157 protein-coding genes, 5 tRNA genes, 2 other RNA genes, 1 pseudogene and 1 riboswitch are annotated in these 185470 nt (G+C 48.6%); of the genes and pseudogenes, 65 read left to right on the forward strand and 100 right to left on the reverse strand.

Annotated elements, in window-relative coordinates; genetic code table 11:
• Positions 1–117: 117 nt before the first annotated feature.
• Both B3Z23_RS04240 and B3Z23_RS04245 read right to left on the reverse strand, forming a co-directional pair.
• Positions 118–312 (reverse strand): annotated as a pseudogene (locus B3Z23_RS04240) (DNA-binding protein); the annotation flags it as partial.
• Positions 313–554: 242 nt separating this feature from the next.
• Positions 555–791 (reverse strand): hypothetical protein, encoded by a 237-nt coding sequence (locus B3Z23_RS04245; RefSeq protein WP_294901898.1) that lies wholly within the window; start codon positions 789–791, stop codon positions 555–557.
• 41 nt (positions 792–832) lie between these two features.
• Here B3Z23_RS04245 and B3Z23_RS04250 point away from each other — a divergent pair, with 41 nt between their 5' ends.
• From B3Z23_RS04250 to B3Z23_RS04265, 4 genes are all read left to right on the forward strand, one after another.
• Complete coding sequence (locus B3Z23_RS04250) at positions 833–1261, forward strand: helix-turn-helix domain-containing protein (RefSeq protein ID WP_294901900.1); 429 nt, start codon at positions 833–835, stop codon at positions 1259–1261.
• A gap of 9 nt (positions 1262–1270) precedes the next feature.
• Entirely contained in the window at positions 1271–1894 is a 624-nt protein-coding gene (locus B3Z23_RS04255; RefSeq protein WP_294901902.1) for a hypothetical protein, read from the forward strand.
• 77 nt (positions 1895–1971) lie between these two features.
• Complete coding sequence (locus B3Z23_RS04260) at positions 1972–3336, forward strand: hypothetical protein (protein ID WP_294901904.1); 1365 nt, start codon at positions 1972–1974, stop codon at positions 3334–3336.
• Positions 3337–3410: 74 nt separating this feature from the next.
• Entirely contained in the window at positions 3411–4418 is a 1008-nt protein-coding gene (locus tag B3Z23_RS04265) for a phage integrase (RefSeq protein ID WP_294901906.1), read from the forward strand.
• A gap of 126 nt (positions 4419–4544) precedes the next feature.
• Here the strand turns inward: B3Z23_RS04265 and B3Z23_RS04270 are convergent.
• The 6 genes from B3Z23_RS04270 to uvrY form a co-directional block, all read right to left on the reverse strand.
• A tRNA-Leu gene (locus B3Z23_RS04270) sits at positions 4545–4631 on the reverse strand.
• Positions 4632–4636: 5 nt separating this feature from the next.
• Positions 4637–4710: transfer RNA gene (locus B3Z23_RS04275), tRNA-Cys, on the reverse strand.
• A gap of 722 nt (positions 4711–5432) precedes the next feature.
• Positions 5433–5508: transfer RNA gene (locus B3Z23_RS04280), tRNA-Gly, on the reverse strand.
• 132 nt (positions 5509–5640) lie between these two features.
• Entirely contained in the window at positions 5641–6189 is a 549-nt protein-coding gene (pgsA, locus tag B3Z23_RS04285) for a CDP-diacylglycerol--glycerol-3-phosphate 3-phosphatidyltransferase (protein ID WP_294901908.1), read from the reverse strand.
• Positions 6190–6258: 69 nt separating this feature from the next.
• The gene (gene uvrC / locus B3Z23_RS04290; protein ID WP_294901910.1) at positions 6259–8091 is read right to left on the reverse strand and encodes an excinuclease ABC subunit UvrC; all 1833 of its coding nucleotides are present in this window, start codon (positions 8089–8091) and stop codon (positions 6259–6261) included.
• Entirely contained in the window at positions 8084–8743 is a 660-nt protein-coding gene (gene uvrY, locus B3Z23_RS04295; protein WP_294901912.1) for a UvrY/SirA/GacA family response regulator transcription factor, read from the reverse strand. The genes uvrC and uvrY overlap by 8 nt, the downstream gene beginning before the upstream one ends.
• 337 nt (positions 8744–9080) lie before the next feature.
• Here uvrY and B3Z23_RS04300 point away from each other — a divergent pair, with 337 nt between their 5' ends.
• Together B3Z23_RS04300 and cycA are read left to right on the forward strand one after the other, a co-directional pair.
• Entirely contained in the window at positions 9081–9305 is a 225-nt protein-coding gene (locus tag B3Z23_RS04300; protein WP_294901914.1) for a DUF2594 family protein, read from the forward strand.
• Between the two features lie 302 nt (positions 9306–9607).
• Positions 9608–10999, forward strand: a complete 1392-nt coding sequence (cycA, locus tag B3Z23_RS04305; protein WP_294901916.1) for a D-serine/D-alanine/glycine transporter — start codon at positions 9608–9610, stop codon at positions 10997–10999.
• A 279-nt stretch (positions 11000–11278) separates the two neighbouring features.
• On the opposite strand, the gene agp is transcribed toward cycA, so the two are convergent.
• The 3 genes from agp to B3Z23_RS04320 all read right to left on the reverse strand — a co-directional run bounded on the left by agp (position 11279) and on the right by B3Z23_RS04320 (position 13279).
• Entirely contained in the window at positions 11279–12778 is a 1500-nt protein-coding gene (gene agp / locus B3Z23_RS04310) for a bifunctional glucose-1-phosphatase/inositol phosphatase (RefSeq protein WP_294901918.1), read from the reverse strand.
• 266 nt (positions 12779–13044) lie between these two features.
• Positions 13045–13132 (reverse strand) — tRNA-Ser (locus B3Z23_RS04315).
• Between the two features lie 59 nt (positions 13133–13191).
• A tRNA-Ser gene (locus B3Z23_RS04320) sits at positions 13192–13279 on the reverse strand.
• Between the two features lie 225 nt (positions 13280–13504).
• Here B3Z23_RS04320 and yccA point away from each other — a divergent pair.
• The gene (yccA, locus tag B3Z23_RS04325; RefSeq protein WP_294901920.1) at positions 13505–14161 is read left to right on the forward strand and encodes an FtsH protease modulator YccA; all 657 of its coding nucleotides are present in this window, start codon (positions 13505–13507) and stop codon (positions 14159–14161) included.
• 98 nt (positions 14162–14259) lie between these two features.
• Positions 14260–14586, forward strand: coding sequence for a TusE/DsrC/DsvC family sulfur relay protein (locus B3Z23_RS04330; protein ID WP_414716457.1), 327 nt, complete (start codon positions 14260–14262; stop codon positions 14584–14586).
• Between the two features lie 12 nt (positions 14587–14598).
• Here B3Z23_RS04330 and B3Z23_RS04335 read toward each other — a convergent pair whose 3' ends face one another.
• The gene (locus B3Z23_RS04335; RefSeq protein WP_294901922.1) at positions 14599–14874 is read right to left on the reverse strand and encodes an acylphosphatase; all 276 of its coding nucleotides are present in this window, start codon (positions 14872–14874) and stop codon (positions 14599–14601) included.
• 85 nt (positions 14875–14959) lie between these two features.
• Here B3Z23_RS04335 and rlmI point away from each other — a divergent pair, with 85 nt between their 5' ends.
• Both rlmI and hspQ read left to right on the forward strand, forming a co-directional pair.
• Complete coding sequence (gene rlmI / locus B3Z23_RS04340; RefSeq protein ID WP_294901924.1) at positions 14960–16150, forward strand: 23S rRNA (cytosine(1962)-C(5))-methyltransferase RlmI; 1191 nt, start codon at positions 14960–14962, stop codon at positions 16148–16150.
• 58 nt (positions 16151–16208) lie between these two features.
• Positions 16209–16523, forward strand: coding sequence for a heat shock protein HspQ (hspQ, locus tag B3Z23_RS04345; RefSeq protein ID WP_294901926.1), 315 nt, complete (start codon positions 16209–16211; stop codon positions 16521–16523).
• Positions 16524–16542: 19 nt separating this feature from the next.
• Here the strand turns inward: hspQ and B3Z23_RS04350 are convergent, their stop codons facing one another.
• Positions 16543–16965 (reverse strand): CoA-binding protein, encoded by a 423-nt coding sequence (locus tag B3Z23_RS04350; RefSeq protein ID WP_294901928.1) that lies wholly within the window; start codon positions 16963–16965, stop codon positions 16543–16545.
• A gap of 171 nt (positions 16966–17136) precedes the next feature.
• Between B3Z23_RS04350 and B3Z23_RS04355 the strand changes: the two genes are divergently transcribed.
• Positions 17137–17742: a DUF2057 family protein gene (locus tag B3Z23_RS04355; RefSeq protein WP_294901930.1), complete on the forward strand. Its 606-nt coding sequence runs from the start codon at positions 17137–17139 to the stop codon at positions 17740–17742.
• Positions 17743–17810: 68 nt separating this feature from the next.
• Positions 17811–18290, forward strand: a complete 480-nt coding sequence (locus tag B3Z23_RS04360) for a methylglyoxal synthase (protein WP_038019905.1) — start codon at positions 17811–17813, stop codon at positions 18288–18290.
• Positions 18291–18295: 5 nt separating this feature from the next.
• Here the strand turns inward: B3Z23_RS04360 and helD are convergent, their stop codons facing one another.
• The gene (gene helD, locus B3Z23_RS04365; protein ID WP_294901932.1) at positions 18296–20350 is read right to left on the reverse strand and encodes a DNA helicase IV; all 2055 of its coding nucleotides are present in this window, start codon (positions 20348–20350) and stop codon (positions 18296–18298) included.
• Positions 20351–20474: 124 nt separating this feature from the next.
• Between helD and B3Z23_RS04370 the strand changes: the two genes are divergently transcribed.
• Both B3Z23_RS04370 and yccS read left to right on the forward strand, forming a co-directional pair.
• Positions 20475–20918, forward strand: a complete 444-nt coding sequence (locus B3Z23_RS04370; RefSeq protein WP_294901934.1) for a YccF domain-containing protein — start codon at positions 20475–20477, stop codon at positions 20916–20918.
• A gap of 59 nt (positions 20919–20977) precedes the next feature.
• Complete coding sequence (gene yccS / locus B3Z23_RS04375) at positions 20978–23077, forward strand: YccS family putative transporter (protein ID WP_294901935.1); 2100 nt, start codon at positions 20978–20980, stop codon at positions 23075–23077.
• Here yccS and B3Z23_RS04380 read toward each other — a convergent pair.
• Positions 23052–23702, reverse strand: coding sequence for a TfoX/Sxy family DNA transformation protein (locus tag B3Z23_RS04380; protein ID WP_294901937.1), 651 nt, complete (start codon positions 23700–23702; stop codon positions 23052–23054). The genes yccS and B3Z23_RS04380 overlap by 26 nt on opposite strands.
• A gap of 218 nt (positions 23703–23920) precedes the next feature.
• Here B3Z23_RS04380 and sulA point away from each other — a divergent pair, with 218 nt between their 5' ends.
• Positions 23921–24412 carry an SOS-induced cell division inhibitor SulA gene (gene sulA / locus B3Z23_RS04385; protein ID WP_294901939.1) on the forward strand — a complete coding sequence of 164 codons (492 nt, stop codon included), beginning with the start codon at positions 23921–23923 and terminating at the stop codon, positions 24410–24412.
• A gap of 346 nt (positions 24413–24758) precedes the next feature.
• Positions 24759–25817, forward strand: coding sequence for a porin OmpA (ompA, locus tag B3Z23_RS04390; RefSeq protein WP_294901941.1), 1059 nt, complete (start codon positions 24759–24761; stop codon positions 25815–25817).
• Between the two features lie 92 nt (positions 25818–25909).
• Here ompA and matP read toward each other — a convergent pair whose 3' ends face one another.
• Positions 25910–26374: a macrodomain Ter protein MatP gene (gene matP / locus B3Z23_RS04395; RefSeq protein ID WP_294901943.1), complete on the reverse strand. Its 465-nt coding sequence runs from the start codon at positions 26372–26374 to the stop codon at positions 25910–25912.
• Positions 26375–26544: 170 nt separating this feature from the next.
• On the opposite strand from matP, the gene B3Z23_RS04400 reads away from it, so the two are divergent.
• Together B3Z23_RS04400 and fabA are read left to right on the forward strand one after the other, a co-directional pair.
• The gene (locus B3Z23_RS04400) at positions 26545–28305 is read left to right on the forward strand and encodes a Lon protease family protein (protein WP_294901945.1); all 1761 of its coding nucleotides are present in this window, start codon (positions 26545–26547) and stop codon (positions 28303–28305) included.
• A gap of 68 nt (positions 28306–28373) precedes the next feature.
• Positions 28374–28892 (forward strand): bifunctional 3-hydroxydecanoyl-ACP dehydratase/trans-2-decenoyl-ACP isomerase, encoded by a 519-nt coding sequence (fabA, locus tag B3Z23_RS04405; protein WP_038019883.1) that lies wholly within the window; start codon positions 28374–28376, stop codon positions 28890–28892.
• 503 nt (positions 28893–29395) lie between these two features.
• Here the strand turns inward: fabA and rmf are convergent.
• From rmf to rlmKL, 6 genes are all read right to left on the reverse strand, one after another.
• Complete coding sequence (gene rmf / locus B3Z23_RS04410; protein WP_038019880.1) at positions 29396–29563, reverse strand: ribosome modulation factor; 168 nt, start codon at positions 29561–29563, stop codon at positions 29396–29398.
• A 303-nt stretch (positions 29564–29866) separates the two neighbouring features.
• Positions 29867–30436, reverse strand: a complete 570-nt coding sequence (gene pqiC, locus B3Z23_RS04415; protein WP_294901949.1) for a membrane integrity-associated transporter subunit PqiC — start codon at positions 30434–30436, stop codon at positions 29867–29869.
• Complete coding sequence (gene pqiB, locus B3Z23_RS04420) at positions 30433–32076, reverse strand: intermembrane transport protein PqiB (RefSeq protein WP_294902560.1); 1644 nt, start codon at positions 32074–32076, stop codon at positions 30433–30435. The genes pqiC and pqiB overlap by 4 nt, the downstream gene beginning before the upstream one ends.
• A complete protein-coding gene (gene pqiA / locus B3Z23_RS04425; protein WP_294901951.1) occupies positions 32063–33346 on the reverse strand; it encodes a membrane integrity-associated transporter subunit PqiA in 1284 nt (427 codons plus the stop codon). Before pqiA ends, pqiB begins: the two co-directional genes overlap by 14 nt.
• 5 nt (positions 33347–33351) lie before the next feature.
• A complete protein-coding gene (locus B3Z23_RS04430; RefSeq protein ID WP_294901953.1) occupies positions 33352–35286 on the reverse strand; it encodes an ABC transporter ATP-binding protein in 1935 nt (644 codons plus the stop codon).
• Between the two features lie 6 nt (positions 35287–35292).
• A complete protein-coding gene (gene rlmKL / locus B3Z23_RS04435) occupies positions 35293–37407 on the reverse strand; it encodes a bifunctional 23S rRNA (guanine(2069)-N(7))-methyltransferase RlmK/23S rRNA (guanine(2445)-N(2))-methyltransferase RlmL (RefSeq protein WP_294901955.1) in 2115 nt (704 codons plus the stop codon).
• 107 nt (positions 37408–37514) lie between these two features.
• On the opposite strand from rlmKL, the gene B3Z23_RS04440 reads away from it, so the two are divergent.
• On the forward strand, positions 37515–38627 hold the full coding sequence (locus B3Z23_RS04440) for a YcbX family protein (RefSeq protein ID WP_294901957.1): 1113 nt from the start codon (positions 37515–37517) through the stop codon (positions 38625–38627).
• 2 nt (positions 38628–38629) lie between these two features.
• On the opposite strand, the gene B3Z23_RS04445 is transcribed toward B3Z23_RS04440, so the two are convergent.
• From B3Z23_RS04445 to pepN, 3 genes are all read right to left on the reverse strand, one after another.
• Positions 38630–39172: a cell division protein ZapC gene (locus B3Z23_RS04445; protein WP_294901959.1), complete on the reverse strand. Its 543-nt coding sequence runs from the start codon at positions 39170–39172 to the stop codon at positions 38630–38632.
• 172 nt (positions 39173–39344) lie between these two features.
• A complete protein-coding gene (gene pyrD, locus B3Z23_RS04450) occupies positions 39345–40355 on the reverse strand; it encodes a quinone-dependent dihydroorotate dehydrogenase (protein ID WP_294901960.1) in 1011 nt (336 codons plus the stop codon).
• A 213-nt stretch (positions 40356–40568) separates the two neighbouring features.
• A complete protein-coding gene (gene pepN / locus B3Z23_RS04455; RefSeq protein WP_294901962.1) occupies positions 40569–43184 on the reverse strand; it encodes an aminopeptidase N in 2616 nt (871 codons plus the stop codon).
• 263 nt (positions 43185–43447) lie between these two features.
• On the opposite strand from pepN, the gene pncB reads away from it, so the two are divergent.
• The 4 genes from pncB to B3Z23_RS04475 all read left to right on the forward strand — a co-directional run bounded on the left by pncB (position 43448) and on the right by B3Z23_RS04475 (position 49017).
• Positions 43448–44653 carry a nicotinate phosphoribosyltransferase gene (gene pncB / locus B3Z23_RS04460; protein WP_294902563.1) on the forward strand — a complete coding sequence of 402 codons (1206 nt, stop codon included), beginning with the start codon at positions 43448–43450 and terminating at the stop codon, positions 44651–44653.
• Positions 44654–44801: 148 nt separating this feature from the next.
• Positions 44802–46202 carry an asparagine--tRNA ligase gene (gene asnS, locus B3Z23_RS04465; protein WP_294901964.1) on the forward strand — a complete coding sequence of 467 codons (1401 nt, stop codon included), beginning with the start codon at positions 44802–44804 and terminating at the stop codon, positions 46200–46202.
• Positions 46203–46499: 297 nt separating this feature from the next.
• A complete protein-coding gene (gene ompF, locus B3Z23_RS04470) occupies positions 46500–47582 on the forward strand; it encodes a porin OmpF (protein WP_294901966.1) in 1083 nt (360 codons plus the stop codon).
• A gap of 244 nt (positions 47583–47826) precedes the next feature.
• Entirely contained in the window at positions 47827–49017 is a 1191-nt protein-coding gene (locus tag B3Z23_RS04475) for an amino acid aminotransferase (protein WP_294901968.1), read from the forward strand.
• A gap of 54 nt (positions 49018–49071) precedes the next feature.
• On the opposite strand, the gene B3Z23_RS04480 is transcribed toward B3Z23_RS04475, so the two are convergent.
• The 7 genes from B3Z23_RS04480 to cmoM form a co-directional block, all read right to left on the reverse strand.
• Positions 49072–49701, reverse strand: coding sequence for an MBL fold metallo-hydrolase (locus tag B3Z23_RS04480; RefSeq protein WP_294902566.1), 630 nt, complete (start codon positions 49699–49701; stop codon positions 49072–49074).
• A gap of 36 nt (positions 49702–49737) precedes the next feature.
• Complete coding sequence (locus tag B3Z23_RS04485; RefSeq protein ID WP_294901971.1) at positions 49738–50289, reverse strand: YcbK family protein; 552 nt, start codon at positions 50287–50289, stop codon at positions 49738–49740.
• 173 nt (positions 50290–50462) lie between these two features.
• Complete coding sequence (gene ldtD, locus B3Z23_RS04490) at positions 50463–52307, reverse strand: L,D-transpeptidase (RefSeq protein ID WP_294901973.1); 1845 nt, start codon at positions 52305–52307, stop codon at positions 50463–50465.
• Between the two features lie 159 nt (positions 52308–52466).
• Positions 52467–56921 (reverse strand): chromosome partition protein MukB, encoded by a 4455-nt coding sequence (gene mukB / locus B3Z23_RS04495; RefSeq protein ID WP_294901975.1) that lies wholly within the window; start codon positions 56919–56921, stop codon positions 52467–52469.
• Positions 56918–57643, reverse strand: a complete 726-nt coding sequence (gene mukE / locus B3Z23_RS04500) for a chromosome partition protein MukE (RefSeq protein WP_038019840.1) — start codon at positions 57641–57643, stop codon at positions 56918–56920. The genes mukB and mukE overlap by 4 nt, the downstream gene beginning before the upstream one ends.
• Entirely contained in the window at positions 57624–58946 is a 1323-nt protein-coding gene (mukF, locus tag B3Z23_RS04505) for a chromosome partition protein MukF (protein WP_294901978.1), read from the reverse strand. Before mukF ends, mukE begins: the two co-directional genes overlap by 20 nt.
• Positions 58943–59728, reverse strand: coding sequence for a tRNA uridine 5-oxyacetic acid(34) methyltransferase CmoM (gene cmoM, locus B3Z23_RS04510; protein ID WP_294901980.1), 786 nt, complete (start codon positions 59726–59728; stop codon positions 58943–58945). Before cmoM ends, mukF begins: the two co-directional genes overlap by 4 nt.
• Before the next feature lie 123 nt (positions 59729–59851).
• Between cmoM and elyC the strand changes: the two genes are divergently transcribed.
• A complete protein-coding gene (gene elyC / locus B3Z23_RS04515; protein ID WP_294901982.1) occupies positions 59852–60607 on the forward strand; it encodes an envelope biogenesis factor ElyC in 756 nt (251 codons plus the stop codon).
• A 4-nt stretch (positions 60608–60611) separates the two neighbouring features.
• On the opposite strand, the gene B3Z23_RS04520 is transcribed toward elyC, so the two are convergent.
• From B3Z23_RS04520 to serC, 11 genes are all read right to left on the reverse strand, one after another.
• The gene (locus B3Z23_RS04520; RefSeq protein ID WP_294901984.1) at positions 60612–61505 is read right to left on the reverse strand and encodes a phosphotransferase; all 894 of its coding nucleotides are present in this window, start codon (positions 61503–61505) and stop codon (positions 60612–60614) included.
• Positions 61506–61565: 60 nt separating this feature from the next.
• Positions 61566–62318, reverse strand: a complete 753-nt coding sequence (kdsB, locus tag B3Z23_RS04525; protein ID WP_294901986.1) for a 3-deoxy-manno-octulosonate cytidylyltransferase — start codon at positions 62316–62318, stop codon at positions 61566–61568.
• A complete protein-coding gene (locus tag B3Z23_RS04530) occupies positions 62315–62497 on the reverse strand; it encodes a Trm112 family protein (RefSeq protein ID WP_294901988.1) in 183 nt (60 codons plus the stop codon). The genes kdsB and B3Z23_RS04530 overlap by 4 nt, the downstream gene beginning before the upstream one ends.
• Before the next feature lie 154 nt (positions 62498–62651).
• The gene (lpxK, locus tag B3Z23_RS04535; RefSeq protein ID WP_294901990.1) at positions 62652–63632 is read right to left on the reverse strand and encodes a tetraacyldisaccharide 4'-kinase; all 981 of its coding nucleotides are present in this window, start codon (positions 63630–63632) and stop codon (positions 62652–62654) included.
• The gene (gene msbA, locus B3Z23_RS04540) at positions 63629–65377 is read right to left on the reverse strand and encodes a lipid A ABC transporter ATP-binding protein/permease MsbA (RefSeq protein WP_294901992.1); all 1749 of its coding nucleotides are present in this window, start codon (positions 65375–65377) and stop codon (positions 63629–63631) included. The genes lpxK and msbA overlap by 4 nt, the downstream gene beginning before the upstream one ends.
• Before the next feature lie 34 nt (positions 65378–65411).
• Positions 65412–67664 carry a DNA internalization-related competence protein ComEC/Rec2 gene (locus tag B3Z23_RS04545; protein ID WP_294901994.1) on the reverse strand — a complete coding sequence of 751 codons (2253 nt, stop codon included), beginning with the start codon at positions 67662–67664 and terminating at the stop codon, positions 65412–65414.
• A gap of 226 nt (positions 67665–67890) precedes the next feature.
• The gene (gene ihfB / locus B3Z23_RS04550) at positions 67891–68175 is read right to left on the reverse strand and encodes an integration host factor subunit beta (RefSeq protein WP_038019815.1); all 285 of its coding nucleotides are present in this window, start codon (positions 68173–68175) and stop codon (positions 67891–67893) included.
• Positions 68176–68263: 88 nt separating this feature from the next.
• Positions 68264–69943: a 30S ribosomal protein S1 gene (gene rpsA / locus B3Z23_RS04555; protein WP_038019813.1), complete on the reverse strand. Its 1680-nt coding sequence runs from the start codon at positions 69941–69943 to the stop codon at positions 68264–68266.
• Positions 69944–70069: 126 nt separating this feature from the next.
• Positions 70070–70753, reverse strand: a complete 684-nt coding sequence (gene cmk / locus B3Z23_RS04560; RefSeq protein ID WP_294902007.1) for a (d)CMP kinase — start codon at positions 70751–70753, stop codon at positions 70070–70072.
• Between the two features lie 209 nt (positions 70754–70962).
• Complete coding sequence (gene aroA, locus B3Z23_RS04565) at positions 70963–72246, reverse strand: 3-phosphoshikimate 1-carboxyvinyltransferase (protein WP_294902008.1); 1284 nt, start codon at positions 72244–72246, stop codon at positions 70963–70965.
• A gap of 77 nt (positions 72247–72323) precedes the next feature.
• On the reverse strand, positions 72324–73409 hold the full coding sequence (gene serC, locus B3Z23_RS04570; RefSeq protein WP_294902009.1) for a 3-phosphoserine/phosphohydroxythreonine transaminase: 1086 nt from the start codon (positions 73407–73409) through the stop codon (positions 72324–72326).
• Between the two features lie 298 nt (positions 73410–73707).
• On the opposite strand from serC, the gene ycaO reads away from it, so the two are divergent.
• The 4 genes from ycaO (at position 73708) to pflA (ending at position 79919) form a co-directional block, all read left to right on the forward strand.
• The gene (gene ycaO, locus B3Z23_RS04575) at positions 73708–75480 is read left to right on the forward strand and encodes a 30S ribosomal protein S12 methylthiotransferase accessory factor YcaO (RefSeq protein WP_294902010.1); all 1773 of its coding nucleotides are present in this window, start codon (positions 73708–73710) and stop codon (positions 75478–75480) included.
• 324 nt (positions 75481–75804) lie between these two features.
• A complete protein-coding gene (focA, locus tag B3Z23_RS04580) occupies positions 75805–76665 on the forward strand; it encodes a formate transporter FocA (RefSeq protein WP_294902011.1) in 861 nt (286 codons plus the stop codon).
• Between the two features lie 90 nt (positions 76666–76755).
• Positions 76756–79038, forward strand: coding sequence for a formate C-acetyltransferase (pflB, locus tag B3Z23_RS04585; RefSeq protein ID WP_294902012.1), 2283 nt, complete (start codon positions 76756–76758; stop codon positions 79036–79038).
• A 140-nt stretch (positions 79039–79178) separates the two neighbouring features.
• On the forward strand, positions 79179–79919 hold the full coding sequence (gene pflA / locus B3Z23_RS04590) for a pyruvate formate lyase 1-activating protein (protein WP_294902013.1): 741 nt from the start codon (positions 79179–79181) through the stop codon (positions 79917–79919).
• Between the two features lie 65 nt (positions 79920–79984).
• Here the strand turns inward: pflA and B3Z23_RS04595 are convergent, their stop codons facing one another.
• The 10 genes from B3Z23_RS04595 to lrp form a co-directional block, all read right to left on the reverse strand.
• A complete protein-coding gene (locus B3Z23_RS04595) occupies positions 79985–81136 on the reverse strand; it encodes an MFS transporter (RefSeq protein ID WP_294902015.1) in 1152 nt (383 codons plus the stop codon).
• A gap of 853 nt (positions 81137–81989) precedes the next feature.
• Positions 81990–82946, reverse strand: a complete 957-nt coding sequence (locus B3Z23_RS04600; protein WP_294902017.1) for a Csu type fimbrial protein — start codon at positions 82944–82946, stop codon at positions 81990–81992.
• A complete protein-coding gene (locus B3Z23_RS04605; RefSeq protein WP_294902019.1) occupies positions 82937–85177 on the reverse strand; it encodes a fimbria/pilus outer membrane usher protein in 2241 nt (746 codons plus the stop codon). Before B3Z23_RS04605 ends, B3Z23_RS04600 begins: the two co-directional genes overlap by 10 nt.
• 70 nt (positions 85178–85247) lie before the next feature.
• The gene (locus B3Z23_RS04610; RefSeq protein WP_294902021.1) at positions 85248–85964 is read right to left on the reverse strand and encodes a fimbrial biogenesis chaperone; all 717 of its coding nucleotides are present in this window, start codon (positions 85962–85964) and stop codon (positions 85248–85250) included.
• Positions 85965–85989: 25 nt separating this feature from the next.
• Complete coding sequence (locus tag B3Z23_RS04615; RefSeq protein ID WP_294902023.1) at positions 85990–86472, reverse strand: Csu type fimbrial protein; 483 nt, start codon at positions 86470–86472, stop codon at positions 85990–85992.
• Positions 86473–87336: 864 nt separating this feature from the next.
• On the reverse strand, positions 87337–88629 hold the full coding sequence (serS, locus tag B3Z23_RS04620; protein ID WP_294902024.1) for a serine--tRNA ligase: 1293 nt from the start codon (positions 88627–88629) through the stop codon (positions 87337–87339).
• A gap of 91 nt (positions 88630–88720) precedes the next feature.
• Positions 88721–90064, reverse strand: a complete 1344-nt coding sequence (locus tag B3Z23_RS04625; RefSeq protein ID WP_294902026.1) for a replication-associated recombination protein A — start codon at positions 90062–90064, stop codon at positions 88721–88723.
• A gap of 7 nt (positions 90065–90071) precedes the next feature.
• A complete protein-coding gene (lolA, locus tag B3Z23_RS04630; protein WP_294902028.1) occupies positions 90072–90683 on the reverse strand; it encodes an outer membrane lipoprotein chaperone LolA in 612 nt (203 codons plus the stop codon).
• A gap of 178 nt (positions 90684–90861) precedes the next feature.
• Positions 90862–94440: a DNA translocase FtsK 4TM domain-containing protein gene (locus B3Z23_RS04635; protein WP_294902029.1), complete on the reverse strand. Its 3579-nt coding sequence runs from the start codon at positions 94438–94440 to the stop codon at positions 90862–90864.
• Between the two features lie 115 nt (positions 94441–94555).
• Positions 94556–95050 (reverse strand): leucine-responsive transcriptional regulator Lrp, encoded by a 495-nt coding sequence (gene lrp / locus B3Z23_RS04640; protein WP_038019770.1) that lies wholly within the window; start codon positions 95048–95050, stop codon positions 94556–94558.
• A gap of 507 nt (positions 95051–95557) precedes the next feature.
• Between lrp and trxB the strand changes: the two genes are divergently transcribed.
• The 5 genes from trxB (at position 95558) to infA (ending at position 101432) form a co-directional block, all read left to right on the forward strand.
• Complete coding sequence (gene trxB / locus B3Z23_RS04645; RefSeq protein WP_294902031.1) at positions 95558–96520, forward strand: thioredoxin-disulfide reductase; 963 nt, start codon at positions 95558–95560, stop codon at positions 96518–96520.
• 137 nt (positions 96521–96657) lie between these two features.
• On the forward strand, positions 96658–98430 hold the full coding sequence (cydD, locus tag B3Z23_RS04650) for a heme ABC transporter permease/ATP-binding protein CydD (protein ID WP_294902033.1): 1773 nt from the start codon (positions 96658–96660) through the stop codon (positions 98428–98430).
• On the forward strand, positions 98427–100160 hold the full coding sequence (gene cydC, locus B3Z23_RS04655) for a heme ABC transporter ATP-binding protein/permease CydC (RefSeq protein ID WP_294902035.1): 1734 nt from the start codon (positions 98427–98429) through the stop codon (positions 100158–100160). Before cydD ends, cydC begins: the two co-directional genes overlap by 4 nt.
• A gap of 14 nt (positions 100161–100174) precedes the next feature.
• On the forward strand, positions 100175–100867 hold the full coding sequence (gene aat / locus B3Z23_RS04660) for a leucyl/phenylalanyl-tRNA--protein transferase (RefSeq protein WP_294902569.1): 693 nt from the start codon (positions 100175–100177) through the stop codon (positions 100865–100867).
• Positions 100868–101213: 346 nt separating this feature from the next.
• Positions 101214–101432, forward strand: a complete 219-nt coding sequence (gene infA, locus B3Z23_RS04665; protein ID WP_002211347.1) for a translation initiation factor IF-1 — start codon at positions 101214–101216, stop codon at positions 101430–101432.
• Positions 101433–101518: 86 nt separating this feature from the next.
• Here the strand turns inward: infA and clpA are convergent, their stop codons facing one another.
• Positions 101519–103801, reverse strand: a complete 2283-nt coding sequence (clpA, locus tag B3Z23_RS04670; protein WP_294902351.1) for an ATP-dependent Clp protease ATP-binding subunit ClpA — start codon at positions 103799–103801, stop codon at positions 101519–101521.
• A gap of 52 nt (positions 103802–103853) precedes the next feature.
• Positions 103854–104177, reverse strand: a complete 324-nt coding sequence (clpS, locus tag B3Z23_RS04675) for an ATP-dependent Clp protease adapter ClpS (RefSeq protein ID WP_038019755.1) — start codon at positions 104175–104177, stop codon at positions 103854–103856.
• Positions 104178–104481: 304 nt separating this feature from the next.
• Here clpS and cspD point away from each other — a divergent pair, with 304 nt between their 5' ends.
• Positions 104482–104709, forward strand: a complete 228-nt coding sequence (cspD, locus tag B3Z23_RS04680; protein WP_038019752.1) for a cold shock domain-containing protein CspD — start codon at positions 104482–104484, stop codon at positions 104707–104709.
• A 50-nt stretch (positions 104710–104759) separates the two neighbouring features.
• Here cspD and B3Z23_RS04685 read toward each other — a convergent pair whose 3' ends face one another.
• Positions 104760–106394, reverse strand: a complete 1635-nt coding sequence (locus tag B3Z23_RS04685; protein ID WP_294902355.1) for a DUF2813 domain-containing protein — start codon at positions 106392–106394, stop codon at positions 104760–104762.
• 357 nt (positions 106395–106751) lie between these two features.
• On the opposite strand from B3Z23_RS04685, the gene poxB reads away from it, so the two are divergent.
• Both poxB and ltaE read left to right on the forward strand, forming a co-directional pair.
• A complete protein-coding gene (gene poxB, locus B3Z23_RS04690) occupies positions 106752–108473 on the forward strand; it encodes a ubiquinone-dependent pyruvate dehydrogenase (protein WP_294902358.1) in 1722 nt (573 codons plus the stop codon).
• A gap of 65 nt (positions 108474–108538) precedes the next feature.
• Positions 108539–109540 carry a low-specificity L-threonine aldolase gene (gene ltaE / locus B3Z23_RS04695; RefSeq protein ID WP_294902361.1) on the forward strand — a complete coding sequence of 334 codons (1002 nt, stop codon included), beginning with the start codon at positions 108539–108541 and terminating at the stop codon, positions 109538–109540.
• Between the two features lie 2 nt (positions 109541–109542).
• Here the strand turns inward: ltaE and B3Z23_RS04700 are convergent, their stop codons facing one another.
• Positions 109543–110385: an N-acetylmuramoyl-L-alanine amidase gene (locus B3Z23_RS04700; RefSeq protein ID WP_294902364.1), complete on the reverse strand. Its 843-nt coding sequence runs from the start codon at positions 110383–110385 to the stop codon at positions 109543–109545.
• 176 nt (positions 110386–110561) lie between these two features.
• On the opposite strand from B3Z23_RS04700, the gene artP reads away from it, so the two are divergent.
• The 4 genes from artP to artM are packed head-to-tail and all read left to right on the forward strand — an operon-like array spanning position 110562 to position 113426.
• On the forward strand, positions 110562–111290 hold the full coding sequence (gene artP / locus B3Z23_RS04705; RefSeq protein ID WP_038020357.1) for an arginine ABC transporter ATP-binding protein ArtP: 729 nt from the start codon (positions 110562–110564) through the stop codon (positions 111288–111290).
• Positions 111291–111303: 13 nt separating this feature from the next.
• Complete coding sequence (artJ, locus tag B3Z23_RS04710; protein ID WP_294902367.1) at positions 111304–112035, forward strand: arginine ABC transporter substrate-binding protein; 732 nt, start codon at positions 111304–111306, stop codon at positions 112033–112035.
• Positions 112036–112041: 6 nt separating this feature from the next.
• A complete protein-coding gene (gene artQ / locus B3Z23_RS04715) occupies positions 112042–112758 on the forward strand; it encodes an arginine ABC transporter permease ArtQ (RefSeq protein ID WP_294902370.1) in 717 nt (238 codons plus the stop codon).
• Positions 112758–113426 (forward strand): arginine ABC transporter permease ArtM, encoded by a 669-nt coding sequence (artM, locus tag B3Z23_RS04720; RefSeq protein ID WP_294902372.1) that lies wholly within the window; start codon positions 112758–112760, stop codon positions 113424–113426. Before artQ ends, artM begins: the two co-directional genes overlap by 1 nt.
• Positions 113427–113515: 89 nt before the next feature.
• Here the strand turns inward: artM and B3Z23_RS04725 are convergent, their stop codons facing one another.
• The 8 genes from B3Z23_RS04725 to B3Z23_RS04760 form a co-directional block, all read right to left on the reverse strand.
• Complete coding sequence (locus tag B3Z23_RS04725; RefSeq protein WP_294902375.1) at positions 113516–113968, reverse strand: YbjO family protein; 453 nt, start codon at positions 113966–113968, stop codon at positions 113516–113518.
• A gap of 42 nt (positions 113969–114010) precedes the next feature.
• Positions 114011–114862, reverse strand: a complete 852-nt coding sequence (gene potI / locus B3Z23_RS04730) for a putrescine ABC transporter permease PotI (RefSeq protein WP_294902378.1) — start codon at positions 114860–114862, stop codon at positions 114011–114013.
• Positions 114859–115821: a putrescine ABC transporter permease PotH gene (potH, locus tag B3Z23_RS04735; protein ID WP_294902381.1), complete on the reverse strand. Its 963-nt coding sequence runs from the start codon at positions 115819–115821 to the stop codon at positions 114859–114861. The genes potI and potH overlap by 4 nt, the downstream gene beginning before the upstream one ends.
• 10 nt (positions 115822–115831) lie before the next feature.
• Positions 115832–116962: a putrescine ABC transporter ATP-binding subunit PotG gene (potG, locus tag B3Z23_RS04740; protein ID WP_294902384.1), complete on the reverse strand. Its 1131-nt coding sequence runs from the start codon at positions 116960–116962 to the stop codon at positions 115832–115834.
• A 91-nt stretch (positions 116963–117053) separates the two neighbouring features.
• Positions 117054–118163 (reverse strand): spermidine/putrescine ABC transporter substrate-binding protein PotF, encoded by a 1110-nt coding sequence (gene potF, locus B3Z23_RS04745; RefSeq protein ID WP_294902387.1) that lies wholly within the window; start codon positions 118161–118163, stop codon positions 117054–117056.
• A 372-nt stretch (positions 118164–118535) separates the two neighbouring features.
• The gene (locus B3Z23_RS04750) at positions 118536–119015 is read right to left on the reverse strand and encodes a YbjN domain-containing protein (protein WP_294902390.1); all 480 of its coding nucleotides are present in this window, start codon (positions 119013–119015) and stop codon (positions 118536–118538) included.
• 261 nt (positions 119016–119276) lie between these two features.
• Positions 119277–119999 (reverse strand): oxygen-insensitive NADPH nitroreductase, encoded by a 723-nt coding sequence (nfsA, locus tag B3Z23_RS04755; RefSeq protein ID WP_294902393.1) that lies wholly within the window; start codon positions 119997–119999, stop codon positions 119277–119279.
• Between the two features lie 34 nt (positions 120000–120033).
• Positions 120034–120273 (reverse strand): DUF1418 family protein, encoded by a 240-nt coding sequence (locus B3Z23_RS04760; RefSeq protein ID WP_294902396.1) that lies wholly within the window; start codon positions 120271–120273, stop codon positions 120034–120036.
• A 170-nt stretch (positions 120274–120443) separates the two neighbouring features.
• Between B3Z23_RS04760 and B3Z23_RS04765 the strand changes: the two genes are divergently transcribed.
• The 3 genes from B3Z23_RS04765 to ybjG all read left to right on the forward strand — a co-directional run bounded on the left by B3Z23_RS04765 (position 120444) and on the right by ybjG (position 121968).
• The gene (locus B3Z23_RS04765; RefSeq protein ID WP_038019711.1) at positions 120444–120707 is read left to right on the forward strand and encodes a GrxA family glutaredoxin; all 264 of its coding nucleotides are present in this window, start codon (positions 120444–120446) and stop codon (positions 120705–120707) included.
• Positions 120708–120736: 29 nt separating this feature from the next.
• Positions 120737–121102, forward strand: coding sequence for a hypothetical protein (locus B3Z23_RS04770; RefSeq protein WP_294902399.1), 366 nt, complete (start codon positions 120737–120739; stop codon positions 121100–121102).
• A gap of 260 nt (positions 121103–121362) precedes the next feature.
• On the forward strand, positions 121363–121968 hold the full coding sequence (gene ybjG / locus B3Z23_RS04775) for an undecaprenyl-diphosphate phosphatase (RefSeq protein ID WP_294902402.1): 606 nt from the start codon (positions 121363–121365) through the stop codon (positions 121966–121968).
• 43 nt (positions 121969–122011) lie between these two features.
• On the opposite strand, the gene B3Z23_RS04780 is transcribed toward ybjG, so the two are convergent.
• The gene (locus B3Z23_RS04780) at positions 122012–123211 is read right to left on the reverse strand and encodes a serine hydrolase (RefSeq protein ID WP_294902575.1); all 1200 of its coding nucleotides are present in this window, start codon (positions 123209–123211) and stop codon (positions 122012–122014) included.
• 464 nt (positions 123212–123675) lie between these two features.
• On the opposite strand from B3Z23_RS04780, the gene rimO reads away from it, so the two are divergent.
• The 3 genes from rimO (at position 123676) to B3Z23_RS04795 (ending at position 127260) form a co-directional block, all read left to right on the forward strand.
• Positions 123676–125034, forward strand: coding sequence for a 30S ribosomal protein S12 methylthiotransferase RimO (rimO, locus tag B3Z23_RS04785; RefSeq protein ID WP_294902405.1), 1359 nt, complete (start codon positions 123676–123678; stop codon positions 125032–125034).
• Positions 125035–125262: 228 nt separating this feature from the next.
• Complete coding sequence (gene moeA / locus B3Z23_RS04790; protein WP_294902407.1) at positions 125263–126498, forward strand: molybdopterin molybdotransferase MoeA; 1236 nt, start codon at positions 125263–125265, stop codon at positions 126496–126498.
• Between the two features lie 3 nt (positions 126499–126501).
• Complete coding sequence (locus tag B3Z23_RS04795; protein ID WP_294902409.1) at positions 126502–127260, forward strand: molybdopterin-synthase adenylyltransferase MoeB; 759 nt, start codon at positions 126502–126504, stop codon at positions 127258–127260.
• 89 nt (positions 127261–127349) lie between these two features.
• Here the strand turns inward: B3Z23_RS04795 and B3Z23_RS04800 are convergent, their stop codons facing one another.
• The 3 genes from B3Z23_RS04800 to mntR form a co-directional block, all read right to left on the reverse strand.
• A complete protein-coding gene (locus B3Z23_RS04800) occupies positions 127350–128942 on the reverse strand; it encodes an ABC-F family ATPase (protein ID WP_294902412.1) in 1593 nt (530 codons plus the stop codon).
• A gap of 264 nt (positions 128943–129206) precedes the next feature.
• Positions 129207–129605 carry an H-NS family nucleoid-associated regulatory protein gene (locus B3Z23_RS04805; protein ID WP_038019697.1) on the reverse strand — a complete coding sequence of 133 codons (399 nt, stop codon included), beginning with the start codon at positions 129603–129605 and terminating at the stop codon, positions 129207–129209.
• 670 nt (positions 129606–130275) lie between these two features.
• Entirely contained in the window at positions 130276–130743 is a 468-nt protein-coding gene (mntR, locus tag B3Z23_RS04810) for a manganese-binding transcriptional regulator MntR (RefSeq protein ID WP_294902414.1), read from the reverse strand.
• A gap of 656 nt (positions 130744–131399) precedes the next feature.
• Between mntR and B3Z23_RS04815 the strand changes: the two genes are divergently transcribed.
• The 3 genes from B3Z23_RS04815 to B3Z23_RS04825 are packed head-to-tail and all read left to right on the forward strand — an operon-like array spanning position 131400 to position 135215.
• The gene (locus B3Z23_RS04815) at positions 131400–132128 is read left to right on the forward strand and encodes a gluconate 2-dehydrogenase subunit 3 family protein (RefSeq protein ID WP_294902416.1); all 729 of its coding nucleotides are present in this window, start codon (positions 131400–131402) and stop codon (positions 132126–132128) included.
• Positions 132128–133906 (forward strand): GMC family oxidoreductase, encoded by a 1779-nt coding sequence (locus B3Z23_RS04820; protein ID WP_294902419.1) that lies wholly within the window; start codon positions 132128–132130, stop codon positions 133904–133906. Before B3Z23_RS04815 ends, B3Z23_RS04820 begins: the two co-directional genes overlap by 1 nt.
• Before the next feature lie 10 nt (positions 133907–133916).
• Positions 133917–135215 (forward strand): cytochrome c, encoded by a 1299-nt coding sequence (locus tag B3Z23_RS04825; protein ID WP_294902422.1) that lies wholly within the window; start codon positions 133917–133919, stop codon positions 135213–135215.
• Between the two features lie 56 nt (positions 135216–135271).
• Here B3Z23_RS04825 and ompX read toward each other — a convergent pair whose 3' ends face one another.
• On the reverse strand, positions 135272–135784 hold the full coding sequence (gene ompX / locus B3Z23_RS04830) for an outer membrane protein OmpX (protein WP_038019682.1): 513 nt from the start codon (positions 135782–135784) through the stop codon (positions 135272–135274).
• A gap of 859 nt (positions 135785–136643) precedes the next feature.
• Here ompX and dps point away from each other — a divergent pair.
• On the forward strand, positions 136644–137147 hold the full coding sequence (dps, locus tag B3Z23_RS04835; RefSeq protein WP_087487836.1) for a DNA starvation/stationary phase protection protein Dps: 504 nt from the start codon (positions 136644–136646) through the stop codon (positions 137145–137147).
• A gap of 53 nt (positions 137148–137200) precedes the next feature.
• On the opposite strand, the gene rlmF is transcribed toward dps, so the two are convergent.
• The 8 genes from rlmF to pbpG all read right to left on the reverse strand — a co-directional run bounded on the left by rlmF (position 137201) and on the right by pbpG (position 149368).
• Positions 137201–138142 carry a 23S rRNA (adenine(1618)-N(6))-methyltransferase RlmF gene (gene rlmF, locus B3Z23_RS04840; protein ID WP_294902427.1) on the reverse strand — a complete coding sequence of 314 codons (942 nt, stop codon included), beginning with the start codon at positions 138140–138142 and terminating at the stop codon, positions 137201–137203.
• A gap of 93 nt (positions 138143–138235) precedes the next feature.
• Positions 138236–139204, reverse strand: coding sequence for a DNA-binding protein YbiB (ybiB, locus tag B3Z23_RS04845; RefSeq protein WP_294902430.1), 969 nt, complete (start codon positions 139202–139204; stop codon positions 138236–138238).
• 51 nt (positions 139205–139255) lie between these two features.
• The gene (gene dinG, locus B3Z23_RS04850; RefSeq protein WP_294902433.1) at positions 139256–141457 is read right to left on the reverse strand and encodes an ATP-dependent DNA helicase DinG; all 2202 of its coding nucleotides are present in this window, start codon (positions 141455–141457) and stop codon (positions 139256–139258) included.
• 414 nt (positions 141458–141871) lie between these two features.
• Positions 141872–142390, reverse strand: coding sequence for an isopentenyl-diphosphate Delta-isomerase (gene idi, locus B3Z23_RS04860; RefSeq protein ID WP_294902436.1), 519 nt, complete (start codon positions 142388–142390; stop codon positions 141872–141874).
• Positions 142391–142453: 63 nt separating this feature from the next.
• Positions 142454–143326 (reverse strand): oxygenase MpaB family protein, encoded by an 873-nt coding sequence (locus B3Z23_RS04865; protein WP_414716459.1) that lies wholly within the window; start codon positions 143324–143326, stop codon positions 142454–142456.
• Positions 143327–143399: 73 nt separating this feature from the next.
• Positions 143400–145694: a beta-glucosidase BglX gene (gene bglX / locus B3Z23_RS04870; protein WP_294902442.1), complete on the reverse strand. Its 2295-nt coding sequence runs from the start codon at positions 145692–145694 to the stop codon at positions 143400–143402.
• Between the two features lie 127 nt (positions 145695–145821).
• Positions 145822–148275: a DUF3772 domain-containing protein gene (locus tag B3Z23_RS04875; protein WP_414716460.1), complete on the reverse strand. Its 2454-nt coding sequence runs from the start codon at positions 148273–148275 to the stop codon at positions 145822–145824.
• Between the two features lie 184 nt (positions 148276–148459).
• Positions 148460–149368, reverse strand: a complete 909-nt coding sequence (pbpG, locus tag B3Z23_RS04880) for a D-alanyl-D-alanine endopeptidase (protein WP_294902448.1) — start codon at positions 149366–149368, stop codon at positions 148460–148462.
• Positions 149369–149633: 265 nt separating this feature from the next.
• Here pbpG and B3Z23_RS04885 point away from each other — a divergent pair, with 265 nt between their 5' ends.
• Both B3Z23_RS04885 and B3Z23_RS04890 read left to right on the forward strand, forming a co-directional pair.
• On the forward strand, positions 149634–150209 hold the full coding sequence (locus B3Z23_RS04885; RefSeq protein ID WP_294902451.1) for a DedA family protein: 576 nt from the start codon (positions 149634–149636) through the stop codon (positions 150207–150209).
• A 147-nt stretch (positions 150210–150356) separates the two neighbouring features.
• Positions 150357–151433, forward strand: a complete 1077-nt coding sequence (locus B3Z23_RS04890) for a L,D-transpeptidase family protein (RefSeq protein ID WP_294902454.1) — start codon at positions 150357–150359, stop codon at positions 151431–151433.
• 252 nt (positions 151434–151685) lie between these two features.
• Here the strand turns inward: B3Z23_RS04890 and B3Z23_RS04895 are convergent, their stop codons facing one another.
• From B3Z23_RS04895 to moaA, 11 genes are all read right to left on the reverse strand, one after another.
• Positions 151686–152882, reverse strand: a complete 1197-nt coding sequence (locus B3Z23_RS04895) for an MFS transporter (RefSeq protein ID WP_294902457.1) — start codon at positions 152880–152882, stop codon at positions 151686–151688.
• A gap of 74 nt (positions 152883–152956) precedes the next feature.
• On the reverse strand, positions 152957–153904 hold the full coding sequence (dusC, locus tag B3Z23_RS04900) for a tRNA dihydrouridine(16) synthase DusC (RefSeq protein ID WP_294902460.1): 948 nt from the start codon (positions 153902–153904) through the stop codon (positions 152957–152959).
• A 4-nt stretch (positions 153905–153908) separates the two neighbouring features.
• Entirely contained in the window at positions 153909–155219 is a 1311-nt protein-coding gene (rhlE, locus tag B3Z23_RS04905) for an ATP-dependent RNA helicase RhlE (protein WP_294902464.1), read from the reverse strand.
• 223 nt (positions 155220–155442) lie between these two features.
• Complete coding sequence (locus B3Z23_RS04910) at positions 155443–155835, reverse strand: YbhQ family protein (protein ID WP_046791629.1); 393 nt, start codon at positions 155833–155835, stop codon at positions 155443–155445.
• A gap of 452 nt (positions 155836–156287) precedes the next feature.
• Entirely contained in the window at positions 156288–156998 is a 711-nt protein-coding gene (locus B3Z23_RS04915) for a Bax inhibitor-1/YccA family protein (RefSeq protein ID WP_294902470.1), read from the reverse strand.
• Between the two features lie 73 nt (positions 156999–157071).
• The gene (locus tag B3Z23_RS04920; RefSeq protein ID WP_294902473.1) at positions 157072–158139 is read right to left on the reverse strand and encodes a DUF1615 domain-containing protein; all 1068 of its coding nucleotides are present in this window, start codon (positions 158137–158139) and stop codon (positions 157072–157074) included.
• 68 nt (positions 158140–158207) lie between these two features.
• Positions 158208–158672: a molybdopterin synthase catalytic subunit MoaE gene (moaE, locus tag B3Z23_RS04925; protein ID WP_294902476.1), complete on the reverse strand. Its 465-nt coding sequence runs from the start codon at positions 158670–158672 to the stop codon at positions 158208–158210.
• 5 nt (positions 158673–158677) lie between these two features.
• Positions 158678–158923, reverse strand: coding sequence for a molybdopterin synthase sulfur carrier subunit (gene moaD / locus B3Z23_RS04930; RefSeq protein ID WP_294902479.1), 246 nt, complete (start codon positions 158921–158923; stop codon positions 158678–158680).
• The gene (gene moaC / locus B3Z23_RS04935; protein WP_294902482.1) at positions 158916–159401 is read right to left on the reverse strand and encodes a cyclic pyranopterin monophosphate synthase MoaC; all 486 of its coding nucleotides are present in this window, start codon (positions 159399–159401) and stop codon (positions 158916–158918) included. Before moaC ends, moaD begins: the two co-directional genes overlap by 8 nt.
• 2 nt (positions 159402–159403) lie before the next feature.
• On the reverse strand, positions 159404–159919 hold the full coding sequence (gene moaB, locus B3Z23_RS04940) for a molybdenum cofactor biosynthesis protein B (protein ID WP_294902485.1): 516 nt from the start codon (positions 159917–159919) through the stop codon (positions 159404–159406).
• A gap of 14 nt (positions 159920–159933) precedes the next feature.
• Positions 159934–160920, reverse strand: a complete 987-nt coding sequence (gene moaA, locus B3Z23_RS04945) for a GTP 3',8-cyclase MoaA (RefSeq protein WP_294902488.1) — start codon at positions 160918–160920, stop codon at positions 159934–159936.
• Positions 160910–161047: riboswitch (molybdenum cofactor riboswitch) on the reverse strand. Its footprint overlaps the gene before it by 11 nt.
• A 206-nt stretch (positions 161048–161253) precedes the next feature.
• On the opposite strand from moaA, the gene B3Z23_RS04950 reads away from it, so the two are divergent.
• Positions 161254–162156: a gluconeogenesis factor YvcK family protein gene (locus tag B3Z23_RS04950; protein ID WP_294902490.1), complete on the forward strand. Its 903-nt coding sequence runs from the start codon at positions 161254–161256 to the stop codon at positions 162154–162156.
• 2 nt (positions 162157–162158) lie between these two features.
• On the opposite strand, the gene uvrB is transcribed toward B3Z23_RS04950, so the two are convergent.
• Positions 162159–164189, reverse strand: coding sequence for an excinuclease ABC subunit UvrB (uvrB, locus tag B3Z23_RS04955; RefSeq protein ID WP_294902494.1), 2031 nt, complete (start codon positions 164187–164189; stop codon positions 162159–162161).
• Positions 164190–165042: 853 nt separating this feature from the next.
• On the opposite strand from uvrB, the gene B3Z23_RS04960 reads away from it, so the two are divergent.
• Complete coding sequence (locus B3Z23_RS04960; protein WP_294902497.1) at positions 165043–165759, forward strand: ATP-binding cassette domain-containing protein; 717 nt, start codon at positions 165043–165045, stop codon at positions 165757–165759.
• Here the strand turns inward: B3Z23_RS04960 and bioD are convergent.
• Genes bioD through bioB form a run of 4 tightly spaced genes read right to left on the reverse strand, consistent with a single transcriptional unit; the run spans position 165752 to position 169374 of the window.
• Positions 165752–166435 carry a dethiobiotin synthase gene (gene bioD, locus B3Z23_RS04965; protein ID WP_294902500.1) on the reverse strand — a complete coding sequence of 228 codons (684 nt, stop codon included), beginning with the start codon at positions 166433–166435 and terminating at the stop codon, positions 165752–165754. The two genes, B3Z23_RS04960 and bioD, sit on opposite strands and share 8 nt — an antisense overlap.
• Complete coding sequence (bioC, locus tag B3Z23_RS04970; RefSeq protein WP_294902503.1) at positions 166432–167208, reverse strand: malonyl-ACP O-methyltransferase BioC; 777 nt, start codon at positions 167206–167208, stop codon at positions 166432–166434. Before bioC ends, bioD begins: the two co-directional genes overlap by 4 nt.
• Positions 167192–168343 carry an 8-amino-7-oxononanoate synthase gene (bioF, locus tag B3Z23_RS04975; RefSeq protein WP_294902506.1) on the reverse strand — a complete coding sequence of 384 codons (1152 nt, stop codon included), beginning with the start codon at positions 168341–168343 and terminating at the stop codon, positions 167192–167194. The genes bioC and bioF overlap by 17 nt, the downstream gene beginning before the upstream one ends.
• A complete protein-coding gene (bioB, locus tag B3Z23_RS04980; RefSeq protein WP_294902509.1) occupies positions 168343–169374 on the reverse strand; it encodes a biotin synthase BioB in 1032 nt (343 codons plus the stop codon). The genes bioF and bioB overlap by 1 nt, the downstream gene beginning before the upstream one ends.
• A gap of 81 nt (positions 169375–169455) precedes the next feature.
• Here bioB and bioA point away from each other — a divergent pair, with 81 nt between their 5' ends.
• Both bioA and B3Z23_RS04990 read left to right on the forward strand, forming a co-directional pair.
• The gene (gene bioA, locus B3Z23_RS04985; protein WP_294902512.1) at positions 169456–170754 is read left to right on the forward strand and encodes an adenosylmethionine--8-amino-7-oxononanoate transaminase; all 1299 of its coding nucleotides are present in this window, start codon (positions 169456–169458) and stop codon (positions 170752–170754) included.
• Between the two features lie 114 nt (positions 170755–170868).
• Positions 170869–171345, forward strand: coding sequence for a kinase inhibitor (locus B3Z23_RS04990; RefSeq protein ID WP_294902515.1), 477 nt, complete (start codon positions 170869–170871; stop codon positions 171343–171345).
• A gap of 55 nt (positions 171346–171400) precedes the next feature.
• On the opposite strand, the gene pgl is transcribed toward B3Z23_RS04990, so the two are convergent.
• A complete protein-coding gene (pgl, locus tag B3Z23_RS04995; protein WP_294902519.1) occupies positions 171401–172393 on the reverse strand; it encodes a 6-phosphogluconolactonase in 993 nt (330 codons plus the stop codon).
• Positions 172394–172549: 156 nt separating this feature from the next.
• Here pgl and B3Z23_RS05000 point away from each other — a divergent pair, with 156 nt between their 5' ends.
• Positions 172550–173368 carry a pyridoxal phosphatase gene (locus tag B3Z23_RS05000; protein ID WP_294902522.1) on the forward strand — a complete coding sequence of 273 codons (819 nt, stop codon included), beginning with the start codon at positions 172550–172552 and terminating at the stop codon, positions 173366–173368.
• A 48-nt stretch (positions 173369–173416) separates the two neighbouring features.
• Here B3Z23_RS05000 and B3Z23_RS05005 read toward each other — a convergent pair whose 3' ends face one another.
• Complete coding sequence (locus B3Z23_RS05005; protein WP_294902525.1) at positions 173417–173575, reverse strand: AcrZ family multidrug efflux pump-associated protein; 159 nt, start codon at positions 173573–173575, stop codon at positions 173417–173419.
• Positions 173576–173735: 160 nt separating this feature from the next.
• On the opposite strand from B3Z23_RS05005, the gene B3Z23_RS05010 reads away from it, so the two are divergent.
• The 6 genes from B3Z23_RS05010 to gpmA all read left to right on the forward strand — a co-directional run bounded on the left by B3Z23_RS05010 (position 173736) and on the right by gpmA (position 180440).
• On the forward strand, positions 173736–174509 hold the full coding sequence (locus tag B3Z23_RS05010; RefSeq protein WP_294902528.1) for a TOBE domain-containing protein: 774 nt from the start codon (positions 173736–173738) through the stop codon (positions 174507–174509).
• Between the two features lie 107 nt (positions 174510–174616).
• The gene (modF, locus tag B3Z23_RS05015; protein ID WP_294902530.1) at positions 174617–176098 is read left to right on the forward strand and encodes a molybdate ABC transporter ATP-binding protein ModF; all 1482 of its coding nucleotides are present in this window, start codon (positions 174617–174619) and stop codon (positions 176096–176098) included.
• A gap of 219 nt (positions 176099–176317) precedes the next feature.
• A complete protein-coding gene (gene galT, locus B3Z23_RS05020; protein ID WP_294902533.1) occupies positions 176318–177361 on the forward strand; it encodes a galactose-1-phosphate uridylyltransferase in 1044 nt (347 codons plus the stop codon).
• A 1-nt stretch (position 177362) separates the two neighbouring features.
• The gene (gene galK / locus B3Z23_RS05025; protein ID WP_294902536.1) at positions 177363–178529 is read left to right on the forward strand and encodes a galactokinase; all 1167 of its coding nucleotides are present in this window, start codon (positions 177363–177365) and stop codon (positions 178527–178529) included.
• Positions 178505–179536: a galactose-1-epimerase gene (gene galM, locus B3Z23_RS05030; protein WP_294902539.1), complete on the forward strand. Its 1032-nt coding sequence runs from the start codon at positions 178505–178507 to the stop codon at positions 179534–179536. The genes galK and galM overlap by 25 nt, the downstream gene beginning before the upstream one ends.
• A gap of 151 nt (positions 179537–179687) precedes the next feature.
• On the forward strand, positions 179688–180440 hold the full coding sequence (gpmA, locus tag B3Z23_RS05035; RefSeq protein ID WP_294902542.1) for a 2,3-diphosphoglycerate-dependent phosphoglycerate mutase: 753 nt from the start codon (positions 179688–179690) through the stop codon (positions 180438–180440).
• 59 nt (positions 180441–180499) lie between these two features.
• Here the strand turns inward: gpmA and aroG are convergent, their stop codons facing one another.
• Entirely contained in the window at positions 180500–181555 is a 1056-nt protein-coding gene (aroG, locus tag B3Z23_RS05040) for a 3-deoxy-7-phosphoheptulonate synthase AroG (protein ID WP_294902545.1), read from the reverse strand.
• A 273-nt stretch (positions 181556–181828) separates the two neighbouring features.
• Between aroG and zitB the strand changes: the two genes are divergently transcribed.
• Positions 181829–182800, forward strand: a complete 972-nt coding sequence (zitB, locus tag B3Z23_RS05045; protein ID WP_294902548.1) for a CDF family zinc transporter ZitB — start codon at positions 181829–181831, stop codon at positions 182798–182800.
• A gap of 48 nt (positions 182801–182848) precedes the next feature.
• Here the strand turns inward: zitB and B3Z23_RS05050 are convergent, their stop codons facing one another.
• Positions 182849–183334 (reverse strand): methylated-DNA--[protein]-cysteine S-methyltransferase, encoded by a 486-nt coding sequence (locus B3Z23_RS05050; RefSeq protein ID WP_294902550.1) that lies wholly within the window; start codon positions 183332–183334, stop codon positions 182849–182851.
• Positions 183335–183494: 160 nt separating this feature from the next.
• Between B3Z23_RS05050 and B3Z23_RS05055 the strand changes: the two genes are divergently transcribed.
• Entirely contained in the window at positions 183495–184949 is a 1455-nt protein-coding gene (locus B3Z23_RS05055) for an AlkA N-terminal domain-containing protein (protein WP_294902553.1), read from the forward strand.
• Between the two features lie 170 nt (positions 184950–185119).
• Here the strand turns inward: B3Z23_RS05055 and B3Z23_RS05060 are convergent.
• Both B3Z23_RS05060 and B3Z23_RS05065 read right to left on the reverse strand, forming a co-directional pair.
• Positions 185120–185240, reverse strand: a non-coding RNA gene (locus tag B3Z23_RS05060) — RtT sRNA.
• A 44-nt stretch (positions 185241–185284) separates the two neighbouring features.
• Positions 185285–185404, reverse strand: a non-coding RNA gene (locus B3Z23_RS05065) — RtT sRNA.
• Positions 185405–185470 lie beyond the last annotated feature (66 nt).

Consider the following 185470-nt stretch of genomic DNA (forward strand, 5'->3'; position numbering starts at 1 on the left):
GGTTTTATAATCACGAGCGTCCAAATATGGCACTGAATGGCTTCACGCCGATGCAGCATATTCATCGTATGACCTGATTCTGCTTATCACCTCCGTTAAAAATGGGGGGATTACCTTGGCAATTGCATCTTTGAGCATGGCAACCATGTTTACCTCAACCTTACATCCGGCAAGATTTTTAGGTCGGATAATGATCCGCCCGTCTTTCACCATGTCACGACAAGTCTCAAATGGAATTCCGGTCACTCTCGCATACTCTTTAAGAGATAGATAAGGCGCAGCGACATTTAAATTGATAGTTAAAGCTGTCATTTTTCACCTCAAGGAAAAATTATTAACTCTTATCATTCAATTCAGGCAAGTAAGGTCTTATTACTGGTCTGGTAAGTGCTGTTTTTATTTTATCTAATACTAATCATGGCTCAGCTACCAATTCTTCATTAATCATCGTACGTTAATTGTTAATACCACTTTACCTACCCGATTACTTTGTGAAACGAGATTCATACTCAAAGTTGAGTTATTCACTTCTTTAGGGCGACTGAAGTACAGTTTCACGCATTCTTCTTTACTAATAACTGATTGTCCTGTTGGTTTAGTTCTTCAGGCTTCAATACTTCAAGCCCGCGTAAGAAAACGACTCGCACCATATTTGATGCAGATCGGCAATCAGCTTCAGCCATTGCTTCTACTTTTGCTCTTTCTTCCGGTGTAAGGCGCAGCGGCAAGGTTCCGCCAGTGGCGGCATTCTTAGGTGTTCGTGATCTCTGTGTATGATGTAGTTGTGTCATAGTGGTATATTGTGATCTGTTAAGTATCCGTGAAAACATGATTGATCACTATAGATATCAATGTCAACAATAAAAGCGAACAAATGACTACTTTAGGTTTCAGATTGCGAGAGGAAAGAGATCGTAAAGGGCTTAATCAAACTGATTTTGCTGCCTTAGCTAATGGTTCTCGTGGCGCCCAAGCTGCTTATGAACGCGATGAAAAAATACCTGGTGGCGGCTACCTCATGGCATTGGCTGCTTCTGGTATTGATGTGCTTTACGTTTTGACTGGTCAGAGAGTGCCTGAAACTGGAACATTATCAGATGATGAACAAGAACTTATCCAAATTTATCGTGATGCCCCATTAGCAGTAAAAGCAGCAGCTCTCGCAGCTCTCACGGCTGGTAGTTCTGTATCAAACTCAATAAACGTATCAGGCAAAGGCAACCGGGTCGCAGGAAGGGATTTTAACGAAAATAAGAAGTAAGGATGGCGCATGGAAGCAAAATCTTCTGGTGATAAAAATCGAATCGCAGAACGTGATTTTCACGAAATTAGCATAAAAATCAGAATTAACAATTTTGCTGGGAGTCATACTATTAATGTTTCTACAGCACCACATACTGAGGACAAACTTCAAACGCCATTATCACAGTTTAACGAGCTAAATTCCATCTTGGCAGAAGTTGTGGGAACAAAAGAAAAAAACTTTACTTCTATCTGGGATAAAGTATGTTCTGAAATTGGTGTCAATAGTATTTTTGATATGAACGAGAACCAGCGCCACGCTGCTGAAAATATTCTAAGAAAATCACTAGAAAAGCACAGGCAAAAAGATACCCATAAATATTTAGCCGATCTACTTCTGAGAACCAGTATAGATAATGGAGTGAAAAACAAATTAATAAAATACTGTGACATAACTTTTAACATAACAAAAATAGAAAAACTATCTTTCTCTCAATTAATAATTTCTTTATTATGGGTGGAACAAATAACTCAAGATAAACATTCTAAAAGATCGAATAAAGATAAAATATTACAATCCCCAGGGATATATAAAAAAGTAATAATGCTGATTATTTCTTTAATTTTATGCTCTTTTATAATAATGCATTAATCATGGGATTTAAATAAAAGACCATTGAATTAAAAGAATCTCGGATAAAGTAACTAATTGAATTATAAGGACACTCTATGTTTGGCAACATAAATCCAGAAGAAGTAATAAATGAAAATTTCGTTATTCATTGTCCAAAGGTGAAAATAATACACAAAAAATCATTACTCTTTTCTGGTTATGGAACTATTAGAAAAAACAAACTACTCACCTACTATGTAGAACTTATTTGCTTAGAAGATAATTATAAATTTGAATATGGTGAAATTGAAGATTTTTTTATAGATCTACCTAAACAACCATGTGATGATGTAGATAAATTATATGCCGAATTCACTACCACAGATGGGGACATATTAACCTCATCAGACTTTATAATAAATATAAGTGTAATACCGTTACCACACGGTACATATAGAACGATTAAATTTCTAGTGCCATATGTTTTATATGAAGAAGAAAAATTATTAGAAGAAAAAAACTCTATTCAATATAGATTTCTTGAAAAGATTAAAATCCCAACTAATAAAATAAATTCAATTACATCAACAACAGGAGTAAATAGTTCAAAAAAAAATGAATCTGATATACCTCTGGCTACGTTTGATGTGAAAATTCGCAGTGAAACAGACTATACTCTAGTTTCTGCTAATGGCGATTTTGAAATAGAACCGACTATGGAAGCTATAAATTTCTATCTGGCATTTTCAGGCGGAACGCTTCCACAACCTTACTTTCTAACCTATTCAACAGGTAATAAAAAATCGATAAAGCTTATAAGCATCAATAATCAAAATGTTAACAAAAAATCATCAGATCCTATCCCTGAGTCATTTGCAAAAAGAGGGAAATTAACCACTGATTATTCCTTTAATTTTCTAGAAAAAATAATAACACTCAAAAATGAAAAACCAGGGACTTTCGATACTCTACAAACACACTGGAAAAGGGTATGGCAGAGCACACAAAGTAGTAATGACATTTGTAAACTAGTACTTTCAGTTGCTATAGAAGGATTATTAAATGATGTTTACATTCCTGAGTTCAAGATTAAATTCATTAATCAGAAGACAATTGATGACATTGCAATAATTAAAAAAATGATATCTAAATTAGAAACAGAAGCATATTACAAAGATAGATTAAAGAACAGCATTAGCTATCTAAATGAAATGACGTCATCTAAGGCATTAGATGTTCTAATTAATGAGAATATTTTAACGACTTCAGACAAAACAATATGGACTAAAATGAGAAATAGTGCTGCTCACCCTAAAGGTAATATGGAAAAACAAAATGATGACCACCTTGATATCCGTGTTTGTTTCGATTTATTTCACAAAATCATACTTAACATAATAGGCTACGAAGGACCAGTGGTATGTTTTGGTAGCAACAAAAAAAATGAAATAACAATCATAGAATATAAAAAAGTAATTTAAAAATCAGTGGAGTTAAAATTATAAATAGGTAGGTACACAAATAAATTCTAAATATTAAAAATAAGGACATACTTATGACAGTAAGGAAAATTTCATCGGGCAAATGGCTTTGCCAGTGTTTCCCCTATGGACGAGAAAAAATTCGCATCAGGAAGCTGTTTGCTACCAAAGGCGAAGCTCTATCTTACGAACGGAGGGTTATTAATAAAGCATCAGGACAACCAGTCAATGAAAACGCAGTCACCCTCTCAGCGTTTGTCGAGCGTTGGTATGAAATGCACGGTAAAACCCTGACTTCAGGTGAAGAGAGGAAAACGAAGCTTCTCGCTATCTGCGAGCGTTTAGGGGATCCATTTGTCTCCCACTTTGATAAAAATGCTTTTGCGGTTTACAGAGAACGACGTATGAGTGGTGAATGGAATCAGAAAGGGAAAAAGAAACTCAGTGAAGCCACCGTAAACCGCGAACAGTCTTATCTACACGCAGTTTTTTCAGAGATGAAACGGCTGGGAGAGTGGGATGGCGATAACCCGTTATCTGGTATCAGGCAGTTCAAAGAAGGGGATCAGGAACTTGCCTTTCTTTACGATGAGGAGATTGACCGGCTACTAACTGCTTGCGACCAGTCAGCAAATAAGGATCTCGGTACTATCGTGAGAATATGCCTGGCAACCGGCGCACGCTGGAGCGAAGCGGAAGGTTTAAAACAATCGCATATTTTGCCGGGTCGTATCACATATACCCAGACCAAAAGCAAAAAAAACCGTACTGTTCCAATTTCTGAGCAACTCCAAAAGTTGCTGCCTAAAAAGCGCGGGCTACTTTTCTCTCCTGCTTATGAGTCTTTCAAAACAGCACTGGACAGGGCGGGAATTGAGCTTCCGAAGGGACAACGTACTCACGTACTTCGTCATACTTTCGCCAGTCATTTTATGATGCGTGGAGGCAATATTCTGGTACTTCAACAGATACTAGGTCACAGCACAATTATGATGACGATGCGTTACGCTCACTTTGCACCAGACCATCTTGATGCAGCTGTCGCACTTAACCCTTTCGATAACCGTGAAGAAGTAACTTAAGTGGATTGGTGATAAAACGAATTGCTGCCATTTTGCTGCCACTGCGGAGCGCAGAAAACAAAAAACCGCCTGACGGCGGTTAAACGACATTGCACATATGTGCTTATTTTTGTTCATTTTAATCGGTGGTGCCCAGGGCGGGACTTGAACCCGCACAGCCATACAGCCGAGGGATTTTAAATCCCTTGTGTCTACCGATTTCACCACCTGGGCAAATCTGGAGGCGCGTCCCGGAGTCGAACCGAGGTAGGCGGATTTGCAATCCGCTGCATGGCCACTCTGCCAACGCGCCTTTTATTCCTTTAAATTACAACACATTAGAAATGTTATAATTGTTAACTCTTGTCAGTTGCACCAAAACCTCTGGCTTAACTTATTGATTCCTAAAGAGTTAATCACTCTTCGCCTTCGGAATGGTCGCTATTATGGACTGGTTCCCCGGGCTTGGCAAGAGCTATCCCCTTTTTTTTCCGATAATAATGTCTGAGTGCCCGAAAATTCAGCAACCTGTTCAATGAGCAAACACCCTGCCGTTAAACTGGTGATTTTAGCAACTTAATTCACTGCTTGTGTGGTAAATGAGGGAGCCCGTAACGCGCCTGTGATCAATTTTGTAAGCGATGGATAGTGACAGTACCTTTTTTCACGGCGAGCTCTACGACTGCGCTCTTCTGCAAGACACGCTCAGGTTGATGCTGCACGGACTGTCAGTTGGCAGCTTATAGTACATGGTTAATCTCTGTTTGCAGCCTTCACTGGTGAACCAGGAAAGACAGGATATGTGCTACGGTGATTGTTCTCCCCCGCAGAAGCCCACCGTCAATTCGGTGTACCTGATTTTGCACTCTGCAACAACCGGTTAAGTACGGGGGATAGGCAGATTGGTGGGAGATGAAAAAAGCCAATAACTGGTAACAGTGTGATGAGGATGGCGATAACCGAAAACAAAAAAAGAACCCTGAGGTCCTTTTTTTGTGAAAGCCCGCTAATCAAAATGATCCGGCCTTTATAAACTGGAGCGGGAAACGAGACTCGAACTCGCGACCCCGACCTTGGCAAGGTCGTGCTCTACCAACTGAGCTATTCCCGCAAAATTGTTTCGGACTGTGATAACAGATAACCGGAACAACCTTTGATGTGCCGCATTTTACTGACAGCGGCTCTCCCGTCAATCAGTTTATGTCAAAACAACTATCGTTTGCTGCTAATTCCAGCATTATGGTCATTCATCCAGCAAATCTTTCCTTGCCGCACTAAGATACTGAAACATCGACCAGAAAGTGAGCACCGCAGCGATGTATAATGCTAAAACTCCTACCATCTCGACCATATCGTTTGGTCGCCAGAGTAATGCGACCAGAGCCAGCATCTGAGCCGTGGTTTTTACTTTGCCAATCCAGGAAACTGCCACACTGCTACGTTTGCCAATTTCAGCCATCCATTCGCGTAAGGCTGAAATAATTATTTCACGTGCAATCATCGTTGCCGCAGGTAAGGTTACCCACCATGAATGAAAATATTCCGCCACCAGCACCAGTGCAATTGCCACCATGACTTTATCTGCAACCGGGTCGAGAAACGCGCCAAAAGCAGTAGTTTGTTTCCAGCGGCGAGCCAGAAACCCGTCGAACCAGTCCGTTATTGCGGCGATAACAAACAATAATGCGCAGCAAACAGGTGCCCAGCTGAATGGCAAATAGAACGCCAAAACAAAAAAGGGAATTAAAACAACCCTGAAAAGCGTAAGATATGTCGGTATATTAAATTGCATAGGGCACTAACAGCCTGGATGGGATGGTGTTTGTCTCTATGTTCCTACATTGCCCCTGCTGTTTCAATGCTAGTGTTTGAGAGAATAGAATATTTTTTCCGCCAGTGTCACAGATATGCCCGGAACTTTGGCGATTTCTTCAACCGTAGCATTTTTCAACGGCTGTAACCCTCCCATATATTTCAGTAACTGCTGACGACGTTTAGGTCCGACACCTTCAATGCCTTCCAGGCTACTGGCTGATTTTACTTTGGCACGTTTTAGTCGGTGTCCGGAAATTGCATGGTCATGGGATTCATCACGAATATGCTGAATGACATGTAATGCCGGAGAGTCTGGTGGTAATGACATTCCTTCCCCTTCGGCTTCAAAAAACAGCGTTTCCAGACCCGCTTTACGATCACTGCCTTTTGCAACCCCTAGCAACAGTGGATGATGTTTATCCCAGTCAACATCCAGTCCGGCAAATACCTCTTTGGCTTGCGCCAGCTGGCCTTTTCCACCATCAATCACAATGACATCAGGAATTTTACTTTCTTCCAGCGACTTGCTGTAACGCCGTTGAAGAACCTGGTTCATGGCCGCGTAATCATCTCCCGGGGTAATACCGGAGATATTATAACGTCGGTATTCGGCTCGCACCGGCCCGTTGGCATCAAAGACCACACAGGAGGCGACAGTTTGTTCGCCCATCGTATGACTAATATCGAAACACTCCATCCGGCGAATAGCCGGCAATTTGAGATACCCGGCCAACGCTGCCAGCCGCTGATGGATTGTCGATTGTTGAGCCAGTCTGGACACCAGCGCTGTAGCCGCGTTGGTCCTGGCCAACTTAAGATAACGAGCCCGGTCACCACGAGGTTTACTTTGCAGGCTAATTTTTCTGCCTGCCAGTTCGGTCAGTGATTCACTGAGAACGCTGATTTCAGGCAGTGCAAAATCCAGTAAAATATCGCCAGGCAAAGTACGCACTTCACTCCCCTGCAGATAAAACTGGCCCACAAAGGTCTGTATCACTTCCGACAATTCAGTATCCGGTGGGACTTTCGGGAAATAACTCCGGCTGCCGAGCACCTTACCCTGGCGGATAAACAGCACATGAACACAGGCCATACCTGAATCATACGCAATGCTGATCGCATCCAGGTCATCCCCTTGATTTGAGACAAACTGTTTTTCGGTAATTTGCCTGACTGCCTGAATCTGGTCCCGTATTCGCGCAGCTTCTTCAAATTTCAAAGATGCACTTGCCTGCTCCATCCGACTGATCAGTAATTTGAGTACCTGGTCATCCTTGCCGGATAAAAACAATCTGACGTATTCAGTCTGTTGCTGATATTCCTCTTCAGAAACCAGGCCTTCCACACAAGGTCCCAGACATCGGCCAATCTGATATTGCAGGCAAGGTCTGGAGCGGTTGCGATAGACATTATTTTCGCACTGGCGGACAGGAAATACTTTTTGCAGAATCGCCAGCGTTTCGCGCACAGCACTGCCGCCCGGAAAGGGGCCGAAATACTCCCCTTTCACATGTTTAGCTCCACGATGAGATGCCAGACGAGGATGTTTATCGTTACTTAACAGGATATAGGGATAGGACTTATCGTCTCTCAGCAACACGTTGTAGCGAGGCTGGTATAACTTTATATAGTTATGTTCCAGCAACAAAGCTTCAGTTTCGCTGTGGGTCACAGTGACATCCACATGGCGGATATTCGCTACCAGTGCTTCCGTTTTACGGCTACTGACCTGAGTACGAAAATAGCTACTGAGCCGCTTTTTGAGATCTTTGGCTTTTCCTACATAGATCACTTCATCGCCGGCACCGTACATCCGGTAGACCCCGGGCTGATGTGTGACAGTCCGAAGGAAATCGACTGAATCAAAAATTTCACTCACTGCTGATTACCAAATCCGAATTAACTAACCCATGCCGTATCGCCAGATGCGTCAACTCAACATCACCGCTAATGTTCAGCTTACTGAACATACGATAACGGTAACTATTAACTGTTTTGGGACTGAGATTCAACTGCTCAGAAATATCGGTCACTTTCTGACCTTTAGTAATCATCAGCATAATCTGTAACTCCCGTTCTGACAGACTTGAAAAAGGCGATTCACAGCCATGATATTCCACCTGACTTAACGCCATTTTTTGCGCAATATCTGGTGCAATGTAGCGCTGCCCTGCATTAACCGCCCGGATAGCGTTAATCATCTCCTGAGGGGTCGACCCTTTCGTCAGATATCCCACTGCCCCGGCCTGCATCACTCTGGCGGGTAAAGGATTTTCAGAACAGATAGTCAGCATGATAATCTTGATATCCGGATGAATACGCATAATTTTCCGGGTGGCCTCCAGTCCGCCAATACCTGGCATATTCATATCCATCAGGACCACATCTACCGTATTCTGCCTGCACCACTTAATGGCATCCTCTCCGCAACTCACTTCACCGCTAACCACCATGGTAGTAACATCTTCCAGTATACGACGTACACCGGCCCGGACTAAATCGTGGTCATCAACAAGGAGGATACTGATCAAAAGGATGTACTCCAAAAGGCACACAGAGGAAGTTTTGGCAGAGTCAGCCACGAACAGTTTTACATAATCGCCCAGGCAAATCCCTTATAAGCAACCATTATTTGACGATAATCAAGTTTTGATTATAGCATAATTAATGGCTTTTACTGTTTATCCGGATAAAATCAAGCTGCATCAAGGCCCATAAATCAGAGTTATTTTCTTTAATTAGCATCACATACCACATTTATCACCAGCGCAAGTGTCCTGTCCCCTAAAATGATAATGTCAACTTTTTGATTCTGATATATTATTCGCAATTATGGCGAGTTTTCGCTGGTTAACGGAGTCTGAAGTCATGAATTATGTAGAATTTCCAACTGAAAAAAACCCTGAATCGCTGGCCAGAGAAGTAATCTGCCTGAAGATGATGATCACCTGTATTTTACAGTCTATGAGCCAGGTAGATGCAGGTAAAGCCATTCTGAATATGGAGCGTTATCTGAGTTCCCTGGAAAACACTGCTGATTCAGAAGTGTTTATTTCAACCCTGAAGCAGATCAAAACCGGATATCTTCAGTAGTGCAGTAACATCCTGTCTCTGTCTGAGGCAGGAACCCTCCACGGTGACCACCTTTACTTATTATTTCAGCTTTCTCCTCCTCCCCCCGACACAACCTTACATGGCTTACCATATTGCGGACGAAAAAACATCAGTCAGCCACATATGTAACGCTTGTTATTTCTCACGTTATCGAGAGTGTGATAAAAGGTGACTCCTGCAAACAATTAACTGATTTACTCGCTACTGCCACAATCAACTCCGGGCAGAAAACAATAAAAACAGCCAGCAGAGCTGACACAATCATCACAGGAAATGAAGGAATGACACACCAACCTCAGGAAAACGTGCCCGATCAGGACACACAAAAGCTGCGGCGTAACTTAAATAACCGCCACATTCAGTTGATAGCAATTGGCGGGGCCATCGGGACCGGATTATTCATGGGTTCAGGTAAAACCATCAGCCTTGCCGGACCGTCGATCATTTTTGTTTATATGCTGATTGGCTTTATGCTGTTTTTTGTTATGAGAGCAATGGGCGAATTACTACTGTCTAATCTTGAGTATAAATCATTTAGTGATTTTGCCGCTGATCTGCTCGGGCCCTGGGCCGGATATTTTACCGGCTGGACGTACTGGTTCTGTTGGGTTGTCACGGGTATTGCCGATATCGTTGCTATCACCTCTTATTTACAGTTCTGGATCCCCGGATTTTCGGTCTGGATGAGTGCCATACTCTGCATTGCCATCTTCCTGGTACTGAATATCGCGACTGTAAAAATGTTTGGTGAGATGGAGTTCTGGTTCGCAATTATTAAGATCGTGGCCATTATTGCCCTGATTGCCATTGGTATTGTTTTGGTTTGTATCCACTATGGCCCTGCCGACGGACCACATGCTGCACTCAGTAATATCTGGACACATGGTGGTTTCTTCCCGAAAGGACTCAGTGGCTTCTTTGCCGGATTCCAGATTGCAGTGTTTGCGTTTGTGGGTATAGAACTGGTTGGTACAACCGCTGCTGAGACCCGTGATCCAAAGAAAGTCCTGCCGCGGGCCATTAATGCCATTCCGCTGCGTATTATTATGTTTTACGTCTTTTCTCTGCTGGTCATTATGGCCGTCACTCCGTGGGACCAGGTCGTCCCGTCGCGCAGCCCGTTTGTAGAGATGTTTGTGTTGATTGGCTTACCTGCGGCTGCCGGTATTATCAATTTTGTCGTACTGACCTCTGCAGCCTCCTCTGCTAACAGCGGTATTTTCTCTACCAGCCGGATGCTGTTTGGCCTGGCAGAGCAAGGCGTCGCTCACAGCCGCTTCGCCCGACTTTCCGGTCGCTCGGTCCCGGTTAGTGGGTTGCTATTTTCCTGCTTCTGTTTACTGGTCGGGGTTGCATTGATTTACCTAATCCCAAATGTCATGACGGTATTTACACTGGTCACCACAGTTTCGGCGATTCTTTTTATGTTTGTCTGGTCGATTATTTTATGCAGCTATCTGGTGTACCGCCGTCAACGCCCTGAACTGCATCAGGCCTCAGTGTTTAAAATGCCTGCGGGAAAACTGATGTGCTGGGTGTGCCTGCTCTTTTTCGCTTTCATACTGGTGCTATTAACCCTCCAGCCGGATACCCGTCAGGCACTAATGGTCACGCCGCTCTGGTTCATCGTGCTGGCTATTGGCTGGCAGGTACAGAAACGTAAAATTTCATAAACCGACCCGTGGATAATACAGAGCAGTCATAGCTATTGTGTTGCCAGGCATCCCTGGTCTCAGAAATCCGTCAATGCCGTTCCCCGACGGATTTCTGGTCAACCCTCAGACCCACCACCTAAATTAACCCATTACTGGCAGGGGAATCGTGTGGCTATTGGGAGGCGCCTTTGTTCCTGGTGACAGCTATCCTTCTGCCTGCCATAAAAGAAATCCCCGCATAACGCGGGGATTTTTTTACCAGTCAGTGATCACTGCGACACAGGAGTGACCGGATATTTATTTTGCATCACCGCCCTTTCCACCACCCGAACTATGGCCAGCGGATGAGTGGCTGGCGCCGGATGAAGGGGATTTACTGGCTGCTTCATTTTTCGCCGGAGCAGCAGCTGCAGGCGATTTTGTCTGACTATTAGCCTCAGCAGGCGCTGTTGCGGCCGGGGTTGATGTAGGCGTGCTTTCAGAAACCGGAGGAGCTGCCGGAGTGGCAGCCGTTTCAGCCGGCGCCATATGGGGCTGCATCGATGTACCCTGCAACGCCGTATTCAGAACTTTACTGAAATCATCCCATGAACAGTAACCATTACTGTCCGCAGGGCAACCTTCCAGTTGCAATGTCACTCGCTGTGGCGGATTTGACAGGCTGAGTGTCGACGCATCATGTAACTGCTGGGTGCTTTGGTAGACATATTCTATTTTCAGCAGGTCTTTATTGGTTTTCTTATCATGCCAGCGTTCGAATACCAGCTGACCACCAATAGGCGTCTGCTCATACTGACCGGGTAATTGATAAGGTTTCACTTTCAGCGCTGCCAGCACTGAAGCAATATTTGAATCATGCCCCACCATAAAAGTGAATGCCGGGGCACTGGCTTTATCCTGATCAATCAGCTGACTGCGGATATAATCAACCAGTGGCGCCGCAACGTCACGCGCGACCTGGGGGGTGGTAAACAAGATGTCCTGGTAGCTGTTTTTGATGTCTGATAATGCTTTCCACTGCTCAGGGGTTTTGATTTGCCCCCAGGCAACCTGGTCGGCCGGAAAACCCTGGTAATATTGTAAGGTAAAAGCATCTACCAACGCATTACCGATCTTCAGCGGACCTTCAACCGCGGGTTCTTTTCCTTTGTCCAGGCTGAAAGAATCAGACTGACTGCCCAGACTACATTTTTCTTTGCCTTTACATAACGGAGATGCTGAAAAATCAACCACCTTACTCAGCTGGCTGTAAGCAGCCTGTAATTGTTGTTTTTGCTGCTTGTCTGCGGCCGAGATCTCCTGGAGGGCTGATTTTTTGAATTCGGCACTATCATTGGCAATCACAGGATTGAATACAGGATCCATGGTGCCCATAGCATCCTGATGGGTGACTGCGACATCACAGCCCGGAAACGCACCGCTCACAAAAAATTGTGCAGTTGCCACAGTACGTTGCAGGCTGTTGGCATAAACAAAGACAGAATTTGAGGACGGACACTGATTTTTATCCACCAGCCCCCGCTGCGCCAGCCAGTCGCGGGTATATTTCCCCATGTACGCCTCAAGGACTCCACCACGGGTGGTCAGTTCACCACCAGCGACATCCCACTGTGGCCATTTCTTATTGGTAGACTGTTCGAGGAGACTGCCACCATTCGCCAGGGGAGCCCGCAGATTATGACGGCTAAGCATTAACACCTGTTCCAGCTGCATACTGTTATCTGCCGCAAACGTTTGCAAGCTCACAGGTAGTGCTGCAAGTACAGCGAGTGTACACAAGCTCAATTTCTTAATCATTGTCACTGTTCCATGAATTCTGAGGGGCCCGAGAAAAATTGTCTCTGACATTGTCCATCCGGATGAATACCGCGTTGGCCACTGTTTTCTCCTTGTCAGTTAATGATGTCAGAGCAAAAGTTTACGTCACTATATCAAACTTAATTCACTACGTAAGAGGGAATAGAGTCCGTGTGCTGATGAAAGTTCCCGGGGAAATGAAAAGTGGAACACTACCAGACCGCAGGCAAAAAAAAACCAGCCACCAGGCTGGTCTTTCTTAAATATGGCGGAGGAGGAGAGATTCGAACTCTCGGATGGTTGCCCATCGGCGGTTTTCAAGACCGCTGCCTTCAGCCGCTCGGCCACCCCTCCGTAAGGGTCAGAACAAACAATCAGCTGTTCTGTAAAGCAAAAATACAGAGCATAAATGATGGCGGAGGAGGAGAGATTCGAACTCTCGGATGGTTGCCCATCGGCGGTTTTCAAGACCGCTGCCTTCAGCCGCTCGGCCACCCCTCCGCAATGAGGCGCACTATAAACATCCCCCCGAACATTGTAAAGCCCTGAATGTTCCATTTGCCTGAAAAACAGCCAGATTATTATTGAATGCTGGCAAAAACAGCAGATTGACGGTTTATGGAACAATTTTCCACGTAAAGATGGGTAAAACGACTTCATCACTGGTTCGGCAGTGCGTATTCTGCGGTGATTACAATAACCATTTTGAATAGTTAAGGAGTCTGTATGGACAGAATTCTTGCCCCTGGTAGAAGTAACAGTTTAATTAGCACCCATAAGGTACTGCGTAATACCTATTTCTTACTGGGGATGACACTGGCCTTCTCCGCAGTCACTGCTACCGCAAGTACTATGCTGGCACTGCCAGCCCCGGGACTGATTCTCATGCTTGTGGGATTCTACGGTCTGATGTTTCTGACTTATCGCCTGGCTGATCGCCCTGCTGGTATTCTGGCCGCATTTGCCTTTACCGGGTTCCTGGGATATTGCCTTGGCCCGATACTCAGTAGTTACCTGGCCGCAGGAATGGGTGATGTGATAGCACTGGCCCTGGGCGGGACTGCATTAGTATTTTTCTGCTGCTCAGCCTATGTACTCACTACACGTAAGGATATGTCATTCCTGGGTGGGATGATGATGGCAGGCTTCGTCGTATTGTTGGTGGGGATGATCGCTAATATCTTCCTGCATTTACCCGCATTACAAATGGCCCTGAGTGCCCTGTTTATTCTGTTTTCTGCCGGTGCCATCCTGTGGGAAACCAGTAATATTATTCATGGCGGTGAAACCAACTACATTCGTGCTACCGTCAGCCTTTATGTCTCTCTGTACAATATTTTTGTCAGCCTGCTGAGTCTGTTAGGTTTTTCACGCAGCAACTGATAAACCGGCTTTTTCAGGTTAAATACCCGCTCCGGCGGGTATTTTTTCGTCCTTCACAATTTGCTACACTGCTGCACGGAAACTGAAGAGGACATATTGTGAAGTTTGCAGGATATGATATTGAAACAGATACAGAAGGTTATCTGAAATCTCCGGCTGACTGGTCTGTAGCACTGGCGGAAGAGATAGCGGCTGGCGAAGGCATTACCCTGACAGAAGCCCACTGGCAGGTTGTCAATTTCGTGCGCGAATTCTATCTGGAATTTAATACCTCCCCGGCCATCCGTATGCTGGTCAAAGCAATGGCTAAAAAATTCGGCGAAGATAAAGGCAACAGTCGTTATCTGTTTCGTTTGTTCCCTGACGGACCAGCAAAACAGGCGACAAAAATTGCCGGATTACCTAAACCGGCAAAATGCCTTTAATCCCTTCTGTTGTCAGCCAGTACTGAATCCTTTAACTCCGCCATCAGATGTCAGAGACTGTACATCCACACTATCCACTCTGGCAGAAGGAGGTCCGCCGGCAGTAATCCATGCCAAAACGGTTTCAACCGCAGTGCGCTCGCCGGACAGCAGAATTTCGACACTGCCATCACTGAGATTATTAGCATAACCTTCGATACCGTGATTTAACGCCTGACGTCGGGTGCTGTCGCGGAAAAATACCCCCTGTACCCGTCCGGTCACCCGGACCTTACAGATCGAATGCATTCTGTTGTCCCCTGCTGTTGATTAGTTTGCAATTTGGCGATATCCGCTTAACAATACCGCCTTTATTCTTTGCTACCTGTATATTATGACTGCCAGATTAATTCTTTCCAGGGGACGTGAAAAATCCCTGCTACGCCGCCATCCTTGGGTTTTTTCCGGTGCAATCAGCCGCATTGAAGGTTCCGCGAACTCCGGGGAAACAGTGGATATTTGTGACCATAAAGGTAGCTGGCTGGCGCGTGCGGCATACTCTCCTCAATCGCAAATTCGCGCCAGGGTCTGGAGCTGGCAGCCAGAAGAAACCATTGATATCGCCTTTTTTGAACAACGACTCCACAAAGCGAGAAGATGGCGTGAATGGCTGGCTAAAACCGATAATCTTGATAGTTATCGCCTGATTGCCGGCGAATCCGATGGTCTTCCTGGTGTGACTATTGATAAGTTTGCCGACTACCTGGTGGTACAGCTGTTATCAGCCGGGGCTGAATACCAGCGCCCTGCCATCATTACTGCACTGCAAAATTGCTTTCCTGAATGCTCTGTCTATGATCGTTCCGATGTTTCGGTCCGTAAAAAAGAGGGACTGCCACTCACCCACGGCATGATCTCCGGGCAGCAACCTCCTGCTTTGCTACCGATTACCGAACATGGCATGAAACTGCTGGTCGATATTCGTGAAGGACATAAGACCGGTTATTATCTTGACCAACGGGACAGCCGTTATGCATTGCGCCGTTACTGTAAAGATGCCCGGGTGTTGAACTGCTTCTCTTACACCGGCGGATTTGCCGTTTCTGCGTTAATTGGCAATTGCCGTGAAGTTGTTAGTGTAGATACCTCAGAAGCCGCACTCGATGTGGCCAGACAGAACGTCGAACTCAATAAGTTACCGCTGGAAAAAGCCAAATTTATCCGTGACGATGTGTTTAAGTTGCTTCGCCGCTACCGGGATAGTGGTGAAAAATTCGATGTGATTGTCATGGATCCACCTAAATTTGTGGAAAATAAAAATCAGCTGGCAGGTGCCTGTCGTGGTTATAAAGATATCAACATGCTGGCTATGCAGTTACTGAATCCGGGAGGGATATTACTGACTTTTTCCTGCTCCGGACTGATGACGGTTGATCTTTTCCAGAAAGTCATCGCAGATGCTGCCCTGGATGCAGGAAAGAATGTTCAGTTTGTTGATCAGTTGCGTCAGGCCGCCGACCATCCGGTCATTTCATCCTATCCTGAAGGTCTGTACCTGAAAGGATTTGTTTGTTACGTAGAATAGCTTGAAAAAAAGTGACTCCGCCCTTATATCTTTGGAAAGTTAGCTTCCGGAGGTATTTATGATTAGCAGCAAATTTGGTATTGGCCAGCAGGTCCGGCACAAACTCTCCGAAACTCTCGGAGTGATTGTTGATGTAGATGCTGAGTTTTCACTGGATATGCCGGTTCCTGAAGAACCAAGCTATGACCTGCATGGTACCCGTCCCTGGTACCATGTTGTGATGGAAGATGAGGCCGGCGACACAGTGCATACCTATGTCGCAGAATTCCAGCTGACCGGGGAGGTTTATGATGAACACCCTGATCAGCCGGTACTGGATGAGCTGGCCGAAAATGTCCGCCAACAATTACGTGCACCACATCGCTGTCACTGATTATTGTCGCCTTTATCAGCTATGCTGTTAAAGGCGGCAGACCCCGTTTCATAATTTCAATTTTTGTGCATTTATCTGCTACAACACTGAGTCCCGCCTCACGGGCAAGCTCCTCAGCTTCATGATTGTAAGTACCGGGTTGCATCCATAAGACCTCAGCACCGTGAGCGATAGCCTGCTGTGCAATCGCAGGGACGACCTCCGGATTCCTGAATACATCGACAATATCAATATGGCCAGGCACTTGTTCCAGCGAGGCATAGCCCGGTTGACCAGCCAGTGTTTTACCGGCAACCCTTGGGCTCACCGGAATCACTTCATAACCGTGCTGCAGTAAAAACATCATCACCTGCCAGGCAGGTCGTTCAGGGTTATCACTGGCTCCCACCAGCGCTATACGTCGCGCTTTTGTCAGTATCACGCCAATATCTGATTGGTTCATTATTCCCCCTGTTTCGGCCGGCATGTTCGCCGGAATGATTACTTAGTGTATCGCTAAAACTGAGTATCACCAGCCGCGTTACCGCACAATAAATATGACAAAATGTAAAAATTAATGCCATAATACGAACTGCTGATAAATGCATAGTCGTAAGGTCCCCCCGGAGCAAAGATGAAGTTTTTAGTGCCCCTCCTCTGCCTGTTGACAGGTAGTTTTTCATCTGCTGCAGAAGCATTAAGTTTCAGACTAAACCCGGAAATGAATTTACTGGTTCTGGACGGCCACCCATTGCCTGGCAGTCTGCTGAAAGGTGCCGACAGTATTGAACTTAACCGTGGACAGCATCAGATTTTGTTTACTATAGATCAGCAAAAAAATTCCCCGGCATTTATTATTACTTTCACCGCCCGGGGTCAGAGGGTGAATGTCGTTTTTCCACCACCTGCCGGGCCAGGGAAGTTAGCAAAACAAGTCACCGGTGCAACCCGCTTCCGGGTGGTTGATGAGAATAATCATGACGTTCCTGCAATCCAGGACTATTTATCACTCTCGCCGGGTGTTGATTATGTTGCCGAAATGACTGCCTATAACCAGCTAAAACGAAAAGCGTCAGTGGAAAAATTTACCGGTGCGGGTTTACAGGGAAATATTCTGCCTGGCAATAAGCCCCGTGAATATGTTAGTCAGGCAGTTCCTTCAGTGAGCAGTTCTTTATCCTTTGCTGATCACTCTATCCAGTCTTTTTTATCCTGGCTGCGTGAATTCCGAACCAGTTGAACAGTTATTCCCCCCCGCGCTACACTGCCTGAACATTCAGCTATTTCGCTCAATCATAAGGATCAATAATGGAGCAGACGGTCAGAACGTTGCCGGAAAAGAAAAATATCGCCCTGGTTGCCCACGATAACTGCAAAGCTTCCCTTCTGGAGTGGGTGACACAAAATCAATCCTCACTTGAGTCGCAAACACTTTATGCAACCGGTACCACCGGGAATTTAATCAACAAGCATTGTGGCTTGCATGTCAATCCGTTATTAAGCGGCCCGATGGGGGGGGATCAGCAGGTGGGAGCTATGATCTCTGAAGGGAAAGTAGATATGTTAATCTTCTTCTGGGATCCGCTAAACGCAGTCCCCCATGATCCTGATGTGAAAGCATTATTGCGGCTGGCCACTGTATGGAATATTCCCGTGGCAACCAACCGCGCCACTGCCGACTTCATCGTAAACTCTGTCCTGTACCGGCAAAATGTCGAAATTTCTATTCCTGACTATCCACGCTATATGGCTGAACGATTGCAGGAACCGTTGCTGGACAACGAGTAATATATTCAGGGCTTACGAACGACAGGGACTCCCAGGTCCCTGAAATTTTCTACAAAACAAGAAGGAGAAGCTTTGTCGTAGAGCAGCCACAGTTGCTGTCTGGCCCTTGTCATCGCAACATAAGCCAGTCGTCGTTCTTCGGCATCAGGAAAATCTTCCGGCTCGGGTAGCAAACCTTGTTCGATCACTGATTCTCTGGCTACGGCAGGAAATCCGCTGCTCCCCTCGTTCAGACCGATAACAATAACATAGTCGGCCTCTTGTCCTTTACTGGCGTGCATTGTCATAAAGCTGACTGATAATTTAGGCCAGCGGGTTGCCGCTTTTGCTAACACAGGTGGTTTGAGGTAGTGATAACGTGCCAGAATTAAAACGGTTTCATCATCTTTAACATAGCCACTCATTTTGTTTAGCAGTGCTTCCAGCTGATCTTCCGCCAGTAATGACACCGATTTTTTATTGCCTTTGATCGGGCTGTTGAGGCTTTTTTTCATCTGCAACGGATTTTGCTGAATAAACCGGTTCGCAATCTGGCCAATTTGCTGGTTAAAACGATAAGTTGTGTCCAGAATGCAGATATCTCCTTCACCAAATTGCTGGTGAAAACGGGTGGTCAGATTAATTTCAGCTCCTGCAAAGCGATAAATCGCCTGCCAGTCATCACCCACAGCAAACAAACTGCAACGCTTATTCTGATCCCGTAAGGCTTTAATCAGGGAGGATCTCTGAACAGAGATGTCCTGAAACTCATCCACCAGAATATACTTCCAGGGACTGATAAAACGCCCTTTGTCCAGTAAAGCGACGGCCTGCTGGATTAACCCGGCAAAGTCCACAGCCGATTCCTGCTTCAGCTGGCTCTTCCAGGCTTTCATTAGCGGAGCCAACAGTCTGATACGTTTGCCAAATAGTACACGAATATCCTCCGGAGATTCGTCAATCATGGCTGCCTGAGATCCTCCATGGTTACGCATCAGCGATACCCAACGCTCCAGTCGGCCAGAGATCCGGGTCAGTAATTTTTCGTCCTGCCAGAAAGTATCTGAAGGTATCTCCCACTTGAGTTCTTCCTGCAGCCATTGCCGCCAGCCATTGGCAAATGATTTTTTCTCAGCACACTGTTGTTGCCATACGTCAGTCAGCATTTTACGACGGAAATCTGCATCAGTTTCCAGCTGACTGATCTTTGGCTGTTTATTACTACTTTGCTGAATAATATGTAATGCAAGGGAATGGAATGTCCGGGCAGTAATTGTTGCTTCACCGGTCGATTGAATGACCCGTTTATTCATTTCATCGGCAGCATCCCGGCCAAATGCCAGCAGCAAAATCTGGTCTGCCGACGCCAGTTTTCGTTTTATCAACCAGGCAGCGCGTGCAGCCAGCACAGATGTTTTACCACTACCCGCTCCCGCCAGTACCAGCAGATTGTCTTCCCCATTGATCACGGCGCGACACTGTGCCGGATTGAGTGGCGAAGATTCAACTGTGTTAAAAAAGTCCCGGTAACGTTCCAGAATCTCTTCTGTCCACTGACGGTTGCGCTCACTTCGTTGTTGTTCTGTTGATTTCAGCCAACTCTGGCAAAACTGCCATAATGGCAGGCACTGATCGAATTCGGGAATGCGTTCATGTGGAAGTGGTAATGCCGAAAACTTTTGCTCAATTTTCTCGCGAAAACCCCGGATATCAATGTGGGTCAGCCAGCTGTCACGCTGTACCTGACTCAATAAATAGTGTTCCAGCTCACTCAGTACCTGATAAGAGACCTCTGCCATCTGCTGGCTCCATTGATGCCAGGATTGCAGCAGATAATGATAAAATTGCTGAGTTTCCTGCCATTCGGTGCCATGCAGCCGGACGACCTTATCTTCCGGCAACTGAAATTCAAGTTCTCCCCAAACGACGCCTCGTTTACACTGAATACCGAGTAACTGATTAAAAGGTATAATATATTCATGGCGGTCGCCACTGACTTCAACACCTGCAGGCAACAGACGAACCCGGTTATATGGATGCTGTGCCAGCCGTTTGCCCATTGAAGTTGCTTTAAGTTCCATGCGTCACGCCATTATCAATACCATGATGAAGTCATAGTTTAACTGTGAGTCACTAAGTGCTCCAGACAAAAAACAAGGTTACACTGTGCATAATGAGTCACACCGATAAAAGGAACCCCGAAATATGCGGACTGTGCTGAATATACTGAATTTTGTCCTGGGTGGATTTGCCACAACACTAGCGTGGTTATTCGCTACTTTGATAACCATTGTGCTGATTTTTACTCTACCACTGACCCGTTCCTGCTGGGAGATTACCCGCCTATCCCTGTTTCCTTTCGGAAATGAAGCTGTTCATGTGGATTTATTGCGTCCGGAAGACAAAAGTTCATTACGTAACTCCGGTGGAACTCTTTTGAATATTTTTTGGCTTATTTTCTTCGGCTGGTGGTTATGTCTGGCTCATATTTCAGCCGGAATAGTGCAATGTATTACCATAATCGGTATACCTGTGGGTATTGCTAATTTCAAGATTGCAGCAATTGCTTTATGGCCAGTTGGCCGTCGGGTAGTCTCTGTTGAAGAAGCAAAATATGCCCGCGAGAATGCGGCTCGTAGTCGTTTTTAAGGACAACAGAATTAATGAAGTTTGGTTCGGGTATACTCAACGGCTGGCGTACATTTTTAATGAATAAACTGTGGCGCGATCCGGTCAGGATTTTTATCGCAATGACCGGATGCGTAATTCTTTCCTGGTCATTGCAGAATATTACGTGGACTATTCCTCTGATTCTTGGTGTGGTTGCCGCTGCACTCACCGATATAGATGACCGTTTAGCCGGGCGACTGCGTAATATAAGCATTACGCTCGCCTGCTTTTGCCTGGCGACGGTCTCCGTTGAACTGTTGTTCCCTCACACCTGGCTGTTTTTCTTTGGTCTCGCCTTTTCCAGCTGGATCTACATATTATTAGGTGCCCTGGGACAACGTTATGCCACCATCGCGTTTGGTGCTTTGCTAATGGCGATTTACACCATGCTGGGTATTCATTTATTCAGCCTGTGGTATCTCCAGCCTGTACTGCTGCTCAGTGGTGCACTTTGGTACTATTTGTTAACAATGCTGATGCACTTGTTGTTTCCGGTACAACCCGTTCAGGAACAGCTTGCTCAAACCTATAACCAGCTGGCTGGTTATCTGGATGCTAAAGCCATTCTTTTTGACCCTGATGCTGAAGCAACAGATGATCCATCATTAATCCAGGCAGCTTTGGTCAACAGCCAACTGGTGTCTCAGTTTAATCAGACTAAGACTGCCATTCAGAGCCGACTGAGCGGTGAGCGTGCGGCACGTAACAGCAGGCGATCATTGCTCTATTATTTTGCAGCTCAGGAAATTCACGAACGAGCTAACTCCTCGCACATTCAGTACCACCTGCTGCGTAATGAGTGGCGATACAGCGAAATTCTGTTCCGTTTTCAGCGCCTGATGCATATGCAAGCGAGTGCCTGCCGCCAGGTGGCTCACTCAGTTATTATGAAGCAACCCTATCACCATGATTCAAGGTTTGAACGGGCGTTTTTCCATTTGCAACAAGCTCTGGATCGCCTGGCTATCCATTCTCCCGGGGACTCACAGGCGAGAGGATTACACTGGTTGTTGCGGAACCTGAAGGCGATAGATGATCAGTTGATCTCCATAGCCTCGGAACAACTATTGAATAATTTGTGGCTAAACAGTGATACGCATCTTTCGCAGGAAGGGCTAACCGGTTGGCAGGACGTCAAAGTTCGCCTGAACCGCCATCTTAGCCCCAAATCGGCGCTATTCCGCCATGCGGTACGTATGTCTGTGGTACTCTGCGTCGGTTACGCTTTTATTGTGCTGACCGGCATGGACAGAGGCTATTGGATATTACTCACCAGCTTATTCGTCTGTCAGCCAAATTACGCTGCAACCAGAAAGCGTCTGGCTCTCAGAATCATTGGCACACTTGCCGGAATTATCATCGGCCTGCCAGTACTGTGGTTGGTTCCCTCTATCCAGGGCCAACTGATTCTGATAGTGGTCAGCGGAGTGCTATTCTTTGCCTTCCGGCTTATTCAGTATGCTCAGGCAACATTATTCATCACCTTACTGGCCCTGCTCAGTTTTAATCTGTTAGGTGAAGGTTTTGATGTTGCGCTGCCAAGAATTATAGATACTCTTATCGGCTGTGCTCTCTCCTGGATGGCCGTAGCCTGGATTTTTCCGGACTGGCGTTATCGTCAGTTACCCGACGTAATTAACAAAGCACTGGCCGCGAATAATAAGTATCTGGATGCTATCCTGGAGCAATACCACGAAGGTAAAGATAACCGCATGTCTTACCGTGTTGCCCGCAGGGATGCGCACAATTCTGATGCAGAGCTGGCACTGGTGATATCTAATCTGAACAGTGAAAATGGACTGACACTGCCCGTCAAAGATCTGGCGTTCAGGGTGCTTTGCCTTAATCACAGTTTTCTCAGTTATATTTCGGCATTAGGAGCCCACAGGGAAAAGACCGACCGACAGGATTTATTACAGCTTCTGGACGATACAGTTAGCCTGTCTGAAAATGTTCTGCATGCCACGCCTGAGAACGAACAACACATCACCGACAAACTACATTCACTCATCAAAGAGATGAACACTATTGAAGCCAATCCGGAAAGCAAGGAGCCAGTGATGCTGCAGCAGATTGGCTTGTTACTAAAAGTGCTACCCGACATTATCAGTATCAGGAAGGAAATGAAGGCCCTTTAGTGGCTTTTCCCGGGGTCATGACCAAACTCTGAGTAAATTGCTGATACCAGCGTTTAAGATCTTCCCTTACCTCTCTGGCCAGCACTTCCTGGTGCTGGCCAGAAATCGCCCCTTGTAATGCATATAATGTTTTCAGGCCAAGATGACGGTTTTTACTTCTTAGCCTCGCCCAGCATTGCTTGGCCCCCAAATCTTTCAACCGGGTCGTGGTTGTCACTCCAACCTCTATCAGCAACATTTCGAGTCGAATACTTAAATTGGGCAGGTCTTTAAGGCGTTGGCAGTTAACTTGTGCCGCACGTAATGCTCTGGCCTCATCGAGTGATCCGCGGGATAACTCCAGCAACTCATCGGTATGATGCCAGAGGCGGGAATCGACTTTAAAATAGTTCAGGCTAATTGATTGCCCGCGTTTATGGAAAATGAACGGCTGTAACGTACGTTGCTGCAGGTAGCGCTGCATAGTTTCGCTGGCACGCAGATACAACTCCCCGTCACTCACCAGTGCAAAGACAATTTTTTCCACTGATAAAGAGTACCCGCCAAACTGGGTACGTGACTGAATTTCACCTAATTCAGCCAGATGTTTCTTTGATTCTTCAACACGTTGAACGGATATATTCATCGCGAACCTCCCTGGTTCAGGCAATGGCATAGCTGCCAATAAAATAATATTTATCAACATGTTGGAAGGTAAACAAAAGCGATTAGTTGTTCAATGTATAAATCGTAGTTTGGTGAATTAGTTTAAGATTCTGCGAACTGTTTTCAGAAAAATGATTGATCTTTGTTCACAACAGGAATACTGTATATACATACAGTTCATTGCGGATGGGTAAAAAAATGCGTACTCAGCTACTGAAATCAGAAACTTTCAACATTCACCGTCACTCAGCCCCCTCTTCTGAGGTCTGCGGCTGCATCAGTGAGCTAAGTTACCATGCGCAGCATCCTGCCCTACTTAACAGTTTACTGCTACCTTTATTAAAGCAGCTTAGTGAGCAGTCCCGCTGGCAGCTATGGCTGACACCAGCACATAAACTAAACCGTCACTGGTTACAGCAATCAGGATTACCCCTGGAAAAAAGTATGCAGGTTCCTTCACTCACTGCCGAAGGCGGTGTGAGAGCGATGGCCAAAGCACTTCGTTCAGGAAATTTTAGTGTCGTCCTTGCATGGTTGCCCGAACATTTAACGGCGGCTGAACGTGAGGAACTCGAACAGGCAGCAAAAGAGGGTCGTACTCTCGGTCTGATAATGCGGGAGGAAAATGACTTTAATTATCCCGGCAGACAGGAAAATCGGTTGAAAATTCAGTCTCCCTTACTACATTGAGCTAAAATAAGATTTTTCTCAGAAAAAATTGCGTGAAGAAAAATAAATCACTGAAGAGTCATGACATTCCTGAGCCAACAATGGGTTAAGGTCAATTTATGATAAGTTCACTGACCAGAGTTCAGTTTTAAATGTTACAGGATGTGTACATTTTGCTGTTTTTTTACTGTACAACATCATATCTTACTTGTAACTTTCTAATCTCGTTGTAGACTTTAGCTCGCCAGGGTGCTCAATAATCTCCTGTTTGGCAGAGTAAAAATCGAGCGATACAACCCGGCGAAGGATTACAACCAAGAGCAACATTTATGCTCATTGCCTATTTTGGATGATAACGAGGCGCAAAATGAAAAAGACAGCTATCGCAATTGCAGTGGCACTGGCAGGTTTCGCTACCGTAGCGCAGGCCGCACCAAAAGATAACACCTGGTACACCGGTGGTAAACTGGGCTGGTCTCAGTACCACGATACCGGGTTCTACGGTAACAATTACAACAATGTCAGCAACGCTCCTAAAAAGAACCAGCTGGGTGCCGGTGCATTCGTTGGCTATCAGGCAAACCAGTACCTGGGCTTCGAACTGGGTTATGACTGGTTAGGCCGCATGCCTTACGGTTCAACTAACCACGGTGCTTTCAAAGCGCAGGGCGTTCAGTTAGCAGCTAAACTGAGCTACCCAATCATGGACGATCTGGACGTGTATACTCGTCTGGGCGGCATGGTATGGCGTGCAGATAGTAAAGACTACCGTAACGGTCAGTCTGACCACGATACCGGTGTTTCTCCACTGGCAGCAGTGGGTGTTGAATATGCGATCACTCAGAACTGGGCAACCCGTCTGGACTACCAGTGGGTTAACAACATTGGTGATGCACAGACCGTTGGTGCACGTCCTGATAACTCAATGCTGAGCCTGGGTGTTTCTTACCGTTTTGGTCAGGATGATGCTCCAGCCCCTGTTGCTGCTCCGGCACCAGCTCCGGCTCCGGTTGTTGAAACCAAACACTTTACTCTGAAATCAGACGTACTGTTTAACTTCAACAAATCAACTCTGAAAGCAAGCGGCCAGCAGGCTCTGGACCAGCTGTACACCCAGCTGAGCTCTGTAGATCCTAAAGATGGTTCTGTTGTTGTTCTGGGCTTCACCGACCGTATCGGTTCAGCACAATACAACCAGAAGCTGTCTGAGCAGCGTGCACAGTCTGTTGTTAATTACCTGATCTCTAAAGGTATCCCTTCAAACAAAATCTCTGCACAAGGTATGGGTAAAGCTGACCCGGTTACCGGCAGCACCTGTGACAACGTGAAAGGCCGTGCTGCCCTGATCGAATGTCTGGGTCCTGACCGTCGTGTTGAGATCGAAGTTAAAGGTATCAAAGACGTTGTTACTCAGCCACAGGGCTAATATGTAACAGTGAAAAAAACCCCGCTAAGGCGGGGTTTTTTATTTACGGCGATAAATCTGATAAGTGCGTTAACACCTTGATGTCTTCAGAGCTATTTGCTTTTAGAGTCCTGTCCAAGAATCGATTGCAGGTCTTGTTTTAGTGACGACATCTGAGAGGCATATTTTTCTTTCCTTTCTGCATCTTCAATCAACTGTACAATCGTTTCCGACAGCGTGCTATTGCGGCGTTGTGCCAACCCTGCCAATCTTTGCCATACCAGATATTCCAGATCGATAGATTTTTTGCGGGTATGCTGATGCTCCGCGTTAAAATGCCGTTTCCTGCGTGCCCTGATAGTTTGCTTCATCCGGTTAAACAGCACCGGATTCATATGTTGCTCAATCCAGCCAGCAATTTCACCAGGCCGGTGTTCAAGAGTGATCAGTATTCTCACCGCTTCTTCCGCAGCACTCTGTTCCGGATAACGGGTGATGGCCTCACCTTCCCTGTGCTTTTTCACCAGGTACTTCCATTTCCAGCCGGACTCCAGATTCTCAAGTTGCAGATATTTCATCGGGGTCTCATCATCTTCAGGTATCAGATTAAGAATAACAGTTTTTATAGTCGCTGTAGTCAGGATTACTTTAGCTTATTCTATGCTGTTCGCCTATCAAACCACACTGTTTCATCCCCTTATTTCCTGTATAATCGTCGCTTTCTCTACACCGGATAAATGCGATTACTTTGATCAGCTCTCAACTTCCCTGGCAAGCCCTGCAGCCGGATACCAGTCAGTTTCAGGCTGCTTTCTCCCGGCCGTCCGCTGATGAGGACGATATTCAGGCATCTGTACAGCCCCGTTTAATGAATGCATTAGCCTATTTAGACAGTCAGACGCTGATGCCAGTGCTGATGGTACGTAGTCAGGAAAATACTGACTATCTTTCCCGAATTGCCTCGGCTTATCTGGCAGTGTCTGAATCCGATCCTGATGAGCCTGTAGTAGCACAACGCTGGAATTACCAACAACAAACTGATGGTAGTTATTTACTGGCAGAGGCCCCCGCAGGACAGGCCACGTTCTGTCAGCAATCCGGAGTTTATTTCACCGAATGGGTCGAAAGCAGCGAATTGTTCGGGGTTGTTCGCCGTCAGGGTGACAAGCTGATTCCTGAGCCTGGCTTACTCCACCAGGCCAATGGAGGAACACTGATCCTTTCTGTGCGTACTCTGCTTGAACAACCCCTGATGTGGTCACGTCTCAGAAAATTTATTACCACCGGGTCTTTTGAATGGCTTCCGCCCGATGAACGTAACCCCTTCCCTGTTGCCCTGCCGACTCTGCCTCTGGACGTTAAACTGATCCTCTGTGGCGATCGTGATGCATTAGCAGCATTTCAGGAATCGGAACCTGAGCTAATGGAGAATGCTCTTTATACCGAATTTGAAGAGCAATGGCGTATCCATGATGATCAGGATGTGACTTTATGGTGCGAATGGATCAGAACCCTGAGCCGCGAACTCATGTTGCCTGAAATTGCTGATGATGGCTGGCCACTGCTGATGGTTGAAGGTTGTCGTTATACCGGTGATCAAACTCTGCTACCACTTTGTCCTCGCTGGATACAACGTCAGTTAATGGATGCAGTCACTTTTGGCGGCGAAATTAACGCAGAATCACTGCGCGGAGCACTGGAAGCCAGATTATGGCGCGAAAGCTTCCTCCCGGAAAGAATGCAGGAAGAGATCAGCGAACAACAAATTATTATTGAGACTGATGGCGAAGTGACAGGCCAGGTTAACGGATTGTCGGTGTTGGATTTTCCGGGCCATCCCCGTCCCTGGGGTGAGCCTTCACGCATCACTTGTGTGGTCCATTACGGTGATGGTGAGGTGATGGACATCGAGAGGAAATCTGAACTGGGTGGTAATCTTCATGCTAAAGGTATGATGATTATCCAGGCCTATCTTATTTCTGAGCTGGAACTCGAGCAACAGTTGCCATTCAGTGCATCAATGGTGTTCGAACAGTCATATTCCGAAGTTGACGGTGACAGTGCCTCTCTGGCTGAACTTTGTGCTCTGGTAAGTGCCTTATCACAGCAACCTCTGACGCAATCAATCGCCGTTACCGGTTCGGTAGATCAGTTGGGTAATATTCAGCCGGTTGGCGGACTTAATGAAAAAATTGAAGGGTTCTTCGCGGTATGTTCTCAACGTGAACTTACCGGCAAGCAAGGGGTGATTATTCCGCAAACTAATGTCCGACATCTTTCGCTCAGTAATGATGTAGTGGAAGCCGTCAAAGCAGGACAATTTCATTTGTGGGCAGTAGACAGTGTCGAAGAAGCCATTGAGATACTCAGTGGCAAGAAATGGCGCACGGATGACGAAACCGAAGATCTGTTATCTCTGATTCAGGAACGCATTGCCCGGGCAACACAACCTGAAATCAGGAGCGGTACAGGGTTATTTCGCTGGTTAAACTGGTTTAACCAGCGTTAATCAGACTTGCTCAGCGTACAACTGTAAGCTATTCTCCCCCATTCACAAATTTAAGGCTAAAAACAGACATGGTAGATAAACGCGATTCCTATACAAAAGAAGACCTTGCTGCCTCCGGGCGCGGAGAGTTATTTGGCGAGAATGGCCCGCCATTACCGGCAGGGAACATGCTGATGATGGACCGTGTCGTCAAAATGTCCGAAACGGGTGGTAAGTATGATAAGGGTTTCGTTGAAGCTGAATTAGATATCACTCCCGATTTATGGTTTTTTGCCTGCCATTTTGTCAATGATCCTGTGATGCCTGGCTGTCTGGGTCTTGATGCTATGTGGCAACTGGTTGGTTTTTATCTTGGCTGGCTGGGTGCAGAAGGTAAAGGCCGTGCACTGGGTGTGGGGGAAGTCAAATTCACCGGTCAGGTATTGCCGACAGCGAAAAAAGTCACCTACAAGATCCACTTTAAACGTGTTATCAATCGTAAACTGGTGATGGGCGTTGCTGATGGTGAAGTCTTTGTCGATGGTCAGCTGATCTATAATGCCAACGACCTTAAAGTTGGCTTGTTCAAGGATGCGACCGCTTTCTAAGCCGGTTTCAGGTTCTTCTTTCAAAGGCGGGTATCTTTCCCGCCTTTTTAATACTTCTTACCACGTCTTTCGCAAGCCTTTATTACAGCTCAGTTTACTCACCTCTTGGTCAGATTTACCTGACTTCCGGCGCGTGGCAGTACCTTTCATTCTACTCAAGACGGAAAGTCGATCCCCAACCGCCAGTATCAGATATCATCCACCTGCCAGTATGAACGCCTTGGTGCTGAATTCTCAGTTTCGCTCCAGTCAGGCACTGTCCCGCGACCAAAAATTTATGGTAAGGGTTCCCCATCCGGGGATCCAATAGACGTTTGGAAGCCGTTGCCGTTATTTTCTAACGGGTGAAGAGTGGAACATCGGGAAGCGAAATTGTGGGCGGGAAGAAGCCCGGGAGTCATCTGTGCTGTGAAACTAAATAGAACGGCAGAGGGGTACAATAATTATTTCCTGCCGGAGCCTCCACACTCGGAAAAGGCTCCGGCACGTTCAGACCCTAAGAGTTAAGCAAACACCGAACGTTCGGCCATTGCCATCCGCCATCCGCCCAGCCAGTGTGAGCGTGTGTCGGTGGTCTGATACGGACAGATCTCTTTCGATCGTCCGGATATTCCGGCCTGATAGCCGCGTGAATGTGCCCGCTCTAAGCGATCTCTTTTTTGTCTCTTCATACCAGCTTTCCCTCATAGTTTAAGGTGGGACGGGATAGAAAGAATATGTGGTTAATAAACACTCAACCACGTTCTATTTCTACCGCCTCAAAACCAAAAGATCAATGCCTAAAATTCATCTGACTGTCACATTAATGCAATAGCTTTTCCGGAACCGGACTTAAGACAATGAGTTAGCGGCATACGCCATTTTTCTACTGAGGTATTTTTACAAATCTAATTAAAAGTCCGGATTTTTCCCACTCGCTGAGAAATCTTCAAAAAAAAACCTCCAAATGGAGGCTTTTAGGTACACAGAATAGCTTACTGACTGATTTGCTGTGCTATCTGTCTGGCTTCCTGTTGCCAGCCTTCAGCCAAAGTTCTGACCAGGGCGGCATAACCATCCTTATCCTGCTTCAGCACCAGTGAGAAGGGTCTGCGGATCGTCTGATTGCCTTGCTGCAAAATCCAGGAACCACTGATCACCGCCTTACCGTCATAGCGGCCATGGAAGCCGGTGACTGTAACAGATAATGTATCGTAGTTATTTCCGGCCAGCGATCCACTCACCAACCAGCCTGGCATCAACTGACTCAGGTTACTCACCAGCGTTTGCTGTAACTGCTGGTCCAGTGGGCTGGCCCATAAATTACTGGTGGCAATAACATACTGTACATCACTGGTTTGATACGCTAAGCCGTTACCGGACAGATAATCTGACAAATTAACCGGTTCCACCCATAGCACGTGCTGAGTACCGGTCAACGAGGCAGAACTGGCCACTGCCGGCGTGGTCACCGGCGTCGATGGTAACTGATAATATTGCTTTTCAGCTTCGCTGCTACAGGCACTGAGTAACAGTGCAGTGATTAATAATAATACTCTGTTCACTGTTTTGCCCTCTTCGGCTCAGGATCTTTACCTGGCTTCGCTTCAAAGACTAATGCATTACTCTTGTTATTGAGTGTTTTCAGTACCGGCTGCAATTCCTGTAATACCTGATCAAGTCGCTGCATATCACCGACCAGCTTGTTATAAGCCGGACTACCGGGCTGCAACCCTTTCAGGCTACGGTTAAGATCACGCAATGTTTGCTGCATATCAGCCGGCAACGTTTTCATTGCCGGACTGTCGGTGATCTTGTTCAGGTTATCCAGCGTGGTTTGCAGATTTTTCAGTGTTTTCTGGCTCTCTTTTAATGTCCCAGTAGCTTCATTCATCATCGGGGCGAGTGGTAATTTTTCCACTTTATCGAGAATGGCCATCACTTTTTGCTGCATCTGATTCAGACCTCCAACGACAGTTGGAATGATTTTATAACCAGATACAGTATCCGGGCCCGTGAACTGCGGAACATTGTTATAAAAGTCCAGATCCACATACAGAGACCCTGTGATCAGATTCGCTGTTTTCAGGCTGGCCCTTAATCCATGCAAACGCCCTTCCTGCAAATGCTGGTCAATATTGAAATTATTTCCGACACTGGAGGCAAACCTCCCGGGTTCAATACGGATCAGCACAGGGATACGATAATCATTGTCAAGAGTGTTAAACCGGCCAGGGATAACATAAGGGACTTTTTCCACAGTTCCTAAACGTATACCGCGGAATTCTACCGGAGCACCAGGTTCAAGACCACGGATGGACTCATTAAAGAACATCAGGAAATCTGTATGCTGAGTGTACATCGATTCCTGAATGGAACGCTGGTCGTCAAATAAATGATAATCCGCCTTATTCTGTGCAGGGTCACCCAGAGGTGAGCCATCAGGCACATCAAAACTTACCCCCCCGCTAAATAATGTTGTTAGCGATCCCATTTCAACGCGCATACCGGAGGCTGACATATCTACCGCGATACCGCTGTCTTTCCAGAAACGTACATTGGTCGTCACTAGCCGATCATAGGGGGACTGAATAAACAACTGATAGCTCATCATTCGTTTTGCAGTATCGAATTTGCTGGTTTCGACTGAACCAACACGGAAACCGCGGAACAGTACGGGGTCACCCGGATTAAGCTGTCCTGCTTTTGCGCTATCCAGAATAATACGAATACCCTTAGCATCCGGACCTGCCAGCGGCGGTGAGTCCAGCAACTGATACTGCTCTGGCTGCTCGCCACGAGTTCCTGGTTGTAATTCTATATAGGAACCAGAGAGTAAAGTGCCAAGTCCGGTGACGCCTTCCCGTCCAATCTGAGGCTTAACCGTCCAGAATACTGAATCTTCATGTAGCATCTTACTCATGCCGGAATTTAGCCGTGCCTTAATTTCCACATGACGGAGATCCGGGCTCAGTTCGGCACTTTGTACCATGCCGATATCGACACTGCGGCTTTTGATTGCAGTTTTTCCGGGCACAATACCTTCCGCATCGCTGGTAACCAACGTAACTTCAGGCCCCTGATGCGAAAAATGATAAAACAATATCCATGCACCAATCAGCACCGTGACTATCGGCACAATCCAAACCGGAGACCATCTTTTGATGTTCTCTATGCGGGCTGTTTCCTGATTATTCTGTTTCAACACCGGATTCCTCAGCGCGGTTCTTTGGTTCACGATCCCATAGTAATCGGGGATCAAACGTCAGCGCGGCAAACATGGTTAAAATAACAACACCCGCGAAAAGCAATGCACCAGGTGCCGGATAAATATTCATTAATCCTCCCATCCGTACCAGCGATGACAAAATCGCGATAACAAATACATCGATCATAGACCAGCGACCAACAAATTCGACCACCTCATAAACCAGATGCATTTTTTCATTATCCCTTTGTCCCCGGCCACTGGCGTTCCAGCTGAGCCAGGCAATGGCCAGAATCTTTAACGTCGGTACCATGATACTGGCAATAAAAATAACCAATGCGACAGGGTATGAACCATCACTCCACAGCAATACGACACCTGCCATAATATTTGACGTTATTTTCGAGCCCAGAGCATCGGTGATCATAATTGGCATAATATTAGCGGGAATATAAAGCATCACCGAAGTCAGCAATAGTGCCAGTGTCCACTGCAGACTCTGCTTTTTACGTGCCGTTCCGCGGGTAAAACAGCGCGGGCAGACAGCATCATGCAGTGGGAGAATCGCAGTGCAGCATGGACAGGAACGTAGCTCCTGAGCCAGTCCGCTCACACCAGCCCGTGGCATTGTGTGAAGCTCTGGTGCGGACTGGATATGCTGCCATAAACGACGTCTATCCACACACTGGAAAGTCCGTAACTGAAAAATACAGAACAGACACCATGGCCAGAAACTAATCCCCAAACCTATTTCACCGTAAGCCATGAGTTTCACAAAACTTACCAGCACACCAGCCATAAAAATTTCGGCCATTCCCCAGTTGCGCAAATGGAAAAATAGCTTTGCCAGGTGCACCTTCACTGACAGCGGCATTTTCACCCGGTTTACCAGCAGAATGATGATAATCAGGCAGCAGGCCGGTATGCCCTGTACCAGTAACAGGAACAGTGCTGCCAGGACCTGATAATCATCAGACACCATAATCCCGGGAATACGCGTCAGACTGATCTCACTACTCAGCCCCGCAACATGCATGCTGATAAACGGGAACAGGTTCGCCAGCACCAGCATTATCAGCGCTGAAATGGCATAAGCCGTGGGACGCTTCGCCGAATCCGGCCAGCGCATATCCACGGTGGTATGACAGCGGGGGCATACCGCCTTTTTTCCGACGGTTAATGACGGTAAACGGCATGCCAAATCACACTGAGGACACAAAACCCATGTGTCTGCATCTTTGAGCTGCTCACACCGGGTAATGTTCATCGGGGTTACTCTCCATTCCTGAGATTTTCAAGATATTCCCAGCGGGTAAATGCCTCTTCCAGAGCCTGTTCGGCGGCCGAAAGCTGGTCGATAACCGGCTGTGTTTTATCATGTGGCTGACTGAAAAAATCAGTTTCGCTCATTTTAGCCTGCAATTGCGCGATTTCAGTTTCCAGTGATTCGAGTTTCTGTGGTAACTGTTCCAGTTCCCGCGCCAGGTTATAACTTAGCTTAGCGGGTTTGCTGGATTTAGCATCCACTGAAGTTGTTGTTTTTGCGGCCGGTGTTACAGCGGGTTTGCTGGCAGCGGGTTTGCTGGCAGCGGGTTTTTTCGCCAGCTTATAGGCGGCACGTTGCAGCTGAGCATCATGGTACCCCCCTACAAAACGGCCAACTTCGCCATTTCCTTCAAATATCCAGCAATCGGTGACGGTATTATCAACGAACTGACGATCATGGCTCACTAAAAGTACCGTTCCCTGATAGCCGTCGATCAGTTCCTCAAGTAACTCCAGAGTTTCAACATCCAGGTCATTGGTAGGTTCATCGAGGATCAGTAGATTGCTGGGTTTAAGAAACAAACGGGCAAGTAATAACCGGTTACGCTCACCACCTGATAACGCACGAACCGGCGTCATCGCACGTTTTGGATGGAACAGAAAATCCTGCAGGTACCCTAAAACATGGCGTGGCTTGCCGTTAACCATTACTTCCTGCTTTCCTTCAGCCAGGTTATCCATCACTGTACGGTCAGGATCCAGCTCAGCACGATGCTGGTCAAAATAAGCGACTTCCAGTTTTGTACCACGATGAATTTTGCCACTGTCAGCGGTTAAATCCCCCAGCATCAGGCGTAACAGTGTCGTTTTACCGCAACCGTTCGCACCAATCAGTGCAATTTTGTCACCACGTTGGACCTGCGCGGAGAAATCTTCTACCAGTGTTCTGCCCTGGACCTGGTAATGAACATTCTCCAGCTCAAACACAATTTTTCCCGAACGTGAGGCTTCTTCAACCTGCATATTCGCTTTGCCCATCACTTCACGACGTTCGGAACGCTCACGACGCAGTGCTTTAAGGGCCCGAACCCGCCCCTCATTTCGGGTGCGACGGGCTTTTATCCCCTGGCGAATCCAGACTTCTTCCTGAGCCAGCTTTCGGTCGAATTCAGCATTTTGTAACTCTTCAACCCGCAACGCTTCTTCTTTACCCAGCACGAAGTTGTCATAGTCTCCCGGCCATGACACCAGTTTGCCTCGATCCAGATCGACAATACGCGTTGCCATGTTACGGATGAATGAGCGGTCGTGAGAAATAAACACAATGCTACCGCTGAATGTTTTAAGAAACGTTTCCAGCCAGTCGATGGTTTCAATATCAAGGTGGTTGGTAGGTTCGTCCAGCAGTAATACTTTAGGATTGCTCACCAGAGCACGACCTAACGCCGCTTTTCTTAACCAACCGCCAGACAGAGAAGACAGTTCAGTTTCCGCATCCAGACCGATATTTTTCAGAACGTCATTTATGCGTCCTTCCAGCTGCCACAGGTTATGGTGATCCAGCAACGTCTGGAGTCTTGCCATCTCATTAAGGTTTTTTTCGCTCGGGTCCTGCATCACCTGGTGAGATATGGCGTGATACTCTTTCAGGTACTTCGCCTGTTCTGCAACACCTTCTGCGACAAAATCATAGACTGAACCGGTGATGTTACGTGGCGGGTCTTGTTGCAGACGGGCTACCACCAAATCCTGTTCATAGATAATCCGGCCATCATCCAGTGGAATCTCCTGATTGATAATCTTCATCAGGGTCGATTTACCGGCACCATTGCGTCCAACCAGGCAAACCCGCTCATTTTCTTCAATGTGCAGTTCGGTATTATCCAGTAACGGCGCATCACTGAAGGACAGCCAGGCATTATGTATACTAATTAATGACATAAAAAATTATTCCTTACCCGTGGCAGTGATTAGCCAGCAATTATGGATATGTTTGTTTCTGGCAAAATCCTGAGAAAGGGTCTTTTGCGTAATTTCCTGAGCCTGCAGTCCCAGCGCCGCCAGCCCGTCGATATCCATTTTGAATCCGCGTTTATTATTCGAGAACATAATCGTGCCACCTTTACGCAGCAGTCGTTTCAGGTGACTCAGAAGATCAAGGTGATCCCGTTGAACATCAAAACTGTCTTCCATACGTTTGGAGTTTGAGAAGGTCGGTGGATCGATAAATATCAGATCAAAGGACTCGCGCGCTTCCTGCAACCAGCTCAGACAGTCAGCCTGAATTAACCGGTGCGCCCTGCCAGAGAGACCGTTCAGTTGCAGATTACGCTCGGCCCATTCAAGGTAAGTACGCGACATATCCACCGTGGTGGTTGAACGGGCGCCACCAAGACCTGCATGTACGCTGGCGCTCCCGGTGTAAGAAAACAAGTTGAGAAAATCTTTTCCCTGACTCATTTCACCCAACATTTTGCGGGCGATACGGTGGTCAATAAACAGACCGGTGTCCAGATAATCCGTTAGATTCACCAGTAACCGGGCATTGTACTCTTCAACCGGGAAGAACTCCCCTTTCTCGCCCAGTTTCTGGTACTGGTTTTTGCCTTTTTGCCGCTCACGCGTTTTTAGAACCAGACGATTTGCAGGCAGATCCAGCACCGTCAGGGTTGCACTGATCACATCGAACAGACGCTGCCGGGCTTTTTGGGCATCCACTGTTTTTGGTGGTGCATATTCCTGTATTACTACCCAGTCAGCATAACGATCCACCGCAATATTGTATTCCGGTAAGTCAGCATCATAAATCCGGTAAGCGTTAGTCCCTTCCTGCTTCGCCCATTTATCCAGTTTCTTAATATTCTTACGCAGCCGGTTAGCATAATCTTCGGCGATATCCCGCGTCGAATCTGCAGAACCTGCCATCAGCTGGTAATTTTTCTGTACGCAGTCAAGCGGGCCATTTTTTGCTTTAAACTGTCTTTCTGCACGCAGTTGCAGACAGCTTAGCAGTTCCGGAGAACCACTAAACAGGGACAATTTCCAGCCGGCAAACTCACGTTTTACAATTCGCCCAAACTGGCTGTGTAGGGCAATCAACGCCGGTTCACTTTCCAGACGCTCCCCGTAAGGCGGGTTGCTGAGTAGGGTTCCGGTCTCTTCTGCCGGCAGTGGATTTTTCAGTTGCAGAACATCCTGGGCTTTAAAGCTGATAAACGCCGCCATGCCAGCTTTACGGGCGTTAGCTTGTGCCCGCTGAATCACCTGAGGGTCATTATCATATCCGTAGAACCGAACTTTTTTACCTTGCATCGCCAGGCTGGCGCGGCGATTTGCCTCGCGGGTAACTTCCTGCCAGACCGCATCGTTGTGGCCTTTCCACGCAGTGAATCCCCAGTGCTTTCGGGCAAGTCCGGGAGCACGATCAGCAGCGATCATCGCCGCCTCAATAAGCAGAGTGCCAGAACCGCACATAGGATCGATCATGGGGGTTCCTGCGCGCCAGCCGGATCGCATGACAATCGCCGCCGCCAGGTTCTCTTTTAGGGGTGCCTGACCAGTCTGTTGGCGGTAATTACGCTGATGCAGAGCATCGCCACTCAAATCAAGTGAAAGGCTGACCTTATCCTTGTTAAGCCATGCAATAATCCGGATATCCGGTGCTTCACGATCCACGTCAGGACGGGCCAGATTTTTACGGGTGAAACTATCCACAATAGCGTCCTTCACCCGCATCGCGCCGAACTGGCTGTTACGGATAATGTCATTGGTGCCACTGAAATGCACCGCAAAACTCTGGTGACTGTCAAACAGATCTGTCCAGGGGACAGACTGAGCACCAACATACAGGTCAAGATCACTCCACAGGCCGAATTCTCCTAAAGGCAGCAGGACCCGTGACGCAAGCCGGCTCCACATCAGGCTCTGATACAACATTTTGTCATCGCCCTGATAATGAACACCGCCCGGCACCAGCTGTATATTCTGAGCGCCCAACGCTTCCAGCTCAGATTTTAATAGTTCTTCCAGCCCACGGCCTGTACTGGCAAACAGAGAATTCATATTTTTTAAGTCTACTTAATGGAAAATTGTTGCGCATTATAGCGAATCACAGCGCTATGTCATAAAGTTAGCGTCTTTATTAATGCGTAGCCTGGAACGGAGCCCCGATGATCACTTTGTCACGTCTGTTTATTCACCCGGTGAAATCAATGCGCGGAACGTCAGTATCTCAGTCACTGGTGCGACCACAGGGTTTATCCTGGGACCGGACATTTATGCTGACGACCACTGACGGGACGTTTATCACCGCGCGCCAGTATCCTGAAATGGTACTTTTTTCACCACTGGTGGTCCCCGAGGGACTATTTATTCAGGCCTCTGACGGTGGTCAAATACTGGTCCGTTTTGAAGATTTTAGTGAAAATGAAGCCAGTACCGAGGTCTGGGGAACTCACTTTGCCGCACGGATAGCTCCGGATAATATCAATCAATGGCTGAGTCAGTATTTTCCACATCCGGTCCAGTTACGCTGGACCGGTGACCACCCTACCCGCAGAGTTAAAAAATTTCCGGAGATTCCGGTAGGTTTTGCCGATGGTTATCCCTTTTTGCTGGTGAGTGAATCATCATTTTATGATTTACAAAATCGCTGTCCGGCAGGCATTCGTATTGAACAGTTTCGCCCAAATCTGGTGGTGAGTGGTTCTGATGCCTGGCAGGAAGATCAGTGGTCTGTGATACGGGTGGGTGATATCACCTTTGATGTCGCAAAACCCTGCAGTCGTTGTATTCTTACAACCGTCAGCACCGGGCGAGGTAAAAAGCATCCGGCAGGGGAACCCATGACGACATTGAAAACCTTTCGACTGTCTGGTGATGACAGTGGTGATATAGACTTCGGGCTCAATCTGGTCGCCCGTAACAGTGGTGTGATTCGTTGCGGTGATGAAGTGAAAGTACTCAGTACCAAACCGGGCCGCCCGTATACCACCAGTGAACGCCAAACCGCTATCTCCCCGGTGAAAACACCCGCCAGACAGGCAAATATCAGCTGGCAGGGAGAGAAATTTACCGGTAATACTCAACAGATTTTACTGGAGCAGCTGGAGGGGGCTGGATTTCGAATCCCCTATTCCTGCAGGGCTGGATCCTGTGGCTGTTGTCGGATGAAATTAGTCAGTGGAGAGGTGACTGCACTTAATTCTTCAGCCATTAATGGTGATACCATTTTAAGCTGCAGCTGCATTCCACACAGCGACCTGGTGCTGCAACCTGTTTAAAATTAACCTGCCTGTTCGAAACGAATAGCCGTGGCAGGTGCATGAGGACGCAGGCGATCATTCATGATTTTGATTGCCTCTCCCAACAAGAGTTTTTTTCCGGACAACTCAAGGGAAGTCTGGGCGACCACGCACAGCGCTGCGCTACTGCCACTCTCAACCACCAACAGACGTACCGGCTGACAGGTATCGGACAGCGTAGTTTCTGCCAGTTGTCCGACTTCAGGTTGCCATCCTGAATGGCAGGCCACAAAGTGCCAGCTTTTAGGCATTAAAGGTTTCAGAAAACGGCTGGCAACCAACGCATTTAATACCAACTCGGCTCGTTGCTGATGATTAAAATCAACATCACGACACTTCTCATCGAAATTAAAAAAGCTCGCGGCATCATCAACACAGAAACTCTGAGATTCAAAAGCCTCCGGGGTAAGCATTTTTTTCGGGAACCGGGATCGAAAATGCAATCCTTCGGTTAAATCGAGCATCATACGATCCTGGGTATCATCGTAATACCATTGCCAGCGATCATCAGGCTTTAATGTCATATATAGCCGCCTCTCTTAATACGGTCATTTACCGTTCCCTGAAATATAAATCACTACCTGGGCTAAATCATAAATAGCCGGAGTAAACCCGAAGTTGCCCTCATGCGGATAAAATATAAACGAGCCAGAGGAATAAATAAACCCCTCTGGCTAAATATTACACTTTTTCTGATTAAATATTTGTCACAATATCCCGGATAAGTGACGGGCCTTTATAAATAAAGCCAGAATATATTTGAATCAGGGTTGCACCCGCCGCTAATTTTTCCTTAGCAGAAATTAACGAATCAATACCGCCAACACCTATAATTGGCAACCGTCCATTAAGTTCAGTGTTCAGACGGCGGATAATTTCAGTGCTTCGTAACTGAACCGGACGCCCGCTCAAACCACCAGCTTCAGCTGCATGTGGCAAACCTTCCACCAGAGATCGATCCAGCGTGGTATTCGTAGCAATAACACCATCGATATTATGCCGCACGAGACTGTCTGCCACCTGGATCAATTCTTCTTCAGAAAGATCCGGCGCGATCTTTACTGCCACCGGGACATATTTCAGATGTCGTTTTTGTAATTCCTGTTGTTTATTTTTTATTGCTGACAGCAAATCATCTAACGCTTCACCGTATTGTAAACTGCGTAGGCCGGGAGTATTCGGTGAGGATATATTGACCGTAATATAACCCGCATGAGCATAAGTCTTTTCCATACAAATCAGATAATCATCCTTGCCCTGCTCAACCGGCGTATCTTTATTTTTCCCAATATTGATACCGATAATCCCGCGATAATTCGATTTTTTGACGTTCTCAACCAGGTGGTCAACTCCAAAATTATTAAAGCCCATCCGGTTGATGATCCCTTCCGCTTCCACCAGACGGAATAAACGGGGTTTATCATTTCCGGCCTGAGCACGCGGTGTCACGGTACCCACTTCAACAAAACCGAACCCCATTGCTCCGAAGGCATCAATGCATTCTGCATTTTTATCTAATCCTGCAGCCAGCCCCAGTAGATTATCAAACTGCAACCCCATACAGGTTACTGGCCGTGAAGGAAGCCGCTGATGAATCAGCCGCTCAAACGGGGTTCCCCGTAGTAATTTTAATTGTTTGATCGACAGTTCATGAGCCCGTTCAGGATCAAGTTTAAATAATGCAGGACGGATGATTGGATATAACATGCACTCTCCCTGGGAACACTGGTCGCGGTTGGCGGCCTCTGGCCGTTTCTGAATTCTGCGCCGGAATGGTAAAGAGCTTTCGGGCAAAAGTAAATTTAACCCTTACACAGCTGCACAACACTGAGGGACATCAACAAACCTTATGGCTACCTCGATAAAAAAACCACCGGCATTCGCCGGTGGTTTATCTGAGATACTGAGATTTTGCTTAAATCAGGCGGTCAGGGCTTTAGTGATCTTCTCATATAAATCGCCGGACAAATCTTCCAGTGATTTCAGCTCTTCTAATGCTTCACGCATCAGTTGCTGGCGTTTTCCATCGTAACGTTTGAGACGGATTAGCGGTTCAATCATCCGCGCGGCAATCTGAGGATTGCGCTTATTGAGATCGGTCAGCATACGCGTCAGGAACCGATAACCGCTGCCATCCAACGCATGGAATGCTGACGGGTTCGCCGAGGCAAAGGCACCCACCAGTGAACGTACGCGGTTAGGATTGCTCATCGTAAACGAACGGTGTCCAAGCAGTTGCTCAACCCTTGCCAGTACATCATCTGCCGGGCTGGTCGCCTGCAAAATAAACCATTTATCCATCACCAGACCATCCTGGTGCCAGCGATCGTCCCAGTGCTGTAAAAGTTCATCGACACATGGCAGTTGCGCAGAAACTGCAGCGCTTAAGGCTGCCAGGGCATCAGTCATATTGTTTGCCTGCTGATACTGCTGACGAACCAGTGCATCTGCAGCGGCCTGCTCACCAAACACCAGATAACTCAGGCAAATGTTCTTTAATGCGCGTCTGCCAATATCCTGATGTTCTACCCGGTAATCTCCCGTCTGGTTATGCTGATAAGTTTCGAGTAACTCAGTATGTAGCGCTTGCGCCAGTGTCCGGATAATTGCTGTTCTGACCGCAGCGATCGCCTGAGGATCGATCACCTCAAACCACTCTGCCATTTCATTTTCAGAAGGTAAGGTCAGAATCAATGCAGTCAACGCCGGATCACGGCCTTTATCCTGCAACACCGCACGGAACGCTTCTGCCACATGTTGTGGCAGAGATAATGGTTGTTTCTGTGAGAAACGCAGTACATTCAGTTTCACATAGGTGGCCAGCAGGCTCTGCGCAGCATCCCAGCGTGAGAAATCGTTACGGGCATGACGCATCAGGAAGGTCAGTTGTGCATCACTCCACTGATAGTCGAGTTTTACAGGTGCAGAAAACTCACGTAACAGCGAAGGCACCGGCTGGAAGTACACATGGTCGAACACAAAAGTCTGTTCATTTTGCGTAACATTCAACACCGGATTTACCGGTTGTCCCTGGTACTGTAATGGAATCACCCCGCCTTCACCGTCATAGAGTTCAATATCCAGCGGGATATGCAGCGGCAGTTTTTCCTTTTGATCGGCTGTCGGCGGGGTGTGCTGTTTTACATGCAATTTATAGGTTTCGGTATGCGGGTCATACTCATCCTGTACCGTCAACACCGGAGTCCCGGACTGGCTGTACCAGCGACGGAACTGGGTCAAATCTACGCCTGAGGCATCTTCCATGGCCTGGACAAAATCATCACAGGTTGCAGCACTGCCGTCATGACGCTGGAAATAGAGTTTCATCCCTTGCTGGAATTTCTGTTCACCCAGCAAAGTATGCATCATACGGATCACTTCTGAACCTTTCTCATACACGGTCAGTGTATAGAAGTTGTTCATCTCCATGACCTGATCCGGACGGATAGGATGCGCCATCGGACTGGCATCCTCCGCGAACTGCGCACCACGCATGACGCGGACATTATCGATACGATTTACCGGACGTGATCCTAAATCGGAACTAAACTCCTGATCGCGGAAGACAGTCAGTCCCTCTTTCAGACTGAGCTGAAACCAGTCACGGCAGGTCACACGGTTGCCGGTCCAGTTATGGAAATATTCATGACCAATGACTGCCTCAATACCCAGATAATCTTTATCGGTCGCAGTTTCGGCTTTAGCAAGTACATATTTGGAATTAAAGACATTCAGTCCTTTGTTTTCCATCGCTCCCATATTAAAGAAATCGACCGCCACGATCATAAAGATATCGAGATCGTATTCCAGACCAAAGCGCTCCTCGTCCCACTTCATACTCTGTTTCAGGGAGGTCATCGCCCAGTCGGCGCGGTCCAGGTTGCCTTTATCGACAAAAATTTCCAGCGCAACGTCACGGCCAGACCGGGTAGTAAAACTGTCACGCAACACATCAAATTCACCGGCAACCAGCGCAAACAGATAACAAGGTTTCGGGAAAGGGTCCTGCCATTTGACCCAGTGACGACCATTCTCGCCCTCGCCCGAATCCAGCCGATTACCGTTAGAGAGTAAATAAGGATATTTTTTCTTATCCGCGCTGATAGTCGTTGTAAAGCGGGCCAGCACATCCGGACGGTCCAGGTACCAGGTAATATGATGGAACCCTTCGGCTTCACACTGGGTACAGAGTGCATCACCGGATTTATACAGCCCTTCAAGCGCCGTATTCTTATCCGGATGAAGAGTATTCACAATCTGCAGGCTGAACTGCTCCGGGACATTGCGAATAGTCAGCAGACTGCCATCAATGGTGTAATCTTCCGTGCTGACTCCGTCGATGGTGATGGAATGTAACGTTAACGATTCACCCTGCAAAACCAGTGCTGTTGCCTGTTCGTTCAGACGCCGGACCTGGCTCACAGCGGTCACTTTGGTTTGTTGCTCATCAAGATCAAAACTCAGGTCAATATCAGTGATAGTGAAGTCCGGAGCCCGATAATCGTGACGATACTTAATTTGCGGTTGATCTGTCATAATTCCTTCTCAGCCTTAGAAAATAGTTTCAGTGACTGAGTTTAAGCCTCCTCGGGTTATGTTTCCAGACGGAAAGCATAAGCGGACTAATTATCTACATCTTTTTAACATCAAGCACGATTTAACCTCGACCCGAAAGCATAAAGTGTGTTGTGATTCGATTCACTTTTCATAAGATCAGGTTATACTGCAACTGTTGTTTAATATTCTTAACTTTTACCTGACCAGGCCCGGCGCCGCGGAATAGGATGCAGATACGCGACATGAAACAACTTGCTTCCCCGATACTGTCTTCATTGCTGGATACCGACGCTTATAAGCTCCATATGCAGCAGGCGGTCTACCACCGCTATCGTGATGTCTCAGTGACTGCGGAATTTCGCTGTCGCGGAGAGGACCTGCCTGGCCGGTATGCTGATGAGATCCGCCAGCAGATTCAGTTAATGCAGTCTCTGGCACTCACCAGTGAAGAATATGATTATCTTAGCCGTCTTCCTTTCTTTAGCACTGATTACCTGCAGTGGCTGAAGACCTTCCGTTTTAATCCGCAACAGGTGACGGTGAGTGATCAACGAGGCAAACTGGTTATTACCATTAGTGGCCTGTGGGTAGAGGTTATTCTCTGGGAAGTCCCGTTGCTGGCAATGATCAGTGAACTGGTGCACCGGGATCGTACTCCTGAAGTCGGTGTGTCCCAGGCGATTGATTACCTGCAAACCAAACTGTCAGACTTTAGACAGTCCTCTGCTGACCTGGACCTCAGCCGGTTCCGGTTAATGGATTTTGGTACCCGCCGCCGCTATTCACGTCAGGTTCAGCAGGCCATTGTTGAAACGCTGAAACAGGATGTCAGTTGGCTAACCGGCACCAGTAATTATGATCTGGCAAGACGGCTGAACATCACTCCGGTCGGAACCCAGGCTCATGAGTGGTTCCAGGCCCATCAGCAAATCAGCCCGGACCTGGCAAACAGTCAACGGGCCGCCTTACAGGTTTGGCTGGATGAATATAATGATAAGCTGGGCATTGCACTGACTGATTGCATCAGTACCGATGTTTTCCTTCGCGATTTCGACTTTAGCTTTGCCAGCCGTTATCAGGGACTGAGGCACGATTCAGGTGAACCTCGCGAATGGGGTGAGAAAGTCATCTCCCACTATCGTCAGCTAGGAATTGATCCTCAGACTAAAACACTGGTGTTTTCCGATAACCTGACATTGAGTAAAGCTCTGGAGCTGTATCGTCACTTTGACAGCCGGATCAATGTGATCTTCGGTGTTGGCACCCGTCTGACCTGTGACATTCCCGGAGTACAGCCCCTGAATATTGTGATTAAGCTGGTTAGTTGTAATGGCAAACCGGTGGCTAAATTATCCGACAGTCCCGGAAAAATGATTTGCCACGACCAGTCATTCGTCCGCGCCCTGCAAAAAGCGTTTGACCTGCCGCCGGTCAAACGCGCCAGCTAAAATCTGCGGAGAGACCCTGTTCTCTCCGCCTGTATCACTAAATCACTCCGCTACGCGTAATTTTTCTTGTTTCCTGAAAACTCGCAAGTAACATATCTGCCATCCCCTGATGGGGCATTTATAAACATTATTGAATAGAGAGATAATTATGAGCGTAGTGCCTGTAGTGGACGTACTGCAAGGCCGGGTTGCTGTTGACAGTGAAGTCACAGTACGCGGCTGGGTCCGTACCCGTAGAGATTCCAAAGCCGGTCTTTCTTTTATCGCCATTTATGACGGTTCCTGCTTTAATCCTGTTCAGGCAGTTGTGAATAATTCTCTTAATAATTATCAGGATGAAGTATTACACCTGACCACCGGCTGCTCCGTCATTGTCACCGGGAAAGTGGTCGAATCGCCAGGCCAGGGCCAGGCCTATGAGATTGCCGCGACTAAAGTAGAAGTCACTGGCTGGGTGGAAGATCCTGACAGCTATCCAATGGCGGCCAAACGTCACAGCATCGAATATCTGCGCGAAGTAGCTCACCTGCGTCCGAGAACTAACCTGATTGGTGCGGTTGCCCGTGTTCGTCATACTCTTGCTCAGGCGATTCACCGTTTCTTCCATGAAAATGGCTATTTTTGGGTATCTACCCCGTTAATTACCGCCTCTGATACTGAAGGCGCCGGCGAGTTATTCCGTGTATCGACGCTTGATCTGGAAAATCTGCCACGTACCGAACAGGGAAAGGTTGATTTCAGTGAGGATTTCTTTGGTCAGGAGTCATTCCTGACCGTTTCCGGGCAGTTGAATGGTGAAACTTACGCCAGCGCCCTGTCCAAAATTTACACTTTTGGACCGACTTTCCGTGCGGAAAACTCAAACACCAGTCGCCATCTGGCGGAGTTCTGGATGATTGAGCCGGAAATCGCCTTTGCTGATCTGAACGATGCCGCAGCGCTGGCAGAAGCCATGCTGAAGTATGCCTTTAAAGCTGTGCTGGCGGAACGTCCTGATGATATGGCGTTCTTCGCTGAGCGCGTAGATAAAGAAGCCATCACTCGCCTGGAGACCTTTATTGATGCCGATTTTGCCCAGGTCGATTACACCGATGCGATTGAAATCCTGTTAAACAGCGGTCATACCTTCGAAAACCCGGTCTCCTGGGGGATTGACCTCTCCTCTGAACATGAACGTTTCCTGGCGGAAAAACATTTCAAGGCTCCGGTGGTGGTGAAAAACTATCCAAAAGACATCAAAGCCTTCTATATGCGCCTTAATGATGACGGAAAAACCGTTGCCGCCATGGACGTACTGGCACCCGGTATTGGTGAGATCATCGGTGGTTCACAGCGTGAAGAACGCCTCGATGTGTTTGATGCGCGTCTGGCGGATATGGGTCTGAATAAAGAAGATTACTGGTGGTACCGCGACCTGCGTCGTTACGGCACTGTACCTCACTCCGGTTTTGGACTGGGTTTCGAACGTTTAATCGCTTATGTCACTGGCGTACAGAATGTAAGAGACGTTATCCCATTCCCACGAACACCAAGGAATGCTAATTTCTAATTCGAAATTAAAGCATAACAAATTCATATAGATAATTAAGCCGGCATCGTCCGGCTTTTTTGTTTTCTGAAATATTGATTCATCTCACAAAGTTCCGTATTATTTACATCTTGCAATAAATTTTTTCACAATGAAACTGTAACACTACTTTTGTAGCATATTCGGGCTAGAAATGGCATCGTATGAATGGAAAGATGCCTTTGACACAGAAAGACACGAAACTTCGCAATTGGTTCTCGTAAAGAATTATTGACGGTAGTGGCAGTAGTCTACAATAAACTCCAATGAGGGTAATAAATGATGAAGCGCAACATCCTGGCAGTCGTGATCCCGGCGTTACTCGTCGCTGGCGCAGCAAATGCTGCAGAAATCTATAATAAAGACGGTAATAAGCTGGATCTGTACGGTAAAGTCGATGCACGCCATGCTTTTTCTAAAGATGATTCAAGCGATGGTGATGACTCTTATATCCGTTTTGGTTTCAAAGGTGAAACCCAGATCAATGACTGGCTGACCGGTTACGGCCAGTGGGAATATAACGTTCAGGCAAACAATTCTGAAGGTTCTGATGCACAAGACGGTAACAAAACTCGTCTGGGCTTCGCGGGTCTGAAAGCTGGTCAGTACGGTTCTATCGATTACGGTCGTAACTACGGTATCACCTATGACGTCCTGGGCTGGACCGATATGATCCCTGTATTTGGTGATGACTATGCGGTATCTGATACTATGACTGGCCGTACTACTGGTGTGGCTACTTACCGTAACACTAATTTCTTCGGTCTGGTTGACGGATGGAACTTCGCTGTTCAGTACCAGGGCAAAAATGACCGCAGTGATGACCAGATTGCTAATGGCGACGGCTACGGTATTTCTACCAGCTATACTTCTCCAATCGGTGTGGGTGTGACCGGTTCATTTGCTTCTCAGGATCGTACTACAGGGCAGAAATCAGCGACCTACGGTAAAGGCGATCGTGCACAGGTTTGGGCTGCTGGCCTGAAATATGATGCGAACAACGTTTACCTGGCTGCAACCTATGCTGAAGGCCAGAATGCATCTCCAATCTCTGGTACCTACAATGGCGGTACAGTCAGTGGTTTTGCTAATAAAACTCAGGACATCGAAATCGTTGCACAGTACCAGTTTGACTTCGGTCTGCGTCCATCTCTGGGCTACGTACAGACCAAAGCTAAAGATGTTGAAAACGGAGTGGGTGACGTAGATATCGTTAAATATGTTGACGTTGCAGCAACCTACTACTTCAACAAAAACATGTCTACCTATGTTGATTACAAAATCAACCAACTGGATAAAGACAACAAACTGGGTATTGCCAGCGACGATACCGTTGCTGTGGGTCTGGTTTACCAGTTCTAAGTTTCTGTTTCGGAAATTATCACGGGGCCGTTTACGGCCCTTTTTTTTGCCTGTGACTGACCGCTACGCTGATATTTATGCACAGAGCAGGACATTTCTGCATTCAGTGTAAACCCTGACACTATTTGCAAAAATAATGATCCCCGGCAGATAAAATTGTCCTGCAACTGTTGGCAATTGGCTGAGCTCAGGATACCCTTGAACTATTGCTAACCGTTTCTCTACTCATTATCGGGTCTCACTCATGTTTGAATTAATTTCTGCTGCACCTGCTGATCCTATTTTAGGCCTGGCTGATCTGTTTCGTGCCGATGACCGTCCAAATAAAATTAATCTCGGCATTGGCGTTTACAAAGATGAAACAGCAAAAACCGCAGTACTGACCAGTGTGAAAAAAGCCGAACAATATTTGCTTGAAACCGAAACCACCAAAAATTATCTGAGCATTGATGGTTATCCGGTTTTCGCCCGCGTCACACAGGAATTATTGTTAGGTAAAGAAAACTCGCTGCTTGCGTCCGGACGGATACGCACAGCCCAGACCCCCGGTGGTACCGGCGCGTTAAGAGTGGCTGCCGACTTTCTGGTGCAGCAGACTGCGGTAAAACGAGTTTGGATCAGTGATCCAAGCTGGCCTAATCATAAAAGTATCTTCACTGCCAGTGGCCTGGAAGTCTGTAACTATCGTTACTACGATGCAGAAAATCATCAGCTGGACTTTCCGGCCATGTTGCAGTCCTTACAGCAGGTCGCTGCCGGTGATGTCGTTCTGTTCCACGGCTGCTGCCATAACCCGACCGGAATCGATCCGACACCAGAGCAGTGGCAACAACTGGCTGAACTTTCGCTGTCGCGTGGATGGTTACCTCTGTTCGATTTCGCCTATCAGGGATTTGGGAACGGGCTGGACGAAGATGCCGCGGGTCTGCGTCTGTTTGCAGAAAAACACAAAGAGATGCTGATCTGTAGTTCTTATTCGAAAAACTTCGGTCTGTACAATGAACGTGTTGGTGCTGTCACACTGATTGCAGAAAATGATACGGCGGCGAACGCTGCTTTCAGCCAGATTAAATTTGCGATTCGCGCAAATTACTCTAATCCTCCATCACACGGTGCGGCAATTGTGGCGACCATTCTTAGTGATGACAATCTGCGCTCTGTCTGGGAACAGGAGTTATCAGATATGCGTCAGCGGATTCAGAGAATGCGTCAGTTGTTTGTGAATACGTTGACCGACAAAGGGGCAAAACAGGATTTCACCTTTATCAATAAGCAGAACGGAATGTTTTCTTACAGCGGGCTGACAACTGCTCAGATACACCGGCTGAGGAGTGAATTTGGCATTTATGCAGTTGATTCTGGAAGAATCAACATTGCCGGAATGACCCCGGATAATATGTCAACGCTGTGCGAATCGATTATTGCAGTACTGTAATTCTCCCCACTATTAAAAATAGCCATCCTTCAGGATGGCTTTTTTTTGCGTTATTCAGGTGAGGAAAGGATTCGAAATACGCTCCCTTCCGAGGGTAGAAAGCGGCCCGTGACCCGGAATGAAAGTGACATCATCCCCCAAAGGTAACAGCGTTGTGACAATCGACTCCATCAGTTGCTGATGATCTCCCTGTGGGAAGTCTGAGCGCCCTACACCACCTCGGAAGAGAACGTCTCCGGAAATCAGTAGCCTGGCCTGACGGTCAAAAAACACAATATGCCCCGGGGTATGTCCCGGGCAATGGAAAACTTCCAATGTATGGTTACCCACGGCAACCGTTTCTCCGGGTGTCAGCCAGTGATCGGGTACTAAAGCTTCACAGTAGGGGAAACCGAACATTTGGCTCTGTGCCGGTAATGAATCCAACAAAAAATTATCGCGGATATGAGGCCCAATCACCGGAATCTGATAATGAGCGGCCAGCTCCGCTGCTGCACCGACATGATCAAGATGCCCGTGGGTCAGAAGAATTTTTTCAGGCTTTTGCTGTAAAGTCGTCAGCGCCTGAACAATAACCTCTGCGTTCCCTCCGGGGTCCACCACTGCAGACTCTCCCGTTTCATCACACCAGATAACCGAACAATTCTGGGAAAACGCAGTCACGGTAACAAGCTGATAGTGCAATTGACTCAAAGAATAAACCTCAAATAAAACATAACATTATGACCAGTGGCGTACCGGTCCGGTATCAATATGTATAAAATCACTTTTAGGGTAATAACCCACCCCGCCGGCACGCATTTTTAGGGCTGCAGCCCGGATGTTCGACAGTTGGACACCTTCAATATGGAAATCCATTGCCTGGCCCAGTGTGTGATAGCTGTGTTTAGCAACACCACTGCTATGCGCGCGTAACCGGTTATTTGTCGCCGGTGACCGATAACCTGAAATAAGCTGAACTGGTTTTCGGGTGCCCAACATCACCTGCAGACGGTAGAGCTGATCAAATAACCGCGGATCGATGGAGCGGACCTGATTCGCGCGATAATCACGGAAGAAATGGTTAAGACGGGCCAGTTCACTTTTATTGTAACTGGTTCCGTTGAAAAATTCCGTTTTCAGTGACTCTCCCGTATTAAGGTTATTGAGAGTCAGAATGCGCGGACGTGAAGAGGATACGGAAGCTTCTGCCAGTCCCGGTAACAGGACCAGTCCGGCGGAGGCTCCGCCTAACAGCAGCAGTTTGCGGCGCTGGGAATCAAATTTATCCATGAAAAGCTATAACCTGAGGCAATGGAACAAAAAACAGACAAACGAACCATAACCAGATGGGCCGTATGCGTCAAGCCACTCACAGGCAATAAATGCGTAATCCCTGAAATAAAAAACTGAAACAGCCACCATCATCACAATTTAGTATGGTGGAGGCTGTTTCAGCTCAGATTTCAGAGAATAAATTTACCGGCATTACCGACACTGCTCTGCCCGTTACGGGCCAGGTTATCATAGTTATAAATATCGGTCCGGAACTGAGGTTTACCATCATCAGCAACCCAGGCGGTCAGATAGTAGAGATTCACCGGTATCCGGTGGCGGATAGACACAAAACGGGTATCACCCTGCTGCAGGGCCCCGGAAATCCGACTGCCATCCCAGCCGACATTTTGCAATAGCAGCCCCGCCAGTTCCGAAGCCTTGTTTATTCTGACACAGCCGGAACTCAAGGCCCGAATATCCCGCTGGAATAACATGTGATTTGGGGTGTCATGCAGATAGATAGCATCGGAGCTTGGCATATTAAATTTATACCGTCCTAACGCATTTTGCGGCCCCGGGGACTGACGGATACGATACGGGAAGGTAGCCGGATTCACCATTGCCCAGTTAATCGTTTCCGGATTGACCGCAACAGAATCCGCACTCCAGCCGGAAAACAGTGTGAAGCCATGCTTTTCCAGATAAGAAGGATCACTTTTTGCTTTAGGGACAATATCTTCCCTCACCAGACTGGTGGGCACATTCCATGGCGGATTAAGCACCACATTATTCAGTGCACTACGCATCAGAGGAGTCTTTCTGTCAGGACGCCCGACAATCACCCGGGAACGCAGAATAGTTTTCCCGTCTTCATAGAAACTCATCGAGAAGTTGGGGATATTGACCATAATACCATTGTGCATATCGTCGGGTAACAGACGCAGGCGTTGCATATTCAGGGCCAGTAATCCGGCACGCATGCGCGGTGTCACATTTAACCATTCACGGGTACGTGGTCCGATGACACCATCCGGTGCCAGCCCTTGCCACTGCTGAAACCGTTTGACAGCATCAACCAGTTCCGGACTGTAGACCGTTTGTGGATCAACCGGTGTAGCAGAAGGTGTTACAGGTACGGTTCCCTGATCTGCCAGAGGCGCAGTACCGCTATTGCTGTCGGTGACTAAACTGCTCTGCTGAACTGCCGGGGCAGATTGTAAAGATGAAGTACTGGCGGATGCAGGTGAGATAACCACCGGATGAGTGGCGGGCGCCGGTGTACTCCCGGAGGGTATAGCGTTTTCACTCAGCATACCACTCCGGGTCAGGATATCGCGCAGAACCGGGATCTCCGGGCTACTGTCGCCGGGCCTGACCGATCCACGACCATTCATATGAGGCCAGACCTCGTGATCAGCCAGTAATTTTTTTAATGCATCCTGCATTGGCAGATATTGTGGGTGTTGTGGAGCTAATCCGTTCACAAACGCCGCATCACGGTGACTGTTCACTGCACTCTGCCATAACGATATCTGCCCTGATGGCGGCATTGCCAGCGCATAAGGCGTATTGCCATACAACCAGCTTTCCCCTTTTATCGGGGCTTCGGCAACGAACTGCAAATAACCGAGCATTGCATCAGATAAAATAAGGTCTCTCTGCATCCCGGTAATATCACTGCGGGAAAGCCAGCTGATCCATTGCCCGAACTGCGGTTGTACACCAGAAAGTGCAACTTCCGCCAACTGCTGCTGGAATCTTTCAACGGCCTGCTGATCCTGCCACATTGGCTGCAGATGCCGTGCATGATACAGCGCCGCCAGTTCAGATAAGTAGTAAGGATGAATCCCACCGGGCAGAGAACCGATGATCGCACTAAAGCTTTCTACCGACGTGTGAGGATTTGCTGGCTGATGATGAATTTCAGTCCCGGTCGTCCCCTGAGCTGCCCAAAGCGATGAACCCGGCATCAATGTTAATGACAGCCCGCAGAGTAATACTATCGGTCTGAATTTATGACCATTTTTCAACATCCCTGACCCCTTATGTCTCACCGTAAGCAACAACAGTAGTCCAGTCTTAGTATTTTCGCACTATCATATTAAGTTTAAACAATAAAACGGCATCTGCTGAAAAACAAATGCCGTTTATGTTAATTAATTTCCGGATTCACTTCACTGTATAACTGTCAGTTAACTCTGTGTCATTTCACCGGCCGGAGGCGTAGCAGCGGAGGGTTCCGGACCGAATCCCCTTAAGCCTACCACATGAACATGTTCGGTATTATTGATGACTTTACGCACCAGTTTATACGTGGTGCCTTTTTCCGGGCTAATATTTTCCGGAGCCGCAATCACCAGCTGCATATCCAGACGTTCGCAAAGCTCAAATAACGTCGCAATAGAACGACCATCCAGGCGAGCGGCTTCATCCAGGAACAGTAACCGGCAAGGAGAAATATCTTTGCCGCGCAAACGACGAGACTCTTCTTCCCAGCTCTGAACAACCATCACCAGAATTGACATCCCGGTACCAATAGCTTCACCGGTAGACAATGCCCCACTCTCTGCCCGTAACCAGCCATCAGAACCCCGGTTAACTTCCACTTCCATTTCCAGATAATTACGGTAATCCAGCAACTCCTCACCAATCACTTGCGGTGTACGCTGTCCGAGATCGATCTGCGGGTTAAGACGCTGATAAAGTTTCGCCAATGCTTCAGAAAAAGTCAGACGCTGGCTGTTAAACAGATCCTGGTGCTGCTCGTGATCACTGGCCAGGGTTTCCAGTAACACTGAATGGGCCTCACGGACATTTACGTTCAGTCGAACGCTGTTGACCTGTCCAAAACTCACGGCCTGCAACCCCTGGTTTAGCTGGCGAATACGGTTCTGTTCACGCTGAATGGTCTTACGGATAATATTTGCAGCACTGCGTGAACTGATTGCCAGATTTTGCTCACGGGCAGTCAGCTCTTCTGTCAGACGATTCAGCTCGATTTCCATCTGTTCTATCGCCTCAACCGGATCATCTGTACGGATGATATCCTGGCGAATACGTTCACGAAGGTGTTGATAGACCGCAATAAAGAAGCGAATCTTACGTTCCGGATATTTTGGATCTTCAGATAACCGCAGTACATCGCGCAGATGTTCATTATCTGCAACCGCCAGCCGTAATGCACCGAGTGCTTTATCCGACATGGAGCGCAGCTCATCGCCACTCAGATAGGCCAGTTCACGACGATGCAGGCGACGTTCAATACCGTTGTCTTTAACCAACCGCATAACAGTACACCAGCCAGCCTTGGCCCGGACCACCTGTTCACGGTTCTGCGCATAATCCCGTTCCAGTTTACGCAAGCGTTTCTGCAGGGCATCCATTTCGGCCTCACAGAATGTGATCTGTTTTTCCAGCTGATTACGGCGAGCCCTGTTATGACTTAACTGATTGTATAATTCATCGCGACGCAATCGGGAGCGTTCTTCTGCACTGGTATCTGCAGCCACACCGATATCCTGCATCTCCTGATGTAATTCGCGAAGCATATCTTTTTTGGCATCGTACGAGCTTTTGAGCGAAGCCAGCACACGGGAATACTGAGTCAGCATCGACTGATGCTCCCTGAGTTTCTCTCTGGCCTGCGCACGCTCTCCTTCTGCCTGTTCCAGCTGCTTGCGTAATTTATTACTGAGATCACTGTTGCCATCCAGCATACTGCCTGAGTCGGCATAACTGAAATGAGCCCGGCGTTGCAGAACTTCAGTGAGTGCAAACGACTGCTGGCGATACTCACGCTGCTTCTGTTGCGCTGTCTGATAATCAGCCTGTAGCTGTGCATGCTGTTGAGGATCGTTCTGTAGTACCGGTAACAGAGTCTCAAGTTTTGTGATTTTACTTCCATGCTGGTGCAGATAGCGGGAAGCTTCCTGTGCTTCCTCTACCTGTTCACGGATTTCTTCACAACGATCTGCCAGTGTTTCATCCTGTAACAGACTCACCCGTGGCAGTAACCGGTTTAATCGGGAAACCCCTTCTTTTGCCGCTTCATACTGCTGACGCTGCTGAACAGTCTCATTTTCATGCTGACTCAGAGAGCGTTCAATATCAATTCGCTGGCTGTTCAGTTGACGAATTTGTTCCTCGGGATCCTGCTCAAATGCAATGGCAAGATGACTGCCGATAAAACGACTGAAAGATTGATGCAACCTCTGAGTTTTCTGAACATCGAACGATAATGTGGCATAAGTTTCGGCCAGTTTTTCACGTTCGTTATGCAGTAATTCCAGTTGATTTTCTCTGGCAGCTCTGCCGAACAGAGGCACTTTAGGGAACCGGGAATAACGCCACTGGCGATCAGCCACCTTAACAATGACCGCGCCTTCCAGCTCATCAACACTGAACACACTGTCATCAAATGACTGCGGATCCCCTTCAATCAGGTAGAGGTCTTCCGGACAGTCTTCCAGCCCGGAAAGTTGCTCCTGAATCAGGGATAAATCAGGGACGACGATGGCATGGCGCGATGGCCCGTATAACGCCGAGAAATACGGAGCATCATCCAGAGTAACATCATCATAGATTTCAGATAATAAAACTCCACCAAACTTCTCTGCCAACTGGTTGAGTCGGGCATCTTCAGCCCCCCCCGGCTGACTGAGGCGTTCAATCTGTTGCTCTGTTTCACGTTTCTTCGCGGCAACAGCATCACGTTCCACCGTTGTTTCGCGCTCACGTTCCAGCAGTTGTTGCATGTAACCCGTCACCTGCTGACTATTGGTTAATGCCTGGCCGGTTTGTTCGCTTAACTGAGTCAGTATTTCCTGTGCTGCCAGCCAGTGTGGTGCTTTACTGGTCAGGGAGGTTATTTTGTCACGTATCTGACTCAGCGTCTGGCGCAGAGATAACCGCTGCTCGCCTGCATTAGCCACGGTTTCAGATAACGCTTCAATCTGAGCTTCCAGTTCACGATGCAAGCCTTCCAACGCATCTGCATCATACTGCTGCCCCTGGCTTTTACAGAATTCGGCCAGCAAACGATCGGCCTCATTTTGCTCACGTAACCGCTGTTCGAGTTCTGCCAGACGCAGACGCAGTGAAGAGAGCTGATCGGCGTAATGCCGTTGGGTTGCAGCTTCGCGAACAATTTCACGTCCGGTCTGCCATGCATCGTGACGGCTGACCGGGCCCGAAATTTGGGTGACCAGTTCAAGTGCCTGTTCAAACTGGCTGTGAGCTGCTTCTGCCACACTCAGCTTTTGTTCAAGCGACAGTAAAAGGCTGGTGGCCTCTTCCTCACGGGCACTGAAGCGTTCCTGCCACTCTTCGGCACTGTCCAGTGTCAGGTCAGGAATCTGACAAAGTTCCCGGGCACGCTGTAACGCCTGAACGGCCTGCTGATATTGAATAGCACGCGTCTGCTGAACATCCAGTGCCTGCTGGAAATCAGCCAGTTGACTCTTCAGCTCATCAACTTCGAGCTCAGCAGCTTCCGCTCGTTGCTGGTTATCCTCGAAGATCTCTTCAGCTTCCGCCACGACTTCATTTTGTTCTTCGAGCCGGTAGGTCAGTTCATCAAGTTCACTTTCATAACGCTCAATTTTTTCCTGCTGACGCACGGCAGTCTGCACCAGGTTCAGATGATCACTGGCGGCCTGGTAATCTGCTTCCAGAGACCCTTCTGCGGCCGAATGCTCTGACAACTCCCGTGCCATTTCAACATGCCGGTATTGTCCACTGGCTAACTCTTTACGCCCGGTAAAGAGTTCATTTCTCAGTAACAGCGCACCATCCAGATGAATACGGCGTTCATTGGCATGACGCATGTAATCCGCAGCGACATAATCAGTCGCCTCAGTGATCAGGTGCTTAAACAGGTTACGGTCTGACTGAGTGACACGAATAGCTTCCAGGGTCATGCGATTCTCACGCAGAGCCGCTTCCATATCCTGGAATGCTTTACGAACGCCACCGTTTTCAGGCAACAGGTAATCACGCAGTGAGCGGGTTATCGCACTGGAAATCCCACCATATAACGAGGCTTCAATAAGACGGTAATATTTGCTGCGATCCCCCTGGGTACGAAGTCGACGGGCAACGATTCCCTGCTCAAACATCATACTGTGATAGTCAGTAACAGAGTTATACTGACGGAAAGTGACACCTTCCTCGGCGTCCAGTCGTTCTTTCACATCATTAAGCGGCAGGACCTTCGCCTGGCGACTGTTAACGATTTCCGTCAGTAATTCTGTCGGGGCAATTGACTCAGGTAAGTCATGGACACTAAACGCTTTAATATCGACTTTCTTATCACGCCCTGAGATTTGCTGTAAACGCACTCCCACCACAGAGCGCTGTCCGCGGGAATTAACAACATCCAGTACCGCGTAACACACACCGGCACGGAGTTTACCGTGTAGCCCCTTATCACGAGAACCACTGGTAGCCCCCGCTTCAGTGGTATTTCTGAAATGCAGTAATGTCAGATCAGGAATTAAGGCGGTAATAAAGGCGGCCATGGTGGTGGATTTACCGGCGCCATTTCCTCCGGACAGCGTGGTCACCATATCGTCAAGATCAAAGGTCCGGGCAAAAAAACCGTTCCAGTTAATCAATGTCAGCGATCGAAACTTTCCACGTTCAATCATTCCTCGTCATCCTCCCCGCGGTCAGCGGCATCATCACTGATCTCATTTTCTGCTTCTGTCTGGCTGGCTTTATCCTGCGATTCCAGAGAAACACCTTCTCCGTCACGAATTAAACGTAACTGCGCTTCACGTGGTTCGTCACCACTGCGGACTTCAGCACCGAAACGGAACACTGACTCCATGATCCGGAACTTACTGTTGTCATTGCCCATAAACCAGACCATACCCAGTCGGCGCAAGCGGTTGAGTGAAGCACGCACCTTTTCCTGTAATTTTGCACGGTCAAAATCAGAACCGGTAGAACGCTGATTAACAAAGCGCAACAGTTTCGACTCATCAGCCAGAGACAATAGCTCGTCGTACAGTTCCTGCTGGGTAAAGATGCCTTCGTTGGCCAGCCGTTCGGGGCTGAGGTAGAGATAACAAAGGATTTTACCAACCATCATATCCAGTTCAGACATCACAGAGCGTGAAATCAACGTGGTAGAACGCGGTCGCAGGTAAAAGAATCCTTCCGGAGCACGGATCAATTCCACATGGTAACGGGAATAGAATTCTTCGAGTTCACCCTGAAAGTCCATTAAAAAGGCATGATTGTCTAATTCTTCAAAACCAATATGCCGGCCTGCTCTAAGCTGACTATCCAGCGCCGGAAAAATCGGGTTAGCCAGTGCCTGTGCCAGTTTAACCGGCATCACTTGTTCAATATTTGTCGATGACATGTGCCTGCACCTTGGCTCCGTAATCATTTATAATTTGCCACCCGGCAGGCAGCCCTGCTAAGTCAGCCTCGGAAACGCCTAACCGTACTGCCTGATCGATAACGATACGCGCTAAATCGAAATGCCGCGCCCGCGGATACTGGGACAGATATTCTTTCATCACATCGGCCAGATTCAGTGGGATGGATTGCTGTTTGTAGACACGCAATGCTTCTTCAATCATTGCTGCCAGTTGTTCTCTGATTTCATTAAATTCTTCAAATTCCAGCTCGGCCGGTAATTCGCCCGTGACCTCTTCATTACGCAAGGTTAGTTCATCTTCACGGGTATCAAACAGGCGGTCAGCATTTGCATAGGTCAAAGCCCATGGAGACTGAAAATAATTCTGAACTGACTGGCGTAAACGCTGGGCAAAAACCCGGTTTTTGTCCATATCGATAGCGGTACGAATGAACTTATGCACATGCCGGTCATAGCCAATCCACAGATCTATTGCTTGTTGGCCCCAGCTGGTGATCCTGTCTAATTTACTCTGTAAATCAAACACCAGCTTATCGACAAACCCTAAATCAGGGCTGTTAAGTGTCGCATCCTGAATACGCATCAGACTGGCCTGCAATTTATCACCGGCCGCTTCCAGGGTATCCTGCAGTTCACGCAGCGTACCGGAAGTCTCGGAGAGTAATAATTCACAGCTGGAAATCGCCGCTCGCCAGTCTTTATTCAGCAACGCTGCGATATCGTCTTTAACACCCTGCTGCTGCTCATCCATACTACGCTGTGTCAAATCAATGCTGTCGAAAATTTCTGCTACCGAATATTTAAGGGGGGCGAACACGTTGCGATGCCAGTGAAATTCGTCACCATTTTCTTCTGCGGCATCGGCCGCTCGTTTCAGCTCATTTGCCACAATTGACAATTGCATAGACAGACGCAGCGTCGAAAACTCACGCTGACGAATATAATAATCAGTAATTCCAATCCCTAACGGGGTCAGACGGTAGATCGCATGGCCATCCGCCTGTTCGCTGGTAAAACGATTGAGTAATCGCTGTTTTACCATATCATTAATGGCGTTATTCGCTCTGGCCTGGACGGTTTCACTGGTTTGTTCAAAGGCTTTGCTGACGTGACGGAAACCATCGATCAGTTCACCTTCACTGAGTTCACCATCCATCCTTTCGCCATTCAGAGTTGCGATCGCCAGCAGGAAAGCCAGACGCTCCGTCGGCAGCGATATAGAAAAATCGCTGGTACGGGCCCAGGAAACCAACTCCGGGATCGTCTGGGAGAAATCACTCATAATTGATCCTTTTGCAGAGGTTTACGCGCGGTGACATGAATATATCGGCCCAGACTCAGAAAAGGTTCCTGACGGCAGAAGCGCCTCTCCATTTCCAGGATCCCATCAAAGCCATTAGCACTTGGGGGCATATCACGAATAAAATCGCTGAACACCCGGATCCCTGCCCGCTGTTCAATAGTAAATCCGCAGTCAGCCAGCCAACGGTAGACTTGCTGTGGATCGCGGGGATAATCCGGCGACAACGTCTTCTTCTTGCGCTTCTTCATATCTGCCCGCAGATAACCAAAATTACCCAGTGTCAGATTCTGCATCGTCAATCCATGAAGATTATAAAACATAAGCGACAAAATCCCTCCGGGGGTTAACGCGTCATATAGTGCCTTTAGCGTCAGTTCAGGTTCCGCGATCCATTCCAGCACAGCATGGAACAATACCAGATCCGCGGGCTGAACCAAATGGTCAGCGATATCCTGAGCCCGCATTTGTTTAAAAACCATATTTTGGTCAGCACCCAATTGCCTGGCATGTTGTTCGGCTCGCCTGAGCATTTCCCCTGAAACATCACCTAGCAGGACATTGTGTCCCTGTAGTGCCAGCTTGCTGGAAATTTGCCCAATACCTCCGCCGGCATCTACCACCGATAAAACTCGCTGCGGAAGATTCGCTAATATAACATCCAGTTCATCCCAGAGAATTGCCTGACGGATTTGACCTTTTGCGGTACCGTAAATATTTTGAGTAAATTTCTCAGCAAGATCATCAAAATTACGATCCTTCATGCTAAAGCTCCGGACGGGTGATGAACGAAATATGCTATTTTGTCACAGCTCTTGCAAGAATGTAGCTTTCATCCCTGAGATTGCGACCGGCTGCTGTTTTTTCAGACAAAACTGGTGATATTTATGCTGTTTATGGTTAAAAAATTGATTGGCTCACTACTCTCTCCTCTGCCGGTCATCATCCTGTTAATGGCCTGTGGGCTGTTATTACTCTGGTTCACCCGGCGGCAAAAAACCGCCAAAATTATGATTTCGGTCAGTTGGCTGATTTTATTGTTATTAAGCCTGCAGCCTGTTGCTGATCGATTACTTGCCCCACTGGAAAATCACTACCCTACCTGGCAGGGAAAACAGCCAGTTGATTATATCGTGGTTTTGGGGGGAGGCTATACTTTCAATCCTGAGTGGGCGCCCGGATCGAACCTGATTGGTAACAGCCTGCCCCGGGTGGCAGAAGGTGTCCGCCAATGGCGCCTCAGTCCGGGAGCAAAATTAATTTTTACCGGTGCCAAAGCCGGAGGGAATCCTCGCAGCAATGCCAGTGTTGCCGCAGAAGTCGCCATGTCTCTGGGAGTGCCTGCCACAGATATTATCGAGCTCGAGCAGCCTAAAGATACCGCTGAGGAAGCTGCGGCAGTAAAAAATGTGGTGGGTAGCCACTCTTTATTGCTGGTAACCTCTGCTAATCATCTGCCGAGAGCCATGGTATTTTTCCAGCGCCAGGGATTACACCCTTACCCTGCACCTGCAAACCAACTGGCTATCAGCAGCCCGTTAAACTGGTGGGAAAGAATAACGCCTTCTGCACTGTGGTTATCTCACAGCGAGCGAGCCTGGTACGAAACACTGGGCAGGTTGTGGCAGAAGTTAACTGGTTAAGTTATCAGCCAAGCCAGGGCAAAAGGTCTGTTTTGGCTTGCGCAAATAACCGGGCAGAAAATGGCCGGTTATACACCACCTGCTCTACCTCATGCCATAACCGGTATAGAGCACAGCGCCAGATAAAGCCCTCATCCAGCGGATACCGTTGACGGTAAGCAAGGACCAAACTCTGCCCCGCAGCCTCTGTCCACAACCGAAACAGTTCATACTCTGCCGGAGCCCAGAGCATCCTGCCTGGCTGAACCATGGCCAACAGCCGGTCAGTATGGGAATCTTTGATGATATTTTTTAATTCGAGATTACCGTGAATCATCACGTTCGGCTGGCTGAGATCGGCAAACAATTCATCATGACGAACCTGAGTCCGGTGTAAAATTTGCTGATCGTCCGCAGAAATCACCGCGGGTAGTTTTTGCTGTAACAGCGAAAAAAGTACTGAAGTGTACTGAAAATACCAGTCAGGCCAACTCAGATTCTGGCTACTGTCAATATAGCCACTCATCCCGTCGGCTGAGTGACTATGCCAGGCTGACAAACCATCAATGATTTGCTGTTCGAGCGAGTCCCATTGCTGTGCCGAATGTGCCGGGACTTCAGCAGAGATCCCGCCTAAACGTTCAACCAGTAATAATTCGTGAAAAGGTGGTCTTTCGCTGAGAACTACCCCATAAACAGTAGGTACATGTACTGTCCCCTTCTGTCTTAACAACATCAGTTTTCTGGCTTCCTGTTCTGCCAGACCTGGCTGTGAGAAATAGCGGACAGCCATTGGCATAGCCTGTCCGGATTGATCATAGAGGGCATACAGACAAGACTGAGGCTGACAGTTCAGGGTCTCGACTCTGCTGACCGATTCACCGAGGATAAGACTAAGCTCTGATTTTAACAGTTCCATGTTTGCTCCTGAAAACTGCCTGTCAGCGGAAACTGTTTCGGTATCCGCTGACACCACAGATTACTTACCGGCCAGAATTTCGCGAACACGTTGCAGGTCGTGAGGCGTATCGACGCCTACCTGAGGTGTTTCAATAGCGACATCGACATGAATCTTTTCGCCATACCAAAGGACTCGCAGTTGTTCCAGCAACTCAATTTGCTCCAGTGCACAAGGCTGCCAGCTAATATAACGCCGGATAAACCCTGCGCGGTAAGCATAAATACCAATATGTCGAAGCAGTGTATCTCCTGCCTGTTCACGCGAATGCTCATAGCGCTGGCGATCCCATGGGATCGTCGCACGGGAAAAATAGAGAGCATAACCCTGATGATCGGTAACAACTTTTACCGCGTTTGGATTGAATGCCTCTTGTGCATCAGCAATCGGAACAGCCAGCGTTGCCATGCCTGAGGTCGCTTTTGCCAGATTATCCGCGACCTGGCGAATAATCACCGGCGGAACAAGTGGTTCATCACCCTGGACATTAACGATGATCGTATCATCAGGAAATTCATATTTAGCGATGACTTCTGCCAGTCGCTCAGTACCTGAATGGTGTTCTTCACGTGTCATACAGACTTCCCCGCCAGCCGCCGTTACCGCAGCGGCAACGTCAGGATGGTCAGTCGCTACAATGACCCGTGATGCTCCGGATGCCAGAGCTTTCTGCAGTACATGAACCACCATCGGCTGACCATTAATATCCACCAGCGGTTTGCCGGGCAACCGTGTTGAAGCATAACGTGCCGGAATGATGACCACAAAACTCATGGCAGGCTCTCTTCCACGGTCAGGGTACGGGCTTCATTTTCCAGCAAGACCGGAATTCCGTCACGTACCGGGTAGGCTAAGCCATCGGCTTTACAGGTCAGTTCCTGTAGTTGTTGGTTATATTGCAACTTACCATTGCAGACAGGACATGCCACTATTTCAAGTAAACGGTGATCCATATTTCCTCCATCACGGACCGCAGGGTGCAGTTGATTAGCATACCACAGCCACCAGCACAGGAGACATTGTTTGTCGTAAGGAGGTTTTCTCAGAGGGGAAAAAGTCCCCTCACTTTTAGCGGGTGAATGTGAGTTAACCCGGGAAGCAGAGAGTTTATAACTGGCAGAGACCGGTAATTTTTTTAAGCAATGGCTCGACAGAATCACCGGAAAGCTGTGCGGTAACCGGCAAATACCACCAGTTAGCCCGGGCGAAACTACGGCATTTAACAGCATCTTTTTCGGTCATCAACAGTGGCTGGTCTGCTGTCGTGAGTTGTTCCAGTTCCTGAACGCTGTAGGCATGGTGGTCAGCAAAAGCAATTTCGGCCAGAGGTGTAATGCCCATTGACCTGAGCGTTGCGAAAAAACGAGGCGGATGTCCAATCCCGGCCATCGCCACAACCCGGGAAAAGTCGGACAGGTTTCGCCTCTCACCACTCAGCAAATTAACTGCCTCTCCGGCCATAAGCTGCATACCAATTTCTCCTTGACCGGTCTCACCGCCGTTAATCACTACGGCATCGACTTCGCGTAATCTTGATTCCCGCTCTCTCATTGGACCGGCAGGTAACCACCAGCCATTACCAAAACGCCTGACCCCATCAACGACAACTATCTCAATATCCCGCTGCAGAGCATAGTGTTGCAGACCATCATCGGTAACAATAACATCAGGCTTCTCCGCGCCCAGTAAAGCGGTAACTGCATCTGCCCGCCGTGGAGCTACCGCTACCGGAGCTCCTGTTCGCTGATAGATTAACACCGGTTCATCCCCGGCTTCAGCCGTAGTGGTACTCTCATTAAGTACCAGAGGATAGTGGTCAGACTTGCCGCCGTAACCACGTGACACGACTCCGGCTTTGAGCCCACGGGCCTGTAACTGTTCAACCAGCCAGACAACGACCGGAGTCTTGCCATTTCCTCCGGCCGTCAGATTGCCGACAACCACTACCGGAACCGGAGCGCGCCAGCTTTTTCGCCAGCCTTTAACGTAACTCATCCGAATCAATCCGCTGGCCGCACCATACAAAAATGAAAAGGGCAGCAGCAAGCGCCACCACCCTGATTTTCCACTCCATAACTTATCAATCATTGACCAAACTGCATTTTATGGAGCTGAGCATAAGTCCCACTTTTTTCCAGTAAGGCCGCATGGTTACCGCGTTCAATGATTCTGCCATCTTCAACCACCACAATTTCATCAGCCTTCTCGATGGTTGATAACCGATGGGCAATAACCAGCGAGGTGCGGTTCTTTTGCAGTTCATCCAGTGCAGCCTGAATCGCTCTCTCAGATTCCGTATCCAACGCTGATGTCGCTTCATCCAGAATCAGGATCGGACAGTCACGTAATAAAGCACGTGCGATCGCAATACGCTGACGTTGTCCCCCGGAGAGTAGCACCCCATTTTCACCAATGACCGTATCCAGACCGTGTTCCATTTTGCCAATAAAGTCCATTGCGTGAGCCATTTCAGCGACCTTTTCTATTTCTTCACGGCTGTACTTTGATTCACGCGCATAAGCAATATTGTTTGCAATAGTGTCATTGAATAAATGAACATTCTGAGAAACTAAAGCGACCTGGTCACGTAATGAATGCAATGTATATTCCCGCAGGTCATGACCATCCAGTGTAATCTCCCCGGACTGGATATCATAAAAGCGAGTCAACAGGCTGGCAATGGTGGATTTACCTGATCCTGAACGTCCCACCAGAGCTACCGTCTTACCTGCAGGTAATTTCATTGAAATGTCATGCAGTGCCGGTATTTCGCGGCCAGGGTAGCTGAATGTCACATGACGGAATTCGATATCACCTTCTGCACGCTCTACCACACGGGTACCGGTATCCACTTCCTGTTCAGAATCGAGGATTGTGAACAGTGTCTGGCAGGCCGCCATCCCACGCTGGAACTGGGCATTAACGTTGGTCAACGATTTCAACGGACGCATTAAGGCAATCATGGAAGAGAATACGACCGTAATTGTACCTGCAGTCAGTGTTTCCATCACTCCGGGGTAACTGGCAGCATACAGAACAAATGCCAGTGCCAGCGAAGCGATGAGCTGAATAATAGGATCAGAGATTGAGGAGGCTGACACCAGTTTCATTCCCTGCTGTCTCATGCGGTTACTGACCACATCAAAACGCTTGGTTTCCACTTCCTGGCCGCCAAAAATCAACACTTCTTTGTGCCCTTTCAGCATCTGTTCCGCACTGGTCGTCACCTGACCCATGGTATTTTGCATTGTCTTACTGATACCACGAAAACGTTTAGAGACCATGCGGATAGCGATTGAGACTACCGGAGCCAGCACAATAAGAATCAACGATAACTGCCAGCTATAGTAAAACATCATGATAAACAGGCCGATAATGGAAGCACCTTCTCTGACCACCGTCACCAACGCGCTGGATGAAGATGAAGCAACCTGTTCAGAATCATAAGTAATACGTGATAATAATGTTCCGGTCGATTGCTGGTCAAAGAAGGCAACCGGCATTCCCATCATATGAGAGAACAAGCGACGGCGCATTGCCATCACCACATTTCCGGAGACCCAGGAAATACAGTAACTTGAAACATAGCTGGTAACACCACGGACCAGCATCAGACCAATAACGGCTAATGGCATCCATACCAGCACTGATTTATCAGCTTTGCCAAAACCATCATCAAGTAAGGGTTTAAGTAACGATAACATCAGGGTATCGCCTGCAGCATTCAGTATCAGAGCGACAGCCGACACAAAGAGTCCTGCTTTGTGTGGGGCGATGAGAGGCCAGAGCCTGCGAAATGTTTGCCACGTTGAGAGATCTTTATCTGGATGCATTATTTCTTCACGTTGTTAGAGATTGCGGCTTATTCTACCTGGATTCGGCTTTCACGCCAAACCACTGATGATACCAGCGCGGGAAAATTTGTTCGCGCATTTCTAAAACCTGATAGCTATCCTTATAAATTCTCAGGGATATCTGCCCGGAAACCGCAGTATCGAGCCAGCGATAACCGGCATCATAATAGCGTCCGACCACTGCGGAAGATGGCATTTTCCAGCTGTTATAGCGAGCCAGGGAGGCCAACGCCAGTTGGCCGTTTACTCTTCTCAGTAACACTGGTACCGATGATGTATTACTGCCATGATGGGGTACCTGAATAAATGTTGAGCGTAGCTGTTCTTTTTCCAGCCTGACCAGTTCTTTTTCTGCACCACTTTCAATATCGCCGGTAAGAAGCAGACTGAAGCGCCCGTCACTCACTTTTATAATACAGGAATCATCATTCTGCCCTCTGCTATGCCCGACAGGTGGCCATAACACGTTAAACTTCAGGTTCTTCCACTGCCAGTTTTCCCCTCTGAAACAGGGCAGATGATGTGGTCTGTCCAGGGCGGTCCTCAAAGGAACGTTAGGCCAGCGCTGTTTTATACTGCTAAGTCCGCCATAATGGTCAAGGTGCCGATGGCTGATAATCACCTCTTTCGGCACCAGTTGCCGCTGTAATAACCAGGGGATAATCAAACGCTGTCCTGCATCTGTGTGCTGCCAGCGATTACCCGTATCGTAGATCACCGCCTCATTTTGCTGGCTAATCACTACTGCCAGTCCATGCCCTACATCCAGCATATCCACCCGCCAGATTTCGGTGCTACTTTGGAAACGCCATAATAAACTACTCAGTAACAGCGCCATACCCGACATTTTGAAGCCGACGTATACACCGGCACGGACAAAGAACAGACTCCCCCAGGCCAGTGCCCCCCATAACCAGACGTCATTAATCACCAGCCAACCTGTAGGTAAGGCTTCAAGCGAACGACACAGCAATATCACACTCTGGTCGGCCAGTTGCCACAGTGGTGCCGAATATCCTGTCGGAGTCAGCAGTAATGCTGTGCCGGCCAGAGGTAATGTCAGTAGAGAGACAACCGGTATTGCCAGTAAATTTGCCGGTAATGCGAACAAACTGGTCCCACTGAACAACAACGCTTGCAGAGGCAGCATCAATATCATCATTCCCAGTTGCAGATGTAGTAACCGGAGCACAGACCAGCACCGTAGTGACCTGAATCTTCGGGGCAGGTTAAACCAACGATACCATACCAGTAGCATCAGGACTGCCAGCATTGACAGCCAAAAGCTGTCGGACAAGATCAGCATAGGATCGGCTAACAACAACAACGCTGCACAACAAATCCAAACCTGCCAGCTATTCATATTGGATCGCTGGTGGCTAAAAATCATCCATAGTGTGACTGCCAGCATTGCACGCAATGCCGGGGGCTGCATGCCAGACACCCAGGTATACATCGCCGCTATCAGCCAACTGACTGTCTGAGGTCCCTCCCGTCTGATATAGCGTACGGGTATCCAGCACTGTATCCTGACGGCCAGCCACCAACCAACACCACCTGCAAGACCGATATGCATACCTGAAATTGCCATCAAATGAGCAACCCCGGTGTCCCTGAATAACTGGCTTACCCACGGAGAAACACCATCTCTCAGACCAAAGAGTAGTGCCTGCAGTATACCGCGGCTTTCCATCAACCCGATTTCGCTTTGCACCCGCTGAATGATCTGCTGTCTCAGATTACATTCAGTAGTCAGTGGTACTTTCCGGAGAATTTTTCCCTGCAGCGGCGTATAGGTTGCCAGTGCCTGGCGTTGCTGATCATAACCCCCTTCGTTCAGCTGACTATGAACAGCCCGTAATCTGAGACGCATTTCCCAGCGTTGCCCCACACAAAAGTTGGCGACTGAATCCCCTGCGGGTATCCAGGCAGATAACACAGGAAACCTGATTTTCTGCCCCGTTCTGACAATACTCACCCGAATCCTCTGTCTACTGTTTTCTGTGGCAGTGACTCTGACCAGGGCGTTGACAGGGAGAATCGTCAGCTCTTCAATTTGTTGTAATTGTTGCCGGGCAACCGTGGCTCCCCAGCAAAAAATCAGTCCGGACCATGCAATTATCCATAACAGCCGATAAGACGATTGCAGTAACACGACTGCAATTACCGCGGTAAATAGTAAAAACAGCGGACCTGGCAACGAAGGTAAAAATAACAATGGCACCAGACTTGCTGGCGTAATCCAGGCGATTGAAATAACGTTCACATACTCTCCTGTTAGTCAGGAGAATATTGTGCCGTAACAATGGATGATGACTTAGCCACTGATACCCAGTTTGCGGGATATTACTCAATACAACATCAGTTGTTGTTTGCAGAAGGTTATCGTTTCTTCGAATGCTCGCAATTCAGCGGACAGATATGTTTATGGCAAAAAAAAAACGACACCCTAAGGTATCGTTTTTAGCATCTAATGAGTTCAGGCTCAGACATTATTCACTAATGTTTGCACGATCCCGTAACTCTTTTCCTGGTTTAAAGTGGGGAACGTATTTACCTTCCAGTTCCACTTTATCACCAGTTTTAGGGTTACGCCCGGTGCGGGGAGCACGATAGTGCAGAGAAAAACTGCCGAATCCCCGGATTTCGATACGCTCACCCTGAGCCAGGGTTGATGCCATGTGTTCAAGCATCTCTTTTACAGCATCTTCAACAGCCTTAGCCGGAATATGTGTCTGCTGGCTGGCAAGGCGTTCGATCAACTCTGACTTAGTCATGAATCCTCCGGTTAATTCCTCTATGGAACATTTGACAGCTCACCTGATTCGGGCAACGGTTTTCACCGTTGTCCGTCATATCAGGCAATTACTCGCCTTTAGATGCTGCTTTGAACGCTTCAGCCATTGCGTTAGAGAAGCTGCCTTCGTCAGACTGTTTGTTGTTAACAGTGGCGATTGCATCTTTCTCATCAGCTTCGTCTTTCGCACGAACAGACAGGCTAACGACACGGTTTTTACGATCAACGCCGGTGAATTTGGCTTCAACTTCGTCGCCAACATTCAGGACCAGAGTGGCATCTTCAATACGGTCGCGTGAAGCTTCAGAAGCGCGCAGGTAACCTTCAACGCCGTCAGCTAACTCAACTGTAGCACCTTTCGCGTCAACTGCAGTCACTTTACCAGTAACGATCACACCTTTTTTGTTCAGGGTGATGTAGTTGTTGAAAGGATCTTCAGCCAGTTGTTTTACGCCTAAAGAGATACGCTCACGTTCTGCATCTACCTGCAGTACAACGGCAGCGATTTCGTCGCCTTTTTTGTACTCACGAACAGCTTCTTCGCCGGTCGCGTTCCAGGAGATGTCTGACAGGTGAACCAGACCGTCGATACCACCGTCCAGGCCGATGAAGATACCAAAGTCAGTGATAGACTTGATTTTACCTTCAACACGATCGCCTTTGTTGTGGGTTTCTGCGAACTGCTGCCATGGGTTAGATTTGCACTGCTTCAGACCCAGGGAGATACGACGACGTTCTTCGTCGATGTCCAGAACCATAACTTCAACAACATCGCCCACGTTAACCACTTTAGACGGATGAATGTTTTTGTTAGTCCAGTCCATTTCTGAAACGTGAACCAGACCTTCAACGCCTTCTTCGATTTCAACGAAGCAGCCGTAGTCAGTCAGATTAGTCACACGACCAGTCAGACGAGTACCTTCAGGGTAACGCTTAGCGATAGCAACCCATGGATCTTCGCCCAGCTGTTTCAGGCCCAGAGACACACGAGTACGTTCACGGTCGAATTTCAGCACTTTAACAGTGATTTCGTCGCCAACGTTGACAATTTCGCTTGGATGTTTAACACGTTTCCACGCCATATCAGTGATATGCAGCAGCCCGTCAACACCACCCAGATCAACGAATGCACCGTAGTCAGTAAGGTTTTTAACGATACCTTTAACTTCCATGCCTTCCTGCAGGTTTTCCAGCAGTTGATCACGTTCAGCACTGTTTTCAGATTCGATAACTGCACGACGTGAAACCACGACGTTGTTACGTTTCTGATCCAGCTTGATTACTTTGAATTCAAGCTCTTTGCCTTCCAGGTGCAGAGTATCGCGAACCGGACGCACATCAACCAGTGAACCTGGCAGGAACGCACGAATACCGTTCAGCTCAACAGTGAAGCCGCCCTTGACTTTGCCGTTGATAATACCGGTAACAGTTTCAGCTTCTTCATACGCTTTTTCCAGCGTGATCCAAGCTTCGTGACGTTTAGCTTTCTCACGGGACAGCAGAGTTTCACCGAAGCCGTCTTCTACAGCATCGAGGGCTACGTCAACTTCGTCGCCAACCTGGATTTCCAGTTCGCCAGCTGCGTTTTTGAACTGCTCTGCAGGAATTGCAGATTCAGATTTCAGGCCCGCATCAACCAGGACGATGTCTTTGTCGATAGCAACAACAACACCACGAACGATGGAACCCGGACGGGTTTCGATTTCTTTCAGGGACTCTTCAAAGAGTTGAGCAAAAGATTCAGTCATATTGATAATCTTCAGGATTCTTCAATTTAACGTCCATCTGACTTCTTGTCGGATGGGGTTGTTTCACATTCCCCGCACCATCCATGGAACGAGGGTAGAGCATTCGTTCGGTTAACTGCGAGGCAGTTACCGGATTTTGTTCAACCGCGACCTGGCATATTCCAGTGACATATCAATAACTTGATCGATTGTCATTCCGGTTGAATCGATGACCAGCGCATCAGCAGCAGGCACCAGTGGTGCCACAGCACGATTACGATCTCGGTCATCGCGTTCTTTTATCTCAGATAAAAGGCGCTCAAAGTTAACACTAAAGCCCTTTTCCTGCAACTGTAGCATACGTCGCTGCGCTCTTTCTTCAGCACTGGCATCAAGAAAAATTTTAACCGCAGCGTCCGGAAACACCACTGTCCCCATATCCCGGCCATCAGCAATCAACCCTGGCGCTTCTTTGAACGCTCGTTGTCGACGTAACAGTGCTTCACGTACCCTTGGGAAAGCGGCAACTTTCGAGGCTGTATTACTCACTTCCTGACTCCGGATTTCATGAGTGACTTCTTCGCCTTCCAGAATCACCTGCATATCCTCCCCGGTCGGGACAAAACGTACGTCTAAATGTGCGGCGATCGGTACCAACGCTTCTTCTGAACTGATATCGACATGGTGATGTAAAGCCGCCAGCGCGAGCACCCGATAAATTGCCCCGGAATCCAGTAAGTGCCATTGCAGCTGTTCAGCGATTGCTTTGCACAGTGTGCCCTTCCCGGCCCCGCTCGGTCCGTCAATTGTAATTACCGGCACCGTTGTCATTACATCTCTCCTTCATCGCTACTCTGGATTTCAGGCATAAAAATACGCCACTGGCGCTAAGTATACCCTCTCCCGCGGGGAAGTAGCAGTGACTTATGCCGCCAGCAGGTCAAAAAAGCAGAACTTTACGCTAAAACTGACAATGCCGGAATGAAATCACACCGGCACTCTCACACTAACCATAGACCATAATACGCCAGATCGTCGGATTATTCGTGGCTAATTGCTGCCAACTGATGGAAATAGTCCGGGAATGTTTTCGCAGTGCATCCGGGATCAAGGATCGTGACCGACGTACCAGACAAAGCCACCAGTGAAAAACACATGGCGATTCGGTGGTCATTATAAGTTTCAATCTCAGCATGCTTTAGTGTCTGTGCCGGAGTGATACGAATAAAATCATGACCTTCTTCTACCGTGGCACCCACTTTACGCAGTTCTGCTGCCATCGCGGCCAGCCGGTCTGTCTCTTTAACCCGCCAGTTGTATATGTTGGTCATCAGGGTCGTGCCTTCGGCGAACAACGCTGTGGTCGCAATTGTCATGGCAGCATCAGGAATGTGATTCATATCCATATCGACAGCCTTTAGGGTACCGCGGCGACAGGCGATATAATCATCTCCCCACTCGATAACTGCCCCCATTTTTTCCAGCACATCGGCAAAACGGATATCGCCCTGAACGCTATTACGGCCAATACCGGTCACCCGTACAGTACCGCCTTTAATGGCGGCGGCAGCCAGAAAGTATGAGGCGGAAGAGGCATCGCCCTCCACCAGATAATGGCCAGGTGACTGATACTGCTGGCCCCCCTGAATCACAAAAGTCTGATATTGCTGGTTTTCAACATCAATACCAAAACATTTCATCAGATTGAGGGTAATATCGATATAGGGTTTAGAAACCAGTTCACCTTTGATTGTGATAGTCGTCTGCTCACTGGCTAAAGGCGCGGTCATCAGTAAAGCGGTTAGAAACTGGCTTGAAACGCTCCCATCCACACTGATTTTTCCGCCGCGGAATCCGCCTTTCAGACGTAGCGGAGGATAATCTTCATTTTCCAGATAACTGATATCTGCTCCGCCCTGACGAAGTGCGTCCACGAGATGGCCTATCGGCCTCTCTTTCATCCGTGGTTCACCGGTAAGAACAATATCATTCTCCGCGAGGCTCAGAGCTGCGGCCAGCGGACGCATGGCCGTTCCGGCGTTGCCAAGGAAAAGTTCGACAGGTGCGGATGCTTGTAATGGACCGCCGATGCCGCTCACTACGCATTCAGTACGATCTTCTGACAATGAGTAATCGATACCCAGCAGAGTTAAACCATTCAGCATATGCCTGATGTCATCGCTATCCAGCAGATTAGTCAGACGGGTAGTCCCACTGGCCATCGCCGCCAGCAAAAGAGCGCGGTTTGATACACTCTTCGAGCCGGGTAAATTTACCGTACCGTCGATATGGGCTACAGGTTGTAAGGTCAGAGAATCCGGCATTTAAAAATCACTCTTTATCAAAGATGAAAACCCCGTCAGTGACGGGGTAATTTGAAAAACCTGCAACTCCTGCAGATTTAGCCGTGGCGGCGTTCAAAGTCCTGCATAAATTCGGTCAGTGCAGTCACACCAGCCAGAGGCATTGCATTGTAGATTGAAGCACGCATTCCACCAACAACGCGATGTCCCTTCAGTGCATGGAGGCCCTGGCTGAGAGATTCCTCCAGAAACACTTTATCCAGTGCAGAATCTGCCAACTGGAAAGGGACATTCATCCGTGAGCGGCTTCTGGCAGCCACATTATTACGATAGAAGTCGCTGCGATCAATGGTACCGTACAACAGATCAGCTTTCTGCTGATTCAGTTTGTCCATCGCGGCCACACCACCCTGCTCTTTCAGCCAGCTGAATACCAGCCCGGACAAATACCAGGCAAATGTCGGCGGTGTATTGAACATCGAATTGTTTTCGGCCAGTACGGTGTAATCCAGAATTGAAGGCAGTTCTTTCCGCGCTTTACCCAACAGATCTTCACGGACAATGACCATGGTCAGACCTGCCGGACCAATATTTTTTTGCGCTCCGGCATAAATAACACCGTAGCGGCTGACATCAATAGGCTGAGACAGGATGGTAGAAGAGAAGTCGGCAACCACAATCTTGTCACCAAAATCGGGTTGTTCATCAATAGCTGTGCCGTCGATAGTTTCATTCGGGCAATAATGGACGTAAGCAGCATTATCATTAAGCTGCCATTGACTCATTGGCAACAGGGCAGTTTTACCTTCTTCGTTGACCTTGATATCAATGACATTCGGTGTGCAGTATTTTTCAGCTTCTTTTACGGCGCTGTGCGCCCAGTAACCACCATCAACATAATCCGCGTGACTGGCGTTGCCCAGCAAATTTCCTGGCACCGCAGCGAACTGTCCACGCCCTCCACCATGACAGAACAGAACTTTATAGTTTGACGGGATTTTTAACAGATCGCGGAAATCCTGCTCAGCGGTTTCGGCAACCTGAATAAATTCTTTACTACGATGGCTTATCTCCATTACAGAGGTACCCAGTCCCTGCCAGTTGACCAGTTCCTGTTGTGCACGACGAAGAACTTCTGTTGGCAACATTGCCGGACCAGAACTAAAATTATACACCTGCGTCATTTATACTCACCATGATTACATCGAAAGGATTATAGGATCTCTATCGGTTTTATCACTGCAGGAAAACAGCTGCAATAACTAATCTCCCCGCAATGACATTTTTATTCATCTGTGGCTAATCCCCTGACTCTTCCTGTTTATTTATACTTCAGAACCCTGATGTTCCCGGTCAGTTGTCCTCAGGAATCCTCCGGACGTCTGCGGTAATTTTCACACTGCCCGATAGCAGTAACCAGAGAAAATCCGTATCATGCTCAGCAAATCCTCTGTTTATCACTCCCCGGGAGAACGCGGCGCTATGACGCAAACATTTATTCCAGGCAAAGATGCCGCTTTAGAAGATTCGATTTCACGGTTTCAGACTAAACTTCAGGCCTTAGGCTTTAATATTGAAGAGGCCTCGTGGCTGAACCCGGTACCTAATGTCTGGTCGGTACATATCCGTGATCGTGACTGTCCCCTGTGCTTCACTAACGGCAAAGGAGCCACTAAAAAAGCCGCACTGGCCTCTGCGTTAGGGGAGTATTTTGAACGTTTATCCACTAACTATTTCTTTGCAGACTTCTGGCTGGGTAACCGTATTTCTTCCGGAGACTTTGTCCATTATCCGAATGAAAAATGGTTTCCGTTGACCGAAGATGATGATTTGCCGGAAGGATTGCTCGATCCTGAATTGCGCCGTTTCTATGACCCAGAGAATGTACTGGGTGCCAGCCTGCTGATTGATCTGCAGTCCGGTAATGATGATCGCGGGATCTGCGCGTTGCCATTTACCCGTCAGTCTGACGATCAGCAGGTCTATATTCCGATGAACATTATTGGCAACCTTTATGTTTCCAATGGGATGTCTGCCGGGAATACTGCCAGTGAGGCACGGGTACAGGGTCTGTCCGAAGTTTTTGAACGTTATATTAAAAACCGGATTATTGCCGAATCCATCAGCCTGCCAGCGATACCTGATGCAGTCATGGCGCGCTATCCCGGCGTGGTTGCAGCTATTAACCAACTGGAAGCCGAAGGGTTTCCAATTCTTGCATATGATGCATCGTTAGGCGGCCGGTATCCGGTCATCTGTGTGGTGCTGTTTAACCCATCAAACGGCACCTGTTTTGCTTCTTTTGGTGCACATCCTGATTTTGGCGTTGCTCTGGAACGTACCGTCACTGAGTTACTGCAAGGGCGTAGCCTGAAAGATTTGGATGTATTTACTCCGCCAACATTTGATGACGAAGAAGTGGCAGAACACACTAACCTGGAAACCCATTTTATTGACTCCAGTGGCCTGATTTCATGGGATATGTTTAAAGATACTCCTGACTATCCGTTTGCAGACTGGTCGTTTTCCGGAACCACAGACGAGGAATTTTCGACGCTGATGAACATTTTCCGTGCCGAAAATAAAGAAGTTTATATCGCCGACTATGAGCATCTGGGTGTTTATGCCTGTCGGATTATTGTTCCGGGAATGTCTGATATTTATCCGGCAGAAGATCTGTTACTTGCTAACAATAATATGGGTGCTGGTTTCCGCGAAACTTTGCTCAGTCTGCCGGGGAGCGAATGGGAGGCTCAGGATTATCTTGACCTCATCTCTCAGATGGACGATGAAGGTCTGGATGACTTTACCCGTGTCCGTGAGTTGCTGGGGCTGGCTACGGGGAAAGATAATGGCTGGTCCACGCTGCGGGTGGGTGAACTGAAAGCCATGCTGGCCCTGGCGGGGGGAGATACAGAGCAGGCACTGATCTGGACCGAATGGACCATCGAGTTTAACAGTTCAGTATTCAGTGCGGAACGGGCAAATTATTATCGTTGCCTGCAAACCCTGCTGTTGTTAGCCCTGGAAGAAGAACGTACTCCGGCGGAATACCTGAATGCATTCAACCGGATGTATGGCAGTGATGCTGTTCAGGCAGCTTCTGCAGCCATCAGTGGAGAGGAACCCTTCTACGGATTGCACCAGGTTGACCTTGAACTTACGGCTTTCCCTGCCCATCAATCACTGCTGGCAGCTTACGAGAAACTTCAGACAGCGAAACGTCAGTTCTGGTCAAGTCAGAGCGCGCAGTAATCTGTTGTTGAGAAAATTATGATTGCAAGGCGCCGGATTTCCGGCGTTTTTTTTGTCTGAAATTTCACCGGACTGGCACCGCACCTTTTCACTGAAATGTCACTTTCCATGGTTATGATTAACCTGCGGGTTACTGCATCCTCAATCAAAAAATAAAGCAGATATTAAAAATTATTTTAACCTTAAATATCAATTTGTTACCTTAATAACTCATAAAAATCCGCCTCATTACCTCCATTGCACACAGTTAAAACTGATCCAGGTCAACTTAGGGAGTATTGCCATTTGGTACTCTGTATTCAGAGAAAAACCTGAGGGTCTGGTGTGAAAACTGACAATCCTTTTGATTTGTTAATGCCCGCGGCTATGGCGAAAGTTGCTGAAAATGCCGGGGTGTATAAAGCGTCAAAATCGCCACTCACCACCTTTTTTTTAGCCGTAACGGCCGGTGTTTTCATCTCAATCGCCTTCACATTCTATATCACTGCCACTACAGGCACTGGCTCATTGCCGTTTGGTATTTCCAGACTGATTGGGGGTTTTTGCTTTTCACTGGGTCTGATTCTTGTCGTGATATGCGGTGCTGATTTATTCACATCCACCGTCTTGATTGTGGTGGCTAAAGCCAGCGGCCGTATTAGCTGGGGGCAACTCACCCGCCACTGGATAATTGTCTACCTGGGGAATTTATGTGGTGCACTGTTTTTTGTCGGTCTGATCTGGCTCTCGGGAGAACATATGACCGGCAACGGAGCATGGGGTCTGAATGTACTGCAGACTGCAGACCATAAAATGCATCACACATTTACTGAAGCTGTCGCCCTTGGGGTCCTGGCCAATCTGCTGGTCTGTCTGGCGGTATGGATGAGTTACTCCGGACACTCACTGACAGACAAAACTTTAGCGATGATTTTGCCGGTGACGATGTTTGTTTCGAGCGGATTTGAACACAGTATCGCAAACATGTTCATGATCCCAATGGGTATTGTAATCAAATACTTCGCCACTCACGATTTCTGGCAACTAAGCGGTGCTTCGGCAGAACAGTTTAGTTCTCTGACCCCCTGGCAGTTTATTACCAATAATCTGATTCCTGTCACTCTGGGCAATATTATCGGTGGCGGTTTGTTAGTGGGACTGACTTACTGGATTATTTACTTGCGGAACGGTAATAGTGAAGATTAATTTATAGATACTGCACTGAACAGATTTTGTACTGACTGACGAAATATTGTCGGTTGTATGCTGAATTCAACTTAACAAGGCAGATAAATCATGACTGAATTTAATGAAAAAATGAACCAGGCCTGGCAGGGATTTACTGCCGGTGAATGGCAGAGTAGCGTTAACGTACGTGATTTCATTCAGAAAAACTATACTCCTTACCAGGGGGATGAAGCCTTCCTGAGTACAGCAACAGAAGCAACAACTGTACTGTGGGACAAAGTGATGGAGGGCATCAAAATTGAAAACCGGACCCATGCCCCGGTAGATTTTGATACTGACCTGGCTTCAACAATTACTTCACATGATACCGGATATATTAATAAATCTCTCGAAAAAATTGTCGGTCTGCAAACCGATGCTCCGCTGAAACGTGCGCTTATCCCCTACGGAGGTATCCGTATGGTTGAAGGTTCCTGTCAGGTATATGGCCGTGAACTGGACCCGTCGCTCAAAAAAATCTTTACTGAATACCGTAAAACACATAATCAGGGGGTATTTGATGTCTATACTCCGGATATCATGCGTTGCCGTAAATCAGGCATTCTGACAGGATTACCTGATGCCTATGGTCGTGGCCGTATTATCGGTGATTATCGCCGTGTCGCACTATACGGTATTGATGCTTTAATGAAAGACAAACTGGCACAGTTCGGATCACTGCAAAGTGACCTGGAAAACGGTAATGGTCTGGAAGAAACCATTCGTCTGCGGGAAGAAATTGCCGATCAGTACCAGGCGCTTAAAGATATGAAAGAAATGGCCAGCCGCTATGGTTGTGATATTTCTATGCCGGCGACTGATGCACGTGAAGCCGTACAATGGACTTATTTCGGTTATCTGGCAGCCGTAAAATCACAGAATGGTGCGGCAATGTCTTTCGGACGGGTATCCACCTTCCTGGATATCTATATGGAACGTGACTTGCAGACCGGCAAAATCAGTGAAGACGAAGCCCAGGAACTGATTGACCATCTGGTAATGAAACTTCGTATGGTCCGTTTCCTGCGGACTCCGGAATACGATGAGCTGTTCTCAGGAGACCCTATCTGGGCGACTGAATCTCTGGCCGGTATGGGTCTTGATGGACGGACTCTGGTCACTAAAAGTACGTTCCGATTCCTGAACACCCTTTACACCATGGGTCCATCACCGGAACCCAACATGACCATTTTGTGGTCTGAACAATTACCCCTTAACTTCAAAAAATTTGCGGCAAAAGTCTCCATCGATACTTCATCAATCCAGTATGAAAATGATGATCTGATGCGCCCTGACTTTAACAGTGATGACTATGCAATTGCCTGTTGTGTCAGCCCAATGGTCGTCGGCAAACAGATGCAGTTCTTCGGTGCCCGTGCTAACCTGGCAAAAACCATGCTGTATGCCATTAATGGTGGCATGGATGAGAAACTTAAAATCCAGGTAGGCCCTAAAGAAGCGCCAATGACCGATGAAGTCCTGGACTTCGATAAAGTGATGGCCCGTATGGATCACTTTATGGACTGGCTGGCGACTCAGTATGTCACCGCACTGAATGTCATCCACTATATGCATGACAAATACAGTTATGAAGCGGCGCTGATGGCATTACATGACCGTGATGTTTACCGGACCATGGCATGTGGTATCGCCGGACTCTCCGTGGCAGCAGATTCACTATCTGCCATTAAATATGCCAAAGTTAAACCAATCCGCGACGAAAATGGTCTGGCGATTGATTTCGAAATTGAAGGAGAATATCCACAATTTGGTAATAATGATTCACGTGTTGATGAACTAGCCTGTGATCTGGTTGAGCGGTTTATGAAAAAAATTCAGAAACTGAAAACATATCGTAATGCCGTACCTACTCAGTCAGTACTGACTATTACTTCTAACGTGGTTTACGGTAAAAAAACCGGCAATACCCCGGATGGACGCCGTGCCGGAGCACCGTTTGGTCCGGGCGCAAACCCAATGCATGGCCGTGACCAAAAAGGTGCTGTTGCCTCTCTGACCTCGGTGGCGAAACTGCCCTTTGCCTATGCAAAAGATGGTATCTCCTATACTTTCTCGATTGTACCTAACGCACTTGGCAAAGATGACGATGTACGTAAAGCCAACCTGGCGGGTCTGATGGATGGTTATTTCCATCATGAAGCAAACATAGAAGGTGGACAGCATCTGAATGTTAATGTCATGAACCGCGAAATGCTGCTTGAAGCTATGGATAACCCGGAAAAATATCCACAGTTGACCATTCGTGTTTCAGGTTATGCGGTCAGATTCAACTCCCTGACCAAAGAACAGCAGCAGGATGTGATTACCCGTACCTTTACTCAATCAATCTAAGGTTGTCGGCTCAGGTAAAAGGCTCCCGACGGGAGCCTTTCTGGTCTTAATGACCACGTCCTTAGTCAACAGCAACATAATGATACCTGCCAATCCCGGCCTGCGGTTTCTGCCGCAGCTTACCCCGGAGGAAACATCGCATGTCAGTCACTGGTCATATCCATTCCGTTGAATCCTGTGGCACCGTTGACGGTCCTGGAATTCGCTTTATTGTCTTTTTTCAGGGCTGTCTGCTGCGCTGTCTGTATTGCCATAACCGGGACACATGGGACCTCCATGGGGGTAAAGATGTCACCGTTGAGGAGCTGATGAAAGATTTGTTGGCCTACCGCCACTATATTTCAGCCTCCGGCGGAGGGGTTACTGCATCCGGCGGAGAGGCGATTCTTCAGGCAGAATTTGTTCGTGACTGGTTCAGGGCTTGTAAGCAAGCAGGTATCGATACTTGTCTGGACACTAACGGCTTTGTCAGACGTTATGATCAGGTGATAACTGAACTGTTAGATGTCACAGACCTGGTCATGCTCGACCTGAAGCAAATCAACGATGAAGTTCATCAGAAACTCACCGGCGTGCCTAATCACAGGATGCTGGAATTTGCGGAACATTTACACAAAATTAGTAAACGGACCTGGATAAGGTACGTGGTTGTGCCTGGTTATAGCGATGATGATGAATCAGCTCATCTTCTGGGACAGTTCACTGCGCCAATGGAAAACATCGAGAAAATAGAGTTACTTCCTTACCATGAGCTTGGTAAACATAAATGGACCACTATGGGAGAAGAGTACCAACTGGAAGGAGTAAAACCCCCTTCCAGGGAAACGATGGAGCGGATCAAAACCATTCTTGCCGGTTACGGGCATAAAGTCATCTACTAGGTTGATTTCCGGAAAGAAAAAGGGCCCTCAGGCCCTTTTATCATTACTAAACTCATTTCCTGATATCAGGCATGGGCCACAGGAGTTGTCTGATGATTAGCTTTGCGCAACAACATCAGTAAATAAACAAATGAAACCGCGGCAATCATGGTAAACAAAACATTGTCTGAATAATGTTCCATCAACAGTGAAATCATGCCCGGGCCAATCAGGCTGCCCACGGTATAACTCAGCAATAATGTCTGATTCATTGCAATCAACTCATGGTGCTCCACCCGCTCACATGCCCATGACATTGCCACCGGATAGAGGGTAAAACATGAGCATCCCAGAATAAACAGCGCGGGAACCATAGCCAGCTGAGATAACATGGCAACAGCACCAAGGATAACCATAAAAACCTGGACCCGTAACACTGTCAGTCGTCCAAAACGGTCCGCCAGCCTTCCTACCGGCCACTGGCCGAGTATCGCAGCACTGACCAGCAACGCCATCCAGTAGCCGACATTCGCGTCACTCATCCCTCGGTGGGACAAGTACAACGGCAACAGGCCATACAATGATCCCAGCACGATACCAGACAAAATACAGCCATTAATACCAAGACGCGATGATCTTCGGGTAAACATAGTGCGAATTTTTGGAGTGCCGTTTTCTTCCGCAATTTGTGGAGTACTGATGCGGGCAAAGAATAACGGTAATATTGCCACGATGATAAACATGACCAGCATTGGAATTATATAACCGACATCGTCCGGGAAAAAACTTACCAGCAATTGCCCGAGCACCGTAGCGCCATAATAAACGATCATATAAGCAGCGAGTAGCCGGCCACGGTTACTCAGTGTACCTGAACAAAGTAAGGCACTTTCCACCACTACCCAAATCAGAGCACATCCAATGCCCGCCAGAAAACGCCATAGTGTCCATCCGGTAAAACCTCCGGTAGCTAACAGAGCACAGGTCGCTATGGCAAACACGATAGTGGCAATATAATAGCTGCGATTAAAGCCCAGTTTCCGGATAACTCTTCCGGCTATCACCGTTCCCAACAAGTTGCCGGTGAAATAGGCAGAACTCACTACACCCACCTGCCAGGTAGCGAATTGATCATGAGACAACCATAGCGGCACCAGTGTGTTTAAAACCGCTACGGCGATAGTTAATAATAGTAAGCCGGAAAGCAAAAGCAAGACAGGACGGGACCATGCAGACATAGCCATAACCACAGAACAATAATAATTGTGGCGAATAATGGCACCAGCAATTTTAAAGTCAATTGACAAAAATCAACAGAGCATTTTTTGCTATCGCAGGAAAGTTCTAAGGCAATAATAAGGGAAACAATAGTGGGATCTTTATGGTGTGGCACACCTGTGATGATAAGTAAAATTCCCAACCCCTGTCGTTTTTTGATTGTTTTATGTACCGAATAATATTCACCAAGAGAATGAACGGTCGCTCATTCCCTTGCTGTTTCAGTAACTGATCACAACCCTGCGGAATTGTTGTTGCTGAGCGACTTGTACCGGTTCTTGGTTGACACGAATGTGGTAGGCCACCGGCCGGTTACAATGCACATTTATCCGTGCATTGTTCGCTGAAGTGACCAGTGACATCGCACAGCGATTAACAACCTGTAAATGCACGTTGACTGCAGCCTCAATTATCGCTGCAGACGAAGGAAACGCTATACCTGAACAAGCAACTGATAAAAATACCGATAAAACTATAGCTAACGTATATCTGCCCGGATTCCGCATATCCTCTTCCCCCTGCAATGACTGCATCAGGCTTATGCTTTCCGCCCTGTTTTCGTAAATTAAATATAAATGCCTTAAGCAATCTGTGCTGCCTTTTGAATTAGATATACAAGAGCCACTAATTATTTTCAAACAAAAAGATGAATTTTAATGATTAAAATCATAATAATAGAAAATTATGATAACCATATGACCAAAAAATGATTAGACAAATTTACAAGAGGATAAAAACAGAACAAAGAAGGATTGCACAGCCAGCGGTATTAACGGCTGTGCAACTTTAGAGGGTCAGTCCATGGGCGAGGGTTCAATAATTAAGCGTTACAGTCACAATATCACTGTAGTGACCGGGGGTAGGCCAGCGTTGTGTTGGCACCACACCATAAACACTCAGGCTCTGGCTTGCGCCGGTGGCTGACAGCACTGTCTGGGTATTGGTATCATTCCAGACTTTGCTGTGGGCGGCATCCTGATAAAGCTGGTAAGACACACACTGATTATCTTCGGTATTACACAGATAACGTGTTGATTGCTGGCTGTGCAAACCATTCCCTAACCCGATGGAGAACGCTGTATTTACCGGACACGTCACTGTCACCGTTGAAGTCGACGTACCTGATAAAGATGAGGACGTAGCCGGGCTTTGCTGACCAAAATTCAGATCGCTAACATCATTAATCATACAGCCATTTTTAACTACTGAATTTGCCGACAGTTGCACTGTCCTGGTATTAGTTGCCGGCATGGCAGCACAGGAAGGTAACTGGTTACTGCTTGTGGCATAGACATATTTAATGACTGACCATATGCTATAATTGTAATAATCCAGAGCGGCCAGTTTACTTTGTCCGGCAACAATGCGGCCAATTAAAGTAAAATCCTGTTCCGTTGTTTGCCCCGCCGCTAGCAGAAAATCCTGCTGTGCGAAGACAGCGCTATTGGCGCCAAGAGCAACGCCAGAATCACCTCCCGGGTAGAGATTAAAATACAGCGGGTAACCACTGACACCATTAGGATTCATCGCCAATGGTGCCGTATCCTGCAGGTACAAACAGGCGCGGACATATTCAGGTACCGAATTATAATTACTACAGGTGAACGGTATTTGTCCTGAGGTAGAGGCTGCCTGACCTGCAGTCACTGTCCCGAAGCTGAATGTGGTACCACCTCCGTTCCAGCAGTTTGAATCCGCAGAAGCACTGGCAGAAAAACCCAATCCGAGGCCTGTTACTATGATTAATAATAAAATTCTGATCACTGGCATATAGCCTCCATTTGCACCACACTTTTTGCTGCAGGCAAGTGTGCGGGTAATTTGATCCGACAATCACCGTCGGTACGATGGACTATCACCTCTCCACTGGCAGGAGGGTCTTCCAGGTATATATTGCCCTCATAGCCAACAATCGTATGCGTTGTACCTGTGGCTGGCAGATGGCCTTGTTTATCAGAAACACCGACTTCCGCGGCAAAAGGCAATGCAGCTCCATCTTGTTGTTTACCTGTAATCAACAACGCATGAGTCCGGTAAATAGAAAATGCGGCAACAGCCCCGCCACCACTCTTCGGAATGACTTCCTGTTCGGTATATAACGCGCGGAAATCTTCCGGTAGGTTCAGTACACCAATGGTAATATCGTTTTTGAAGTATGGATCGAGATCATTCAAAAACATCGTACCATTCTTATCGGTTTTTCCGGCCAGTCGGTGTTGCAGATATACGGGAATATCCGGAACGCCAGCAGTATCAACAATGGCAAACGAATCGCCAAGCTCACGGGTTGCATATGCATGCCCCATAAAGATTCCAACCGCTCCGGAGAGTGACGTGTAGTAATTATCCTGATGGTTATAACGGTTATACCCCAGTTCCCAGTCACTCCAACGGGTGCGTTGACGGTAGTCGGCGTGAATATCAGAGCTATCGCCATTCTGTACAGAAAGATCTCCGCCCCAGCCGGGTTTATTTGAATCAAGCACCCGCGACAAGGTCAGTTGATTATTCGTTGACTCATTTTCCTGCGAACGTTGAACTGACATATATCCACTTTCGGATAATGGCAGGGTCACGTTGATGTACAGGGTTTTATCACGGGTATTTTCTAATGACTGCGTCATACTGGTAGCAATATTTATACGATGGCCAAATGTTTTAAACCATGACAGGCCGGCATATTGCTGATGTAGCTTTGGATATTGCCTATTAATCCAGCTCATTCCCAGCGTACCAATATGATCGAATGACCAACTGACAAACGCATTGTCAGAACGGGTTGATAATGTCCCTTCAGTAAATACCGACATATCACGAAACTGACTATCACGTCGGGTTTCTGTCGCAGAAGCACTGAAACGCTGGTTTGACCATTGCCAGCCAATGCCCCACTGCTTGCCGGTATTTACATCGTGACGGCTGACAGAAAAATCACTGTGTACTATCCCCAGCGACGGCGATAACAGATAATTAAATCCTAAACCGCCGTTTTGCAGAGGCTGCCCCTGTTCTGTGTGTCCTTCAAGTGTAAGATCATCAGTTAGTCCGTAACGCCAGTTCCCCGCCAGCATTAAGTCCGGGTCATAACTGAATGATCGATAAGTATAATTTTCGCGAATCCAGCCGGCATTAACACTCCAGGTATTCAGTCCGCGTGTCAGGAGCAAATTTGAACCATACAGATTCAGGTTGACGACCCTTTGCTGTCCATTGATATCGGTGATAACTACCTGAGCCGTACTGCTGCCGGTAAAAAATGGCGTGGTGTTTAAGGTGAACTGGCCCGGATTTACACGTTGTGAGGATTGCTTAATGCCCTGCACATATAGATCCACCGTCGACGGTAACGCCGTAGTGTCAGATAGCACATCCTGAGATGAGGTGTTAAAGTTCGGCTGCAAGGTGTAATCATGGGACAAACTGATTCCAGCAAAACGCACACTGTTGGTCCATGATTGTGACCCCGTGTAACTATCACCGAGGGTCAGACTTAATAACTTATCAGGATTATCATAACTCCAGGATGTCATTAACCGCTGAGTACCGTTGTCGGATTCTCCCTTCAGGTGTTCGAAGCGGCTGTTAAACGAGCTGCTGAAATTTCCCGGCCCGATGCCAAAAGAACGCAATTGGGTATAGGCGGTCAGCGTCTGACCGGAGACATCCTGACTGGAATAGAGATCATAATTAAGCGCAATACCTTTTACCGGCGTTGATAATTGCCCGTTGCTGATAAGCCCGGCATGTCTCATGCTGTTAAGTTGTTGATTTCCGCCAAGCCATTGTTTATCCGCCTGAATATTAAGTACCTGCTGTAATGCATCGTATTTAATGAGCAGGCCTGGGTGACTACTAAAATCAATATTATTTCCTGCAGAACTCAATCTCTGCGTATTGATATTTAGTTTCTTAGCATCGTTGGCTGAAATAAAGAAATGCTGGTCTTTTTTTCTTATCTGAAACAGACCACTGATGGGTGTGCCATTGACAGTAACGGTCAAATATAACAATTCATCCGACGCGGCAAAAACAGATGTAGATAAAAGCAACGTGGTGCATAAAAAAAAAGTTTTATTGACTGATAATCGGCACTGTTTTTGTTGTTGCATCATCATTTACAGTAAAAGTAAGAGTTGAGCCGGAATAGTTCCCTTTTGGTAATGACCATGAACGGGTGCTATGCGCTAAAACATATCCCATCAAACCTCTGCTGATAGTGACCTGATGTTGCCCTGAAGATAAGATGACATTGCTCAGTTTCAAATGCTGCGGACCGTTATTTTCTATCCAAAGGCGTGTCGGCACCGAATGGCTGTCCAGATGAAAAGTAAAATCTTTCATGTCGATAGCAGTCTTAGGTGTGTTAATAAACACCGGCAGTGTATAGCGTAATAAAAACCTGACAGCATGCTCTCCTTGTTTATCCATCGTTCCTGGCAATTCATCGACAACCAGTTTATAAGACTGTTCATTCGGTCCGGCAGGTGCAGGAAGGATAACCCTGAGTAACTGTTGCTTACCTGGGGGGATTGCTGTCATTGGCGGACTCACGACTAAGTCTTGTGTTTCAGTTAACACATCATCCTTGTTTTGCTGAGTCCACCTGAACACCCGAACCTGAGCACTTATCGGGTCAGATCCGGTATTATTGACGTAAATAGCTTTTACATTCTCTCCGGCTGAGAAATTAATATTGACCGGAAAGACCTGTAAACTGGCAGCATATGAACAGGAAGTAAAACAAATAGTAAAAATAAAAATACTATAATAACGTAACTTGCGAATCATATGCCTGGCCCGTCAGTAAAGAAGATTAATAATCTATTTTCAGTAATACGGTATCGGTATAATCACCTGCGGGTGCAACCTTCAGCGCATTCGCACTTACCTGACCATAAATCTTTATATTCTGCTCCAGTCCAGTGCCGGTTTGTGTGGTACCACTGGTGAGTGCGGTAGTAGCCGCCTGGTCTGTATACAGGTTGTAAGCAATTTTATTTCCACTGGTGTCCGACATTTCATAATCATGCGAACTGTCAGAGGATAATTTGTATGGAGTATTTTTAGTACAAACAACATTCGCTGTTGCTTCTGCTGACAAATCACCGGCATTACTGTATTTCTTACCAAAATTCATTTCGCTGGCAGAGATACTGCACGCCTTGAGTACGGTCAGGTAGACATTCATATTGGCAGTTGCCTGCGCAGTATATGTTGAACTCTCATCAGCATTGCTTACTGCGCTAAAACCTAAAGATGAACCTAAAGAAATCAATAATAGTGATTTTTTAAACATACATTTCTCTTTGTTATAATTTCTGAATTTATAATGCGTTATGAATCTTATCTGTGACTTCTTTATTCTTTCAAAAATAATGGAAATCCGGATGATTCGCAATGCGGCAGCATTATACCTGCCAAAAGTAAAAAACCAATATTTGTACTTATGTATAACTTTCAATCGATAAAGCGGCGAAGCTATACACCAAAAAAAATAAAAAAATAAGCATAAAAAACTACACAATAACTGATATTCAGTACAAAACGAATAAAACACGCCAATAAAAACGATATAATATTTTTAGAGATATTTAGGAATTGATAGGGCAACCCCTTTTTTTACTTAAGAAATAATCAGAGTATTTCACTGAAATAAGGTTAAATAAATTACTAATTTAATGAGGATTTGCATTGACACCTACACGCGAGATTAAAAAACAAACCACATTGTAATGCAAATGTTTTGTTAATGTGATTAAATTACCACTTATAGATCATAAAATATACATATAAATGGTAACTAAAACATCCACGGATTATTATAATCATAATTAGCCATCTGGATGGATATTTCAGCTGATAATTCGCTAATTCCTCATGGCTATTTTTTGGCCACATAAATCACTACTAAATACAGCTTAAATATTTATTTCAGACCGGTTTAATCAGGCAGCTATATATTTTATTGCTGTATCATTACTGGTTCAGGAAAGCATGATGTCAGCCCGGGGTAAAGAAATACTGTCAATTTAATCCCGGGGTTCGCAGTCAAGGCTTCTGACTTACTGATGGCCGGTTTCCTGCTGCAGATTACTGGCTTTATCGGGCACAAAAAAATGCCAGCAAATTGCCGGCATTTTGTCTTTCAGAATCTTTCTGATTAACCGATGAACTCAATATTATTCATATACGGGCGCAGGACATCAGGAACCCGAATACGTCCGTCAGCCTGCTGGTAATTTTCCAGTACTGCAACCAGGGTACGTCCCACGGCCAGACCCGAGCCATTCAGTGTATGCAACAAACGGGTCTTTTTATCCGATTTACTACGGCAACGGGCCTGCATACGACGAGCCTGAAAATCCATAGTATTTGAACAGGATGAAATTTCACGATAAGTGTTCTGAGCCGGGAGCCAGACCTCGAGATCATAGGTCTTACTGGCCCCAAATCCCATATCACCGGTGCATAACAGCATCTTACGATATGGTAAGTTCAGCAACTGAAGCACTTTTTCGGCATGCCCGGTCAGTTCTTCAAGCGCCTGCATGGAATCTTCAGGAGCAACCACCTGTACCATTTCGACTTTATCAAACTGGTGCATACGAATCAGGCCACGGGTGTCACGTCCGTAAGAACCAGCCTCAGCACGGAAACAAGGTGTATGTGCGGTCATTTTGATGGGTAATGTATCTTCATCAATAATTTCGTCACGCACCAGATTCGTCAGCGGGACTTCCGCCGTGGGAATCAGAGCATAATTACTGCTGTCCGCTTCTTCTTCCAGAGGACGGGTATGGAACAGGTCATTACCAAATTTTGGTAACTGCCCTGTTCCAAACAGTGAATCGTGATTAACCAGATAAGGCACATACATTTCTGTATACCCATGCTGGCTGGTATGTAAATCAAGCATAAACTGGCTCAGAGCGCGATGCATACGAGCAATCTGCCCTTGCATAACGACAAACCTTGAACCTGTCAGTTTAACCGCAGAAGCGAAATCCATCCCACCTGCCATTTCGCCAAGATCGACATGGTCGCGCACTTCAAAACTGAAGACTGTTGGCTCACCCCATCGGCTGACTTCAAGGTTATCACTGTCATCTTTCCCCAAAGGAACATCGTCTGCAGGTAAATTAGGCAGGGCCAGTGAGAAGTCGCGGATTTCGGCCTGCAATACATCCAGTTCAGCTTTTGCTGCATCCAGACGTTCACCCAGATCATTCACTTCCTTACGCAATGGCTCGATATCTTCCCCACGCGCTTTGGCCTGACCGATGGATTTGGATCGTGAATTGCGTTCAGCCTGAAGGTTTTCAGTTTCTACCTGCAACACTTTACGACGTTCTTCCAGAGAACGCAGCATTTCAACATCCAGAGTAAATCCCCGGCGTGCCAGTTTTTCTGCAACTGCGTCTGGCTCATTACGCAGCAGATTGGGATCGAGCATGCTTATCCTGTGTATGAGTTAATGAATTGAATTTTCGTCGGGAAAAACCACAATACGAAATTTTACGACTCACCTTACCGTAATGTTTTTATCAGCGGTAGCGTTTTGTCGGGCTATTTTGATCCTGTTCAGCCAGCCATGCCAGCTTTTCTGCAATTTTAGTTTCCAGACCCCGTTCAACTGGTGAATAAAAGTGCGAATCTGCCATTTCAGGCGGAAAGTAATTCTCACCAGCTGCATAAGCATTGGGTTCATTGTGCGCGTAGCGGTACTCTTTACCCAGACCCATTTCTTTCATTAATTTAGTCGGGGCATTGCGCAAATGTTCCGGAACGTCATAGTCAGGAAATTCTCTGGCTGCGCGCATAGCTGCATTAAATGCAGCATACACCGCGTTACTTTTTGGTGCGCATGCCAGATATACAATTGCCTGAGCAATCGCCCTCTCACCTTCAGCAGGACCTACCCGGGTAAAACAATCCCATGCCGCCAGGGCAACCTGCATCCCACGGGGATCGGCATTGCCTACATCCTCGGAAGCGATAGCCAAAAGGCGTCTGGCAACATACAGAGGATCACCACCGGCGGTAATGATTCTGGCATACCAGTACAGTGCAGCATCAGGCGCCGATCCGCGTACTGATTTGTGCAGGGCCGAAATCAGATCATAAAAACGATCGCCTTTGTTATCAAATCTGGCCGCACGTTCTCCGACCACCTCGGTTAACAGGGCTGGGGTTAAACGCCGTTGGCCCTGCGCATCTGCCTCCGCCATATCAGCCATCATTTCAACAGTATTCAGAGCCCTGCGTGCATCGCCATTGACTAATTCGGCTATCATTCTCCGGGTCTCATCGGGCAAAACTATATTCTGGCCCCCCAGGCCACGATCTTTATCAGCCATTGCCTGGCTGATAATTTTTTCGATATCGTCCGGAGTCAGTGATTTCAGTAAATAGACCCGCGCACGGGAAAGTAGCGCTGAATTCAGTTCAAAAGAGGGATTTTCGGTCGTTGCACCGATGAAAGTGATAGTTCCGTCTTCAATATGAGGCAGAAATGCATCCTGCTGGCTCTTATTAAAACGGTGCACTTCATCGACAAATAAAATTGTCCGGCGCCCTGCCTGCCGGCTTTGCCTGGCTCTCTCTATGGCTTCGCGGATCTCTTTAACCCCCGAAGTTACCGCCGAAATCCGCTCCACGCTGGCGTCGGCATATCGGGCAATAATTTCTGCCAGCGTAGTTTTTCCTGTTCCCGGAGGTCCCCACAGAATCATCGAATGCAGATGTCCGGCCTCGATAGCCCGTGGCAAAGGTTTACCTGCTGCCAGTAAATGTTGCTGACCACCATATTCTGCCAGTGTCACAGGCCGCATTCGCGCGGCCAGTGGCTGAAATTCATTAGCAGAGAAATCCAGAGAAAGTGTATTCACAGTTACCTCACTGACGTTGATCGTCCAGGGTAACGCCTTTTGGCGGGGTAAATTTAAACTTGTCCGGGCTGATTGCCCCGTTTTGTTGTGAAGTTAACTGATAGCTGGTCCGCTGGCCATCTTGTTCAACTGCGCTAAACTGGCGGATGGTGCCATCAGGCGTCACATTGATAGTAAATTGTTTCAGATTCCCGCCATTACTCTTAGGCGTGAGTTCAAAAGTATCGCCCTGCTGACTCACATTATAGTTCTTCCAGTCAGAGGACTGGTTACGTGCAATCAGCATAAAGGGTGTATTGCTGGTTGCATTTTTTAACCAACTGGCGGTGACCTGCTGAACAAACGGGTTGTAAAACCATAAAGTTTTACCATCAGAGACAATAGTACTCTCATCAGGTGCCGTCATGTGCCAGTTAAATAAACTGGGACGTTTAACCCATAATTCGCCCTGGCCATCCTGTACATTATTACCTGAACCATCGGTGACTTTCTGACTAAATGCTGCATGAAAACTGCTGACTTTGTTGAGCCGTGCCTGCAATCCGGCCGTGGCATCAGCCATCACGCTGGCAGACATCATTAAGCCCAATACACCTGTAGCGATTAGATATTTTCTCATCTCAGACCATTCCTTATTAATTTGTACCAACCTGGCAATCACTATCCTGGCCACTGTCACCCGATTCCGACAGGAGATAAAACCGAAAACTATCCTTTACTATGGGGGTGATGCATCAGATAAGCAATGGGCCGGAAAGTTCCGGCCCATTAAATCTCAGTCTTGAAATGTCAGTGAATTACATTTCATGCGGTGGAGGTGACAAAACTTCACGGTTACCATTATGGCCAGGTTCAGAAACAATTCCCTGGGCCTCCATTTGTTCGATAATCCTTGCCGCGCGGTTGTAGCCAATACGGAACTGACGCTGAACCCCGGAAATCGATGCTCTGCGTTTATCAACCACAAATGCCACAGCCTGGTCAAACAATGGATCAAGCTCTTCACCACTACTGTCAGCAGCTCCGTTACCACTTTCGCTGTCATCACCGGCAGTAATACTATCAATGTACTGTGGCCTGCCACGTGCTTTCCAGTCCTGAACAACAGCATGTACTTCCTGATCACGGACAAATGCACCATGGACACGCACTGGCATTGAAGAGTTAGGTGGCATATACAGCATATCCCCCATTCCCAGCAGAGATTCTGCTCCAGCCTGATCCAGAATTGTCCGTGAATCAATTTTGCTGGAAACAGTGAAAGCAATACGGGTTGGAATATTCGCTTTAATCAGCCCCGTAATCACATCTACCGATGGACGCTGAGTTGCCAGCACAAGGTGAATACCTGCTGCACGGGCTTTCTGAGCCAGACGGGCAATCAGTTCTTCTACCTTTTTACCAACAGCCATCATCAGATCAGCAAACTCATCTACCAGCACAACAATATAAGGCAACTTTTCCAGTACCGGCGGCGTGGTGTCCATACTGTCACCAGGCTTCCAGAACGGATCAGGAATCGGTCGACCCATAGCTTCAGCCTGTTCGACTTTCTCGTTGTAACCCGCCAGATTACGAACCCCTAAGGCTGACATCAGTTTATAACGACGTTCCATCTCCCCGACACTCCAGCGCAATGCATTAGCTGCATCTTTCATGTCGGTAACAACTTCGGTTAACAGATGCGGAATACCCTCATAGACTGACAGCTCAAGCATTTTAGGGTCAATCATAATAAACCGAACTTCATCAGGTGTTGCTTTGTACAACATACTGATGATCATGGCATTAACTCCGACCGATTTACCTGAACCGGTAGTACCCGCAACTAACAGGTGTGGCATTTTGGCGAGGTCCGCTACCACCGGTTGCCCGGCAATATCTTTACCCAGCACCACCGCCAGTGGTGATGGATTATCGCGAAACTTTGCACAATCCAGCACTTCACGCAGATAAACGGTCTGACGATGCTTGTTAGGAAGTTCAAGGCCTACATAAGGTTTGCCCGGGATGACTTCAACGATACGCACAGCCACCGCCGATAAAGAGCGGGCGAGGTCGCGGGAAAGGTTAGAAATTCGGGCAGCTTTTACCCCGGGCGCTAAATCCAGTTCAAACCGGGTGATCACCGGCCCCGGAGAAATCCCGACAACTTCCGCTTTAACACGGAAATCACTGAGTCTTGCCTCAACCAGTTTACCGGTTTGTTCAAGGGCAAACATATCTACCGGCTCTTCTTCAGAAGGCGGTGGTGTCAGCAAATCCAACGTAGGTAACGGTGTTGATGGCTTCTGCAAAGGTTGTTCATGCCGCACCAGGAACGGATGAAACAGACTTTGTTGTTCAGCCTGAGCCACTGCCGGTGACGTATGATTACCCTGACTGTCCGGATGCGCTATCTGTGACTGATTAAACGGCTCTGCTGAGCTTGCAGACGGAGAATCATATTCGGGATGCTGAACATGGGGGTCATGTTCGTTAACCGGAGCGATGGTAAACAGAGGTTCACCCGGACCGTCATCCACTAAATCTTCCATGGGTGAAAAGTCAAATGCCGAAAAAGTTTCGGCCGCGGTCGGAGTCGTCTTTTGGTGCCGGGGTTCTGGCTGATAGCGTTGTTGCTGTTGCTCAGCAAACTGCCGGGCCAGTGCGGCTTGTTGTAGCGCATCTTCATCATCGTGAGATTCTTCGCTTTCGGAAAAACCATAACGCTGAGTCTGCTGCGCTGCAAATGCCTGGCGTAACTCCGCCTGTTCGATATCAGCCTGCTCTTCATCGCTGTAAGTCGCGCTGAATGCGTCGCCGGTTTCGTTATGTAGTTCCTCGCGGGCCTTTTCTTCAGCCATACGCTGAGAAGGTAATTTGATGCCGTAAGACGCCATTTCCCTGCGGGTAGGTAACCGAACCGGATTGGGCCGGGGCAGTTCCGGGCCACCGATGCCTTTTTTCACCTGGGGATTACTACTGTCCCGCGGAGCATCAAATACCGGACTATGGGAAGAGAGTTTTCCCATACTGGCCGCAACAGCAAACGGCGACTGTCCGGCCGGTTTTGCAACGGGTGTGGTCGCTGCAACGGCTGCTGCCACGGGTGCAGCCGGAATGTTCGGCGCTGCCGGAGCCGGGGAAGCCGGTGCAGGAGAAGGCACGTATTGCTGTGCAGGTGTGCTTTGTTGTACTGAGGGCTGCGACTGTGTAACAGGTACAGCCTGTTCAGGCACTTCAAAACGGTAGCGTGGTGGTTCAATTCCCCGGGCTGTTCGATCCTCAGCGGGTGCGGTATAAGCCTGACGGGCAACTGTATTATCTGGTACCTGGCTCACCGGGGGTGCCGGGGGTGCCACTGGTGCCGGAGAACTTACCGGGGCATGGGAAGCACCCGGCTGAACTTCAGCTCCGGGGGAACGGCCAGGTTCTGCCGGTTGTGACCACTGTGAAGGACTGAACAGGGGATCATTCGCATCATCCGTTGTCTGACTGGGTCTCCGGCTAAACAACGGATCATTATCGTCTTGTGGATAGTGCCGGGCGCTGAACAGAGGGTCGTTATCCTCATCGTCAGATTCATAATGAGGTGCTTCCGGTGATTTATCCGGCGACATCATCTCTGGATTTATTGTCGGAGATGCATTGGTTAACGCATCATGTGATTCGCTGTCTGCAGCAAGCTCAGCTGAAGCCGGGGCTCTATTTTTTTTGGCGACCGGCGCAGGTTCGAATTCTTCTTCCTCATCCTCATCGTCCCAGCGATTATCATCCCGTGAACGATTACTGGCAAAGGTGAGAACCGACATCACTACCCCACCGATTTTCTCGGCAATCGTCAGCCATGACCAGCCAGTATAGAGGGTAATGCCGGCAGCCCAGACACAGAGTAACACCAGTGTCCCTGTCGTCTGGTTAAAATAGGGTGTCATGGCGCTGCTCACCAGGCTGCCAATCACACCGCCGGAAGCAAAATACCAGATATCGTCAGCATTAATGGCTGCCAGTCCGCAGGTGGTCACCACCAATGCCAGAACACCAATCAGCCGCAAGCCAATCGCAAAATAATCAACATAATCGTCGTTATGACGGTGGCGGAAAGTTATCCAGCAAAGCCCGATGATGACCACCGGAATAGCATAGGACATCACCCCGAAAATAAATAACAGGGTATCTGCCAGCCATGCACCAGGGCTGCCACCCAGGTTGTGGATAGGTTCATGCCAGGCAGTCTGAGACCAGCTGGGGTCAGAAGGATTAAAACTGACCAGGGAAACCATAAGATAAACAGCAAAAAGCGCCACCAGAATCAGCAACGCTTCCAGCAGCCGCCGCCCGCTACTGAGCGGAGTTAAAGTTACTTCTTTGTCTTCTGTGTATTCCTGGCTCAAGAGAACTCTCCAGGTGCCTGTCAACTTAAGAGAGGAACAGCACCAGTATTAGCACTGTCCCTGTATGAATTTACAGGAGTGTACCTAATTGCTAAAGATTTTGCACCTGTCTGATTTAACGCGTTTTAATCACCAGGCGGTTACTTTGTTTCACTTCTTCCATCACCACATAAGTCCGGGTGTCATTAACGCCGGGCAGACGCAGCAAGGTTTCACCGAGCAATTTGCGGTAAGCTGACATGTCTGGCACACGGGTTTTCAACAAATAGTCAAAATCACCGGAAACCAGGTGACATTCCTGAGTTTCCTCAAGTTTTTGCACGGCGGCGTTGAATTGTTCAAACACATCCGGAGCACCGCGATTCAGAGTTATCTCAACGAAAACCAGTAATGAGGCATCCAGGTAGTGTGGATTGAGTAATGCTGTGTAACCAAGGATGAATCCTTGACGCTCAAGACGCCGAACCCGCTCAAGGCAAGGTGTGGGTGATAATCCGACACGTTTTGAAAGCTCAACATTTGAAATCCGGCCATCTTTCTGTAGCTCATTCAAAATATTCCTGTCAATACGATCAAGATCTTTGCCTGGACGCTTCTTATTGTCTGTCATTATTATTGTCTCTCTTTTTCCTTCCCTAAGACTACTTGCCCCTTAATCTGTCACTGATCCGGGACCTGAGTGATGTTTAAGCAATACCTGTATATTGATGCTTTCAATAGCTTTCATTGTCTGTCCACGCTGAAAGCTGCCAAAATCAGCTCAGGTTTCATAATTCAGTCACCAGACCCTGCGCTCATGCAGGCCCAGTTTTACTGAAGTTTATTTGCTTACCCCCATGTTTTCGCAAAACAACAGGCGATTGTCAAAGTAAAACATCTAATTTCAGTACATCATTCCGTATCAGTCTCTTAATAATGGTTTTTGGAAGCTATTTTTAGTCATTTTCTTCCTCCCAGCCCATGACATTGGGACATAAAACCTGTGCTGCCACTGGCTGATTACTTTTATCATTCACAATAATAAGTAATCCCGAGCCCGGAACTCTTTTTTTCCCCCGTCACTTTGCCTACAATCAGCAGATTATGTTTCAGCAGACTCTCTATTGAGGAAAAAAGCATGGCCAAACACAGTAAATTACTCATCCTGGGTTCAGGGCCTGCAGGTTACACCGCAGCCGTGTATGCTGCGCGGGCTAACCTGAAGCCCGTGCTGATTACCGGAGTTGAGAAAGGCGGACAGTTGACGACGACCACTGAAGTCGAAAACTGGCCGGGTGATCCTGAGCATCTGACCGGTCCCGGGTTGATGGAGCGGATGCACGAACATGCGGTAAAATTTGATACTGAAATCGTGTTTGATCATATCCACACTGTGGATCTTAAAAACCGCCCTTTCCGTCTGACAGGTGACAGCGGTGAATACACTGCCGATGCGTTAATTATTGCTACCGGTGCCTCCGCCCGCTACATAGGTCTGCCTTCGGAAGAAGAATTTAAAGGCAAAGGTGTTTCAGCCTGTGCAACCTGCGACGGCTTTTTCTACCGTCAGCAAAAAGTCGCGGTCGTTGGAGGCGGGAATACTGCGGTAGAAGAAGCTTTATATCTGTCGAACATTGCTTCTGAAGTTCACCTTATTCACCGTCGGGACAGTTTCCGTGCCGAAAAAATCCTGATCAACCGTTTGATGGATAAAGTCGCCAGCGGCAACATCGTTCTGCATACCAACCGGACTCTGGAAGCTGTCACCGGTGATGACATGGGAGTCACGGGTGCTCGCCTGCAATCTACTGACGGGCAGTCAGAACCTGAGCAGATTGATGTCGCCGGGGTATTTATAGCTATTGGACATAGCCCAAACACTGCCATCTTTGCCGATCAACTGGAACTGAATAATGGCTATATTGTTGTTCAGTCCGGTCTGCAGGGTAATGCAACCCAGACCAGCATCCCGGGGGTTTTTGCTGCCGGTGATGTAATGGACCACACTTATCGTCAGGCGATTACCTCTGCCGGCACTGGCTGTATGGCCGCACTGGATGCTGAACGGTATCTGGATGGTTTAGCAGGTACTGAGTGGTAAATTTTTGCTGAGAATTTGATGTGAAACAAGGCGACAGTGAATCTGTCGCCTTTTTATTGTCCGTCATGCTAAAGTTCCTGCATTAAATTAAGGGATATTAATCATTTCCTCCGCTTGCCAGGCTCACAGCAAACCTTATGAATAAATCCAGACAACAGTTTTTGATACGATGGCTGAAACAGCAACGTCATTTTGGCCAGCGTTGGTTACGCCTTTCTGTGATCACCGGAATATTCAGTGCCATTTTGATTATTGTCCAGGCCGCTCTGCTGGCCAGCTTGCTGGAGTCCATCATTGTCCGGACAGCGGCTGATACCCCATTGCTACTTCGTATCTCTGCCCTGGCAGGATGCTTTATCTTGCGGGCGCTGTTGCATTATTTCAGGGAGCTGTTTGGTTTCCGGGCCGGAACCGCCATATGTGAAGCTATCCGACGGCAAATCATTGAACGCCTGGAATCTCTTGGTCCGGTGGGGATTAAAACCCGCCCGGTGGGTAGCTGGACAACGCTATTACAGGAACAGATTGATAACATGCATGATTATTATGCCCGTTACCTGCCACAAATGTCTCTGGCGGCACTCATTCCTCTCATGATCCTGTTAGTACTGGCCCCGTTAAACTGGAGCGCTGCATTAATTTTGTTTTGTACCGCACCACTGATTCCACTGTTCATGGCGATGGTCGGCATGGGGGCGGCAGAAGCAAACCGTAAAAATTTCCATGCACTGGCAAGATTAAGCGGTGATTTTCTCGATCGGTTGCGGGGACTCGAGACCTTGCGGCTGTTTCAGCGTGGTAGCGCAGAACAGCGGGCTATTGCTGACAGTTCAGAGCAGTTTCGCCAGCGCACAATGGAAGTTTTGCGTATGGCTTTCTTATCCTCCGCTGTTCTTGAGTTTTTTGCTGCAATTTCGATAGCCGTGGTGGCCGTCTATTTCGGCTTCTCTTATCTTGGTGTATTACACTTTGGGGATTATCACCGGGGTGTCACCTTATTTGCCGGTTTTCTGGTACTTATTCTGGCGCCTGAATTCTTTCAGCCGCTGCGGGATCTGGGGAATTTCTACCACGCCAAAGCTCAGGCCACCGGTGCCGCAGATGTACTGGAAGATTTTATGCAACAAACCCCGCCAGAGGAGATTCCCCGGCCAGGGTCACAGTCACCGGGGGTCGGACCGGTCACTCTGCACGCCACCGATCTGGTCGTGACGACTGCCGGCGGCATTCCCCTGACACAGCCATTAAATTTTACTCTTCAGGCTGGCAGGCGGGTCGCACTACTGGGAACCAGTGGTGCTGGCAAAACTTCACTGATGAATGTATTGCTCGGCTTTCTCCCTTACCAGGGCTCGCTGACGGTAAATGGTAGTGAACTGCGTGAAGCCGATACTGGGAACTGGCAGCAGCAGATTGCCTGGGTTGGACAAAACCCCGCATTGCCGGAAGCCAGTCTACGTCAGAACATTACCTTTGGGCGTAAATGTAGCGAACAACAATTTGAGCAGGCTCTGCAATCCTCCGGGGTTAACCAGTTTCTCCCTGAGTTGGCCCGGGGGATTGATTCGTTAATTGGTGATGATAACTCAGGATTATCTGTCGGACAGGCTCAACGGGTAGCCGTGGCCAGAGCGCTGTTACTGCCTGCCGGCCTGTTGCTGTTAGATGAACCGGCTGCCAGCCTGGACAGCCATAGTGAACAACAAGTTATGCAAGCATTACAGGCTGCTTCCCTGCAACAAACGACGTTGATGATTACTCATCAGCCCGAAGGGCTGCAGAAATGGGACGAGATCTGGGTGATGAGCCAGGGACAAATTGTTCAACAGGGTGACTGGCAGACTCTGACTGAGGCCCCGGGTCTGTTCGGAGATATGTTGTCCCATTCGCGTCAGGAGATAAAGCTATGAGTGCGTTGTTGCCTTTTCTTCGCCTGTGGAGGAGACACGGATTACTGCTGTTCCTTGGCCTGATACTGGCCATTGTTACCCTGCTGGCCAGCATTAGCCTGCTGACACTTTCCGGCTGGTTCCTGGCAGCATCAGCACTGGCCGGAACCGCCGGGCTATACAGTTTCAACTATATGCTTCCTGCAGCCGGAGTCCGGGGAGCGGCAATCATTCGCACGGCTGCCCGCTATTTTGAACGTCTGGTCAGTCATGACGGCACTTTCCGTGTTCTGCAACATCTGCGGGTTTTTACCTTCAGCAAGCTGTTTCCCCTTTCCCCTGCCGGATTGTCTCAATTCCGCCAGGGGGACCTGCTAAACCGCTTTGTCGCCGATGTCGATAACCTGGACCACCTCTATCTTCGGGTCTTATCTCCACTTGCAGGAGCCTTACTGGTCATTATTGCCGTGACCCTGGGCCTGAGTTATCTTAGCCCGCCACTGGCACTGATCACCGGCGGCATCATGCTGCTGAGTTTGTTACTACTTCCAATAATATTTTACCGGCTGGGAATCTCATCCGGCCAGCAAGTGACTACGCTGAATGCAGAATACCGGCTGCAACTGACACGCTGGCTGAGCAGTATGGCAGAGATGAAAATTTACCAGCATGATAAACACTGGCAGCAGCAGTTATCTCAGACCGGACAACAATTAGCCAAAGCGCGACAGCAGCAGCAATCTCTGACGGCTGCGTCACAAAGTGCTCTGACCATCATCACGGGAGTGACAGTTTGCCTGATTTTATGGCTGGGTTCGCTGTGGCTGACCTCTCCCGGGCAGGATTCGACTCTTGTCGCGCTGTTTGCCTTCTGTGTGCTGGCGGCGTTCGAAGCTCTTGGACCCGTGGCAGCATCATTTCTGCATATTTCCAGAGTGGTATTGTCGGCCCGTCGGTTAACGGAACTATTAGATAAAGATCCGCAGGTGATTTTTCCTTCTCAGTCGACTGCCGCTCAAACAACCGGCATTACTCTGCGGGTCAACGACCTGAGTTTTGCTTATCCCGGTCAACATCGACCAGTGCTGGACGGGCTTAACCTGGAAGCGAGTCACGGAGAAAAGATTGCTCTGCTTGGTTTCACTGGCTGCGGTAAATCAACACTCCTCCAGTTGCTCACCCGGGCATATGACCCGTCTCATGGCGAAATTTATTTTAACCAACTTCCACTTCAGGACTGGGACGAAACTTCATTGCGTCAGAGAACCAGTGTGGTGACACAACGGGTTGCATTATTTAACCAGACTCTGCGCGATAACCTGAGGCTTGCGGCAGACGGCAGTAGTGACAGTGAACTGATCGACGTGTTACAACTCACCGGTCTGGAGGCCTTGCTGGATGACGAAGGTCTGAACACCTGGATGGGTGAAGGCGGCAGGACACTGTCGGGTGGAGAACTGCGTCGTTTAGCCATTGCCCGGGCGCTGCTGCATCAGGGAGATCTCTGGTTACTCGATGAGCCCACAGAAGGACTGGATGCCAACACAGAACAACAAATACTTGAACTACTCCGGCGTGTGACCCGGGACAAAACCGTAATCATGGTCACCCATCGTCTGAGTGGTCTGGACAAAATGGATCGGATCTGCGTTATGGAGAACGGAAAGATCGTTGAGCAAGGCAGCCACCTGCAGCTTTTACATCTCGATGGTCGCTACCGGCAATTTTGCCAGCGTTTAACCCGTGAATGAGCAATAACATGCCACTGTATCTGCCACAATTATCTGACCACTCTGTGAGTTTTCCTGATCCCTATACGGCACTGCAGGAACCTAACGGATTACTGGCTTTCGGTGGCAATCTTTCCGTTGAAAGAATGGTCTGCGCCTATCGGCAGGGTATTTTTCCGTGGTTTTCAGAACAGGATCCTCTGCTCTGGTGGTCACCTGATCCGCGGGCAGTATTACCTCCGGGAGAGTTCCATGTCAGCCGTAGTATGGCCCGTTTTCACCGGACATCCCGCTACAGAGTGACCGTCGACCAGGACTTTTCGTCCGTTATTCATGGCTGCGCCACACAACGCACAGACGGCACCTGGATTACAGATCAGGTTATCGCCGCCTGGCAGGAGCTATTCTGTGTGGGCCTGGCACACTCCGTCGAAGTATGGGAGGGTGATCAGTTGGCTGGTGGTTTATATGGTATGGCGGTCGGTCAGCTATTTTGTGCCGAATCAATGTTCAGCCGTGCTGAAAATGCGTCTAAAACTGCGCTGATGAAGTTTTGCCAACATTTTTCTGATCACGGTGGCCGGTTAATTGATTGTCAGATCCTTAATCCGCATACTGCATCGTTGGGGGCCAGGGAGATATCTCGTGAGCATTATCTGCAGCTCCTCGGCACTCTTCAGAACCAGCCGTTGCAGGCTGACTGTTGGCAACCAGGCCGGGTAATTTAGCTGGTTGTAATGTTTTGCATACATTCGGCAGGAAAAGTGGTAGACTGCGTCAGCTTGTTATGTCGTTAGCGTTTTCGAAATGACTCTCCTGCACCGCTACCGGGAGTGAATATGCCGGGTACCAGAAGAACAACAAGGAAGGTTTTTCCCCGACTTGCTATTCCGATGAAAGCTCCTGCTTATTTCCACGATTGACGTCACAGCACCCGAATTTCCGTAGAGTGCGCATGTTTTCACATGACGCATAGTGAACTGTTGGTAAAAGCACCAACAATTCTTTACATAGATACCAGAATTCGGCATTATCTTGCCGATTCAAATTTAGCTAGTCCATTCAGAGGATTCGATGGCCAAAGAAGACAATATTGAAATGCAGGGTACCGTACTGGATACGTTGCCTAACACCATGTTCCGCGTTGAGCTTGAAAACGGCCACGTGGTTACCGCTCATATCTCTGGTAAAATGCGTAAAAACTATATCCGCATTCTGACCGGCGATAAAGTCACTGTAGAGCTGACGCCTTATGATTTGAGCAAGGGCCGCATTGTCTTCCGTAGTCGCTGATTTTCAGTAAAATAATTTGCCTGAAATAGCGGCATAAAAAAGGCCGGAATATCCGGCCTTCTGTTTTTACTGAACAGGATAACGGATCAATGTACCGTACCTGCTGCTTTGCGCTTTTCAGCACTTTCAAAGTGGTAGGTTAATGTATTGCTGGCTTTATCCAGCGCTACAGTGACTGACCCTCCGTCAACCAACGAACCAAACAGCAGCTCATTCGCCAGCGGTTTCTTCAGGTTCTCCTGCACTGTTCGTGCCATTGGTCTTGCACCCATTGCCTTGTCATAGCCTTTTTCAGCCAGCCAGTCACGGGCTTCATCACTGACTTCCAGAGAAACACCCTTCTGGTCCAGCTGTGCCTGTAACTCAACAATGAATTTATCCACCACCTGATGAATCACCTCGGCAGAGAGATGGTCGAACCAAATGATATTATCCAGACGGTTACGGAATTCCGGCGTAAAGGTCTTTTTAATCTCTTCCATCGCATCTGTCGTATTATCCTGATGGATCAAACCAATTGATTTACGTTCAGTCTCACGAACTCCGGCGTTGGTCGTCATGACCAGTACCACATTACGGAAATCGGCTTTACGGCCATTATTATCCGTCAGTGTGCCATTATCCATCACCTGCAACAGCAGGTTAAACACATCAGGGTGCGCTTTTTCGATTTCATCCAGCAATACTACTGAGTGAGGATGTTTAATCACCGCATCGGTAAGTAATCCTCCCTGGTCAAAGCCAACATAGCCAGGAGGGGCTCCTATCAGCCGGCTCACGGTATGTCTTTCCATGTATTCAGACATATCAAAACGCAATAACTCGATCCCCAGCGCTTTCGCGAGCTGTACTGTCACTTCTGTTTTACCTACCCCGGTAGGCCCGGCAAACAGGAAGGATCCCACCGGTTTATGGTCCTGACCTAAGCCCGCACGGCTCATTTTGATCGCTTCAGCCAGCGCATCGATGGCGTTATTCTGTCCGAACACCAGCATTTTCAGCCGTGAATCCAGATTACGTAAGGTATCTTTATCCGTGGCTGAAACACTCTGCTCTGGTATCCGTGCAATACGAGCAACAACCGACTCAATATCCTGAACGTTAATGGTTTTTTTGCGTTTGCTCTGTGGCACCAGACGTGCCCTGGCTCCTGCCTCATCAATAACGTCAATCGCTTTATCGGGAAGATGGCGATCATTGATGTATTTCACCGCTAACTCGACCGCTGCACGCACCGCTTTAGCAGTGTAGCGAACATCATGATGTGCTTCATATTTGGCTTTCAGGCCATTGATAATCTGGATGGTTTCTTCGGCAGAAGGTTCTGTAATATCAATTTTCTGGAAGCGCCGTGCCAGCGCACGATCTTTTTCGAAGATCGAGCTGTATTCCTGATATGTCGTCGAGCCCATCACTCTGATTTTGCCACTGGAAAGCAGTGGTTTAATCAGATTAGCGGCATCAACCTGACCTCCGGAAGCGGCTCCCGCACCGATGATGGTATGGATCTCATCAATAAACAGAATGCTGTTTTCGTCCTGCTCCAGCTGTTTCAGCAATGCTTTAAAGCGTTTCTCGAAATCACCACGATACTTAGTGCCGGCCAGCAGAGAACCGATATCCAGGGAATACAGAGTACAATCTTTCATCACCTCAGGGACATCACCCTGTTCAATGCGCCATGCCAGACCTTCGGCTATCGCGGTTTTACCAACGCCGGACTCCCCTACCAGTAGCGGGTTGTTTTTACGACGACGACACAATACCTGCACCGCCCTTTCCAGCTCTTTATCCCGTCCAATTAACGGATCGATACCGCCGACCCTCGCCAGCTGATTCAGATTGGTGGTGAAGTTCTCCATACGTTCCTCCCCGCCTGCACTCTGTTCTTCGTTATTGGCCTGGTTATCCGTATTCGGCGAACTGTCTGATTCGTCTTTACGGGTCCCGTGAGAAATAAAGTTCACCACGTCCAGACGGCTGACTTCATGCTTACGCAGCAGGTATGCCGCCTGAGACTCCTGCTCGCTGAAAATAGCCACCAGCACATTAGCACCGTTGACTTCACTGCGACCGGAAGACTGCACATGGAATACAGCACGTTGCAACACCCGCTGAAAGCTCAGCGTAGGCTGGGTATCACGTTCTGCATCACTGTCCGGAAGGACCGGGGTAGTTTTTTCGATGAAGGTTTCAAGTTCCTGACGCAGCACCCCCAAATCCACCGAGCAGGCTTCGAGTGCTTCGCGTGCTGACGGATTACTGATCAGCGCCAGTAACAGGTGTTCCACAGTCATAAACTCATGGTGGTGCTCCCGCGCCCTGGCGAAAGCCATATTTAAACTGAGTTCCAGTTCTTGATTGAGCATAAGGCACCTCCCCTCAATTAACGCTCTGATGTCTGCCTGTAGATATGGTGGCTTAATCAGCTTTTTCCAGAGTGCACAGCAAAGGATGTTCATTTTCCCGTGCGTACTGGTTCACTCTGACGACTTTAGTTTCTGCTACTTCGGCAGTAAACACACCACAAATGGCTTTTCCTTCGTAATGTACCGTCAGCATTAACTGTGTTGCGCGTTCAGTATCATAAGAAAAGAACTTTTGCAGTACGTCAATAACAAATTCCATAGGTGTATAATCGTCATTGTTCAAAATAACCTTATACATAGACGGTGGCTTCAGCTCCTCACGGATTTTATCCTCTGCAAGGTGTTCAAAATTTAGCCAGTCGTTAGTGTTCGCCATAATATTCCACTGAAGTGCCCGCTACTTTGCGTAAGTTTCATCCGCTAAGTCTAACATGCCGCAAAAATGATGCGCAGCCTGCAAGGCGATTGATAAAGATAAAACACACTCCCTTCAATACGCCATAGCGTTAACTGCTTCAAAGTTTGAGCAATTATCCCTGACCGCTGGTCTGAATTTCTTGACCCTGTTTGCAGGTAAAGAGATAGTCTCAGCTAACGGCTTGTCTGTTTTTTCATCAGGTGGCTATTGTTACTCAGCCATCTTCTTTCAATTTTGCAATTCAGGTGAGAGGCATCGTCACATGGAAACGGGTTTTGTAAAATGGTTTAACAATGCCAAAGGATTCGGTTTTATTTGTCCGGACACAGGAGGTGAAGATGTTTTCGCACATTACTCCACCATTCAGATGGAAGGATATAAAACACTTAAGGCTGGACAAAAAGTCAATTTTAACGCCAGCGAAGGTGACAAAGGTAACCAGGCAAGTCTGATTATTCCGCTCTCCGACGCAGAGATCAATCTGTCATAATCCAACGGGCTGCGCAAGTCTCCCCCGCACAGCACGTTAAATAAAGGGGGTCAGGGATATTTACCTTGTGCCAGCCCGCGTACTCTGCCCAGCATTTTTCTTAACAACATTGGAATCGACTGCACTCCACGCCCGGCAACCGCCGAAGACACAGCAATCGCCAGTGAAGGCTTAGAAGTGCGCTGAATCGCTCGCGTAATGACGCGGTGCATATTAACTCCCGCCTCCCGGGGGAGTCCGGCTACCTCACGATAAACATCAGCAAAACCCTGTCGGTAAAAGTAATGTTCAATATCCTTTGCCGGAAGCCTTGTCAGGTGATGACGCACCTGTTGCTGTTCTGTTAGTTGACTTTGGGCTACCGCCGCATACTTGTTACCGGCTTCATCACCGTCGGTCAGTACATGCCAGGGAATTCCCATCAGACGTGCATATTTCAGCAGCGGTCTGAGACCCGCCTGAGCAAACTCCACCACATAAATCCCTTCAGAAGTTAACGATAATCCCGACTGACGTGCCAGTTCATTAATCATCCAGACTTCAGTCTCACCCTCCACCAGTAACCAGCAACGACCGAACAATGCAGATGGCCGGTTAACCTGAATATGAAAGGTGATTTTTCGCAGCTCATCAGAGGGGAGTTGTCCGGCCGACAGCTGACGACCCGTGGTGGATTGCCTGCCCCGATCAAGCCGGCAAATACTCTCCAGTGTGACCATTGAAAGTAGTTCTGTGGAATTCGTAGTGACAATTTTTTGCAGCGGTAACAGGCTGAGAAACTCCCAGGTGATCGACAGCATCCTTGGATGTAGTCGTGTTTCAGGATCTTCCAGTAGCAGTATGGGCCGGACCCTGTCAGAAAATGAATCTGTCCCGCGAGGCTGTGTCACTGCCATAAAGAGCGCGAGTAACCAGGGATCTCGCTCACTCCCGGGCATGGCGGAAATACGACGACTAAGATTACTCAGCTGCTGCCAGGGTAACTCATTACGTAACGATAAAATTTCCTGGCGATCGGTGGGCACAGCAGACCGCTGAATACGGAAATAGTGATCAGCAAGCTGATGCAGAGTTTCCAGTGCCTGACGTATCATATCAGCATTCACGCCGTGCGTCGGATCTGCAAAACGGCCGGATAATGTGGTCAACTGAGCCTCTGACTCTGATGCTAAAGTGGCATCTGCCAGCCTCCGGTGGCTCGCTGGTTGCCCGGGATTAAAGCGTGCATCACGTAACCGCAGAACCGGGAACAGACGACGAAGAATCTCTGCCGCCCCACTGGCAGCAGCGTCAGTCAGGTCTGGCACATCAGGAAACCGGCAATACTGACGTGGTTGCTCCCCCTCCAGCACCGCATAGACGCCATAACGTAATACCCGGCGATCTGAGGGAGACCCGGTCAACAGAGTTTTCAGTGAATCAGGCAATGCCTCAGCTTCAGGCCCAAAGCTGAGAGTCAGTATAATATGGCATCGGTCAGCCCGGGGCTCTTCCTGTGGTTGAAAAAAGTCACGGGATGTAAAACAGTAATCCATGCCCTGTGGCGATAAACTGAGGCTAAGCGCATCCAGCAAACTGGATTTCCCCCAGGTATTTTCACCTATCAATAGCATCGTCTGCTTAAATGGTAATGATAGGTAAGAGATCCCACGAAACGCCTTTATTTCAATATGTTCCAGTATCATCAGCCGCTCATCACTCCATCGTAAGACATTAGAATTGCTGTAAATTCTCCGAACTCCTGGAATTTATCTGACCCTGATGACATATCTGACATCCAGCCAAAGATAGCTGATTTTACCCGGCAGTGCCTGTCAAATGCTAAGCGATACACAGGAAATACCGCCACAGCCGACCTGCCCCCCCGCGACCGACCTCCGGAGGAGATTTTAGCCAACCGGTTCTCCTTCCTCGTTGCAGAGACCGCGGTAATGCCACACAACATCCTGTCGGGGTTCATCATATAAGCTACACTTTTGTTCATTATTTCTGCTGTAAATTGATACTTCACCGTACCGGTTTCACTATCACAGGAGTAGAGAATGAAGAATACGGTCGCCTCGTTTATCGTAAAAAGTCTGGAGCTTGCCGGAGTTAAACGGATTTGGGGAGTCACCGGTGACTCATTAAATGGAATCAGTGACAGTCTGAATAACCTGAAAACTATCGAATGGATGTCCACCCGCCACGAAGAAGCCGCCGCATTTGCGGCGGGTGCCGAAGCGATGGTTACCGGACAGTTGGCTGTCTGTGCCGGTTCCTGCGGACCGGGCAATCTCCATCTGATCAACGGATTATTTGACTGCCACCGCAATAATGTTCCGGTTCTGGCCATTGCTGCCCACATTCCCTCCAGCGAAATTGGCAGTAACTACTTTCAGGAAACCCATCCTCAGGAACTGTTTAAAGAGTGCAGTCACTATTGTGAACTGGTGTCTAACCCGGAACAGTTACCGGCAGTGCTGGCAATAGCTATGCGTAAGGCCATACTGAATAAAGGGGTATCGGTGATTGTAGTGCCCGGTGATATTGCACTGGAACCCGCCCCGGAACATGCGCCTTTAGCCTGGTACCCGCCAGCATTACCTGTCACCGTACCGCCGTTGCTTCAACTGGACACCCTGGCTGCCATGCTGAATCAGTCACAGAATATTACCCTGCTGTGTGGGAGTGGCTGTGCCGGTGCTCACCAGCAGGTCACTGAACTGGCTAAAATGCTTAAGGCTCCGATTGTTCATGCATTGCGCGGTAAAGAACACCTTGAATTTGATAATCCTTATGACGTAGGAATGACCGGGTTTATTGGCTTTTCCTCCGGGTATCACGCCATGTTAAATGCGGATACTCTGGTGTTACTGGGCACCCGGTTCCCCTACCGTGCTTTTTATCCGACAGAGGCCAAAGTCATCCAACTGGATCTTTCGGCCGACAGTCTGGGCGCTCACTGCCATGTAGACTTTCCGGTTGTGGGGGATGTGAAGGCGACACTGCAACTGCTGCTGCCGCGGTTGCAGGAAAAACAGGAACGGAAGCATCTTGATAAAGCCATCGAAAACTACCATGACGCACGAAAAGGTCTGGATGAACTGGCAACGCCCAACGACAAAATGCCGATTCATCCCCAATATCTGGCCGATCAGATCAGCAAACTAGCCAGTGACGATGCTATTTTTACCTGTGATGTGGGAACCCCGACGGTCTGGGCGGCCCGTTACCTGAAAATGAACGGTAAACGCCGGCTGCTTGGGTCGTTTAATCACGGATCAATGGCCAATGCCATGCCGCAGGCCATGGGCGCACAGGCCGTGGATGGAACCCGTCAGGTGGTGGCTTTGTGTGGTGACGGAGGATTTGCCATGCTGATGGGAGATCTTTTAACCATCGCTCAGCATAAACTGCCGGTGAAACTGATTATTTTCAATAACAGTGTGCTGGGTTTTGTCGCTATGGAGATGAAGGCAGGTGGATTCCTGACAGATGGTACTGAGCTGGATAACCCGGATTTTGCAGCCATAGCCGCTGCCTGTAATATCAAAGGGATTCATGTTGAAAAAGCCTCAGAACTTACCGAAGCACTACAGCAGGCGTTTGCCCACCCGGGACCGGTGCTGGTGGATGTCACTACAGCCCGGGAAGAGCTGGTCATGCCTCCGAAGATCAAGCTGGAACAAGCTAAAGGATTTAGTCTGTATATGCTGCGGGCAATCATTAACGGACGAGGCGATCAGGTCATCGATCTGGCAAAAACCAACTGGTTACGTTAAAAAGAGGTATGGCCACTGCGGTGGCCTCCTAACCTGATACTCTTTCTGATACTGCGGAGCAGCCTGTGATTGATTTACGAAGTGATACTGTGACCCGGCCGGGTGCTGAGATGTTAAGTAAGATGATGGCCGCACCGACAGGCGATGATGTCTATGGTGATGATCCTACGGTTAACACTCTGCAGGAAAAAGCGGCTGCATTGAGTGGTAAACAGGCCGCGCTGTTTTTTCCTTCAGGTACCCAGGCTAATCTGGTGGCTTTGCTCAGCCATTGTCAGCGTGGTGATGAATATATTGCCGGCCAGCTAGCCCATAATTATAAATATGAAGCCGGCGGTGCCGCGGTTCTGGGGAGTATTCAGCCTCAGCCGGTCATGGCACTGGATGACGGAACCTTGCCGTTAGAGGAAATCCGTAAAGTTATCAAACCCCGTGATATCCATTTTGCCCGTACCCGGCTTATCAGCATCGAAAATACCCACCATGGTAAAGTGCTGCCATTACCCTATCTGAAAGAAGTGTTTGATTTCTCACGCCAGCATCAGCTGGGCCTGCATGTGGATGGCGCCCGTATTTTTAACGCAGCGGTAGCCTGCGGCCAGCCACTGGAGTCACTCAGCCGTTACTGTGACAGCCTGTCAATCTGTTTATCAAAAGGACTCGGGACACCGGTCGGATCTTTGCTGTGTGGCAGCCGTGAGTTTATCGATGAAGCCAACCGCTGGCGCAAAATGACCGGGGGTGGAATGCGCCAGGCCGGAATTCTGGCCGCAGCAGGCATTTATGCCCTGGATCACAACGTGGAACGTCTGGCAGAAGATCACGAAAATGCCCGCTGGATGGCGCAGGAATTAACTGAACTTGGTGTTGATGTGGAATGCCAGCACACCAATATGCTGTTTATTCGCCTGGCAGAAACACAGATAGCGCCGCTTCAGCAGTGGATGGATCAACATAATATTCGTATCAGTTTTTCAGCAAGGACCCGGCTGGTCACTCATATCGATGCCGACCGTCAGGTACTGCAACAAGTCATTAGCGTCTGGAAAGCTTTTTTACAACAGTAACCTTAAGACTTGCTGCTAATTGAGTATAGTGAGCCATACTTTTCTAACAACGCCCTGGCAATAGCTTCTGTTTGGGCATCAGCTTCTCCGCTGACCAGCCAGGGTCTGAAATGCATCTGAAATGCTTTGATCACTGTGTATTGTTGTGACTCAGATGCTTTCTCGTCCAGACCGTAGCCGTACTGGTGCAATAACCCCACCAAAATGGTTGGGTCCGTGGCTTGTAAAGGTGCCCGGCCTGCCATCCAGAATGTCACCCTTCGCGGGTCAGGCCATGCCCCCAGCCCTTGCCTTGCCAAAGTCTGCCACGGAAAACATGGGCCCGGGTCCTGTTTTCGTAACGGCGCGATGTCACTGTGGCCGACAATATTCTGTGGAGGGATATGATAACGATTAATGATATCCTGCAGTAACTTCGTGAGTACGGTAATTTGCCTGGCCGGGTACACATCACAACGATACCCTCCGGTCGTACGGTAGTATCCCCGGTTGACCAGTTCTATACCGACCGAAATGTTATTCAGGTGAGTCATCCCCTGCCAGCTGCTCTGTCCCGCATGCCATGCCACCTGAGATTCGGGAACCAACTGTTGAATGTCTGCGCTGCCGGCACCAGCCGTAGTCGGATTAGGGATCAGATAATGAGCGCTGACCTTCTCTGTCGTGAGAATGTGCAACGAATCCACATTGTTCTCCGCAGTGTAATGAATAACCACCATCTGCACCCGTGGTTCCTGGCCCGTAGCCTGATGACGATTATCGACTGAATAACCCGCATACTGATTGATGCCCGGAGCATGGCAACCGCACAGCAGCACGGCCAGCAATAACCAACTTCGTTTCATTTTGTTTCCTGCCACTGCCCCAGGTTCTGTAACATCTGGCTACAACACGTACCACAACACATTCTGCTGCAGTCCTGACCACATAAGGCATTAAAATAATTTTGAACCAGCGGAATTGCATAACTATGCTGGCAACGTTACTATCTGACCACTTTACCACTATTCAATTTTTACGCATGAGTATTCAATTAAACGGGATTAACTGCTTTTATGGCGAGCACCAGGCACTGTTCGACATTAGTCTGAATTGTCCCCGGGGTGAAACACTGGTACTACTCGGTCCGAGTGGTGCAGGTAAAAGCTCGCTCCTGCGGGTACTCAATCTACTGGAAATGCCACGCTCCGGCGAACTTTCAATTGCCGGTAATCAGTTCAATTTCAGTAATAAACCTTCTGAAAACGATATTCGTGAACTTCGACGTAATGTAGGAATTGTGTTTCAGCAGTATAATCTCTGGCCACATTTAACCGTGATGCAGAACCTGACCGAAGCTCCATGCAGAGTGCTGGGGCTGAGTAAAGAGGCTGCAGTACAGCGTGCCAATGGCTTACTGGAAAGACTGAAGCTCACGCCGTTCGCCAGCCGTTTTCCGCTTCACCTGTCCGGCGGCCAGCAGCAACGTGTGGCCATTGCCAGAGCTTTGATGATGGAGCCCCGGGTATTGTTGTTTGATGAACCTACCGCAGCGCTGGACCCGGAAATCACCAGCCAGGTGGTCGATATCATTCGTGAATTATCACGAACCCATATTACTCAGGTGATTGTTACACATGAGGTCGAGGTTGCCCGTAAAACGGCCAGCCGCGTGGTATACATGGAAAACGGTCACATTATTGAACAGGGTGATGCCGGGCATTTTAGTCAGCCGCAGACCCCTGAATTTGCACACTACCTGTCTCACTAACCGGATAATAACGATGAAAAAAATCATTTTAGCCGCCCTGCTGGCCAGTGCCAGCCTCAGTGCCTCCGCTGCCACTACACTGCATTTTGCCACCGAAGCCTCTTATCCTCCGTTTGAGTTTATTGGCGCGGATAACAAAATCCAGGGCTTTGACGTGGATCTGGCCAACGCTATCTGCAAAAAAATTGATGCGACCTGCGTATTCAGTAATCAGTCCTTTGACAGCCTGATCCCCGGACTGAAATTCCGTCGTTATGATGCGGTCATGGCAGGTATGGATATTACGCCGGACCGTGAAAAGCAGGTACTGTTCACTCAGGCCTATTATGACAACTCAGCGCTGTTTATTGCTCAGAAAGGTAAGTTTACTGATATCGCCTCTCTGAAAGGTTTACGTGTAGGTGTTCAGAACGGAACAACTCACCAGAAATATCTGACAGACAAGCACCCTGAAATTACCATGGTACCTTATGACAGTTATCAAAATGCCATGTTGGATCTGCAGAATGGCCGCCTGAATGCTGTGTTTGGAGACACTGCCGTTGTCAATGAGTGGCTGAAGAAAGATCCTAAACTTGGCGCGGTGGGTAATAAAGTCACCGACAAAGATTACTTTGGTACCGGACTGGGAATTGCCGTCCGCCAGGGTAATACCGCACTGCAGAAGTCTCTGAATGATGGCCTGACTGCCGTAAAAGCTGACGGTGAGTATCAGAAGATTTACCACAAATGGTTTCAGCAGTAACCTCTGATGATTGACTTATTTGCTATAGCAAGTGCCGCCGGGATGACCGTCGGCCTTGCCGTTTGCGCCCTGATGATCGGCCTGTTGCTGGCAATGCTGTTTGCCGGCTGGGAATCTCTGCGTTTCAAAGTGTTGGCCTGGCCCGGAACCTTACTGGTGACTATTTTGCGGGGATTACCGGAAATTCTGGTCGTGCTCGGAATTTACTTTGGCGCCTCACAGGTATTGCTGACTCTGTCTGATGGTTTTGATATCCCGTTAGGATTTACCCGGTTTCATATCCAGATGACCATCAGTGACTTTAATGTCAGTCCGTTTCTTTGCGGGGTGATTGCGTTAGCGCTGTTATATTCATCTTATGCTTCCCAGACTTTGCGTGGTGCCCTGAAAGCCGTTCCCAACGGTCAGTGGGAATCGGGGCAGGCTCTGGGAATGAAAAAATTCACCATCTTCCGCCGGTTAATTCTGCCACAAATGTGGCGCCATGCCCTACCGGGACTGGGAAATCAGTGGTTGGTATTGCTGAAGGATACGGCACTGGTCTCACTGATCAGCGTCAATGACCTGATGTTACAAACCAAAAGTATTGCTATCCGCACCCAACAACCTTTTACATGGTATTTAATTGCTGCGGCGGTTTACCTGCTGGTGACCCTGGTCAGCCAGTTTATTTTGAAGCGGGTGGAGCTTCGCGCGACCCGGTTTGAACAGGAGAATGCCTGATGTCTGAGTATTTTCCTCAGTTGCTGAAAGGCTTGCCTGTCAGCCTGTTTCTGACTTTGTCATCGATAGTAATTGCGTTGATTCTGGCGGTCCTCTTTACGTTGATTCTGGCGCTGAAAAAGCCACTGGCCGGCAGAGCGGTTAAATTATACATCACTCTGTTTACCGGGACTCCGTTGCTGGTTCAGATCTTCCTGATCTATTATGGGCCTGGACAGTTTCCACAGTTACAACACTATCCTCATTTATGGTCGCTGCTCTCCCAGCCCTGGTTGTGTGCCATCGTAGCGTTATCCCTGAACAGCGCAGCTTATACCACCCAGTTATTCTATGGTGCGGTAAAAGCGATAGCCCCGGGGCAATGGCAATCCTGCGTCGCTTTGGGCATGAGTAAGGGGCAGACACTGCGTATTTTGTTGCCCTATGCTTTTAAACGTGCCCTTTCTGCGTATTCCAACGAAGTGATTCTAATTTTTAAGAGCACTTCGCTGGCTTATACCATTACCCTGATGGATGTGATGGGTCAGGGCCAGTTGTTGTTTGGCCGCAGTTATGACGTCACGGTATTTATTGCAGCAGGGATTATCTATCTTTGTATCAACGGGTTGCTGACCCTGTTATTGCGTGGCGTAGAACACTATGCTCTGCGTTTCGAACGCCGTAACTGACAAATGCGGGCAGAATAATTTAAGCTGCCCGCGACATTTCTGCTCTACGGCTGATTACTGAGCCGAAAAACTTATTTATGTCTGCCCTGCTACCTCTGTTTACCACGAAAATAATACCGGCTGCTGGCCGGCAGATAGAGCATCAGCAAAATTACCATGTCCGGGATTTTCTGTAGTAACAGATGCACACTCAACTGGCTTACATCGGCAACATCTAACCCGTCAGTAAGCCCCGGAACCTGCCCGCCAAATATCCCTGCCATCGCTAACGTCAGACACAGGCATCCGGTAAAAATGAGCCTGCCACCTCGCCAGCCTACCAGCAATAAACCGGCACTGATCAGTTCGGCCAGTAACACACCAAACAGCAATAAATAACCTGGCGGAGTAGTGAGCTCCTGAAATACGCCGTCACGAGGCGGACCTTCCGGATGCCAAAGACACATCAGCAGGTTAAACAATCGCGTTACAATTATCGCCATCACTGCAGCGATAACCGGTGCTGGTAAACGACTTCGTGCCTTGTCGGCTATCCCTGGCATCAGGTGCTTCTCCTGTATTTGACCGCTCTTCCGGTTCGGTAGTCAGGAAGTCTCATGACGTGCGTTGTGACCATCCCGTATCCGCTTTTTCTCTTCCTGAGCCATCATCCGCCAGGCGATGAATCCGACCAGCCCCACGATAAACAATATTAAGGATGCCAGTGCATTAATCTCCGGATTGACCCCGCGCCGGACTGCGGCAAAAATAGCCATTGGCAGAGTTGTCGCACCAGGTCCTGTCACAAAGCTGGAAATTACCAAATCGTCCAGTGACAGGGTAAATGCCAGTAACCAGCCAGTGACCACTGCCGGCAATATCATTGGCAGAGTAATGACAAAAAAGACTTTAACAGGGCCTGCACCAAGATCGAGTGCCGCCTCTTCAAAAGAACGATCCAGTTCCCGTAACCGGGCGTTAATCACCACTGACACGTAGGCCGTACAGAAAGTCACATGTGCCATCCAGATAGTCAGCGCCCCCCTGTCAGACGGCCAGCCAAATGCCTTCGCCATGGCAACAAATAACAACAGTAATGATAAGCCGGTGATAACATCTGGCATAACCAGTGGTGCTGTCAGCATAAATGCAAAACTTTTATTACCGCGAAACCGGCCAAATCTGACAATAGCAAAGGCTGCCAGTGTCCCCAGAACCACGGCCATACAGGCCGCCATCGCGGCAACCGACAGACTTAGCACCACTGCATCTATCATAGCACTGTCCTGAAACAGCTGTCGGTACCAACGCACAGAGAAATGATCCCAGACAGTGACCAGTGCAGAGCTGTTAAATGAATACACCACCAGCAACAGCATCGGTGCATACAAAAACGTGAAACACAGTAGCAAAATGATGATCCGCCATGGCGAACGTGATACCGGTAGTACATTCATCGTTCAGCTCCTGATTGTTTATTCTGCTGCTTATGGAACCAGATAATCGGCAGTATCAGGATCAGTAATATAATCACTGCCAGTGCTGATGCCACCGGCCAGTCACGGTTGTTGAAAAACTCCTGCCACAAAATCCTGCCAATCATGATGCTGTCCGGACCACCCAACAGCTCAGGAATAACGTACTCACCCACTGCCGGAATAAATACCAGCATCGACCCGGCAATAATACCGCCACGGGTTAACGGAACGATAACGCTGAAAAATGTCTGTAAAGGTCTGGCTCCTAAATCCTGGGAGGCTTCCACCAACGAATAATCGATGCGAATTAACGCGGTATATATTGGCAACACCATAAACGGCAGGTAACAGTAAACAATACCGATATAGACGGCAACATTGGTATACAAAATAACCAACGGGTGATCGATAACCCCTAACCACAGCAGGAAACGATTCAGTATGCCATTATTATTCAGTAGTCCCATCCAGGCATATACTCTCACCAGGAAGGAGACCCATGAGGGCAATACTACCAACAATAACAGGATATTACGGGTTGCAGGTTTACTGTGAGCCACGGCCCAGGCCAGTGGATAAGCAATGACCAGGCAGATCACCGTCGAGATAGCGGCGGTCTTCAGCGATTGCAGATAGGCATCAAGATACAACGGGTCATCGGTTAACTGCAGATAATTGCCGAAATCAAGGACAAAACTTAACTGATCGTCAGCCCAGCTCAATAGCTCAGTATAAGGCGGAATAGCCCGGGCAATATCGGCAAAGCTGATTTTCAGGACGATGAGAAACGGCAGTAAAAAAAAGACCACCAGCCACAAAGCCGGTACAAGGATCACCAGTTTACGGCCGTGCTTCATCTGCAAACGTTCACGTAGCCCGGGCTTTATTTTATCCACCACCACCGGTTTGTCATGCTCCGCACGAAACAGTTCAGTCATAACATCCTCCTCAGGCCGTCAGAACGACACAACTGTCTGTTTCCCAGCATAAATTCACCTGGTCTCCCCAGACCGGTGCGCCAGCCCGGTAGCGATTAGCATTCTGCAACTGAGCACTCAGCATCTGTCCACTGGCAAGACGAACATGGTAGACCGATAAATCTCCCAGATAGGCAATATGTACGACTTCGCCACGGGCAATGTTATAACCGTCTGCTGGAAACTCAGTGCAAAGCATGACTTTCTCCGGACGAAGTGCAACGCAAACCGGCACATTTTCGGTAACAGTCTCTGCACTGTCTACTTTCAGTGGAAACTCCAGACCAGGACTGCTGATAATCATGCCATCGGGTAGTTTTTGGGTGAGTACACCCTCAAACACATTCACAGAACCAATAAATTCGGCACTGTATCGACTGGTTGGATGCTCATAGATATCCTCCGGTTCTCCCAGCTGGATAAATTTACCGCGATTCATGATGGCAATACGGCCGGCCATCGTCATGGCTTCTTCCTGATCGTGAGTCACCATGACACAGGTTGCCCCTACCCGCTCCAGAATATCCACAACCTCCAGCTGCATCCGGTCACGTAATTTTTTATCCAGCGCTCCCATGGGTTCATCGAGCAGTAACAACCTCGGTCGTTTGGCGAGGCTTCGGGCTAATGCCACCCGTTGCCGCTGACCTCCGGAAAGTTGGTGAGGTTTTCTTTTGGCATATTCCTGCATGTGAACCAGCATCAGCATTTCTTCGACACGGGCTGTAATTTCTGCTTTAGGCAGCCGGTCCTGCTTCAGACCAAAGGCGATATTCTGTTCAACTGTCATGTGCGGAAACAGAGCATAAGACTGGAACATCATATTCACTGGGCGCTGGTAGGGTGGCACGCTGGAGAGATCTTTACCCTCAAGAATAATTTGCCCGTGGGTTGGCGTTTCAAAGCCCGCCAACATTCTTAGCAATGTTGATTTCCCGCAGCCGGATGCCCCAAGCAGAGCAAAAATTTCCCCTTTATAGATGGTTAGACTGACATCATCGACAGCGTTCTGCCCGTCGAATGATTTGGTGAGATTACGTATTTCGAGTAACGGGGTAAGCGGCTTAGCCGTTTTAGGTTGCGGGCGGATATCATTAACCACGGCATATCTCCGGAACAGCAAAATCAGAACAGAGAGTCAGTAAGCCCGACATACCACCGGCACCTACTGACGTTTTTCATGACACCATGAATTACTGGCCGCTTTTCACCCGGGTCCAGGCACGGGTACGGACACGATCTAATTTAGGATCCTGCACTTTCAGGACAAACAGTTTTTTCATCACTTCCGGGGTCGGAAATATGCCCGGGTTATTACGGACATCTGCATTAATAAATGGCAGTGAAGCTTTATTTCCGTTTGCGTAGTAAACACTGTTCGAAATATTGGCGATGACCTTAGGATCCATGATGTAGTTAAGCCATGCATACGCCTCTTCGGTGTTTTTGGCATCTTTAGGGATTGCCATCGTATCGAAGAATGCCAGAGCCCCCTGTTTCGGAATACTGTAAGCCAGGTGAACACCATTTTTAGCCGTATCAGCGCGGTTTTTTGCCTGCAAAACATCCCCTGCCCAACCGATAGCAACACAGATGTTACCGTTAGCCAGGTCATTGATATATTGAGATGAATGGAAATAACGGATATTTGGACGTAATTTGAGTAACAGATCGGTCGCAGCCCCGGAGTAATCTTTCGGATTGCTGCTGTTAGGATCTTTACCCAAATAATTCAGTACAGTGGCGAAGATCTCTTCGGGAGCATCGAGGAATGACACACCGCAGCTCTGGAGTTTTTTCAGGTTGTCAGGATTAAGAACCAGATCCCAGCTGTCTACCGGGGCATCTTTGCCCAATACCTGACGAACTTTATCAATGTTATAGCCAATGCCGGTCGTCGCCCACAGATAAGGGATCGCATATTTATTACCCGGATCATGCTGAGCAATTTTTGCCATCAGTTCCGGATCAAGGTTTTTATAATTAGGTAATTTGCTCTTATCCAGCGGCTGGAACACGCCGGATTGCAGTTGACGAGCCAGGAAACTGGAAGAAGGTACTACAACATCGTAGCCGGTATTCCCGGCCATCAGTTTTCCTTCCAGCACTTCATTCGAGTCAAACACATCGTAAACAACTTTGATACCCGTTTGTTTTTCAAAATTGGCGACCGTGTCCGGAGCAATATAGTCCGACCAATTGTAAACATGTAAGACTTTTTGATCTGCCACCGTAGTTGCAGAAATTGCCATCAGTGCCCCGGCAATAACTGCCGGTAACCATTTTTTACCCTGGCTGAACATATTTTCCTTCCTCCGACACCAAAAATGAAAAAACCCGCTCAGGCGATGCAAAATTGACGCCATTTTCCAGACAACCTTAATAAAAATCATTTACGCTGTGGCTTTATCAAAAGTAACCATTGAAACCCGGGGTTACATAAGGCTGTTGCAAGAATATAACTCCACACGGGTTTACGCCATGCAGCGGTACAAAAAACCAACTCAGTCGGGTCCGGCGGCGAATCTTAGAATTTTATATGGCAATAACCGCCATCTATTGGAAATAAAAACCAAAAAAAACCGCTGAAAGCGGCATATCTTATGGAGGGATCCAGAAATTAATTGCTCAAAACTACTCCCGCACTGGAGAGCAGTAGTGGGCATTATTGAAGATTAATGAAGTACAGCCTGACGCGAAAGAGGTTGCAGCGTATCACTGTCATCAGCCACCATCAGCATATGACTGGCAAAAGCTTCCATAATGATCATTGAGGCCTGGGCTTCACTTTGCTGCATAAAGTAAACAAACTGAGAACAGGTGATGCCACATTCAATATTCAGCGACTGGCAAACAATCAGTTTTGGGATAGTCTCATCCTGAACATCAAGAAAGGCTTTGGCTGTCAGAGAACTGGCATTGATGTGGGACAGTTCACCGGCCAAAGATAACAGCGCGGAAGGTCTGACTTCTGCTCTGGCAGTAAATAAAATAATATTGTCCGCAATATCCAGCTTTGCATCAAAAACGCCATCAAAACTCTGCATCGCGGGTAAATGCAGTGCCTGGCAGCTGTCACATTCGAACCATTCGATATGTTGCTTATCCATCCATTCACACAGTGTTTGAGTTTCTGGCCTGACCAGTGTTTCCATTTTCATATCCGGCGAAAGAACCAGCGCAATAGATTACGCATGAATGACAGTAAACACCACTGCATTCGGAAAAAAGCACTACCGGGACCACATAAATTAACAGAATGAGACACCAGATCAGCGGAATAGGATCATCTAACTTTTGGGGACAACGCACTACCCTGATGCAACGCTATGCACCAGGACGGTGCTACCCCGGATTTGCGGGCGTTTGTTGTGCACCCTCCGAAAACGATTAATAAAATCAGGAGGGTAAAAGGTTTAGCGAATTGCCCAACCTTGCTGATGCAGAAAATCTAACATAAATGGACGGTTTTCTTTAATGATCGTCCGTTGAATCATTTCACTCCAGCTTTCCTGACGGCTGTTGGTTGCGCGTTGCTGGTAATAGGCCAGAATATGCTGGTCATACTCTTCCAGCGCCTGTGGATCAACAGGTTGATACCGATTTTCGTGTACCAGAAGAGTCTGCGGCATACGTGGTTTAACTTCAGGTTTTGTATCAGGCCAGCCAATGCACAGTCCGAAAAGTGGTAACACAAAGCGTGGCAATTCCAACAACTCAGTCACTTCGTGCGGGTTATTTCGCAAACCGCCAATAAAAACCCCGCCCATTCCCATTGATTCTGCAGCGACCATAGCATTCTGTGCCATCAAAGCCGTATCAACACAACCCAGTAATAACTGTTCAGCCAGCCCCAGTTCGGCCTGCGGGCAAATTTGTTGATGGCGGTTAAAGTCAGCACAAAACACCCAGAATTCTGCTGCAGCACTGACCCAGGGTTGATGCCCTGCCAGTTCAGCCAGACGATCACGCTTTTGACGATCGCTGATGCGGATAATGGAACTACATTGTAAAAAACTGGAGGTAGACGCAGACTGTGCTGCATTGAGAATAGCATGACGCTGTTGTTCGGAGACTGGCTGCTGTTTGAAGGCCCGCACAGAACTATGATCGCAGAGTAAATCGATCGTTGGGGTCATGACTTTCTCCTTTATGAAATGATGAGGGCAATGATTATTTTCGACCGGATAATTTCGGAAACATTGCTTTAAGCGTACGCCAGATGAGTAAACTAACCGCAGGTAAAATCATAATCACCCCGCAAAACAGGCTGATTTTAGCAAGGACAGGGTCATCTGCGGCTGCTCTTAATCCTGTACCACTATTGAGTAACACTAACGCGAGCAGAACGAAGAAAATACCAATAACTTCCAGAATAATCAGCCTGCGGGGTAATCGCGTACTATCCTGCATTCAATGGGCTCCTCTTTTACCGATTGTGCGACCGCCATAGTCCCGGGCCGCTGATTGATAGTAGCATTCAGACTGACAGGTATTTCCTGCTTTTAATCAGGCCGACTGACAGGCATGATACACACACTTTATTGTATTGAAATCTGATATTACTTACACAGGAGATCGCTATGTTTGCTGTGATTTTTGGTCGTCCGGGTTGCCCCTATTGTGTCCGTGCTAAAGACCTTGCAGAGAAATTAACCGAAGAGCGCGATGATTTTAACTATCGCTACGTCGATATTCATGCTGAAGGGATTACTAAAGCAGACCTGGAAAAAACGGTCGGTAAGCCAGTGGAAACAGTACCGCAGATTTTCCTTGATCAACTGCACGTTGGCGGTTTTACCGACTTCGAAGCCTATGCAAAAGAGAATCTCGGTCTCTACCAGTAATGCTTCAGTCAGGTGCATGGTTTCCTGCCATGCACCTGACATCAGTGTGTTCTGTTGACCCGTTATCCGCCGCTGAAATCCTTGTGACGGGCCATCGCCAGTTACCACAAACCCTCTTCAGAAATCCGCCTTTAGTGGTATCCCTCCACGAACCGATGGGCTGTCACTCTCCTGCGCTTACAGAGAAGAATTTCGCTATTAATACCCGCGAGTCCATTCCCGGTTTTGTTGTGTTTATTTTTGGTATGGGTAATGAGGCTGGCCCTCGCATTGCTACTCCCCCCGGGCGGGAACGCTTATTGTGCTTATTTGGCCATGTATTAGTTAAATTTTTGTACAGAAGCGAACTTTCCCTGACTCTGGTCGTCATACCTTATGCCACTGCTTTTCTTTAAAGTCCCCTGATGTTCGGGTCCCGCCAGTTTACTGGCGGGTTTTTTATTTCTACCGCCTGTCACAACACTTCATGCTACTGAACAGCAAAAGCACATTAAAACAAGAAATAAGACCAGGATTATTTACTTTCCGTGACGTTGTTTTATGCTGTTAAGATTATCTTAATCACCAGACAGTAGGCTGACGCTCTGATTTAAAATAGCTCCGAGGCCGAACGCTGTAACATCGCGCCGAACGATGATAAGGACTGCATGAAATAATGGAAAACCTTAACCACATTCTTTTCCTGTGGATTAACGCCACTCCTGATTCCCCTCACGCATTTATTGAACTGGCTCTCTTCTTTGCCAAAGATCTGATAGCGATAGTCCCGCTACTGATTATTGCCCTGTGGTTATGGGGACCAGACAATCAGGTGACCAGTCAGCGAGTGTTGGTATTGAAAACAGGCACTGCGTTAATTTACGCACTGGCCATCGCCACCATTGTTGCGCTTATTTACCCGCATCCACGCCCGTTTGCCGTCGGTCTGGGTTATCAGTTCCTCAGCCATAGCCCGGATAGCTCCTATCCGAGTGATCATGGCACCACTATCTTCACTTTTGCTCTGGCGTTTATTTTCTGGCACAGGGTCTGGTCCGGCATAATTTTACTGGTCGTCGGAACGGGTATTGCATGGTCAAGGGTCTATCTGGGAGTTCACTGGCCCATAGACATGCTGGGCGGTTTTCTGGTGGGGATGCTTGGTTGTATGGCGTCACAATGCGGGTGGGCTCTGTACGGGGATCGTCTGTTAGCACTGGCCAGCACAGTATACCGTTATATTTTCGGACCTATGATTCGTAAAGGCTGGGTACGTCATTAAATGACGCTAACGGGCAAAGTTAATGCTTTGCCCGTTATTGATCTCAGCCGAACCACTTGTGATATAAAGAACTCACCTGCAAACTGATGTAATCCCAGATACGGCTAAAGAAGCCCCCCTGTTTGACATCCTCCAGTACGACCAGTTGTTTTTGCTCTATCACTTTCCCGTCCAGTTGGAAATTAACCGTACCAACCACTTGTCCTTTCGTCAGAGGTGCTTCCAGTGCCGGCGAGTTCAGGGTATAACCTGCTTTCAGATTCTTCACCTGGCCTTTCGGCACAGTGACCGCAGGGTTTTTAATCACTCCCAGATCTGCATATTTAGTATCTCCGAACCAGACCCTTTGCTGCACAAACGGCTTATCAGATTTAATCGGCGAAACTGTTTCATAAAACTGGAAACCCCAGTTAAGTAACTTTTCACTTTCTCTGAAGCGAATCGCATCGGTTTTTGCACCCAGTACTACCGAAATCAGACGCATATTGCCGGAGGTAGCAGAGGCTACCAGGTTGTTACCGGCCCCGGAGGTATAGCCAGTTTTTATACCGTCCACATGTAAATCCGTACTCCAGAGTAACCGGTTACGGTTCGGTTGACGGATTTTATTAAAAGAAAATTCTTTTTCCGAATTCAATGCGTATTCATCCGGAACGTCGCGAATAAGCGCCTGACCAATCAACGCCATATCCCGCGCAGTACTATACTGTCCAGGCTCATCCAGGCCATGAACAGTAGAGAAATGAGTATTTTGCAATCCCAGTTGCTTAACGTAGTTGTTCATCAACTCAATAAAGGCACCCTGGCTACCAGCGACATAATCCGCCAGGGCAATACAGGCATCATTACCTGACTGCACGACAATACCTTTATTCAAATCAGAAACCGAAACCTGATCACCGGGCTTCAGAAACATCAAAGAAGAACCACGTAACTGAGGATTTCCGGTCGCCCAGGCATCCTGACCAATCGAAACCATGTCGGTGGATTTGATTTTGCCTGACTTTAACGCCTGCCCGACAACATAGCTGGTCATCATTTTTGTCAGGCTGGCAGGGTCAAGCCGGTCATCCGCATTGGACTCCGCCAGGACTTTGCCACTGTTATAATCCATCAGGATCCAGGCTTTAGCATCGATTTGCGGGGCATTTGAAGGTTGATCTGCCTGTACCAACGTTGGAGAAACCAGCAACAAAGCCACCATCACGGCACGATAACGGGGGGAATGACATGTTTTTTGCATCATTAACAGTCCGTCCTTGTTTAAAAAAGAGTTTTCGCAAATGTGGTCCATCCACAGGATTTTGGCAACCGGAAACTTACTGTCTTTGAACCATCAAATACATTCACCGGACTGAAGCTTTCCCCTGCCGGGAGGCAGTTTCTTCCGGGTCAGACAGCAGCATCAGATAATTTAATTTACTGATTTTGTTCCCGATACTATCAATAACATAAGCCAGAGGGGGTTGTATACTTTACCGGCAAATTTTGCTCCCCCTGCCACTCTCTTGCGTGCGACCAGCGAATAAATACTCTGGCAGCCATTCTTTCCACCCGCTACAGTAAAAGGGTTATTTTTCGCGGGGTTAACCTTTTACCCTGCCCACCTTTACATAACAGGCACCGAATCTGCCAGATTACTGTGTAATTTCCCCTAATCCTGGATTAAAATCGCGCGCTATTGCTGCACTTAAGCGGAGCTGAGCGATGTCGGAAACAACAATAAATACTACTACAGAAAATAATTTACCTGCTGCCCCGAAAGTCGGGTTTCTTTCATTAGGATGTCCAAAAAATCTGGTAGATTCAGAGCGGATTCTGACTGAACTGAGAACTGAAGGTTATCAGGTAGTTCCCAGCTATAACGATGCAGACCTGGTGATTGTCAACACCTGCGGATTTATTGACAGTGCGGTACAGGAATCACTGGAAGCTATCGGCGAAGCACTGGCAGAGAATGGCAAAGTGATTGTGACCGGTTGCCTGGGTGCCAAAGAAGACCAGATCCGTGAGGTTCATCCAAAAGTTCTGGAAATCACTGGCCCTCACAGTTATGAGCAGGTCTTATCTCACGTGCATCACTATGCACCTAAACCCGCCCATAATCCTTTTTTATCTCTGGTACCAGAGCAGGGTGTAAAACTGACCCCTCGCCACTATGCTTATCTGAAAATTTCTGAAGGGTGTAATCATCGTTGTACGTTCTGTATTATCCCTTCCATGCGTGGCGATCTCGATAGTCGTCCAATCGGCTCCGTTCTGGATGAGGCCCGTCGCCTGGTAGAGTCGGGTGTTAAAGAACTGCTGGTAATATCACAGGATACCTCTGCCTATGGTGTTGATGTCAAACATCGCACCGGTTTCTGGAACGGATCACCGGTCAAAACCAGTATGGTTAGCCTGTGCGAGCAACTCGCCCGGTTGGGTGTCTGGGTTCGCCTGCACTATGTTTACCCTTATCCGCATGTTGATGAAGTCATCCCCCTAATGGCTGAAGGAAAAATCCTGCCTTATCTGGATATTCCTCTGCAACACGCCAGCCCACGCATCCTGAAGTTAATGAAACGTCCCGGGTCTGTGGAACGAACTCTGGAGCGAATTAAACGCTGGCGCGAGGTTTGTCCTGATTTGACACTCCGTTCAACGTTTATTGTCGGATTCCCGGGTGAAACCGAAGAAGATTTTGCGATGCTCCTCGACTTCCTCAAAGAAGCCCGTCTTGACCGTGTCGGTTGCTTTAAGTACAGCCCGGTGGAAGGCGCAACGGCTAATCAGTTAGCAGATCAGGTGCCTGAAGAAGTTAAGGAAGAGCGTTATCACCGGTTTATGCAATTACAACAGCAAATCTCCACACAGCGACTGGCAGAAAAAGTCGGTCGGGAAATTATGGTGATGATTGACGAAGTTGATGAAGAAGGTGCGGTTGGCCGGAGCATGGCAGATGCGCCTGAAATTGATGGCTCGGTTTATCTTAACGGCGAGTTCTCTGTAAAAGCCGGAGATATCGTACGTGTGCGGGTAGAACATGCCGATGAATACGATTTATGGGGCAGCAAAGTCAATTAATTTATCCTGACATACTGTGGTCTGATTAACAGGCCACAGTGCTCCGGTGCAAACATCTAACCCGGATGGCCTGACCACTTTCCATTTGCCATTAACTGCTCCCCTTTCGCTTCCGGTTCCCCGTTCCTCCCCTAAAATGCTATCCTCAATCCATTGTTACGACTGACCGGACAAGTACCACTGACATCTTGTCCCTTTCCGCAAAGCGTAAACCAGGCAGGAGCCAATATGGAACCCTTTACCTCCGGATTAATCTCTCTGGAAGATGCACAAAATTTAATTCGTCAGCAGATCTCTCCCATCCGGGATAAAGTCAGTCTTGAACTGAAAGATGCGGTAGGACGCATCACAGCTGACCCGGTAATCTCTCCGATGGCAGTACCGGTATTCGATAACTCAGCGATGGATGGCTATGCCGTGCGGCTGGCTGACCTGACCGAAACCCGTCCGTTACCTGTGGCAGGTAAAGCACTGGCAGGAGTGCCTTTTCACGGGGACTGGCCCGCAGGTACAGTCATCCGGATTATGACCGGCGCCCCGATCCCCTCCGGCACAGACGCCGTGATAATACAGGAACAGGCCGAAGTCACTGACCAGGGGATTCGTTTTAGTGCTGAATTCACGGCGGGGCAAAATATTCGCCGTGCAGGGGAAGATATTCGTCCCGGAGAACAGATTCTTGAAGCAGGAATACGGCTGGGTGCTTCGCAATTGCCACTGCTGGCCTCATTAGGCATCAGTGAAGTCAGTGTTCTGCGCCGCTTAAGGGTTGCACTGTTTTCCACCGGCGATGAACTGGTTCCGGTCGGCCAGCCGCTGCAGGACGGTCAGTTATATGATACCAACCGTTTTGCCATCCGTCTGATGCTGGAAAAGCTCGGCTGCGAGGTGGTTGATTTAGGGATTATTACTGATGATCCACAACAACTAAGAAATGCATTTGAAGAGGCTAACCGACAGGCAGATGTCGTGATCAGTACCGGAGGAGTCTCAGTCGGAGAGGCTGATTTTACCCGGGACATGCTCGAAGAACTGGGAACAGTCACCTTCTGGAAACTAGCGATGAAGCCCGGAAAACCTTTCGCCTTCGGCAGGTTATCTGAAAGCTGGTTCTGTGGTTTGCCAGGCAACCCGGTCTCTGCCGTAGTCACCTTCTATCAACTGGTTCAGCCTATGCTGGCGATTTTGTTGGGTCAGACACAAAGTATTCTCCCTGAACGACTCATCGCCCGAGCCTCTACATCGCTGAAAAAAATGCCCGGCCGGCTCGATTTTCAACGTGGATTCTTTTCTACTGCCCCCGATGGCAGTTTGCAGGTTACCCCGACCCCTCATCAGGGTTCGCATGTGTTCAGTTCATTTTCCAAAGCCAATTGCTTTATCGTACTGGAACGTGAGCGCGGTAGCGTGCAACCCGGTGAAACAGTCACGATTGAACCGTTTAATTCTCTGCTGAGCCACTAAACCATGATGCCGCTGAACGATGAAGAGATACTCCGCTATAACCGGCAACTGGTACTAAAAGGATTTGATTTTGAACGGCAGGAACAGCTGAAATCCTCCAGAATACTGATAGTCGGTCTTGGCGGATTGGGCTGTGCAGCCGCTCCCTGGCTGGCCTCCGCTGGCATTGGAGCGCTGACACTGGTTGATTTTGACAGCGTATCAGTTTCTAACCTTCAGCGGCAGATACTACATAACGATGACACTCTCGGAATGGCAAAAACAGATTCCGCCATTCTGGCATTACAGAAAATCAACCCCCGGGTTGAACTGAGTAGCCTGACTGTGCCACTGAGTGAAGATAACGCAGAAAGTCTGGTCAGTCGCCATGATGCCGTGCTGGATTGTAGCGATAATGTGGTTGCCCGTGAATGTCTGAATGCAGCCTGCTTCCGGCATAAAGTACCGCTGATTTCCGGTGCAGCAATTCGGATGGAAGGCCAGTTATCGGTATTTCGCTGGCGGGAAAACGAGCCATGTTATCGTTGTATGAGCCGACTGTTTGGTGAGCAAAACCTGAGTTGTGTTGAGGCCGGTGTGATGGCGCCACTGGTCGGGGTTATTGGGGCGATGCAAGCGATGGAAGCTATCAAGGTAGTGACCGGATATGGAGAGACTTCAAGCGGTAAAATTATGCTGTATGACGCAATGACATCACAGTTTCGCGAAATCCGGCTGATGCGCGATCCTGACTGCGAAGTCTGCGGACATTCTGGCCACTAAAACAACCGTGCAGAATACTGGTCAACCGGACCTGCATTCTGCACTGACAACGGAACATTTGCAGGCTGCCCTGACGGACAGCCGGGTTATCAGGAAATACCCTGACTGCGCAAATAATCCTCGTAGCTGCCAGAGAAATCGGTAATATCTCCGGCTTTAATCTCAATCACTCTGGTTGCCAGAGAGCTGACAAACTCACGGTCGTGAGAGACAAAGATCAGTGTCCCTTCATACATTTCCAGCGCCATATTCAGAGATTCGATAGATTCCATATCCAAATGGTTGGTTGGTTCATCCATGACCAGCACGTTTGGTTTTTCCATCATTAATTTACCAAACAGCATCCGCCCTTTTTCGCCACCGGACAGAACCTTCGCGGGTTTTTTAATATCATCCTGAGAAAACAACAGACGTCCAAGGATACTGCGAACCGCCTGTTCATCATCACCTTCCTGCTTCCACTGGCTCATCCAGTCAAATACCGTCAGGTCATTGGCAAAGTCTGCTGCATGATCCTGTGCATAATATCCCAGGCTGGCATTTTCAGACCATTTAACGGTACCGTTATCCGGAGTCAGCTCCCCTACCAGGGTTTTCAGCAAAGTAGTTTTACCGATACCGTTGGCACCGATAATGGCCACTTTCTCACCGACTTCAAGCAACAGGTTGAAACGGTCAAACAGCAACCCTTTATCAAATCCCTTACTTAACTCTTCAGTCTGCAAAGCATTTCTGAACAGTTTCTTATCCTGTTCAAAACGGATAAATGGATTCTGACGGCTGGAAGCTTTAACTTCATCGAGTTTGATTTTATCGATTTGTTTAGCCCGGGAGGTTGCCTGACGTGATTTAGAAGCATTCGCACTAAAACGGCTGACAAACGACTGCAATTCAGCAATCTGAGCTTTTTTCTTCGCATTGTCTGATAATAAACGTTCACGGGCCTGAGTAGCCGCCGTCATATATTCATCATAATTTCCGGCATAAACCCGTAGTTCACCATAATCCAGGTCAGCCATGTGGGTGCAAACCATATTCAGGAAATGACGGTCGTGCGAAATGATCACCATGGTACTGTTACGTTCGTTTAAAACCTGCTCCAGCCAACGGATAGTATCTATATCAAGGTTGTTGGTCGGTTCATCGAGTAACAATATATCGGGATTAGAAAACAGTGCCTGCGCCAAAAGCACACGCAATTTCCAGCCAGGTGCAACTTCACTCATCGGACCATAATGCTGCTCCAGAGGAATACCCACACCTAATAAAAGCTCGCCGGCACGGGATTCAGCAGTATAACCATCCATTTCACCATACTGAACCTCCAGTTCAGCCACCTTATACCCTTCCTCTTCACTCATTTCGGGTAAAGAATAAATACGATCACGTTCCTGTTTTACTTCCCAAAGTTCATTATGTCCCATAATGACCGTATCAAGGACGGTGAAGTTTTCAAATGCGAACTGATCCTGGCGTAATTTACCAATACGTTCATTGGGATCATAAGAGACATTACCATTACTTGGCTGTAAATCGCCGCCAAGGATCTTCATAAACGTTGACTTGCCGCTGCCGTTGGCACCAATTAAACCATAACGATTTCCTCCGCCAAATTTTACAGAGATATTTTCAAACAATGGCTTACTGCCAAACTGCATCGTCACATTACTGGTTACTAACACGGGATAGCCTTATAGATAAATCAAACTCAGGTAGAATGCTGTCAGAACGTCGCCTAAACACGATGCTTCTGACACCTCGGGATACTATGGTTGCAGGGGACTGCTGGCAAATGGCTGACAGCCCCGATACCGGAACACTGCCGGTGACATCATGGACAATTAACAGAGAGTCCCTGACAAAATAATCATGCTACTGATTAAAAGCAAAAAAGCCAGTAACAAAGTGTCACTGGCTCTCCCACTAACAAGGAGTATTGCGCCTGATTAGATCAGGAAATCATCCAGGCTTTTACCTTCGTCCAGCGCTTTTTTGATAGCAGCCGGAGTACGACCCTGACCGGTCCATGATTTGCTTTCACCATTTTCGTCGGTGTATTTATATTTAGCAGGGCGCGGAGCACGTTTGACTCGTTTTTTGCTAACTTCAATCGCACCCAGTAATTCATTAGGGTCAATACCATCTGCCAGCAGCATTTCACGGTATTTTGTCAGTTTCTCTTCTTTTTCGCGGTTCTGTGCTTGTTCAGCTTCAATTTCTTCACGACGCTCATTTACAACAACGGTCAGTTTTTCCAGAACTTCTTCCAGATCACTCAATGCCAGGTCACGGGCCTGCGCACGAAGAGTACGAATGTTATTGAGAACTTTAAAGGCATCACTCATCATATTTTCCTTGCTTATCCGGGTACAATTAACTGTGGGGCTGAGGGTACCTAATTTAAATAGAAAAATAAATAGCCTATTACTGAATTATATAATTTAAATTTTGAAATTAGCATTATCGGTTACAGGCCGAATAAGAATTAACGGTTGTTTAACAGCAGGTGGTTTTATGCCTCTGCCTTCTCTGCAGCTAACACCCCCTCTAAGATATCCCTTATCTGTATATGACATAAGCCTCCCATTACATTTCGTCGGGATTAATTACTTAAGTCTTCTTTTCTGATCATAACATGACAGAAAAATCAGGGCGATTGCTTATATAGATACCGACCGGCAGGTGGTTAATCCAAATTCGACTCAATATCCCGCCAGGGAATGAGCCTTTCGTGAAAAATGGCAGTAGCCACCGGGATTAATTGTCAAATAGTTTGCCATTACTGTTGATACTACAGTGTTTTACCGAAAAAAATCTTACTGGCACCTTTAAAGGTATATACAAAGCTTTATTTTTTCATTAAGAATAAAGTGGCCTGTTGCCGGTATCCGCAGGTAACAGATGTCGGATACCGCTTTGCCCCTGGCAGGGGATCCCGGGGTGGGAAGATTCAACCTCAGAAATGCGAGGCTGACTGATATATGTGTTCTGCAGAGGAACTTAACAGCCGATGATTTATTTTCCTGATTGCTGCTTTTGATAAAAAGCTTTGAATATGGCCAGAGTTTCTTCACTGACGTGATGTTCAATGCCTTCAGCATCGCGGTGGGCAATATCCTGACTCACACCTAATGCCAGCAGAAACGTTTCGACGATATGATGACGTTCCCTGCTTTGCTCCGCCAAAGTTTCCCCCTCGGGGGTCAGAAAAACACCGCGATAAGGGATCTGTTCCACCAGCCCGGTACTGGCAAGTTTCTTCAGCATTTTTGCTACCGTCGGTTGAGAAACACCGAGTCTGGCAGCCATATCAACCTGCCGTGCTTCACCAAATTCATGAATCAAATCAGAGATTAGCTCAACATAATCATCAATAAGCTCGCGGCGATGTGCTTCCCTGACCTGTCGGAACCCTTCAACATGTTCTTCAACATCCTTTATTGCACTCATCAGAGTGCTGACATTATTTGCTCGACGATTCATTCAACTTCCTCTTTATAATCTTGCCGGTCCCCTGATTAGAAAACGGCAATCTGCCGTGTATTGTAAACCAGCTGTGCAGAAGCTCAAATTTTTCATCAATAGCCATGGCTAAATCTTATAGCTAATGCTATACCTTAATCATCGATTATACATTTGCCAGTGCTTTTCTGGTAACAGAAGGGAATGATTAGCTGACAGATGTCCGGTAAACGGAGAGATTACGGTGAAAAGTTCAATACAATGTAGTATCTGTAAGGAGCGCTTCTCAGCAGAAACGACCAAAAGCAGTTCTCAGTGGCTGCAATGCCTGTCTACCCGAACCCCTTTTAGCCTACGACTGATGCTGGTCAATATGGTGTGTCATCAGCTGAAAAGAATGTTCCGAAACAATTGTTCAGTCGTTTGCTCTGAACACCCGCACAAAAATCCACATAGAATTAACATAAGAGTTACATAAAATAAATATTTACATTTTATACCCTCACACCCGTTATGGGTATAATCTTGTTTTCTAACATAAATAATCAGTCCCCTCCTTCCCGATAGATAGCACGCTATCTTTTTACATTGTAACTTCTATTTTCAGGTGCTTAATTAGCCTCAGAGCCTTAGTCCGCAGGCCGCTACCTGAAAATACTTATGGAAGGAGCAATGGTATGAAAAATATTCCCCGCAGTAAGGACTCCACCGGCAGACGACTTTTTTTGCAACGGTCATTATCTCTTATCCCGTTAGTTGCAGTGACAGGCAGCCCCTTCTCTGCCGGCCAGGCTGCAGAAAAAAAAGCACCGGCAGTCACCGCAGATTATGTTCCGCAATTTTTTGACCCTCAACAATGGGCTTTTGTTAATGCAGCCGTCGATAGGTTAATCCCGGAGGACCAGAATGGTGCTGGTGCCGTCAGTGAAGGAGTTCCGGTCTATATCGATCGTCAGATGGAACTCCCTTATGGTTACGGACAGCTCTGGTATATGCAGCCTCCTTTTGCGCCGCACAGTGATCCGACCCTGGGGTATCAGTCTCCACTGGTTCCCCGCGAGCTTTATCGACAAGGAATTGCGTTAACCGAACATTACTGTCAGCAAACATTCCATAAGACATTTGCTCAACTCACGTCCGGGCAACAGGATCAGGTGTTACAACAGCTGGAAAAAAACACACTGAGTGATTCCACTCTCAGTGGTTCCCTGTTTTTCGAACAATTGCTGGAGAATACCAGGGAAGGCTACCTGGCAGACCCGGTCCATGGCGGAAACCAGACACTGGCTTCCTGGAAACTGATAGGCTTTCCCGGGGCCCGGGCAGACTACACCGATGCAGTCGCTCAACCGAATGTTCCTTATCCGCTGGGACCTGTGAGTATCTCTGGCAAAAGGAGCGTCTGATGGCAACAATAAAAAAAACAGCCACCGATATCGTTATTGTTGGCTTTGGATGGACAGGTTCATTGATGGCCCGCGAGTTAGCCGACTCCGGATTAAAAATTGTGGCACTGGAAAGGGGGGAGCAACGGGATACATATCCGGATTTTGCCTATCCACGTATTGCTGACGAACTCACCTATGGTATCCGGCTAAAATTATTTCAGAACGCCGCGAGGGAAACGGTCACCGTCCGCCATACTTCATCACAAACCGCGCTTCCCTATCGCCGTTTTGGTTCTTTTCTGCCAGGTAATGGCGTCGGTGGCGCGGGTGTTCACTGGAATGGAATGCTGTGGCGCCCATTGGCAGCAGATTTACAAATGCACACCACGTTGGTGGAGAAATATGGTCAGAGCTTTATTCCACCGGATATGACAGTCCAGGATTACCCCTTTACTTACGAAGAGATGGAGCCCTTCTTCGATAAATTCGAAAGAATATGTGGTGCGTCAGGTCAGGCTGGTAATTTGAAAGGCGAAATTCAGACTGGCGGAAACCCTTTTGAGCAACCACGACAACACCCCTATCCCACCAAACCGCTGCAACGTTTGTATTCCGGAGATCTGTTTGCTAAAGCGGCAGAAAAATTGGGCTATCATCCCTTCCCCTGTCCCGCCGCTAACTGTACAGAACCCTGGACGAACCCATATAAAGTTCAGATTGGGGTCTGTAACTACTGTGGTTTCTGTGAGCGATTTGGTTGTTTCAATTATTCCAAAGGTTCTCCGCAAAGTTGTGTCATTCCTTCACTCAAACCCTATGATAACTTCGAATTGCGGACTAACGCCCAGGTCATCCGGGTAAACACTGACAACACCGGCAAACAAGCCACCGGGGTGACCTATATTGATAACAGTGGTAATGAAGTGGAACAACCTGCGTCACTGGTGATCCTCAGCGCATTCCAGCTACATAACGTACGGTTGTTATTGTTATCCAAAATCGGTAAGCCTTATGATCCACAAACCGGCGAAGGTGTTGTAGGACGTAACTATGCTTATCAGATGACCGGGGGCGCGAAACTTTTTTTTGGCCCTGATCAGGATTTTAAACCCTACGCCGCCAGCGGAACCACAGCAACATTTATCGATAACTTTAATGCCGAAAACTTCGACCATTCATCGCTGGGATTCATTGGTGGCTCGACTATCTCAGCAGCATTCAGTGGTGGCCGTCCTATTCAGCAGACATTGTTACCTTCTGATGCCCCCCGCTGGGGAAGTGGCTGGAAAGCAGCGATAAAGACCCACTATGCCCACACCATGGCCATTGGCGCTTCTGGCTCGGTCATGCCATACCGGCAATGCTATCTCGACCTCGATCCGACTTACCGCGATGTTCATGGCCAGCCTCTGCTGAGAATGACATTTGACTGGCAGCCTAATGAGCTGAAGATGACGCAATTTATCGGCGGGAAAGTCGAGGAGATCATAAAGGTCATCAATCCGCCGCATTATGAAATGGGCTTTATGAACATGAATAGTCACTACGATGTTCGCCCTTATCAGTCGACGCATACCACCGGTGGCGCAGTGATGGGTGATTCACCCCGTACCAGCGTTGTAAATAAATATCTGCAAAGCTGGGATGTTCCCAACCTGTTTGTTCTTGGGGCCTGTTGTTTTCCGCAAAATCTGGCCTACAACCCAACAGGTATTGTCTGTGCCACGGCTTTGTTCTCGGCACATGCGATTAAAACCCGCTATCTGCCTGCCCCCGGGCCGCTGGTGACACTATAAGGAACCTGGTATGCAGAAATTAATTTTGTTCAGCCCGTTAGCCATTATTCTGGCAGGGTTTTGGAGTTCTGTTTACGCAGCTAACTCTCCTTCCCTGTCAGAAAGTACCACACTCTCTCGTGGAGAATACCTGGCAAGGGCCGGTGACTGCGTAGCTTGCCATACTGCTGAGGGAGGCCAACCTTTTGCCGGTGGGCTGAAAATGACGACTCCGGTGGGAGCCATCTATTCAACTAATATCACCCCGGATAAAGATACAGGAATTGGTAACTACAGTTACGATGACTTTGTCAAAGCTGTCCGTCAGGGAGTCAGTAAATCCGGATCCACTCTCTATCCGGCCATGCCGTATGCCTCTTTTTCGAAGATCTCCGATCAGGATATGCATGACCTTTATGACTATTTTATGCAGCAGGTTAAGCCAGTCAGCCAACAGAACAAAGCCTCTGATATTCCCTGGCCTCTGAGTATGCGCTGGCCTCTCGCGTTCTGGCGCCGGGCCTTTGTTGATGATCAGCGTTTTCAGCCGGTGGAAGGGAAATCAGCAGAATGGCAACGAGGAGCTTACCTGGTTCAGGGATTAGAACATTGCGGTGCCTGTCATACTCCCAGGGGTATCGCTTTTCAGGAAAAAGCACTCGATCAAAGTGACCCGGTTTATCTGACCGGAAACACACTGGAAGGATGGTATGCGCCCGATCTCACCGGTACACAGTCTTATGGTCTGGGCCGCTGGTCACAGCAGGATATTGTCAGCTTCCTGAAAAGTGGTGTGACGGCGCAAACTGCGGCCTTTGGTTCCATGTCTGAAGTGGTTCATGACAGTACCCACTATCTTAATGACAGCGATCTGCAAGCAATTGCCATCTATCTGAAATCATTACCTGCGGCACATCAGACAACGGCACCGGCCAGCAGTGATGCCACCGCTCAGGCACTGTTTAAAGGCGATGTATCTGCAACAGGTGCACAGGTTTATCTGGATAACTGTTCTGCCTGTCATCGCTCAGACGGTAAAGGCTATGATAAGACATTCCCGGCGCTGGCAGGCAACTCCGCAGTTCTGAGCAGTGACCCATCATCGGTGATTCATATCATATTGCAGGGTGGACAACGTGCAGTAACTTCTGATATGCCGACCGGATTAACGATGCCGGACTTTGGATGGCGGTTATCTGATCAGCAGGTCGCGGACGTCGCCACCTTTATACGGCAGGGATGGGGGAATAATGCTGCGGCGGTTAAGGCCAGTCAGGTGGCGGATATTCGCAAATTAATCCCGAAACCCGTACCAGAGGTTGCTAAGTAATTAGCAGAAAAAAAACGGCCCACAGGGCCGTTTTATGGTACTGGTAAGGCAGCTTATTAGAAGCTGTAACCAACACCAGTGATCCAGGTACCCACGTCAACGCTGCGGATACGGCTCTGCTCGTAACCAACATCAATAGCAACGTTTTCGATTGGGTTAAACTGCAGACCTGCACCATAAGAGAAACCAACATCGCTGGTATCTTGTTTCTGATAAGAAGTCTGGTTGTTCAGCTGATATTTACCGTAACCGATACCTACAACACCGTAGATGCTGGCCCAGTCATTCAGACGGTAAGCCGGACCACCAGTAAAGCCGTAGTACTGGCCTTTCTGATAATCATTACCGGTGTTACGGTCTTTTTCAGTGTAAGTGAAAGATGCGATCCAGCCCAGTGGGTTAGAACCATCTTCGTAACGATATTTCAGGTTGAAGCCATTAGCTTTGTTCAGTACGCCCTGATAATCACTCTGCGCGTAACCTGCACTCACGGTGCTCTGTGCCATTGCTGAACCGGCAGAAACCGCCAGTACGCAAGCTAATGCTGAAAGACATGCAATTTTTTTCATAATCACCTCAAATGTGAAACGACTTTTTTTCTGACAACAGGGAAAATATAACAAAAAACAGCGAGAAACTCTGCCGGAATTTTATTGTCTAACAGATTGTTTGGTGTAACAGAAAGTAAACAGAATTCTGTAATGCCATGATTTTATTTTAAATTAACCCTGTAATCACTCCGTAATTATTTTGTGCTATCGACAAATCTTTAAGGATAATCTTAAAAAACACGGACATTTCTTTACGTTTTAAAAGCTTTTTTGTCTAAAAGGCGAGCAACTAAAGTACAAGATTTCCTCATTGAAATTTTTTTCTGCAATTATGTCACTCTGGTATGAATCCGGTGAAGATCCTCTGCGGGTTCTGAGCGCTAGTCCCCGGTTAATTTCGGGTATAACTGCCCCTTAATAGTTGAGTAATGCCCTCTCCGGGGAAACAATGGTATTGCTGACGACGCTTTGAGTTCATCTGAGGGGTTGCCCCGAACAGTGAAATTAAAGGATAACGTGCTCTGATTTAATTCATCCGGAAAAATCTGATCAGATGGTTATCCGGCTTCGTGTTCCGCAAAGGGCATCCCCTCATCTCTGCCGGTACCCACCTTAATAAATATCAGCTATTGATTCGGGATTAATCGTCACCGGACTGCAGGCTCCCTGATGCCACTGCCGGAATCTAATTTCCTCCCTTATGACCCTTTACAATTTTATTTTTTGTTGGATGCGCCCAACCAATATAGGCCCTTATTGTTTCTGACAATGTCAGTGATTGGTGTAGCCTCCGTGCAAAAATGATTAAGGTTGCTATACTTGTTTGCGTGTTCACGAGATCTGACAGACAAGATCAACGAAGAGAGGAAATCATTAAATGAGTACCGCAAAACTGGTAAAAACAAAGGCTTCTGATCTGATTTACACCCGCAACGATGTTGTCGAGAAAGATAAAAAGGCAGCGATCAAAGTGTTAAGCCGCGTGGTGGTTGAGTTAATTGATCTCTCGCTGATAACCAAACAAGCTCACTGGAATATGCGTGGTGCAAACTTTATTGCTGTCCATGAAATGCTGGATGGCTTTCGTACCGCGATTACGGAGCATCAGGATACCGTGGCTGAACGTGTCGTTCAGTTAGGGGGAGTTGCGTTGGGTACGACTCAGGTGGTCAATGATAAATCACCTCTGAAGGCTTATCCGTTAAATATCCATACTGTTCAGGAACATCTGGTAGCACTGGCAGAACGCTATGCTCTGGTCGCCAATGATGTCCGTAAAGCCATTGACGAAGTTCCGGATGAAGACAGCGCAGATATCTTTACCGCAGCCTCCAGAGATTTAGATAAATTCCTGTGGTTTATCGAAGCTAATATTGAGTAATGCGGGCAATTGCCAATTCGCCAACAGGTGCCCCCGGTCGGGGCACCTGGTTTTTATTTATCCGTCGCACGTTGACTGAGGCGTTTTTTCCTGGTCTCTCCTGAAAGGAAAGTCCATGCCAGTATCCTGCTCTGTTTCTGTCCTTGCCCCATCTCCACTACCCTGACCTCTTTAGTGCCACATTCACGTAAAAGCAGTTTTAACGGCTGAAGATTATCTTTTTTAGATACCAGGCTACTGAACCAGATAATCTGATCAGCAAACCTCACACTTTCACGAATCATTTGTCCGACAAACCCCTGCTCTCCGCCTTCGCACCATAGTTCATTATGCTGTCCGGAGAAATTAAGTTTACTGTCGCCGGGCTGACCCAGATTACGAGATTTCCGCTCACTCCCCTGACGAGCTTCTTCCGCAGACCGGTGAAACGGTGGATTACATATTGTCAGATGGTAAAATTCATCTCTACGGATAATGCCGTCAAACACAGCCGCAGACTGTTTTTGCAGCCTCAGCCTGATTGCTCGTTGCAATCCGGGATTTGCCTGAATAATGGCATTAGCAGAAGCTATCGAGGCAGGATTAATATCAGTTCCGGTAAAACGCCATCCATATTCTGCATAACCAATTAACGGATAAATACAGTTTGCACCACATCCAATATCCAGAACATCCATTGTCGCCGGAAGACTGCCCTGTCGGTCAGTCGCCAGTAAATCAGCAATATGATGAATATAATCTGCCCTGCCAGGTACCGGTGGACAGAGAAAACCTTCGGCTAACTGCCAGTTAAGATTGTAATACTGTTTCAGCAAAGCCTGATTAAGTGCCCTGACAGCCTTCGGTTCTGCAAAATTTACTGAAGTTGTGCCAGCAGGTGTCGTGGTCAACCACTGCCGTAGTTGCGGGTTAATACTGCATAAAAGTTCAATATCATACTGTCCCTGATAACGATTTCGGGGATGCAGCGCGCGTTTAAGTATTGTTTTTTTCATAGGGCTTCGCAGGAAAGACCGGCAGTTCACTCGCCTGCCGGCCGATAATAGAAAATGTTGACTTTAACACTGTGCAAAAAGGATCGGCGGGCATTAGTAGCCGTGGCTCTCTAACACAGCTAACCCTTGTTCAACTGTCTTGCTACGGCCGGTCGCAATCAGACAGCAGGCAATCTGTAAACGCAACGCCCGGGGCACCGGAATGTTTCGCTCAAGTACCGCGTTAATCCATCGCGCCGTGTCCTCTGCAGTTTTTGATGATGGCAGATTAACCGGCTGCTCTGGCAGACGTTCTGTCAACTGCTCCGGCTGATTTAATTGACTGTTAATCCAGTAGAGAGCGGGTCCACGCTGCGGGTTAGCATAGACCTCCCCTTCACAACCATTCAGTAATAAAGCAGGGGACTGGGTTTGCTGAAAAAATGTCGCCACTTTCGGAATATATTCAGGATGAGAGACGGCTGACAGACGTAATGCCGCACTGTCCGGAAAGGGTGTCGCCAGTTTAGCCAGAGTATGCGCACTGTTGCGTAGTCCGAGTTGCCAGCGTAAAGCCAGTTGTCTGGCCAGAGGCGGGCACCACTGGCTAACAGTCATAAATACCATCTTCCCCTGATTCAGGCGTTGCTGTGCTTCTGCCATGCTGCTGACAGGAAAAATCTGCAATTCTGTCAGTACCGATTCAGTGGTGACCCGTGTCGGGTCATAATCCACACCATGGACAAATACCGGAAAACCCACTTTTTCCAGTAGCAAGGCCAGTAACGGGGTCAGATTCCCCTGACGACGGGCTCCGTTATAGCTCGGAATGACTATCGGCATCGGCTGATGTTCCGGTACCTGTAGCTTTGGCAACTTTTCCTGCAACGCCTGCCAAAACCCCAGCATTTCACCTTCGCTCTCGCCTTTAATCCGCAGAGCAATTAATACGGCACCAAGAATTAACGGGTCGAGCTGATCATCCAGCATCGCCTGATAGAGCTGGCAGGCCGTCAGTTGGTCGAGATCACGGGCATGATTTTTCCCACGTCCAATCTCTTTAACTATCCGGGTAATATCCATCTGATATCCTGTCTGTACGCAGTCGATACTGCGAAAAATAGCCATATCCGGCTAACGTCGTGGACGACGCCGGTTCTGAGTTTTGCTGCTGGCCACTGTTGGTTTTTTAGCTTTACTCACAGCTGCAGGAGGAATATCCGGCTGCTCAATAGCAAACACCGGTAAAGCCGCCAGCAACCTGCTGCCATAAGCCTTGCTGAACAGCCTTCGGTCATAAATAATCACCTCACCGAAGCACTGGTGACTACGAATTAATCGCCCGACCTGCTGGATCAAGGTAAATGAAGCACTCGGTAAACTTTGGATTTCGAACGGATAACGTTGCTGGCTCCTGAGCCATTCTCCTTCTGTGACAATAACCGGGCTGTCTACCGGAGGAAAAGATATTTTATGAATATGAACCTGAGTCAGCAATTCTCCCTTCAGGTCCAGTCCTTCTGAAAATGACTGCAGCCCAACCAGCACACTCTGCTGGCCATCCTTAACCCTCTGCCGGTGCAAAGTAATTAACCGGGAACGGGGTTGATCGCCCTGCACCAGCAACATAAGCCGTAAATCAGCCACTTCATTCAGGAATAACTGCATTGCCCGGCCACTGGAAAATAATACCAGACTCCCGGTGTGCTTCTTCTCTTCAACCTGCTGTCGGAAGTAACGGGCCATTTCCGCAATATGCAAAGCTTCCTGAGTAATATGTGGTTCGTATTGCATTTTTGGAACCACCAGCTTACCTTGCCTGACATGATCAAAGGGGGAATCCAGAGCAATAAAACGATCTCCGGCGGCCTCATTCAACCCGGACATTTCACTCAGCCGGCGGAAGCTGTTCAGCGAACGCAACGTCGCTGACGTCAGAATGACATGCGGGACTTTGCGCCAAAGTAGTTTTTCCAACTGGTCACTCACCCGAATACCTGCACAGTGAAAGAACAACTGGCGTTTACCTTCATCCCATTCGGTGGTCAGCCATTTTGAGACGGGTGCCCCCGACAACTGTTTCAGACCCGCCAGCCACCACAGTTTGCTCAATGATTCAAACCACCCCAGAAAACGGTTCAGCTGTAAAAGCCCACGATGAATACGGACAATGTCTTCTTTGCCGGTCATCTCTCCCAGCATATTTATCAGATTTTCGGTCAGCCCACGTAAGGCATCAGTCAGCTTAAATAACCGCTGGCAACGCTCCTCAGTCTCTTCCGGAAGTTCGCCCAGCACATAACGGTATTCAACCGGAGTTTCTCCCTGTTCGGGTAATAATGGTAGCATCTCAGCCACCAGTTCCGTAATAAGCTGACGAACAATAGCGCAATGTTCAGTGAGCCTCTCAGGATTAGCCAGTGAGGGGGGGGATTTAAAGGTAAACCAGCCGCGTAGGGTTTCCACCAGCTTACAGAATAAATCCAGCTGCAGCCCGGCACCGGCTGGCGATATATCACTGCTCATCTCTAATGCATCCCGTGCGACTTCGGGCAGGTGGTGGCCTTCATCCATCACTAACAGCATTTCTTTCGCCGGGGGTAATACAGCCTCTGTCTCCAGAGCTGCCATCACCAGAGCGTGGTTAGCTACCACCACGTCGGAGTGTTCAATTTCTCTGCGGGCAAGGAAAAACGGGCATTCGCGATACCACTGGCAATGATGGGCAAGACAACTGGTTTTATCCGTAGACATACGCAACCAGTGAACATCTTCAATCTGTACACTACAGTGATCACGCAGGCCATCCCACTCCCCGCTATTGAGTGATTTCTGTAACCGGTTAGCGATTTTTTGCTGTCGTTGCTGTGCTTCACCTGACAAACCTTTATCACTGGCCGGCGCCCCCTCTTCAAGATAGAAAAGCAGGTCACCCTGCGTATCCTGTTGTTCAGTCATAAAACTCAGGTTGCGCGGGCAAACATAACGACGGCGACCAAAAGCAGCGGTAAATGTCAGATCGGGAATAAACTGTTTAAGGAGAGGTAAATCTTTGTCAAAGATCTGATCCTGTAAGGCCACATTCGCGGTGCTGACCACCAGTTTTTTTTCGGCGGAACGGGCAATGGCAATGCCAGGAATCAGATAGGACAGAGTTTTGCCGACTCCGGTCGGGGCTTCAATGGCCAGATGTCGTCCTTCATCCCCTGACAGCGTTTTGGCGACCTCTGCGATCATTTGACGCTGAGGCTGGCGGGGTACAAAATCAGTCACCTGTGCCTGTAACTGCTTATACCATTCACCAATTTGTAATTTTATTGCGGGTGTCAGAACCATAACGACCATCGGCTAAAAGAATCAGCCTGTATTTTTACACAGTATTTCTTTTGACGGCAGTCCTGTCAGACTACTAGTCTAAAAAAACAGCATGCTTTTTTGTAAAACGAGAATTTCTGATGACACAGGCCGTTGCTATACAGAAAAATACCCGGCAAAAATCAAAATTCCTGTCCAACATGATGTTAACGTTTATCACAAGCCCGTTAAGAGTTATTATCAGTTCTCTGAACGAGGAGTGGTCTTGAAATGAACCTGCAAAAAATCGGCATTACTTTCCTTTTCCTGTTAATGGCACTTGGCGGTATGGGTGGCCTGATGCTGGTCGGCTACAGCATTATCATCGGTAAATGATCATGGCCACGGGCAGATTCACCGCGCAAACATCCATTCTGCCCGTCCGCCTACAGGTGTCTACGGTCGTTGACTGTCGAAAACTTTCTGGATCGTATACAGAAACCAGGGAGTGAACCTTTCTGCATTAGCGGCAATTTCCAGCTGCACCCCTACCAGACTGCTGTAGCGCCACGCATCCGCTTCCTGTGGATTTAACTCTGGCAATGCGTCAGTCATCCCAAAAAATATATGCCCATATTCGTGTTCAGTTAAGCCGTTATCCAGGGCCAGTTTATAACTGATCTCAAACGCCGGATTCAAAGCAAGCGATATTCCCATTTCTTCCCGCAAACGCCGTTCCGCGGCATGCTGTGTCGTTTCACCAGGAAAAGGATGACCGCAGCAGGTATTACTCCACAAACCACCGCAATGGTACTTATTTTCTGCGCGGCGCTGTAACAGGAGTTCACCTCTGGCGTTGAATACATAGACAGTCACCGCCCGGTGCATCAGCCCTTTTTGATGCACTTCCAGCTTTTCCATTTTTCCTGTGGGGTTATCATCTTGATCAACAAGAATAACTTCTATCACTGGCATAAAATTCCTTAATAAACCTGCGGCAAGTATATACCTCTGTTCTGTATCGTGAAATTGTTTGCATCAGGAAATCCTCCCAACACGCTGCATCGCTTTATGCCAGGCTCCCTGTCGGATTGACCAACGCAGTAGCCTGGCAATACAGTGCATACTGTAACGGGTGGCCGCCTGTTGTCTGGCGCTGCGTAGTGGAACTCCGGGAACCTGAGTCCATACCGGCAGCAGATCGGCCCCTGCCCTGAGCATGATATTCATTACCGGCCGGGCTGCCTTTGACGGGGCGGGCGCAGAAAATAATAACCGGCTGACCTCCAGAGTGCGTTCATCGGTACGTAATTGTGGTCGCATACTCGCCAGATAGTCCTCAACATCACTCACCGTGAGCGGAAGGTCCGTTGCCCCCAAAGCATGGCCGGTCAGTGAAGCTTCCGCATAATAACGGTTCTGCTCAGCCACACTGAGAGAAGGATTTTTATAGCGCAGATGGGCAGCCAGAAAACTTGATGTTTCTGCCACATGAACCCAGCGCAATAAACCGGGGTCACTGGCATGATATTGCTCCCCATCGGGGTTGATACCTGAAACCCGCAGATGAATACGCCTGACTTTATCAATCAAAAATTCAGCATCCTGGCGATTACCGAAACTGGTGACGGCAATGAACTGACTGGTCCTGCGCAAGCGCCCGAACAGATCATTGCGAAAGTCAGAGTGATCCCAGACACCGGCCAGAGCAGAGGGGTGCTGCATCTGAAGTAACAAGGCGGCAATCCCGCCGCACATCATCGATGAGAAATCGCCGTGAACAGTCCATACCATGCTGTCGGGTCCGAACAGCCCGGGGTCACCGACCGGGCGCGTCAGATCAAACTCATTCAGAGATAACCCGTTCAACCGGTATACCTGGCGGGCAATTTTATCGCGAATTACATTCATCATACTGAATTACATTCATCATACTGTTGTGGTTCAGGGCAAAGGGATTGCCCTGAACTTAGAGTTTCCGGGATTACTGAAAAGTGAACTGCGTTTTCTGTGTACGTACTGAATCCAGGCCAATCATCAGATTGAAATTACCAGGTTCCGCCACATACTTCATCTGAGAATTCCAGAATTTCAGAGCACCTTCATCCACCGTAAATGTTACTTTTTGAGATTCTCCGGCTTTCAGATTGACCCGACGGAAGCCTTTCAGTTCTTCGACAGGTCGGCTCAGACTCGCCACCGGATCATTGAGGTACATCTGCACGATGGTGGCTCCGTCACGTTTACCGCTGTTAGTGACAGTCACACTCGCCTGCAGGCTCCCGCCGCGAGAGAAGTGGCTGGCGGATAATGTCACTGGAGACACCGTAAATTTCGTGTAACTCAGACCATAACCAAACGGATACAGCGGTCCGTTCATCGCATCATAATAATGCGAGGTATATTTATCCGGATGCAGATAATTGTACGGACGCCCCGTTGGCAGGTGGTTGTAATAAATCGGAATCTGCCCCACAGAACGCGGGAAAGAGACGGGCAGCTTGCCTGACGGGTTTTTATCGCCGAACAGGACATCAGCAATAGCATGGCCACCTTCAGTGCCGCTAAACCAGGTTTCCAGAATCGCATCCGCCTGAGTCTCCTGCTGACTGATATCCAGAGGACGACCGTTCATTAACACTATCACCAAGGGTTTACCGGTAGCTTTCAGTGCCGCCACTAACTTACGCTGGCTTTCCGGAATACGAATATCACTGCGGCTGGAAGCTTCATGTGCCATACCCTGAGACTCACCCACCGCTGCAACAATAACATCGGCTTTTTTGGCTGCTTCAACCGCCTGATCCAGCAATTGTTGCGGAGACAGTTTATCGACGGTCACCGCCTGCTCATAGCTGTTAAGAAATTTCTGTACCAACGGATTATCGGTAATATTCGAGCCTTTGGCATAGAGCAACGTGGCCTTACCGTTCAGCGCTTCGCGCATTCCCTGCAACAGGGTGACTGACTGTCCTGCGACGCCGGCTGCTGACCAGCTACCCATAATATCGCGCTGACTATCCGCCAGTGGTCCCACCAGTGCAATGGTTCCCTGTTTTTTCAGCGGTAAAATGCCTAAGCGGTTTTTCAGTAAAACTAACGTTTCAGCCGCGACTTCACGAGCTTGCTGACGATGCAGACGACTTTCCGCATTGGTATCCGCCGGATCACTGCCCGCCGGCCCGAGGTGACTGTAAGGATCGCGGAACAAACCCATATCATATTTAACGTTCAGCACATGGCGGGTAGCATCATCAATTTCAGCCATCGTCACCGCGCCACTTTTCACAAGCCCGGGGAGATACTGGCTGTAATACTGATCACTCATGCTCATATCGATCCCGGATTTTAGCGCAATACGCACCGCATCCTGTGGATCACTGGCGACCCCATGTTTGATCAGTTCTTTTATCGCACCGTGATCACTGATAGTGATCCCTTTAAATTTCCACTGATCCCGCAACACATCTTTTAGCAGCCAGCTATCTGCGGTGGCGGGCACACCATTGATTGAATTGAGTGCCACCATCACGCCGCCGCTTCCGGCGTCTAACGCCGCTTTATAAGGAGGCATATATTCCTGGAACATACGCTGCGGGCTCATATCAACAGAATTATATTCCCGCCCGCCTTCCACCGCGCCATACAGTGCAAAATGCTTTACGCTGGTCATCAGTGAATAGCGATCTGCCGGGCTCTTGCCTTGCATGGCCTGTACCATGGCTCGTCCCATTTCAGCAGTCAGCAGGGTATCTTCACCGAAACCTTCAGACATCCGCCCCCAGCGGGGTTCGTGGCTGACATCAACCATCGGCGCCCAGGTCATATTCAGCCCGTCATCTGCGGCTTCATAAGCGGAGATCAGACCTACGGTTTTTATGGCATCCAAATCCCAGCTGGCCGCCAGTCCCAATGGGATAGGAAAGATCGTTCTCTGACCATGAACCACATCATAAGCAAAGAACAACGGGATCTTCAGGCGACTTAACTGCATCACCTGATCCTGCATAGCACGAATATCCGGCCGGGTAACGGTATTAAAGATTGCCCCGACCTGCCCTTTACGGATCATTTCGCGAATGGCTGATTTGGGATTATCGGGACCCACACTGATAAGACGTAACTGACCGATTTTTTCGTTAAGGGTCATTTTTGCCAGCAACTGAGTGACATAAGCATCGCGTGCCTTCTCATCCCCAAACGCAGCAGGTTGTGACGCAACTGCGATGGCCGAAGGAAGGGTAATACTGGCAAACAGTAACGGGTAAATCCATTTCATCAGCAGATTCTCGGCGGTAGATGGCAGGCTCGGAACCGGTGCAACGTCCTGCACCGGCCTGAAAAGGCTTATGAAAAGCATAGCATGCATCACGGACGGCGGGAACGAATGCCGCCGTGCTTAAGGGTCATCTCTGACGGTCAGAAGATAATATCTCTGCAGGATCCGCCGCACCGGCTGATGATCTCTGTTCAATCACCATGGTCTGTGGAGATGACAGTGCAATGCCTTCATCTCTCAGACGCACCAGGATCTCAAACAGCAACTCACTTTTCACTGACGAAATCAGCCGCTGAGTCGCGACATTACCGGTGACGCTGAGTGAAATTCCTTGTGAAGAGAGATCCTTAAAACTCACCGAAGGTGCCGGGGTCTCAAGTATGCGTTCATTTTCACTATAAACACTGAGTAAAATCTCTTTGACTTTAACCGGGTCTATATCCAACGGGAAGGTCATCGGAATAGTCACCACCCCCTGAGCATTGCCCATGGTCGCATTACGCACATTCTGAGAAATCAGCTGAGAATTTGGCACAATGACCGTTGATTTATCCGACAGCTGGATTTCAGTAGCCCTGACATTAATACGGCGGATATCCCCTTCATAACCACCAATCCCGACCAGATCTCCGACCTTCACCGGGCGTTCTGTCAGCAGAATCAAACCAGAAATAAAGTTTTTAACAATCTCCTGCAGACCAAAGCCAATCCCGACCGATAATGCACTGACAATCCAGGCCAGTTTGTTCCACTGAACTCCCATCACAGACAGTGTCATCAATACCACTAACACATAGCCAACATTACTGAATAAGGTGACCACGGATACCCGCATCCCTTTGTCCATCGCGGTCTTAGGTAAAAATTCCTCATCCAGCCAACGACGTACTCTACGTAAAACGCAGATACTGGCAATCAACATAATAATGGCATTGACTACCTGTGAGGGCACGATGTTCAGCTTTTCCAGCCCTTTGCCTCCCCAGAACGCCAGCGCTTTCTGAAGCATATCTGCCGGTGAGGAAGAGGTAATGGTGCCATTGAATAAGCCAAACACCAGCAGAAGTACCAGTACGGATTTTAATACTGCCGCCAACAGCGAAGAGACCTGGGTCAGGTAACGTTCCTGAATATTCAACGAGCTTTGTACCCGGCGACCACAGGCATTACTGGTTGAAAAAATGGCTTCGCTGCTGTCCCCGGCCAGATGGCTCAATAAATAGAACGAACTGAACAGGATACCCACCCAGACCGTTTCATAACTCACAAAGCGACCAAACGACACATATCCAATCATCAGTGACAGCAGAATCACCAGGCCGGTAACAAACAAAGCAAACTCGATCAGTGCGGCCAGTGTAGAACGAGCCGGAGGGGTATTATCTTCATTTTTAATTCGCCGACGGGTACGTTTGATCCGCAGCACAATCACCACGCAGAATATCCCGATCAGTAATGCGGTCAAACCATTACCAAATACTGTAGTATTTACACTGGTGCCGACACTGTAGTTAAAACTTTCCAGGGCCTGAAAAATAAATACCAGTGAGGCAATAATCGTCGGAAAAGGCTTCATCGCCTGCGCAACTTCATTACTGATACTGGCAAGACGCCAGGAAGGACGACGGGTCGATAAAAATGCTCTGCCCAGTCCCGCAATCAGACCACAACTGATACTCAGATAGACCAGACGGGTAACATAGTCCTCCACATCACTGTTCACCTCGTCAATCCGGGTAAAGGCATATGCCAGGAAATTGAATGACAAAACGATGGCCAGCAGGGTCGTCAGGGCAACTGCCGTAGCCAAAAAACTGCGTCTTAGCCGTCCTTCTGGTAATTTATTAATGCTAACCCAGGCCAGAAACTCTTCCATGTATCGGCGACCTAACACCATCACCAACACTGCCGCTAATAACCAGCAGAGGGTGCCAGCCCTCCATTCCGGTGCCCAGGAGAGTGCCACCGTATTCAGCAGTTCACTACCAAAATTCGTGATTTTCTCCCGGTCAAACTGATTACTGTTATACAGTGGTTGCCAAAATACTGATGATAAAATACTACCTGAATTTAACGCCAGTTGCGTTTTTAGCTGGTCACGACGTAAATTAAGAATTTGCGCAGACAGATTCAGACTGCCATTTTTCAGGCTGTCGGCCTGCTTAATCTGACTGTCCAGCTCAGTTTTCCTGGCTTCCAGAGAACGGCGTTGGTTAGTTACATCCGCAGTTTCCCTGACGCCACTGCCCGGAACTGGAGCGGCGCCCAACACGGCAAGCTGCGCCTCCACTTTCTGTCGTTCGGGAATAAGACTCTGTCCCAGCGTATCCGCATTTTCTGACAACTGCTGCGCCATATCATTCAGCTGACTTAGCGACGCATCGTTGGTCGATCCTGACACCTGCCCTTTAATTTTATCGAGGATGATCTGCATTTTGGACAGTTCACGGCTGGCATTCACCTGGGGTGCTGCGGTGGTTTGCTGGCCGGTATCAGTACTGTCCGCATAGACCTGCACCGAAAACTGCAAGCTTATCAGTAATAAAAATAGTCTGAAGATGATCGATAAAATACGCATAATGACGTTGTATCCAAAGATAACAGAACAGTGAATTCAAAAATAACTGGCCAGCCATAGGTTGTAGAGGGTTATGCCCCTCTCAGCTATAAGAATGGCACTGAAAATGGATCTCCGGAAAGCTCAGATAAACTGAACTCCCGGAAATCTGATCACGTAACCAGTAATTACGCAATACCGGATTGGGTTACAGCGCTTTCTCTTTCTTATACGCCAGAGCTGCCGCTGGCACCGGAGCCGCTTTGCCGGTTTCCAGCCAGCTTCGAATCCTGGTGGCGTCCGCAAAATGGGTATATTTACCGAAAGCATCCAGTACGACCAGGGCAACCGGACGACCATTAATGGTGGTTCTCATGGCCAGACAATGACCCGCTTCATCGGTATAACCGGTTTTGGTGAGACGGATATTCCATTTATCGTTATACACCAGGTGGTTAGTATTACGGAAAGGCAGAGCATACGCCGGATGGCTGAATACCGCAGTTTCTTCTTTCGTTTTACTTAGTTCCCCTATCAGCGGATACCGTTCTGTGGCTTTCAGTAACTTCACTAAGTCACTGGCGGTAGAGACATTTTTCAGTGATAGACCGGTGGGTTCGACATAATGAGTATGCTTCATGCCAAGTGAACGGGCTTTATTATTCATCGCCACGATAAATGCCTGATAACCACCAGGATAATGAGCTGCCAGGCTGGCTGCGGCCCGGTTTTCTGAAGACATGAGTGCCAGCAACATCATATTACGGCGGCTGATTTCACTGTTCAGCTTTACCCGCGAAAATACCCCCCTCATCTCAGGAGTATGGCTGATATCCACATTAATCACTTCATCCAGAGACTGATGTGCATCCAGGACCACCATCACCGTCATAAGTTTGGTCAGCGAGGCAATCGGTCGAACCCTGTCAGGATGACTGGAAAACAGCACTTTATTGGTGTTCAGGTCAATCACCAACGCACTCCCGGAAGCGATCTGAGGCTGTACGGTACTGATAACATCCGGAGTACTGCGTTCAGCCTGAGCCGGAATCACGGCAGTTGTCAAAGGGGTACAAAGTGCAAAAAAAAGTAAAGAATGACGTAGTTGTAAGGACATTTTCTCGAAGATACCTGAATGTTTTTAATGCTGTGCAGACACAGGCCGCGGAGCCATTGCCGATTTCATGCCGCTGGCGGCAGCATCATACGCCTTCCTCAGGAAAAATGCCCAAAACTCAGAGAGTCGCTGTGACACGGAATTTGTAAGAAAGTCTGACAAACCCGTAATGCCGCTGACATGATATCTCAGAGTCCCAGCATCGCACCGAAGCGTAATGACGTGTAAACTTAAATTTTGCTGAACCAGACCAGGAATCGTAACGTTGCATATCGATATTAACTCACTGATTCACCATTACGGGTATTTCGCCCTGTTACTGGGTTGTATGGCTGAAGGTGAGACTTTTGTATTACTTGGCGGCATCGCAGCTCATAAAGGATTGCTGCATTTTGCCGGCGTAGTCGTTGCCGCCATGGCCGGAGGGATCATTGGCGATCAACTGCTGTACTGGCTGGGCCGCCGTTATGGAACCCGCATACTGTCTAAATTCAACAATCACCAGGATAAGGTGGCGAGGGCCAGCGAACTGATCAACCGTCATCCCAGTTTATTTGTGATTGGTGTACGTTTTATGTATGGTTTCCGCATCATTGGACCCATTATTATCGGGTCAAGCCAGCTATCACCCCGCCGGTTTCTGATTTTTAATGTGATTGGTGCATTCGTCTGGGCGTTACTTTTTGTCAGTCTGGGTTACTTTGCCGGGAAACTGATTGCCCCATGGTTTGACAGACTGGATGAATATCTGAAGCCGGTGTTCTGGGTGGCAGGAACTGCAGCGGTATTGTATATAGTCTGGAAAGGAATTCGCTTTTTGCAGCAACGACGACAACATTGACCGGTGAACTGCGGGAGAACTGCACGGTAGTAAAATGTCAGTTTCCGATTCCGCGATTAGCCCATATAATGTGCAGCCGGACAGAACATGGTCCTGCTACAGGAACCTTAACGAGCCCATATTCAGGCACTAACAAGTTATATAATTATGAAAAATAGCATTCGCGTCTTAGCTTCATTTGCGCTGGCATTAGCGGCATACAGCCATTCAGCGTTAGCAGTGGTTTACCCTTTGCCCCCGGCGAAGAGCAGTCTGATTGGTGAAAATCTGCAGATCACCCTTCCGGAGAACAACCATTTGCCGCTGGAAGCTTTTGCTTCTCAGTATCAGATGGGGCTAAGTAATATTCTGGAAGCCAATCCTGGTGTGGATGTCTATTTGCCAAAAGGCGGAACCCGTCTGGTCATTCCACAGCAATTACTGTTACCTGATGCACCGCGTGAAGGTATCGTAATTAACAGTGCCGAAATGCGTTTGTACTACTATCCGAAGGGTACCAACACCGTCGTAGTACTGCCTATCGGTATCGGTCAGTTAGGTAAAGATACGCCACTGAACTGGGTCACCAGTATTAAGTCCAAACGTCCTAACCCGACATGGACGCCGACCAAAGCAATGCACGCAGAATATCTGGCGAATGGTCAAAACATACCCACAGTCTTCCCGGCGGGTCCCGACAACCCCATGGGTCTGTTTGCGCTGTATATCGGAAACCTGTATGCCATCCATGGTACCAATGCTAACTTTGGTATCGGATTACGTGTAAGCCATGGTTGTGTCCGTCTTCGCGCTGACGACATTAAATGGCTGTTTGAACATGTTCCGGTCGGTACCCGTGTGCAGTTTATCAATGAACCTGTCAAGGCTGCCGTCGAACCTGATGGTTCGCGTTATATTGAAGTACATAACCCTCTGTCCACCACAGAAGAACAGTTCACTTCTAACGTTGAGGTTCCTCTGACAATTACTCCGGCGGTCAGTAAATTGCTGTCAGACCCGAGTATTAATCAGAACGTACTGAATGCAGCGCTGAAAGCCCGTAGCGGGATGCCAGTGAAAATTAATGGTGTGGAAAACAATATCGATACTTCCCCGCATCCTGTCACGGAAAATGACTCTGCGTTACCCAAAGAAGAACCGATGACTCCAATGTCTGACGAAGGTGCCAATATCATTCAGACCAATGCCCCGACAACCATTACTCAGCCAGGTCCTGTTGAGTAAAAACTGGCTCTGACTGAAATATAAAACTGCCCGCGAAGTCTACACCCCAAAAGTGGGATAATCCACTGAGTAAGGTGTCGTTCAGACCGGGCAGTTTTTTTACGATCTTATTTTTCCAACAAACTGCCCATCCGCAGGTGTCACCAGCACTCGCACTTTCGGCCTCCCCTGTTATATCTGCTCACCCTATCGCGGGTAAAAAAAACGCACTGATAAACAGAGCGTTATTTTGCACAGATAATCACTGACCAGTTAACTGGTCGGAATTGATTTAGCCGGGCGCATAAATTGCCGAATCATCATCAATATCCCGGCAATCACTACCAGAGATGCAGCCAGATAGACCGAACGAATCCCAAGGTGATTCATCAGAAGTCCGGCAACAGGTCCGGTTATCCCGAGGCCAAAATCCAGAAACGCTGAATAGGTACCCAGTGCCGAACCCTGACTTTGCTGTTCTACCTGTTTTACGGCCTCTACTCCCAGAGCAGGGAAAATCAGAGAAAAACCACAGCCGGTCAATAATGCCCCGATATCTGCCGCCAGTACTGAATCTGCATGCCATAGCAGAAACAAACCAACTGCTTCGACAATAAACGACACCAACGATACTTTAATGCCCCCAAACCGGGTGATCGCATTTCCTGAAACTAACCGGACACCTGCAAAACCCAGGCTGTAGAGAGTCAGAGTCATGGCCGCACCACTCCAGCCCCGGCTACTGAAGTAAAGTGTGATAAAGGTCGCTATCACTCCAAAACCAATCGTTCCCAGTCCCAGGGCAACACCGTAAACCCAGACCCGGCGAAATACCTGACTGAACGGAACCCGTTGACCTACCGTCACCACCACCGCAGGTTTCCGGCTGGCAAGATAGAAACCTACGGCTCCCATCAGTGCGACCAGGCCGGCAAAGCCAAACACTCCCAGGCCCTGATTAAGCATTACCCCCAGCGGCGCACCAATCGCCATCGCCATATAGGTGGCTACGCCATTCCATGAAATGACCCGCGCCGTATGTACCGGACCCGCAATATTCATCCCCCATAAGGTAGAACCGGTACTGCTAAAACTCTCGCCAATTCCAAGGAATATCCGGCCAGCCGCCAGCAGCGATAAGCTCAGTAACGGCCTGGAGGTTAAACAGGCCGCAATAATCGTCAGTACGCCACTCATTCCACATAATACCAGGCCAAGCATAACGACCTTTTTTGGCCCCATACTGTCGGCCAGCCTGCCACTTTGCGGGCGACTGACCAGAGTAGAGAAATATTGCAGACTGATAATCACTCCGGCAATAAAGGAGCTAAAGCCGAGCTGGTGATGGACAAAACCAGGCAACACCGCCAGTGGCAGACCGACGGATAAATAGCAGAAAAATGTAAAAATAATGACTGATAAGATTCGTTTGTTTAACTGAGAACGACTCAGTACCACTGATTCGGACATGATAAACTGAAAACCCGGAGAAGAAGGACTAAACGCACATTATCACAGTTGATGGTGATCACAACATCTATATGTCACAGCGTGTTAGCTGCAATGGTACTGACCGCCTGCGCAATTTCTGTGGAGGTTTTTAATGCCCGCACACGGGTAAATACTTCACTGGCCTCAGGGTAAGCTTTACGCAGATAACCCAGCCACTGTTTGATCCGGGCAACATGGTATAACCCGGTATCTCCCTGCTTTTCCAGCTGACAGTATTTATTCAGCAACTGAACGACCTGTGTCCAGGGCATTGGAGCTTCATTATACTTAATGACCCGGCTGAGATTAGGGACATTCAGCGCCCCTCTGCCGACCATCACCGCATCACACCCGGTAACAGTCCGACAAGCGGCAGCACTTTCATAGTCCCAGATTTCACCGTTGGCAATCACCGGAATTGATAACCGCTGACGTATTTCACCAATCGCCTGCCAGTTAATAGCCTCGGCACGATAGCCATCTTCTTTGGTTCGCCCATGAACCACAATTTCTGTCGCGCCGGCACTGGCGACGGCATCAGCAATTTCATGGCATTGGGCAATAGAATCCCACCCCAACCTGACTTTGACTGTTACCGGCAATTCTCCGGGCACAGCTTCTCGCATCGCTTTAGCCGCCTGATAAATCACTGCAGGGTCTTTAAGCAGTGTGGCTCCGCCACCACTGCCATTCACCAGTTTTGATGGACAACCGCAGTTGAGATCGACACCGTATGATCCAAGTTCAATCGCTCTGGCAGCATTTTCTGCCAGCCAGCCCGGGTGCTGACCTAGCAACTGAACTCTGACCAAAGTGCCGGAAGAGGTCCGGCTGGCATGATGTAACTCGGGACAGAGCCGGTAGAAAGATTTAGCTGGCAGAAGCTGATCAACCACACGAAGAAATTCGGTGATACAGAGATCATATTCATTGACTTCAGAAAGAAGATGTCTGACCAGAGAATCAAGGACACCTTCCATCGGGGCCAGCAATACCCGCATACTGTCAGGTCCGTTCCGTTTTCTTTGCTGCTGCCGGACGACGTGGCCGCTGGTTGCCGTTATTATCCGCACGTGGTGGGCGAGAACTTTGACCACGCCCCGCCCCCTGACCACCCGGGCGACGGTCACGTCCCCCCTGCCGCCCATTCTGAATAGGTTCGGCTTTAATGGAAGGATCAGGCTCATAACCCGGAATAGCCAGACGTGGAATTTCACGCTTCAGCAACCGCTCAATGTCCCGCAGTAATTTGTGCTCGTCCACACATACCAGAGACAATGCAGCGCCGGTAGAAGCCGCCCGCCCCGTACGACCAATGCGGTGCACATAATCTTCTGCAACATTAGGCAGCTCATAATTCACTACATGTGGCAGTTCTTCGATATCTATACCACGGGCAGCGATATCTGTGGCTACCAGAACACGAATTTCGCCAGTTTTAAAGTCCGCCAGAGCGCGGGTACGTGCCCCCTGGCTTTTGTTGCCGTGAATCGCTGCTGCTGTAATTCCGTCTTTATTTAGCTGCTCTGCAAGATGGTTAGCACCATGTTTTGTGCGGGTAAAAACCAGTACCTGCTGCCAGTTATCACGGCCTATCAGATAAGACAGTAATTCACGTTTACGTTTTTTATCCACAAAATGCACCTGCTGACTTACCTGCTCAGAGGCGGTATTGCGCCGAACCACTTCGATCAATGACGGACGATCAAGCAGCTTTTCTGCCAGCGCTTTAATATCGTCAGAAAAGGTAGCTGAGAACAGTAAATTCTGGCGGCGCGGAGGCAGTTTTGCCAGTACACGGCGAATATCATGAATAAAGCCCATATCCAGCATACGATCAGCTTCATCCAGCACCAGAATTTCGACCGCCGACAAATCAGCGGCATTCTGATGAACCAGGTCAAGCAACCGGCCCGGTGTGGCAACCAGAATATCAACGCCACCACGCAGCTTCATCATCTGCGGATTAATACTGACTCCACCAAAAACGACCAGTGAACGCAGGTTCAGATAACGGCTATATTCACGTACGTTCTCCCCCACCTGAGCCGCCAGTTCCCGGGTAGGAGTCAGGATTAATGCCCTGACCGGACGTCGGCCTTTGATGACTGAAGGCTGTGACGCGGATAACCGTTGCAATAACGGCAGGGTGAAACCGGCAGTTTTACCGGTGCCCGTCTGAGCACTGGCTAACAGGTCTCCGCCCGCAAGAACCACAGGAATCGCCTGTTTCTGAATAGGTGTCGGCTCGCTGTAGCCTTGTTCGCTGACAGCACGCAAAATATCGGCACTAAGACCGAGAGATTCAAAAGACATGGAAAATTTTACTCCGGGACGCCCTGACCGTAAGTAACGGTGCAGTTTTCAGGGGGTTATGTCATGTGACTCAGAGATAAGTCAGGGGCAAAAACTACGATGCATGATATACACAGTTTAACAGAGTTACGGTCACTGTGCGAGGGTCCCGGACTATCAATCATGGCGAAATGGTGAAGGATCAGCAGATATTGTCATGTCTGATCCTACGGAACCAACGGAATTAACTACGTTTTTTTTCTATCTGGCGGACAGGCTCTTTAGCCAACAGGGAGATCAATGCCGGCCCTACCAACATCACTACCCCCAGCGCACCCACCAGCAAAGGATTATGGATTACCCGTGAGAACAGGAACAGGGACAGCATAGCTGCGCCAAAATAGTAGGTGGTACTGGCTTCTTCCAGATAATCGCCCGCGACCCGCAGACGTGGTAAGCGCTGCGTTACTATCATTGCCAACAGTAATACGACATAAGCCGTCACCAGACTGGCACTGACCTCAGTCAGTAACCGGTGTTTCCAGCCCCACACCAGCAGCAATACGACACTCAGATGCATTGCAATATGGAAGCAGGTTTGACCGGTGATAATCTTAACGCGATTAGACCATTTCATTTTTTCTCTCCTGGCAGGCAAGAACGCCGCCGATACAAACCGACATGTCGGTAAGGATTATCAGACTAATCCAGTTTCAAAAAAAGCACCTGTGATTTTTGATTTTCTGTTGTTCAAATGTGATCAGAACACCAGTTTTCTTTGCGGACCAGGTGACTCAGCGGCAGTATTATGCCACAAAAATCACTTTTATTTCATTTTTTGCAATCCTGCCCCCCGTCAGGCAGTCAGTTATGCGCCTGCAAGCCCCAATTTTAGTGAGATGAGGCAAAAACAGATATTTTTGTTTAAAGTCGATATTCCGCTCTTTCCCGGCGCAAAAAACGCTGTTTCGAACAGTACATCACCTACAGACAGAGACAGCAGAAGGCCATCACCGGGTACGGTCAGACAAGAGGAGGTTTGTATAAGAAACAGGGGCCGGATGGCCCCTGAGTTGGAATGAATTGTTATTACCGGCGGTTGCCGAAAATCCGCAACAGCATCAGGAACAGGTTGATAAAATCAAGATACAAGGTCAGCGCCCCGACAATACTGTATCGACGCAGATTTTCCTTATCATCAGCGTTAATCGATTCGCCAATATTCTTAAGCTTCTGAGTGTCATAGGCTGTCAAACCAACGAAAACCACAACACCAATATAGGTGATAGCCCACATCATTGCGGTGCTTTTCAGCCAGAAATTCACCAGTGAAGCAATCAGAATACCAATCAGTGCCATAAACATCAGGCTACCCAGCCGGCTTAAATCGCGTTTGGTGGTATAGCCAAATAAGGTCATGGCACCAAACATTCCGGCCGTCACGAAGAAAGTGCTGGCAATCGATGAATAAGTGTAGACAAGAAAAATACTTGCCAGTGTCAGCCCGGTCAGTGCGGAATAAAGCATAAATAATGAGGTCGCCAGTGCACTGCTCATTTTATGGACCATTCCGGATAAGATAAACACAACAGCCAACTGAATAATGATCAATCCAAAAAACGTCAACTGACTGGAGAAAATAAACTCCATCACCCGAGGGGTCCTAGCCGCATACCAGCTGATAAACGCCGTCAGTAACAGCCCGCAAGTCATCCATCCGTAGACCTGTGCCATATAAGTTTGCAGACCTGAGCCTGCCCGTTGCAATGTCGAATTATCCTGTCGTTGATATCGCTCCATGATTCACCTCTTGAGACGTTTAAACAGATAATGCCAGTGTGACACAAATCAGGTCAGTTACGCCAGTCACCGATCATTGCCGTGCCAGGCATTGTTGATAGCGACTATTGACCCGTTGGGCAAACCAGGCGGTGGTCAGATTGCGGGTAATTTTGGGACTGTTCAGTTCGATGCCAGGTAACCGCTGGCGGGGTAACGCGCTTCCCTTCTGCTTATCGGCCAGCCGGAAAACCTGTTGCCAGACACGACTCTGCTGAAATTCAGGAGACTCTCCCTGTGTTAGTTGGCGGTGAATCTCTGCAGCACTTAAGCCTAGCCGTGACTGCAGGCTGAGGACTGCCTGTTCAGTGGCCCCAGCAGCATCACTGTCATAGCGAATTAAATCGCCATCCAGAGCAAGTTTACGCCCGGTGAGTTGCATCACGGCAGCCTGAAAAGCCGCGTTGCGGCTGGCATACCATCCCGCGTTGAAATCCGCGAAGCGGTATAACATGGCCGGATAGTCTGCCGGATAGCCCAAAAGATGCAGTGTTCCATACCAGACTCCCCCCCGACGACTGAAAACCTCCTGACGAACAGAATGTTTCACTGGCCATGGATAACCGGCGTCGTGAGCCTCAGCAAACGCAATGCTGACCTGCATTGGCCCCCCGGTATGGACAGGATTCAGATTTCCAAACAGCCGTTGTCCCAGAGGAACTCTGTCGATCAGGTCATCGAAAATGTCACTCAACTGTTTTTCGGTGTGCACTGTTTTCAGACGCTCAGCGTAACTGCGTCCGTCCGATGAAGGAATTTTCAACGCCGTGTTAACCAGAAACCGGGGAATATAAAGAGTCGCCGCTCGCCGGTAGATTTCCTTCATAGCAATCGCGGGTAAACCATTGACGGGAGCATTCGGATTAAATCCGGATTCCTGGCCAGCAACAGCAATAACAGCACATAAATTTTCAGCCGAAGGTGATAATGACTGATGCTGAAAGCTTTGATAAATATCCTCTGACCAGCCAGCTTTATCGGTAACTGTTGGCGGCAGCAGACGCTGAATTTTGGCTTTCACCGTCACCGGCTTTTGCGTCGGTGCAGTGACTGAATGCTGACTACAACCGTTCAGCAACAGCAATACCAGTAAACCACTCATCCCCGTGATCCACTGTCTGCTCAGTCTGCAACAGTGATGACCGAAAAAACCCAGCACTGACTCCTGCATCAGTTCGACGCTAACCAGCGTTTGGCGGCCTGCTGGTCACTCTCTTTCGCGTCCAGCCAGCGATCCCCCAGAGGCGTCGTTTCCCGCTTCCAGAACGGGGCCCGGGTCTTCAGAATATCCATGATGTACTCTGCTCCGGCAAATGCGCTGTTTCGGTGTGCCGAACTGACACCGACAAATACAATCTGCTCACCTGCCGCCAGGCTACCGACGCGATGAATGATCACGATTCTCTGCAGTTCCCAGCGCCGCCGGGCTTCAGCGGCAATCGATTCCAGCACTTTTTCGGTCATAGACGGATAATGTTCCAGTGTCAGCGTTGCCACACTGTCACCCGAGTTATGATTCCGTACTTTGCCGGTAAAGGTCACAATGGCGCCATCCGCGTCATCTCCTGACAACCACTGGTGAGCTTCTGTCACAGAAAATGACGCATCACCTACCCGAATGTGGGTCTGATTCATAAAAGTTAGCCTCCGGTAACCGGCGGGAAGAATGCCACTTCATCACCGTCCTGTAATGGATGAGTGAACGGAACAAGCGTCTGATTCACCGCCGCCAGTAATTTTCCTTGTTCCATCGCCAGAGCCCAGTTTTTATCACGGCTACTCAACGCCAGACGCAATGACTCAACATCGCTGAACTCAAAGGGAATCTCAAGACTGGCTGTGTCCGCGAGCTCACGCACTCTGGCAAATAATAATATATTAATCATGGTGATCTGCCCTGAAGTCCCCCGACTTGCCTCCGGATTTGCTTATCAGTCGTAATCCGTCAATCACAATATCTTTCTGCACCGCTTTACACATATCATAGATAGTCAGTGCAGCTACTGAGGCGGCGGTCAGAGCTTCCATTTCTACCCCGGTTTTCCCTGTGAGCCGACAGAGAGTTTCAATATGAATCTGATTCTCTTCCGGTAAAGCGGTAAGGGAAACTTCAACTTTACTCAGCATCAACGGATGGCAAAGAGGGATCAGTTCCCAGGTACGTTTTGCTGCCTGGATGCCGGCAATTCTTGCAGTTGCAAATACATCCCCCTTGTGATGACTGCCATCGACAATCATTTGCAATGTGGTGGAGTTCATACAAACAAAAGCTTCTGCACGGGCTTCCCGTATGGTTTCCTGCTTGGCCGAAACATCGACCATATGTGCCTCTCCGGCACTGTTGATATGGGTTAGCTGCGACATACTCAGAACTTCTTTAGTTGTGAAACGAAATTACAGGGGGCGGTAGTCGCATCAATCTGTGGTGAGATAATCCTCTCCCATGCCTGACGACAAGCCCCCGTGGATCCCGGGACCGCAAAAATTAATGTCTGGTTAGCCATCCCTGCCACCGCACGGGATTGCAAGGTAGATGAATCAATTTCTTCAAATGAGATCATTCGAAACAGTTCACCAAAACCATCAATAGTCCGATCGAATAACGGTAACAGTGCTTCCGGCGTGCTGTTCTTCACATGAAAACCTGTGCCACCATTAATAATAATGACCTGAACCTGTTCACTGGCAATCCAGCGTGAAACCACCGCACGAATCTGGTAGCGGTTATCTGCACAGATAACCTGCTCTGACAGATGATGACCTGTGGAAGTCACCATTTCGCTCAAATAGTGACCGGAGGTATCGTTATGTGCATCCCTGCTGTCTGAAACAGTCATCACAGCCACGGTTAACGGGACAAATTCCTTTGGGGATTTACTCATGATGTCTCTCCTGACTAACCGCCGATAAATGAAAGATTTTGGGTATGCCCGGTCATTCCCTGATGGAGAAAATGGGTCTGTTTCTTCTGTCCCAGGCTGGAGGCGATTCTGGCCTGTAATTCCTCCTGTTGCTGGTCGCTGGCCAGTAAATCACGCAACGGTATTCCGTGATCGCCAAACAGACACAAGTGCAGATTGCCTACTGCGGAGACTCTGAGTCGGTTACAGCTCAGACAAAAATCTTTTTCGTAAGGCATAATCAGGCCCACACTGCCCTGATAATCCGGGTGGGTAAATACCTGCGCAGGCCCATCATCTTTGGCTCTGACTCCGGCCTGCCAGCCGCTCTCCAGTAACTGACGACGAATGACCTGACCAGAGATATGGTGTTTCTTAAACAAATCACTACCGTCACCGGTTTCCATAAGTTCGATGAAACGCAGTTGTATTGGCCGGGTACGAATCCAGTCAAGAAAAGTTTGCAGGTGCTGGCTGTTTACATCACGCATCAGCACGGTATTCACTTTAACCATGCTAAATCCTGCCTCAAAAGCCGCATCAATCCCGGCCATCACCTGGTGAAACTTATCCTGTCCGGTGATGGCATGAAACTGGCGGGCGTCAAGGCTGTCGATACTGACATTGACCGCAGTCAGACCGGCATCGCGCCACTCCCTGATATCCCGGGCCATCCGGTAACCATTGGTCGTGGTGGCAATTTTTCGTAACCCTGAGTTTTCCCGGACGGCGGCGATAATATCGGTAAAATCACGACGCATGGAGGGCTCGCCACCGGTGATGCGAATTTTCTCAGTACCGGCTGCTGCAAATGCACGGGTTACCCTCCGGATTTCATCCAGTGATAAAAAGCCTTTATTGCGGACACTGTTTGGCCGGTAACCGTCCGGCAGGCAGTAAGTACAGCGGAAATTACACACATCTGTAACAGACAGGCGCAGATAGTAAAAACGCCGGTCAAACGTATCAATTAACTGAGACACAGGAACACCTTTCCGAAGTCGGGAGATGTGGTCATTTCTTCCCACACCCTGGCAGTAAAAACTGCGGCCCGTCAGCCATATTATCAGCAATAACACAGGTCCGAGGGGCTTGGCGTGTAAATTATCAGTACAGATAATCGTGTGTCTGAATTCTAGCGCGAAACACCTGAAGAAGCCATGTTGTCAGCGTTGCTCCGCTTTAAATGTTCACTGATACCTGCAGATTAATCCGCTGTAAAACAGTCAATCAATCAGCGAGAATAGGTCTCCGGACAGTTTGCTGTTATATATCCGTATTATTCTGACAGGATAGCCGCCATTAAAAGGAGATTTATGAATCGTACACTGGCAGATTTAGACCGCGTAGTAGCCATCGGCGGAGGACACGGTTTAGGACGTGTCATGTCTTCACTATCCGCTCTGGGTTCACGTTTAACCGGCGTTGTCACTACCACGGATAATGGGGGCTCTACTGGCAGAATTCGTCGTTCCGAAGGAGGTATCGCCTGGGGCGACATGCGCAATTGCCTTAACCAGCTGATTACCGAGCCCGGCATTGCCTCCGCAATGTTTGAATACCGCTTTAGCGGGCAGGGTGAGCTGGCAGGGCATAATCTGGGTAATCTGATGCTAAAAGCTCTGGATAATCTTAGTGTCAGGCCACTGGAGGCCATTAATTTGATCCGTAATGTGCTGAAAGTGGACGCTTTTCTGATCCCCATGTCTGAGCAGCCAGTGGATCTGGTGGCTACCGACCCTCAGGGACATGCCGTTTACGGTGAAACGGCCATTGATGCCATGAGTGAGATTCCTGCTACGCTTGAATTATTTCCTGATGTCTCGCCAACCCGCGAAGCCCTGCAGGCGGTTGCCGAAGCTGATTTAATTCTGATAGGTCCTGGCAGTTTTTATACCAGTCTGATGCCAGTGCTGTTAATGGAACAGATGGCAACAGCACTGCGCCGTACTCCGGCAAAAATGATTTTTATTGGTAATCTGGGTAAAGAGAAAAGCCCGGCAGGTTCACTGAGCGTGAGTGATAAATTGCAGTACATCGAACAAGTGATAGGCCGCCGTGTCATTGATGCCGTTGTTGTCAGCCCGGCGGCCGATATCAGTCACCTTGAAGGGCGTCATGTGATTCAACGTCCGCTCGAAGCCGGAGATATTAAATACCGTCATGATCGCCACTTGTTACATATTGCCCTGGAACAGGCCGTTCAGAGTCTGGGTTAATATCAGGAAGCCGCAATGAACAGGGCACGGATTTCGTGCAATTCATCACGGACCCGTGCTGCTTCCTCAAACTCAAGATCCATCGCATGTTTATTCATCCGGGCTTCCAGCTCGGTAATTTTCTTCTGCATGGCCTGTGGAGTCAGTGCCGCATACTGACCACTGTTCTCCGCCGCACGTCCGGAACTCTGACGTTTATCATGAGATTTACCTTTGGTCCGGGCAATGCCCTGCCCCAGCTCCAGAATATCAGTGACTTTCTTGTTGAGCCGTGTCGGCACAATTCCCTGAGCAGTATTCCAGGCCTGTTGTTTCTCTCTGCGCCGTTCGGTTTCTTCTATAGCCCGTGCCATTGATGGCGTTATACGGTCTCCGTAGAGAATAGCTTTACCGTTAATATTACGCGCAGCACGCCCAATGGTCTGAATCAGCGAACGTTCTGAACGTAAAAAACCTTCTTTATCCGCATCCAGAATAGCGACCAGTGAAACCTCTGGCATATCCAGCCCTTCCCTCAACAGGTTAATCCCCACCAGCACATCGAACTCTCCCAGCCGCAAATCACGGATGATTTCCATTCTTTCCACCGTGTCGATATCAGAGTGCAGATAACGTACCCGTTCTCCATGCTCCTCCAGGTATTCTGTCAGATCTTCAGCCATACGTTTGGTTAGCGTAGTGACAAGAACTCGTTCATTAATTTCAGCTCGCTGGCGTATCTCCGACAGCAGGTCATCCACCTGTGTCGCTACCGGCCGGACTTCAATGATCGGGTCAAGCAATCCGGTAGGTCGTACCACCTGATCGATAACCTCATCACCGGATTTTTCGAGTTCATAGGCCCCGGGAGTCGCCGAAACATAGATAGTCTGTGGGACCAGAGCCTCAAACTCTTCAAATTTCAGAGGACGGTTATCGAGCGCAGAGGGGAGGCGAAAACCGTATTCCACCAGATTTTCTTTGCGGGCCCGATCACCGCGATACATCCCGCCAATTTGTGGGATAGTGACGTGGGATTCGTCCACAACCAGTAAACCGTCTGCCGGCAGATAATCAAATAACGTCGGAGGTGGCTCTCCCGGACCACGCCCGGACAGATAACGGGAATAGTTTTCAATGCCTGAGCAGTAACCGAGCTCATTCATCATCTCCAGGTCAAATTGGGTCCGCTGTGCAATACGCTGCTCTTCGAGCAATTTATTATTTTCCAGCAATACCCGACGACGCTCAGCCAGTTCAACCTTGATTTCTTCCATCGACTGGATAATTCGCTCACGCGGTGTGACATAGTGTGTTTTAGGATAGACGGTATAACGTGGCACTGTTTGCGCTACCTGCCCCGTCAAGGGGTCAAAAATCGACAGCCGCTCTACCTCATCATCAAACAACTCCACCCGCAGAGCAATTTCATCGGACTCCGCAGGAAAAATATCGATAACCTCGCCTCGTACCCGGAAAGTACCGCGCTGGAATGCCTGATCATTACGGGTATATTGCAGTTCAGCCAGCCGTCGTAAAATACTGCGTTGATCAATAATCATCCCACGGCTTAGATGCAACATCATTTTCAGATACAGGTCAGGATCGCCTAAACCATAGATTGCCGATACCGAAGCCACCACGATAACATCGCGACGTTCCAGCAGTGCTTTAGTCGCCGACAATCGCATTTGCTCGATATGTTCATTGACCGACGCATCTTTCTCTATAAAGGTATCTGAACTGGGAACATAGGCTTCCGGCTGATAATAATCGTAGTAAGAGACGAAATATTCGACAGCATTGTCAGGAAAAAAGGCTTTCATCTCACCATAGAGCTGAGCTGCCAGTGTTTTATTCGGAGCCAATACCATAGTTGGCCGGTTAAGGTCAGCAATGACGTTAGCAATCGTAAATGTCTTTCCTGAACCGGTAACCCCAAGCAATGTCTGGTGTACCAGCCCGTCTTCCAGACCTTCTTCCAGCCGCCGGATAGCCTCTGGCTGGTCACCTGACGGTTTAAATTCGGAGTGAAGTTTGAAAGCCTTGCTCATCGTTTGGTCACCTGTCGCTTTTTTTTCGGGCGGGCTGACTAGTTTACTCACTACCTCAAAATATGCCAGCCTGAACACTGGATATGCACACAGTTCCCCCCCGACGAATACCGTGAGTAACGGAATTCTATACGAATTAATTTTCAGTCACGGGCGATAATTTTCTGCCCCGCAGGTTATCCACCGCCAACTCAGCTGTCGTTCTGTTTGTCAAGTTAATGTAACAAATTATCCTTAGAATACTCTGGTTCAAACTGCTCAGGGTTGATTTTAATTAACTATTTGAAAAGTTAGAATTATTATCAGGAGCCCGATTTACAGCCAGCCTGTTGCCAGGCCGCATATTTCCTTGGGTCAGCTCTGTTTTAAGCTGCTAATGCACATAGTTATCCACAGGAATGGTGGATAAGTGATTTTAACCCTGACGGCATCAGCTGTGAATAAATTACCCATCCCCTCCCGGGCAGCCCCAAAAAAAATTTTTTCAGCTTTTTTTTTGCGAAACTTCTGCGTTTTTCAATTTGTTGTCACTCTCACTTTTTTCGTTATATTTAACTGTAATCAAGTAGCCCTCTTCAGATTTTTTGCCTTTTTCCAGGTCAAAATGCACCGTAAAACTTTCCAGTGAGCACCTGCAAAGTGCAATCCCGGTTCGTTCCTCTCACCTGTCACAACGAAATGAGATTCATATCACAAACCTGATGCTATTCCCTGCGCTCAAAACCAATTATTTCATTACTGGCCTGATAATTGCTTTATTCATTCTAAAGCTGTCGCCTGAAGGAGAGATGGCGCGAAGTCACACGACATTCGCTCATTGGCCTGGCGTTACCCACACAGAGGAGTGCAACAGATGCTGAGTTTACGTGCAATCAATCAGTTTTATGGTCAAAATCATATTCTTTGGGATGTAGATTTGGACCTGATGCCCGGCACCTGCACTGCTGTGCTGGGCCAGCCGGGGATGGGGAAAACGACCCTGGTGAACTGTATTATGGGCTATCTGCCGGTGAATAGTGGCACGATTACCTGGCAGGAGAAGAATTCCCCACCCAAAGATTTAAAACAGCAACCTTCAGAACTACGCGCCAGAATGGGCATCGGTTATGTTCCTCAGGGTCGACAAATATTTTCACAAATGAGTGTCGAAGATAATCTGGTCATTGCTCTGAAAGCCGCCAAAAGCACACCTCCTCATGCCATACCACAAATGATTTTTGACCTTTTCCCTCATCTGTATGATTTACGTCATCAACGCAGTGGTGATCTGGCGCTGGATCAGCAGCAACAACTGGCACTGGCCAGAGCTCTGGTTCTGGAACCTAAGTTGCTTATCCTGGATGAGCCCACCGGGGGAATGTCGCCGTGGCTGGAAGAAGATATGGGCAATCTGCTGCGCTGCCTGAATCATGAATACGGAATGACCATATTGTTACTCGAACAGCGGGTATCCTTCATCCGTCGTGTTGCCGACTATTTTCTGTTACTCCACCGGGGACGCAATGTGGCGAATGGCCGGGTCAATCAACTGGATGAAGGTATAATTAACAAATGGATGACGGTCAGCTGACAACCACGGGTAAATCAACGTATTTCCCGCAGGAAGCAAATTGCTGTTCACCGCTTAACTGTGGGATTTCACCGAGCAAGGGGGCCGGTAGCCGTTGGATCAGTGTTTGCAGATAAGGCTGATGACGATATTGTGGGGGCTGTACACAGTTAGCAATCCAGCCAGCAAGCTTGAGTCCTGCTGACTGAACCGCATTAGCCGTCAATAACGCGTGGTTAATGCACCCCAGTTTCATGCCAACGACCAGGATAACCGGTAACTGTTCCGAGATTACCCAGTCGGAAAACAGCAACTCGTCGGCCAGAGGGGTAAACCAGCCTCCCGCCCCTTCTACCACAATCCAGTCTGCTTTCTGTTCCAGATGACGCAACCCTGCAGACATTGCCTGCTGCGTAATTGGCCGGTTTTCTGCGGCACTGACAATATGAGGAGATGTCGCCTCCTCGAAGACCAACGGATTGACTTCACTGTAACTGAGTCCTGCTAATCCAGAGCGTTGTAACAGTAAACCATCACTGTTACGCAACCCCTGCGGGGTACGCTCAGCGCCGGAGGCTACCGGCTTATAACCTGCAGCACGCCAGCCCTGGCCTGTTGCCGCCTGTAATAAAGCCGAGGTGGCAACCGATTTACCTGCTTCAGTGTCGGTTCCGGTGATAAACCAGCAATTCTTCATTCTGATACTCCATACACTATCTGATAACTCAGCCGGTAACCTTGAGAGTCTTTCGGCCATCCGGTGTCCAGCAATGCGAGGCGTTGTCGGGTCAGTGGTAATCCCTCATCCCGCTGATGCAAATGACTGGCCCCTACCCCTTTTAACGACCACAACGCTGCTCTGACAGTCGGGAACCGGAGCGTAATCTGTTCATGGTACAGCCGTATGCCATACCCCTCTGCCGCACGGGCAATCTGACCGGCCGACAGAAACCGGTTAACATGTTCTGTATTGTCTACCGCTTGCCAGGCCTGATTAACTTCCGGCAGCGAGCCGGCAACCACCGTAGAAAACCTCAGTGAGCCTCCGGGATTGACTGCCAGTCGGAGCTGACCTAACGCTTTTCTCAGGTCAGCACTCCACTGCAGTGCCAGATTGCTCCAGATAATATCGAAACTTTGTCTGCGGACGGGTAGCGCATCAATATCGGCCTGCAGATAGCAGGATTTCGGGTCACGATCCCGGGCGGTTCGCAGCATCTCTGCTGAGATATCCAGCGCAGTCACCTGGTAACCCCGACCGGAAAAATAACGGCTGAATCGCCCACTCCCGCAACCCGCATCCAACACCTGGCCATTTGCAGGCAGGTCAGAGAGGGTCAGTAAGCGATCTCCGGTCATTTGCTGCAAAGTCGCATATTGTTCATAGTGCTTTGCCGCGCGGCCGAACGCCCGGCCAATGGCCGGTTTATTGACAGGTACAGGCGGGTGATGTTCAGCTTCCCAGCGCATATAACTGCTCCGCCAGTTGTTCTATCTGATGTTTCTGATGGGTAGCAGATAGCGTAATACGCAACCTGGCGCTGCCTGCCGGTACTGTCGGTGGCCGGATAGCATTAATCCAGAATCCGCGTTGGCGCAGTTCTGCCGACAACTGAAGTGCCAGATGGTTATCACCGATGATCAGCGGCTGAATCGCACTGTCCGACGGTAAAAGATCCCAGCTAAGTCCACTCACCTGACGACAGAAAAACGCAATATTCTGCCGTAACTGTTCACGTAATTCATCGCCCTGACGCACCAGCGTGATTGCGGTACGGATAGCGTCAGCCTGAGCCGGAGGCATTGCTGTGCTATAAATCAAATGGCGTGCGGTCTGACGAAGATAATCCGCGACCGGTTTCGAACACAATATTGCGGCGCCTGCCACCCCCAATGCTTTACCAAAGGTCACTATCTGAATATCTGCCATTATGTTTTGCTGATGACAGCTGCCGCGGCCTTCTGGTCCGGAAACGCCGATGCCGTGAGCGTCATCCACGACCAGCCAGCTTTCTGACTGATCAGCAAGCTGGCGAAGCTCTGTCAGAGGGGCACTATCACCATCCATACTGAAGATACCTTCGGTAACGATCAGTGTTTCACCGTCACAGGACCGGGCTAACAGCCGCTGCAAACTGCCAGGACTATTGTGCTGAAACCGGCACAGGGTGGCAGGAGTGAGTGAGGCGGCCTCTAGCAACGAAGCATGCATTAGCTTATCCGCCAGTACACGGTCATGTTGCCCGGTCAGAGCGAAAATCAGCGACTGATTGGCGGCAAACCCACTACTGAATAACAGGGCCTCTCCATAACCCAGCCAGTCAGCCAATACCTGTTCCAGTTGCTGATGGGCCGGTGAGTAGCCGGTGACGTGACCGGAGGCGCCAGCACCGGCACCCCACCGGTTTAATCCCTGCTGCCATGCCTCAATAATCTGTGGATGCCGGTTGAGCCCGAGATAATCGTTAGAAGAAAAGTGAATATACTGCCGGTGTTCATCCCACAACATCCCCTGAGCACAGGTCATCACCGGTTGCATCTGACGCCATAGCCCTTTACTTCTCTGAACGTCGAGGGATTCCTCGATTCTCTGTTGCCAGCTCATTACAGAGCCGCGTTATAGAACAATGCAGTATCACTTTCCTGTAACGCCTGCTGTAACTCCTGCTCACGACCATTATCACCTTGTTCGGTATAATTTTGCTCCGGATTCAGACCCAGTTTCCGGAACAGTCGTAAATCATTGTCTTCTTCAGGATTGGTTGTGGTGAGTAATTTACAGCCATAGAAAATGGAATTAGCCCCTGCCATAAAACACATGGCCTGGGTTTGCTCATTCATCTGCTCCCGTCCGGCAGAAAGACGTACGTAGGACGCTGGCATCATGATACGTGCAACAGCAATAGTCCGGATGAAATCAAACGGATCAACATCCTCATTATCGGCCAGTGGCGTTCCTTTCACTTTTACCAACATATTGATAGGCACACTTTCCGGTGGAACCGGCAGATTAGCCAGTTGAACCAGCAATCCGGCACGGTCAGTGACAGTTTCACCCAGCCCGACGATCCCTCCGGAACAGATTTTCATCCCGGCCTCCCTGACCGCACCTAACGTATCAAGCCGTTCCTGATAGGTACGGGTAGTCACAATGCTGCCGTAAAATTCAGGAGATGTATCGAGGTTGTGATTGTAAAAATCCAGCCCGGCTTTCGCCAGCCTCTCAGCCTGTGTTGCAGTGAGCGTTCCAAGAGTCATACAGGTTTCCATTCCCATCGCTTTTACCCCGGCAACCATCTTTTCGAGGTAAGGCATATCACGGTCATGTGGATTCTTCCACGCTGCCCCCATACAAAAACGCCCGGAACCTGCCTGTCGGGCCTTGCGCGCCGAGGCCAGCACTTCCTCAACTTCCATCAGCCGTTCGGATTCCAGTCCGGTTTTATAACGGGCACTCTGTGGACAATATTTACAGTCTTCCGGACAGGCCCCGGTTTTGATGGATAATAGTGTACTGACCTGCACTTTACGCGGATCAAAATGACGGCGATGAACCTGCTGAGCTTCAAAAAGGAGTTCCAGTAACGGCTTTTCAAATAAGGCCCCGGCCCGGGAAAGCGTCCAGCGTTGAGACATGACATGCTCCGAATAATTAACAAATGCGACTGTTATACGTATACTTGTAAACTAAATCTTTTTAATTTGGTTTACAAGACAATGTTTACAGCCGAAGATCTCGCATTTGACCGTCAGCATATCTGGCACCCTTATACCTCGATGATCGATCCTTTACCCTGTTATCCGGTAATTTCAGCGCACCAATGTACCCTGACACTGGCAGATGGTCGCAGGCTAACCGAAGGCATGTCTTCATGGTGGGCAGCTATCCACGGCTACAACCATCCGAGACTGAACCGTGCACTGACCGAACAAATGGAACAGATGTCACATGTGATGTTTGGCGGGATTACCCATCCTGCGGCGGTAGCATTATGCCGTAAGCTGGTGTCTATGGCCCCGGCGGGTCTGGAAAAGGTATTCCTGGCCGATTCAGGATCGGTGGCGGTTGAAGTGGCAATGAAAATGGCTGTCCAGTATTACAGTGGGGATACACTCCCACGCAATAAATTCCTGACAGTCCGCCACGGTTATCACGGAGATACTTTTGCTGCTATGTCTGTCTGTGATCCTGATAATTCCATGCATGCCCTCTGGAAAGGCTACCTGCCTGAGCATCTGTTTGTTTCAGCCCCGGCGACCGGATTTTATGACCCCTGGCAGGAAAGTGATATTGCTGAAATGCAACAAATGCTGGCAGTACACCATCAGCAACTGGCCGCTGTCATTCTGGAACCCATAGTTCAGGGAGCGGGCGGCATGCGCTTTTATCATCCGGACTACCTGCGAAAAGTCAGAGAATTATGTGATCAGTACGGGGTCCTGATGATCGCAGATGAGATAGCCACCGGCTTTGGGCGCACCGGCCGGTTGTTCGCCTGTGAACATGCCGGTATATCACCGGATATTATGTGTGTAGGTAAAGGTCTGACCGGCGGTACGTTGACGCTTTCAGCCACCCTGACCACAGGGAAAGTCGCCGATAAAATTAGCCGCAGTCCTGCAGGCTGTTTTATGCATGGTCCGACCTTTATGGGCAATCCACTGGCCTGTGCTGTGGCTTGTGAAAGCCTGGCCCTGCTGGAAGAAGGTCACTGGCAGCAGCAGGTCAGCCATATTGAACAGCAACTGAAAGAACAATTAATGCCACTGGGTGACTGCCCTCTGGTTGCCAATATTCGGGTACTGGGCGCGATTGGGGTAGTTGAGTGTCATTACCCGGTAAAAATGGCAGAAATTCAGCAATTTTTTGTCAGGCAAGGGGTATGGATACGGCCTTTTGGCCGGCTTATTTATCTGATGCCACCCTATATTATCACCCCTGAAGAGCTGTCACGCCTGACCGGGGCCATCAGGATGGCCGTTGTGCAGCCGGCCCTGTTTAACCTGTTGGAGTGAACTTTTCTTCCGACCTTCGTCGGATGAACCCCCGACCAGGTGGCTGTCTGTGACGCAGATTTTGTGCGGGTGATGGGTTACAATCTGCAGGTTATCGATATCAGGAGAGACAAAATGCGCTTATTCAGTCAGGATTTATCAGACGGACAAACTATGCCGCAAGCCCAGGTGTTTAATGGCATGGGATATCAGGGTGAGAATCTGTCACCTCAGCTTCAGTGGGAAGGTGCACCGGCAGGAACACGCAGTTTTGTAATTACCTGTTTTGATCCTGATGCGCCAACCGGCAGTGGCTGGTGGCACTGGGTAGTCATCAACATTCCGACAGAAGTGACCGCGATTGAACAAGGTGCCGGGTCAGGAAAGGCAGATCTGCCAGCCGGAGCCTTACAGACCCGTACGGATTTCGGCACCTCAGCTTACGGTGGCGCTGCACCGCCTGAGGGTGAAAAACACCGCTATGTATTTACGGTGCATGCGATGGATACCGATAAACTGGATCTTTCCAGCGATGCCAGCGGTGCCATGGTCGGCTTCAATGTCCATTTTCATGCCCTGGCCAGTGCCAGTCTGACGGTGACATTTAACTGATATTAACGGGGAGATTGCCGCTTACCCGCGGACAACCTCCCTGCAGGGCTGAGTGCTACGCGCTAAGCTGATGGATGGTCACCCACATCGGCCCCTGCCCGACCGCATACCGTCCCAGATCACTCAGTGTCCCCGAGTCCGCAGCGATGGCATAGACCCCGATATGATGTGATTTCTGCCCGGCGGCAATCAGATATTTTCCGGACTTATCAATATTAAAACCACGTGGCTGAGTTTCCGTCGGCCAGAAACCTTTTATAACCAACTCATCACCACTGTCACTGACAGAGAAAATAGTCAGAGTGCTGCTGGTACGATCACAGGCATACAAAAAACGTCCGTCTGGTGTCAGATGAATATCAGCCGCCCAGCGGGTACCGTTGAAATCTTCCGGCATCATATCCAGAGTCTGGACCGTTTCTGCTCCCTGAGCATTCAGCTTCAGTACGCTCACCGTACTGTCCAGTTCATTCACCAGATAGCCAAATTTACCGTTGGGATGAAAGGCCATATGACGGGGGCCGGCACCCTCACGGGTCGAAATCTGCCCACTGGCCGGTTCACTCAGTGTACCATCACTGTTCCAGCGAAATGCACATACGCGGTCCTGTTTCAGAGCAGGAGTATACAACAGTTCTGTGCTGCTGAGATTAGTCGAATGACAACCGTCAAGCCCGGAGAGAGTCTGACTGACCGCCTGCGGTAACCCCTGCGCATCCAGTGGTGTCACAGTGACCAGCCCGTCATGATAATAGCCGGCAAACAAGGTGTTACCCTGATGGTCAGTGGATAAATGCGTTGCGCTGCCCGGCAATGCAGCGTGCCCGACTTCAGTTAAACCGCCATCAGCCGCAATCGCGAACGCAATGACGCGAAAATCAGGACGCACACCCACATACAACACTGATTTCTGAGGATTAACCACCATCGGCTGCACCTGCCCGTCGACATCAACTACCTGCAATAGCGTCAGTGACCCGGCCTCAGAAAGCTGCCAGACATGAATTTGCTGGCTTTCGGGACTGGCAATATAAACAACTTGTTGCATGAATTCTCCTTACCTGGAATCGGTGATTTTTCGGGTTTCCACCACTGTAACGCAATATCCGGGCGCAAAAAATGATTTATTGATGCGGTTTTTTGCTGGCAAAGGCGGAACCGGGGTAGACTTCGGAGTCTGTTTTCTCTTCAGGTAAACTCCGCTATGAGCTATCGTGTTATTGCCCTTGATCTGGACGGAACGTTGCTGACGTCTGAAAAAAAGATTTTGCCAGAGTCTGTTGAAGCACTGTCAAAAGCCCGCGTAGCCGGGATTGAAATATTAATCGTCACCGGCCGACATCATAGTGCTATCCACCCGTTTTATCAGACACTGCAACTGACAGCCCCGGCCATTTGCTGTAACGGTACCTATCTGTATGATTACCAACAGCGGCAGGTGCTGGACAATGACCCGATGTCTGTCGATCAGGTTGAAAAAGTCATCCAGCGGCTGGATGAAGAAGGCATAAAGGGTCTGTTATATGCAGATGATGCCATGCTCTACGAACAACCCACCCCGCATGTCATCCGTACCAAAGCCTGGGGAGAAACTCTGCCTGTGGATCAGCGTCCGGTATTTACCCGGGTCGGGAGTCTGGCTGGTGCCGCACGGCAGTCAGACCGGTTGTGGAAGTTTGCCCTCTCTCACGACAATATCCCTCAGTTACAGGATTTTGCACTACGAATTGCCGATGAAGCTCAGGTGACCTGCGAATGGTCGTGGGTTGATCAGGTGGATATTGCCCGACAGGGGAACAGCAAGGGCAAACGTCTGGCCCAGTGGCTGGCAACCCGTGGATTATCAATGCAGGACGTGATTGCCTTCGGCGACAATTATAATGACCTCAGCATGCTGGAAACCGCCGGTTTGGGTGTAGCTATGGGTAATGCAGATGAGGCTATTAAGGACAAAGCCGGATGGGTAATTGGTGACAATAACCGGCCATCGATTGCAGAAGCGATTTACGAAAAAGTGCTGTGATTCTGAGATGGGCTGCCGGCCTTTTCCGGACAGGCAGCCACTTACTGATTACGAATGAGTCGTCTGTTGTGACGCCTGGTCATGACGACGTGAACCGGAAATCAGGTTGAATAATTCTCCCAGTCCGTAGATCACTCCCAACATAAGGGCCATCACAACAGGTACCATGATAATCGCCATCAGCAGGCTTTCGAGCAGTTCGAGCATATCAACCTCGGTAGGTTCACCAAAAAAGCCAGTTTACCGGGAGGATCGATGAAAGCCCATTGCTTTTTGTGCTTTAACTCGGACCTGACTTATTCCGTGCCCCTGGCTGATGCTACTATCCCGCCGGTAACCCGGTAAATATTCCGAAGCAGGAGCGACTATGCAGGCTGACATCTCATTAAATATCCACCTCAGCAATAAGTTGTTTGCCGATCCGCGCCGAATCAGATTACTCCAGGCAATACAGCAGACTGGTTCTATCAGCCAGGGTGCCCGCCAGGCCGGGATTAGCTACAAAACCGCCTGGGATGCCATACATGAAATGAATACACTGGCAGAAAACCCGGTGGTGGCCAGTAATACCGGCGGCAAAGGAGGTGGTGGTGCTTACCTTACTGCTTATGGTGAGCGTTTAATTCAGCTTTATCAGTTGCTGGAACAAATTCAGCAAAAAGCCTTTAATAATTTGCAAAAAGATACCTTACCCCTTAACAGCCTGTTGGCGGCTATAGCACGTTCCTCACTACAAACCAGTGCCCGTAACCAGTTGTTTGGCACCGTCAGTACGATAGAGCATGCCGGGCCGATTGACATCATCGGCGTCCTGCTCAGTGATAAAAAAACCACCATCCAGGTATCAATTACCCGTGACAGTAGTCACCGGCTTTTATTATCCAATGGCAAAGAGGTATTGGTATTGATTAAAGCCTCCTGGCTACAGATTCATCCGGAAACGGTCAACGTATCCAACCAGTTCCCGGTAGTGATCAGCCATATCGCCCACGGACCGGCCGGTGATGAAGTGATTATGCAACTGGCGAATGGTGAAACGTTGTGTGCCACGTATCCGTCCGGTGAGCATAATTTTACAGTCGGCCAGCACGTACAGGCGAGCTTCCGCCCCGAAAATGCCTTACTGGCCAGTCTGAACTAAGCCGCTTTGGCCGGCCCCCCTGTCCCCCGTCTGCATTGCTTTAAGTTTGACAACTATTCCGCGGGCAGATACAACTGTGTAAAATAATGCATAAAACGGAATGCAACATGACATCATTGCAAATAACGCAAGGCACGTTTCGCCAGGGTAAACACTGGAAACTTCACATTGAGCAACTGGAAATAAAATCCGGAGAAAGCTGGGCTTTCGTCGGGACCAATGGCAGCGGAAAGTCATCACTGGCAAAAGCGGTGACCGCAGAACTGCCGGCTACCACCGGTACCGTGCATCAGGGCTTTAAACGTGCCGTTCGCTTATCCCTGGAACAACTGTCACAGCTGGTGGCTGCCGAGTGGGAGAGGAATAATACTGACCTCTACAGTGAAGGCGAAAGCGAAGATGGCCGGCTGACCCGACAGATTATTATGGATGAGGTCGCGGATGAATCGCGTTGCCGGATGTTAAGCGAACAGTTTGCTATTGAGCATTTGCTCGACCGGCCATTCAAATTTTTGTCGACGGGGGAAACACGCAAAGCGTTACTCTGTAAGACACTGATGTCTGCCCCGGATTTACTGGTACTGGATGAGCCCTTTGACGGTCTGGATGTCGGTTCCAGAGAAAACCTGAGCCATCAGTTACATTCTTTGAGCCAGCAAGGGACAACGCTGGTGCTGGTTCTCAATCGTTTTGAAGATATCCCGGAGTTTGTCGATCATGTCGGTGTACTGGCTGAAGGAAACTTAAGCCATATCGGTCCGCGGGCCGAAATACTTAAGCAGGCGTTGATTATTCAACTGGCGCACAGCGAAAAAATAAAATCAGTGTCGTTGCCGGCAGCAGATGATCCTGCGGTAAACCATGGTGAGAATGACACTCAGCCCCCCATTATCCTGCGCGACGGTAAAGTCTCCTGGGACGATAAGTTAATCATTGACGGTCTGAACTGGCAGGTAGACCCGGGCCAGCACTGGCAAATCACAGGGCCGAATGGTGCGGGTAAATCGACCCTGCTCAGCCTGGTCACCGGCGACCATCCCCAGGGATACAGTAATGATTTAACCCTGTTTGGTATTCGTCGTGGCAGTGGAGAAACCATCTGGGATATTAAGCAACATATCGGGTATGTCAGCAGTAGCCTGCATCTGGAATACCGGATCAGTGCGACAGTACGTACGGTTATCCTGTCCGGATTCTTCGATTCTATCGGTTTATATCAGGCAGTATCGGACCGGCAAAATCAGCTGGCGACACAATGGCTGGCCCTGCTGGGAATGGATAACTCGCTGGCTTCCGCCCCTTTCCATAGTCTGTCCTGGGGCCAGCAGCGCCTGGTTTTGATTGTAAGGGCAATGGTAAAACATCCGCGGGTGCTGATCCTTGATGAGCCTTTGCAGGGGCTGGACGCAATTAACCGACAACTGATTCGTCAGTTTGTGAATGTATTGATTGGTGAAGGCCGTACTCAATTGCTGTTTGTGTCACACCATGCCGAAGATGCACCTGATTGTATCACTCATCGCCTGACCTTTGTGCCTGAGCAAGGCGGCGGTTATGGCTTTCAGCAGGATTCCCTGAAAGATTCATAATCACTGAAGGGCCGGGATTCCCCGGCCCTGTCAAACACATCCCGCCGGTTGTCAGCCATATTCCGGACATCAGTCTGCACCTTAATTCTTCAGTTTTCCGCAATTCCCCTGTTGTGTAAACGTTTCCATTACTCCACACTGATCACAAAATTCCCGGTTTCACTATGCTAGTCTCATCGCATATCCGCTCACCAGACATGATGATATTCAGGATAATTTATGCCTACATTTAATCCGGTAGATCACCCGCATCGCCGCTATAACCCCCTGACAGATCAATGGATACTGGTTTCCCCCCACCGGGCTAAACGTCCCTGGCAGGGTGCACAGGAAACACCGGCAGTGACATCTCTGCCGTCTCATGATCCTGACTGCTTCCTGTGTGCTGGTAATCAACGCATCACCGGCGATAAAAATCCCGACTATACCGGGACCTGGGTGTTTACCAATGATTTTGCCGCACTGATGACCGACACACCCGAGGCTCCGGAAAGTGATGATTTGCTGATGCGTTGTGAAAGCGCACGGGGTACCAGCCGGGTCATCTGTTTTTCTCCCGATCACAGTAAAACGCTGCCTGAATTGCCGTTGGAATCGCTTCAACAAATAGTCACTACCTGGCAGGAACAGACCGAAGAGTTGGGGAAAGAATATCCCTGGGTTCAGGTATTCGAGAATAAAGGCGCAGCGATGGGGTGTTCCAACCCTCACCCGCATGGTCAGGTCTGGGCGAACAGCTTTTTACCTAATGAAGCACAGCGCGAAGATACCCACCAACGGCGCTATTATCAGCAGCACGGTACCCCCATGCTACTGGATTATGTCGCCAAAGAACTGGCTGACGGACAACGTACCGTGGTAGAAACGGAGCATTGGCTGGCGGTGGTTCCCTGGTGGGCAGCATGGCCTTTTGAAACACTGTTATTACCCAAAGCTCATGTCCTTCGGCTGACCGATCTGAATGCGGAACAGAGCCGGGACCTGGCGTTGATCCTTAAAAAACATACCAGTCGTTATGACAATCTGTTCAGCTGCTCTTTCCCCTATTCAATGGGCTGGCACGGAGCACCATTTAATGGTGAGCCTAATCAGCACTGGCAACTACACGCGCATTTCTATCCCCCGTTATTACGTTCTGCCACAGTACGGAAATTTATGGTGGGCTACGAAATGCTTGCTGAGACACAACGTGATTTAACCGCTGAACAGGCCGCTGAAAAATTACGGGCATTAAGTGATATCCATTTTAATGAGGCACGCTGAGATGCAATTACAGGAAAAAACCCAGACTGTTTTCGATACCCTTTTCGGCTATCCGGCGACTCACACTTTTCAGGCTCCCGGACGAGTTAATCTGATAGGCGAACATACTGATTATAATGAGGGCTTTGTACTTCCCTGTGCTATTGATTATCAGACAGTCATCAGTTGTGCAAAACGTACTGATAATCGGGTACGGGTGATTGCTGCAGATTATGATAATGCACAGGATGAATTTTCCCTGGATGAACCTATCGTTAGTGTTAAAAACCCCCTGTGGGCCAATTACGTTCGTGGTGTGATTAAACATTTACGCCAGCATAATGACGGGTTTAAGGGAATGGATTTAGTCATTAGTGGTAATGTGCCGCAGGGTGCCGGGTTAAGTTCATCAGCCTCTCTGGAAGTTGCCATTGGTACCACTATCCAGCAGCTTTGGCATTTACCGCTTGAACCGTCTGATCTGGCACGGATTGGTCAGGAAGCAGAGAACCAGTTCGTTGGCTGTAACTGCGGTATCATGGACCAGATGATTTCCGCTCTGGGTAAAAAGGGTCATGCTTTATTACTGGACTGCCGCTCTCTGGCCACCCGGGCCGTTTCTGTGCCACAAAATGCCGCCGTAGTTATCATCAATTCCAACTTTAAACGTTCGCTGGTGGGGAGTGAATACAACACCCGCAGGGAACAATGTGATACCGGTGCCCGTCTGTTTAACAAAGCCTCGCTGCGTGATGTTACACTGGATGAGTTCAATGCGGTGGCATCAGAGATTGATCCGCTGGTCGCCAAACGAGTCCGGCATGTCCTGACCGAAAACCAGCGAACCCTGGATGCTGCTGAAGCGTTAAGTCAGGGTGACCTGGTGACCGTTGGCCGCTTAATGGCTGAGTCTCATGCTTCTATGCGTGATGATTTTGAAATTACCGTACCTCAGATTGATCTGCTGGTTGAAATAGTCAAATCAGTGATCGGCGACCAGGGCGGGGTACGCATGACCGGTGGCGGTTTCGGCGGCTGTATTGTTGCACTGATACCGGCAGGATTGGCAGAAAACGTCCGTCAGGCGGTAGCCGAACAGTATGCTTCTCAGACGGGGATCACTGAAACCTTTTATGTATGCAATGCATCACAGGGGGCAGGAACATGTCACACAGCAACCAGTCAATAGCACCTGATGGTCAACCCTGGCGGATGACCGTATTACGTAATGCCAATGGGATGGATGTCACCTTTATGGACTGGGGCGCGACCTGGCTTTCTGCCAGAGTGCCTCTGCCCGATGGTTCAGTCCGTGAGGCGGTATTGGGGTGTGCTTCTCCTGCCGATTACCTGAACCAGTCGTCCTACCTGGGTGCCTGTATCGGCCGTTATGCTAACCGGATTAATCAGGCAAAGTTAACCCGTACCGGCCATCAACTGGCGGCTAATCAGCCACCACATCAGTTACATGGTGGGCCGGAGGGATTTAACCACCGCCGTTGGCTGATTGTCAGCCAGGCTCCCGATGAAGTGGTTTACCAGCTGCATTCTCCTGACGGTGATCAGGGCTTCCCGGGCAACCTGACTGCCCGGGTACGCTACCAACTCACGGACGACAATTCGCTGCTAATCAGTTACGAAGCAGAAACTGACCAGTTGTGTCCGGTGGTACTGACTAATCACGCGTATTTTAATCTTGACGCGAATCAAGGTGATGCCCGCCAGCATAGGTTACAAATAACTGCTGACCGCTATCTGCCGGTAGCCACCGATGGTATTCCGGATAATTCTCTCCAGTCAGTGGCAGGAAATGGGTTTGATTTTCGTCAGGAGAAAAAAATCGCAGATGAATTTCTGACAGATGCTGACCAGAAAAAAGTTCGTGGCTACGATCATTCATTCCTGCTAAACCCGCGTGACCATAACAGTGAATCGGCGGCCTGTTTAACATCGGAAGACGGAAAACTCAGCCTGGCTGTATATACAGATGCACCTGCATTACAATTTTATACCGGTAACTATCTGGCCGGTACACCTGCAAGGCAGGGAGAATATGAGGACTATCAGGGGATCGCATTAGAAAGCGGTTTTCTTCCGGACTCCCCTAACCACCCTGAATGGCCGCAACCAGATTGCTGGCTGGAGCCAGGTGAAAAAATGAACACCTACACCCGTTACCGGTTTGTTGTCAGATGATTTGCACAGAAATGATCTGCCAAGTGGCAGCCCGGACTTACGCCAGAGACGGATTTCGGCTATGTTAACCAGTATCCTGTCCGGGGCATATTTCCGGTATTGGCACAGTTTCCATTATCATAGAACTTTTCAAGCATTAAGGAGTTAAGCGATGGCAGTAACCAAGCTTGTTCTGGTACGTCACGGCGAAAGCCAGTGGAATCAGGAAAACCGCTTTACCGGCTGGTACGATGTGGACCTGTCTGAAAAGGGCCGCGGAGAAGCTAAAGCCGCAGGGAAGTTACTGAAAGATGAAGGTTTTAGCTTTGACTTTGCTTACACATCGGTGCTGAAGCGTGCTATCCACACTCTTTGGAATGTGCTGGATGAACTCGATCAGGTGTGGCTGCCGGTTGAAAAGTCCTGGCGTCTGAACGAACGTCATTACGGTGCTCTGCAAGGCCTGAACAAAGCAGAAACCGCAGAAAAATACGGTGATGAGCAGGTGAAACAGTGGCGCCGTGGTTTCGCAGTGACGCCACCGGAACTGGAGCGCAGTGATGAACGCTTCCCGGGCCATGACCCGCGTTATGCTTCACTGACCGCTGAACAGTTACCGACCACAGAAAGCCTGGCGCTGACCATTGAGCGTGTTATTCCATTCTGGGAACAATCCATTCTGCCGCGCATTAAAAGTGGTGAGAAAGTGATTATTGCGGCACACGGTAACTCTCTGCGTGCACTGATCAAATATCTGGACAAAATGTCTGAAGATGAAATCCTGGAACTGAACATTCCTACCGGGGTACCACTGGTGTACGAGTTTGATGAAAACTTCAAACCACTGAAACACTACTACCTGGGGAATGCCGACGAAATTGCAGCTAAAGCCGCTGCCGTCGCGAATCAGGGTAAAGCGAAGTAATCCGTGACTGATAGCAGTTAGCGATCTGCGGCCGGGAGAAATACCCGGCCGTTTTTACTTTACTTCTGACGCCGTTCACGTACGGCGGATGCCAGCTGTTTCAGCACCTTTTCGGTGGCTTCCCAGCCAATACAGGCATCAGTCACACTCTGGCCATAAACCAGTGGTTTACCGCTGTCCGGATTCTGATTTCCTTCTACCAGATGACTTTCGATCATTGCCCCCATGATGTCACGATCTCCGCCAGCAATCTGGGCTGAGACGTCATCGGCAACATCCATCTGCTTTTGAAACTGCTTCAGACTGTTCGCATGGCTGAAATCGATCATAATCTGTGGCTTAAGACCGGCTTTTACCAGCCCCTGACGAACAGATTCAACATCCCCGGCGCTGTAATTCGGAACTTTTCCGCCACGCAGAATAATATGGCAATCTTTATTCCCCTGAGTTTCGACGATCGCCGAATGCCCATATTTGGTCACCGACAGAAAACAGTGTCCGGCTGAAGCGGCATTGATAGCATCGATAGCGACCTTTATTGTACCGTCGGTCCCATTTTTAAAACCCACCGGGCAGGACAACCCTGAAGCCAGTTCGCGGTGAACCTGTGATTCCGTAGTACGGGCACCTATTGCTCCCCAACTCATCATATCGGCCAGATACTGAGGAGTAATCATATCCAGAAACTCTCCTGCGGCTGGCAACCCACTGTCATTGATTTCCAGCAGCAGTTTACGGGCAATTTTCAGACCGTCATTAATTCTGAAGCTGCCATCCATGTCCGGGTCATTGATAAGCCCCTTCCAGCCAACTGTAGTGCGTGGCTTCTCAAAATAGACCCGCATAACAATTTCCAGGTCGGCAGCCAGTTCGTTACGCAGTGACAATAAACGTCCGGCATATTCAAGAGCCGCTTTCGGATCATGGATTGAGCACGGTCCAATGACTACCAGAAAACGATCATCCTGTCCTTGTAATATATTCTGAATCGCCTCGCGGCAACGATAAACTGTCGAGGCAGCTTTCGCGGTAGCCGGAAATTTCTCCAACAGGGCTACCGGAGGCAGCAGCTCTTTAATATCTCTGATCCTTAAGTCGTCATTCTGATAGTTCATAATACTTCCGTTAAAAATAAGTCAATATGGTCCCCAGTACTCTAACTTGCTGTACCAGAGGAGTAAATCAGCTTCAACAGGACAATTTTGCCCGGATAATCACCACTGTCTGTTAATTTGCTCCCGGAGAAAAGAATTATTTTCGATTAAAAAATCGCGCAGTTTTATACTCCCTGCAGGCTTATGCCATACTGAACTCCAACAACACCTCAGTCACCGGATTACGGTCGCTGTTTAACTAACATCCGAAAATAATTTCAGGACCCCGCAGCTATGGCCCATACTCATCCCCACACACAGAGCAACCTAAACCGCTCCAGGCTATTAGCGGCTTTTATTGTCACTGTGATTTTTATGCTGATTGAAGTGATTGGTGGTTGGCTATCAGGATCTCTGGCATTACTGGCCGACGCAGGACATATGTTGACCGATGCCGGAGCATTACTACTCTCTTTTCTCGCTACACATTTTGCGCAACGCAAAGCCTCTGCGCATCAGACTTATGGCATGTTACGACTGACCACGCTGTCTGCATTCGTCAATGCGCTGGCTTTACTGGTGATTACGTTGCTGATTGTCCGGGAGGCAATCATGCGCTTTTTCTCCCCTGCTCCGGTCTCAGGGTGGCTGATGATCGCCATCGCGGTGGCCGGTTTACTGGCGAATATTCTCTGTTTTTTCCTGCTGCGCCAGGGCGACGGAGAGCAGAATATGAACGTGCGGAGTGCAGCACTTCATGTAATGGGAGACCTGCTGGGATCGGTCGGGGCAATTATCGCAGCGCTGTTAATTATTTGGACCGGATGGACGCCGTTTGATCCGATCCTGTCTGTACTGGTATCACTGTTGATAGTCCGCAGCGCCTGGCAACTGTTGCGGCAAAGTTCACGGGAACTACTGGAAAGTGCTCCCACAGAAATCGATGTTAATAAACTGGCCAGGCAACTGACGCTGAATATTGCTGAAGTACGCCATGTCCACCATGTGCATTTCTGGCAGGTAGGGGAACAGAATATACTTACCCTGCATGCTCAGGTCATCCCTAATTATCAGCATGACCAGCTGTTGCAACGTATTCACCAGTGGTTACAGAATCATTACTCGATAGACCATGCCACAGTGCAGATAGAGTACCAACCCTGCCCGCAAATGGAATGCCTGTTGATGCATCGCAAAGAGACGCATTCAACGCATTCCCATCGGGCACATACACATGAGGCACAAAACGACAGCCACGACCACTGACCTCAATACCGGCAGGTGACTACCGGAATAACCTCTGAAACAGGTTATTTAACCGGGATAAATCCCTTCCAGTTCCAGTAACTGTTGCTTAACCCGCAGACCGCCGGCAAAACCTGTCAGACTGCCATTAGTTCCAATAACCCGGTGGCACGGAACAATAATCGACAAAGGATTTCTCCCGTTCGCAGCCCCGACTGCCCTGACCGCTTTCGGGCGACCAATACGGATGGCGATATCACGATAACTGCGGGTTTCGCCGTAAGGTATTTCTGCCAGAGCCTGCCAGACCTGCAACTGAAAATCAGTCCCCTCCGGCTGTAAAGGCAATTCAAACTGCTGCCTTTCTCCGGCAAAATATTCAGTGAGTTGTTCCGCTGCATGTCGCAGTAACGGATGATTCGGAGACATTAGCTCGGCACTGGCCTTGATACGCGCCGGGCGTTCATTTTCCCATGCCACAGCCGCCAGACCCTGACCTCCGGCAATCAGTGTCAGTTCCCCTACCGGAGTTAGCAATAGTTTATAACGGTACATGAAGTGAGTTCCGGTGACAGAATCAGATAAACCATTATGCCACTGTTTCGGGCATACGCTGGCGGTTTTCGGACATCAGTATATTTTGTTTTGATGTCCGAATACCGCCAGTAACTGACACAATCAGCTCTATACTTATCAGGTTTCCAGGGAGAGACTTATGACCGATGAGAAGAGTGCTTACCAGGCGCTGGTAAGTCGTGACAGACGATTTGACGGTCTGTTTTTTACCGCTGTACGCTCAACCGGTATCTACTGCCGCCCGGTCTGTCCGGCGAGAACACCGCTGCGCAAGAATTGTCAGTTTTTCCGTTATGCCGAACAGGCAGAAAAAGCGGGCTATCGTCCATGCCTGCGTTGCCGTCCGGAGTTGGCCCCGGGCCATGCGCCTATAGACAAGTCTGGCGTTTTATGTCACCAATTAATCGATGCCGTAGAAGCCGGATTAATGGAGCAACACTTCCGGATTGCGACTATTGCCAGCCAGTTTTCGCTCAGTGAACGCCAGCTACGCCGTATAATCAGCCAGCAGTTAGGTGTTACCCCGGGCGAACTTCGTCAGAGCAGACGGCTGAGACTGGCCCGTCAGTTACTCAGTGAGACCCGATTGCCGGTCACCAGCATCGCTTTTGCCAGTGGATTCGGCAGCATTCGTCAGTTTAATGCAGTATTTCTGCAACAGTATCATTTATCACCTGGTACATTCAGAAAGAATGCGCCGCAGCAATCTTCAACCGGTTTCGCTGATACTTCCAGTGTCAGGTTATTTTATCGGCCCCCTTTTGACTGGACGGCTCTGTTACGATTTCTTGACAAAAGATGTATTAAAGAGGTTGAGTGGGTCGATAATGGCCATTATCTGCGAACGATAGCTATCGGTGAATATTCGGGATGGATCCGTGTGGGTCAACATCCTCAACAATCCTGCCTTGAGGTAGAATTCAGTCATTCTCTGGCGCCGGTGCTGCCTGTACTACTTCAGAAGCTGCGACAACTGTTTGACCTTAATTGCCAGCCAGATTTGATTGCAGCACAACTGGCAACTGACTCCAGACTGGCACCTCTGGTGAAGGCTTATCCCGGGGAAAGAGTCCCGGGTTGTTTTGATAGCTTTGAGCTGGCCATGAGGGCGATTCTTGGGCAGCAAGTCACTGTCGCGGCAGCAACTACTCTGAGCAGTAGGCTGGCCCGCAGATTTGGTCAGCCAGTTACCACCCCGTTTCCGGAACTGAGTCGCTTGTCGCCACGACCAGAGAATTTTAGTGACGCCGTCGCGGATGACATTGGATCTCTGGGAATCGTGGGTAGTCGGATCAGAGCTATTCTCGCCCTGGCAGAAGCCTGCCGTGGGGGTCTATTCAGTGAAAAATACACTATCGATCACCTGCATCTGTTGGACTCGCTGACCAGCCTGCCGGGCATAGGCCCGTGGACCGCGCACTATATTGTTATGCGTGCCTTTTCATGGACAGATGCTTTTCCGAAAGAAGATATTGCAATACGAAAAGCATTGGGGGGCGTCACAGCCCGGCGGGCCGAAGAATTGTCACAGCCATGGCGCCCCTGGCGCAGCTATGCTGTTATGCTGCTATGGCGCTCTCTGGGAACGCAATAAACCTTAAACTGTAGCTATCAGGAACTCAGGTTTGTAGCACAACGGCTATGGAAAGCTAAAATATTGACGACAACTATTTTGCAAATTCTCATCCTGCAAGTTTTATTTTCTGGCTCAGAAACGAAAAAAGCACACCGCTGTTTATAACAACGGGGTGCTCTTTTCTGAATGGGTGGGTCGTGCAGGATGACTCGCTTCGCTCGCCCTGCGGGCCGTTGTTAAACAACGTTGTCTCACTGCGTTCGACCCGAACCTGCGGCAGGTTCTCATCCTGCACGTTTTATTTCTGTGCCCAGAAACGAAAAAAGCACCCTGAAGGGTGCTCTTTTCTAAATTGGTGGGTCGTGCAGGATGACTCGCTTCGCTCGCCCTTCGGGCCGTTGTAAACAACGTTGTCTCACTGCGTTCGACCCGAACCTGCAGCAGGTTCTCATGCTGCACGTTTTATTTCTGTGCCCAGAAACGAAAAAAGCACCCTGAAGGGTGCTCTTTTCTAAATTGGTGGGTCGTGCAGGATTCGA

Origin of the sequence: Tatumella sp. UBA2305 (assembly GCF_002345795.1) — a bacterium.
Lineage (GTDB): Bacteria > Pseudomonadota > Gammaproteobacteria > Enterobacterales > Enterobacteriaceae > Tatumella > Tatumella morbirosei.

Excerpts from the sequence above, each read along its gene's own strand:
- B3Z23_RS04245 (WP_294901898.1), bottom strand. The coding sequence starts at position 791 with ATGACACAACTACATCATACACAGAGATCACGAACACCTAAGAATGCC.
- B3Z23_RS04255 (WP_294901902.1), top strand. The coding sequence starts at position 1,271 with ATGGAAGCAAAATCTTCTGGTGATAAAAATCGAATCGCAGAACGTGAT.
- B3Z23_RS04260 (WP_294901904.1), top strand. The coding sequence starts at position 1,972 with ATGTTTGGCAACATAAATCCAGAAGAAGTAATAAATGAAAATTTCGTT.
- B3Z23_RS04265 (WP_294901906.1), top strand. The coding sequence starts at position 3,411 with ATGACAGTAAGGAAAATTTCATCGGGCAAATGGCTTTGCCAGTGTTTC.
- pgsA (WP_294901908.1), bottom strand. The coding sequence starts at position 6,189 with ATGCAATTTAATATACCGACATATCTTACGCTTTTCAGGGTTGTTTTA.
- B3Z23_RS04300 (WP_294901914.1), top strand. The coding sequence starts at position 9,081 with ATGAATTATGTAGAATTTCCAACTGAAAAAAACCCTGAATCGCTGGCC.
- cycA (WP_294901916.1), top strand. The coding sequence starts at position 9,608 with ATGACACACCAACCTCAGGAAAACGTGCCCGATCAGGACACACAAAAG.
- agp (WP_294901918.1), bottom strand. The coding sequence starts at position 12,778 with ATGATTAAGAAATTGAGCTTGTGTACACTCGCTGTACTTGCAGCACTA.
- yccA (WP_294901920.1), top strand. The coding sequence starts at position 13,505 with ATGGACAGAATTCTTGCCCCTGGTAGAAGTAACAGTTTAATTAGCACC.
- B3Z23_RS04335 (WP_294901922.1), bottom strand. The coding sequence starts at position 14,874 with ATGCATTCGATCTGTAAGGTCCGGGTGACCGGACGGGTACAGGGGGTA.
- rlmI (WP_294901924.1), top strand. The coding sequence starts at position 14,960 with ATGACTGCCAGATTAATTCTTTCCAGGGGACGTGAAAAATCCCTGCTA.
- hspQ (WP_294901926.1), top strand. The coding sequence starts at position 16,209 with ATGATTAGCAGCAAATTTGGTATTGGCCAGCAGGTCCGGCACAAACTC.
- B3Z23_RS04350 (WP_294901928.1), bottom strand. The coding sequence starts at position 16,965 with ATGAACCAATCAGATATTGGCGTGATACTGACAAAAGCGCGACGTATA.
- B3Z23_RS04355 (WP_294901930.1), top strand. The coding sequence starts at position 17,137 with ATGAAGTTTTTAGTGCCCCTCCTCTGCCTGTTGACAGGTAGTTTTTCA.
- B3Z23_RS04360 (WP_038019905.1), top strand. The coding sequence starts at position 17,811 with ATGGAGCAGACGGTCAGAACGTTGCCGGAAAAGAAAAATATCGCCCTG.
- helD (WP_294901932.1), bottom strand. The coding sequence starts at position 20,350 with ATGGAACTTAAAGCAACTTCAATGGGCAAACGGCTGGCACAGCATCCA.
- B3Z23_RS04370 (WP_294901934.1), top strand. The coding sequence starts at position 20,475 with ATGCGGACTGTGCTGAATATACTGAATTTTGTCCTGGGTGGATTTGCC.
- yccS (WP_294901935.1), top strand. The coding sequence starts at position 20,978 with ATGAATAAACTGTGGCGCGATCCGGTCAGGATTTTTATCGCAATGACC.
- B3Z23_RS04380 (WP_294901937.1), bottom strand. The coding sequence starts at position 23,702 with ATGAATATATCCGTTCAACGTGTTGAAGAATCAAAGAAACATCTGGCT.
- sulA (WP_294901939.1), top strand. The coding sequence starts at position 23,921 with ATGCGTACTCAGCTACTGAAATCAGAAACTTTCAACATTCACCGTCAC.
- ompA (WP_294901941.1), top strand. The coding sequence starts at position 24,759 with ATGAAAAAGACAGCTATCGCAATTGCAGTGGCACTGGCAGGTTTCGCT.
- matP (WP_294901943.1), bottom strand. The coding sequence starts at position 26,374 with ATGAAATATCTGCAACTTGAGAATCTGGAGTCCGGCTGGAAATGGAAG.
- fabA (WP_038019883.1), top strand. The coding sequence starts at position 28,374 with ATGGTAGATAAACGCGATTCCTATACAAAAGAAGACCTTGCTGCCTCC.
- rmf (WP_038019880.1), bottom strand. The coding sequence starts at position 29,563 with ATGAAGAGACAAAAAAGAGATCGCTTAGAGCGGGCACATTCACGCGGC.
- pqiA (WP_294901951.1), bottom strand. The coding sequence starts at position 33,346 with ATGAACATTACCCGGTGTGAGCAGCTCAAAGATGCAGACACATGGGTT.
- B3Z23_RS04430 (WP_294901953.1), bottom strand. The coding sequence starts at position 35,286 with ATGTCATTAATTAGTATACATAATGCCTGGCTGTCCTTCAGTGATGCG.
- rlmKL (WP_294901955.1), bottom strand. The coding sequence starts at position 37,407 with ATGAATTCTCTGTTTGCCAGTACAGGCCGTGGGCTGGAAGAACTATTA.
- B3Z23_RS04440 (WP_294901957.1), top strand. The coding sequence starts at position 37,515 with ATGATCACTTTGTCACGTCTGTTTATTCACCCGGTGAAATCAATGCGC.
- B3Z23_RS04445 (WP_294901959.1), bottom strand. The coding sequence starts at position 39,172 with ATGACATTAAAGCCTGATGATCGCTGGCAATGGTATTACGATGATACC.
- pyrD (WP_294901960.1), bottom strand. The coding sequence starts at position 40,355 with ATGTTATATCCAATCATCCGTCCTGCATTATTTAAACTTGATCCTGAA.
- pepN (WP_294901962.1), bottom strand. The coding sequence starts at position 43,184 with ATGACAGATCAACCGCAAATTAAGTATCGTCACGATTATCGGGCTCCG.
- pncB (WP_294902563.1), top strand. The coding sequence starts at position 43,448 with ATGAAACAACTTGCTTCCCCGATACTGTCTTCATTGCTGGATACCGAC.
- asnS (WP_294901964.1), top strand. The coding sequence starts at position 44,802 with ATGAGCGTAGTGCCTGTAGTGGACGTACTGCAAGGCCGGGTTGCTGTT.
- ompF (WP_294901966.1), top strand. The coding sequence starts at position 46,500 with ATGATGAAGCGCAACATCCTGGCAGTCGTGATCCCGGCGTTACTCGTC.
- B3Z23_RS04475 (WP_294901968.1), top strand. The coding sequence starts at position 47,827 with ATGTTTGAATTAATTTCTGCTGCACCTGCTGATCCTATTTTAGGCCTG.
- B3Z23_RS04485 (WP_294901971.1), bottom strand. The coding sequence starts at position 50,289 with ATGGATAAATTTGATTCCCAGCGCCGCAAACTGCTGCTGTTAGGCGGA.
- ldtD (WP_294901973.1), bottom strand. The coding sequence starts at position 52,307 with ATGTTGAAAAATGGTCATAAATTCAGACCGATAGTATTACTCTGCGGG.
- mukB (WP_294901975.1), bottom strand. The coding sequence starts at position 56,921 with ATGATTGAACGTGGAAAGTTTCGATCGCTGACATTGATTAACTGGAAC.
- mukE (WP_038019840.1), bottom strand. The coding sequence starts at position 57,643 with ATGTCATCGACAAATATTGAACAAGTGATGCCGGTTAAACTGGCACAG.
- mukF (WP_294901978.1), bottom strand. The coding sequence starts at position 58,946 with ATGAGTGATTTCTCCCAGACGATCCCGGAGTTGGTTTCCTGGGCCCGT.
- cmoM (WP_294901980.1), bottom strand. The coding sequence starts at position 59,728 with ATGAAGGATCGTAATTTTGATGATCTTGCTGAGAAATTTACTCAAAAT.
- elyC (WP_294901982.1), top strand. The coding sequence starts at position 59,852 with ATGCTGTTTATGGTTAAAAAATTGATTGGCTCACTACTCTCTCCTCTG.
- B3Z23_RS04520 (WP_294901984.1), bottom strand. The coding sequence starts at position 61,505 with ATGGAACTGTTAAAATCAGAGCTTAGTCTTATCCTCGGTGAATCGGTC.
- kdsB (WP_294901986.1), bottom strand. The coding sequence starts at position 62,318 with ATGAGTTTTGTGGTCATCATTCCGGCACGTTATGCTTCAACACGGTTG.
- B3Z23_RS04530 (WP_294901988.1), bottom strand. The coding sequence starts at position 62,497 with ATGGATCACCGTTTACTTGAAATAGTGGCATGTCCTGTCTGCAATGGT.
- lpxK (WP_294901990.1), bottom strand. The coding sequence starts at position 63,632 with ATGATTGATAAGTTATGGAGTGGAAAATCAGGGTGGTGGCGCTTGCTG.
- msbA (WP_294901992.1), bottom strand. The coding sequence starts at position 65,377 with ATGCATCCAGATAAAGATCTCTCAACGTGGCAAACATTTCGCAGGCTC.
- ihfB (WP_038019815.1), bottom strand. The coding sequence starts at position 68,175 with ATGACTAAGTCAGAGTTGATCGAACGCCTTGCCAGCCAGCAGACACAT.
- rpsA (WP_038019813.1), bottom strand. The coding sequence starts at position 69,943 with ATGACTGAATCTTTTGCTCAACTCTTTGAAGAGTCCCTGAAAGAAATC.
- cmk (WP_294902007.1), bottom strand. The coding sequence starts at position 70,753 with ATGACAACGGTGCCGGTAATTACAATTGACGGACCGAGCGGGGCCGGG.
- aroA (WP_294902008.1), bottom strand. The coding sequence starts at position 72,246 with ATGCCGGATTCTCTGACCTTACAACCTGTAGCCCATATCGACGGTACG.
- serC (WP_294902009.1), bottom strand. The coding sequence starts at position 73,409 with ATGACGCAGGTGTATAATTTTAGTTCTGGTCCGGCAATGTTGCCAACA.
- ycaO (WP_294902010.1), top strand. The coding sequence starts at position 73,708 with ATGACGCAAACATTTATTCCAGGCAAAGATGCCGCTTTAGAAGATTCG.
- pflB (WP_294902012.1), top strand. The coding sequence starts at position 76,756 with ATGACTGAATTTAATGAAAAAATGAACCAGGCCTGGCAGGGATTTACT.
- pflA (WP_294902013.1), top strand. The coding sequence starts at position 79,179 with ATGTCAGTCACTGGTCATATCCATTCCGTTGAATCCTGTGGCACCGTT.
- B3Z23_RS04595 (WP_294902015.1), bottom strand. The coding sequence starts at position 81,136 with ATGTCTGCATGGTCCCGTCCTGTCTTGCTTTTGCTTTCCGGCTTACTA.
- B3Z23_RS04600 (WP_294902017.1), bottom strand. The coding sequence starts at position 82,946 with ATGCCAGTGATCAGAATTTTATTATTAATCATAGTAACAGGCCTCGGA.
- B3Z23_RS04610 (WP_294902021.1), bottom strand. The coding sequence starts at position 85,964 with ATGATTCGCAAGTTACGTTATTATAGTATTTTTATTTTTACTATTTGT.
- B3Z23_RS04615 (WP_294902023.1), bottom strand. The coding sequence starts at position 86,472 with ATGTTTAAAAAATCACTATTATTGATTTCTTTAGGTTCATCTTTAGGT.
- serS (WP_294902024.1), bottom strand. The coding sequence starts at position 88,629 with ATGCTCGATCCCAATCTGCTGCGTAATGAGCCAGACGCAGTTGCAGAA.
- lolA (WP_294902028.1), bottom strand. The coding sequence starts at position 90,683 with ATGAGAAAATATCTAATCGCTACAGGTGTATTGGGCTTAATGATGTCT.
- lrp (WP_038019770.1), bottom strand. The coding sequence starts at position 95,050 with ATGACAGACAATAAGAAGCGTCCAGGCAAAGATCTTGATCGTATTGAC.
- trxB (WP_294902031.1), top strand. The coding sequence starts at position 95,558 with ATGGCCAAACACAGTAAATTACTCATCCTGGGTTCAGGGCCTGCAGGT.
- cydD (WP_294902033.1), top strand. The coding sequence starts at position 96,658 with ATGAATAAATCCAGACAACAGTTTTTGATACGATGGCTGAAACAGCAA.
- cydC (WP_294902035.1), top strand. The coding sequence starts at position 98,427 with ATGAGTGCGTTGTTGCCTTTTCTTCGCCTGTGGAGGAGACACGGATTA.
- infA (WP_002211347.1), top strand. The coding sequence starts at position 101,214 with ATGGCCAAAGAAGACAATATTGAAATGCAGGGTACCGTACTGGATACG.
- clpA (WP_294902351.1), bottom strand. The coding sequence starts at position 103,801 with ATGCTCAATCAAGAACTGGAACTCAGTTTAAATATGGCTTTCGCCAGG.
- clpS (WP_038019755.1), bottom strand. The coding sequence starts at position 104,177 with ATGGCGAACACTAACGACTGGCTAAATTTTGAACACCTTGCAGAGGAT.
- cspD (WP_038019752.1), top strand. The coding sequence starts at position 104,482 with ATGGAAACGGGTTTTGTAAAATGGTTTAACAATGCCAAAGGATTCGGT.
- B3Z23_RS04685 (WP_294902355.1), bottom strand. The coding sequence starts at position 106,394 with ATGATACTGGAACATATTGAAATAAAGGCGTTTCGTGGGATCTCTTAC.
- poxB (WP_294902358.1), top strand. The coding sequence starts at position 106,752 with ATGAAGAATACGGTCGCCTCGTTTATCGTAAAAAGTCTGGAGCTTGCC.
- B3Z23_RS04700 (WP_294902364.1), bottom strand. The coding sequence starts at position 110,385 with ATGAAACGAAGTTGGTTATTGCTGGCCGTGCTGCTGTGCGGTTGCCAT.
- artP (WP_038020357.1), top strand. The coding sequence starts at position 110,562 with ATGAGTATTCAATTAAACGGGATTAACTGCTTTTATGGCGAGCACCAG.
- artJ (WP_294902367.1), top strand. The coding sequence starts at position 111,304 with ATGAAAAAAATCATTTTAGCCGCCCTGCTGGCCAGTGCCAGCCTCAGT.
- artQ (WP_294902370.1), top strand. The coding sequence starts at position 112,042 with ATGATTGACTTATTTGCTATAGCAAGTGCCGCCGGGATGACCGTCGGC.
- artM (WP_294902372.1), top strand. The coding sequence starts at position 112,758 with ATGTCTGAGTATTTTCCTCAGTTGCTGAAAGGCTTGCCTGTCAGCCTG.
- B3Z23_RS04725 (WP_294902375.1), bottom strand. The coding sequence starts at position 113,968 with ATGCCAGGGATAGCCGACAAGGCACGAAGTCGTTTACCAGCACCGGTT.
- potI (WP_294902378.1), bottom strand. The coding sequence starts at position 114,862 with ATGAATGTACTACCGGTATCACGTTCGCCATGGCGGATCATCATTTTG.
- potH (WP_294902381.1), bottom strand. The coding sequence starts at position 115,821 with ATGACTGAACTGTTTCGTGCGGAGCATGACAAACCGGTGGTGGTGGAT.
- potF (WP_294902387.1), bottom strand. The coding sequence starts at position 118,163 with ATGTTCAGCCAGGGTAAAAAATGGTTACCGGCAGTTATTGCCGGGGCA.
- B3Z23_RS04750 (WP_294902390.1), bottom strand. The coding sequence starts at position 119,015 with ATGGAAACACTGGTCAGGCCAGAAACTCAAACACTGTGTGAATGGATG.
- nfsA (WP_294902393.1), bottom strand. The coding sequence starts at position 119,999 with ATGACCCCAACGATCGATTTACTCTGCGATCATAGTTCTGTGCGGGCC.
- B3Z23_RS04760 (WP_294902396.1), bottom strand. The coding sequence starts at position 120,273 with ATGCAGGATAGTACGCGATTACCCCGCAGGCTGATTATTCTGGAAGTT.
- B3Z23_RS04765 (WP_038019711.1), top strand. The coding sequence starts at position 120,444 with ATGTTTGCTGTGATTTTTGGTCGTCCGGGTTGCCCCTATTGTGTCCGT.
- B3Z23_RS04770 (WP_294902399.1), top strand. The coding sequence starts at position 120,737 with ATGCACCTGACATCAGTGTGTTCTGTTGACCCGTTATCCGCCGCTGAA.
- ybjG (WP_294902402.1), top strand. The coding sequence starts at position 121,363 with ATGGAAAACCTTAACCACATTCTTTTCCTGTGGATTAACGCCACTCCT.
- B3Z23_RS04780 (WP_294902575.1), bottom strand. The coding sequence starts at position 123,211 with ATGCAAAAAACATGTCATTCCCCCCGTTATCGTGCCGTGATGGTGGCT.
- rimO (WP_294902405.1), top strand. The coding sequence starts at position 123,676 with ATGTCGGAAACAACAATAAATACTACTACAGAAAATAATTTACCTGCT.
- moeA (WP_294902407.1), top strand. The coding sequence starts at position 125,263 with ATGGAACCCTTTACCTCCGGATTAATCTCTCTGGAAGATGCACAAAAT.
- B3Z23_RS04795 (WP_294902409.1), top strand. The coding sequence starts at position 126,502 with ATGATGCCGCTGAACGATGAAGAGATACTCCGCTATAACCGGCAACTG.
- B3Z23_RS04805 (WP_038019697.1), bottom strand. The coding sequence starts at position 129,605 with ATGAGTGATGCCTTTAAAGTTCTCAATAACATTCGTACTCTTCGTGCG.
- mntR (WP_294902414.1), bottom strand. The coding sequence starts at position 130,743 with ATGAATCGTCGAGCAAATAATGTCAGCACTCTGATGAGTGCAATAAAG.
- B3Z23_RS04815 (WP_294902416.1), top strand. The coding sequence starts at position 131,400 with ATGAAAAATATTCCCCGCAGTAAGGACTCCACCGGCAGACGACTTTTT.
- B3Z23_RS04820 (WP_294902419.1), top strand. The coding sequence starts at position 132,128 with ATGGCAACAATAAAAAAAACAGCCACCGATATCGTTATTGTTGGCTTT.
- B3Z23_RS04825 (WP_294902422.1), top strand. The coding sequence starts at position 133,917 with ATGCAGAAATTAATTTTGTTCAGCCCGTTAGCCATTATTCTGGCAGGG.
- ompX (WP_038019682.1), bottom strand. The coding sequence starts at position 135,784 with ATGAAAAAAATTGCATGTCTTTCAGCATTAGCTTGCGTACTGGCGGTT.
- dps (WP_087487836.1), top strand. The coding sequence starts at position 136,644 with ATGAGTACCGCAAAACTGGTAAAAACAAAGGCTTCTGATCTGATTTAC.
- rlmF (WP_294902427.1), bottom strand. The coding sequence starts at position 138,142 with ATGAAAAAAACAATACTTAAACGCGCGCTGCATCCCCGAAATCGTTAT.
- ybiB (WP_294902430.1), bottom strand. The coding sequence starts at position 139,204 with ATGGATATTACCCGGATAGTTAAAGAGATTGGACGTGGGAAAAATCAT.
- dinG (WP_294902433.1), bottom strand. The coding sequence starts at position 141,457 with ATGGTTCTGACACCCGCAATAAAATTACAAATTGGTGAATGGTATAAG.
- idi (WP_294902436.1), bottom strand. The coding sequence starts at position 142,390 with ATGCCAGTGATAGAAGTTATTCTTGTTGATCAAGATGATAACCCCACA.
- B3Z23_RS04865 (WP_414716459.1), bottom strand. The coding sequence starts at position 143,326 with ATGAATGTAATTCGCGATAAAATTGCCCGCCAGGTATACCGGTTGAAC.
- bglX (WP_294902442.1), bottom strand. The coding sequence starts at position 145,694 with ATGAAATGGATTTACCCGTTACTGTTTGCCAGTATTACCCTTCCTTCG.
- pbpG (WP_294902448.1), bottom strand. The coding sequence starts at position 149,368 with ATGTCCTTACAACTACGTCATTCTTTACTTTTTTTTGCACTTTGTACC.
- B3Z23_RS04890 (WP_294902454.1), top strand. The coding sequence starts at position 150,357 with ATGAAAAATAGCATTCGCGTCTTAGCTTCATTTGCGCTGGCATTAGCG.
- B3Z23_RS04895 (WP_294902457.1), bottom strand. The coding sequence starts at position 152,882 with ATGTCCGAATCAGTGGTACTGAGTCGTTCTCAGTTAAACAAACGAATC.
- dusC (WP_294902460.1), bottom strand. The coding sequence starts at position 153,904 with ATGCGGGTATTGCTGGCCCCGATGGAAGGTGTCCTTGATTCTCTGGTC.
- rhlE (WP_294902464.1), bottom strand. The coding sequence starts at position 155,219 with ATGTCTTTTGAATCTCTCGGTCTTAGTGCCGATATTTTGCGTGCTGTC.
- B3Z23_RS04910 (WP_046791629.1), bottom strand. The coding sequence starts at position 155,835 with ATGAAATGGTCTAATCGCGTTAAGATTATCACCGGTCAAACCTGCTTC.
- B3Z23_RS04915 (WP_294902470.1), bottom strand. The coding sequence starts at position 156,998 with ATGGAGCGATATCAACGACAGGATAATTCGACATTGCAACGGGCAGGC.
- B3Z23_RS04920 (WP_294902473.1), bottom strand. The coding sequence starts at position 158,139 with ATGAGTGGTTTACTGGTATTGCTGTTGCTGAACGGTTGTAGTCAGCAT.
- moaE (WP_294902476.1), bottom strand. The coding sequence starts at position 158,672 with ATGAATCAGACCCACATTCGGGTAGGTGATGCGTCATTTTCTGTGACA.
- moaD (WP_294902479.1), bottom strand. The coding sequence starts at position 158,923 with ATGATTAATATATTATTATTTGCCAGAGTGCGTGAGCTCGCGGACACA.
- moaC (WP_294902482.1), bottom strand. The coding sequence starts at position 159,401 with ATGTCGCAGCTAACCCATATCAACAGTGCCGGAGAGGCACATATGGTC.
- moaB (WP_294902485.1), bottom strand. The coding sequence starts at position 159,919 with ATGAGTAAATCCCCAAAGGAATTTGTCCCGTTAACCGTGGCTGTGATG.
- B3Z23_RS04950 (WP_294902490.1), top strand. The coding sequence starts at position 161,254 with ATGAATCGTACACTGGCAGATTTAGACCGCGTAGTAGCCATCGGCGGA.
- uvrB (WP_294902494.1), bottom strand. The coding sequence starts at position 164,189 with ATGAGCAAGGCTTTCAAACTTCACTCCGAATTTAAACCGTCAGGTGAC.
- B3Z23_RS04960 (WP_294902497.1), top strand. The coding sequence starts at position 165,043 with ATGCTGAGTTTACGTGCAATCAATCAGTTTTATGGTCAAAATCATATT.
- bioD (WP_294902500.1), bottom strand. The coding sequence starts at position 166,435 with ATGAAGAATTGCTGGTTTATCACCGGAACCGACACTGAAGCAGGTAAA.
- bioC (WP_294902503.1), bottom strand. The coding sequence starts at position 167,208 with ATGCGCTGGGAAGCTGAACATCACCCGCCTGTACCTGTCAATAAACCG.
- bioF (WP_294902506.1), bottom strand. The coding sequence starts at position 168,343 with ATGAGCTGGCAACAGAGAATCGAGGAATCCCTCGACGTTCAGAGAAGT.
- bioB (WP_294902509.1), bottom strand. The coding sequence starts at position 169,374 with ATGTCTCAACGCTGGACGCTTTCCCGGGCCGGGGCCTTATTTGAAAAG.
- bioA (WP_294902512.1), top strand. The coding sequence starts at position 169,456 with ATGTTTACAGCCGAAGATCTCGCATTTGACCGTCAGCATATCTGGCAC.
- B3Z23_RS04990 (WP_294902515.1), top strand. The coding sequence starts at position 170,869 with ATGCGCTTATTCAGTCAGGATTTATCAGACGGACAAACTATGCCGCAA.
- pgl (WP_294902519.1), bottom strand. The coding sequence starts at position 172,393 with ATGCAACAAGTTGTTTATATTGCCAGTCCCGAAAGCCAGCAAATTCAT.
- B3Z23_RS05000 (WP_294902522.1), top strand. The coding sequence starts at position 172,550 with ATGAGCTATCGTGTTATTGCCCTTGATCTGGACGGAACGTTGCTGACG.
- B3Z23_RS05005 (WP_294902525.1), bottom strand. The coding sequence starts at position 173,575 with ATGCTCGAACTGCTCGAAAGCCTGCTGATGGCGATTATCATGGTACCT.
- B3Z23_RS05010 (WP_294902528.1), top strand. The coding sequence starts at position 173,736 with ATGCAGGCTGACATCTCATTAAATATCCACCTCAGCAATAAGTTGTTT.
- modF (WP_294902530.1), top strand. The coding sequence starts at position 174,617 with ATGACATCATTGCAAATAACGCAAGGCACGTTTCGCCAGGGTAAACAC.
- galT (WP_294902533.1), top strand. The coding sequence starts at position 176,318 with ATGCCTACATTTAATCCGGTAGATCACCCGCATCGCCGCTATAACCCC.
- galK (WP_294902536.1), top strand. The coding sequence starts at position 177,363 with ATGCAATTACAGGAAAAAACCCAGACTGTTTTCGATACCCTTTTCGGC.
- galM (WP_294902539.1), top strand. The coding sequence starts at position 178,505 with ATGTCACACAGCAACCAGTCAATAGCACCTGATGGTCAACCCTGGCGG.
- gpmA (WP_294902542.1), top strand. The coding sequence starts at position 179,688 with ATGGCAGTAACCAAGCTTGTTCTGGTACGTCACGGCGAAAGCCAGTGG.
- aroG (WP_294902545.1), bottom strand. The coding sequence starts at position 181,555 with ATGAACTATCAGAATGACGACTTAAGGATCAGAGATATTAAAGAGCTG.
- zitB (WP_294902548.1), top strand. The coding sequence starts at position 181,829 with ATGGCCCATACTCATCCCCACACACAGAGCAACCTAAACCGCTCCAGG.
- B3Z23_RS05050 (WP_294902550.1), bottom strand. The coding sequence starts at position 183,334 with ATGTACCGTTATAAACTATTGCTAACTCCGGTAGGGGAACTGACACTG.
- B3Z23_RS05055 (WP_294902553.1), top strand. The coding sequence starts at position 183,495 with ATGACCGATGAGAAGAGTGCTTACCAGGCGCTGGTAAGTCGTGACAGA.